This window comes from Flavobacterium sp. R1_16, assembly GCF_057652095.1.
In genome coordinates this window covers 346,029-576,714 of record NZ_JBYFCG010000001.1, presented here as the reverse complement: position 1 = coordinate 576,714, position 230,686 = coordinate 346,029, and the positions used below count along the sequence as shown (strand labels likewise).

199 protein-coding genes and 4 tRNA genes (2 of these 203 only partly in view) are annotated in these 230,686 nt (G+C 33.6%); 91 read left to right on the top strand and 112 right to left on the bottom strand.

What is annotated here, in order from left to right; translation table 11 throughout:
• From AC23L6_RS02535 to AC23L6_RS02480, 12 genes are all read left to right on the top strand, one after another.
• Positions 1 to 368: the 3' portion of a DUF4136 domain-containing protein gene (locus AC23L6_RS02535; RefSeq protein ID WP_487560728.1), read on the top strand. 175 nt of this gene lie to the left of the window's left edge; 368 of the gene's 543 nt are visible here — the last part of the coding sequence; the start codon falls outside the window, past its left edge; the stop codon is at positions 366 to 368.
• Positions 369 to 758: 390 nt separating this feature from the next.
• Positions 759 to 2,438: a dihydroxy-acid dehydratase gene (ilvD, locus tag AC23L6_RS02530; RefSeq protein WP_487560727.1), complete on the top strand. Its 1,680-nt coding sequence runs from the start codon at positions 759 to 761 to the stop codon at positions 2,436 to 2,438.
• Between the two features lie 10 nt (positions 2,439 to 2,448).
• The gene (gene ilvB / locus AC23L6_RS02525; protein ID WP_487560889.1) at positions 2,449 to 4,197 is read left to right on the top strand and encodes a biosynthetic-type acetolactate synthase large subunit; all 1,749 of its coding nucleotides are present in this window, start codon (positions 2,449 to 2,451) and stop codon (positions 4,195 to 4,197) included.
• 10 nt (positions 4,198 to 4,207) lie between these two features.
• Entirely contained in the window at positions 4,208 to 4,795 is a 588-nt protein-coding gene (gene ilvN / locus AC23L6_RS02520) for an acetolactate synthase small subunit (protein ID WP_487560725.1), read from the top strand.
• 45 nt (positions 4,796 to 4,840) lie between these two features.
• Positions 4,841 to 6,319 carry a ketol-acid reductoisomerase gene (gene ilvC, locus AC23L6_RS02515; protein ID WP_487560724.1) on the top strand — a complete coding sequence of 493 codons (1,479 nt, stop codon included), beginning with the start codon at positions 4,841 to 4,843 and terminating at the stop codon, positions 6,317 to 6,319.
• Between the two features lie 276 nt (positions 6,320 to 6,595).
• The gene (locus tag AC23L6_RS02510) at positions 6,596 to 7,675 is read left to right on the top strand and encodes a type I restriction enzyme HsdR N-terminal domain-containing protein (RefSeq protein ID WP_487560723.1); all 1,080 of its coding nucleotides are present in this window, start codon (positions 6,596 to 6,598) and stop codon (positions 7,673 to 7,675) included.
• An 11-nt stretch (positions 7,676 to 7,686) separates the two neighbouring features.
• Complete coding sequence (locus AC23L6_RS02505; protein WP_487560888.1) at positions 7,687 to 9,129, top strand: N-6 DNA methylase; 1,443 nt, start codon at positions 7,687 to 7,689, stop codon at positions 9,127 to 9,129.
• A 315-nt stretch (positions 9,130 to 9,444) separates the two neighbouring features.
• Positions 9,445 to 9,723 carry a helix-turn-helix domain-containing protein gene (locus AC23L6_RS02500; protein ID WP_487560722.1) on the top strand — a complete coding sequence of 93 codons (279 nt, stop codon included), beginning with the start codon at positions 9,445 to 9,447 and terminating at the stop codon, positions 9,721 to 9,723.
• Positions 9,720 to 12,986, top strand: a complete 3,267-nt coding sequence (locus tag AC23L6_RS02495) for a helicase-related protein (RefSeq protein ID WP_487560721.1) — start codon at positions 9,720 to 9,722, stop codon at positions 12,984 to 12,986. Before AC23L6_RS02500 ends, AC23L6_RS02495 begins: the two co-directional genes overlap by 4 nt.
• Entirely contained in the window at positions 12,983 to 14,320 is a 1,338-nt protein-coding gene (locus AC23L6_RS02490) for an ATP-binding protein (RefSeq protein WP_487560720.1), read from the top strand. Before AC23L6_RS02495 ends, AC23L6_RS02490 begins: the two co-directional genes overlap by 4 nt.
• A gap of 64 nt (positions 14,321 to 14,384) precedes the next feature.
• Entirely contained in the window at positions 14,385 to 18,023 is a 3,639-nt protein-coding gene (locus AC23L6_RS02485; protein WP_487560719.1) for an Eco57I restriction-modification methylase domain-containing protein, read from the top strand.
• Between the two features lie 2 nt (positions 18,024 to 18,025).
• Positions 18,026 to 19,984, top strand: a complete 1,959-nt coding sequence (locus AC23L6_RS02480; protein ID WP_487560718.1) for an AAA family ATPase — start codon at positions 18,026 to 18,028, stop codon at positions 19,982 to 19,984.
• A 277-nt stretch (positions 19,985 to 20,261) separates the two neighbouring features.
• Here AC23L6_RS02480 and AC23L6_RS02475 read toward each other — a convergent pair whose 3' ends face one another.
• Positions 20,262 to 21,020: an enoyl-CoA hydratase/isomerase family protein gene (locus AC23L6_RS02475; protein WP_487560717.1), complete on the bottom strand. Its 759-nt coding sequence runs from the start codon at positions 21,018 to 21,020 to the stop codon at positions 20,262 to 20,264.
• Between the two features lie 115 nt (positions 21,021 to 21,135).
• On the opposite strand from AC23L6_RS02475, the gene AC23L6_RS02470 reads away from it, so the two are divergent.
• Positions 21,136 to 21,444, top strand: a complete 309-nt coding sequence (locus AC23L6_RS02470) for a rhodanese-like domain-containing protein (RefSeq protein ID WP_487560716.1) — start codon at positions 21,136 to 21,138, stop codon at positions 21,442 to 21,444.
• A gap of 33 nt (positions 21,445 to 21,477) precedes the next feature.
• Here AC23L6_RS02470 and AC23L6_RS02465 read toward each other — a convergent pair whose 3' ends face one another.
• The 13 genes from AC23L6_RS02465 to AC23L6_RS02405 form a co-directional block, all read right to left on the bottom strand.
• Positions 21,478 to 22,410 (bottom strand): OmpA family protein, encoded by a 933-nt coding sequence (locus tag AC23L6_RS02465; protein WP_487560715.1) that lies wholly within the window; start codon positions 22,408 to 22,410, stop codon positions 21,478 to 21,480.
• A 2-nt stretch (positions 22,411 to 22,412) separates the two neighbouring features.
• On the bottom strand, positions 22,413 to 24,086 hold the full coding sequence (locus tag AC23L6_RS02460) for a T9SS type A sorting domain-containing protein (protein WP_487560714.1): 1,674 nt from the start codon (positions 24,084 to 24,086) through the stop codon (positions 22,413 to 22,415).
• A 73-nt stretch (positions 24,087 to 24,159) separates the two neighbouring features.
• Positions 24,160 to 24,807 carry a response regulator gene (locus AC23L6_RS02455; RefSeq protein WP_487560713.1) on the bottom strand — a complete coding sequence of 216 codons (648 nt, stop codon included), beginning with the start codon at positions 24,805 to 24,807 and terminating at the stop codon, positions 24,160 to 24,162.
• 2 nt (positions 24,808 to 24,809) lie between these two features.
• On the bottom strand, positions 24,810 to 26,654 hold the full coding sequence (locus AC23L6_RS02450; protein ID WP_487560712.1) for a tetratricopeptide repeat-containing sensor histidine kinase: 1,845 nt from the start codon (positions 26,652 to 26,654) through the stop codon (positions 24,810 to 24,812).
• 63 nt (positions 26,655 to 26,717) lie between these two features.
• Positions 26,718 to 26,969, bottom strand: coding sequence for a hypothetical protein (locus tag AC23L6_RS02445; protein ID WP_487560711.1), 252 nt, complete (start codon positions 26,967 to 26,969; stop codon positions 26,718 to 26,720).
• Between the two features lie 98 nt (positions 26,970 to 27,067).
• Entirely contained in the window at positions 27,068 to 27,688 is a 621-nt protein-coding gene (locus AC23L6_RS02440) for a DUF4230 domain-containing protein (RefSeq protein WP_487560710.1), read from the bottom strand.
• A 73-nt stretch (positions 27,689 to 27,761) separates the two neighbouring features.
• Positions 27,762 to 28,412 (bottom strand): response regulator, encoded by a 651-nt coding sequence (locus AC23L6_RS02435; RefSeq protein WP_487560887.1) that lies wholly within the window; start codon positions 28,410 to 28,412, stop codon positions 27,762 to 27,764.
• Positions 28,409 to 30,349 carry a tetratricopeptide repeat-containing sensor histidine kinase gene (locus AC23L6_RS02430; RefSeq protein WP_487560709.1) on the bottom strand — a complete coding sequence of 647 codons (1,941 nt, stop codon included), beginning with the start codon at positions 30,347 to 30,349 and terminating at the stop codon, positions 28,409 to 28,411. Before AC23L6_RS02430 ends, AC23L6_RS02435 begins: the two co-directional genes overlap by 4 nt.
• Positions 30,350 to 30,390: 41 nt before the next feature.
• Positions 30,391 to 30,666, bottom strand: a complete 276-nt coding sequence (locus AC23L6_RS02425) for a hypothetical protein (RefSeq protein WP_487560708.1) — start codon at positions 30,664 to 30,666, stop codon at positions 30,391 to 30,393.
• A gap of 257 nt (positions 30,667 to 30,923) precedes the next feature.
• Positions 30,924 to 32,342, bottom strand: coding sequence for a hypothetical protein (locus AC23L6_RS02420; protein ID WP_487560707.1), 1,419 nt, complete (start codon positions 32,340 to 32,342; stop codon positions 30,924 to 30,926).
• A gap of 67 nt (positions 32,343 to 32,409) precedes the next feature.
• On the bottom strand, positions 32,410 to 34,230 hold the full coding sequence (locus tag AC23L6_RS02415; RefSeq protein WP_487560706.1) for an outer membrane protein assembly factor BamB family protein: 1,821 nt from the start codon (positions 34,228 to 34,230) through the stop codon (positions 32,410 to 32,412).
• Between the two features lie 34 nt (positions 34,231 to 34,264).
• Positions 34,265 to 34,639, bottom strand: coding sequence for a hypothetical protein (locus AC23L6_RS02410; RefSeq protein ID WP_487560705.1), 375 nt, complete (start codon positions 34,637 to 34,639; stop codon positions 34,265 to 34,267).
• 80 nt (positions 34,640 to 34,719) lie between these two features.
• Positions 34,720 to 35,661, bottom strand: coding sequence for a GSCFA domain-containing protein (locus AC23L6_RS02405; protein ID WP_487560704.1), 942 nt, complete (start codon positions 35,659 to 35,661; stop codon positions 34,720 to 34,722).
• Between the two features lie 135 nt (positions 35,662 to 35,796).
• Between AC23L6_RS02405 and AC23L6_RS02400 the strand changes: the two genes are divergently transcribed.
• Positions 35,797 to 37,542 carry an ABC transporter ATP-binding protein gene (locus AC23L6_RS02400; RefSeq protein WP_487560703.1) on the top strand — a complete coding sequence of 582 codons (1,746 nt, stop codon included), beginning with the start codon at positions 35,797 to 35,799 and terminating at the stop codon, positions 37,540 to 37,542.
• A gap of 6 nt (positions 37,543 to 37,548) precedes the next feature.
• Here the strand turns inward: AC23L6_RS02400 and alaS are convergent, their stop codons facing one another.
• Positions 37,549 to 40,224, bottom strand: a complete 2,676-nt coding sequence (gene alaS, locus AC23L6_RS02395) for an alanine--tRNA ligase (protein WP_487560702.1) — start codon at positions 40,222 to 40,224, stop codon at positions 37,549 to 37,551.
• Between the two features lie 174 nt (positions 40,225 to 40,398).
• On the opposite strand from alaS, the gene AC23L6_RS02390 reads away from it, so the two are divergent.
• The 9 genes from AC23L6_RS02390 to chrA all read left to right on the top strand — a co-directional run bounded on the left by AC23L6_RS02390 (position 40,399) and on the right by chrA (position 49,295).
• The gene (locus AC23L6_RS02390; protein ID WP_487560701.1) at positions 40,399 to 41,376 is read left to right on the top strand and encodes a peptidoglycan DD-metalloendopeptidase family protein; all 978 of its coding nucleotides are present in this window, start codon (positions 40,399 to 40,401) and stop codon (positions 41,374 to 41,376) included.
• Entirely contained in the window at positions 41,376 to 41,708 is a 333-nt protein-coding gene (locus AC23L6_RS02385) for a MerR family transcriptional regulator (RefSeq protein WP_487560700.1), read from the top strand. The genes AC23L6_RS02390 and AC23L6_RS02385 overlap by 1 nt, the downstream gene beginning before the upstream one ends.
• A gap of 44 nt (positions 41,709 to 41,752) precedes the next feature.
• Entirely contained in the window at positions 41,753 to 42,346 is a 594-nt protein-coding gene (locus tag AC23L6_RS02380; protein WP_487560699.1) for a LemA family protein, read from the top strand.
• Between the two features lie 85 nt (positions 42,347 to 42,431).
• Positions 42,432 to 42,869, top strand: a complete 438-nt coding sequence (locus AC23L6_RS02375; protein WP_487560698.1) for a TPM domain-containing protein — start codon at positions 42,432 to 42,434, stop codon at positions 42,867 to 42,869.
• Complete coding sequence (locus AC23L6_RS02370) at positions 42,869 to 43,672, top strand: TPM domain-containing protein (protein ID WP_487560697.1); 804 nt, start codon at positions 42,869 to 42,871, stop codon at positions 43,670 to 43,672. The genes AC23L6_RS02375 and AC23L6_RS02370 overlap by 1 nt, the downstream gene beginning before the upstream one ends.
• A gap of 95 nt (positions 43,673 to 43,767) precedes the next feature.
• Entirely contained in the window at positions 43,768 to 44,181 is a 414-nt protein-coding gene (locus AC23L6_RS02365; RefSeq protein WP_487560696.1) for an RrF2 family transcriptional regulator, read from the top strand.
• 253 nt (positions 44,182 to 44,434) lie between these two features.
• A complete protein-coding gene (locus AC23L6_RS02360) occupies positions 44,435 to 47,026 on the top strand; it encodes a TonB-dependent receptor (protein WP_487560695.1) in 2,592 nt (863 codons plus the stop codon).
• A gap of 204 nt (positions 47,027 to 47,230) precedes the next feature.
• Positions 47,231 to 47,974 carry a DUF2490 domain-containing protein gene (locus AC23L6_RS02355; protein WP_487560694.1) on the top strand — a complete coding sequence of 248 codons (744 nt, stop codon included), beginning with the start codon at positions 47,231 to 47,233 and terminating at the stop codon, positions 47,972 to 47,974.
• Positions 47,967 to 49,295, top strand: coding sequence for a chromate efflux transporter (gene chrA / locus AC23L6_RS02350; RefSeq protein WP_487560693.1), 1,329 nt, complete (start codon positions 47,967 to 47,969; stop codon positions 49,293 to 49,295). The genes AC23L6_RS02355 and chrA overlap by 8 nt, the downstream gene beginning before the upstream one ends.
• Before the next feature lie 90 nt (positions 49,296 to 49,385).
• Here chrA and AC23L6_RS02345 read toward each other — a convergent pair whose 3' ends face one another.
• Positions 49,386 to 50,552: a 2-isopropylmalate synthase gene (locus tag AC23L6_RS02345; RefSeq protein WP_487560692.1), complete on the bottom strand. Its 1,167-nt coding sequence runs from the start codon at positions 50,550 to 50,552 to the stop codon at positions 49,386 to 49,388.
• A gap of 154 nt (positions 50,553 to 50,706) precedes the next feature.
• Between AC23L6_RS02345 and AC23L6_RS02340 the strand changes: the two genes are divergently transcribed.
• Positions 50,707 to 52,251: a hypothetical protein gene (locus AC23L6_RS02340; RefSeq protein WP_487560691.1), complete on the top strand. Its 1,545-nt coding sequence runs from the start codon at positions 50,707 to 50,709 to the stop codon at positions 52,249 to 52,251.
• A 5-nt stretch (positions 52,252 to 52,256) separates the two neighbouring features.
• Here AC23L6_RS02340 and AC23L6_RS02335 read toward each other — a convergent pair whose 3' ends face one another.
• Positions 52,257 to 55,040: an outer membrane beta-barrel protein gene (locus tag AC23L6_RS02335; RefSeq protein ID WP_487560690.1), complete on the bottom strand. Its 2,784-nt coding sequence runs from the start codon at positions 55,038 to 55,040 to the stop codon at positions 52,257 to 52,259.
• 95 nt (positions 55,041 to 55,135) lie between these two features.
• Entirely contained in the window at positions 55,136 to 56,446 is a 1,311-nt protein-coding gene (der, locus tag AC23L6_RS02330; RefSeq protein ID WP_487560688.1) for a ribosome biogenesis GTPase Der, read from the bottom strand.
• 133 nt (positions 56,447 to 56,579) lie between these two features.
• Here der and AC23L6_RS02325 point away from each other — a divergent pair, with 133 nt between their 5' ends.
• Positions 56,580 to 57,074, top strand: a complete 495-nt coding sequence (locus AC23L6_RS02325) for a hypothetical protein (protein WP_487560687.1) — start codon at positions 56,580 to 56,582, stop codon at positions 57,072 to 57,074.
• Between the two features lie 11 nt (positions 57,075 to 57,085).
• On the opposite strand, the gene era is transcribed toward AC23L6_RS02325, so the two are convergent.
• The 4 genes from era to AC23L6_RS02305 form a co-directional block, all read right to left on the bottom strand.
• Positions 57,086 to 57,967: a GTPase Era gene (gene era, locus AC23L6_RS02320; protein WP_487560686.1), complete on the bottom strand. Its 882-nt coding sequence runs from the start codon at positions 57,965 to 57,967 to the stop codon at positions 57,086 to 57,088.
• A gap of 59 nt (positions 57,968 to 58,026) precedes the next feature.
• Positions 58,027 to 58,099: transfer RNA gene (locus AC23L6_RS02315), tRNA-Met, on the bottom strand.
• A gap of 166 nt (positions 58,100 to 58,265) precedes the next feature.
• On the bottom strand, positions 58,266 to 59,126 hold the full coding sequence (locus AC23L6_RS02310) for a leucine-rich repeat domain-containing protein (RefSeq protein ID WP_487560685.1): 861 nt from the start codon (positions 59,124 to 59,126) through the stop codon (positions 58,266 to 58,268).
• A gap of 433 nt (positions 59,127 to 59,559) precedes the next feature.
• Positions 59,560 to 60,414, bottom strand: a complete 855-nt coding sequence (locus AC23L6_RS02305) for a leucine-rich repeat domain-containing protein (protein WP_487560683.1) — start codon at positions 60,412 to 60,414, stop codon at positions 59,560 to 59,562.
• A 241-nt stretch (positions 60,415 to 60,655) separates the two neighbouring features.
• On the opposite strand from AC23L6_RS02305, the gene AC23L6_RS02300 reads away from it, so the two are divergent.
• Both AC23L6_RS02300 and AC23L6_RS02295 read left to right on the top strand, forming a co-directional pair.
• Positions 60,656 to 61,135 (top strand): DUF1761 domain-containing protein, encoded by a 480-nt coding sequence (locus tag AC23L6_RS02300; protein ID WP_487560682.1) that lies wholly within the window; start codon positions 60,656 to 60,658, stop codon positions 61,133 to 61,135.
• A 125-nt stretch (positions 61,136 to 61,260) separates the two neighbouring features.
• Positions 61,261 to 62,409, top strand: coding sequence for an 8-amino-7-oxononanoate synthase (locus tag AC23L6_RS02295; protein ID WP_487560681.1), 1,149 nt, complete (start codon positions 61,261 to 61,263; stop codon positions 62,407 to 62,409).
• Between the two features lie 5 nt (positions 62,410 to 62,414).
• Here the strand turns inward: AC23L6_RS02295 and AC23L6_RS02290 are convergent, their stop codons facing one another.
• Positions 62,415 to 63,272, bottom strand: a complete 858-nt coding sequence (locus tag AC23L6_RS02290; protein WP_487560680.1) for a diacylglycerol/lipid kinase family protein — start codon at positions 63,270 to 63,272, stop codon at positions 62,415 to 62,417.
• Between the two features lie 83 nt (positions 63,273 to 63,355).
• Between AC23L6_RS02290 and AC23L6_RS02285 the strand changes: the two genes are divergently transcribed.
• Complete coding sequence (locus tag AC23L6_RS02285) at positions 63,356 to 64,321, top strand: App1 family protein phosphatidate phosphatase (RefSeq protein ID WP_487560679.1); 966 nt, start codon at positions 63,356 to 63,358, stop codon at positions 64,319 to 64,321.
• Between the two features lie 253 nt (positions 64,322 to 64,574).
• On the opposite strand, the gene AC23L6_RS02280 is transcribed toward AC23L6_RS02285, so the two are convergent.
• Positions 64,575 to 64,955: a DUF4345 domain-containing protein gene (locus tag AC23L6_RS02280; RefSeq protein WP_487560678.1), complete on the bottom strand. Its 381-nt coding sequence runs from the start codon at positions 64,953 to 64,955 to the stop codon at positions 64,575 to 64,577.
• A 28-nt stretch (positions 64,956 to 64,983) separates the two neighbouring features.
• Positions 64,984 to 66,891 carry an ABC-F family ATP-binding cassette domain-containing protein gene (locus AC23L6_RS02275; protein WP_487560677.1) on the bottom strand — a complete coding sequence of 636 codons (1,908 nt, stop codon included), beginning with the start codon at positions 66,889 to 66,891 and terminating at the stop codon, positions 64,984 to 64,986.
• Positions 66,892 to 66,956: 65 nt separating this feature from the next.
• Here AC23L6_RS02275 and AC23L6_RS02270 point away from each other — a divergent pair, with 65 nt between their 5' ends.
• Positions 66,957 to 67,337, top strand: coding sequence for a DUF983 domain-containing protein (locus tag AC23L6_RS02270; protein WP_487560675.1), 381 nt, complete (start codon positions 66,957 to 66,959; stop codon positions 67,335 to 67,337).
• Between the two features lie 3 nt (positions 67,338 to 67,340).
• Here AC23L6_RS02270 and AC23L6_RS02265 read toward each other — a convergent pair whose 3' ends face one another.
• From AC23L6_RS02265 to topA, 7 genes are all read right to left on the bottom strand, one after another.
• On the bottom strand, positions 67,341 to 68,384 hold the full coding sequence (locus AC23L6_RS02265) for an NAD(P)/FAD-dependent oxidoreductase (protein ID WP_487560674.1): 1,044 nt from the start codon (positions 68,382 to 68,384) through the stop codon (positions 67,341 to 67,343).
• 62 nt (positions 68,385 to 68,446) lie between these two features.
• Positions 68,447 to 69,361 carry a type IX secretion system ring subunit PorN/GldN gene (gene porN / locus AC23L6_RS02260; protein ID WP_487560673.1) on the bottom strand — a complete coding sequence of 305 codons (915 nt, stop codon included), beginning with the start codon at positions 69,359 to 69,361 and terminating at the stop codon, positions 68,447 to 68,449.
• Between the two features lie 50 nt (positions 69,362 to 69,411).
• A complete protein-coding gene (gene porM / locus AC23L6_RS02255) occupies positions 69,412 to 70,959 on the bottom strand; it encodes a type IX secretion system motor protein PorM/GldM (protein ID WP_487560672.1) in 1,548 nt (515 codons plus the stop codon).
• A gap of 45 nt (positions 70,960 to 71,004) precedes the next feature.
• A complete protein-coding gene (gene porL, locus AC23L6_RS02250) occupies positions 71,005 to 71,643 on the bottom strand; it encodes a type IX secretion system motor protein PorL/GldL (protein ID WP_487560671.1) in 639 nt (212 codons plus the stop codon).
• Between the two features lie 51 nt (positions 71,644 to 71,694).
• The gene (gene porK / locus AC23L6_RS02245) at positions 71,695 to 73,116 is read right to left on the bottom strand and encodes a T9SS ring complex lipoprotein PorK/GldK (RefSeq protein ID WP_487560886.1); all 1,422 of its coding nucleotides are present in this window, start codon (positions 73,114 to 73,116) and stop codon (positions 71,695 to 71,697) included.
• 260 nt (positions 73,117 to 73,376) lie between these two features.
• Positions 73,377 to 74,528 carry a formimidoylglutamase gene (locus AC23L6_RS02240; protein ID WP_487560670.1) on the bottom strand — a complete coding sequence of 384 codons (1,152 nt, stop codon included), beginning with the start codon at positions 74,526 to 74,528 and terminating at the stop codon, positions 73,377 to 73,379.
• 3 nt (positions 74,529 to 74,531) lie between these two features.
• Entirely contained in the window at positions 74,532 to 77,036 is a 2,505-nt protein-coding gene (gene topA, locus AC23L6_RS02235; RefSeq protein ID WP_487560885.1) for a type I DNA topoisomerase, read from the bottom strand.
• Between the two features lie 230 nt (positions 77,037 to 77,266).
• On the opposite strand from topA, the gene miaB reads away from it, so the two are divergent.
• The 8 genes from miaB (at position 77,267) to groL (ending at position 84,926) form a co-directional block, all read left to right on the top strand.
• Positions 77,267 to 78,715: a tRNA (N6-isopentenyl adenosine(37)-C2)-methylthiotransferase MiaB gene (gene miaB, locus AC23L6_RS02230; RefSeq protein ID WP_487560669.1), complete on the top strand. Its 1,449-nt coding sequence runs from the start codon at positions 77,267 to 77,269 to the stop codon at positions 78,713 to 78,715.
• 28 nt (positions 78,716 to 78,743) lie between these two features.
• Positions 78,744 to 80,000 (top strand): sigma-54 interaction domain-containing protein, encoded by a 1,257-nt coding sequence (locus AC23L6_RS02225; protein ID WP_487560668.1) that lies wholly within the window; start codon positions 78,744 to 78,746, stop codon positions 79,998 to 80,000.
• Between the two features lie 42 nt (positions 80,001 to 80,042).
• Complete coding sequence (locus tag AC23L6_RS02220; RefSeq protein ID WP_487560667.1) at positions 80,043 to 80,948, top strand: hypothetical protein; 906 nt, start codon at positions 80,043 to 80,045, stop codon at positions 80,946 to 80,948.
• Between the two features lie 27 nt (positions 80,949 to 80,975).
• Complete coding sequence (locus AC23L6_RS02215) at positions 80,976 to 81,479, top strand: LptE family protein (RefSeq protein ID WP_487560666.1); 504 nt, start codon at positions 80,976 to 80,978, stop codon at positions 81,477 to 81,479.
• A gap of 44 nt (positions 81,480 to 81,523) precedes the next feature.
• Positions 81,524 to 82,462 (top strand): tetratricopeptide repeat protein, encoded by a 939-nt coding sequence (locus AC23L6_RS02210; protein WP_487560665.1) that lies wholly within the window; start codon positions 81,524 to 81,526, stop codon positions 82,460 to 82,462.
• A gap of 2 nt (positions 82,463 to 82,464) precedes the next feature.
• Positions 82,465 to 82,800, top strand: coding sequence for a preprotein translocase subunit SecG (gene secG / locus AC23L6_RS02205; RefSeq protein ID WP_487560664.1), 336 nt, complete (start codon positions 82,465 to 82,467; stop codon positions 82,798 to 82,800).
• Positions 82,801 to 82,939: 139 nt separating this feature from the next.
• Positions 82,940 to 83,215, top strand: a complete 276-nt coding sequence (locus tag AC23L6_RS02200; protein ID WP_487560663.1) for a co-chaperone GroES — start codon at positions 82,940 to 82,942, stop codon at positions 83,213 to 83,215.
• Between the two features lie 79 nt (positions 83,216 to 83,294).
• On the top strand, positions 83,295 to 84,926 hold the full coding sequence (gene groL, locus AC23L6_RS02195) for a chaperonin GroEL (RefSeq protein WP_487560662.1): 1,632 nt from the start codon (positions 83,295 to 83,297) through the stop codon (positions 84,924 to 84,926).
• Positions 84,927 to 84,987: 61 nt separating this feature from the next.
• Here groL and AC23L6_RS02190 read toward each other — a convergent pair whose 3' ends face one another.
• From AC23L6_RS02190 to xrtF, 8 genes are all read right to left on the bottom strand, one after another.
• Positions 84,988 to 85,668 (bottom strand): DedA family protein, encoded by a 681-nt coding sequence (locus AC23L6_RS02190; protein WP_487560661.1) that lies wholly within the window; start codon positions 85,666 to 85,668, stop codon positions 84,988 to 84,990.
• Positions 85,669 to 85,777: 109 nt separating this feature from the next.
• A complete protein-coding gene (locus AC23L6_RS02185) occupies positions 85,778 to 86,119 on the bottom strand; it encodes a heavy-metal-associated domain-containing protein (RefSeq protein WP_487560660.1) in 342 nt (113 codons plus the stop codon).
• Between the two features lie 39 nt (positions 86,120 to 86,158).
• Positions 86,159 to 88,168 carry a TonB-dependent receptor plug domain-containing protein gene (locus tag AC23L6_RS02180; RefSeq protein WP_487560884.1) on the bottom strand — a complete coding sequence of 670 codons (2,010 nt, stop codon included), beginning with the start codon at positions 88,166 to 88,168 and terminating at the stop codon, positions 86,159 to 86,161.
• Between the two features lie 47 nt (positions 88,169 to 88,215).
• Positions 88,216 to 88,617, bottom strand: a complete 402-nt coding sequence (locus AC23L6_RS02175; RefSeq protein WP_487560659.1) for an HYC_CC_PP family protein — start codon at positions 88,615 to 88,617, stop codon at positions 88,216 to 88,218.
• A 53-nt stretch (positions 88,618 to 88,670) separates the two neighbouring features.
• Positions 88,671 to 90,026 carry an MBL fold metallo-hydrolase gene (locus AC23L6_RS02170; RefSeq protein ID WP_487560658.1) on the bottom strand — a complete coding sequence of 452 codons (1,356 nt, stop codon included), beginning with the start codon at positions 90,024 to 90,026 and terminating at the stop codon, positions 88,671 to 88,673.
• Positions 90,027 to 90,060: 34 nt separating this feature from the next.
• Positions 90,061 to 90,891 carry an ATP cone domain-containing protein gene (locus AC23L6_RS02165; RefSeq protein ID WP_487560657.1) on the bottom strand — a complete coding sequence of 277 codons (831 nt, stop codon included), beginning with the start codon at positions 90,889 to 90,891 and terminating at the stop codon, positions 90,061 to 90,063.
• A 60-nt stretch (positions 90,892 to 90,951) separates the two neighbouring features.
• Complete coding sequence (locus AC23L6_RS02160) at positions 90,952 to 91,395, bottom strand: exosortase F system-associated membrane protein (protein WP_487560656.1); 444 nt, start codon at positions 91,393 to 91,395, stop codon at positions 90,952 to 90,954.
• Positions 91,370 to 91,930: an exosortase family protein XrtF gene (gene xrtF, locus AC23L6_RS02155; protein ID WP_487560655.1), complete on the bottom strand. Its 561-nt coding sequence runs from the start codon at positions 91,928 to 91,930 to the stop codon at positions 91,370 to 91,372. Before xrtF ends, AC23L6_RS02160 begins: the two co-directional genes overlap by 26 nt.
• A 74-nt stretch (positions 91,931 to 92,004) precedes the next feature.
• Between xrtF and AC23L6_RS02150 the strand changes: the two genes are divergently transcribed.
• The 6 genes from AC23L6_RS02150 (at position 92,005) to rpe (ending at position 97,897) form a co-directional block, all read left to right on the top strand.
• Positions 92,005 to 92,460: a GAF domain-containing protein gene (locus AC23L6_RS02150; protein WP_487560654.1), complete on the top strand. Its 456-nt coding sequence runs from the start codon at positions 92,005 to 92,007 to the stop codon at positions 92,458 to 92,460.
• Positions 92,461 to 92,602: 142 nt separating this feature from the next.
• Complete coding sequence (rpsO, locus tag AC23L6_RS02145) at positions 92,603 to 92,872, top strand: 30S ribosomal protein S15 (protein WP_487560653.1); 270 nt, start codon at positions 92,603 to 92,605, stop codon at positions 92,870 to 92,872.
• Between the two features lie 148 nt (positions 92,873 to 93,020).
• Complete coding sequence (locus AC23L6_RS02140) at positions 93,021 to 95,234, top strand: polyribonucleotide nucleotidyltransferase (protein ID WP_487560652.1); 2,214 nt, start codon at positions 93,021 to 93,023, stop codon at positions 95,232 to 95,234.
• Positions 95,235 to 95,381: 147 nt separating this feature from the next.
• A complete protein-coding gene (locus tag AC23L6_RS02135) occupies positions 95,382 to 96,068 on the top strand; it encodes a hypothetical protein (RefSeq protein WP_487560651.1) in 687 nt (228 codons plus the stop codon).
• A gap of 141 nt (positions 96,069 to 96,209) precedes the next feature.
• A complete protein-coding gene (locus tag AC23L6_RS02130; RefSeq protein WP_007804760.1) occupies positions 96,210 to 97,073 on the top strand; it encodes a sigma-70 family RNA polymerase sigma factor in 864 nt (287 codons plus the stop codon).
• 158 nt (positions 97,074 to 97,231) lie between these two features.
• A complete protein-coding gene (gene rpe, locus AC23L6_RS02125) occupies positions 97,232 to 97,897 on the top strand; it encodes a ribulose-phosphate 3-epimerase (RefSeq protein WP_487560650.1) in 666 nt (221 codons plus the stop codon).
• Here the strand turns inward: rpe and AC23L6_RS02120 are convergent.
• From AC23L6_RS02120 to mraZ, 17 genes are all read right to left on the bottom strand, one after another.
• Positions 97,894 to 98,316: a CBS domain-containing protein gene (locus AC23L6_RS02120; RefSeq protein WP_487560649.1), complete on the bottom strand. Its 423-nt coding sequence runs from the start codon at positions 98,314 to 98,316 to the stop codon at positions 97,894 to 97,896. The genes rpe and AC23L6_RS02120 overlap by 4 nt on opposite strands.
• Positions 98,317 to 98,764: 448 nt before the next feature.
• Positions 98,765 to 99,604: a zinc-dependent peptidase gene (locus AC23L6_RS02115; protein ID WP_487560648.1), complete on the bottom strand. Its 840-nt coding sequence runs from the start codon at positions 99,602 to 99,604 to the stop codon at positions 98,765 to 98,767.
• Positions 99,605 to 99,695: 91 nt separating this feature from the next.
• Positions 99,696 to 99,769 (bottom strand) — tRNA-Arg (locus AC23L6_RS02110).
• Positions 99,770 to 99,854: 85 nt separating this feature from the next.
• Entirely contained in the window at positions 99,855 to 100,304 is a 450-nt protein-coding gene (locus AC23L6_RS02105; protein WP_487560647.1) for a GatB/YqeY domain-containing protein, read from the bottom strand.
• Between the two features lie 141 nt (positions 100,305 to 100,445).
• A complete protein-coding gene (gene ftsZ / locus AC23L6_RS02100; RefSeq protein WP_487560646.1) occupies positions 100,446 to 102,377 on the bottom strand; it encodes a cell division protein FtsZ in 1,932 nt (643 codons plus the stop codon).
• A gap of 47 nt (positions 102,378 to 102,424) precedes the next feature.
• Positions 102,425 to 103,846: a cell division protein FtsA gene (gene ftsA, locus AC23L6_RS02095; protein ID WP_487560645.1), complete on the bottom strand. Its 1,422-nt coding sequence runs from the start codon at positions 103,844 to 103,846 to the stop codon at positions 102,425 to 102,427.
• Between the two features lie 62 nt (positions 103,847 to 103,908).
• Complete coding sequence (locus tag AC23L6_RS02090; protein ID WP_487560644.1) at positions 103,909 to 104,634, bottom strand: cell division protein FtsQ/DivIB; 726 nt, start codon at positions 104,632 to 104,634, stop codon at positions 103,909 to 103,911.
• Positions 104,621 to 105,970: a UDP-N-acetylmuramate--L-alanine ligase gene (murC, locus tag AC23L6_RS02085; RefSeq protein WP_487560643.1), complete on the bottom strand. Its 1,350-nt coding sequence runs from the start codon at positions 105,968 to 105,970 to the stop codon at positions 104,621 to 104,623. Before murC ends, AC23L6_RS02090 begins: the two co-directional genes overlap by 14 nt.
• 10 nt (positions 105,971 to 105,980) lie before the next feature.
• On the bottom strand, positions 105,981 to 107,096 hold the full coding sequence (murG, locus tag AC23L6_RS02080; RefSeq protein WP_487560642.1) for an undecaprenyldiphospho-muramoylpentapeptide beta-N-acetylglucosaminyltransferase: 1,116 nt from the start codon (positions 107,094 to 107,096) through the stop codon (positions 105,981 to 105,983).
• Positions 107,097 to 107,104: 8 nt separating this feature from the next.
• On the bottom strand, positions 107,105 to 108,397 hold the full coding sequence (locus tag AC23L6_RS02075; RefSeq protein ID WP_487560641.1) for an FtsW/RodA/SpoVE family cell cycle protein: 1,293 nt from the start codon (positions 108,395 to 108,397) through the stop codon (positions 107,105 to 107,107).
• A gap of 6 nt (positions 108,398 to 108,403) precedes the next feature.
• Positions 108,404 to 109,738, bottom strand: coding sequence for a UDP-N-acetylmuramoyl-L-alanine--D-glutamate ligase (murD, locus tag AC23L6_RS02070; protein WP_487560640.1), 1,335 nt, complete (start codon positions 109,736 to 109,738; stop codon positions 108,404 to 108,406).
• Positions 109,739 to 110,965, bottom strand: a complete 1,227-nt coding sequence (gene mraY, locus AC23L6_RS02065) for a phospho-N-acetylmuramoyl-pentapeptide-transferase (RefSeq protein WP_487560639.1) — start codon at positions 110,963 to 110,965, stop codon at positions 109,739 to 109,741.
• 45 nt (positions 110,966 to 111,010) lie between these two features.
• Positions 111,011 to 112,474, bottom strand: coding sequence for a UDP-N-acetylmuramoyl-L-alanyl-D-glutamate--2,6-diaminopimelate ligase (locus tag AC23L6_RS02060; RefSeq protein WP_487560638.1), 1,464 nt, complete (start codon positions 112,472 to 112,474; stop codon positions 111,011 to 111,013).
• On the bottom strand, positions 112,471 to 114,474 hold the full coding sequence (locus AC23L6_RS02055) for a penicillin-binding protein (protein WP_487560637.1): 2,004 nt from the start codon (positions 114,472 to 114,474) through the stop codon (positions 112,471 to 112,473). The genes AC23L6_RS02060 and AC23L6_RS02055 overlap by 4 nt, the downstream gene beginning before the upstream one ends.
• Positions 114,465 to 114,827: an FtsL-like putative cell division protein gene (locus AC23L6_RS02050; RefSeq protein WP_487560635.1), complete on the bottom strand. Its 363-nt coding sequence runs from the start codon at positions 114,825 to 114,827 to the stop codon at positions 114,465 to 114,467. Before AC23L6_RS02050 ends, AC23L6_RS02055 begins: the two co-directional genes overlap by 10 nt.
• Before the next feature lie 2 nt (positions 114,828 to 114,829).
• Positions 114,830 to 115,738 carry a 16S rRNA (cytosine(1402)-N(4))-methyltransferase RsmH gene (gene rsmH, locus AC23L6_RS02045; protein WP_487560634.1) on the bottom strand — a complete coding sequence of 303 codons (909 nt, stop codon included), beginning with the start codon at positions 115,736 to 115,738 and terminating at the stop codon, positions 114,830 to 114,832.
• Positions 115,713 to 116,186, bottom strand: coding sequence for a division/cell wall cluster transcriptional repressor MraZ (gene mraZ / locus AC23L6_RS02040; RefSeq protein WP_487560633.1), 474 nt, complete (start codon positions 116,184 to 116,186; stop codon positions 115,713 to 115,715). Before mraZ ends, rsmH begins: the two co-directional genes overlap by 26 nt.
• A 346-nt stretch (positions 116,187 to 116,532) precedes the next feature.
• On the opposite strand from mraZ, the gene AC23L6_RS02035 reads away from it, so the two are divergent.
• A complete protein-coding gene (locus tag AC23L6_RS02035; protein WP_487560632.1) occupies positions 116,533 to 117,297 on the top strand; it encodes an alpha/beta fold hydrolase in 765 nt (254 codons plus the stop codon).
• 92 nt (positions 117,298 to 117,389) lie between these two features.
• A complete protein-coding gene (yihA, locus tag AC23L6_RS02030) occupies positions 117,390 to 118,010 on the top strand; it encodes a ribosome biogenesis GTP-binding protein YihA/YsxC (RefSeq protein ID WP_487560631.1) in 621 nt (206 codons plus the stop codon).
• 9 nt (positions 118,011 to 118,019) lie between these two features.
• Here the strand turns inward: yihA and gldC are convergent, their stop codons facing one another.
• Positions 118,020 to 118,355: a gliding motility protein GldC gene (gldC, locus tag AC23L6_RS02025; protein ID WP_487560630.1), complete on the bottom strand. Its 336-nt coding sequence runs from the start codon at positions 118,353 to 118,355 to the stop codon at positions 118,020 to 118,022.
• Positions 118,355 to 119,314 (bottom strand): gliding motility lipoprotein GldB, encoded by a 960-nt coding sequence (gene gldB / locus AC23L6_RS02020; RefSeq protein ID WP_487560629.1) that lies wholly within the window; start codon positions 119,312 to 119,314, stop codon positions 118,355 to 118,357. Before gldB ends, gldC begins: the two co-directional genes overlap by 1 nt.
• Positions 119,315 to 119,489: 175 nt before the next feature.
• Here gldB and nadE point away from each other — a divergent pair, with 175 nt between their 5' ends.
• Both nadE and AC23L6_RS02010 read left to right on the top strand, forming a co-directional pair.
• Positions 119,490 to 120,290 (top strand): NAD(+) synthase, encoded by an 801-nt coding sequence (gene nadE / locus AC23L6_RS02015; protein WP_487560628.1) that lies wholly within the window; start codon positions 119,490 to 119,492, stop codon positions 120,288 to 120,290.
• Positions 120,291 to 120,407: 117 nt separating this feature from the next.
• Positions 120,408 to 121,037 (top strand): LuxR C-terminal-related transcriptional regulator, encoded by a 630-nt coding sequence (locus AC23L6_RS02010; RefSeq protein ID WP_487560627.1) that lies wholly within the window; start codon positions 120,408 to 120,410, stop codon positions 121,035 to 121,037.
• Here the strand turns inward: AC23L6_RS02010 and dnaG are convergent.
• From dnaG to AC23L6_RS01985, 5 genes are all read right to left on the bottom strand, one after another.
• Positions 121,034 to 123,010 carry a DNA primase gene (gene dnaG / locus AC23L6_RS02005; RefSeq protein ID WP_487560626.1) on the bottom strand — a complete coding sequence of 659 codons (1,977 nt, stop codon included), beginning with the start codon at positions 123,008 to 123,010 and terminating at the stop codon, positions 121,034 to 121,036. The genes AC23L6_RS02010 and dnaG overlap by 4 nt on opposite strands.
• A gap of 108 nt (positions 123,011 to 123,118) precedes the next feature.
• Entirely contained in the window at positions 123,119 to 124,174 is a 1,056-nt protein-coding gene (locus AC23L6_RS02000; protein ID WP_487560625.1) for a porin family protein, read from the bottom strand.
• A gap of 29 nt (positions 124,175 to 124,203) precedes the next feature.
• On the bottom strand, positions 124,204 to 124,932 hold the full coding sequence (locus AC23L6_RS01995) for a hypothetical protein (protein WP_487560624.1): 729 nt from the start codon (positions 124,930 to 124,932) through the stop codon (positions 124,204 to 124,206).
• Positions 124,919 to 125,479, bottom strand: coding sequence for an RNA polymerase sigma factor (locus AC23L6_RS01990; protein WP_487560623.1), 561 nt, complete (start codon positions 125,477 to 125,479; stop codon positions 124,919 to 124,921). The genes AC23L6_RS01995 and AC23L6_RS01990 overlap by 14 nt, the downstream gene beginning before the upstream one ends.
• A 139-nt stretch (positions 125,480 to 125,618) precedes the next feature.
• Complete coding sequence (locus AC23L6_RS01985; protein WP_487560622.1) at positions 125,619 to 126,596, bottom strand: polyprenyl synthetase family protein; 978 nt, start codon at positions 126,594 to 126,596, stop codon at positions 125,619 to 125,621.
• A gap of 221 nt (positions 126,597 to 126,817) precedes the next feature.
• Here AC23L6_RS01985 and AC23L6_RS01980 point away from each other — a divergent pair, with 221 nt between their 5' ends.
• Positions 126,818 to 127,687, top strand: a complete 870-nt coding sequence (locus tag AC23L6_RS01980) for a hypothetical protein (protein WP_487560620.1) — start codon at positions 126,818 to 126,820, stop codon at positions 127,685 to 127,687.
• A gap of 55 nt (positions 127,688 to 127,742) precedes the next feature.
• On the opposite strand, the gene rlmN is transcribed toward AC23L6_RS01980, so the two are convergent.
• Positions 127,743 to 128,786, bottom strand: a complete 1,044-nt coding sequence (rlmN, locus tag AC23L6_RS01975; protein WP_487560619.1) for a dual-specificity RNA methyltransferase RlmN — start codon at positions 128,784 to 128,786, stop codon at positions 127,743 to 127,745.
• Between the two features lie 108 nt (positions 128,787 to 128,894).
• Between rlmN and AC23L6_RS01970 the strand changes: the two genes are divergently transcribed.
• The gene (locus AC23L6_RS01970) at positions 128,895 to 129,536 is read left to right on the top strand and encodes an O-methyltransferase (protein WP_487560618.1); all 642 of its coding nucleotides are present in this window, start codon (positions 128,895 to 128,897) and stop codon (positions 129,534 to 129,536) included.
• Here the strand turns inward: AC23L6_RS01970 and AC23L6_RS01965 are convergent.
• The 5 genes from AC23L6_RS01965 to AC23L6_RS01945 are packed head-to-tail and all read right to left on the bottom strand — an operon-like array spanning position 129,533 to position 132,752.
• The gene (locus tag AC23L6_RS01965) at positions 129,533 to 130,087 is read right to left on the bottom strand and encodes a phosphatase PAP2 family protein (protein ID WP_487560617.1); all 555 of its coding nucleotides are present in this window, start codon (positions 130,085 to 130,087) and stop codon (positions 129,533 to 129,535) included. The genes AC23L6_RS01970 and AC23L6_RS01965 overlap by 4 nt on opposite strands.
• A complete protein-coding gene (locus tag AC23L6_RS01960) occupies positions 130,088 to 130,399 on the bottom strand; it encodes a Sec-independent protein translocase subunit TatA/TatB (RefSeq protein ID WP_487560616.1) in 312 nt (103 codons plus the stop codon).
• Between the two features lie 48 nt (positions 130,400 to 130,447).
• Complete coding sequence (locus AC23L6_RS01955; RefSeq protein ID WP_487560615.1) at positions 130,448 to 131,212, bottom strand: hypothetical protein; 765 nt, start codon at positions 131,210 to 131,212, stop codon at positions 130,448 to 130,450.
• Positions 131,213 to 131,263: 51 nt separating this feature from the next.
• Positions 131,264 to 132,007: a BamP family beta-barrel-assembly machinery protein gene (bamP, locus tag AC23L6_RS01950; protein WP_487560614.1), complete on the bottom strand. Its 744-nt coding sequence runs from the start codon at positions 132,005 to 132,007 to the stop codon at positions 131,264 to 131,266.
• Complete coding sequence (locus tag AC23L6_RS01945) at positions 131,991 to 132,752, bottom strand: peptidase associated/transthyretin-like domain-containing protein (RefSeq protein WP_487560613.1); 762 nt, start codon at positions 132,750 to 132,752, stop codon at positions 131,991 to 131,993. The genes bamP and AC23L6_RS01945 overlap by 17 nt, the downstream gene beginning before the upstream one ends.
• A 146-nt stretch (positions 132,753 to 132,898) precedes the next feature.
• Here AC23L6_RS01945 and pepE point away from each other — a divergent pair, with 146 nt between their 5' ends.
• Positions 132,899 to 133,612: a dipeptidase PepE gene (pepE, locus tag AC23L6_RS01940; RefSeq protein ID WP_487560612.1), complete on the top strand. Its 714-nt coding sequence runs from the start codon at positions 132,899 to 132,901 to the stop codon at positions 133,610 to 133,612.
• 49 nt (positions 133,613 to 133,661) lie between these two features.
• On the opposite strand, the gene AC23L6_RS01935 is transcribed toward pepE, so the two are convergent.
• Both AC23L6_RS01935 and AC23L6_RS01930 read right to left on the bottom strand, forming a co-directional pair.
• A complete protein-coding gene (locus AC23L6_RS01935) occupies positions 133,662 to 133,958 on the bottom strand; it encodes an isoamylase early set domain-containing protein (RefSeq protein WP_487560611.1) in 297 nt (98 codons plus the stop codon).
• 317 nt (positions 133,959 to 134,275) lie between these two features.
• Complete coding sequence (locus AC23L6_RS01930) at positions 134,276 to 134,665, bottom strand: DUF423 domain-containing protein (RefSeq protein ID WP_487560610.1); 390 nt, start codon at positions 134,663 to 134,665, stop codon at positions 134,276 to 134,278.
• Positions 134,666 to 134,801: 136 nt separating this feature from the next.
• Here AC23L6_RS01930 and AC23L6_RS01925 point away from each other — a divergent pair, with 136 nt between their 5' ends.
• The 3 genes from AC23L6_RS01925 (at position 134,802) to AC23L6_RS01915 (ending at position 137,379) form a co-directional block, all read left to right on the top strand.
• On the top strand, positions 134,802 to 135,569 hold the full coding sequence (locus tag AC23L6_RS01925; protein ID WP_487560609.1) for a DUF3108 domain-containing protein: 768 nt from the start codon (positions 134,802 to 134,804) through the stop codon (positions 135,567 to 135,569).
• A 4-nt stretch (positions 135,570 to 135,573) separates the two neighbouring features.
• Positions 135,574 to 135,888, top strand: coding sequence for a hypothetical protein (locus AC23L6_RS01920; protein ID WP_487560608.1), 315 nt, complete (start codon positions 135,574 to 135,576; stop codon positions 135,886 to 135,888).
• Between the two features lie 120 nt (positions 135,889 to 136,008).
• A complete protein-coding gene (locus tag AC23L6_RS01915; protein ID WP_487560607.1) occupies positions 136,009 to 137,379 on the top strand; it encodes a saccharopine dehydrogenase family protein in 1,371 nt (456 codons plus the stop codon).
• Between the two features lie 67 nt (positions 137,380 to 137,446).
• Here AC23L6_RS01915 and AC23L6_RS01910 read toward each other — a convergent pair whose 3' ends face one another.
• Both AC23L6_RS01910 and AC23L6_RS01905 read right to left on the bottom strand, forming a co-directional pair.
• Positions 137,447 to 138,118, bottom strand: a complete 672-nt coding sequence (locus AC23L6_RS01910) for a zinc metallopeptidase (protein WP_487560606.1) — start codon at positions 138,116 to 138,118, stop codon at positions 137,447 to 137,449.
• Positions 138,119 to 138,296: 178 nt separating this feature from the next.
• Positions 138,297 to 141,287, bottom strand: coding sequence for a leucine--tRNA ligase (locus AC23L6_RS01905; RefSeq protein ID WP_487560605.1), 2,991 nt, complete (start codon positions 141,285 to 141,287; stop codon positions 138,297 to 138,299).
• A gap of 152 nt (positions 141,288 to 141,439) precedes the next feature.
• On the opposite strand from AC23L6_RS01905, the gene AC23L6_RS01900 reads away from it, so the two are divergent.
• The 5 genes from AC23L6_RS01900 to AC23L6_RS01880 are packed head-to-tail and all read left to right on the top strand — an operon-like array spanning position 141,440 to position 144,684.
• Positions 141,440 to 142,315, top strand: coding sequence for a cell division protein FtsX (locus AC23L6_RS01900; RefSeq protein WP_487560604.1), 876 nt, complete (start codon positions 141,440 to 141,442; stop codon positions 142,313 to 142,315).
• Positions 142,316 to 142,340: 25 nt separating this feature from the next.
• Positions 142,341 to 142,580 carry a DUF3098 domain-containing protein gene (locus AC23L6_RS01895; protein WP_487560603.1) on the top strand — a complete coding sequence of 80 codons (240 nt, stop codon included), beginning with the start codon at positions 142,341 to 142,343 and terminating at the stop codon, positions 142,578 to 142,580.
• Between the two features lie 40 nt (positions 142,581 to 142,620).
• Positions 142,621 to 143,406: an undecaprenyl-diphosphate phosphatase gene (locus AC23L6_RS01890; RefSeq protein WP_487560602.1), complete on the top strand. Its 786-nt coding sequence runs from the start codon at positions 142,621 to 142,623 to the stop codon at positions 143,404 to 143,406.
• Positions 143,406 to 144,095 (top strand): tRNA pseudouridine(55) synthase TruB, encoded by a 690-nt coding sequence (gene truB, locus AC23L6_RS01885; RefSeq protein ID WP_487560601.1) that lies wholly within the window; start codon positions 143,406 to 143,408, stop codon positions 144,093 to 144,095. The genes AC23L6_RS01890 and truB overlap by 1 nt, the downstream gene beginning before the upstream one ends.
• Positions 144,096 to 144,105: 10 nt before the next feature.
• Entirely contained in the window at positions 144,106 to 144,684 is a 579-nt protein-coding gene (locus AC23L6_RS01880; RefSeq protein ID WP_487560600.1) for a hypothetical protein, read from the top strand.
• A 67-nt stretch (positions 144,685 to 144,751) separates the two neighbouring features.
• Here AC23L6_RS01880 and AC23L6_RS01875 read toward each other — a convergent pair whose 3' ends face one another.
• A complete protein-coding gene (locus tag AC23L6_RS01875; RefSeq protein WP_487560599.1) occupies positions 144,752 to 145,375 on the bottom strand; it encodes a thioredoxin family protein in 624 nt (207 codons plus the stop codon).
• Positions 145,376 to 145,600: 225 nt separating this feature from the next.
• On the opposite strand from AC23L6_RS01875, the gene pyrH reads away from it, so the two are divergent.
• Both pyrH and frr read left to right on the top strand, forming a co-directional pair.
• Positions 145,601 to 146,308: a UMP kinase gene (gene pyrH / locus AC23L6_RS01870; RefSeq protein WP_487560598.1), complete on the top strand. Its 708-nt coding sequence runs from the start codon at positions 145,601 to 145,603 to the stop codon at positions 146,306 to 146,308.
• A 57-nt stretch (positions 146,309 to 146,365) separates the two neighbouring features.
• Complete coding sequence (frr, locus tag AC23L6_RS01865) at positions 146,366 to 146,929, top strand: ribosome recycling factor (protein ID WP_487560597.1); 564 nt, start codon at positions 146,366 to 146,368, stop codon at positions 146,927 to 146,929.
• A 69-nt stretch (positions 146,930 to 146,998) separates the two neighbouring features.
• On the opposite strand, the gene AC23L6_RS01860 is transcribed toward frr, so the two are convergent.
• Together AC23L6_RS01860 and AC23L6_RS01855 are read right to left on the bottom strand one after the other, a co-directional pair.
• A complete protein-coding gene (locus AC23L6_RS01860) occupies positions 146,999 to 147,328 on the bottom strand; it encodes a DMT family transporter (protein ID WP_487560596.1) in 330 nt (109 codons plus the stop codon).
• Between the two features lie 2 nt (positions 147,329 to 147,330).
• Complete coding sequence (locus tag AC23L6_RS01855; RefSeq protein WP_487560595.1) at positions 147,331 to 149,601, bottom strand: cation:proton antiporter; 2,271 nt, start codon at positions 149,599 to 149,601, stop codon at positions 147,331 to 147,333.
• A gap of 198 nt (positions 149,602 to 149,799) precedes the next feature.
• On the opposite strand from AC23L6_RS01855, the gene AC23L6_RS01850 reads away from it, so the two are divergent.
• The 4 genes from AC23L6_RS01850 to AC23L6_RS01835 all read left to right on the top strand — a co-directional run bounded on the left by AC23L6_RS01850 (position 149,800) and on the right by AC23L6_RS01835 (position 156,082).
• A complete protein-coding gene (locus AC23L6_RS01850; protein ID WP_487560594.1) occupies positions 149,800 to 152,220 on the top strand; it encodes an efflux RND transporter permease subunit in 2,421 nt (806 codons plus the stop codon).
• Positions 152,221 to 152,279: 59 nt separating this feature from the next.
• Positions 152,280 to 153,713, top strand: coding sequence for an asparagine--tRNA ligase (gene asnS / locus AC23L6_RS01845; RefSeq protein ID WP_487560593.1), 1,434 nt, complete (start codon positions 152,280 to 152,282; stop codon positions 153,711 to 153,713).
• A 69-nt stretch (positions 153,714 to 153,782) separates the two neighbouring features.
• Positions 153,783 to 155,246: an RNA polymerase factor sigma-54 gene (gene rpoN, locus AC23L6_RS01840; protein ID WP_487560592.1), complete on the top strand. Its 1,464-nt coding sequence runs from the start codon at positions 153,783 to 153,785 to the stop codon at positions 155,244 to 155,246.
• 230 nt (positions 155,247 to 155,476) lie between these two features.
• A complete protein-coding gene (locus tag AC23L6_RS01835; RefSeq protein ID WP_487560591.1) occupies positions 155,477 to 156,082 on the top strand; it encodes a hypothetical protein in 606 nt (201 codons plus the stop codon).
• Here AC23L6_RS01835 and AC23L6_RS01830 read toward each other — a convergent pair.
• Positions 156,077 to 156,784 carry a porin family protein gene (locus tag AC23L6_RS01830; RefSeq protein WP_487560590.1) on the bottom strand — a complete coding sequence of 236 codons (708 nt, stop codon included), beginning with the start codon at positions 156,782 to 156,784 and terminating at the stop codon, positions 156,077 to 156,079. The genes AC23L6_RS01835 and AC23L6_RS01830 overlap by 6 nt on opposite strands.
• 221 nt (positions 156,785 to 157,005) lie before the next feature.
• On the opposite strand from AC23L6_RS01830, the gene AC23L6_RS01825 reads away from it, so the two are divergent.
• The 3 genes from AC23L6_RS01825 to porT all read left to right on the top strand — a co-directional run bounded on the left by AC23L6_RS01825 (position 157,006) and on the right by porT (position 159,509).
• Positions 157,006 to 157,488, top strand: a complete 483-nt coding sequence (locus AC23L6_RS01825; protein ID WP_487560589.1) for a dihydrofolate reductase — start codon at positions 157,006 to 157,008, stop codon at positions 157,486 to 157,488.
• Between the two features lie 561 nt (positions 157,489 to 158,049).
• Positions 158,050 to 158,781 carry a bifunctional demethylmenaquinone methyltransferase/2-methoxy-6-polyprenyl-1,4-benzoquinol methylase UbiE gene (gene ubiE, locus AC23L6_RS01820; RefSeq protein ID WP_487560588.1) on the top strand — a complete coding sequence of 244 codons (732 nt, stop codon included), beginning with the start codon at positions 158,050 to 158,052 and terminating at the stop codon, positions 158,779 to 158,781.
• Between the two features lie 23 nt (positions 158,782 to 158,804).
• A complete protein-coding gene (gene porT / locus AC23L6_RS01815; protein WP_487560587.1) occupies positions 158,805 to 159,509 on the top strand; it encodes a type IX secretion/gliding motility protein PorT/SprT in 705 nt (234 codons plus the stop codon).
• Between the two features lies 1 nt (position 159,510).
• Here porT and AC23L6_RS01810 read toward each other — a convergent pair whose 3' ends face one another.
• Positions 159,511 to 160,242 carry a TrmH family RNA methyltransferase gene (locus AC23L6_RS01810; RefSeq protein ID WP_487560586.1) on the bottom strand — a complete coding sequence of 244 codons (732 nt, stop codon included), beginning with the start codon at positions 160,240 to 160,242 and terminating at the stop codon, positions 159,511 to 159,513.
• Between the two features lie 38 nt (positions 160,243 to 160,280).
• Here AC23L6_RS01810 and tamL point away from each other — a divergent pair, with 38 nt between their 5' ends.
• From tamL to accD, 3 genes are all read left to right on the top strand, one after another.
• Positions 160,281 to 162,845, top strand: a complete 2,565-nt coding sequence (tamL, locus tag AC23L6_RS01805) for a translocation and assembly module lipoprotein TamL (protein WP_487560585.1) — start codon at positions 160,281 to 160,283, stop codon at positions 162,843 to 162,845.
• Positions 162,846 to 162,902: 57 nt separating this feature from the next.
• Entirely contained in the window at positions 162,903 to 163,970 is a 1,068-nt protein-coding gene (gene fbaA, locus AC23L6_RS01800) for a class II fructose-bisphosphate aldolase (protein WP_487560584.1), read from the top strand.
• 78 nt (positions 163,971 to 164,048) lie between these two features.
• Complete coding sequence (accD, locus tag AC23L6_RS01795; protein ID WP_487560583.1) at positions 164,049 to 164,903, top strand: acetyl-CoA carboxylase, carboxyltransferase subunit beta; 855 nt, start codon at positions 164,049 to 164,051, stop codon at positions 164,901 to 164,903.
• A gap of 50 nt (positions 164,904 to 164,953) precedes the next feature.
• On the opposite strand, the gene AC23L6_RS01790 is transcribed toward accD, so the two are convergent.
• Complete coding sequence (locus AC23L6_RS01790) at positions 164,954 to 166,204, bottom strand: ABC transporter permease (RefSeq protein ID WP_487560883.1); 1,251 nt, start codon at positions 166,202 to 166,204, stop codon at positions 164,954 to 164,956.
• Between the two features lie 186 nt (positions 166,205 to 166,390).
• Between AC23L6_RS01790 and purH the strand changes: the two genes are divergently transcribed.
• Genes purH through rodA form a run of 6 tightly spaced genes read left to right on the top strand, consistent with a single transcriptional unit; the run spans position 166,391 to position 173,502 of the window.
• Positions 166,391 to 167,917 (top strand): bifunctional phosphoribosylaminoimidazolecarboxamide formyltransferase/IMP cyclohydrolase, encoded by a 1,527-nt coding sequence (gene purH, locus AC23L6_RS01785; RefSeq protein WP_487560582.1) that lies wholly within the window; start codon positions 166,391 to 166,393, stop codon positions 167,915 to 167,917.
• A 55-nt stretch (positions 167,918 to 167,972) separates the two neighbouring features.
• Entirely contained in the window at positions 167,973 to 169,001 is a 1,029-nt protein-coding gene (locus AC23L6_RS01780; protein ID WP_487560581.1) for a rod shape-determining protein, read from the top strand.
• A 12-nt stretch (positions 169,002 to 169,013) separates the two neighbouring features.
• Positions 169,014 to 169,835: a rod shape-determining protein MreC gene (gene mreC / locus AC23L6_RS01775; protein ID WP_487560580.1), complete on the top strand. Its 822-nt coding sequence runs from the start codon at positions 169,014 to 169,016 to the stop codon at positions 169,833 to 169,835.
• Positions 169,828 to 170,334 (top strand): rod shape-determining protein MreD, encoded by a 507-nt coding sequence (locus tag AC23L6_RS01770; protein ID WP_487560579.1) that lies wholly within the window; start codon positions 169,828 to 169,830, stop codon positions 170,332 to 170,334. Before mreC ends, AC23L6_RS01770 begins: the two co-directional genes overlap by 8 nt.
• Positions 170,331 to 172,241: a penicillin-binding protein 2 gene (mrdA, locus tag AC23L6_RS01765; RefSeq protein ID WP_487560578.1), complete on the top strand. Its 1,911-nt coding sequence runs from the start codon at positions 170,331 to 170,333 to the stop codon at positions 172,239 to 172,241. The genes AC23L6_RS01770 and mrdA overlap by 4 nt, the downstream gene beginning before the upstream one ends.
• A gap of 4 nt (positions 172,242 to 172,245) precedes the next feature.
• Positions 172,246 to 173,502, top strand: a complete 1,257-nt coding sequence (gene rodA, locus AC23L6_RS01760) for a rod shape-determining protein RodA (protein ID WP_487560577.1) — start codon at positions 172,246 to 172,248, stop codon at positions 173,500 to 173,502.
• A 68-nt stretch (positions 173,503 to 173,570) separates the two neighbouring features.
• Here rodA and AC23L6_RS01755 read toward each other — a convergent pair whose 3' ends face one another.
• The gene (locus AC23L6_RS01755) at positions 173,571 to 175,823 is read right to left on the bottom strand and encodes a carboxy terminal-processing peptidase (protein ID WP_487560576.1); all 2,253 of its coding nucleotides are present in this window, start codon (positions 175,821 to 175,823) and stop codon (positions 173,571 to 173,573) included.
• Positions 175,824 to 176,000: 177 nt separating this feature from the next.
• On the opposite strand from AC23L6_RS01755, the gene surE reads away from it, so the two are divergent.
• The 5 genes from surE (at position 176,001) to AC23L6_RS01730 (ending at position 180,937) form a co-directional block, all read left to right on the top strand.
• Positions 176,001 to 176,780 (top strand): 5'/3'-nucleotidase SurE, encoded by a 780-nt coding sequence (gene surE, locus AC23L6_RS01750; RefSeq protein WP_487560575.1) that lies wholly within the window; start codon positions 176,001 to 176,003, stop codon positions 176,778 to 176,780.
• Positions 176,767 to 177,039, top strand: coding sequence for a hypothetical protein (locus AC23L6_RS01745; RefSeq protein WP_487560574.1), 273 nt, complete (start codon positions 176,767 to 176,769; stop codon positions 177,037 to 177,039). Before surE ends, AC23L6_RS01745 begins: the two co-directional genes overlap by 14 nt.
• A gap of 22 nt (positions 177,040 to 177,061) precedes the next feature.
• Positions 177,062 to 178,174 carry a lipid-A-disaccharide synthase gene (gene lpxB / locus AC23L6_RS01740; protein WP_487560573.1) on the top strand — a complete coding sequence of 371 codons (1,113 nt, stop codon included), beginning with the start codon at positions 177,062 to 177,064 and terminating at the stop codon, positions 178,172 to 178,174.
• Positions 178,175 to 178,218: 44 nt separating this feature from the next.
• Positions 178,219 to 178,836: a C40 family peptidase gene (locus AC23L6_RS01735; RefSeq protein WP_487560572.1), complete on the top strand. Its 618-nt coding sequence runs from the start codon at positions 178,219 to 178,221 to the stop codon at positions 178,834 to 178,836.
• A gap of 79 nt (positions 178,837 to 178,915) precedes the next feature.
• A complete protein-coding gene (locus AC23L6_RS01730; RefSeq protein WP_487560571.1) occupies positions 178,916 to 180,937 on the top strand; it encodes a ComEC/Rec2 family competence protein in 2,022 nt (673 codons plus the stop codon).
• A 3-nt stretch (positions 180,938 to 180,940) separates the two neighbouring features.
• Here AC23L6_RS01730 and AC23L6_RS01725 read toward each other — a convergent pair whose 3' ends face one another.
• The 5 genes from AC23L6_RS01725 to AC23L6_RS01705 form a co-directional block, all read right to left on the bottom strand.
• Positions 180,941 to 181,405, bottom strand: a complete 465-nt coding sequence (locus AC23L6_RS01725) for a thioredoxin family protein (protein ID WP_487560570.1) — start codon at positions 181,403 to 181,405, stop codon at positions 180,941 to 180,943.
• A 46-nt stretch (positions 181,406 to 181,451) separates the two neighbouring features.
• On the bottom strand, positions 181,452 to 183,257 hold the full coding sequence (locus tag AC23L6_RS01720; protein ID WP_487560569.1) for a peptide MFS transporter: 1,806 nt from the start codon (positions 183,255 to 183,257) through the stop codon (positions 181,452 to 181,454).
• 7 nt (positions 183,258 to 183,264) lie between these two features.
• A complete protein-coding gene (locus AC23L6_RS01715) occupies positions 183,265 to 184,770 on the bottom strand; it encodes a peptide MFS transporter (protein ID WP_487560568.1) in 1,506 nt (501 codons plus the stop codon).
• A 3-nt stretch (positions 184,771 to 184,773) separates the two neighbouring features.
• A complete protein-coding gene (locus AC23L6_RS01710; RefSeq protein ID WP_487560567.1) occupies positions 184,774 to 186,969 on the bottom strand; it encodes a S9 family peptidase in 2,196 nt (731 codons plus the stop codon).
• Positions 186,970 to 187,092: 123 nt separating this feature from the next.
• Complete coding sequence (locus AC23L6_RS01705; protein WP_487560566.1) at positions 187,093 to 188,598, bottom strand: YfcC family protein; 1,506 nt, start codon at positions 188,596 to 188,598, stop codon at positions 187,093 to 187,095.
• A 330-nt stretch (positions 188,599 to 188,928) separates the two neighbouring features.
• Here AC23L6_RS01705 and AC23L6_RS01700 point away from each other — a divergent pair, with 330 nt between their 5' ends.
• On the top strand, positions 188,929 to 190,245 hold the full coding sequence (locus AC23L6_RS01700) for a hydroxymethylglutaryl-CoA reductase, degradative (RefSeq protein ID WP_487560565.1): 1,317 nt from the start codon (positions 188,929 to 188,931) through the stop codon (positions 190,243 to 190,245).
• Positions 190,246 to 190,248: 3 nt separating this feature from the next.
• Positions 190,249 to 191,160: a GYDIA family GHMP kinase gene (locus AC23L6_RS01695; RefSeq protein ID WP_487560564.1), complete on the top strand. Its 912-nt coding sequence runs from the start codon at positions 190,249 to 190,251 to the stop codon at positions 191,158 to 191,160.
• A gap of 43 nt (positions 191,161 to 191,203) precedes the next feature.
• Here AC23L6_RS01695 and AC23L6_RS01690 read toward each other — a convergent pair whose 3' ends face one another.
• The 6 genes from AC23L6_RS01690 to AC23L6_RS01665 form a co-directional block, all read right to left on the bottom strand.
• Entirely contained in the window at positions 191,204 to 193,300 is a 2,097-nt protein-coding gene (locus AC23L6_RS01690; RefSeq protein ID WP_487560563.1) for a peptidylprolyl isomerase, read from the bottom strand.
• 108 nt (positions 193,301 to 193,408) lie between these two features.
• Entirely contained in the window at positions 193,409 to 194,668 is a 1,260-nt protein-coding gene (locus AC23L6_RS01685; protein ID WP_487560562.1) for a hemolysin family protein, read from the bottom strand.
• A 3-nt stretch (positions 194,669 to 194,671) separates the two neighbouring features.
• Entirely contained in the window at positions 194,672 to 194,866 is a 195-nt protein-coding gene (locus AC23L6_RS01680) for a hypothetical protein (RefSeq protein WP_487560561.1), read from the bottom strand.
• 18 nt (positions 194,867 to 194,884) lie between these two features.
• Complete coding sequence (gene lptC, locus AC23L6_RS01675; RefSeq protein ID WP_487560560.1) at positions 194,885 to 195,439, bottom strand: LPS export ABC transporter periplasmic protein LptC; 555 nt, start codon at positions 195,437 to 195,439, stop codon at positions 194,885 to 194,887.
• A gap of 44 nt (positions 195,440 to 195,483) precedes the next feature.
• On the bottom strand, positions 195,484 to 196,737 hold the full coding sequence (bamG, locus tag AC23L6_RS01670) for a BamG family beta-barrel-assembly machinery protein (protein WP_487560559.1): 1,254 nt from the start codon (positions 196,735 to 196,737) through the stop codon (positions 195,484 to 195,486).
• A complete protein-coding gene (locus AC23L6_RS01665; protein ID WP_487560882.1) occupies positions 196,730 to 197,491 on the bottom strand; it encodes a type III pantothenate kinase in 762 nt (253 codons plus the stop codon). Before AC23L6_RS01665 ends, bamG begins: the two co-directional genes overlap by 8 nt.
• A gap of 100 nt (positions 197,492 to 197,591) precedes the next feature.
• Between AC23L6_RS01665 and AC23L6_RS01660 the strand changes: the two genes are divergently transcribed.
• The 3 genes from AC23L6_RS01660 to AC23L6_RS01650 all read left to right on the top strand — a co-directional run bounded on the left by AC23L6_RS01660 (position 197,592) and on the right by AC23L6_RS01650 (position 198,649).
• Positions 197,592 to 197,664, top strand: a tRNA-Phe gene (locus AC23L6_RS01660).
• Positions 197,665 to 198,119: 455 nt separating this feature from the next.
• Positions 198,120 to 198,371 carry a hypothetical protein gene (locus AC23L6_RS01655; RefSeq protein ID WP_487560558.1) on the top strand — a complete coding sequence of 84 codons (252 nt, stop codon included), beginning with the start codon at positions 198,120 to 198,122 and terminating at the stop codon, positions 198,369 to 198,371.
• Positions 198,371 to 198,649, top strand: a complete 279-nt coding sequence (locus AC23L6_RS01650; RefSeq protein WP_487560881.1) for a type II toxin-antitoxin system RelE/ParE family toxin — start codon at positions 198,371 to 198,373, stop codon at positions 198,647 to 198,649. Before AC23L6_RS01655 ends, AC23L6_RS01650 begins: the two co-directional genes overlap by 1 nt.
• 103 nt (positions 198,650 to 198,752) lie before the next feature.
• Here AC23L6_RS01650 and AC23L6_RS01645 read toward each other — a convergent pair whose 3' ends face one another.
• From AC23L6_RS01645 to AC23L6_RS01625, 5 genes are read right to left on the bottom strand one after another with little or no spacing between them, the layout of a single operon-like run.
• Positions 198,753 to 199,679 (bottom strand): carbohydrate kinase family protein, encoded by a 927-nt coding sequence (locus tag AC23L6_RS01645; protein WP_487560557.1) that lies wholly within the window; start codon positions 199,677 to 199,679, stop codon positions 198,753 to 198,755.
• A 2-nt stretch (positions 199,680 to 199,681) separates the two neighbouring features.
• On the bottom strand, positions 199,682 to 200,857 hold the full coding sequence (locus AC23L6_RS01640; protein ID WP_487560556.1) for a glycoside hydrolase 100 family protein: 1,176 nt from the start codon (positions 200,855 to 200,857) through the stop codon (positions 199,682 to 199,684).
• Complete coding sequence (locus tag AC23L6_RS01635; RefSeq protein WP_487560555.1) at positions 200,857 to 202,236, bottom strand: MFS transporter; 1,380 nt, start codon at positions 202,234 to 202,236, stop codon at positions 200,857 to 200,859. Before AC23L6_RS01635 ends, AC23L6_RS01640 begins: the two co-directional genes overlap by 1 nt.
• Before the next feature lie 2 nt (positions 202,237 to 202,238).
• A complete protein-coding gene (locus AC23L6_RS01630) occupies positions 202,239 to 202,634 on the bottom strand; it encodes a glutaredoxin family protein (protein ID WP_487570223.1) in 396 nt (131 codons plus the stop codon).
• 51 nt (positions 202,635 to 202,685) lie between these two features.
• On the bottom strand, positions 202,686 to 205,313 hold the full coding sequence (locus AC23L6_RS01625) for a TonB-dependent receptor domain-containing protein (protein ID WP_487560553.1): 2,628 nt from the start codon (positions 205,311 to 205,313) through the stop codon (positions 202,686 to 202,688).
• Between the two features lie 152 nt (positions 205,314 to 205,465).
• Here AC23L6_RS01625 and AC23L6_RS01620 point away from each other — a divergent pair, with 152 nt between their 5' ends.
• Complete coding sequence (locus AC23L6_RS01620; RefSeq protein ID WP_487560552.1) at positions 205,466 to 206,491, top strand: LacI family DNA-binding transcriptional regulator; 1,026 nt, start codon at positions 205,466 to 205,468, stop codon at positions 206,489 to 206,491.
• On the opposite strand, the gene queG is transcribed toward AC23L6_RS01620, so the two are convergent.
• The 10 genes from queG to AC23L6_RS01570 all read right to left on the bottom strand — a co-directional run bounded on the left by queG (position 206,475) and on the right by AC23L6_RS01570 (position 220,015).
• Entirely contained in the window at positions 206,475 to 207,398 is a 924-nt protein-coding gene (gene queG / locus AC23L6_RS01615; RefSeq protein WP_487560880.1) for a tRNA epoxyqueuosine(34) reductase QueG, read from the bottom strand. The genes AC23L6_RS01620 and queG overlap by 17 nt on opposite strands.
• Positions 207,399 to 207,489: 91 nt before the next feature.
• Positions 207,490 to 208,512, bottom strand: a complete 1,023-nt coding sequence (gene ruvB / locus AC23L6_RS01610; protein ID WP_487560551.1) for a Holliday junction branch migration DNA helicase RuvB — start codon at positions 208,510 to 208,512, stop codon at positions 207,490 to 207,492.
• An 81-nt stretch (positions 208,513 to 208,593) separates the two neighbouring features.
• The gene (locus tag AC23L6_RS01605) at positions 208,594 to 210,402 is read right to left on the bottom strand and encodes a cytochrome c oxidase subunit I (RefSeq protein WP_487560550.1); all 1,809 of its coding nucleotides are present in this window, start codon (positions 210,400 to 210,402) and stop codon (positions 208,594 to 208,596) included.
• A gap of 25 nt (positions 210,403 to 210,427) precedes the next feature.
• On the bottom strand, positions 210,428 to 211,588 hold the full coding sequence (locus AC23L6_RS01600; RefSeq protein ID WP_487560549.1) for a cytochrome c oxidase subunit II: 1,161 nt from the start codon (positions 211,586 to 211,588) through the stop codon (positions 210,428 to 210,430).
• 18 nt (positions 211,589 to 211,606) lie between these two features.
• A complete protein-coding gene (locus AC23L6_RS01595) occupies positions 211,607 to 213,055 on the bottom strand; it encodes a quinol:cytochrome C oxidoreductase (protein ID WP_487560548.1) in 1,449 nt (482 codons plus the stop codon).
• A 27-nt stretch (positions 213,056 to 213,082) separates the two neighbouring features.
• Complete coding sequence (locus AC23L6_RS01590) at positions 213,083 to 213,634, bottom strand: c-type cytochrome (RefSeq protein ID WP_487560547.1); 552 nt, start codon at positions 213,632 to 213,634, stop codon at positions 213,083 to 213,085.
• A gap of 9 nt (positions 213,635 to 213,643) precedes the next feature.
• Entirely contained in the window at positions 213,644 to 214,168 is a 525-nt protein-coding gene (locus AC23L6_RS01585; RefSeq protein WP_487560546.1) for a DUF3341 domain-containing protein, read from the bottom strand.
• Between the two features lie 4 nt (positions 214,169 to 214,172).
• A complete protein-coding gene (gene nrfD / locus AC23L6_RS01580; protein WP_487560545.1) occupies positions 214,173 to 215,564 on the bottom strand; it encodes an NrfD/PsrC family molybdoenzyme membrane anchor subunit in 1,392 nt (463 codons plus the stop codon).
• Between the two features lie 28 nt (positions 215,565 to 215,592).
• Complete coding sequence (locus AC23L6_RS01575; RefSeq protein WP_487560544.1) at positions 215,593 to 218,655, bottom strand: TAT-variant-translocated molybdopterin oxidoreductase; 3,063 nt, start codon at positions 218,653 to 218,655, stop codon at positions 215,593 to 215,595.
• 31 nt (positions 218,656 to 218,686) lie between these two features.
• Entirely contained in the window at positions 218,687 to 220,015 is a 1,329-nt protein-coding gene (locus AC23L6_RS01570) for a c-type cytochrome (protein WP_487560543.1), read from the bottom strand.
• Positions 220,016 to 220,226: 211 nt separating this feature from the next.
• Here AC23L6_RS01570 and AC23L6_RS01565 point away from each other — a divergent pair, with 211 nt between their 5' ends.
• Positions 220,227 to 220,616 (top strand): SPOR domain-containing protein, encoded by a 390-nt coding sequence (locus AC23L6_RS01565; RefSeq protein ID WP_487560542.1) that lies wholly within the window; start codon positions 220,227 to 220,229, stop codon positions 220,614 to 220,616.
• Between the two features lie 61 nt (positions 220,617 to 220,677).
• On the opposite strand, the gene infB is transcribed toward AC23L6_RS01565, so the two are convergent.
• From infB to rimP, 3 genes are read right to left on the bottom strand one after another with little or no spacing between them, the layout of a single operon-like run.
• Positions 220,678 to 223,467, bottom strand: coding sequence for a translation initiation factor IF-2 (gene infB, locus AC23L6_RS01560; protein WP_487560541.1), 2,790 nt, complete (start codon positions 223,465 to 223,467; stop codon positions 220,678 to 220,680).
• A 51-nt stretch (positions 223,468 to 223,518) separates the two neighbouring features.
• Entirely contained in the window at positions 223,519 to 224,763 is a 1,245-nt protein-coding gene (gene nusA, locus AC23L6_RS01555) for a transcription termination factor NusA (RefSeq protein WP_487560540.1), read from the bottom strand.
• A 9-nt stretch (positions 224,764 to 224,772) separates the two neighbouring features.
• The gene (rimP, locus tag AC23L6_RS01550; protein WP_487560539.1) at positions 224,773 to 225,240 is read right to left on the bottom strand and encodes a ribosome assembly cofactor RimP; all 468 of its coding nucleotides are present in this window, start codon (positions 225,238 to 225,240) and stop codon (positions 224,773 to 224,775) included.
• A gap of 177 nt (positions 225,241 to 225,417) precedes the next feature.
• On the opposite strand from rimP, the gene AC23L6_RS01545 reads away from it, so the two are divergent.
• Positions 225,418 to 226,245, top strand: a complete 828-nt coding sequence (locus tag AC23L6_RS01545; RefSeq protein WP_487560538.1) for a universal stress protein — start codon at positions 225,418 to 225,420, stop codon at positions 226,243 to 226,245.
• A 55-nt stretch (positions 226,246 to 226,300) separates the two neighbouring features.
• Here the strand turns inward: AC23L6_RS01545 and AC23L6_RS01540 are convergent.
• Positions 226,301 to 226,371, bottom strand: a tRNA-Gln gene (locus tag AC23L6_RS01540).
• A gap of 208 nt (positions 226,372 to 226,579) precedes the next feature.
• On the opposite strand from AC23L6_RS01540, the gene AC23L6_RS01535 reads away from it, so the two are divergent.
• Together AC23L6_RS01535 and AC23L6_RS01530 are read left to right on the top strand one after the other, a co-directional pair.
• Positions 226,580 to 229,861 (top strand): glycosyltransferase family 117 protein, encoded by a 3,282-nt coding sequence (locus AC23L6_RS01535; RefSeq protein WP_487560537.1) that lies wholly within the window; start codon positions 226,580 to 226,582, stop codon positions 229,859 to 229,861.
• A gap of 97 nt (positions 229,862 to 229,958) precedes the next feature.
• On the top strand, positions 229,959 to 230,603 hold the full coding sequence (locus AC23L6_RS01530) for a polysaccharide deacetylase family protein (RefSeq protein ID WP_487560536.1): 645 nt from the start codon (positions 229,959 to 229,961) through the stop codon (positions 230,601 to 230,603).
• Here the strand turns inward: AC23L6_RS01530 and AC23L6_RS01525 are convergent.
• Positions 230,600 to 230,686 carry the 3' end of a thioredoxin family protein gene (locus tag AC23L6_RS01525; protein WP_487560535.1) on the bottom strand. The gene runs 210 nt beyond the window's last position, so only the last 87 of its 297 coding nucleotides appear in the window; its start codon lies off the right edge, out of view; its stop codon occupies positions 230,600 to 230,602. The genes AC23L6_RS01530 and AC23L6_RS01525 overlap by 4 nt on opposite strands.

Sequence of the window (230,686 nt, the reverse complement as noted above, 5' to 3'; positions counted from 1 at the left end):
TTTTGCGTTCTATTGATGAAATAATGGCCAGCAAAGGCTTTACCAAAAGCGACAATCCGGATATATTGATTAATTTTTTCACCAAAGAAAGAGAACAAGTTGACATCAACCAATTCAATGCTGGTTGGGGTTACGGATGGGGATGGGGATGGAATCCTTGGATGTGGGGAGGAAACACCTCTGTGTACCGCTATGCTGAAGGCACTTTGACAATTGATTTTATTGATAATAATAAAAAAGAATTAATATGGCAAGGAATTGGTGAAGGCACATTAACCAAAAATACGAATAAGAAAGACGAAAACATCAAGGAATTTGTTTCCAAAATCTTAACCTTATATCCTCCAATACATTCTGAAAAAAAATAATTTTTCAAATCCTCCAACTATAATTTATAATCCCGATTCATTACAATCGGGATTTTTATTTTTCCGTAAATCAAACTCTTTTTAGCAAAATAAAAAATCGTAAAATAGTTTAGTGTCGTAAAATTACTTGAGTTAAAATACTGATATACTTTAACTTACAAATATTAATAATCTCTTTAACACTGTAAAGCATCAAAAAAAATAAAAAATATGCCTTATAACAATAGTATTTTCGCATTATTAATAAATGTATACAGTAACAAAGGATTTAACACTGTATCTATTAACAAAAAAATAATACAACTCTGGGGCATTAAAAAATTTAAATCATTGCTATTCAGAAAAATTCACTAGTAAAACGAAAACAATTAAGACAACTTAAATACTATCATGGAATTAAATAAATACAGTAAAACTGTAACTCAAGATCCAACTCAGCCAGCATCTCAAGCCATGTTATATGGAATTGGTTTAGATGAAACCAAATTAGCTCAACCCTTTATAGGAATTGCTTCTATGGGATATGATGGAAACACCTGTAACATGCACTTGAACCATTTGGCTTCCTATGTCAAAGTCGAAGTCAATGCATCAGATATGGTGGGTCTGATTTTTAATACTATTGGTATAAGCGACGGAATTACGAATGGTACTGATGGAATGCGTTATTCATTAGTAAGTAGAGAAATTATTGCTGACAGTATAGAAAGTGTGGTTGCAGGTCATTATTATGATGGAGTAATTGCGATTCCTGGCTGTGACAAAAATATGCCCGGAGCGATTATTGCTATGGGTAGGTTGAATCGCCCTTCGATTATGATTTATGGTGGAACAATTGCCCCAGGTAAATACCACGGAAAAGACCTTAACATCGTTTCTGCTTTTGAAGCTTTGGGTGAAAAAATTGCAGGAAAAATCTCTGAAGAAGAATACAAAGGCATTATTAAAAACTCTTGTCCAGGAGCGGGTGCTTGTGGCGGAATGTATACTGCCAATACTATGGCAATTGCGATTGAAGCACTTGGAATGAGTCTTCCTTACTCAAGTTCTAATCCTGCTGTGAGTCATGAAAAAATTGAAGAATGCAAGCAAGCAGCCAGCTACATAAAAATACTACTTGAAAAAGATATTTGCCCGAAAGACATCATGACTTTTGACGCTTTCGAAAATGCACTTACCACCTTAATTGCTTTGGGTGGAAGTACAAACGCTGTACTACACATGATTGCTATAGCAAAAAGTGTTGGCGTAAAAATTACTATAGATGATTTTCAACGAATTAGTGACAAAACTCCATTAATTGCTGACTTTAAGCCAGGAGGAAATTATTTAATGCAAAACCTACACGAAAAAGGTGGAGTGCCAATGGTTCTAAAATATCTTTTAAGTAAAGGAATGCTTCATGGAAACTGCATTACTGTTACTGGAAAAACACTTGCCGAAAATTTAAAAGACATCAAAGACATTGATTTTGAAGACCAAAACATTATTCGACCATTAGAAAAACCTCTAAAAGAAACTGGGCACCTTCAAATACTATACGGAAACCTCGCTGAAAATGGTTCTGTAGCTAAAATTACCGGAAAAGAAGGTGAAAAATTTGTTGGTCCAGCCAAAGTATTTGACGGTGAAAAAGAGTTAATTCAAGGTATTGAAGACAAAAAAATTAAAGCTGGAGATGTCGTCGTTATTCGTTATGTTGGTCCAAAAGGCGGACCTGGAATGCCCGAAATGCTTAAGCCAACCTCAGCAATTATTGGAGCTGGACTTGGAAAAAGTGTAGCCTTAATTACAGATGGACGATTTAGTGGTGGGACACATGGTTTTGTGGTAGGTCACATTACTCCCGAAGCCTATGATGGCGGAACTATAGCATTAGTAAAAGATGGAGACACCATAGAATTAGATGCTGTAAATAACAAAATACATTTGGCCATTAGCAATGAAGAATTAGAAGAAAGAAGAAAGAAATTTGTAACTCCTCAGCTAAAAGTCACCAATGGTGTACTTTATAAGTATGCAAAATTAGTAAAAAATGCCTCTGAAGGCTGCGTTACAGACGAATCATAATAGCAAGAACATGGATACATTAGAACGCTCACAAAAAGAAAACACAGATAAAAAAGCCGTAAGTACATCGGGTAGTCTAGCCGTTATTGATGCTTTATTGTCTGAAAAAGTGGATACCATTTTTGGTTACCCTGGAGGTGCCATAATGCCAATATATGATGCCCTTTTCGATTTTAGTAATAAACTAAGTCATATCCTCGTACGACACGAGCAAGGAGCCATACATGCTGCCCAAGGATATGCTAGAGTTAGCGGAAAAACTGGAGTCGTTTTTGCAACGAGCGGACCAGGTGCTACCAATTTAGTCACTGGTTTAGCCGATGCTCTAATTGATTCTACTCCACTAGTTTGTATTACTGGACAGGTTTTTGCACACTTATTAGGTACTGATGCTTTTCAAGAAACAGATATCATCAACATCACAACTCCAATTACCAAATGGAATTATCAAATAACTGATGCTAAAGAAATTCCAGAAATATTGGCCAAAGCCTTTTTCATTGCTAAAAGCGGTCGTCCTGGTCCTGTTTTAATAGACATTACTAAAAATGCTCAAATGCAACTGTTCGAATACATTGGCTACAGACCATGTATCCACATTAGAAGCTATCGACCAAAACCAATTATTCGTCAAGATTATATTGAAAAAGCAGCCGCTCTTATCAACCAAGCCAAAAAACCTTTTATCATATTTGGTCAAGGGGTTTTACTCGGGAATGCTGAAAAAGAATTTTTAGCTTTTATTGAAAAATCAGGAATCCCAACCGCTTGGACTATCATGGGAATGAGTGCAATACCAACCGATCATCCTCTTGCAGTAGGGATGCTAGGAATGCACGGAAATTATGGTCCAAATTATCTAACAAACGAATGTGACGTATTGATTGCCGTAGGAATGCGTTTTGACGATAGAGTTACGGGACGTTTAGATAAATATGCCAAACAAGCTAAAGTTATTCACTTAGATATTGACCCTGCAGAAATTGACAAAAACGTTCAAACCACTGTTCCTGTTTGGGGAGATTGCAAAGAAACCTTGCCGTTACTAACCAACTTAATTGAGAAAAAAACGCATCCTGAATGGTTTGCTGAATTTGATAAAAAAAGAGAAAAAGAAAACAACACTCTAGTTTATAAAGAACTAAACCCTACTGAAGGAGGCTTAACCATGGCTGAAGTTATTAATGTACTTAATGACTTAACAGGAGGGGATGCTGTTATTGTAACCGATGTGGGACAACACCAAATGGTGGCTTGTCGATATACCAAACAAAACATCAAAAGAAGTAATGTAACCAGTGGTGGTCTGGGCACCATGGGATTTGCCCTTCCAGCAGCCATTGGAGCAAAATTTGGAGCCCCTGAAAGACAAATCATTGCTATTATGGGTGATGGTGGGGCACAAATGAATATTCAAGAATTAGGAACCATCATGCAATACAAGCCTAATGTTAAGATTTTAATTCTTAACAACCAATTTTTAGGAATGGTACGTCAATGGCAAGAACTTTTCCATGAAAAAAGATACTCCTATACCGACATTACAAGTCCCGATTTTGTGCAACTAGCCAAAGCATATAACATTGATGGAAAACATGTTTCCGAAAGAGAAAAACTAAGAGAAAGCCTCAAAGAAATGCTAGATCATCCTAGTTCTTTCCTTTTAGAAGTGGCTGTAGTTCATGAAGATAATGTGTTTCCAATGGTTCCACAAGGAAAAGGAGTGGCAGAAATTGTATTAACAAAAGAGGAAATCTAAAATAATCCCAATGAAACAGGAATATACACTAACCGTTTATACCGAAAATCAAGTAGGCTTACTCAATAAAATAGCCATCATGTTTTCGAGGAGAAAGATTAATTTAGAAAGTTTAAACACCTCTCCAAGCGAAATAGACAACATTCACCGATTTACCATCGTAGTAGTCGAGACTGAAGAAGTAGTCAAAAATTTGGTTCGCCAAATGGAAAAATTGGTAGATGTATTTAAAGTATTTTATAATACAAATGAAGAAATTGTTTGGCAACAGGTTGCTCTATACAAAGTTCCTACTTCTGTTATTATGAAAGAAGTTAAAGTAGAACGTTTACTTCGCAAATATGGAGCTAGAACAGTGGTAATTCGGGAAGATTACACCGTTTTTGAAACTACTGGTCAGGACGAAGAAGTGAACAACTTATTGAGAGAATTAGATAAATACGGACTAATTGAATTTGTGAGAAGCTCTCGAATAGCAATTATAAAATCCAGTGAAGGAGTTCATAAAAAGGTTTTGGATATGGAGAAAAATGATCCTACCAAAAAACCAATCAATAACGAATTTTTGAATCATAAGAGTATGATTTTCGAAATGTAAACAACAAAACTAAAAACAAAATTTAAAAATTAAATCAATTTAAAAATGGCAAATTATTTCAATTCACTTCCACACCGTCTAAAAGTTCAGGAATTAGGAAAATGTGATTTTATGCAAAGCAGTGAATTTGCAGATGGAGTTACTAAACTTATTGGCAAAAAAATTGTAATTATTGGATGTGGAGCTCAAGGATTGGCTCAAGGTCAAAACATGCGCGATAGTGGTCTTCACGTAGCTTATGCTTTACGTCAAGAAGCTATAGACAACAAAAGAGCATCCTATCAAAATGCAGTTGAAAACGGTTTTGAAGTAGGAACTTTTGAAGAAATAATCCCAACAGCTGATTTGGTATCTAATTTGGCTCCAGACAAACAACATACTTCTGTTATCAATAAAATTGTTCCCTTAATGAAACAAGGAGCTTGTTTATCTTATTCTCACGGTTTCAATATTGTAGAAGAAGGCATGCAAATCCGTAAAGATTTAACCGTTGTTATGATTGCGCCAAAATCTCCAGCCTCTGAAGTGCGTCACGAATATTTACGTGGTTTTGGTGTTCCAACACTTATTGCCGTTCACTCAGACAACGACCCTAATGGCGACGGATTAGATATTGCAAAAGCCTATTGCGTAGGAACTGGTGGACACAGAGCCGGCGTTTTACTTTCTTCTTTTGTAGCTGAAGTAAAATCGGATTTAATGGGAGAGCAAACCATTCTTTGTGGTTTGTTGCAAACAGGTTCTATTTTGAGTTTCAACAAAATGGTTGAAAAAGGAATTGACAGAGGTTATGCTTCTAAATTAGTACAATACGGCTGGGAAGTAATTACCGAAGCTTTAAAAATTGGTGGTATTACCAACATGATGGATCGTCTTTCTAATCCTGCAAAAATTGAAGCTTTTAAAATATCAGAAGAATTAAAAGACATCATGCGTCCCTTATTTGTAAAACACATGGATGATATTTTATCTGGTGAATTCTCTAGAGTAATGATGGAAGATTGGGCTAACGGAGACAAAAACCTATTGAGCTGGAGAGCTGCTACTGGCGAAACCGATTTTGAAAAAACACCTGCTGGAAACTTCGACATTTCTGAACAAGAGTATTTTGACAATGCTACCTTGATGGTTGCATTTGTAAAATCTGGAGTAGAATTGGCCTACGAAACCATGACTTGCTCAGGTATTAAAAACGAATCTGCTTACTACGAATCGTTACACGAAACACCACTTATTGCTAATACTATTGCTCGTAAGAAATTGTTCGAAATGAATCGAGTAATCTCTGACACGGCAGAATACGGTTGTTATTTGTTTGACCATGCTTGTAAACCCCTTTTGACTGATTTCATGAAAAAAGTAGATACCAACATCATTGGTAAAAACTTCAACGCTACCGCAAACGGACAAGTGGACAATTTTGAATTGGTAAAAGTAAATGCAGCCATTCGCAACCACTCTATCGAAATTTGTGGTGCTGAACTTCGTGCAGCTATGACCGCCATGAAAAAAATTGTAGAATAACAATCTCTTTGTAGAATAGAAAAGCAGCTGAAAGGCTGCTTTTTTTTATGAAGTAATTTTTATGAAAAATAGTAAACGTAGCTTTGGCGAAATAAAAGCCCTTTCGATGATTTGTAGTAAAAAATTAATACATTTGGTTTTAACATAATGCGAAACAAACCTTCGCCAAGCTACCCAAAAATGGGTGTATATGCGAAGGTTTATTTCGTATATTAACAAGTTGGTGGCAATGCTATCGGACGTTTTGGGTAAAATACAACATTTAGACTTAAACGAATGAAAGGCATTAGCTACCGTAAATCGGAGAAGCAAATGCAAAAACAAACAGAGTTAATTGAATTAGGAGTTAAGAAAGGTTACATTTCTTTCACGGCAGACAACAAGAAAATAACGTATATTCAACAAGATAAAAATTACAGATTTACTGACCCAGAAGAAATTGTAAGAGCTGAATATTACGTTGAGCTTATCGAAAAATACCAATATCAGCCCAAACGAATTGATTTTGAAATAGTAGTTCCAAGAAGAACTCCGAGCGACCTTGCGGACATCGTAATTTATGAAGATGACGAAAAACTCAACCCATACATTGTAATCGAATGTAAACGTGACGGAATTTCTGATGCTGAATTTGAACAAGCAATTGAACAAGCGTTTGGCAACTCCAATTCAATTCGTGCACCATTCAACGGAACTGTTGCAGGAAATACAAGACGTTTCTTTGACGTTAAAGGCTTCGCTCCAAACGAGAGAGAAAAAAATATCATTGCCGACATTCCTGTAAATTATGGAAAAGTACAAGAGTTTCGTTTCAAAAAAGGGGACGTAAATTGGGATTTAAAACCCGTCCAAAAAGAGGAACTTATCAGACTTCTTGAAAAATGTCATAATACACTTTGGGACGGTGGAAAAATGCAACCGACAGAAGCGTTTGACGAATTGAGTAAAATCATTTTCGTAAAAGTTCGGGACGAACAAACCGCAAGAAAAAATGGAGATGCCTATGATTTTCAAATCAAAACTCACGAAACAGCCGAAAGCGTCCACAAACGTATAATTTCAATTTATGACGAAGCAAAAAAGTATGACCCTGATGTTTTTAGCGAAAACATTTTAAGCGTTCCTACCAAACTTTTTACTGTTGTCAATCACTTACAAGGTGTAAACCTTTCAAAAACCGACCTTGATACAAAAGGAGTTGCTTTTGAACGTTTTATGGAAGATTTTTTTAAAGGCAAACAAGGTCAATATTTTACTCCAAGAGAAATAGTAAACTTCATTGTCAATAGTTGCGATTTCAACAACAAAACAAAAGTTTTAGACCCTTCTTGCGGTAGCGGTGGTTTTCTTTTGTAGCTTTAGGCCATATCAGACAACAAGCAAGTGAATATTACGATGAAAATTCGCCTGAACATTACAGATATTGGCACGACTTCGCGGCAAATAATCTTTTTGGAATTGAAGTAAATGAACGAATTGCCAGAGTTGCGAAAATGAATATGATAATTCACGATGACGGACATACTAACGTGATTTGTTCGGACGCTTTGGAACTTCATTCAAAAATCCAATCCATAAACCAAAGGTTTAAAGAAAATGATTTTGATTTAATTATTACAAATCCACCATTTGGAGCAACTGTAAAAAAAGAAGAAAAGAACTATCTGGGAACTTTTGAATTAGGAAAAGACAATACCGACAAAATCCGAAAAACTCAAAAAACAGAAATCCTATTTTTGGAAAGATGTTGGCAATATTTAAAATACGGAACTGGAAAAATAGCTATTATCATTCCTGATGGAATGCTAACAAATACAACATTAAAATATGTTCGTGATTTTATGACTTCAAAATTTCAAATTGAAGCAATTATTTCACTACCACAAGTTACGTTTGCACATTATGGAGCAGGTTTAAAATCATCCATACTCATAATGCGTAAACTCGATAAAACCGAAAAATCGAAAGACTACGATATTTTTTGTGCAATTGCTAACGAAGTTGGCTATGATGCAAATGGAAGAAAAAGTAATACCGATTTAAACAACATTTTAGCGAAATACAATGAATTCTTAAAAGGAAAACATTTTTACGAAAAAGAAGTTTATGTAAAAAAATTAAGTCAACTAAACAATAACAGACTTGACAGTTATTATTATTCTCCAATGTTTGAAACAATCATTGCAGAAATCGGAAAATCAAAATACAAATTGAAACGATTAGAAGAAGTTTGTGTTGAAGACGGAATATTTATTGGCAAAACACCCTCAAAAGATAACTATTCCGAAAGTTCAAACGACCCGAAAATCGTAAAAGCAGCCTCATTGAAAACAGGCAAAGTAAATTTGGAGCTCGTAGATTTTGTAAAACCCGAATACGCACCAACTCGACTTATAGAAAATGGAGACATTCTAATTTTAGGCGCTGCACACCAAGCACAATATTTAGGAAAGAATCCTTGCATTGTTGAAATACCCGAAGAATTGAAAAATGAAGAAATTGGCTTTGTTGGGGAACTTGTAAATGTGAGAGTTGATAAGAGTAAAATTAATCCATACTTTTTACTTCAGTTATTTAATACTAAAAATTACTATTTACTCATCAACCGTGAAAAACGAGGACAAACATCTCATTTATATCCAAAGGATATGAAAAATATTTTAGTTCCAGTTCCAACAGACATAAAAGAACTGAACGAAAGTGCGGAACGATACAAAAAAAACTACTCGAAATATGAAGAGTATGTACAAAAAGCAAACAAAATTTTAGAGGACGCTTATCAAGAATTTGAAGAGAAATATTTAAACTAAAAAAAAGCACTGCCACCAACACGGGTTTGGCTCAATAGCGGTAGAATTGGTAAAATTATATTTACTACTTTTAACAAAAATTGTAACGGGCAGACAGTTCCGGTTTTCATAAATCCGCTACTGCGCCAAGCCCCAACCGTTATCGGTCAGTGTAAAAAGACAGCCAACGCACATTCAAGCACATTTGGTTTTGCCCGACACACAAAGCCGCCCCATCGCAAAACCAAAAGAGCTTGAATTTTCCCCAACGCACGGACGACAGAAATAAAAAATAAATCGTAATTTTGACGAATCTGTCAAAACAATATAGACAAAATGAATTTATTTGGAGAGTATTTAAGAAATAGACGTGAACAGCTAGGACTTCCATTGAGAAAAGTTGCAGCTGAACTCGACATTGACACTTCTATTCTAAGCAAAATTGAACGCAATGAAAGAGTGGCGACAAAGGAAATGTTGCCGACACTTGCTAAGACTTTAGAAGTTCAAGAAAAAGAAATACAAATTGAGTTTATCCAGTCGACTATTTTATCTGAACTTGGAGATTTGGAGTTTTTGACTGATGGGCTTAAAAATGTATTGAAGAAAATATGAGCACGAAATTTTTCACCAACGAAGAACAGAATACTCTTCTAAAAAAAATAGAAGGTATTTTCAAACATAAAAACATCCATTTCTTAGATGCTTTGGTTGGTTACTTCCGTGCATCAGGATATTTTCAAATTCGTGAATTTGTTGAGATTGCTCAAGAAATAAGAATTCTTGTAGGTATCAACATTGACTCTTTGGTTTATCAAGCCAATCAGCAAGGAGTTTTATTTGACGGTGATGCAGAAAAGGCACAAGAAGAATTTTTTCAGGAAGTAAAAAAGAATATCCAAGAAGCTGAATACGACAAGACCGTTGAAAATGGTATGATACAATTGATTAAGGACATTACCACTGGAAAAGTAAAAATCAAGATTCATCCGAAACAAAACATTCACGCAAAAATTTATATTTTCAGAGAGCAAGAAAAACACGACCACGGCTACGGTTCTGTAATTACTGGTTCAAGTAACTTAACTGATGCAGGACTTTCTAAAAACTTTGAATTCAATGTTGAATTAAGAGATAATTCAGACATTGATTTTGCAACCAAAACATTCGAAAAACTATGGGATGAAGCCGTTCCTGTTGATATTGACAGTATTGAAAAACTCCAAAAAGAAACTTACTTAAACGACAATTACACACCTTATGAAGTTTATCTGAAATTTCTGATTGAGTATTTTGGAAAAAGTATTGAGTTTGATCCAAACTCTATTTCTGATTTGCCAAAAGGTTTCAAAAGACTTTCATATCAAGTGGATGCCGTAAATGATGGTTTCACAAAATTAATGAAACACAATGGTTTTTTCTTGGCTGATGTTGTCGGACTTGGAAAAACAATTGTGTCAACCCTAATCGCTAAAAAATATTTTTACACCAATGGTTTTCCAGAACACCGTTCAAGAACACTAATTATTGTACCACCAGCATTAAAAGAAAACTGGGCTGAAACAATTGAAAAATTCAACTTAGACAATGTAAAAATCATCACAAACGGAAGTTTGCATAAAATCAATGATGCAACGATTTATGATTTAATAATTGTGGATGAAGCACACAAATTCCGTTCTGATACAGCAGGAATGTATAATGACTTGCAAAAGATTTGTAAAACACCAACAAGAAGAGTTATGCCTGACGGCAAAACCGTTCCTAAGCGTGTTATACTCGTTTCTGCCACTCCATTGAACAACAGACCCGAGGATATTGCTAACCAAGTTTATCTTTTTCAGGACAGCAAAGAATCAACGCTTGAAACAGGAAACTTACAGCACTTTTTTAGAAAAGAGATAATTGACCCCTATAAGAAATTAAAGGACGAACCAGATATTGCCAAAGTTCAAGCGGGTGTAAAAAAGATTTATGAAAAAGTGAGAACCAAAGTTATTGAACCGCTTATTGTTCGAAGAACAAGAACGGATTTAATGGCTCACGAACTTTATTCCAATGACCTTGAAAAACAAGACATCAAATTTCCAAAAGTAAAACAGCCTAAGAAAATACTTTATGTGCTTGAACCACACTTGGAAGATTTGTATGATAAAACCATTCACGTTCTTAGCCACGAAACGCAAGGGTTGAAATACAATCGTTATCGAGCTATTGGCTTTTTAAAGCCGCATAAAAAGAACAAGTATAAACAAGCGGATATGATTTCGGCTCAATTAGCCAAGATTATGAAAACGCTTTTAGTAAAAAGAATTGATAGTAGTTTTTTCGCTTTTAAACAGTCGCTTTTCCGTTTTACAAAAGCCACCGAAGCAATGGTTACTATGTTTGAAAATGGTCGCATCTTCATTGCTCCAAATTTGCCTGTTTCGGATATGATAAACGAAGGCAAAGAAGAAGAATTAATGGACTTGGTTTTAGAAAAATCTATTGAAGACCCAACCATTGATATTTGTGAACCTGATGATTTTGAATATGATTTCTTACCCGGTCTACAGCACGACTTAAGACTGCTTAAAGAATTATCGGCAGAATGGGAAAAAATTAATGAAGATCCAAAACTTGAAGTGTTTATTGAATATTTGAAAAACACTCTATTGAGCAAGTCAATAAATCCACAATCTAAGTTGGTTGTGTTTTCTGAAAGCAAAGAAACTACAGTCTATTTAGAAAGAGAACTTCCAAAACATATTTCAGCAAGTATTATATCTGTCGACAGTAAATCCAGAAAAGACCGAATGCCAGCGGTTCGCAAAAACTTTGATGCCAATTTGCCTAAAGTCGAGCAAGAAAATAATTACAGCATTATTCTAACAACAGAAGTATTAGCTGAGGGTATCAACTTGCACCGTTCCAACGTGATTGTGAATTATGACACGCCTTGGAACTCTACCCGATTGATGCAACGAATTGGTCGTGTTAACAGAATTGGTTCAACGGCTGATGAAGTTCACGTTTTCAACTTCTATCCTACAGCTAAAGTGAATAATGATATTGAGTTGGAGAAGAAAGCCATTATGAAACTGCAATCTTTTCACGCCGCATTGGGTGAGGACAGTCAAATATATTCGCCTGATGAGGAAACAGAAACTTTCGGACTTTTCGACAAAGAAATGGAGGAAGAAAAGGACGAAAAATTGGCTTACTTGATGATGATTAGAGATATCAAGGAAAAAACACCAGGTGTTTTCAAGCAAATAAAAAATATGCCTTTCCGTGCCAGAGTAGGACGAAAAAACAAAGACCTGAATCAAAGTACCATCTGTTACATCAAAGACAGTAAACGTGATGCTTTCATTTTAGTAAAAGATAATGAAGAAACGGAAGAGCTTACCTTTTTGGAAACTGTAAAGATTTTTGAAGCAGAAGTTTTAGAAAAGGCTATTGCGTTGCACTCAAAACATCACGAACAAGTTCAAGCAGGGATATTGTTGTTCTCTGATTTGCTCGAAAAAGAAAAAGCTAAGGATAAAAAAATTGATACGACCCAAGGTCCGAATGAGAAAAAAGCAAATGCTTATTTGGATGCAATGCTTAATCTTCCTTTGGTGAATGAAGAGGAAAGAGCCTTAATAATAAAGGCTAAAGAAGCTTTACGTCAAGGTCGTTTTCAAAATCTGCAAAGAGACATCAACAAGTTTCAACGCACTTTGAAAAAATTCCCTTTGAAGCCTGCAATCATTTTAGAAAAGGTAATCGAAATCCTAAAAGACTACCCTTTAATGAATGAGGAAGCGGAACAGGAATTCGAGAAGAAAATTGTAAGGGTTAAAACCTTGAATCCTGAAATTATTATCACTGAAAGTTTTAGTCAATGAGTCAACATACCAAAGAACATCAAAATATAGAATGGAAAGAGTCTTGGCACAATGACTACTTCAAATGGATTTGTGGTTTTGCCAATGCTCAAGGTGGAACCCTGTTTATCGGAATTGATGACAAGGGTAACACCAAACATTTGGATAATGCCCAAAAACTCTTGGAAGACTTGCCCAATCAAGTAAGGGATCTTTTAGGCTTGATGGTAGATGTAAACTTGCATACAGCAAATGGTGCTGATTATTTGGAGATTGTAGTAGAACCCTACCCTTTTCCAATCAGCTTACGTGGCAAGTATTATTATCGGTCTGGAAGTACTTTACAGGAATTAAAAGGTGCTGCCTTAGCAAAATTTCTATTGCAACGACAAGGCAAAAAATGGGATGGAGTACCTGTTCCTAATATTACCACAGACGACTTAAAAAATGACACTTTTGATTTCTTTCGAAAGAAAGCTACCAAAAGTAAACGACTAGAACCTGAGGATATAGACGGAACCAATCAAGAACTTTTGGAAAGTTTACAATTGTATCTGGAAGAAGAAAAAATGCTCAAAAGAGCCGCTATTCTACTTTTTCATCCCAAACCCGAAAAATATGTAACAGGTGCTTATATCAAAATTGGCTTTTTTGAAAACGAAGCAGATTTGATGTATCAAGATGAAACTCACGGAAATTTGTTTGAGCAAATTGAGAAAACAATGGATTTGCTCTTTACCAAATACATCAAAGCTTTGATAAGCTATGAGGGAATTTCTAGAGTTGAAACCTACGAATATCCTAAAGAAGCCATCCGAGAGGCTTTATTGAATTCAGTGGCTCACAAAGATTACTCAGGTGGTGCACCTATTCAAATTAAAGTATTTAAAGACCGAATAATGATTTGGAATGATGGGCAATTGCCTGATAATTGGACAGTGCATAATCTCTTAAAGAAACACGCTTCAAAACCTTATAACCCTGATATAGCCAACACGCTTTTCAGAAGTGGCTATATTGAATCTTGGGGAAGAGGTATTGAAAAAATGATGAACTATTGCAAAGAAGCAGGTATTCCAGAACCAAACTATTCTTTTGAAGGCTCTGATTTTTTAGTTGAGTTTAGAAAGGATATTTATCACAAAGAGTATCTAACCGAATTGGGTTTAAATGAAAGGCAAATCAAAGCGGTACTTTTTGTAAAAGAAAAAGGGAAAATTACAAATAGTGATTATCAGGAATTGAATGATATTGGTAAAACAACTGCCACAGAGGAATTATCGCAGTTAGTTGAATTTGAAATTTTTAAAGCACCAACTATGAAAGGTAGAGGAGCAAAATATGAATTACAATAATTGGCCAGTAATTGGCCGAATTGGCCGGTAATTAGCTTTTAAATAGAAGAAATGTGATTAGACAATGAAAGAAAAAGACTTAAAACATAGATTACAGCAAACTTTCGACTTCTCCATTTGGAAGGAGATTTTGCCTTTGTTTTTCAAAAAGATTGACTATTTCAGTCATCCTGAAAATGTGTTTCTAAATGATGAAAAAGTCATTGACGGTAAACAAATCGGTACGGTAAAACTGGATGACGGAAAGCAATTGGCTATTTTCACGGTAGAAGTTGCCGACAGCATTAGCATTGTTCGCAACCGTCAAGGTTTGCGGGAAATTGCAGCCAAACACATCGACCAAAACATCATTCACGGGGCTTTGGCATTTTTCTACAATAAAAACCAAGCAGATTACCGTTTTTCATTCATAGCCAAAGAAGCTAGTATTGATTTAGAAACAGGTGAACTCATCAAAGGCGAAACCAAACCTAAACGTTACACTTACTTATTGGGTGGCAATGAAGCCTGCACTACACCTGCAAAGCGAATGTTGGTATTGGCAGACAAAAAAGAAAAGGGCGAAGTAAACATCAAGGAACTGAAAGAAGTGTTTTCGGTGGAAACTCTGAACAAAGACTTCTTTAAAACCTACAAAGCACACTACGAGAAATTTGCCAAACATTTGGCGGATGAAAACAATCCGTTTAGAGCCAAACTGATTGATACCGAAAAAGAAACCAAGGACAAAGAAGAAAAACCCATTCGTGATTTTGTCAAAAAACTTTTAGGTAGAATCGTTTTCCTCCAATTTTTGGAAAAGAAAGGTTGGATGGGTTGTGATGCCAACACCCTTGAATGGACTGGAGGACACCCACGTTTTATGTATCAGTTGTTTGAAGATTTCAGTAAGCCTGAAAAATTCCACAGCCAATGCCTGACTAAGTTGTTTTTTGAATCCCTGAATACCAAAAGACCCAATGACATTTTTGAGGTAAAAGGACTCAATGGCAAACTGAACGGTTCTCGTGTACCTTACCTAAACGGAGGTCTTTTTGAACCCGAAAAAAACAAAGCCACTTTAGACATTGACTTCCCAGCCGATTTTTTCAAGGAACTGTTAGAATTCTTTGACCAATTCAATTTCACGATTGACGAAAACAGCCCAGACGACCACGAAGTAGGAATTGACCCAGAAATGCTTGGGCATATTTTTGAAAACTTACTAGAAGACAACCGAGACAAGGGAGCATTTTATACTCCCAAAGAAATTGTGCAGTATATGTGCAAGGAAAGTTTGATTCAGTATTTGCTCAATACATTTCAAGAGCAAAAAGACATTGAACAGTTTATTCGCTTTCATACCGTTTCACCTTTATTGGCTGAAAAAGAAAATGCCATTTTACTCAATAAAAAACTGGACGATATTAAAGTCTGTGACCCTGCCATTGGTTCAGGTGCTTTCCCGATTGGAATGTTGCAAGAGATTTTTGAAGCTAAACGCTTTATTTATCCATACCTAAAAACCAATAAAGACTTTAAGCCAGCCGAAGTAAAAAAGAACATCATACAAAATTCCATTTATGGCGTGGACTTAGAAAAAGGTGCTGTTGACATTGCCCAACTTCGTTTTTGGCTTTCGTTAGTGGTTGATGAATTGAACCCACACCCTTTGCCCAACTTGGATTATAAGATTATGCAGGGCAATAGTTTGTTGGAGCATTTTGAAGGCATTGAATTAGGCAAAGTTGCGTTGTTTGAAGAACCAAAGGTTCGGATAATTGAACCTACACTTTTTGAAGAACCCAAAGCAGATTATGGTTTTTCAAAAGAGAACAGAAATAACATAAAAGAATTGATTGCTGATTATTTTAAAGTAGAAGAAAAAGAACAAAAAACTTCTATTCACAAGCAAATAGATTCAATAGTGATGGATCATATTGATAAGTCCTTAGAGTTTTTTGAGAATAAACTGTTGATCGAAATTGCTACTTATGAAAAGCAATTAGAAAGCAAAACATCAAACTTAAGTCATGCCCAAAAAGACCAGTACTTTCAGAAAAGCAAAGAAGTAAAAGAAATAGAAAAACGTCAAGCTCAACTACAAAGCAAAACAGCTGCACGCAAACGTTTATTAGAATTTGAAAACACAGACGAACGACCTTATTTCCTTTGGCATTTGTATTTTATGGATGTATTTGACAAAGGCGGTTTTGATGTAATGATTGGTAATCCACCTTATATACAATTGCAAAAAATGGGCAAAGAAACCGACATTTTACAAGATGCAGGTTTTGAAACCTTTGCACGAACAGGCGATATTTATTGTTTGTTTTATGAAAAGGGAATTGATTTGCTCAAAAAGAATGAAGGTATCCTTTCTTATATTACTTCAAACACTTGGATGCGAACCAAATTTGGCGAAAGTCTGAGAGACTATTTTACAACAAAATGCAACCCTGAAATTTTATTAAATTTTGAAGACACGCAAATTTTCCCTTCTGCGACTGTAGAAGTAAATATCCTGATTGCAAAGCGTGAAAGCTGGAACAAAAAATTGGAAGCCGTTGCTGTAAAAGGTGACTACAAGGTTGGTACTTCTATCAACGACTACTTAACTAAAAATGGAATTTTTCTCAATGATTTGTCGAAAGAAAGTTGGGTAATTCTTTCAAAATCTGATTATGAAATAAAGAACAAAATTGCGGAAACAGGAACACAACTAAAGGACTGGAAGATTGAATTTAATAGAGGTTTCCTTACAGGACTTAATGACGCATTTTTTATTTCAGAAGAGCAGAAAGACACATTTATTAAAAGAGATTCAAAAAATGCTGATATAATTAAGCCTCTTTTAAGAGGTCGTGAGATAAAAAAATACGGATATTCTTTTAATGAAAATTATGTATTATTTCCGCACAACGGTACTAAAGATAAAGCACGAATTCAAGTAGAAAAAGATTATCCAGTAATATATGAACATCTACTAAAATTTAGAGATAAAGACTCTGAATTAGTCAAGCCAAACAATAAAGGTGAAATACAAACTTTAATTGAACGGTCTGACCAAGGCGACCATTGGACAAATTTGAGGAATTGTGCTTACATTGACGCTTTTGAGAGTGAAAAACTTGTTTGGCTTTCTATTTCAGACAAACCTGCTTTTGCATTTGACAACAAAGGTATGCACGTAACCGCACCTGCTTATATAATGATAAGCCATTGCAATAAATATTTGATGACGGTTTTAAATTCCAAAACAATGGAATGGTATTTAGATAAAGTTTCATCTTCAACAGGAGTTGGAACCAATCAGTGGTCAAAAATATTTGTGGAACAATTGCCAATTCCTGAATTGGAAGAAACAGCTAGAAAACCTTATGAAAACATCGCTGAATATCTCATTTACCTGAACGATCCGAAACAAGAATCAGTTTTAGAAAAAGTGAGTAACGAAGCTGTTAGCCAAGTTTTTGAAGACTTGGTAAATATGATGGTGTACGAACTGTACTTTGAAGAAGAAATGAAAGCCAAGGAAATAGATGTGTTGCAATTTGTAACCGAAAGGGCATTTCCAGACCTTAACAAAGCAGAAGACCCAAAAGCCACCATACAAAAAGTGTATTATGAGTTGCAACAAAAGGACAATCCCATTCGCAACCGTATTTTGGTAGCCAGCAGCCGTAGTGAAACCATTGCAAGAATTAACGCAGCAACAAGTTAGCAATGAAAAGAATAAAAGAATTACATATCAATAATTTCAAGTTCTTTCCAGCAACAGAACCTATTAAAATAGATGGAAAGAATATTTTGCTTTATGGTGAAAACGGTTCTGGAAAGTCCTCTTTTTATTGGGCATTATACACCTTATTGGAAAGTTCGCAAAAGTCTGATGCAACCCAAATTCAAAAATATTTCAACAAACTAAACCCACAAAGTTTAGTCAACATTCACGCCACAACAGATGCGGCTGGTGTAGACAATAGCTTCATAAAAATCGTGATGAATGACGATTCAGATTTTGAAGTAAGTCATCAAAATACAGCAATAAACACAAGCGACCAAGCAAAAGAAAGTTTACTTGCTAGTGATTTTTTGAATTACAGACTTTTACAGCGTTCACATTCCGTAAAACACAGTGAAGAAGTTGATTTATTTTCAATGTTCGAAGATGCTGTTTTAGGCTATGTACAATTTACTGATACCAATTGGCATAATGAACTGGGTGTTGGCATTCAATTACGCAATGCAGGTTCTATTTATAAAATTGTAGAACGTGGCCCAGATAAAACATATCCAAAGAAAAATGGCGAATTAGGATTTCCGCAAAAGGCTGCACATAATGCGGCATATACCGAATTCAATAATTTAGTTGAACGCTTTGAACGAGATTTAGGGACTTTAATTCAAAACATCAATCAAAGAGTTAATCCAATTATTCAAGATAAACTGAAATTCAAAATAACTTTTCATCTTGAATTAGTAAAGGTTTCAGCACACAAATTATCTGAAGCCAACTATTCCAAACCAAATTTTGCAATTCGTTTAAGAATAGACGATTTTAATGGTACAGGTCCAGTTTTAAAACCTCAATCATTTTTAAATGAAGCCAGACTTTCAGGAGTTGCTTTAGCAATTAGATTAGCCATAATGGAAAGGCGTATTCAAGATGCACCAGTAAAAATCCTTGTGCTTGATGATTTGATGATAAGTTTGGATATGTCCAATAGAGACAAAATTGTAAAATTAATTTTAGATGAATATGCGTGGTTCTATGATATAACAGAACCAGTTGAAGCTAACAGAGACAAAGGGCATCAAACTTTTATTCTTACTCACGACCGTTCATTATTTACATTCATAAAAAACGATATTTCAAATCTTCCAGCAAACAAAAAAGATACTTGGAAACTCATTGAAATGTATGCAGATGATATTGATGATACTGACCCAAATAGTTTTGAAAAGCCCAAAGTGTTTTATGAGCAAAATGATTTAGCAATAGCAGTAAAGCATTACAAACAACACGATTATCCAGCAGCAGCGAACTATATCAGAAAATATTCGGAAGAAATATTTTGCAAATGGCTACCAGAATATTGTTGGAAAGACAAAGAAAGCAGTGAGAAAAGCAACAATAAAATGCCTTTTCAAAACATTTTGGAGAATTCCATAAATGTTTTTTGGCCAAGATTTGGTGCAGTTCCGCCTTTGTATTTAGAATTAAAGAAATATTTGCGAATTCTTCTTAATCCATTAAGTCACGCTGATGTTGGAGTTGAAAGATACAAAGGAGAAATAAAGAGGGTAATTCAAGTTGTTGAAGCCATTGAGAAGCTACATAAAGAAAATTCAATTGAAGTAATTGTTGCAGGTGGTGAAGAAATTCAAATCAGACAGACAAATGCAGCAGGGGATTTATTCAAAGGAATTTACGAACTATCTGATTCTTTGTACAAACTGACAGACCAAACTGGAGCAATCCAATATTCAACATTTACTGGCAGAATTATAGGTTGGGAAAAAGTTGATGCATTAGCAGTTGTTACAAATGGGACTTTCAATAATAAACCTAAAAAGACAATGCAAGAGAACCATACTGATTTTATGACTCTAAACACTTTGACAGGTTCAGCAAACTGGTTGGACGACTTGTATAAAATGGACGGAACAAAATTAATCTAAGAAAATGCCATCGCTTCACAGACACACACATTGCCAAGCCGCACAAGCCAACGCTACAACCCAAGCTTGGCAAAGAGTGTGTCTGTCCAACCGCACCGTAAAACCGACAGACAACCAAGCGGACAAAGAAGAACACCGAACCGATAACAGCGGTTTTGCAAAAAAGCGGGTTCAGTGGTTAATTGAGCATTCTACCTCGCATCAACTTTTGTGGTATGTTGACAGTTTTGTGCTCCGAAATCCGCTTCTTCGCAAAGCCGCAAACCGTTATATATCCTTATTCTTTACTAAACTTTTTCAAGGTTTCTTTTGTAAAATCAGATAGGACTAGTCTTCCGCTTATGTCTGCTCGCTCTGCCAGAAGTACATCCCAGTTTTCAGTTCCTGACCAAAATACTTTCTTGGCCTCTCGCATGGCTTCTGGATTGTAACTGCATAAACTTGTTGCTAAGGTGTGTACAGCAACATCTAATGCCTCACTATTTTCATACACATCTCCATACAATCCTTTCTCTCTTGCCCAAGAAGCCTCAAAAAAACGATTGGCATCAAGAGTAAGTTGTGATACTGCCGAAATGCCCATCTTGCGTTCTACAACTGGGCTCACTACAAAAGGGCCTATGCCAATGGTAAACTCACTTAATTTTATCGCTGCCTGTTGTGTTGCCAAACAATAATCGGTTGCAGCAGCAATGCCTACTCCTCCTCCTACTGTTTTGCCTTGCACTCTGCCAATAATAAATTTTGGACATTTGCGCATGGCGTTAATCACATTAGCAAAACCAGAGAAAAATACTTTACCATCATTGACATTATTAATCTGAACCAACTCTTTAAAACTGGCTCCGGCACAAAAGGTTCTATCTCCACCACTTTTCAAAACGATTACTTTTATGGTATCATTGTTTCCAGCTTGAATAATGGTTTGAGTCAATTGATGTAACACATCTGATGGCAACGAATTATGTTCAGGATGAAAAAATTCGATAGTAGCAATTTCGTTATGTATTTCCTGTTTTACGTAGGCTTCTTTCATCTTTACTCTTTTGTGATGCTGTATCAAATATAGAATTTATTTTTGGCTAAGGTAACTTTTGTTACAAATTTATTACTGTGAGCAGGCTACATTTGCCCCATAAATACATAAAATTATGGGATTATTAGATTTTTTAAAAATAGGTAGTAAAGCAGACAGTATTCAAGAATTTGTTGCAAAAGGAGCTCTAATTATAGATGTAAGAACGCCATCTGAATTTGCTGGAGGACATATAAAAAACTCCAAAAACATTCCTTTAATTGATCTTGAAGACAAAATAGGAGAAATTAAAAAAGCGAACAAACCAGTAATTGTTTGTTGCCTCTCAGGAATGCGTAGTGCTCAGGCTGCGTCCATCTTAAAACAAAATGACATCAACGTTATTAACGGTGGTGGTTGGAAAAGTTTGGAAAGTAAACTTTAAAGAAAAAGGGCTTCAAATTGAAGCCCTTTTTCTTTATTTAACAAATACAAATTCGACACGTCTATTTTTTTGTCGTCCTTCGAAAGTATCATTTGAATCTACTGGTATTTTTTCTCCTTGCCCAACGGAGGTCAGTCTGTTTTCATCGATTCCCTTCTGGATTAAATAATTCATAACTGACTTTGCTCTAGCTTCTGAAAGTTTTTGATTAGCATTATCACTACCAATGTTATCAGTGTGTCCAGAAATATCAATTTTTTTATCTTTTTTTAGGTTCAAATATTTCACCAATTCGTCTAACTCGGCAAAAGACGATTCCAAAATTGTAGCGCTATTTGTATCAAACAATACATTTCTTAATACCACTGGTTTATCCTCGACAATTTTTAATTTGATTTCCTGACATTCATAAAACTTAATTCTGTCTAAACCAAAATCGTTTCCATCCCAATCAGGATTTTGACTAACAATTCTAATAGCTATTTTTTCTTCATCTTTTGAATCCCAAAGCACAAAAAACTGTTCCCACTTGTTTAATTTATTAGGACAAACGAAGGGTCTGTCAAGTAGTTTCCCATTTATCGAAAATTGCAAAACCGCTGGTGGTCCAGTTTTTACGTTTAATGTATTGACCCAACAAGAGAAAAAATAGGTGGTATTCTTTTTGACTGAAATATTTTGCATCCAAACCGTTAGGTTTCTTCCATTTGCTCCATCAACTGCCATAAAATTTCCATCTCCTTTTCCTTTAAAATAGATGGGTGAAAAATTATAGGCATCATCTGTAATTCTGTAATGACTAGCTCCAGCTAATTCTTCTTCAGAATAATCAGATTCAAATGGCGTATTACTTTCCTCAAAATCACCATTTTTAACTAAATTTTGTTCGCTGGTTATCAATCCTTCTGGACATTGAGAAAATACTGCCGATGTGGTCAATATCATCAAATAAAACGCTTTCTTCATATTTATTGAATTATTATTTTTTTAGTACTAACTTGATTTCCTTTTTGAATTTGTAGCATATAAACTCCTTTTTCAAGATTGGTGTTTTGATTCACCTCATCAATCGAAAACGCTTTGATGGATTGACCTAGAAGATTATAAATTATAGCTTTACATCCGATATAACTACTCGGCACTTGAATAGTAAAATTACCTTTTGAGGGATTTGGATAAACTTTTACTTGAGAACTATCTGTAAAGGTTGAATTGCTTAAAGGCGTGTTAGAATAAAAATACAACTCGCCTCCAGTAACTGGATGAACATAAATCATAAACACACCAAAAGAGGTAGCAAAAAGGTTGTAATTATTTCCGTTTCCTCCTGCCCATCCACCACCTGAAAGGGGTGTCAAAGCCATGGTTCCAGAACTTGTCCCATCTGATTTCCAAACTTGCAATGCGCCACTTGATGATCCATTGGAACCTAGAAAATAGACTTCATTGTTATATACCTGCAAAACTTTTCTGTCGGTATAAATATTACTGTTGACACCATTAGATGTTCCCGTCCAAATATCTTTACTATTTATAATTTGATTCGCAGCATCTAATTTGAATAACTCAGAACCAATAGTTTCACTAATTCCTCTGAAAAACAAAGTATTATTTACATTGACTATCTGACAAGTATTCACGTTATTCAATTGCAAATCAGAATTAGAAGCTATTTGTACTGTACCGTCACTAGTTCCGTTTGAACTCCATATTGAAGGTCCTGTAATACACGTAAAATACAATAAATTATCCTTAATACTAAATTCATCTACTCTAGCAATTGATTTAAACAAAACGGTACCCGCAGTAGTTCCATCAGTTTCATAAATACCATAGGAGTTGGCTGTTTTTCCTATTGCATAGAAATACATTTTATTATTGTAATCAATAAATTGTTTGTTGTATGCCGTATCGGTTGACCCATTATATCCTGGGTTAATATCTTTCAACATAAAAGTTCCAGCTGGTGTACCATCGCTCACCCAAGGTTCCTTTCCATTGACAGTGAAACCACCTGTTCCATAATTGGCAAAGAAATACATTTTACCATCTTTCATATTTGAACCTAAATGGTTTGGTGCGATTTCAATAGCTGAACTATTTACTCCTTGAAAAATATCCATAACTAAATTTGTCCCCGAAGTAGTTCCATCAGTAACCCACAATTCTTTCCCAGTGGTTCCGTCGTTAGCTAAAAAAAAAGCCTTGTTAGCGTCAGCACTTAAAAATTCGACTGAAAATGTATCAAAATTATAAGGGTCTGTTGAGGGATGGATATTTTTAAGTAAGGTTGAAGTAGTTGTTTCTATATCAAACACATAGGGTTCTATTCCGTTTACACCATCATTGGCAAAAAAATAAATTTTGGTTCCTCCTACAATAGTATTCCCTCTAATGTCAATATCGTTTGGAGTTAGTTTAGTAGTGCCCGAAGCAGTTCCGTCTGACACAAACAATCCAACTTTTCCAACCAATTCCTCCATAAACAAATAATATAATTTACCGTTTACTTCTCGAAAAGAACAATTTATGGATAAACCTCCATTTGAAGGATTAACATCCTTAACCAGTTGAAAAGATTGTGCATTTAAATCGATGAAATTTAAAAAAAGTACTAAAAATATTGGTGTAATTTTTCTCATAATTGATAGATTTTATTTCAACAAAGTTGGTTTAAAATCTATCACTACGAAATACGCCGTTCTACGTATTTGGTTAGAGTAGTTTATTCTGTTTAGCTTTTTGCAACATCTCAATTCGGTTGTGAGCTTGCAATTTTCGGTAAATATTTTCGATATGCTTTTTTACAGTAGAAGTCGACAAAAATAAATTATCAGCAATAGCTGCATTCTTTAATCCTTTACTCAAATGTTCTAAAACCTCAATTTCTCTTGTTGAAAGTTCAACCAATTCTGAATCAGATGAAGATTTAAATGAAATAGGATTTTTTAATAATTTTAGAGTTTTCATTGCAATAGAAGGTGACATGGCTGCGCCTCCTGCTATCGTTTCATTGATGGCTTCGTATATTTTTTCTGCTTTTGTTTCTTTTAATAAATAGCCATCTGCTCCAGCTTTTATAGCATTAAAAACATTGTCGTCGTTATCAAAAACGGTAATCATTACAATTTTTATCTGAGGATATTTGGATTTAATTATTTCTGTTGCTTTAATTCCATTCATAATTGGCATTTCAATATCCATTAGAATGACATCTACTACATGGTTTTTCTCTAAAATCGCAATTACTTCTTCTCCATTTTGAGCCGTATCTTTGATGGTAACATCTGAAAATTTGGAAAGTTTTTCTTCTAAGGCTTTTTTTAGAAAGAAATTATCTTCAACTAAAATTATTTTTATCATGGTTATAACTGAATTTGAATGACATAACTCGTTCCGTTTTCTTTACTTGATTCGACATTCAAAATTCCATTCATCTCTTGAATTCTGTTGTGAATATTGTTTAAACCAAATGATTTTTTCTTTTTAGATTCGTAATCGAAACCTACTCCATTATCCAGAATTTTAATTTGCAATGTATTGTCAACCTGAGAAATGGCAACAAATACGTCTTTTGCATCTGCATGTTTGATAGCGTTATTTACGATTTCTTGAAGAATTCGATACAGGTTAATAGCTTGTTTTGATGATAACTCAACGTCAGATGCTATTTCAAAATCAAAATGAAAGCGAATGGCATCAACAGATTCTCTAGCATCTTTTATGAAATTGAGCATTCTTGATTGCAATTCAGACAAACTCAATTGCTTGGAATTTAAAACCCAAATGGTATCGCGCAACTCAGAAATGGACTTATAGGCAAAATTGGATAAGGTGTCAATCTTTCTATCAATTACCTCATCAAACTGAACGGAAGAGCCTTTCAAATTATCTAAAATGGAAATAATAAATGTAAGCTGAGAACCCACATTATCATGTAATTCTCTCGAAATATCCAATCTCTGCTCCTGAATTTTATAATTTGATTGTTCTTCTAATAATTTATTTTCCAATTTTAGTTGTTCTTTTTGGAGTTTTGTTTTGACTCTAAAATTTCTAAATAAAATGAGCCCTATTATTACGACACTTGAAATAAGTAGTAACCAAATATTTTTTTGCTTTACCTCGGCTTGCTGTTGTAAGATTTGTTTTTCTTTCTTTTCAGTTTGATACTTGGTTTCTAATTCGGTTACTGTTTTATTTTTCTCGACCGTATATATTGAATCTCTGAATTGTATGTAATTTTCCTGCTCTTTTATAGTAGCTTCTAGATTGTTATACTTTTTGTTAAACAATGCCTTTTGGAAATAATAATCTCTAAGTTTTTCTGCAGTTTCAGATTTTTTAGCGTATTTTAATGCTAATTCAAAAAACTTTTTTGCTTCCTCATACTGATTCAATTCGGTCGCAATTGTCCCTAAATTTGTAAAACAAGTTGCATAATCATAATCGGTATAAAGCAAGTTGTTTTGTCTTACTTTGTAGTCAAGAATTTTTACAGAACGTAAAATCCACTTTTTAGCCTCTTCAAATTTTTTCTGCTTTAGCAGTGTATTACCTATGTTGTTAAAGGTACTATGTAATAATATTGTGTCTTTCCCTTTTATATATTTTAAGTTTTGTTTGTGATAAAACAAAGCCCATTCGGGTTTATTCCAGTCGTCATAATTGATTGCTGTTGCATTAAATGAAGATCGGATATCCTTGGCTCTTGCGTCTTTTTTATTTAAAAAATACTGTATGGCTTTTTTACCATAATAAATGCCCTTTTGGTACTCTTCAAAATCATGATAATCGTAGGATAAACCGATACAAACTGTTCCTATCCAATGATCCAAATGATGCATTTCGGCAATTTTGAGTCCAGCGATTCTGTTACTTATAGCCTTATCATATTGTCCTTTGTCATTGTAAACCCTTCCTAGATTGTTGTATAAGGAAACTATTGATTCATAATCTTTAGAATCTTTAAACTTGTTTAAGGCTTCTTTCCCGTAATAAATAGCGCTATCTTGAATACCCAAATCGGTGTATCGCATGTTTTTATAAAAACAATATTCAGCTTCATCAGTTGAATTTTTAATTCCTGATTTGGCTTGCTTAAAATAATAATCAGAGGAATCTTTTGATGTTAGTGCTTTCTCCAAAATATCTTTATTGCTTTGAGCCCAAATAAAACTTAGCGGAAAAACTATTACTAACAAAATCATTTTTTTTACCATACAAGTACAATTAGCAAATGCTATTTAATTCTATACACTTCAATTATTCATCTATTTAAGATGTTTTTTTATGATTAAATTATGCAAATACATAAATTGCTTTTCTATCTGATTCACTTTTTTTAGATGCGATTTTGTATCGGTTTCTTTGCGCTTCAAGACTGTATTTTTTAACCTAAAATCATCTATTTTCTGCTGTATTATTTTTGACTTCTTTTTGTACTCGTCCTGAATTCCGATGTATCTACATTGCAAAAAGACATATAGAACAATTAAAATAAAAAATCCTAAACTGTTTTCCATTTTTAACTAATTTTTAGACAAAAATGAAAAACATTGTCGCTTGAAACAATAAGTGGAAAAGCCTATTTTAAGTAAATTTATTTTTATTTATATATCAATCAACCTCTAATTTTTAATTCCAAATCTTTATCGGATTTTACCTGTATTCCATCATATTGCAGAGTCCATCCCATAGTGCTAGTTAGAATCAAAATTTTTGACAACTCACTTACAAGCCGATTTTTGGCATTGGTTTTCAGAGATGATTTTTCTATTTTCTTAGCTAGATTAGCTCTGACTGATTTGTTTATTTTATTGTAATCGTCTCCTGTAAATGGATTTAGTTTACTTTGATTGACATCATAAAACTGAATGTCAGGACTGATTTTAATTTCTTCTTTTGGTATAGTCAAAATCGTTATGGTCTTGTTTTTCTCATCAATATCGTATTTCATTTGGCGTAAATCATAGGCTACAGTAACATCGGCATTGACAATAATTAGGGCCTTTTTCTCGAAAGAAATCATGTCCATGAAATATTTATCTTGGTCTTTGTAGGTCAAGACCTGAGAAAAATGACCCTCGGTAACGATTAACTTTCCGACGTTTACAATTTGCTGTTGAATCAAATTGGTATTATAATCAATAGTTGAAGTATCGTCTTTTTTAAATTCACAAAACTTGAATAATAAAAAAATGGCGAGTAGGATTCCAGTTATCAGTAAAATTCTTTTCTGCATTTCTTTTTTTTTATAAATGTAGAAACTTTTTTTAAACCATTAAGAAATTAAGATACATTAAGTTTGCTGCAACTTAAATCAATTTGTTGTTTTTTGCTTTTTGAATGGCTTCCAATTTGTTGTGTACTTGTAGTTTGGTGTAAATATTCTCAACGTGTTTCCGAACTGTTCCTGCAGAAAGAAACAGATTATCTGCAATTTGATTGTACTTTAATCCTTTACTCAATTGCTCTAAGACTTCTATTTCACGTGGAGTTAAACTGTATTCTTCCTCATCAGGAAGGTTATCAAAAATGATAGGTTCTCTGAACAGTTTGAGTGTTTTCAAAGCTATGGATGGCGTCATGGTCGCGCCACCATTCATAGTATCTAAAATCCCTTGATGCAGTTCTTTCGGATTGACTTCTTTAAGTAAATAACCATCAGCTCCCGCCTTTATCGATTTGAAGATATTTTCATCATTATCAAAAACGGTGAGCATGATAATCTTAATTTGTGGATACTTGTTTTTGATGATTTCTGTTGCCTCAATTCCGTTCATTTTAGGCATTTCTATATCCATTAAAATCAAATCGATATTGTGATTTTTTTCTAATTTTTCTAAAACATCCAAACCATTTATTGCTGTTATTTTTATTGAAAAATCATCAAAAAAAGAAAGTTTTTCTTGAGCAGCTTTTAGCAAAAATGAATTGTCGTCTACAATGGCAATTTTAATCATCAGTCAAGCTCTTTGTTTAATAGTAATTCAATACTTGTTCCTTTTTCTGGAGTAGAAACTAAACTAAAAATGCCTCCAATATCTTCAATTCGCTTTTGCATGTTGAGCAAACCATTTCCTTTTTCGACCGTACTTTCATCAAAACCTTTTCCGTCGTCTTGAACATAAATAACAATTTTATCATCTATAGTTTTTACCTCGATAGTAATTTGGGATGCATCGGCATATTTTATAGCATTATTCACCGCTTCTTGAATAGTCCTATAGATATTCATCCCAGAAATGGAGGATAGTTTTTCCTGATGAACGCTATCTTCAATGGTAAATTTAAAATCGATATTCTCTTTGGCTATTTTGGCTTTTTCAATGAAATCTAAGATTCTAACACGCAAGTCTTCAAAATGAATTTCGTTGTTGTTCATTGCCCAAATTGTATCGCGCAATTCCAGTATTGTTGACCGTGCAAAAGTGCTAATTCCTTGAAGTTTAGCATCCAATTTTGCATTGGTAATATCAAAAGCATATTTGATATTTTCTACTGAGGAGATAATAAAGGTAAGTTGCGCTCCAATATTATCATGCAAATCTCTTGAAATGCTCAAGCGTTGTTCTTGCAATTCGTTCTGTTTTTCTATTTGTGCAATGGCAGATTTCAGTTGAAACTCTTGCTCTTGTTGCCTGTTTTTAAGTCGCTGTTGACGGTAAATCAAAAATGCAATTATAACAATTAGCGCCAGTAAAGACGATATTCCAATCAACAAAACATTCTTTTGCTTGGCTTCGGCTTCTTTTTGACGTAAAAGTTGTTCCTTTTTTTCAGTTTGGTATTTGGTTTCCAATTCATTGGTTTGCTTTCTGATTGTTTTTTCTACAATCGCATCTTGCAGTTTCATGGAAGCCTCTATGTAATAACTTGCGCTATCAGGCTTATTCAAATAGGAATGGGTTTGAGCCAAATAAATATACGTTTGCCATAACTCAGATGTAAACACATTATTTGTTTTGTACCGATTTTTCAATTTGTATAAAATAGTCTGAGCTTCAAGAAACTTTTTTTCTGAAATGTTTTTTGAAACCTGATTTAAAGCTAAAGAAGATTCATCAGTGTTGACGTTCAGCTTTTCAATTATTTTTCCTGATTTTTCTATGAGTTTACTGGCTTCTAATCCCTTTTTCTGCTGAATTTTGATGTTTGAAATGTTATTAAAAGCAGCTGAAAGAGCTATTTCATTTCCTGTTTTTTTTGAAAAACCGATACTTTTATTGTAGTATTTAAGCGCATTGAGAGTGTCTTTTAATTTTAAATAGATATTTCCCAATGTTAAATAGGACGTTGACAAGCCTATATCTTGATGATTTTCTTCTTGGTAGGTAATGGCTTTTCTGGTGTAGCTCATCGATTTTGAATAATTTTTCAAATCCATAAACAATGAGCCAATATTGGCATTGGTTATCGCTGCTGCTCCAAGATTGTTTGTTTTTTCAAAATAATCCACAGATTCTAAATAGGATTTCAGCGCCAATGTTTTTTTATTTTCTTTATTATAAATATTGGCTAGATTGGCGGCTATTTTTGCCATGCCAATTTTATCATTTCTGATTTTCCTGATTTTGTAGGCGGTTAAATAGTTAGTTTTTGAAGATGCATAATCCGTTTTTCTAAAGTATACAGCTCCCAAATCACTATACACTTGGGCTAACAAAACCGAATCTTTTAGCTTCATGGATTCAGCAATTGCCTTATTTCCGTAGTTTATAGCTGAATCCGTAGCAATATTTGAATAATACCAGGTTAAATCAGAGTATATACTTGCTGTTCTTTTTGCATCTGGATTTGTGCTCAATTCTTTTTTGAGATTGTCAATAATTTCGTTTGCGTTTTGAGCATTAGCATAGAATGTGACTGCTAGAAAAATTAAAAAGAAGAAATATTTTTTCATAAAAAACTTTTACAGCATAAATATAACAAAATAATTTCAACTTATTTTTTGGAGTACAATTCTTCAAAAATTTCGTAATTCAAATTAAAAATAGAATTATTCAAGGTTTCGTTTGATGCTTTGAGTTTTAATCTTAAATCCTCTGAGAGTTTTATTTTTTGATTTTGATTTTCAAGATTGGATTTCATTTCCAAAATAATCTCTTCCAAAAGCATTATCCTCTTCTGGAAGTCTGAATTGCTAATCTTAAAATTGACAATCAAACCGAAAATTACAAAACAAAGTGCTATTACTATTAGTGTTAAAATATAATTCATAATGATGCCTAATTAATTTACAATCTATTTTTTGGTTTTTCTAATAATTGCTAGACTCGAATCCTTTATCCTAGAAAAAATATCTTATCCCCTCTTAGTTTGAGAACAACTATTATTAAAAAATTAATAGCAAGATTTACAATATCATTTCCATAGTGATTTACTATCACAGACATAAATCAAAGAAATGGTTTTTATAAACACAAAAAAATACGACAAATGTCGTATTTTAATAATAATGAAAATGGTAACTTAACTTATTGCTGCATCAATTCTGACTTGGAAAGCTTTATAGAATAAAGGCTTAAACGACCTTCAATAGATTTGGTATAATACAGTAATTCATTTTTTTCATCATAACAAGGAGAGGCCTCAAAATTGATTCCGTTTATTTTAGGCCCAAGATTTACAGGTTCTGACCATTTTTTCCAAGTATCATCTAGTCTATGGGTGACATAAATATCAAAATCACCATAACCACTAAATCCATTTGAGCTAAACAACAAGGTTTTCGTATCTGATAATAATTGTGGAGTTGCCTCATCTGCCGCTGAATTGATTATTTTACCCATATTTTGAAGCAAACCATAGGTTCCGTCTTCTTTAACATTAGTATAATACAAATCACTTCCTCCTTGAGTAAAATCGGTTTCAATTCCTAATATCACTATCTTTTTATCATCAGTAATTGTAGCGTCTGCGGTATCATCATAATTATTATAAGCCGCTATTTTTATTTGCCTTGGATTAGTATATCCCGCTTCTGTTTTTTCTAAAAATGTAAATCCCGTATTTCCAGTTCCTCTCTGATATTCTGAGCCTCCACGAAGAATAAAATCATTACCAAAATATTCTATATAATTGTATGTTTCATTTTCGTTCAAAACATTTTGAATAGTAGGTTCTCCCCATTTACTATTTGCTCCTTTAGTAGACAAATAAATTTGTTCCTTACCCTGACTCATGTTCGTAAAATAGAGTTCATTCCCATTTTTAGAAATTATTGGTGTCGAAATTTCAATATCTCCAAAGGAAATTAACTCACTAGTATTCAAATTTTCATAAGCTGATGTAGTGTTTATTTTGGCTTGAATTGGAATTTCCGAATCAGAAATCCCAATGGCATCTACTTGCTTTTGACCTGGCAATAGGGCAAAGTTAAATTCGACTCTAACCGCCACAACATTGGAAACCGAATTTTCCAATATAGCATTTTCAATTCCAGGGTTAAGAACATCAGGTGCTTCTTGTATTTTTCTTCTTTTTCTTTTAAAATAATAGTTATGATCGGCTGGAATTGTAGCTTTATAGGTTGGTGTTTTCGAGTCTCGTTTTCGAGTCCAAACCGTTTCATACTTTCCTGATCCATTATCAACCATAATTTGTGATACACATCCCGCATTTAGGTTCTCAAAAATAGCAACTTGTTTAACTGTTTGAGGGTTTTCAAAACCTACCTCAACATAATCTCTGCCTTTTAGGGCGTCTTTAGGACACCATGCATTAGGACTACTCCCGCCTTGGGGAAATACATCGGGTCTACCCAAAATTCGTTTAATTCCGTTTTGTTTACCTCCTAAATCTGATGAAAATTTTATGAGTTTAGATGCCCATTGCACTTGTTGTGCCTGCACCATTTGAAACGAAACTAGTGCGATAAATAAAATTTTTCTCATACTTGATATTTTTAAAAAAATGGGCTGCAACTTAAAGTTACAGCCCAAAAACAAAGCAGAAATACCTCTAATTATTCACTTTGATTTTCTCTACTTTTCTACCTTTAAAAGCAAAAATAAACTCACCATCATCTGTAATATCTATTCCTGAACCATATTGCGGACTACCACCTTTCCCTTTAGACTGAACAGAACCTTTAGTATCTCCATTTGTCATGTTGATTCCGTAGATAACATTTTTGCTGTTTCTTTGATCTCTCAAGAAATAATTTCCACCTATTTCATAGAAGAAATCTACTCCTTTAATTTTATCTGAAGCATAGGCTCTTGAACCATCTTTTTTGTTGTATGAAGCTAGTCCTTTTTCAGAAAGCACTACTACTTTATCTCCAAAATCGATTACATCAGTAGCCTTTCCTACTTTGGCATCATTATGCTTCACATCGAATAATTGATTTCCTGAAGCGATATCGTAACCATAAAATTCGTCTCCATCTCCTACAAAAGCCGTTTTGTCCTGGTCTATGATAATATCAGTAATTCTTTTGTCAAATTTTTCAGAACGCCAAGCCGTTTTTCCTGTTTTATCATCAATAGCTAACACTCCATTTTTCTGTGCTTTGTAATCCCAATAGATGTAAGGCACCATTTCTTTGTATGATCCTCCCATCGGATTAGATCTGGTTTCCCATCTGTATTCTTGAACCTGAACTTTACCCCCAATCTGCAAGAGTACTCTATCTCCAGTTTTGTATAGATTTGGCATACTGAATGCACCTGTAATTTTCTCTGAAGCCCATAGTAATTTTCCGGATTCTAAATCATGTTTTTCTACATATTTAGTTCTATCTCTAGTTCCAAACATCACTAAATATACTGCATTGTCTACAAAAACAGGATCGGCAATTGTTCTATAATATTTTTTGTTTGCAGAATTACTAAATAATCCTGTTTTACCGTCCATGTCGTTTTCATAAATGGCTTCCCAAAGTTTTTGTCCATTGTTGATGTTGTAAACTTGTAATCCATTCAAGTACATGTAAATCTTGTCATCTTTAATCCACAAATCTACGATAGCCCTTCTGGTTACTAATTCTTTTTCGATTACACCGGTAAAAGTAGCATCCCACAACACATCACCATTAACGGCATTGATTTTTACCAATTGATTTTTAAATCCAGCAAATAATGCCCCCAAGGCTGTTGGCTTGAAGTTAATCATTACAATTTCGTTTCTTTTTGAATCATAGATGTATTTACCAACACCACCTTTAAAACGATTGGTTTCCCAAATTTTCTCACCTGTATCGGCTTTCACTAGAATAACCGATGCTTTTTGAGAAATTAAAAACGCATCCAATTCTGAGATGTATTTTACCGTTTCTAATTCACCCTGGTCTGCTCCATCTTCCTTTTTAGTTCCTTTTGGAATTAAATTTTGATATTGCTCTGAATTCCACAATTCTTTACCCGATTTGATATCAATAACCGCTACTCTATCGGTTCCTAATTTTCTCTCGTCGAAAAGAAATAAATACCCACCATTTTCTTTCCAAATTACATATTGGTATTCGCATTTGTTGGTATTATTAGTCGTTATTTTTTTGTAATCACCAGACCATATTATTTTACCGCTTTGATCTAAAACCGAAGCCGAATTGTCATCTGTACCCAAAATATAGGAACCATCACTATTGCTTACTGCCAAAAAAGAAGCTTTATTATCAAACTCCGATTCCCAAACCGTAGAGAAGCTTCCTGATTTTTTACCAGCGCTAGAACCGCCTATTTTTGCTTTTGCTTTATCTAATAATTTGCCAAACTGAGCGTTGGCAGAGAATGTGCCCATCATACAGATAGACAATACTAAAATGGATAATTTTTTCATTGTTAAATAATTTTTAGAGGTTGTTTGTTATGCATTAAAATGTAATTGTATAGCGAATTTTATAGCGCTGTTGCTTTTGAAGTTTGAATTGAAACTTATGATCTAGAATATAGTCCGACATGAAATTAATGAAATCTATATTTTTGATATCGCTTTCTACTTTGAAAAATGAGGACACCTTTCCATTTTGAACCACTCCAATATCAACAACCATAGTTCCAGCGACTTCCTTGAATTTTTTATTTTTCTTCTTTAAAAAATCTTCCGATTTGAATACTTCATCTATTTCTTTGGTGACAGTCTCAGTTACAGCATCTTCATCAGTGAGCACTGGTTTTTGTGAAAAAGCTGGATTTGAGACTAGAAAGAAAAAAAGACCAAAAAATAATAGGTAACAATTTGACTTCATAATTTAATTTGTTAAGTGTTAGTTATCTATGCAAATTTAACAAATTTAACAAATGTTCATATACGACAAAATACGTATTTTTAGAATTGTATATGCGGAATCTCATCATGAAGCTGAGTCATCTTTTCCTGAAGTTCTTTTAAAAACTTTTGATGACTAACCGATTCAACATGAAAAGGTTTATGCGATAATCCTTTTTGAATACTATCTACTTTTTTCATTGTTATACTCGCCGATTCAGAAATCCAAGTTTCTAAAAATCGTTCCCAAACGTAATCAATAGCTATTTGACTTGGGTGTAACAGGTCTTCTGCATAAAAGCGATAGTCACGAAGTTCATCCATGATGATTTCATAAGATGGAAAATAATGGTAAGTTTCAGGAGATAAATCATGAATTGCTGCAATCAAATGTGCTTTACTGCGCTGATTTTCCACAAAACCGTCTTTAATATGACGCACTGGCGAAACTGTTAAGAGTAATGTTGCATTTGGATTTACTTGTCGGATAACATCAATCGTATTTTGAATAGATTGCTTGATTGTGGTTACCGAAAGAATTTCTTTATCAAACTGTGATTGCTTAACTTTGTGGCAATTAGCAACTAGCGCTTGAGAATATTTATCACGATACACCCATGATGTTCCATAAGTAATACTAATATGTGTAGCCTCTTTTATTTGCTTAGCTGTCAATTGAAGTATCTTGTTCAAATTATCCAAAACCTCCTCCTTGCTTGAATTACTGCAATCCGAGTGAACTTCAAAACAATTCCAGCGTTCGTTGTGAAAAAAAACATCTTCTTCAGTATATTGATTTTGATTAATGGCTCTCGAAACCAGCTTTTCAATAGAAATTGGATTAAAAATAATCCCAAAAGGATTCGTACAAGTATTAAATTTAAAATAATCGAATTTTTTACCCATATTCTCAGCAAAACAGGAACCAAACGCAATTATTTTGGAAGCATAATCTATAGGGAAATCCGATTTTGAAATGGATATTTTGGTAGTAAAATTCATTGTTGCACAGTTAATGATTCAAAAATAAACTATTTTGTTCAATACACATCTTCATAATCCTAAACTACTACTTTTTGATACCAATACCTATACATAATTATTAGTATTTTTGTATCATTAAATTAATAAAACCTCGTGAAACTACTCTTTTCGTATCTAAAGAAACACAAAATCCTACTTTTTATAGCCCTTGTATTAGCTGCCATAAATATTTGTTTTAGTCTATCCGACTCTGTTATTACAGGTAAGCTAATGCAAGACTGTGGTGTTGGCATTGCAAAATATAAAGGAAATGAAATTGGTTTTATAAAATCGGTGGCGTTCTGGCTTAGCTTGTCTCTTGGTGCATCAATGATTTCTAGAATTACCAAAAATTTTCAAGATTATTTTACCAATATAGTGATTCAGCGAACTGGAGCTGAAATGTATACAGACGGAATAAAAAAATCGCTCGATTTACCCTATGAAGAATTTGAAGACCAACGCAGTGGCGAAACTTTAAGCAAACTCACAAAAGTGAGAATCGACTCCGAAAAACTAATTACACTTTCTATTTCATTAATTTTCCAAACCATTGTAGGCTTCATTTTTGTAATTGTTTACATCTCAAGAATTGATTATAAAATTTCCTTTATTTTTCTTGTCACTGCTCCTATAATTGCTTTCATAAGTTCCTATCTGGGGAAAAAAATCAAAGCCGTTTCTAGAAAAATTGTTCAACAAACCAATTCGCTGGCGGGTGCTACTACTGAAAGTTTGAGAAATATTGAATTGGTAAAAAGTTTAGGACTAACCTATCAAGAGGAAAAACGACTGAATTTAAACACTTTAAAAATTTTACAACTCGAATTAGAAAAAATTCGGTTTATTAGAAGTTTGAGTTTTATACAAGGAACAACCGTCCATTTTATGAGAACTTGTGTTGTATTTACTTTGTATTACTTCTTATTTGGAGGAAAAATTCTAGTGGGTGATTTATTGACAATGGTATTTTTCACCTTCTTTATATTCAACCCGTTACAAGAATTAGGTTCGTTCATTATTGCTTTGAATGAGACCAAAGTTTCAATGGAAAATTTTAAAAATTTACTCAACTCACCTAAAGAATTTCGACCAAAAGATGCCATTGCCTTAGGCGCTATCAAAGCATTGCATTTTTCTAATGTAAGTTTTAAACACAAAACTGCCAAGTTCTATGCTGTCGAAAATATCAATTTTGATATCAAACAAGGCGAAACGGTTGCTTTTGTTGGGCCTTCAGGAGCAGGAAAAACAACCTTAGTAAAATTATTAGTGGGATTGTATCCACCAGAAAAAGGAAATATAAAATACAACGAGATTGATTCAACGAAAATTAATTTATTGGATTTGAGAAAACAACTCGGATTTGTAACACAAGATGCTCAATTGTTCTCCGGTACTATCAAAGAAAATTTATTATTTGTGAAACCATCAGCTACCGATGAAGAGCTGCTTGAAGTATTGCACAAAGCGAGTTGTGAAAAACTTTTAGCTCGCGCCGAAAATGGATTGAATACTACTATAGGCGAAGGTGGAATTAAAGTTTCTGGAGGCGAAAAGCAGCGCCTATCTATTGCTCGTGCTATATTGAGAAATCCAAATTTGTTGATTTTTGATGAAGCAACATCTGCCTTAGATTCGATTACCGAAGATGAAATTAATACCACAATTAGAAACATATCTGACCAAAACAGAATTACAGTTCTAATTGCGCATCGATTGTCTACCGTGATGCATGCCGATAAAATTTTTGTTTTAGAACAAGGAAAAATAGTCGAGCAAGGCAAACACGATGATTTATTGTTAGAAAAAGGTTTGTATTATGCGATGTGGAGACAGCAGATTGGTGAAAGGAAATAATTACTTTTACTTCACAAATTCAACCGCTTTCGCTAAAGCTTCTTTGATACCATTCACATTCTTCCCTTTTCCTGAGGCAAAAAACGCTTGTCCTCCACCATTCCCTTCAATGTATTTCCCTAATTCACGAATTACATTTCCTGCATTTAAAGATTTTTCTGCTACCAATTCTTTTGAAATATAGCAGTGAATGTTTGGCATATTGTCTTCAACTGACGCTAAAAACACGAAGGAATTAGATTTTGCCGTTCCCAAAGCTTGCGCTAAATCTTTGGTGGCACTCATGGACAAATCAACTTGTTTTACTAGGAAATTCACCCCATTTATATCTTGAAATTCAGCCACTAAATTGTTTTTCAATCCGTCTACTTTTTCTTTTACTAACTGCTCAATTTGTTTTTTCAATTTGGCATTATCGTCTTGCAAAGTAGTAACCGATTTCAAAATATCTTGTGGATTTTTGAGAGTCTCCTTAATTTCAGTTAAAGTACTTTCTTGATTTTTATAAAACTCTTTCACGGCATCACCTGTAATAGCTTCAATACGACGAATTCCAGCAGCAACAGCACCTTCCGAAATGATTTTGAAATGCCAGATTTCTGCTGTGTTTTTCACGTGAATTCCTCCACAAAGTTCTTTGCTTTCTCCAAATTCAATCATACGAACGGTATCTCCGTATTTTTCTCCAAATAACGCCATTGCACCTTTATTCAAAGCCTCTTGAATTGGAATATTTCTGTATTCTTGTAATTGCAATTGGGCTTCAATTTGCTCATTTACACTTGCTTCTACCTGGCGCAATTCTTGATCGGAAACTTTAGAAAAATGCGAGAAGTCAAAACGTAAATAATTTGGGCTTACCAGCGACCCTTTTTGTTCTACATGTGTTCCTAAAATAGTTCTCAAAGCCAAATGCATCAAATGCGTAGCCGAGTGATTTTTGGAAGTTGACGTTCTTAAATCGGTATTTACTTTTGCTACAAATCCAGCTTCTACGTTTTCTGGAAGTTGTTTGGCGAAATGTAAGATTAAGTTGTTTTCTTTTTTAGTGTCGATAATTTCTATGGTTTCATTTGCCGAAACTAATGTTCCTTTATCACCCACTTGTCCACCACCTTCAGGATAGAACGGCGTGTTATCTAAAACAATTTGGTACAAAATACCATCTTTTTTAGAATCTACTTTACGAATTCTAGTGATTTTAACGTTGTTTTCGGTTTGGTCATAACCAACGAAAGTTTCTACGTTTCCATCAATTAAAACTTTCCAGTCGTCAGTAGTTACTTCTGAAGCTGCACGAGAACGCGCTTTTTGTTTTTGTAATTCGGTTTCGAATTCAGTTTCATTAAATGAATAACCTTTTTCTTTTAAAATCAAAGCCGTTAAGTCTTTCGGGAAACCAAACGTATCGTACAATTCAAAAACTTTTTCTCCCGAAACTTCTTTTCCAGATGTTTCAGCAACTACTTTATCTAATAATTGTAATCCTTGTTCCAAAGTTCTTAAGAAAGACGCTTCTTCTTCGCGAATTACATTGGTAACCAATTGTTGTTGCGATTTAATCTCAGGGAAAAATTCTCCCATTTGATTCGCTAAAACTTCCACTAATTTGTTGATGAAAGGTTCTTTCGTTCCTAAAAACGTAAATCCGTAACGAATCGCACGACGTAAAATTCTACGAATTACATAACCAGCACCTGTATTCGAAGGCAATTGTCCGTCAGCAATAGCAAAAGCTACCGCACGAACGTGATCTACAATTACACGAATTGCAATGTTGGTTTTGTTTTGTTCTTGAGATTGCTTCGCCAATTCGCTTTCGCTCGGGTCTTCACTATCGTTCAGAATGACATTATTCGGAGTATATTTTAATCCTGTAATTTGCTCTACTTTTTCAATTAGTGGTGTAAAAACATCGGTATCATAATTAGATGTCACGTTTTGCATTGCCATACACAAACGCTCAAATCCCATTCCAGTATCTACGTGTTGTGCAGGTAATTTTTCTAAACTCCCATCGGCTTTACGGTTGAATTCCATAAATACGTTGTTCCAAATTTCCACTACTTGCGGATGATCAGCGTTTACTAAATCGCGACCTGAAACGGCATTTCTCTCAGCATCGGTTCTTAAATCGATATGAATTTCAGAACATGGACCACACGGCCCTTGGTCGCCCATTTCCCAAAAGTTGTCTTTTTTATTTCCTAAAATAATTCGGTCTTCGGATACATATTGTTTCCAAATATCGAAAGCTTCTTGGTCAAAAGGTACATTCTCGGCAGGATTCCCTTCAAAAACAGAAACGTACAAACGGTCTTTATCTAACTTCAACACTTCAGTTAAAAATTCCCATGCCCAAGCTAAGGCTTCTTTCTTAAAATAATCACCAAACGACCAGTTTCCTAGCATTTCAAACATAGTATGATGATAAGTGTCAAAACCTACATCTTCTAAATCATTGTGTTTTCCTGAGACACGAAGACATTTTTGCGTATCGGCTATTCGCGGACTTTTTGGTGTTCCATTTCCTAAAAAGTATTCTTTGAATTGGGCCATTCCTGAGTTATTAAACATCAAGGTTGGATCGTCTTTTAGAACTATGGGTGCAGATGGAACAATTAAATGTCCTTTGGATTCAAAGAAATTGAGGTATGCTTTACGAATGTCTTGTGATTTCATTTCTAGAAGTATAGCGAATTTTATTTATTATTTGAACAGCTAAACAATTGATGATTCAACAATTAACCCTATCAACTTTAATATATTGTTAAAAAAAGAGTAGAACAAATGAAACATTTATTAAATTTGTTCGACAAACTATTTACAGTGAGCAAAAATAGGGTATTTTAAAATATGGGGAAAGTAAAATATTATTTCGATTCCGAAAATTTGGCTTACCGGAAGATTAAGACAAAAATATCAACGAAATTTGGAGTTGTTGCCTTGTTTTTACTTGCTTCTGCTTTGTTTGGATTTTTGAGTTTTGTAGTGTTATTAAACACTCCCTACTTTGAAACTCCAAAAGACCGTTTGCAAGCTCGAGAAATTGAAAATTTCAAACTTCGCTATGCTATTTTGAACAAAAAAATGGATCAAATAGACGAGGTATTGGGAAGTATTGAAGAACGTGACAACAATATATATCGTGTATATTTCAATACCTCACCCATTCCTGAAGAACAAAGAAAAGCTGGTTTTGGCGGTATTAATCGTTACAAAGAATTAGAGGGATACAACAACTCAGAATTAGTTATCAATACTTCTAAACGAGTGGATGTGATTTCTAAAGCTCTGGCAATTCAATCCAAATCCTTGGATGAAATTTTAAAATTGGCGAAAGAGAAAAATAATTTACTGGCCGCTATTCCTGCAATACAGCCCGTTAGAAATGAAAATTTAAAACAAGTTGCCTCTGGATTTGGTTACAGGAGCGACCCTTTTACTAAGGTGAGAAAATTTCACGAAGGAATGGATTTTTCTGCCAAAACAGGAACTCCTATATTCGCTACAGGTGATGGCGTAGTACAACGAGCGGATAACTCAGCATCTGGTTATGGCAATCACATTGTGATTCGGCATGGTTTTGGCTATGAAACCTTGTACGGTCACTTAAGCAAATACAAATGTAGAGTGGGACAAAGAGTAAAAAGAGGAGATATTATTGGATATGTGGGTAGTACAGGTCGAAGTGAAGCCCCTCATTTGCACTATGAAGTACACAAAAATAATGAAGTGGTCAATCCGCTGAATTTTTACTACGGAAATATTTCAGCAACAGAATATGTTGCCATATCAAAATTAGCAAACCAAGAAAACCAATCCTTAGACTAATGCACATAGAATTATCACCAGACAAAAGATACTACAGTATCGGCGAAGTAGCTAAAGCATTTGATGTTAATGCCTCATTAATTCGATTTTGGGACAAAGAATTTGATATTCTAAAACCGAAAAAAAATGCCAAAGGCAACCGAATGTTCACTCCTGAAGATGTAAAGAACTTGAAGTTAATTTATCATTTGGTCAAAGAACGTGGTTTTACTCTTGAAGGTGCAAAAACGCATTTAAAAGAAGGTCAAAAGAAAACTTTGGACAAATTTGAAATCATTAGCAAACTAGAAGCTATTAAAACGCAGCTAACAAATATTAAAAATCATCTATAAAAGTAATAAACAAAACTCAATACTAAACTTTAAATTAAATACAAATGGATTTTAAAAAATTTTTACCTTGGATTATCGCAGCAGTTGTACTCATTGGAATTTATAGCTGGGTGAAAGGAATCAATAATACTGCAGTAACACTAGGACAAACCGTAGAGCAATCTTGGGGAGATGTTCAAACCTCTTATCAAAGGAGAAATGACCTAATCGGAAATTTGGTCAATACTGTAAAAGGTGCTGCCGATTTTGAAAAAAGCACTCTAACCGCTGTAATTGAAGCTAGAGCAAAAGCGACACAAACTACGGTTGACCCAACAAATATTACTCCAGAACAATTAGCCGCATTCAACAAAGCACAAAGTGGAGTAAGTAGTTCTCTATCAAGGTTATTAGTTACTGTTGAACAATATCCTGATTTGAAAGCCAATCAAAATTTCTTGAAATTACAAGACGAATTAGCAAGCACTGAAAATCAAATTCTTACCGCTAGAACCCGTTTTAACGAAGCCGTAAAACCGTATAACACACATATCAAAACATTCCCAAATTCTTTATTTGCAGGTGTTTTTGGATTCAAAGAAAAAGCCTACTTCAATGCTGTTGAAGGTGCTGAGAAACCTGTTGAAGTAAAATTCTAAAAGACAAAATTACACGGATTCCACAGATTATCACAGGTTAAAATTTGTGATAATTTGTGTAATTAGTGGCGAAAAAAACATAACAATGTCAAAAGTTGAAGATTTTTTAACCAAAGAAGAAGAACAAGAAATTGTTGAAGCTATTCGTATGGCTGAAAAAGAAACTTCTGGCGAGATTAGAGTACACATAGAAAAAACAACTTCCATTGACGCATTTGTCCGCGCTTTGGAAGTTTTTCATTTATTAGAAATGGACAAAACAGCACTCAAAAATGGTGTTTTAATTTATGTTGCTGTAAAAGACAGAACCTTTGTAATCTGTGGCGACCAAGGTATTAATGAACTAGTTCCAAATAATTTTTGGGACGCTACCAAAGAAGTTATGGCAAGCCGTTTTAAAAATGGAAATTTTAAAGAAGGACTCATCGAAGGCATTACAAAAGCTGGAAACCAACTAAAAAAATATTTTCCTTATCAAGAAGGCGATACAAACGAATTATCTAACGAAATATCTAAAGGATAATGACTGTGAAAAAATTTAATTCTGCGCTATTTTTGAAGGTATTGGTTTGTTTTTTATTCGCACATGTTGGGTTTGCTCAGTATACTATTCCAGAAAAACCCGATTTTCAAACCTCAGTATACGACTATGCTAGTATTTTAAGTACAACTGAAAAAAGTCAATTAGAAGAAAAACTGATTAAATATTCTGATTCCACAACCACTCAAATTGTGGTAATTACCATACCTTCCTTAAAAGGTGAAGATGTAAGTCAATTGGCAACAAAATGGGGACAAACTTGGGGAGTTGGTGGAACTGCAAAAGATGACAATGGTGTTATTATCCTCTTAGCAAAAGATGAAAGGAAAATCGCAATAAATCCAGGCTATGGGCTTGAGGACAGATTGACAGCTGGAACTGGAGGCGAAATCATTAGAAATATCATTATACCAGAATTTAAAGCCGGGAGTTACTATAATGGCTTAGACAAAGGAACCGATGCTATCATAGATGTTTTTAAAGGCAAATACAAGGGGGAACGAAAACAAAATAAAAGTAAAGACTTTCCGGTATTACCCTTCATTATTATTGTGATCATACTTTTAGTTTTAATTTCAAGAAATAAAAAAGGAGGCGGGGGCAATTCAGGAAGTTTTGGCGGAGGACCAAGCTTAATGGATGTCATTATTTTAAGCAGTTTAGGAAGAAACAGCGGTGGTGGTGGTTTTGGTGGAGGATTCGGTGGCTCATCAGGTGGTGGCGGTTTTGGAGGTGGCTTCGGTGGTGGTGGATTTAGCGGTGGTGGAAGTAGCGGCAGTTGGTAACTTTCATCTTTCAAAAAATAGTATTATCTTAAATTTATATCGAACAAATAAAAATTTCACTAGATTTACTACATTATTTAAAGTAATCATTTCAAATGCTTTCACATAAAACCAAATATGCCCTAAAGGCGCTACTTTATTTAGCTCAACAAGAGGAAAATACTATCTCTAGAACTATAGAAATTGCAGAAGGAGCTAGCATTCCTAAAAAATTTTTAGAACAAATTTTATTGGATTTAAAGCGAGGTCATTTTGTGGGCAGTAAACAAGGAAAATTTGGTGGTTATTATCTTTTAAAATCAAAGGAGAGTATAACTTTAGCAGAAATTCATCGCTTTTTTGATGGAGCCATAGCTTTACTTCCATGTGCATCTATCAATTTTTATGAACCTTGTACAGATTGTAAAGAAGAGTCGGAATGCTTACTACGTCACGGTTTAATTGCTATTCGAAATGAAACTTTGAAAGCAATGGAGGGCATTACTATTGCCTCATTAGAAAAAAAATAATTTTTTTATTTAAATTCTACTTGTTTTATAGAATTAAAGAATTTATATTTGCCCTCGAATTTAAGTCACAATTAACAATTTAAAATTGAAAACGTATGACAACAAATGAAACTATGTTGAAATTAAATGAGAAGCAAAACACTAAATCAAATTCGAACACAATGAAGCAAAACAAACTATTTTGTATGATGTGCATGTGCAGTTAAAAAAATTTATTTTAAACTCTACTATTCACATATAATATATATAAATAATGAAATCAATATTTAAAACACTATCTTTTTTACTAGTATTCAATTACTCATTTGCTCAAACAAACATTGAGGGAATAGTAAAAACCTCAAATGATGCACCTATAGAAGGAGCAAATGTTATCCTTAAAGGAACAAAATACAGTACAACAACTGATGTTAATGGTAAATTTACTATAGACACGCATGATAAATTGCCTTTTTCCATTATCATCGCTCAAGATGGATACAAGACAGCTCAATTGGATTACACGGAATTACCCAAAAGTGAGCTACAAATCGTATTAGTAATTGCAAATCAACTCAATGATGTGGTTATTACCTCAAGAAGAAGAATTGAAAAAGCTCAAAACGTTCCAATTGCTGTATCAGTAATTGGCGGAAGACAAGCCGAAATAGCTGGAGCATTTAATGTGAATCGTTTGAAAGAATTAACCCCTTCGGTACAATTGTATTCTTCAAATCCGAGAAATACAACACTGAACATTCGTGGTCTAGGTTCTACTTTTGGACTTACAAACGATGGTATTGACCCAGGAGTTGGTTTCTATGTTGATGGTGTTTATTATGCTAGACCAGCTGCAACTACACTTGATTTTGTTGATGTTGATCAAATAGAAGTATTGCGTGGTCCACAGGGAACCTTATTTGGAAAAAACACAACTGCAGGAGCATTCAATATTACAACTCGCAAGCCAAGTTTTACGCCAGGAGCCACGCTTGAGTTGAGTTACGGAAATTACGGTTTCATTCAGGCAAAAAGTTCTGTAACTGGAGCCTTAACTAAAAAAATTGCTGGTAGATTATCATTCTCTGGAACACAACGAGACGGACTTCTTGAAAATGTTACTACTGGAAATTCTGTAAACGATTTAAACAACCAAGGAGTAAGAGGCCAATTATTGTATAAACCCACCGACGCCATTGGAATTACTTTAGCAGCTGACTTTACAAAACAGAGACCAGATGGTTATGCACAAGTTGTAGCCGGTGTAGCCCCTACCCTTCGTGATGGATATCGTCAATTCAACAATATCATCTCAGACTTAGGATATAAACTACCAAGTACCAATCCATTCGACCGTAAAATTGACACTGACACTCCATGGAGATCCAACCAAGATTTAGGAGGTGTATCTCTTAACGTTGAAGCCAAAATTGGAAAAGGAACTCTTACTTCAACCTCGGCATATCGTTTTTGGGACTGGGAACCTTCTAACGACAGAGATTTTACTGGACTTGAAGTACTTAAATTATCTCAAGCCACCTCAAAACACAGTCAGTGGTCACAAGAAATTAGATATGCTGGAGAATTTTCTTCTAAATTGAGCGGAGTATTTGGTGTATTCGCTATTGGACAAAAACTGCAAGCAGACCCTATACAAGTTGAAGAAGCGGGTAAAGATCAATGGCGTTTTTCTCAGGATGCTGCACCAGGAACTGCAAATGCTGCGTTATGGGCTACTCCAGGACTCTTGGATGGATATGGTATAAAAACCAAGAATACATTAGACTCATTTAGTGGAGCTGTATTTGGGCAATTGGATTGGAAAGTTACCGATTATCTTCACGTTCTTCCTGGTTTAAGATATAATTATGATAAAAAGGATTTGGATTACAGTAGACAAACCTTTGGTGGAGGCGATTTATCAGGATATGACGAAGCGACTAGAACAAAATTAATTGCATTGCGAAACAAAGTCTACTCCAATCAAGCATTTAAAGTGGATAATGAAGATACTAACTTTTCAGGAAATGTAACTGTTGCCTACAAACCATCTGATCGATTGAATGCCTATGCAACCTATGCCAGCAGTTACAAGCCTGTTGGAGTTAATGTTGGAGGAATACCTACAGACGCTAACGGTCCAATTACAGATCTTGCCAAAATAAAAGCAGAAGAAGTGAGTCATTATGAAGTGGGAGTAAAAACCAACCCTTTCAACAATACGATTCTTAATTTTTCCGTTTTTAATACTGATATAAAAAATTATCAAACCTTAGTTCAAAGTGAAGATGTAACTTTAAATCGTGGTTACCTAGCCAATGCAGAAAAAGTTCGTGTTCGTGGTGTTGAACTCGATGGTAGAATTACAGTTTCTAAAAATTTATCGTTCAACACAGCACTTTCCTATACTGATGGTCAATATGTAAGTTTCAAAAACGCACCACTACCCCTTGAAGAAACTGGATTAAAAGTAGATGGAAAACAAGTCTATTCTAAAGATATCTCTGGTGCTCAATTACCAGGAATCTCAAAATGGGCTGGAACATTAGGAGGAGATTTATCTAAAGACGCTAGATTCTTTGGAAATAAAGGAAAATTATTCTTTGCCATAGATTCTTATTCTCGTTCTTCATTTTCATCAAATGCAACACCTTCTAAATATTTAGTGGTAAAAGGATATAGCATCTTTAATAGCCGAATTGGCTTTAGAGCCTCAGAAGGATTGACCGTTTTTGTTTGGGGTCGAAATTTACTTGACAAAAACTATTTTGAACAATTACTACCAGCTGGCGGTAATGCTGGACAATATGCTGGTGTTTTGGGTGACCAAAGAACCTATGGAATAACGTTTAAATATGTTCTATAGTATTAACTAAAAAATAATAAGAAAAACAGAACCTTAGAAAGAAATGGTTCTGTTTTTCTAATAAAACCAATACCCTTAATTGAAATTTTCTTGAAGCATTACTGAATTTAAAAGTATTAAAAATAGTAATCGTAGTTTTGAAGTATCAATTAAATAATAAACTCGTTTTTTGTAGCATTTGTATAAATTTGCACAAAAAAATTAATGAAAATTTTCAAAATAGTTGTTGTTTTTATTTCAGTATGTAGTTCCAATGCTCAAACAAAAAAAAATATTGATAACCAAAACATTCTTTGGACAAGATATTACAATCAACTTATTTTAAATAATGCGTGGTCTATTCACACCGAATTTGATAACCGAGTATTTCTAAAACCTTTTCAGCAAAACCTATATGTTTTTAGAATTCAAGGGCGATATAAAATTAACGAAAAATTAGAAACAGGAATTGGCTATGCTTATTTTTCAGTCTCAACACAAGTTCCAGAGCTTACTTTTGATTTTCAAATACCCGAAAACAGAGGGCAACAAGATGTAACTTGGAAAGAAAAAATAAAAGGCATCACCATAAATCAACGATTTCAAGTGGAGGAACGATTTATTCATAATTCGAATAATCGAAGTTTACTTGATGGAACTACTTTTTTTTGGAGATTTAGATACCGCTTAATGGGAGATTATAACTTTTGGGAAAAAGAGGACAGAAAATTAAAGTTAATTGTTTATGACGAAATTATGTTCAATGCCGGAAAAAATATAGTGTATAATACCTTTGACCAAAACAGAATTTACTTTGGAGTACAATATGGTAATGAAAATCTAGCTGTTGAACTAGGTTATTTAAAAAGTTTTCAGCAACGCCCTAATGGAACTGATTATTTTAACAGAGATATTATTAGATTAAGTATTTTTCATAAAATAAATTGCATCAAAAAAAACAGTGACTAATAGCAAGACAATACAAAAGCCAACAATCAAAGAGACCATTTTGTTTTGGACAAAATTGGGCTTTATAAGCTTTGGTGGACCTGCCGGACAGGTTGCTATAATGCATGAATTTCTTGTTGATCAAAAAAAATGGATTAGTGACAGTAAATTTTTACATGCTCTAAATTATTGTATGATATTACCTGGTCCTGAAGCACAACAACTAGCAACATACATTGGTTGGATGTTACATGGCACTTGGGGAGGACTTGCTGCTGGAATTTTATTTGTATTACCCTCAATGTTTATTTTGTTGGGATTGAGTACAATTTACGTTACATTTGGGAGCCTTCCGTGGATTTATGCTCTGTTTGCTGGTTTAAAACCTGCAGTAATCGCTATAGTACTTGTTGCCCTTATTAAAATTAGTAAAAAATCTCTCTTAAGCTCCTTTCATTATTTTGTTGCTATTGCTGCTTTCGTTTTTATATTCTTTTTGAATATCCCTTTTCCTATTATTATAATTGGAGCAATTGTACTTGCAATACTATCCAGACGCACCTTTCCTTCTCTTTTTATAGAAAAAAACAACACGTCTACTCATGACATGATAGATGAAAGTGAATATTACATCAATAGTCATTCAATTACCACAAATAGTACATTCAACCCTTTAGGGCTTTGTAAACAAATTAGCCTAGGTATTATATTATGGTTCACCCCTATGACAATTTTATACTTAATTGTAAGCGATTTTGAATTTTGGTCAAAATTGTCGGTGTTTTTTACGAAAAGTGCGTTTGTAACTTTTGGTGGTGCTTATGCTGTCTTGCCTTATGTTGCCCAAGTAAGTGTTGAACAATTTCATTGGTTAACAAATTTGCAAATGATTGACGGTCTCGCTCTTGGAGAAACAACACCCGGCCCATTGATTATGGTTTTAGCATTTGTGGGGTTTATGGCTGGCTACAATCATTTTGAAAACTCCGTTTTTATGGGCACACTCGGTTTACTTCTAACTACTTTTTACACTTTCTTACCATGCTTTCTTTTCATATTCATCGGTGCTCCTATTATCGAAAGAACTCACAAAAACAACAATCTGAAACAAATACTTTCAATTGTCACTGCAGCTGTAGTAGGTGTAATTCTAAATCTAACGGTTTATCTCGGAAAAGTAGTTCTATTCCCAAAAGATTTTGCATTAAATAGTCTTGACCTTAGCTCATTGGTGTGGACAATAATTTCGTTTGTTGTTCTGCATAGGTTCAAAATTGATATTATCCTCTGGATTGGTATTAGCGCAATTTTTGGAGTACTACGAAACTACTTTTTACAATAAAGGAATTTATCAAAAAAAAGAGATTGTTTACACAATCTCTTCCTTACTAATAAAATAATTATCAAAACTGAATGTATCAGGTTTTTGATTCTAAATTAACATTCCTATGTTGCTTGTTTTTATGATTTCATGAACGTCATTATCTAAAACTTCTTTCTTTCTATCTGCATACTTTAAGAATTCAAGATATACTATATCCAATTGAAGTTTTGTTAGATCATACCCTATTTTCTTTGCTCTATACGCTAAAGCTGCTCTACCACTTCTTGCTGTAAGAATAATGGCAGACTCGGTAACACCAACATCGTGTGGATCCATAATCTCATAGGTTTCACGATTTTTAATCACTCCATCCTGATGAATCCCCGAGCTGTGAGCAAAAGCATTTGATCCTACAACAGCCTTATTGGGCTGAACTATCATACCCATACTATCTGATACCAATCGACTAGTATCGTATAATAATTTGGAGTCAATATTGGTATATAATCCTAAAGTAGGATGTTGTTTTAAAATCATAACAACTTCTTCTAAAGCAGTATTTCCTGCTCGCTCCCCTATTCCATTTATGGTACATTCTATCTGTCTTGCACCGTTAATAACACCTGCGATAGAGTTGGCTGTAGCCAATCCTAAATCGTTATGACAATGACAAGAAAGAATCGCTTTCTCTATTCCAATAACATTTTCTTTTAAATATTTAATTTTCGCACCATATTCTTCTGGTAAACAGTAGCCTGTGGTGTCTGGGATATTCAAAACTGTCGCTCCTGCTTTAATGGCTTCAGAACATACTTTTGCTAAAAATTCATTATCTGTTCTACCCGCATCTTCAGCATAAAACTCTACATCATCTACAAAAGTTTTTGCATAAGAAATGGCTTCTGCTGCACGCTGAATAATCTCATCTTGTGTAGCATTAAATTTATATTTAATATGAGAATCCGAAGTTCCTATGCCGGTATGAATCCTGGGCTTTTTTGCATATTGTAAGGCTTTTGCAGCAACTTCAATATCCTCTTTTACGGCACGTGTCAAGGCACAAACTGTAGCGTTTTGAACCGTTTTTGAAATAGCTTCAACAGAAATAAAGTCTCCTGGACTTGATATTGGAAATCCTGCTTCTATAATATCAACACCTAATTCATCCAGACGACGAGCAATAACTAATTTTTGCTCCGTATTTAATTTACATCCAGGAACTTGTTCTCCGTCACGTAAAGTAGTGTCAAATATTTGTACTTTTTGATTATCCATATCAATAATTAAACTTAATTTTAAATTCTGATTACAAATTTATATTTTAAGGCTTCGAAAGAATACTTTTAAATGCTTAAATTTACAGTATTAAACAAAAAAAACAACATATTAAAAAGCTGATATACAACACCTTAAATATACATTTTTTACGATGGCAAACCCTTCAAAAGATAATCTATTTGTTCTCATTAGTTCGCTTTCAAAATCAGAAAAAAGACAGTTCAAACTTTACGTAAATCGATTAGGTGACAACACAGATGCTAAATTCTTGCAACTTTTTAACCTTTTGGATAAAATGAATGAATATGATGAGGAAGAAATCTTAAAAAGCAACATAGTTACTAAATTGCAATTATCCAATCTAAAAGCGCATTTATACAAACAAATTTTGATTAGTTTACGAATGAATCCTGTAAATCAGAACATTCGTATTCAAATTAGGGAACAGTTGGATTTTGCAACTATTTTATACCACAAAGGTTTGTACAAGCAGAGTTTAAAAATTTTGGATAAAACCAAAATGACCGCGCTAGAACACGATGAAAAAAACATTGCCTTTGAAATTGTTGAACTCGAAAAAGTCATTGAATCGCAATACATCACTAGAAGTATTGTTGGGCGCGCCGATGAGTTGACCGTTCAAGCCAAAGAATTGAGCCAACAAAACGTAATTGCAAGTAAACTTTCGAACTTATCACTTCAACTTTACAGCATTATGCTAAAAAGTGGTTATGCCAAGAGCAAAGAGGAAATGCAAGAAATAATGACCTATTTTAACAACCAACTTCCCGAATATCATTTTGAAGAGCTTGGATTTAGAGAAAAATTATGGTTGTATAAAGCCCATTTATGGTATAGCTTTTTGGTGCAGGATTTCTTGGCTTGCTACAAATACTCCAGCAAATGGGTAAACTTGTTCAATGACAACCAACAAATGATTTTCATAAATCCAGTTTGGTACATCAAGGGCAATTCGTACTTGTTAGAATGTTTGTATCTCATCAAGCACAAATCCTACATGAAGGAAGTCTTGGAACAATTAGAAAAGACGATAGCTTTGGATGCCTTCCCTAAGAATGACAACCTAACAACCTTATATTTTTTATGTTATTACAACAGTAAATTCAGTTTGCATTTTCTGGAAGGTGATTTTGAAGGCGGATTGTATTTGGTTGATGAAGTGTTGAAAAATCTAAAGAAAAATGAAGACCGAATTGACGAACATCATGTCATGGTTTTTTATTATAAAATCGCTAGTCTGTACTTTGGAGCTGGAAATAATAAAAAGTGCATCGAATACTTAAAGAAAATTATCGATAATAAAAATCTCTCCATGCGGGAGGATTTAATGTGTTTTGCCCGTGTATTAAGCCTCGTGGCGCACTATGAAGCAGGCATGGATTATCGTCTGGAAGTACAATTGAGAAGTACTTATAAATTTTTAATCAAAATGAATGACCTGCATGAAGTACAACGCGAAATGATTAAATTTTTGAGAAATCTAGGTACTATTTTCCCGCATGAACTAAAATCAGAATTTAAAAAACTACACGATAGGCTGATTGTTTTTGAAAATCATCCTTATGAAAAAAGAGCTTTTTTGTATCTGGACATCATTTCATGGCTTGAAAGTAAAATAGAAAACAAACCCGTTGCTGAAATTATTCAAGAGAAAGCTAAAAAGTTGATTCGCTAATTTTTTTAATATCCAAATCTATCCCCTGATGGCTTCTCTTTACCTGCAAATTTTTCAATTTTGTAGGTTAACGAAAACATCATATATCGCTTTAAAACTGTGTTTTCTTCATCGCGAATAGTGGTTGGAGTTATAGTTCGAGTGGCACTTTGGTTCTGATTTAAAACATCGTACACTTTTATCTTAGCCGACATTTTTTTATGGAAGAAATTGTAGGCTAAACTGGTGTTCCACAAATAAAAATCTTTTTTAAATCCGTCAGAAATATTAGAATTATAGGTATACCCAAAATCATTTCCAAAAACCCAATTCTTAGGCCAATAACTGGTTGTTTGAATATTAAAATTATGCAAAACGTTGGAAGCAGAATCAACACTATAATTGGAATACTTTAAGTCATTGTATGTTAGAGTATATGTGGGATTAATCGTCAAAACTTCACCATATTCATATACAAAATTTATTCTTGGGCTGAGTCGTAATGCATTTGCACGGTATAAATCGCCATTCGTAAATCCTTTTGAGGTAGTATATCCTCCATTTAATCCAACTCCTAATTTAAAAGTTTGTGCCTCTTTTTTATACGATTTATCCCAGCGTGCTCCAAACCAAGATTCAAGTGTTCCTGAAACATTTTCATAAGTTGTAGTTCGCTTTCCATTAGAATCAAAAACTGTCGAAGCTACCACCTGATTGTCATATACATTTCCTCCTGAATACAAAACATAGCCAGAACGTGTCGCATAATCATAATCCCTAAAATTGATAAACATTCTGTGACTTTTATTCAAATCTAGATCGGGATTTCCTATAAAAGTATTCAATGGATTTGCCAAATTTTCTACTGGTAACAACTGACTGGCCTTAGGAAAAGTCACAGAATATTCATAGCTCGTCCAAATTGATTTTGACTTTCCTAATTTGATATTAGCATACGTCTCTATGTACGGAAAAATATAATTTTTATCTAAAACAGTTGTGTTACCTAAATAAAGAGATCGATTGTCATATTGTGCAATATTAGTTCCTCCCGTAAAACTCATATTAAAACTCTTCTTTTCTATGGAAAAACCCACTTTTGGGGCAATCAGTTTTTCGTGCGAATAAATAGAATTAGATAAATTTTCATTAGTCACAGAATATGTTTGGTTTGTATTATCAAAATCATAGGCCTGACGAACCTCTGAATTTTTATCCGAACGGGCATATACGTTCAAAGAAATCCGCAAAGAGTCTGTTATAGGTTCTAAAAAAGTAAGTTCTGAAGAGTAGAAATCTTTTAAATTTCTGTTATTTAGGCTTTGATTTCTTACATCAATAGGTCTAGAATCCTGATAAAAAATAGAAGTGGATTTGTTCAATGAAGTGGCTATTTCATTAGAATTTTCGTTATCAAATGAAACATTAATAGAACGTCCTTTTTTCTTGAAATTTTTATTGAAATTAATGGAATTCGTGAAATTAAATTTATCATTGTCATTAAAATTCTCTTGCTCACTTTCATTCAACTTCTGACCCTCAAAATCTTTTGAAGTTTCGGTAGAATTGACTGCATATTTATTTTTGGCTTTCATAAATCTTGGAGCTACAAAAATGGTAGCTGTCGAATCTATCTTGTATTCAAACGTGAAATTCAAATTATGTCCAAATCGGTCTTCATTTGTTTTAGAATCTGAGCTAGTTATAAAACCACCTTTGGGTAAAAAATTAGTTTGTCTTGTACTGTTAGTGTTTTTGGAATTGGAATTGGAAAAAAGATAACTCGCATTGGATTCAAAATCCTTAAACCATTCATCACCATAATTTAATCCCAACATATTAGAGCGTGTAATTCCCTTTCCTCCACCAAAACGCATATTCCCAAAACCATACGATCCATCGCCTCCATCAAAATAATAGCCTGCATTTCGTCCGCCTCCCATGTTATCAAATACTTCATCCATTGAAAATCCTGTGGAATTGATATTGTTAGAGGAAGCGAGGACACTTATTTTCCTTTTATTTTTAAAATAATTAATTAGAGTACTACTTTCATATCGGTCATCTGTACCATAACCTCCCATAAACTTCCCAAAAAAACCTTTGTTTTTATCCTCATCGATAGTGAGATTAATGCTAGCATTATTAGAACTTGCATTTTGTTTGGTTAATTCTTCTTTTTTGGTTTTAGTATCCGAAACTTGAACTTTGTTAATAATATCTGAGGGTAAACTTTGTAAAGCAATTTTGCCGTCCTTATCAAAAAAAGGTTTCCCATTGACTAAAACCTGATTGACCTCTTTTCCATTAACTGTAATTTTTCCATCTGTCGATACCTCAACCCCCGGCAATTGTTTGAGCAAGGTTTCTACATTGGAATCAGGCCGAACTTTAAACGAAGACGCATTAAACTCTAAGGTATCTTTTTTAATACGAATAGGCGGTGCCTCACTTTTAATAACTACTTCGCCAAGAGTATTTGTATTTTCAATTAATCGTATAATTCCAAAGTCTTTATTCGCTGTTATGGATTGTTCTTCCTGCTTAAAAGTTTGATACCCTACATAAGATATTTTAAAAAAAACAGGCTTTGTAATTTTCTTGGTGTTAATTGTAAAGAAACCATTTTTGTCTGTAATGGAGTAATCAATTACCGTAGAATCTTTTACTGAGGTAAGATATACGGTTGCCGCTTCTAGTGGTACTTGAGTATTTTTATCGAGAATTTTTCCTTTTATAACAACGTTATTTTGTGCAAACGAAAATAAACTGAAAATGAAGAAGACGGACAGATAATAGAATTTTTGCATAAAAAAAATTTCGTTGTTACTATTTTAAATAATAACAACGAAATAAGTGATTTAGTATTAAAATAAAAAAAATCTTACTAAAAATTTAACAATTTTTATTTCTCACGGATATAAATATCTATAGGTACTCCCGAAAAATCCCAGTTTTCACGAATTTTATTTTCTAAAAAGCGTTTGTAAGGCTCTTTTACATATTGAGGCAAATTAGCAAAAAACACAAACTGTGGTGTCAATGTAGGCAATTGCATACAATACTTTATCTTAACATATTTACCTTTCAAGGCAGGTGGAGGATAACCCTCAATGACTTTTAACATATAATCATTGAACTTAGACGTTGGAATTCTTTGTTTTCTGCTTTCATAAACTTGAACCGTTGCTTCCAATGCCTTTAGTAAACGTTGTTTGGTCAATGCCGAGACAAAAAGAATGGGCACATCCGTAAACGGCATTAATTCTTTTCTAATTTTTTCTTCATAGTCACGAGTAGACATGGTATCTTTTTCGACCAAATCCCATTTGTTGACCAAGATAACCACCCCTTTTCTGTTTTTTTCTGCCAACCAAAATATACTTTGGTCTTGACCTTCAAATCCTCGAGTAGCATCAATAATTAAAATACAAACATCCGCATGTTCAATAGCACGCACCGAACGCATTACTGAATAAAACTCTAAATCTTCTTTCACCTTTGCTTTACGACGAATTCCTGCGGTGTCCACCAAGTTAAATTCAAATCCAAAACGATCAAATTTGGTATCAATAGCGTCGCGGGTAGTTCCTGCAATATCGGTAACCATAAAACGTTCTTTACCAATCAAGGCGTTTATAAAACTTGATTTCCCAGCATTAGGACGACCCACAACTGCAAAACGTGGCAATTCTATTTCTTCTTTAGTAGGTTCAGGTTTTACTGGAAAAGCTTCAATTAAAGCATCTAACAAATCCCCTGTCCCACTCCCAGAAATACTAGCAAAAGTATAATAATCTCCTAACCCTAAATTATAAAACTCGACAGCATCCTTTTCTCGCATCGCATTGTCTACTTTATTTACAGCCAAAAGAACGGGCTTAGTTACTTTTCTTAAAAGTTTTGCCACTGTTTCATCCATGGGTGTAATCCCTTCTTCAACATCTACCACAAAAATGATAACATCTGCTTCATCTATTGCTAATTCTACTTGTTTACGAATTTCACCCTCAAAAACGTCATCAGAACCACGTACATAACCTCCAGTATCTATAACTGAAAACTCTTTCCCATTCCACTCACTTTTTCCATAATTCCTATCGCGAGTAACACCAGAAACAGAATCTACAATAGCTTCTCTTCTTTGAATTAAACGATTAAAAAGTGTAGATTTCCCTACGTTGGGTCTCCCTACTATGGCAACAATATTATTCATAATGCAATTTTGAACTATTTATTTCCGAACGACTAACTTTATAGCTTCGGGCTGCAAAGGTACTATTTAATAGGTTACTAATCCTATTTTTACTACATTAGCTAAAGATTAATTTCAAAAAAAGATAGTATATATGGATGTAAATAACGAAATTCGACTTCGATTACGTTTTTATAAAGACGTAGATGATAGCATTGAAAATGTTCAGCAAAAATTTGAAACCTATTCTAAAAAGGATATTGCTGATTTTGCAATTAATGTTCATGAAAATCACATTTGGTTCTATGTTATAGGAACAAAAAAACGATTTTGGTCTCCTCATTTACATCTTCAACTAGAGCCAAAAACCGAAAAAACAACCCACATTCGGGGTTTATTTGGACCCGACCAAACGCTATGGACATTCTTCATGTTTCTGCATTTTATCATAGCAGGAGTTTTTACCATTTTTGCCATGTTTGCTTACTCTAATTACAGTCTCAAACAATCCTACACAATGGATGTAGTAGTACTGCTTTTAATGGTAATCGTCTGGTTTTTACTCTATTTTATTGCAAGACAAATTCGAAAAAAAGGCAACGGACAAATGAACGAAATGGAGCAGTTATTTTTGAAAATTATAGAATAATTTGTTTTCAATTACTGATTGTAGCCAAAACGCTTCAGCATATTGGCATTACTTCTCCAGTTTTTATTGACTTTAACATACAGCTCAATATGAATTTGTTTTCCAAAAAACTTTTCTAAATCAGCACGAGATTCAATCCCCACTTTTTTCAAAGCGGCTCCTTTATGCCCTATGATGATTCCTTTTTGCGTATCACGTTCTACCATAATCAGAGAACGAATCCGAATGATATCGTCGTCTTCAAGAAATTCTTCAGTTACAATTTCTACAGCATAAGGAATTTCTTTACTATAATTTAAAAGTATTTTTTCACGAATCGTTTCATTTACAAAAAAACGTTCGGGTTTGTCCGTCAATTGGTCTTTTGGATAATAGGCTGGCGATTCTGGTAATAACGAAAGAATTCTAACAAAAACTTCAGGCACATTAAAATTCTTTAAGGCCGAAATGGGAAATATTTCTGCATTAGGAACTTTTGCAGTCCAAAATGCTACTTGTTCCTCCAACTGTTCTTGATTAGAATTATCAATTTTGTTCAATAACAATAAAACAGGAATTTTAGCGTGAATAATACTTTTAAAAAAAGTTTCGTCTTTCAACTCTTGTTCCCCAATTTCAACCATGTAAATCAGAATATCAGCGTCTTCAAAAGCCGATTTTACAAAATTCATCATCGATTCCTGCATCTCATAAGCAGGTTTTATTATCCCTGGTGTATCAGACAGAATTAATTGAAAATCATCACCGTTTACAATACCAAGTATTCTATGACGAGTGGTTTGTGCTTTTGAGGTAATGATTGATAGTCGTTCGCCTACAAATGCATTCATCAAAGTTGATTTCCCAACGTTTGGATTTCCAATAATATTTACAAAACCTGCTTTGTGTGTCATACAAATCTCTTTTTATAATCAATTAAAAAAGCCACTCATTGCTGAATGGCTTTTCTTAGTAGCGGGAACAGGACTCGAACCTGTGACCTTCGGGTTATGAGCCCGACGAGCTGCCTACTGCTCTATCCCGCGCTGTTTCGAGTGCAAATATACAACGAATATTGATATTCGCAAGTTAAATTTATAATAAATTTATTTTTTACATACCACTCCAGATAATTATGCCTAAAACAAAAAAACCATCAACGCTCACATGTTGATGGTTTTAAACCAATTTATTAAATATTCACCAAAAAATTTAATCCTGATCTTCATTAGCTAATGCAGAATTTTTATCCGCTTTAACTGGTAATGCTACTGCAAGTCCTTCATTATTTATCATCGTCATATTTAGAGTATCCAATTGAGCTAAATTTTTAGAAACCAACCCGCTGAACATGTTATATGAAATGTTCATTTCTTTTAGGTGATTTAGTTTCTCAAGGTCAAAAGGTACTTGTCCATCCATATTATTATCAAACAAACTTAATGTTTCAAGTTGTGTAAGGTTTGCAATTTCTTTTTCCAACTTCCCTTTTAGTTTATTACTATTTAAAAGTAAGGTTTTTAGGGATTTCAATCCATAAACTGACGCTGGGATTTGACCTGTTAATTCATTATTATACAATGATAACGTTCTCAGATTTGTTAACTTACCCAATTCTAATGGTAAGCTTCCTGATAGCTGATTCATAAACAACTCTATTTCTTCTAGTGAACTTATGTTCCCTATGGAAGAAGGTATGTTTCCTGTTAATTTATTAAATGATAAATTAAAAACCACCAACTGTTTCATGTTCCCTATCTTAGATGGAATGCTCCCTGAAATAGTATTTTTGAATAATTTTAATTCTTTCAAATAAACAAGGTTTACAATTTCTGAAGGCAATTGCCCAGATAAATTATTATTGGATAAATCCAAACCAACAACTTTGTCATTTTGCAATTTAACTCCATACCAAGACGAAACTGGCTTATTAAAGTCCCATTGCTTTTTCCATTGATTTCCGTTAGTGGCAATATATAATTTAACTAAAGCATCTTTTTCTGAGAAAGAAATAGTTGCCCACATTGACATCGAAACAAATAACATTAAAACTAAGGTAGCTGTATTTTTCATAACATTTGTTTATTTATTATGGTGTAAACTTACAAATAAAAACCGATTATATGCAAATAAAATCGATGAAATACACTTTTTTAAATATTATGATTCTTTTTTCTTACAAATATTAAATTGAACAACTAACAGTAATTATCTAATTAAAAGAAAATAAATTAAGATAATACATCTTTTAAACGCGAAAATTGATAAAAAAGAGTTGATTGAAATTTAAAAATGATTGTAGATAAAAAGTTAGATTAGATAAACGTATTTTCCCTACTCCATCTTTGATGTACTAATTCAGATTTATTTTTAATTGTTGCTAATAATAATGTATTTCTAGATTTTGTCTACAGCTACAATTTTTAGGACAGAATAAAGCAAAAAAAACCACCAACTTTCGTTGATGGTTTTTTAACCAATTTATTTATAAATATTCACCAAAATATTAATCTTCATTTGCTAAAGCAGAGTTCTTGACCATTTGAACTGGCAATGCAACAGCTAAACCTTTATCGTTTATCATAGTCATATTCAAAGTATCTAATTGAGCTAGATTTCTTGAAACTAATCCACTAAACATGTTGTAAGAAATATTCATTTCTTTAAGGTTATTTAATTTTTCTAAATCAAAAGGTACTTGACCTTCCATATTATTCTCAAACAAACTTAAAGTTTCAAGAGAAGTCAAATTAGCAACTTCAGGACTTAATTTTCCAGACAATTGATTACTATTCAATAGCATTACATTTAATGATTTCAAACCGTAGTATGAAGCTGGTATTTGTCCTTCAATTTCATTGTTAAATAAGGATAAAATTCTCAATTGTTTTAAATTACCAATTTCAGACGGTAATTGACCTGAGATTCTATTCATATACAATTCAATAGATTGTAATGAACTAGCGTTACCAATTGAAGCTGGAATGCTTCCTGTTAATTTATTGAATGCTATGTTTAAAACTTTCAATTGTTTTAAATTCCCTATCGAAGCTGGAATAGATCCAGTAAGAGAATTTTTGAAAAAATTTATTTGCTGTAGATTCGACAAATTAACAATTTCTGCAGGTAATTCACCTACTAAGTTATTGTTTGACAAATCTATACCAATTACTTTGTCGCCAACTATTTTAACTCCATACCATGAAGAGATTGGAGCTTTCAAATCCCATTTGTGAGTCCATTGACTTCCATTTGTGCTAGCATACAATTTTAGCAATGCTTCCTTTTCTGTAATGGTAACATTAGCTAACATAGAAACTGAAGCAACTAGAAACAAAAATAAAGTGGATACTTTTTTCATGATAAATGGTTTTTTGTGTTAATTGATGTTGTAAAAGTAGATTTACAAACGACAATATGCAAATAAAATCGATGAAATACATAAATAATTTATTTTTTTACACTTATTTCTTACAATTTTAAATTTTAAACTACAGAAAATATTAAATAAAAAATTCTCTGTTCTCTATTAAAATGCAAAAAAACAATTCATTTATATCAAAAAAAGGTAAATTTGATACACTAACCAACACTTTAAAAATATGGAAATTAATTTATTAGCGCTTTTAGCGGCAGCATTTTCAACTCTTGTCATAGGATTTGTTTGGTACAATCCTAAAGTTTTCGGAACAATCTGGATGAATGAATCTGGAATAACAGAAGAAAAAATGAGAGGAGGTAACATGGTTATCACTTTACTAGCATCCTTTATCTATGCCTTTTTTATTGCCTTTGTATTACGTTTTCTTGTTATTCATCAAACTGGAGCATTAGGAATGGTTGGTGGCGATGCGAGTATTGCAAAACCATCATATGATGCATTCATAGCTGATTATGGCAATGCTTTTCGAACATTCAAGCATGGTGCTTTACACGGATTTATGACGGGGCTCTTTTTAATTCTTCCCGTTCTTGGTATTACTGCTTTATATGAAAGAAGAAGTTTTAAATATACTCTTGTAACCGGAGGTTATTGGGTGGTTTGCGGAATGGTCATGGGTGGCATTATATGTGCTTGGTAAATAAAATAGTAGAATAAAAACACAAATCTTGTTTGGAATAAAATTCAAGCGAGATTTTTTTATTAAATCTATTGTTACATCTTTAACTTTATTGGTTAAATTTGACCAACTATCAAAACTATAGTGTGAATACACTTCCTTCATTCAAAATTTTTACCTCGACTGCCGAACTCCCAAACAATTGGAATGAGATTGCTGTTGAGAATATTTTCTTAACCAAAGAGTATTTAATGGTTCTTGAAAAAGCTGCACCCAAAAATATGTCTTGCTATTTCATAGGACTATTTTTAAATGAAAAACTTGTGGGAATTGCTCTATCACAATTTTTAGATTTAAACAAACTAGAATCTTTTGGAGAGCGTGATAAGTGTGTCAAAACTGCTGTCAGGAATTTTGTTTTCAAAAACTTTTGTTCGCATGTCTTATTTATTGGAAACAACATGTTAACTGGTAAAAATGGATATGCGTTTTCCAACATAATTGATGAGGCTCAAATACTACGAACATTACACATGGCGGCGGCATCAATTAGAAAAGAACTTAAATTAATCGGCAAAAATATTCACATCACAACTTTTAAAGATTTTTATAGTAATGATGTTAGAGAATTTGCAACTCCTGAATTCAAGAAACTGTATCAGTTTTCTACTCAACCCAATATGATTTTCGAAATCAATTCCAATTGGGAAACGGAAAACGATTATGTTGATAGCTTAACGAAAAAATACCGAGATCAATTTAAACGTGCTAGAAAAAAATCTGATGGTATTGAAAAAAGAAAAATGCATCTTGAAGACATCATCAAATATGAGAATGTAATCTATGATTTGTATTTTCATGTCGCTAAAAATGCTCCTTTCAACACCTTTTTTCTTCCTAAAAATCATTTTCGCGTTTTTAAAGAATGTCTCAAAGAACAGTTTTTGTTTTACGGCTATTTTCTTAATGAGCAATTGATTGGTTTTAATACCCTTATCAAAAATGGGAAAATAATGGAAACCTATTTTCTAGGCTATGATGATACTATTCAAAGAGAAAAAATGCTCTATCTCAACATGCTCTATGACATGGTGGCTTATTCTATAAATAAAAATTTTAAAAAAATTATTTTTGGAAGAACAGCCTTAGAAATAAAAAGTTCTGTTGGCGCTAAACCTATCGAAACATTCGGATATATTGAACATTCAAAGGCTATCATCAATAGTAAAATGGAAACTATTTTCTGCTATTTAGAACCCAAAACAGACTGGAAAGAAAGAAATCCGTTCAAATAACTATTCTAATTTTTAGGAACTGCGACTTTTATCATCTTGGGTAAAATCTCTATATCAAGTTGCGATTTTAAGCCGTAATACTCCCCGTCCATTTGAAAGTTAACTGGAACATTGGTCACAACCGTTGCTTTATCAGTAGATATAATTTCAACATCGTCCGAATGAATAGGTATATTGCCAGTAATGATTTTTAATAAAACTATTAAATCTAAGTTTTTTAAAATAATCAACTCAAACTTACCATCATCCATTGTCCCATTGGGATTGATAGTGACGCCCGAACCATATTTCTTTGAATTTGCAATTACAATCATTCTGGCATCACAAATCAAAGTCTTTTTACTAGTTGTTATTGTAGCAGTAAACGGTTCTTGCAAATCGATTAAGGTGGTCAAAGCTTGTAATGCATATCCTAATTTACCTCGAATGTAACTACTCTCGTAGTTTTTAATAAGTTCGGCGTTTAATCCTAAATCACTCAAATGGATACTTTTTTCATTATTAATTGATACAATATCAATATCTAAATAAGTTTCCCCAAAGGCAATCTCAAGGTTCTCCTCGAATACAGACGGCAAATTAAGATCTGTAGCCAATCCGTTTGCGGAACCCGCTGGTAAAATGCCTAAAATCACATCTTCATTTTCTACAGCCTCAGTGACCATTTTAATGGTTCCATCACCGCCAGCAACGATAATTCTTTCAGGTTTATAAACAGAATAAAGTTCTCTTAAATTGCTAATATCATTTACTCCAGTAGTATTGTAAATATGTAATTTTAAATTTTTAGTTGAGGCAAAATTTCTGGCTTCACTGATAAATTCGGATTTATCAAGAGCTCCAGAAACGGGGTTAACTACCATGATGCAATTCTTTTTCAAACTTTAATTTCGTTTATTGACTAAAAATAGTTAATTTTCAAATTCTATCAAAATTATAATTTGAAATGAAACCTATTCTGAAATTATATCGTGGCTACGCGAATGAACAAGAATTAATTGTAATGGGGCACGTTTTTAAACCTACTACAGCTAAGGAGTATGATTTTCAGAAAAAAAATGTAAGGAATGCAACTTCGATAATCAATATGTTTCGGATAAAAACACAAGCTAATGCTGATGTGTATTTAAAATACAACAATCGTACAATACATACTAAAACACTCAATGACGGTTATTTCAAATTTTGTGTGCCACTGCATCAAATCGAAAATTATGGGTGGATTGAATACCAAGTAAGCATTAACTATAATGATAATGAAATTGTTGCGAAAGAACGTTATATAAGACCTCACAAAGGAGAACTAGGAATCATATCTGATATTGACGACACTTTTTTGGTAACGCATTCGAGAAATATTTTAAAAAAACTGTACATTTTATTGTTCAGAAATGTTACCAAAAGAAAAGTATTTGAAGATGTTGTATCGCACTATCAAGCCTTGAATAAAGCGGGAAGGACTAGTCCAAAAGAACAGAATGCTTTTTTCTATGTGTCTAGTAGCGAATGGAACTTGTATCGCTTTATCATTAAATTTACTGAAATACATCAATTGCCAAACGCAGTTTTATTACTAAAAGACATTAAAACAAGTCTGGTGGACTTTTTAGTTACAGGAAGAAGCAATCATAATCACAAATTTGAAAAAATAAAACACATTTTAGAATTCTATCCTGATTTACAATATGTTCTTTTGGGCGATGATTCTCAGCAAGACCCAATTTTATATGAAGCGATTTGTAAAATTTTTCCAATTACTGTAAAGGCTATTTATATTCGACAAACAGGAAAACACAAAAAAGAAAAAACACTGAAGGCTCTCAAAAACATTGAGAGTTTGGATGTTGCCGTGTGTTATTTTAAAAATAGTAGTGAGGCAATTGAACACTCTAAATCTATAGGTGTTATTTAAAAATAGAAACCTTAGATAATGGCAGTTTCACCGTAACAAGAAAAATTGAAAATTTAGAAATACTAAACAATGGAAATGGTGTACTAAACGCAAGACAATTACTTGCTTAAAATGCAAAAACTAAAGCTTCAGAAAACAATAATGTTTATGTGAACTCAGTCCTTAATCTCTATAAAAATAGCTAGAAACGATACTGTTATCAATTTAGGAAAAGCAAAATTTGATGAAATGAAATAACCTTGAAGACTTCTTTTTAAGAACTCTTTTTTAGTTTAGTCAATTGATAGCATCCATAAATCGCCAAAACCAATTCTCCAAGAGTTCCAACACAAAAAATTGGCGATGGAATTCCATCAAATAGGAAACCAATCATTCTTCCAAATGACAGACCAAACATAAAAACAATATTAGAAATAGTAGCTGCTCCCCAATATTTTGGGTTTAAAATTCCTAAAACCCAAAGTCCGCCCGAAGCTAAATACAAACCCATAATAGCTTTGAAAATAGTAGCCATATCTAGCGAACTAACTTCGACAGTAAATAATTGCTGTGAAATAAAATTTGGTGAAAATCCATAAACAAAAGCAATTGGAACAACAATTAGAACTGAAAGGAGTAAATGTAAATTCTTCATTTGATTTCCCAGTTGCATTTTATTTATTCTAAAGGTTATCTATTTCTCCCTGAACAATTTCCCAATCTTCTAAAAGTTTATCGAGTTCAGCTTTTTTCTTATTATAAGCCATAAAAAAAGAGGCATCCTCTATGTGCTTATCATAATTAGAGGCAAGCATTTTATCATCATTTTGAATGTCAATTTCGAGTTGTTTAATCTGACTTTCTATTTTACTTAAACGATTTTGAAGTGCCTTCCCTTTTTTCTGATCTTCATAGGAAACTTTTGGTGTTATGGTTGGTATATCTTTCTTAATGACGTCTTTTTTCTCAACTTCTCGCATGTTTTCGAGATTGCGCTGTTCTAAGAAATAGTTAATGTCACCTAGATATTCTTTTATTTTTTGGTCTTTAAATTCATAAACAATATTTGACATTCCTTGAAGGAAATCTCTATCGTGAGACACCAGAAGCAAGGTTCCTTCAAATTTTTGTAGTGCTGCCTTTAGTACATTTTTCGATTTTATATCCAAGTGATTTGTGGGTTCGTCCATTAATAAAACATTAATAGGCTGCAAAAGCAATTTGCAAAGTGCCAATCGATTTCTCTCGCCACCAGAAAGCACTTTCACCTTTTTCTCAACATCATCCCCTCGAAAAAGAAACGAACCAAGCATATCTCTCACTTTAGAACGATTGGTATCAGTTGCTGCATCTTCCATCGTTCTGAGTAAAGTAATTTCTCCATCAAGATATTCCGCCTGATTTTGTGCAAAATAACCTACTTGAACATTATGTCCGAGTTTGATATTTCCTTGAAACTCAAATTCATTCATAATAGCCTTGATAAGAGTAGATTTACCTTGCCCATTTTGACCCACAAAGGCAATCTTACTTCCGCGTTCGACCAATAAATTAATATCTTTTAATATGGTTTTTTCGTCATATTTCTTGGTAACACTTTCAGCTTCAATGACTACTTTTCCGGGAACTTTAGATACTGGAAACGAAATGTTCATCACTGAATTATCGTCTTCATCTACCTCAATACGCTCTACTTTGTCTAATTTTTTAATAAGTGACTGTGCCATGGATGCCTTAGAGGCTTTAGCACGGAATTTTTCGATTAACTTTTCTGTTTCCTCAATTTTCTTCGCTTGATTTTTCTGAGTCGCTAATTGCTTCTCTCGAATTTCATGTCTCAACTCCAAATATTGAGAATAAGGCTTGTTAAAATCATAAGCCTTGCCTAAAGAAATCTCGATAGTTCTATTGGTCACATTATCTAAAAACATTTTATCATGAGAAACAATCACTACTACCCCAGGATAATTCCGCAAGAAACTCTCCAACCAAATAATACTCTCAATATCCAAGTGATTGGTAGGCTCATCCAAAAGCAAAATATCATTCGCTTGCAACAACAATTTTGCTAATTCAATTCGCATTCTCCAACCTCCAGAAAAAGTTTCGGTTTGATTATTAAAAACCTCTCTTTTAAAACCAAGACCCAAAAGAATTTTTTCAGTATCTCCCAGATAATTGTAACCGCCATGCAATTCAAATCGATGAGTATAATCAGATAAATCTTCTATGATTTGGGAATATTCTTCACTTTCATAATCGGTACGAGTCACTAACTGATGATTAATTTCTTCTAACTTTTCCTCGATTATTTTGATTTCAGTAAATGCTTGATATGCTTCTTCAAGTACTGTTCTTCCTTGCTCAAAATCGATGTCTTGTCGAAGAAAGCCAATTTTCACCTCTTTTTCTGTAGCAATACTTCCAGAATCTGGCTTAATATCACCCGCTAAAATTTTCAGCATAGTTGATTTGCCAGCCCCATTCTTTCCAACTAGACCTACTCGATCTCCAGCGCCCATTCTAAAAGTTACCTCTTCAAATAAATAAGTCCCACCAAAGGAAACCGAAAGATTATGTATATTTAACATGATTATGTGACTGTTGTTACATTCTAAAAAGTAGAATAGTGTACCTTTGTGAAAAATTTTTGCAAATGTTAAAAAAAGGATCCAAATTATATAGTATTTTAACAGGAACTTGTCCTAAATGTCAAAATGAAAGCATGTATGTTAACAAAAACCCCTTGCATTTAGGTTCTGTGCTCAAGATGCACGAAAATTGTAGCCACTGTAATTTAAAATATCAGATTGAACCATCCTTTTTTTATGGAGCCATGTATGTGAGCTATGCGCTTAATGTAGCAATGGGTATTGCCATATTTATCATTACTTTTCTGTTCATAAATCAAAGCGTAATGACATCTTTTATAGCGATAATAGCATCTATTATTATCTTACAACCTTTTATTTTGAGGTGGTCTAGAAACATTTACATTAATATGTTTGTTTCATATGACTCTGACTATAAAAAATAGGCTCTATTTTTTATCAAATCTCTTGATATCAATTGAAGAATCTAAAGGAATATCATATTCTATAAATTCAAATAATGCTTTAGCCATTGCAGGCCCAAGAAGAACACCTCGTGTCCCTAATCCATTTAAAATATGAATTCTTGGGTGAATAGGATGTGTACCAATTAATGGTTTTCTATCCTTAACAGTTGGTCGAACACCCGCTAAATGTGAAATTATTTCAAAATCACAGCTGATAATTTCTTTTAATCTATCAACTAACTCCTTTTTTCCCTCCTCAGTAGGAATACTCGTTTTATCTTTCCAGTTGTAGGTAGCGCCTACTTTAAACAAATCGTTCCCAAGTGGCAAAATAAACACGCTTGTATTGATAATTACATCTAATTCTAATTCAGAGGCTTTAATGATTAACAGCTCCCCTTTCGTTCCGTCAAGAGGTAAATAATTAAAATAAGGATTGGCATGTAAACCAAAACCTTCAGCAAAAGTAATTTGCTTTGCCCCTATATTCCTGTACTGAACAAAGTCAGTATGAAGTTTTAAAATATCATAATCAAATGACTCATCAAAAAATAAATCATTTTCAATTAGATACGTTCTATATTTATCTAGTAAAAGAGGAACATCTACATATCCCGTCTGTAATACTTCACCATAATCATAGGGTGAATCAATACATTGATATTTTTTTGAGATTAACTTGGTAGAGAGAAATGGTGATAAACCATCTTTATCTGATGCAATAAACCAATTATTCTGCTCTTCAATAGAAAAAAATTTACGTAAAATAGGGATTTTAAAATCAAACTTTGTCTGCAATTTAGATTCAATATGTTCATAAAATTGATTGAGTAGATTCAGTTGATTTTGTGCATCGTTTAATTTACTAAATCTTTTTAAAATTACAGGATTGTAAAGTCCTCCAGCAATTTTTGAAGAATTTTGTAAATTTGAGTCAATTACGAGAATAGATTTTTGATTTCGCAAAGCCTGCTCTGCAAAAGAAATTCCAGCCAATCCCGAACCAACAATTAAATAATCTATCATATACATCAAAATAAAAAACTCTTATCAAAATGATAAGAGTTTAAATTGTAAATGGAATTTAATTAATAATTCCACATATCTTGTTCAAAATCACGAATCTTATCTTTAACTCTTTCTGATTCGAGCAATTGCATTTGTGAATTATCTCTCATGTACTCAGCAATTTCCCTGTCTCCATACACGTTTTCTTCTTTGTATATAACACCATTGAATCTACGTGAATTCAATAAATGATCAAACGAAATTGGCATGGCAGAGTTTCTATCATTAAATGCTTTTGCATCATGTAGTATGTCTCTGACTGCTGGGAAATAAACCCAAAATAACTCAATGTAATCAGGATTATCAGCTCCAATTTCTTTAGCCTCAGGCGAAACAGGACATATTCCTAAAAGACGGTATTTAAGTTCACTTTGACGTTTGTCAAAATACCAAAAACCTTTAATCTTATAGTCAGATATATCAATTGAAGATAATTCTTTTTTATTAATATACTGAGGATCTAATACTTTTCTGCCGGATTTATAATCCTCTGGATAGGTATTAATTTCTTCTTTTCCTGCATCAGTTGTATCGATATAGGTAAAAGAAGTTGTCATATCTTTAAATGTTTTTTTGGTATTAAAATAACTGTCGGTATAAACCTCAGTAATTTTACCTTCTTTTATCCCTTTCAATATTACATCAAACAAAGATCTTCTATCTTTACCAATATTGGCTGTATCTATAGGATAGTACAAAGGAAAGTTGATTCTTTCATCCAAATCAATGATTTCCCAAGTCGTTTTGCCCATTAAAACATCTCGGTCGTGAACATAACCATAAGCTAATGGTTTATCATTATCCGAAATTAACTGAGCAGCAGTCTTTTTCCCAATTTCAGAAGGAACTTTTGCGTTAAGCAAATTCGACTGTGCGAAAGATGATAAATTCCCGAAGGCGAAAACAACCAAGATTAAAAAATTTTTATACTTCATTTTATGTAATTATAAGTTACTTAAGTAGAAACGTAATCTAACTTAAATTATTATTGTATTTCGTAGATTACAGGAGCTGTTCTTGATAATAATATGTCAGAACCCTCTAACTTAGTCTTGATATCAGAAATGGTTACTTGATCACCTCTGGTTGCTTTTTGAAGTGCTGCTTTACATTGAGCATTTACTCTATCACCTTGAACTACCACTGTTGGTTGTCCAGCAACTTTTAAACTAAAACCTGTAACTCTTAATTTTACTTCAAAGTCAAAATCAAGCATCTTTGCTGAAACTTGAGAAACCTCTAAACGGGACTTAGCACCTTTAACCACACCTATTTCACCACCAATAGCTCCAGTTGGTGCAGGTATACTCTTTATTCTAAAAACCTTCTTATCAGAAACTTTAGAATTATCAGGCAAAGTACCTGTAACATTAATAACTACTTCAGTACCTGATCCTGGATTCATTTTATAAGCACCTGGCTTACCAGCAGAACTAAGACCTGGAGCAGAAGCTGAAACTTTATCCGAAGACACCCCAGCAAAGGAAATTGTCATAGGATTTGTTACACCTCTATAAACCACATTCATTTTATCAGCAGAGATAGTTGCAGAATTTGGACGAGGTACAACAACATAGTTCCCTTTAATAGGTAAACTAACTACTTTTCCATTTTCGTCAAAATTAAATGAACCGTTTATTTCGTGTTCTCCCACAGCACCAGCACCAAATGAGAAGTTTGCTTGACCTGCTTCTGCTTTAACAGATGTTCCATTAACAACAACTGATTTAGCAACCAAATTAGGATCGAACTTACCTAATATAATTTTACCTTTAACAGCCTCTCCTTGAAAAAAGGCAGTTTTTTCAGGTACAACTATTGGTTGATATGCAGTTAGCGATGCAGCTGCAACAAGATCAGACTGAAACATTCCAGCTATAATATCACTCTCAGTGGTTTTTATATCAGCTTGAAGTTGTGAAAATTTAGTTACTGTAGCAATTAGAGGAAATCCTTTATAGTTATATTCTAACCAACCTAAAGTTGTTCCTGCATTTTTAGATTTTACTGGTTCTGTTGAAAATCTTTTTTCAATTTTTTTCATTTCAACATCAGCAATCGAACTACCACCTATTTTTCTTATTTGAACAACGTAGTTTGCAATTTTATCTAAAAACTCTTGTCCTTTTGGTGATGGTTTATCTCCAACAAATAATTTTTCGTCAACCTTATCTCCTTTATCCATTGCTTCAAAAGGAAGATTACCATCAGCATCTCTTACTAATTCTTTAGTAAACTCTGTTTTTAAATTTTCAATGTATGTAGAAAATTCTTTTGAAACTGCTCTAATTTTTTCAACTTTTGCTTTTTTATCACCAAACTGTAAAGGTTGATCTTGTGCTTTTTGAGCCAATTGTTGGAAAGAAGCATCGTTTCTTAAATCACTAATACTGTTTGATTCAATAATTTTATTATTCAAAATTCCAAATGCTGATAATACTTCTTTGGACATATTTAATGCTAACATCGCGATGAAAACCAAGTACATCAGGTTAATCATCTTCTGCCTAGGGGTTAATTTTCCTCCTGCCATTTTTTCTAGTTAATTTTTTGTTTATATTAAAAATGTAGTGAGATACTAATTCCCTTTGTTACTCATTGCAGAAAGCATTCCACCATAAACATTGTTCAAAGAAGACAAGTTTGATGTTAAAGACTGCATTTGATCTTTTAGTTTTAAATTATTTTCTGCGACCTCGTTATTGATTTGAGCATTTCGAGAAGCGCTTTCTAATTGTATTTTATACAAACTATTTAGAGATTCCATTTGAGCAGCAGCCAATGTCAATTCTTCACTATATTTTTTTGTAGAAGCAATTGAGTCAACAGTTGGAGCTATTCCTTTAGCAGCAGATTCAAAGTTTTTGATACTATTTCCTAAGCTAGCCATCAACTCTCCATCAATTTTAGCTTCTTTCAACATAGCATCTAATTTTTGAGAAAGAAGACCCTGAGCTTCAGTAGCATCCTCCTTTTTTGCTGATTTTGGTTTAGCTTCACCACCAGCTAGTTCTGGATATACTAAAGACCAATCCAATTCTTTATCAACAGGATCAAAAGCTGATAAACCAAAAATTAATGCTTCTGTTCCAAGACCGATGATTAGCATCGCACTAGCTCCTGGCCAGTGCATTAATTTAAATAATGCTCCAATAATTACTACTGCCGCTCCCATACCGTAAGCGAAATTCATCGTTTTTTTGCTTAATAATGCCATAATAATAGAAAATTTTAGTTAGTTAAGTTTATTTATTTTTTTGAGTTTAATTTATCTTCTTGCAGGTTTTCCGGTAACAACGGTACCCATATAATCTTGAACGGTTCTGAAACCAATATAACTTCTAGCAGTGTCAGCATATTCAAAATCTCTAGTACCCACTTGCAAGAAATATGCAACATCTTTCCATGAACCTCCTCTTACAACTTTACGCATGTTTTTAGAATCTCCAACACTTGGATTCATACTAGAAACAAATTCGTAAGCAGTTGGATCGTAAGAAGAATCTGTCCACTCAGCTACGTTTCCAGACATATTGTAAAGATTGTATCCATTCGGCTCGTATGATTTTGCTTCAACAGTATAAAGAGCTTGGTCAGCCGCGTAATCACCTCTGTTAGGTTTAAAATTAGCCAAGAAACAGCCTCTATCATTTTTAGCATAAGGACCACCCCATGGATAAGAAGCAGACTCTAAACCTCCTCTTGCAGAATACTCCCATTCAGCTTCGGTAGGCAACCTGAAAGAATTGATAAGATTCCCTTTCTTTTTCTTCTTAATATATGAATTCTTGTATAATGTTCTCCAAGCACAAAACGCTTTGGCTTGATGCCAATTCACACCAACAACTGGATATTGCGAATACGCTTGATGCCACAAATAGTCATTGTGCATAGGCTCGTTGTATGAATACGAAAAGTCTTTAATCCAAACTGTTGTATCAGGATACACTTTGATTTGCTCGGTCTTAATGAAATCTTTTCTTTTCCCAGCTTTTGCTTTCGCCGCAGCCTGAATATCCATCCAAGAATAACGGAACTTTAATTTATTTACATCTACTGTTCTCAAACCATTGAAGGATTCAGCAACAGGGATATACATCGTATCCATTACTTCAGTATAATATTCATCTGGATATTTAGAAGTATCTGTAATCAATTTTACATTGTGATTCAATTTTCTTCCAGCATAAGGATCATCATCAGTTCCTACACTATAATAATTCTCATACATGTACTTGTCATAAGCAGTCATTTTAGCCGGATCAGCATCGTTAAAAGCAAAATCAGCTATACTACCAGCATTTTTTCCTTTGCCGCCTTTACCTTTACCTCCTGATGCACCAGCAGTTCCTCCACCACCAACTTCATCAGCTAAAATAGCCAAACGAACACGCATGGTAGAATCTTTTACCCATTCTACAAATTGAAGATATTCGCTATTTGTAATTTCAGTTTCATCCATGTAAAAGGATCTCACAGTAACAGTTTTAGTAGGCGCATCTTGAACATTGGCTAAATCATCATCAGATTTTCCCATTATAAATGCACCACCAGGGACTAAAGTCATCCCATAGGGCTTCTCAGGGTTCCATTTCTTCCCTTTTACTCCAACCAACTCTCCTTTGTCTCCTGAGCTACCACAACTTGCTAACAAAGCTGAAATGACGGTAAAAGCAATTAATTTCTTCATATAAACTTGGGTTATGTGTGTATTCATATTTAAAGGGCGTAAACTTATTTATTATTTTTTAAAAAAGCAACTATTTGCAAAAAAAATATTTAAAGCCCAAAAGTAAATTTATTAATTAAGATAAAAAAATATTTTATCGATTAAATGCATTTTTTTTCGATTAAATGCGTTATTCTTATTTTTATTGTAAGATTTGTACCGTAATTGTAATTTTTAATTTTCCAAATAAATAAATATCTAAAATGTACCGTAATTGTGCGTTAAATAATGTTTTTTCGCTGAACTTTCCACCACCTTTCAGGCAACTCTTGATTACAGGCTAACAAATATTCTTCATAAGAACATGGTAATAACGTATTTCTTTTCAATTTATTATTTTGACTTGAAATAAAAGGTATCTCTATCCACCATCTGTCAGTTTTGTTACTCTTATAGAAAACAAGTTCTTCAGATTCAAAAGGAATAATGTATTTTAAATAATTTTCTTTACTACCAAAAGGATACTCATTTGAACGGTAATGAACGCCTTCAATAAAATACCAAATAATTTGAGCTATCAGAATTGATTCTTGTTTGGAATTGTTGTGATTGAAAATTCCAAACGAGGAAACTTTGTCACTAATACCTGAATAGCGAGACAAAGAACATATTTCTTTTCCATTAAATCCATTAGGAGTAAATGTAATAAAATTACCTGAATCAGAGGACTTTACAGATGTTAAATCTACAACAACAATATCTGCGTCTCTAAAAACGGGCTCTGAAACGGCTATATTACTAGAAACATCTCCTAATCTACAGGCATCAAAAAACAATTTTTCTATTAAATCAATTTCTTCTTGAGAATTCAAATACGTTTGAAATCCAACATTGCTATAATTGAAAAGATTATTAGGCTCATCCAAAATTATATTGGTTAAATAAGATGTAGCGAAAATTTCTTCACTTTCTTTACCAAAATCGAACTTACTATCAATTGCTACCAGATTTACCATTTGCTCCAATCCATCGTAAGCTCTATAAAGAGGATAAGTTAAATCTTGTGAACCACCTATTATAATAGGTATAATCGTATTCTTTATTAATTCTTCGCAAACTTTTTGTAATGCAAAATAAGTGTCTTCTTTTGAATTGCCTGGATATAAATCTCCCAAATCAGCAATAGAGACATCCCAATTACCTGGAAATAATCCATATAATTCCTTTCTTATATGGGTTAACTCAACATCATTAATTGCTGTTTTGTCACCTCTATTCTCTAAAACTCCAATAATTGCAAGCCTGATTTTTTTTAAATCAGGAAATTCTTTTTCAGTATGAAAAACTATTTTACTACCCAAATGTTGAGAAGAAAGTCCTTTTACAAATGCTGTTACTTCATCATTTAATGGTGAAAGAAAATCAACTCCCATACTTTACTTCTTTTTTGTTGCAGTTTTCTTAGTGGTTGTAGTCTTTTTAGTAGCCGGTTTTTTTGCTGGAGTTTTCTTTGCAATCATTTCTTGAACTTGAGCTAAGGTTAACTTTTCAGCATCTATATCTTTACCTAATTCGATTTTAATTTTCCCTTTTGTTATTATCGACCTTCCCCAACGAGCTTTTTCTATTACTATACCTTCAGACTCCCAATTGTGGATTACTTTATCTATATTTTTTTGAAGTTTATCTTCTATTAATTCTTCAATATCATTTTGAGATAAATTATCGAAATTGTACTTTTTTGATACATTTATGAACATTCCGTTCCATTTAATAAATGGTCCGAATCGTCCAGTTCCTTTTTGAACGCCTTCGCCTTTGTAAACTGCAATTGGAGCATCAGCTTGTGTTTTTTCATCAATCAAAACCTTAGCTCTTTCTAAATCTACATCCAATGGTTCTTCTCCTTTTGGAAGTGAAACAAACACTTTTCCAAAACGAATGAATGGTCCGAAACGTCCTAAACTTACTTCAACTTCTTCTCCTTTATAAGTTCCTAATGCTTTTGGAAGTAAAAATAAATTCAATGCTTCTTCCAAAGTGATAGTTCCGATATTTTGTTCTGGACGTAAGCTTGCAAATTTCTTATCTTCATCATCGCTATCTCCAATTTGAGCCATAGCACCAAATTTGCCCAAACGAACCAAAACCGTTTTGCCTGATTCTGGATGCTTTCCTAAAATTCTTTCACCACTTTCTCTGTCAGCATTAGCTTCAACATCTTTTACATTGGGATGGAATTTATCATAAAACTCCTGCATCATTTTAGTCCAATTGATGTTTCCTTCTGCGATTTCGTCAAAATCTTGTTCCACTTTGGCAGTGAAATTGTAATCTAAAATGGCGTCAAAATTCTTGACCAAAAAATCGGTTACAATATTCCCAATATCCGTTGGAACTAATTTTCCTTTATCGGAACCTGTATTTTCTTTTAGAATTACATCCGATACTTTTCCTGATTGCAATGTCAACTGTGTATATTTTCGTTCTTGACCTTCAAGCGTTCCTTTTTCTACATAACTTCTGTTGATGATGGTAGAAATTGTTGGCGCATAGGTTGACGGACGACCAATACCAAGTTCTTCCAATTTTTTAACCAAAGACGCTTCTGTATAACGACTTGGCGGACGAGAATATCTTTCTGTAGCAGTAATGTAATTGTTAATCAATTTTTCATTGACTTTCATTGCTGGCAACATTCCTTCTTGTTCTTCTTCATCCTCATCATTTCCTTCAAGATACACTTTCAAGAAACCTTCAAACTTAATCACTTCTCCAGAAGCTGTAAAAACTTCAGAATGATTGTTTGCCTCAATTTTCACATTAGTTCGTTCTAATTCGGCATCACTCATTTGAGATGCCAATGTTCTTTTCCAAATTAAATCATACAAACGCGCTTGATCTCTATCGATATTTACTGTATGACGCGACATATCCGTTGGACGAATGGCTTCGTGAGCTTCTTGTGCGCCTTTGCTTTTATTGGCAAACGTTCTTGGTTTTGAAAATGCTGCACCGTAAGATTTAATGATTTCTGCTTGAGCAGCATCCATTGCTTCTTTGGAAAGATTCACACTATCAGTTCTCATATAAGTAATCAATCCGGCTTCGTACAAACGTTGTGCTAATTGCATGGTGATTCCAACTGGAAGATATAATTTACGAGCTGCTTCTTGTTGCAACGTTGAAGTTGTAAAAGGTGCTGTTGGAGATTTTTTTGTAGGTTTGGTTTCTAAATCACCTACTTTATAATTAGAACCAATGTTTTTATTTAAAAAATCTTCTGCTTCTTTTTTAGTATTAAAATTCTTTGGAAGTTTGGCTTTAAAAGCTCTTCCTGCTTCGTTTAAAAATTCTGCCACTACAGAATAACTCGCAACGGGTTTGAAATTTTGAATCTCACGTTCGCGTTCTACAATTAATCTTACAGAAACCGATTGCACTCGACCTGCAGATAAACCTCCTTTTATTTTACGCCATAAAACAGGAGATAATTCATATCCTACTAATCTGTCTAAAACCCTACGAGCTTGTTGTGCGTTTACTAAATTATAATCAATTTCTCTAGGATTTTCAATGGCTTTTAGAATAGCATTTTTTGTAATCTCATGAAATACAATTCTTTTAGTCTTGTTTTTATCTAATTTTAATTCTTCTGATAAATGCCAAGAAATAGCTTCTCCTTCTCGGTCCTCATCACTGGCTAACCAAACCATATCGGCATTTTTGGCTAAACCTTTGAGCTTTGTAACCAATGCTTTTTTATCGGCTGAAACTTCATACTTAGGTTTAAAACCATTTTCTACATCTACTCCTATTTCTTTTGATGGTAAATCGGCAATGTGTCCATAACTCGACTCGACTTGAAACTCATTTCCTAGAAATTTTTCGATTGTTTTTGCCTTTGCAGGAGATTCGACTATAACTAAATTCTTTGCCATCATTGTTTGCTTTCTGTCGCAAAAGTATCTATTTTTTTTAAATATAGTGCTTTTGATAAAAAATTTGAAAATTTATACTCTCCAACAATCTATTCAAAAAAGAGATACTATCTGTAGGTTTTTAAAATTCGACAACGATTGAAACAACCTAAAACATTGTTAAAACTTAGTATGACATCTTGTCATATTTGTTAAATTTGAATTACCTTTGTACTTTGAAAAATTAATGAATGGAAAAGATAATTGAAGAAAGTAAACAAGGCGAAAGACTTGTATTAGAAAACAAACCAGAAAACACCAAAAAATTATTCATAGAAAGCTACGGCTGTGCAATGAATTTCTCCGATAGTGAAATTGTAGCTTCAATTCTATCAGAGAATGGATACAATACAACCCAAATTCTAGAGGAAGCCGATTTGGTTTTAGTCAACACTTGTTCCATACGTGACAAAGCAGAGCAAACGATAAGAAAACGACTTGAAAAGTACAATGCAGTAAAACGACGCACTAATTCTAAAATGAAAGTAGGTGTATTAGGTTGTATGGCAGAACGATTAAAAAGTCAATTTCTTGAAGAAGAAAAAATTGTCGACCTAGTTGTCGGTCCTGATGCTTACAAAGATTTACCCAACCTACTACACGAAGTTGAAGAAGGTCGAGAGGCTATAAATGTTATTTTGTCAAAAGAAGAAACCTATGGCGATATTGCTCCTGTTCGATTAATGAGTAACGGAATCACCGCTCTAGTTTCCATCACTCGAGGTTGTGACAACATGTGTACCTTTTGTGTAGTTCCATTTACTAGAGGTCGCGAACGCAGCCGTGAGCCGCAAAGTATTATTAATGAAATTCAAGATTTATCGAATAAAGGATTCAAAGAAATAACGCTGTTGGGACAAAATGTTGATAGTTATCTGTGGTATGGTGGCGGCTTGAAAAAAGATTTTGTAAATGCCTCCGAAATACAAAAAGCAACTGCTGTAAACTTTGATCAATTATTAGAAATGGTTGCTATTGCATTTCCTAAAATGCGTATTCGGTTTTCAACTTCCAATCCCCAAGATATGCACGAGAGCGTACTTCATGTAATTGCAAAATATCCAAATATATGCAAACACATACATCTGCCTGTTCAATCTGGAAGCAATAGAATTCTAGCAGCAATGAATCGTTTGCATACCCGCGAAGAGTATTTGAATTTAATAGATAAAATCAATACCATAATTCCGGGTTGCTCCATCACTCAAGATATGATTGCAGGATTTCCAACTGAAACTGAAGAAGACCATAAAGACACTTTGGACTTAATGGAATCTGTAAAATACAGTTTTGGTTACATGTACGCCTATTCAGAAAGACCCGGAACCTTAGCTGGAAGAAAAATGGAAGATGATGTTCCCGAAGAAACAAAATTAAGACGACTACAAGAAATTGTCGATTTACAAAGAAAACATAGCGCTTATCGAACTCAAGAATATTTGGGGCAAACATTAGAAGTGCTGATTGAAAAAGAGTCTAAAAAATCTGATAAAGATTGGTCAGGTCGCAATTCCCAAAACATTACGGTAGTTTTCCCGAAAGAGAACTATCAAATTGGTGATTTTGTTAATGTTGAAATTTTAAATTGTACAAGTGGAACCCTCATTGGCAAAGCTATTGGACTAAGTGAAATGAATTAAAAAAGTTACAGTTCAAACAAAAAAAGTTATGGAAACAGTTCAAGCTATAAAACAACGATTTGAGATTATTGGTAATGACCCAAAGTTAAATCGAGCTATTGAAAAAGCAATTCAAGTTGCACCTACTGATATTTCTGTATTAGTTGCTGGTGAAAGTGGAGTTGGAAAAGAAAGTATTCCTAAAATTATACATTCTCTATCCCATCGAAAACACGGGAAGTATATTGCCGTAAACTGTGGAGCAATTCCAGAGGGGACAATTGACAGTGAACTTTTTGGTCACGAAAAAGGTTCGTTTACAGGAGCGACCAGTACAAGAGAAGGATATTTTGAGGTAGCTAACGGCGGAACCATATTTCTAGACGAAGTAGGTGAATTACCCTTAACCACTCAAGTGCGCTTATTGCGTGTTCTTGAAAATGGAGAGTTTATAAAAGTAGGTTCTTCTCAGGTGCAAAAAACCAATGTGCGTATCGTCGCTGCAACCAATGTAAATTTATTTGATGCAATTGAAAAAGGGAAATTCAGAGAAGATTTATATTATCGTTTGAGCACTGTTGATATTGTCTTACCTCCATTGCGCGACAGAAAAGATGATATACATTTACTATTTAGGAAATTTGCCGCCGATTTCGCTCATAAATACAAGATGCCTCCTCTTCGATTAGATGATAATGCCGTTCAAGTGTTACAAAAATACCGTTGGAGCGGAAACATCCGTCAACTTCGAAACGTAGCAGAGCAAATTTCAGTTTTAGAAACCAATCGCGATATTTCAGCTTTGACTTTACAATCCTATTTGCCTTCTGAAGGAAGCAATCTCCCTTCGGTTATTAAAGACCGAAAAGCCGAAAGTGATTTTAGCACCGAGAGAGACATACTATATAAAGTGCTTTTTGACATGAAAAGTGATTTGAACGATTTGAAAAAATTAACTTTAGAATTAATGAAAAACGGCACTTCTAAAGTTCAAGAAATCAACCCCAATCTCATTCAAAAAATATACGGTTCGAAAGAAAATGAAAGCGAAATAGTATTTGAAGAAGAACCAAGAACTCCTGTTTTCAATACTCAAAATACGAATACTAATTTTGAAGAAAACGATGATAATTATCTCTTTGCCGAAACCGTTGAGGAAGAAGAAGTCTTGCGTCTAGAGCAAAAAGAAATAGAAATGATTAAAAAATCGTTAGAAAAAAACAAAGGAAAACGCAAAGCTGCTGCCGATGAACTTGGCATTTCTGAAAGAACCTTGTATCGAAAAATTAAACAGTTTGATTTGTAATAACTTATCATTACATTTATACTTCTTTTAATTCAAAAGTTTATGAAGAAATTATTTTGTTTGGTGGTATTGACTTTTATTTCTTTTTCTTGCAGTAATTCTGATGAGGATGAAGCTGCAGTGAATGCAATAGACCCAACAAAATTAGTGAAAGTGATTTTATATCCTGAAACTTCTCGAGAGAAACATTGGAATTTTAATGAAAATGGCTTGTTGAAAGAAATTACAAAACCTGATGGCTCAAAAGAATTGAGCTATGTTTATGACAGCAATAACAACTTAATTACAATAAATACATGGAAAAATAATTCAATAACTGCATCTAGTCATTTTACTTATGACACAAACAATTATCTAACTTCTAACAACACCTCAACTTTTACTTATAATTTAACAACAAACAGTTATATAAACCATAATTCTTTAATTGGTCCAGATGACAATGTCTATTACTACGACTATACTTATTATTTGAATGAAGAAAGACTTCTTCTTTCAGTTGAAACTAATTTTTATCCAAATAACGAAGACATTTCATATGACTATTTCATCCGAACAACAAGGCAAAAATTTGAAAATGGCAATGTTGTTAGTGTTACTCCAAATGACTCAGATTTAATGAATGAATATATCTACGAATATGACAACACTATCAATCCTTTAAAGAATGCTCTACTCCCAATTTCTAAAATTAATTTTATTCCTTTTGACTTCGAAGATAGCATAATGCCTTTGTATCCCCAAGTCTCCCCTTTTTTATTTTCCAAAAACAATGTCTTGACATCAGTAGGTCATTCAGTTTATGAATCTGATGAAGGGATTATTAATACTCCTGCAAATTATATTTATATTTACAATAGTAATAACTTACCAATATCTGTGCAATATGAATATCAAAGTTCTCCAATGCTAAAATATTATTACCAAGGAGATTTTATTCCTAATTAAAAGATACTTTTGCATTTTACTTAAAACATGAAATACTTAAAATATATTCTTATTGCCTTTATCACTTTCAGCATGAACAGTTGTTCCGTTTACAATTTTACTGGAACAGGAAAAATTGATGCCAAAACCTATCAAGTAAATTACTTTCAAAACAATGCGCCACTTATAGAGCCAGGAATTGAACGAACATTTACTCAAAAATTACAAAATTTAATTCAGAACCAAACGAATTTGAATTTGGTAAATTCTAATGGTGATTTAGTCTATGAAGGTGAAATTGTTGATTATCGAATTACACCTACAACAGCAACAGCAGACATTACAGCAGCTCAAAACAGATTGACCATAACGATTAATGTTCGTTTTACCAATAAGAATAAAGAAACAGACAATTTCGAAAAGAAATTCTCTTTCTTTTACAACTACAGTGGTACTGACCAATTAGTAGGTTCTAAACTTACCGAAGCACTTGAGGAAATCTTCGAAAGAATCACCCAAGATATTTTTAATGAATCACTTGCAAAATGGTAAATTTTAGAGTTAATTTGTTTCTCTAATAATCACAAAACTAAATTTTGAACGTAACCGAATATACTTCCTTAATCAATAACCCGAATGCTATCAATGACATTCAGAGTATATCTTTGGAAAAGATCGTTCAGGAATTTCCTTATTTTCAAAGTGCAAGAGCGTTATATTTAAAAGGGCTGTACAATCAAAATAGTTTTAAATATAACTATGCGCTAAAAATTACTGCGGCTCACACCACCGATAGAAGTGTCCTATTTGATTTTATAACTTCAGAAACATTTACTACGATTCAAAAAGGGTTGTATGACAAAAAAGTAGCAGAATTACTCGACATTACAGTAAAAGAAAGCGAAATATTTGTTGATGGAGAGCCTCGTTTGGAACCAAGGGTAAACACAATCGAAGAATCAATCCTTACCACTATTAAAAATGCTTCGCCTTCTACTCAAGAAACCGAAGATATTGAAGAGGTAATTGCTATTGAAGATGACGAAGTTGAAGTTGTTGAAACTATTGAACCAATAAAACAGGAAAAGAGCGAAGAAATTATTTCAGAAAAATTAGAATTAGGAAAACCTCTAGAGTTTCTAAAATCAGAAAAACATTCCTTTCACGAGTGGTTACAATTATCCAAATTCCAACCAATTATTAGGGATGAAAAAAAAGCAGACCAAGAAAACCCTTCTGAAGTAGATTTCGAGAAGCAAAAAAAAAATAGATTAATTGATACTTTTATTCAAACCAATCCCAAAATTCCGCCAATTAAACAAGATGCAACTCCAGTAAGCATTGTTTTAGAGCCTAGTAATGCTGACAATTCCTATCTAATGACAGAAACTTTAGCCAGAGTTTATTTGGAGCAAAAAAAATATCAAAAAGCAATTCAAGCATATGAAATATTAATTTTGAAATATCCAGAAAAAAGTAGTTTCTTTGCAGACCGAATTTTAGATATCAAAAATTTACAACAAAATAATAACTAGTAATGAGCACATTTTCAATTTTTTTAGTTTTAATAACAATAGTTTGTTTCCTATTGATCATAGTAGTAATGGTCCAAAATCCTAAAGGAGGCGGATTATCTTCATCATTAGGTGGATCACAAATGATGGGAGGCGTTCAAAAAACGACTGACTTTTTAGATAAAAGTACATGGACATTGGCAATTATTTTAATTGCTTTAATATTGTTATCAAGTTTAAGTTTCACAGGAAACTTGAGCGATACTAATTCTAAGATTATTGATCAAACGGAAGCACCTACTTCAAAACCTGCAAGTGAAACTCCTGCTCCTGCAGCTCCTGCTCCAGTAAAAAAGTAAGTTCTTTATACCAATACAAAAAATGCCAGCTTGACAATGCTGGCATTTTTTTTAAGCAAAATTGTCAGTTTTTGCTTGTTGGCACAATTTCTGAAATCAAGAATGCATCATTAATTAACATATAAAATAGTATAATATTATGGCTTTAAACATTAAACCACTTTCAGATCGCGTTCTAATTGAACCTGTTGCTGCTGAAACTCAAACTGCTTCTGGAATTTTTATTCCTGATACCGCAAAAGAAAAACCTCAAAAAGGAACCGTAGTTGCAGTTGGAAATGGCAAGAAAGACCATACCATGACTGTAAAAATTGGAGACACTGTTCTTTACGGAAAATATGCTGGAACAGAATTAAAATTAGACGGAAAAGATTATCTAATCATGCGTGAGGATGATATTTTAGCAATCATCTAATTCGATTAAAATAAACCCAAAGTAGTAAGATTTAAAAAATTAAACTTGAAACTTTACAACAATTTAAACTAAAAATAAAATGGCAAAAGATATAAAATTTGATATTGAAGCACGTGACGGATTAAAAAGAGGTGTTGATGCATTAGCTAATGCAGTAAAAGTAACCCTTGGCCCAAAAGGGCGTAATGTGATTATAGGAAAATCATTCGGTGGTCCAAATGTTACCAAAGACGGAGTTACCGTTGCTAAAGAAATCGAATTGAAAGAACCATTGGAAAACATGGGAGCTCAAATGGTAAAAGAAGTAGCTTCAAAAACCAATGACTTGGCTGGTGATGGTACAACGACTGCTACGGTTTTGGCTCAAGCCATTGTTAAAGAAGGCTTGAAAAACGTTGCTGCTGGAGCTAATCCTATGGATTTAAAAAGAGGAATTGACAAAGCAGTAGAAGCTATTGTTGGCGATTTAGCGAAACAAGCTAAAGTAGTAGGAAGTGATTCTGAAAAAATCAAACAAATTGCGTCTATCTCAGCTAATAATGACGAAGTGGTTGGTGATTTGATTGCTAAAGCTTTCGCTAAAGTTGGAAAAGAAGGAGTAATCACTGTTGAAGAAGCCAAAGGTACTGACACTTATGTGGATGTAGTAGAAGGAATGCAATTTGACAGAGGATATCTTTCTCCATACTTTGTAACCAACCCAGAAAAAATGGAAGCTGAACTAGAGAATCCATACATTCTATTATACGACAAGAAAGTATCTTCTTTAAAAGAATTATTACCTGTATTAGAACCTGTAGCACAATCAGGGAAACCTTTGTTGATTATTGCAGAAGATGTTGATGGTGAAGCCTTATCAACTTTAGTAGTAAACAAACTACGTGGAGCTTTAAAAATCGCTGCTGTAAAAGCGCCAGGTTTTGGTGACAGAAGAAAAGCGATGCTTGAAGACATTGCTATTTTAACAGGTGGTACTGTAATTTCTGAAGAAAGAGGATTCACTCTTGAAAACACAACTATCGAAATGTTGGGTACTGCTAAAAGAGTAAGTATTGATAAAGACAATACCACGATTGTAAATGGCGCTGGTGATGCTGAAATGATTAAGAATCGTGTGAATCAAATAAAAGGTCAAATGGAAGCTACCACTTCTGATTATGACAAAGAAAAACTACAAGAACGTTTGGCAAAATTAGCTGGTGGTGTTGCTGTCCTTTATGTAGGTGCTGCTTCTGAAGTAGAAATGAAAGAGAAAAAAGACCGTGTGGATGATGCTTTACATGCTACTCGCGCTGCTGTTGAAGAAGGAATTGTTGCTGGTGGAGGTGTTGCCTTATTGAGAGCTAAAAATGCTCTTGCTGCTTTAAAAGCGGACAATGCTGACGAAGCAACTGGAATTCAAATTATTTCAAGAGCAGTAGAATCTCCTTTGAGAACTATTGTTGAAAATGCAGGTTTAGAAGGTTCTGTTGTTGTTGCAAAAGTTGCCGATGGAAAGGGTGATTTTGGTTACAACGCTAAAACAGATGAATATGTTGACATGTTAAAAGCAGGTATCATTGATCCGAAAAAAGTAACTCGTGTAGCACTAGAAAATGCAGCTTCTGTAGCCGGAATGATTTTGACTACCGAATGTGCTTTAGTAGATATTAAAGAAGAAAATGCTGGTGGCGGAATGCCAATGGGTGGCGGAATGCCAGGAATGATGTAATTCCATTTTCTAACAAATAAAAAAAATCCGTCTCGAATATTTTCTTGACGGATTTTTTATTTTACGTATCTGCTGGTCTTTTCTTTAATAATTTCATAAAGACTGGAAAGGTTGATATCAGAATAATCCCAATTACAATCCATTCTATATGATGTTTTAAATCAATTCCGAACTTATTCAAAAACATTCCATATAAATAGTGCCCTGAAAAAATCAAAATAAAAGACCACAAAAACGAGCTTAAAATATTGAAAAACATAAACTTCTTTTTGTCCATAGATACTATACCCGCAACAATAGGTGCAAACGTTCTGAAAATAGGTAAAAATCGAGCAAAGATGATTGCTTTTCCTCCGTATTTTTCAAAGAAGTCTTTGGATTGAAGCAAATATTTTTTCTTAAACCAAAAACTATCTTCTTTTTTAAATAGATAATAACCACTCTTTGCGCCAAACCAATATCCTACCATATTCCCCAGAACTCCAGAAATTGCAATTAACAATGAGAGTAAGGTTACATTAATGAAATCGGCCTCTATGTATACAAAATTCTGAATCAAATCACGACTGTAAATTCCGGCTAAGAAAAGCAAACTATCTCCTGGAAGGAAAAAACCCGCAAAAAGACCGGTCTCAGCAAAAACAATAAACAAAACAATATATAAACCTAATTGGATTCCGCCAACTTTAAGGGTAATATAAAATTCTGGGTTAAGAAGTTGTGTCCAATCAAAATTGCTCATAGATACTATTTGTATAGGTTGTATAAAGTTCGTGAAAGTAAGAATAATTTAGCTTAACCACAATTTATTGCCTTACTTTAAATTTTTATTAACGGTTTAAAACCGATTTTTATTTCCTTTCATATTGACAACATCCAGGTAACTTATCGTAAGAATTCTGTGATGCTTTTTCATTTTCTGAATCATGTCCTACTTTTGCAACTGCTTTTTTTACCAATTCAACAGACGTTTTTTCTTCATCTAATATCAAATCCAATTGATGCGTTTCGATACTCCAAATTGCTGATTTTACACCAGCGACAGAATAGGCAGCTTTTTGAATTCGCTTTTGGCATTGCTCACAGTTGCCATTTACTTCAATGCTGTATTTTGCATTTTTATTTTTCTTGTCTTGAGCTTGTGTTGAAAATGCTACAAATAGTAACATTATTCCTAAAATTGTATTTTTCATAGTATTAAATTGATTTTTATGGTTTAACTTTTCTTGTAATTATTTTATTTTAAATCGCAATCCAGCATAGTACATTTGACCAAAAATAGGCGCATATACTATAGAAGTATCAAAGTTGGGTCCAAAAGGATTGCTACTTCCCAAAATCGCCTTGTTCTGTTTATAGTTTCCTATATTTTCTCCACCTAAATACATCTCAAAAGTACTTGAAAAAATTCTCGTAATTTGAGCATTCATTACACCAAAAGATGGCGAAAATTCAGGCAACTTATCTTCTAACGTATTCGTTCTAGTGGTTGGTAATTGTTGTTTGCCTAACCAATTAAAAGTATAATCAAACTTCCATTGCTGTCCTTTTTTAGTTAGGTTTGTTTCATATTCTAGATTACCAAAAAAACGATGTTTTGCCTGCAAAGGTCTTTGAAAATTTCCAGAAAGATAATCAGTAGAAATATCAAAGTACTTATAAGCCGTTCTCAAATTCAAATGTTTAATAAGTTCTATATTAAAATCGATTTGTAAACTATTAGCAAATGATTTCCCTTTTAAATCATAAAACAAAATCTGTTGCGGTGAATTCATAATATCGACCACAGCTTGATTCTGAAAATCGGTTCTGTAAAAATCAACAGTGGCATCAGCACTTTTACCTAGTAAAATGAAATTTTGAGTAAAACTCAAACCATAATTCCATGCAATTTCAGGATGCAATCCGTATACTTTACCATTGGTATCTAATACAGAAAAGACTCTTGAACTGGCAAATAAATTTTGGTTCTCTGCAAAAATATTCGCCACTCTTTTTCCTCTTCCTGCCGAAATTCTAAAAGCAGCCTTGTCCCAAGGTTTGTATTTTACATGTAATCTTGGCGTGAAAAAAGCCCCCAGCCTATTGTGATAATCGAATCTTCCTCCTAAAATATAACTGAACGTATCTAAATCATCGTAGGTGTACTCAAAGTATGTCCCAACAGAATTATCAATTCGACCCACATCATTTCCATTAACAAACTCAGCGTATTTATCATACGTAAAATTCAATCCTGATGTAAACTTATGCATCGTATTACCTATAATTGAATTAAAAATCAAATTAGAATAAAAACTCTGCTGTTTTATATCGTATTGATTCAACCCAAAATAAGATTGTTGGTTGTGATTGCTTAACGCATTTTGAAAACCAATACTCTGAAAAGGCATGTCCTTGAAAACATACCCTATTTTTGACGTAAAATCAATTCTTTCTGTGGCGATTTCTGAACCCCAATACTTCGTTGTCAATTTGTCTTTATCGGGATTAAAATTGATTTCACCAGACTGTTTATCATCTTTCATGTACCGAAGATTTAAGAAACTAACCCAACCCGATTCTGGATTTGCATACTGCCAACGGTTAGTTAGATTGATTTGTTTTCCTAATGGATTATCTAAAAACCCATCGTCGTTCATGTCATTTTTGGCAATCCTCGTATTAGCGTGAACAAACATACTTGTTGACCAATAATCGGAGATTTTTTTATTAAAATGAGTATTCAACTCAAATCGAGAATCGGTTGCTCCGTATGCATTCAAAAAAAATGAAATATCTTTCAAAGGCTTAATTAACTCTGTATTTATCTGTCCAGAAATACTTTCATATCCGTTGACAACACTTCCTGCTCCTTTGGTAATTTGAATGCTTTCGACCCATGTTCCTGGTGTAAATGACAATCCATACGCTTGAGATGCGCCTCGAACAGAAGGAATATTTTCTTCCGAGATCAAGATGTAAGGACTCGTTAAACCCAACATCTTTATTTGCTTCGTTCCTGTTAATGCATCCGAGAAATTAACATCGATTGTGGGATTGGTTTCAAAACTTTCAGCCAAATTACAACAAGCTGCTTTAAGCAATTCTTTACTTGTAACTATAGAGGTATTCGATATTTTTGAAGCCGATTTTACTATTCCTCTTTTTTTGCTTTCTATCTTAACTTCTTCTAATTTTTCTTGAGAAAAGGCTAAAACAGAAAACAGTAACGTTATAAAAAACATCACGTTTTTCATTATATAGTATTTTAATATTCGTAAATAGATGAACTAATCGAATACTAAAATCAGGAATAAAAGGTATATTGATTGTACAAGAGATACAGTGGCGGTGCATTCGCATCACAATAGTATGAAATTGAATCCGCTTTCTTGAAACCTAAAGTTTCCTTAGAAATCAATGGTCTCCATTCTTCAGAAGTAACAAGAAAAACGGGATTGAACGAAAGGAAGTCAACCAGAATTTGATCAACTTTATTTTCAGATTTAATTATTGTATCGTGACAACACTTTGATTGTTTTTCTGCTACTCCACAACATCCAGAATTTGAAACAGCTGAATCAGGGATACTTTTTAATGTTATTGAGGCTACTTTGTCGTTGCAATAATGAATAGTAAAAGCCAATCCAAGATTGGAAACCAATAGGAAAAAGGCTAAAAATAAACTTATTTGCTTTCTTATCAACATACTGCAAAGTTAGTGCATTAAGCATATCTAAATATCAAATTCTTGTTAAATAATTATATTTCAAATTCTTGATTCATCATAGGAATCATGCAATCAAAACCATATCTCTCTTCAATTTTTACCTTCAATTCACTCAAAGCTTCACCTTCACCGTGAACTAAAAACACTTTTTGAGGTTTTCTTTCTAATACTGAAAGCCAATTCAATAAATCCTTTTGATCTCCATGGGCAGAAAGACTTTCTATCTCTAAAATAGTGGCAAGAACTTCGTAGTACTTACCATGAATTTTGATTTCCTTAGCTCCCTCAAGTAATTTCCTTCCACGTGTTCCCTCAGCCTGATAACCAATAATAATTACAGTTGTTTCAGGTAGACCAATATACCGTTCCAAATAACTAAGAACTCTTCCGCCAGTAATCATACCGCTTGCAGCGATAATCACTTTTGGTTGGTTATCGAAAATGGTTTCGATAGTTTCTTGATAATCTGAAACCATGGTAAACATTTTACTCATTCCAACATACTCTTCCTCAGATAATTTATGCCATTTTCTATTATTGGCAAAAACATCTAAAACACTAATTCCCATAGGAGTATCAATAACATAGGGAACATTAGGAATTTTGTTTTCTTCTTTCAATTGCCAAAGCAAATACATTATTGTTTGTGCACGTTCTACAGCAAAACTTGGAATGATGACTGTTCCTCCTTTTTGAACGGTGTTATTGATGTAAGCTTCTAATTCGACTTTAGCATCCGTGTCAGGATGAATTCGATTTCCGTAGGTACTTTCTAGAAAAATGTAATCTGCTTTTTTTGGTTTTGTTGGTGGGTACATCAGTATATCATTATCACGTCCAATATCTCCCGAAAAAACCAAAATTTTATTTTCTACATTCAATTGGATGGAACAAGCTCCTAAAATGTGAGCCGCATTAGTGTAAACCGCTGAAATTTCAGCATCTATCGGAATTTCTTCATTTGTTTTAACTATTCTAAAATGTGGGAATACTTGTTCTGTCTGTTCTACTGTATATAAAGGTTGAGCTATAACATGCTTAGAATAATGTTCTTTATTGGCTTTGTAAGCTTCCTCTTCTTGAATTTTAGCACTGTCTAAAAGGATCAATTTTGTGATAGCTGCCGTTGGACTGGTGCAATAAATTTTTCCTTTAAATCCTTGATTAACGAATCTTGGCAACCAACCACAATGATCAAGATGACCGTGAGTGAGCAACACACAATCGACAGTCGATGGCAGAACAGGTAATGGTTCCCAATTGAGCTCCCGTAGCGGTTTTATTCCCTGAAATTGCCCGCAATCTATTAAAATTCGAACTCCATTGCTTTCAATCAAAGTCTTTGAACCCGTTACTGTTGCTGCTCCACCAATAAATTTGATTTTCATGTTGAATGTATTTTAATTTAAAACTAAATCGTTCTTAAATATACTTACACAATTCTAAGGCTTCTCGCATTACATTTTTTATTCTATTGGGGCTAATTCCAATTCTCTCCAAGCATTCAGAATTATTGATGATTTCTCTAACCAATAGCACATCTAAAATCAATAACTTGTCCTTTTCGGCAAGTGATAATGTGGTTAAGCAAGTTACAGGATAAAGATAATTGTTGTCGTTCTTGGTTTTTAGATTGTTATCCTTTGGATAATCCCAACTCAATAAATCCAATCCTGAGCATTTTGCAAAAGTGGTAGCATCAGCTGTAAATCTATTATTTGTTACTATCCAACACTTGTTTATATTTTGATTAGACTCAAAAAGTGTATGCTTTTTCTCTTTCAAGTCATTGAAACGTGACAAAATATACATAGGCACTTTTACATCTGAGGCAGCATCCCTACCAGCATGAAACTTGCACTCTACCATTGCAAGAACATTATTTTTTTTGATTAAAACGTCTATTTCATGTGAGACACATTTGCCTGGCAAAATTAAATTGGTTTTGGTTTCATAATGTTCCGCTAAAAAAATTCTGGCAATATATTTTTCAAAGAAAAAACCCGCTGGTCCCAACAAGCGAATAGCTTCTCTTAAATTATATCGCGCAGCATGGGAGTTTGAGGCTTTTTTCAATAAACCAAAAGCCATTTTATAGATATGCTTTGTAGAAATTCCATCGTATACCTCTTTTCGAATAGCTTTCAAAATAGAATCAACAACATCCTTGCTAGCGCCAGATTTTAATAAGGATTTTTTGAGTTTGTCTGGATTATACTCTACAATATCTCCCGAGTGCTTAATTATTTTCATGACGCCACATTTTTATACCTTATAGAATTAAAACGCTATTAAAGGTACGAAAAATGTGAGTTAGTTAATCCTTTTTTGATAGAAAAAAGCAGGAATAAAAAGCAATAAAAATAAAGGTTGGATAAGGAATCTTCTGATATAAAATAGCACGAAATTATTTTCCTTATCGAAAAAATGAACTGCTAAAAAGAAGATACTTATCAGCACTAGGTAAAATACAAAATACAAAAGTGCAGTAAATTTTGTGAATTTAATATCCAAAAAAAGAACATGAATAATCCCTAAAGAAAATATCGTATTCAAAAAATATCTAGACGTCAAACCAAAAAACAATTTAAAATCATCAATTTCAGGAAAGGGTAAGCTTAAATAATCCCCTTTGAAGTATATCAAGAAAGGGTCGTAAAATAAATACTCTTCATAGGCACGTACAGCCGATAAAAGCAATAGTAATATAAGTACAAGAATAATCTTTACTTTATTTTTTAGAATTTCTCTTACCATCTAATGCAAATGTATTAACCCAAATAACCCATAATCCAAAAACTAAACCATAAATAAACAAAGGAAAAACTACTCCATGCAAAAAATGCTCTTGCTCTGGATAATGCAATAATGCTATACTCAACAAAGCAATTCTAAAAACATTCAAAACATGTATGATGATACTACCAATTAGAATGAAAAGTAGTGTATGTAACCATTTACCAGAAAAAGCAACCACAAAGGCAATAAAAAGAATTACTACACTGAGAGCATTACATCCTTCAACTACTCTAGCTACATAAACGTTATCTAAAAATAGTTTCACTGATGCTTCTTTGTCATGTAGTTCATAACTAGAATCATATTTAAAAAACAAAAGCGTTTCATTTACTTGTCTAGCTACTAATCGAGTAAAATCGTCCACTTGATACATAATCAAACTATCAAACTGATTCAAATACAACTGATAAAAAACCGTCAGTACAAAATAGACTAAAAAAAACTTAATTAGAAAAATTAAAAATGGTCGGTATAGTTTGATGTATGTTTTCAATTCATTTTTTAACAAATTTATACAATTATAAGTTGTAAGCAAATACTACTTTTGTTCAATAAAAAGAGTAAACTATGCAATTCGAGACATTACAACCAAAAATTCAAGAAATTCTAAATCAGAAATCCATCACAAGAGACGAAAAATTACTTGAGATTTGTACTTTTTTAAAAAATAGTATTGATTATTATGATTGGGTAGGTTTTTATTTTCGAAACGGAGAAAAAGAAGAATTAATTTTAGGCCCTTATGCTGGAGCTTCAACAGACCATACTGTTATTCCTTTCGGTAAAGGAATTTGTGGACAAGTAGCCGTTTCTAATCAAAACTTTGTAGTTCCTGACGTCAAGGCTCAAGATAATTATATAGCGTGTAGCCTATCTGTACAATCTGAAATTGTAATCCCTTTATTCGTTAACGGAAAAAATATTGGTCAAATTGATATTGATTCTAGTGTTCTAAATCCTTTTACAGAAGATGACGAACGATTTTTAGAGTTTGTAAATCAAGAAATTGCAAAATTATATTAGAAAAAGAAGCCTGCCATTTAACAAATTATCAATTAATTGTTTAAATACAATTTTCTCTTGTAATTCTAAAAATAAGTATTACTTTTGCACCGTCTTACAATAGATGTAAGCATACATAAAAATCATTTAAAATAATATTGGCATGTACTTAACTAAAGAAGTTAAAGCGGAAATATTCGCTAAACACGGAGGAAAAGCAGAAAATACAGGTTCTGCAGAAGGTCAGATTGCATTATTCTCTCATAGAATTTCACACTTGACTGAACACTTGAAAAAAAATCGTCACGATTACAATACAGAGCGTTCGTTAGTTTTATTAGTAGGTAAAAGAAGAGCTTTGCTTGATTACTTGAAGAAAAAAGACATCAACAGATACCGTGAAATTATCAAAGAATTGAATATCAGAAAATAATCAATTAAAAAGAGGTGCTCACGCGCCTCTTTTTGTTTTACATATATTGCAGAAAAAAGTTTGGTTTTTCATTGGGTTTTAGACAACAACTACTACAAACAACACTACAACACAACTAAAACCCATTGTTTAATCAATTAAGAATTTTATGATTCCAAAAGTAACTCAAGAGAGTATTAATTTAGGAGATGGAAGAATCATCACCATTGAAACAGGTAAATTAGCTAAACAAGCAGACGGATCGGTTGTTGTACGTTTAGGAGATTGTATGTTGTTAGCAACAGCAGTATCAGCAAGAACGTCAAACCCAGGTGTTGACTTTTTACCTTTAACGGTAGATTACCGTGAAAAATTTGCTGCTGCAGGAAGATTTCCTGGTGGATTTTTCAAAAGAGAAGCACGTCCAAGCGATAGTGAAGTACTAACCATGCGTTTGGTTGACCGTGTTTTGCGTCCACTTTTCCCAGACGATTATCACGCTGAAACACAAGTAATGATTCAGTTGATGTCGCACGATGATAATGTAATGCCAGACGCATTAGCTGGTTTAGCAGCTTCTGCAGCATTAGCAGTTTCAGACATTCCTTTTTACAATCTAATTTCTGAAGTGCGTGTTGCACGTATCAACGGAAAATTAGTTATCAATCCAAGCAGAGCAGAATTAGAACAATCGGACATCGACATGATGATTGGTGCTTCATTAGATTCTGTAGCCATGGTTGAAGGAGAAATGAAAGAAATTTCAGAAGCAGAAATGGTAGAAGCTATCAAATTTGCTCATGAAGCTATCAAAACTCAAATCATAGCACAACAACGTTTACGTGAAGCTGTAGGTTCGCCTGCATATAGAGCGTATGAAGGTGAAGTAGAAGACGAAGCCGTTTATAAAAAAGTAAAAGCAGCTGCTTATGACAAATGTTATGCAATTGCACAAGAAGCTTCAGGAAAAAGTGAAAGAGGAGAAAAATTTGCTGCCGTAAAAGAAGAGTGTAAAGCTTTATTTACCGAAGAGGAATATGCAGAAAATGCTGACTTAGCGGGTTTGGTTGGTAAATATTTCTATAAAACAAATAAAGAAGCTGTTCGTAATGTTATCCTTGAAAAAGGAATTCGTCTTGACGGAAGAAAAACTACAGAAATCAGACCAATCTGGTGCGAAACTGATTATTTACCATCTGTTCACGGTTCGTCATTATTTACTCGTGGAGAAACTCAAGCGTTAGCAACAGTAACTCTTGGAACTTCTAGAGAAGCGAATCAAATTGATTCCCCATCTGAACAAGGAGAAGAAAAATTCTATTTACATTATAATTTTCCACCATTTTCAACAGGAGAAGCCAAACCTTTGAGAGGAACTTCAAGAAGAGAAGTTGGTCACGGAAACTTAGCACAACGTGCTTTAAAAAACATGATTCCTGCCGATTGTCCTTATACGATTCGTGTAGTTTCAGAAGTTTTAGAATCAAATGGTTCTTCTTCTATGGCAACTGTTTGTGCTGGAACAATGGCTTTGATGGATGCTGGAGTTCAAATGACAAAACCAGTTTCAGGAATTGCAATGGGATTAATCACTGATGGTGAAAAATTTGCAGTTCTATCAGATATCCTAGGTGATGAAGATCATTTAGGAGATATGGATTTTAAAGTTACTGGAACTAAAGACGGAATTACGGCTTGTCAAATGGATATCAAAATTGAAGGATTAAGATACGACATTATGGAACAAGCTTTAGGTCAAGCTCGTGAAGGTAGAATGCACATTTTAGGAAAAATCACTGAAACTATTGCAGCTCCTAGAGCAGAAGTAAAAGCACACGCTCCAAAAATCATTACTAGAACAATTCCTGGAGCCTATATTGGAGCCTTGATTGGTCCTGGTGGAAAAGTAATTCAAGAATTGCAAAAAGCTACAGGAACAACAATTGTAATTAATGAAGTTGACGAACAAGGTGTAGTAGAAATTCTTGGAACCAATCCAGACGGAATCGCAGCGGTATTGGCAAAAATTGATTCTATCATTTTCAAACCAGTTGTTGGCGAAGCTTACGAAGTAAAAGTAATTAAAATGTTAGATTTTGGTGCTGTTGTAGAATACACAGAGGCACCTGGAAACGAAGTTTTATTACACGTATCTGAATTAGCATGGGAAAGAACTGAAAATGTTTCTGACGTTGTGAATATGGGGGATGTATTCCAAGTGAAATACTTGGGCGTTGACCCAAAAACTAGAAAAGAAAAAGTGTCTCGAAAAGCACTTTTACCCAGACCTCCAAGAGATGAGAACGCTCCTGCAAGAGAAGATCGTGGACCTCGTCCTGAAAGAAGAGACGATAGAGGTCCTAGAAGAGATGACAGAAAATAATATATTTTTGTTCTATAAAAAAACCCGATTCAAAGTAATGAATCGGGTTTTTTTATAGTAGTGAAAAATAATTCATTTAAATACACTTTGATTCTTATAGATTTTATTGTAAATTTATTCTCATTATTAACTGTAAACCAATTTGTTATGAAAAAATTTATCACTTTAATTTGTATGGGACTATTTTTTATTTCATGTTCAAAAGATGATAACTCCTCATCAAGTCCTATTCTTTCCAATACGCCCATGGCTAAAGCTGCATATGATTCAAGTAATTATGGCATATACAAAGGAGTATTTGTTGGATCAACCGGAAATGTTTTAATTAACATTAATAACGATGGTACTATTTCTGCAACTGTAGTTATTGACGGTGTTACTTACAATTTTACAACTATAGAAAGTGTGTCAGAAAATCAATACATAACTGGACTAACTTTTACAAGTGGGACAATGTCATTTGATTTTAATGTTTCAGCAGACGGAAGTAATCCTTATGTATCTAGCATTATAATTAGTGGTCATCCTAATTCTACAATCGCTGTAGTTAAAGAGGATTCCGAACATCTAGTAAAATGTTATCAGGGAACCTATTCAGGAGATGCTACCGGAACTCTAAATCTCTGCGTTATAGAAAACGAAATTAATGGATTAGCAAAACCTAACGACGATATTTATTCTATTAGACTTGAGGGTGAGGTCATCAATAATCAAGTAAATGGTCATTTTGAAGGAGGCACCTTCTCGGGTACTGTAAATGGCAATAATATAAGTGGCACATGGCAAAATATTGAATCAGAAAACGGCACTTGGACAGGCACCAGAACCTTATAAAAAATAAAATTAACCCATATATTTAAAGCCTATTTAAAGAAATTTTAAATAGGCTTTAATTTTTATACATTTCTTTGTAACTTTTTTACAACTCCATACGTATAACCACCTGAACACTTTAAAGAAAAGGAGAAAAACTACATGAGACAACTCAAAATAACCAAGCAGGTAACCAATCGTGAAACTGCTTCTTTAGACAAATACCTACAAGAAATTGGAAAAGTTGACCTTATCACTGCTGACGAAGAAGTAGAATTAGCGCAGCGTATAAAAGCTGGAGACCAACGCGCTTTGGAAAAATTGACCAAAGCCAATTTACGTTTCGTAGTTTCTGTTGCTAAACAATATCAAAACCAAGGTCTAACCCTTCCCGATTTAATTAACGAAGGAAATTTAGGCTTGATAAAAGCAGCGCAACGTTTTGATGAAACTCGTGGTTTCAAATTTATCTCTTATGCCGTTTGGTGGATTCGTCAATCGATTTTGCAAGCTTTGGCAGAGCAATCTCGTATCGTCCGTTTACCATTAAACAAAATTGGTTCTATCAATAAAATCAACAAAATGTACGCCTTATTAGAGCAATCTAACGAGCGTCCACCAAGTGCTGAGGAAATTGCAAAAGAACTTGACATGACGGTTAATGACGTAAAAGAATCCATGAAAAATTCTGGTCGTCATTTATCCATGGATGCACCACTTGTTGAAGGAGAAGATTCTAACCTTTATGACGTTTTACGTTCAGGTGAATCTCCAAATCCAGATAGAGAATTAATTCACGAATCATTACGTACAGAAATTGAGCGTTCATTAGAAACATTAACACCAAGAGAAGCTGATGTAGTACGCTTATATTTTGGATTAGGCGATCAACATCCAATGACATTGGAAGAAATTGGAGAAACTTTCGATTTAACACGTGAACGTGTGCGCCAAATCAAAGAAAAAGCAATACGTAGATTAAAACATACTTCTAGAAGTAAAATATTAAAAACATATTTAGGATAATCCTATACACCGCAACAACAGTCTGATTAACTGTTCGTTTTTTGATTGATGATTGAAACTCCGGCTGATTACCGGAGTTTTGTTTTTTTATATTTATATTTGTCGAAACAACTCTAATAACCAATCGCTTTTGCGATTCAAAATCAAAAAGACTCATCATGAGCAAGAATACTATAATAGCTCCATCAGTTTTAGCAGCAGACTTTGCTAATTTACAACGTGATATTGAAATGATTAACCATAGTGAAGCCGACTGGTTTCATATTGATATTATGGATGGTGTTTTTGTTCCTAATATTTCTTTTGGAATGCCTGTTCTTGAAGCAATAACAAGACACGCAAAAAAAACAATTGATGTTCATTTAATGATTGTTGACCCTGACCGATACGTTAAAACGTTTGCACAATTGGGTTCAAATATACTCACGGTTCATTATGAAGCCTGTACACACCTTCACAGAACACTTCAAGCGATAAAAACCGAAGGAATGAAAGCTGGTGTAGCTTTGAATCCTCATACCAATATAGATTTATTAGAAGATGTAATCAACGATATTGACTTGGTATGCATTATGAGTGTTAATCCTGGTTTTGGTGGGCAATCGTTTATAGAAAATACGTACTCAAAGATTGAAAGATTGAAAGATTTAATAATTAAAAAAAATGCCTCCACACTTATAGAAATTGATGGAGGTGTAACCAATAAAAACGCCCAACAATTAGTATCATCTGGAGCTGATGTTTTAGTAGCTGGTAGTTTTGTTTTTAAGGCTGAAAATCCAACAAAAACTATTTCCGATTTAAAGAAAATAGCTACACTCTAATGGTACTGTTCTAATAAATATTTTATTAAATCCGTTGTTGTTATAATACCTACCAATAAATCTCCGGTGCAAACGGGTAATGCATGGAATTCTTTTTGAGATAAAATCTCTGCTGCTTCTTTAATAGTAGTTTCTGGTGAAATTGTAATTAATTTCTTCGCCATTACCTGCTCTACAGTAAACATGTTATACACCGTTGTGTCCACCACTTCTGCGTCGTCATCTACTGCATCTACAAAGGATATTCTCAACAAATCGGTATAACTTAGCATACCAATAATTTTATTCCCATTCATAACTGGAATATGCCTTATTTTATTTTTTTTAAAAAGCTCTTCAGCTTTGGTTAAATCATCAGTGATTCTTAGTTTGATGACGTTTTTGGTCATTATTGCTGACACGGGAACTCTATTTTTCATAACTTCGCTTTTTAGAATATCCCAAATGTATTGCGTTAAAAAAACATAAAACATGACGTATGTCAGTCCTGATTATGAAGTATTTTTGTATCTACTTTAGACTGATTGAAAAAAACCAAGAAGAAAAAATAATGCTAAAAATTAAAAGAATGTGTTTTACTAAAAGTTAGCTATTTCTTTTAAAATATACCCAATTGCATAAATCACCATTAAGAAGCAAAAGAAGAGGAATACATACTCCATGGCATTTAAATTGTAGGTTGGTTTGATGAACTCAAATGTACGGTTATTTATCTAATATCCAATTTATTTTATCAACAATTTATATGTTAATTAACTTGTTTTCAGATAGTCATGACTTTAAATTGATTTAACATTCTTTATCCCTTAAAATCAACATACTTTTTCTATCACATTTTGCACTTGAAGTTTGTTATAAGAAACTTGATTAGTTATACATTCCAATTCTTTCACAATTCAACATCTTTGCAACATTATAAAACAACTCTGGAAATTCTATTTCAAATTGTTTAGGAGTTTCGAAATAATGTTCAATGATAACCGAAATAAATTCAAATTGATTGGTGTACGCATAAATTCTAAAATACTTTGAATCTATTAAACGTTGTTTATTTGGCGGATGATTTACTTCTTCCATTATGATTTCATAATACTTTTTAAACAATAAAGAACTACCATCGTTATTCCTCAAGCTGTGATGATGAATGACATGACCAAATTCATGTATGCCAAGATTCAAATTATCATTATCAGTCTGATATCCTTCTTCAAAATGTTTCCACGAAAAAGCAACTGCTTTCATCATAGGATTGAACTCTCCTTTATGATATTGTTCACTATGATTTGAATAATATTCTTCTGGATAAATAATAATTTTATCAAAAACATCTACTAGATATTTTCGCATCCCAAAAGTGAGCATTATATAAGTCGCACTAATTAAAGTTTGTGCTTCTTTATTCATCTGAAAATCGCCTCTTGGAATAAATTGATAGGTTGTATTGAAAGATGCTAGTCTGTGATGAAAATATTGTTTTTGCTTATCGCTTAATTGGTTATAAAAAATAAACTTTTGACGAAGTATAAATTGTTCCCCTTCAGAAATCTTTTTTGGAAACAAATAAAGATGAACATAAATAGGACGATTAAAAACAGCTATCCAAATATCATCTAGTAAACTTACTAGAAACATGAAAAAATAAAGCAGAAAAGAACCTATTAGAATTAGGAAGAATAAAACACCAAATAAAATTGCAATATCTTCCATTATACTAAATGATTAAAAAGATGTAATTTGATTATAAAAATACCTGCTAAAAGACCTAAATAAATGTCTTATTGTAGCAGGTATTTTCTTGTGACCGCGGAGGGGTTCGAACCCCCAACCCTCAGAGCCGAAATCTGATATTCTATCCAGTTGAACTACGCAGCCATTATTTGAAAAGAAAATAGAACAAAGAGAAAAGACTAACATTTCGTTGTTTAGAAAATTAAGTCTATACTCTATTCTCTAAAATCTAAACCAGCAATTTCTTCACTATTGCAGAAATGGTTTTCCCTTCAGCAGTACCGCCTAGTTGTGCTGAGGCTAAACCCATCACTTTACCCATAGATGCAATTCCAGAAGCACCTGTTTCAGCAATAATCTTAGCAACTACCGCTTCTACCTCTGCTTCACTTAATTGTGCTGGTAAGAATTTTTCGATAACTGCAACTTGTGCTAATTCTGGCTCAGCCAAATCCATACGGTTTTGTTCCGTAAAAATTTTAGCGCTATCTTTTCTTGTTTTTACCAATTTCTGAAGCAATTTAATCTCTTCTGCGGCGGTAATTTCATCTTTTGAACCTGATGCTGTTTGAGCTAACAATAGTTCCGATTTAATAGCTCTTAATGCCTCCAGCGCAACAGTATCTTTAGCTCTCATGGCAATTTTGATTTCGTCCGTGATTTGGGCAGATAAACTCATATCTCTATTTTTTAAAAAATTTATTTGAAATTTATTTTTTGAATTGAATCTGAATTCTGTTCAAAAAAGTGTTGCGAAGATAAAAAAATAACCCGAAAACTTCTTAGAAATTTTCGGGTTATAGGGATTTATTATAGTTAGTTAGTCTACATTGTCATGAAGAAACGAATTATTAGAACGCAATTGTGTATCATTATTGCTATCTGTTCCTAATGAAGTTCGAGAAGTAGTATTAGTAGCTTGATTATTAGTAATATCAATACCATAACGTTTGTATGCTGGTTCTTTTTCTAACTCGTCTAAACGAGATGGATTGTTGTGAAATTTATAATTAAAATCTTTCAACTTTCTTCTTCTCTCGTCTGCTCTTAATCGTAAGGTTTCTTCGATAGTCATTTCCACTGGTGAAACTTCTTCAAAAGCAGATGAAAAATTAGAAACTTGCTCAACTTTTTTCATGGTTATATTCAACTCCTCTGCTACTGGCTCTCCTTCTTTTTTATCTATTGGTTTTGAATTTAGCAAATCGTTTTCGACTTCCATGTAATCCTCCAAAGAATATTTGATAACCCCTTTTTCACTCAACTCTGTCATAGGAACCATTTGAACAGGATCGTTAACAGTAATGTTTTTGGTTTCATTAGTTAACTCAAAAAGTATTTTATTTTCATCAACTGTTTCTGTTTTGGTTATTGGCAAATCGAATGTAAAAGTGGTTTGTTCTATTTCTTCTTTAACAACAACATGATCTACAACTTTAATTTCTCTTACATCTTTAGTCTCAGAATTTGAAATTACAAAATCAATTGGTTTTTCAGGAGTTACAATCTCGAAAGTAACGTCAAGATTTTTAATAAATTCAGAGATAATCACTAATTCATTTTCGTTGATTATAGGCTCTTGAACCGTTGACACTTCATCTTCTATGAGTTCAAAAACGATTTTTTCATCAGCTTTTGTTTCTGTAATTTCTGTATTCAGCTTGAAAGACTCGACCGCTTTATTCGTTAAATCTCGCTCTAATTTTTGTTCACTATCAAGAGAATGAATTATCTTTTTTGGTTCCGTGTTTACAATTTCATTTTGTTGTTCGATGTTAAATCCAGTAGCAATAATTGTAACTGCAATAGATTCTCCTAAAGTTTCGTCTTCTCCAACTCCCATGATAATATTAGCATTATAACCAGCTTCAGCTTGAATATGATCACTGATTTCACCAATTTCATCTATAGTAATTTCATTTGAACCAGAAACGATAAGCAACAATACGTTTTTAGCTCCTGTAATTTTATTGTCATCCAAAAGTGGAGAGTCTAATGCGGCAATTATAGCTTCCTTAGCACGGTTTGCACCAATAGCCGTAGCAGAACCCATGATAGCGGTTCCACTATTAGACAATACTGTTTTAGCATCTTTTAAGTCAATATTTTGTGTGTAGTGATGTGTAATAACTTCAGCTATTCCGCGTGATGCAGTAGCTAAAACTTCATCTGCTTTAGAAAATCCTGCTTTAAAACCTAGATTTCCATATACTTCTCTCAATTTGTTATTATTAATAACGATGAGAGAATCTACTTGTTTTCTTAATTTATCAACACCTTGCAATGCTTGTTCGTATCTTACTTTACCTTCAAATTGAAATGGTTTCGTCACGATACCAACGGTAAGAATACCTCTTTCTTTTGCCAATTGAGCAATTACTGGTGCAGCTCCTGTTCCTGTTCCGCCACCCATTCCAGCAGTGATAAATACCATCTTAGTATTGGTATCTAACATCTTTTCTATATCGGAGATGCTTTCAATTGCAGACTGTTGCCCTATTTCAGGATTGGCTCCAGCACCCAAACCTTCAGTTAGGGTTACACCTAATTGAATCTTGTTTGGAACAGCGCTATTCTGCAATGCCTGAGAATCAGTGTTACAAACAATAAAATCAACACCTTTTATTCCTTGTTTGAACATGTGATTAATGGCGTTACTTCCGCCACCACCTACTCCAATCACTTTAATCACATTAGATTGGTTTTTTGGTAAATCAAATGAAATGCTTCCAAAATCTGAGTTGCTTGTCATACTATTGGTTTTTGATATTCTTATTTTATTTTTGTCAAGGTTTACCCTTATTCTGCGTTATCTAAAAATTCTTTAATCTTGTCTACGTATTTATCAAAAAAGGAACGTCTAATTTTATTTTCTGTTGACTCTGATTTGATAACTACTTCCTCTACTTCTTCTTTAACTTCTGGTATTTTTTCTTCTACTTTTTCAAATGTTGGAGGTTCGGTTACATTTGGAATATTGAATGGTTCAAATACACGATCTTGTTTGAAGGTTACTTTTTCTGGAACCGTTGTTGTCTCTAATTTTACAGCACTTTGTGTTTTGTTTTCAATACTGTTCATCACTAGTCCAACTGCTGTAGCATAAAGCGGACTTGAAAATTCTTCATCAGAATTTCCTGCCAAATGCTCGTTAGGATATCCAATTCTAGTATCCATACCCGTGATGTATTCTACCAATTGCTTGATATGCTTCAAATTAGCTCCTCCTCCAGTCAAGACAATCCCTGCAATTAATTTTTTGCGAGGGTCTTCATGTCCGTACGATTTTATTTCAGAAAATACTTGTTCAACAATTTCTACCACTCTAGCATGGATGATTTTAGAGAGGTTTTTTAATGAAATTTCTTTAGGCTCTCTTCCTCTTAGTCCAGGAATAGAAACGATTTCATTGTCTTTATTTTCTCCTGGCCAAGCGGAACCAAATTTTACTTTTAATAATTCTGCTTGTTTTTCGATAATAGAACAACCTTCTTTGATATCATCAGTAATGACGTTTCCTCCAAAAGGAATTACCGCTGTATGACGGATGATACCATCTTTGAAAATAGCTAAATCGGTTGTCCCTCCACCTATATCTATTAAAGCTACACCTGCTTCTTTTTCTTCTTGACTCAAAACTGCATCTGCTGAAGCAAGAGGCTCTAAAGTCAAACCTGACAATTCAATCCCTGAACTTTGTATGCATCTACCAACGTTTCTAATCGATGCTGCTTGACCCACAACAACATGAAAGCTACTTTCTAGGCGACCACCGTACATTCCGATTGGTTCTTTTATATCAGATTGACCGTCTATCTTGAATTCTTGAGGTAAAACATGTATAATTTCTTCACCAGGAAGCATGGCTAATTTATGTACTTGATTGATTAGCAAATCAATATCCTTACCACCAATAACTTCTTCCGAATTTTCTCTACTGATATAATCGCTATGTTGAATACTACGAATGTGTTGCCCAGCTATTCCTACAACAACATCTTTTATTTTATAGCCTGAGTTGTTTTCTGCATCATAAATTGCTTGCTGAATAGATTGAATAGTTTGTGTAATATTATTTACAACTCCACGAGCCACACCCAAACTTTTGGATTTTCCAACTCCTAAAATTTCTAACTTGCCGTACTCATTTTTCTTACCAATCATGGCAACAATCTTGGTAGTCCCAATGTCTAAACCTACTGCAATATTCTCTTTTTCCATGCTATCTTCTTAATTTGTTTGACACAAAATCAACACTTTTTGTTTTTTTTGATTTCAAATAGTTATCCTTTCGAACAAACTACTTGTTGTATAAACCTTAAATTAATTTTTTTATATTTCTGTAATGAACTGTCCGAAACGGCTTTTTGAAAAAATGCTTTATAATTACTGAATTTGCGTTCTACATTCACAATTTTTCCAAATTCAATCTCATAATCAAAATTTCTATTCGTCATTTTTAGACTTCCATCTGGCAAAATTTGTATCCCAATGATATTCTTTTTTAAAAAATCATCTTTGCAAACAAACTGTAACAATCTATTTAAATTGTCCTTATTTTCCTTATTGATTTCACCAGAAATAATTGGAACTCTTGCTGTAAATTCATCTGATAACGGCATTATATTTCCTTGATAGTCAATATAAAAAGAATCGTTATCATTAAAAACTCTAGCTATAGGCGTTTTTTGCTTTACAACAGCTTTTAGAACCCCATCAATAGTCACAAAAACCTCAGATTTTTCAATCATTGGATTACTATTTATGGACTTCTCCAACTTGTTCAAATCTAATTTATCTTTTTGAATGCTTGAGGCATCTCTTTTATTTTCTATTAACAATTTATTAACCATTCCATGTTTAATAAATGTGACACTATCATTCAAAAAAATCACTTCCGATTTGGCTAATTTTCGCTCTTCATTTCTCTTAGAAGTAAACGAAAACAGGAAAATAACTAACGCAAACATTAGCAGTAATCTGATATTTGCCCAACTAAAGAGTTTCATTTAAAGCTGCTTTAATAGATTTAACTAATTCTCCAATATCTCCAGCGCCAATGGTTACAATTATTCTAACATCTGTTTCCAAAATTTTTGGTATTAGCGCTGTTTTTGACACTAATTGCTTGTTGGTATTGGTTATTTTTTCCAATAGCCATTGCGAATTTATGCCTTGCATTGGCAACTCTCGAGCTGGATAAATATCCAACAATAAGATTTCATCAAATGCTGATAAACTCTTCGCAAAATCATCTGCAAAATCTTTGGTTCTACTGAACAAATGTGGTTGAAAAATTGCCAAAACTTTTTGATTAGGATACAATTCTCTGACCGCTTGATGCACTGCATTAATTTCGGTTGGATGATGTGCATAATCATCAATATAAACTAGTTTGTCTGACTTAATTTGATACGAAAATCTTCTTTGTATTCCTTTAAATGAAGCTAAGGCTTTAGCGATGGACTCGGTTGGGGTGCCAAAAGTTTTAGCCATCGCTAAAGCCATTAAAGCATTCATTAAATTGTGTCTTCCGGGTAATCCGAAATGGATATTTTTGATTGTCTCTGATGGTGTTTCTACATCAAAAACATAATTACTGTTCTCTATTCTAATATTATATGCTTTGAAAGTTGCTTCTTCATTAACCGCAATGGTCAATCCCTCCAAATCAAGACCTTTTGGAACAAATAGTTTCGTTTTATCAGCTACTTTATCTGCAAATTCCTTAAATGTATTTTGTATTGCTGTTGCGTCTCCATAGATATCCAAATGATCCGCATCCATTGATGTAACACAGGCAATATCGGGATGGAGGTGCAAAAAGGAACGATCAAACTCATCAGCCTCAACCACAGTAACTGTTTTTCCACTTCCTATTAAATTCGAATGATAATTCTCAACTATTCCGCCTAGAAAAGCGGTAACATCGGCACCACTTTCGTATAAAATATGTCCTAAAATACTCGAAGTTGTGGTTTTTCCGTGTGTTCCAGCTACTGCAAAACAAAAAGTATCTTTGGTTATTATTCCGAGCACTTCTGCTCGTTTTTTTACCACATAATCTCTTTCTATGAAATAATTCCATTCCGAATGCGACACTGGAACTGCTGGTGTTACAATAACAAGAGTATTCTCTACATAATAGTCTTTTGGAATTAAACCAATACTGTCTTCAAAATGAATGTTCATTCCTCCAGCAATCAATTCATCGGTAAGTGTAGTTGGTGTTTTGTCATAGCCAGAAACGTTTTTACCAATATTTTGGAAATAACGCGCCAAAGCACTCATTCCGATGCCACCAATTCCGATGAAATAGACGTTATGTATTTGGTTTAGATTCATTTTAAATATATTATCTTATCAACTTAATTATTTCCTCAACAATATCTTTTGTTGCATTTGGCTTGGCCAATTTCTTTATATTTTGACTCAATTCTTTTTGTAAACTTTCGTTAGAAATCAACTCTGAAAATGTGGTTTCAAACTTGGTATCCAATTCGCTTTCTTTTAAGAGGATTGCTCCTTTTTTATCTACAATAGCTTTTGCGTTTTTGGTTTGATGATCTTCTGCCACGTTTGGAGATGGAATGAAAATAACTGGCTTTCCTACCAAACACAACTCTGAAACTGACGACGCTCCAGCACGAGAAATCACAAAATCGGCTACGGCATAAATCAAATCCATTCTATCTATAAACGAAACTACTTGAACAGCCTCCACAACCCCTCCAGAGGCGGGGCTTTTACTATTATATTTTTGATATTCATCGAAATACAATTTACCACATTGCCAAAAAACTTGCACACCACTTTCTAAAAGAAAATCTAATTCTTTTGCAATCAATTGGTTTAGTCTTCTCGCACCAAGACTTCCTCCAAGAATTAAAAGTGTTTTTTTATTTGGGTCTAAATTGAAATGCTTAATCCCAGCTTCTCTTTTGCTATCGCTGTCTAATACATCCTGACGCACAGGATTTCCTGTAAAAACAATCTTCTCTTTTGGAAAAAATCGCTCTAAATTGTCATAAGCAACACAAATGGCATTGGCTTTTTTACTCAACAATTTATTGGTAATGCCCGGAAAAGAATTTTGTTCTTGAATCACCGTTGGAATGTTAAAGCTGTTAGCCACTTGCAATAATGGTCCGCTTGCAAAGCCTCCTGTTCCAATAACCACATCTGGCTTGAATTTCTTTATGATTTGTCTAGATTTCCACAAACTACTCATTAGCTTGAATGGAAACATTGCATTCTGAAACGTTACCTTTCTTTGCAAACCCGCAATCCACAGTCCTTCAATTTTATACCCCGCCTGAGGCACTTTTTGCATTTCCATTTTGTCACTAGCTCCAACAAAAAGAATTTCTGCATCGGGGAAACGAGATTTCAATTCATTTGCAATAGCAATTGCAGGATAGATATGTCCTCCTGTTCCACCACCGCTTAATATGAATTTTAATTTTCTCATTTTAAATCTTATTTTTTATTGATTACCGCATCCATCGGGTTTGTAGTCTTATCTTCAATAGAAAATTGCTGTTCTTCAAAAGCCTCTTCTCTAGCAATTTGTTCATCAATCATTCTTTGAAGTATTTCGTCTCTCTTCTCTTTTTCAGCTTTTTCTTGAGCGATCTCCTCTTCTTTTTTGGTCACACTAATTATAATTCCCAATGCAATACAAGTCATCCAGATTGAGCTTCCTCCACTACTAATTAGAGGTAGCGTTTGACCTGTTACTGGTAGTAATTCAACTGCTACTCCCATATTTATCAACGCTTGAAATATCATTGGAAAACCTAATCCCACCACTACCAATTTACCGAAAACCGTGTTAGCTTTGTGTGCTGCGACTATAAATCGAAAAAAGAGAAGTAGATATAATCCTAAAACGGTTAAGCCTCCAATCAATCCGTATTCTTCAACAATAATGGCATAAATAAAATCAGATGAGGATTGAGGTAAGAAATTTTTTTGAACACTTTTTCCAGGGCCTAATCCTTGTAATCCTCCTGAGGCTATAGCAATTTTTGCTTTTTCTATTTGATAATCATCTTCATCAGGTTTATCACTAACATAATTTTCTACTCTTGAAATCCATGTATCAACACGGTTTGGAAAAGCATCCGGAAAAGCCTTAGCTAAGAGTATGAAAAATGTTAAACCAATGACTCCAACACCTACTACAATGCCAATATATTTTAGGGGATATTTGCCCACAAAAGCGAGCATCAAAACCATAGAAAAAATAAGTGCGGAAGTGGAAAAATTAGCTGGTAAAATAAACATCAATGTTATAAATACAGGCAACCATAGCTCCCATAGTGAAGATTTGAAAGTAATAGCTGTATCTCGTTTCTTTGATAAATATCTCGCTACAAAAATCAATAAAACAATGGTCGCTAATGTTGATGTTTGGAAAGTTATACCTATGAAGGGCACTTGAATCCATCTACTAGCATTTGCTCCTGCTATCACAGTTCCTTTGATTAGAGTGTAACCTAACAAAACCCAAACAATAGGTAAGGCAATAATCGAAATTCCTTTGAAGTAATGATACGGAACTTTATGTATCCAATAAATAATTAGAAACCCTATACAGATATGTGCCAAATGTTTAACTAGATAACCTAAAGTATTTCCCGTTCCATGACCAATATAGGCCAAATTACTACTTGCACTAAAAACAGGCATAAACGAAAACAAAGCCAATAAGGCCACGAATGACCAAATCACCTTATCTCCTTTTAAACTGTTTATTAGTTGTTTCATGATTATTTATAAATTTTGAACGGCATGTTTAAATTGTCTTCCTCTGTCTTCGTAATTTTCGAATAAATCGAAACTGGCACAAGCTGGTGATAATAGTACCGTGTCGCCTTTTTCGGATAGACGTTGCGCCATCTTCACAGCATCATTCATAGAATCGACTTCAATCATCACATCAACGATGTTACCAAAAGCATCGATTATTTTTTTATTATCAACACCCAAACAAATTATTGCTTTTACTTTTTCATTGACCAACGACATCAACTCAGTATAATCATTTCCTTTATCAACACCTCCAACTATCCATACAGTTGGGGTATTCATACTGTCTAGAGCGAAGAATGTTGCGTTTACATTTGTAGCCTTAGAGTCGTTAATGTACTGGACATTTTGAATTTTTAACACTTTCTCTAATCGATGTTCTACACCCTGAAAATTGGATAGACTTTCTCTGATTGTCTCTTTTCTGATGTGCATCAATTTGGCTACAGATGTCGCTGCCATCGCATTCTTAAGGTTATGCTTACCTTCTAGTGCGATGTACTCTGTTTCCATGATAAATTCTTCTTCGTTGATGTTTACTTCCATTTTGTTATCTTTTAAAAATGCTCCTTTTTCGAAAGTTTTAGTTAATGAAAAAGGAATTAATTGGGCTTTAGTTTTGTTATTTTTTAACCATTCAGCAATTGCTTCATCATCGGCATCATAGATGAAATAATCGCTTTCGGTTTGATTCATTGTAATTCTGAATTTTGATGCTATATAATTCTCATATTTGTAATCGTATCGATCTAAATGGTCTGGACTTATATTCGTTATAACGGCAATATGAGGTTTGTAATCAAAAATTCCGTCTAGTTGAAAACTACTTAATTCCAACACGTAATAATCGTACTTGTCGTCAGCTACTTGCCAAGCAAAACTCTTACCGATATTTCCTCCTAATCCTACATTTAGTCCTGCCGATTTTAATAAATGATAGGTCAACATTGTTGTTGTTGTCTTACCATTACTACCAGTAATTCCTATTGTCTTTGCGTTTGTAAATGAGGCAGCAAATTCAATTTCAGAAACTATTCGAATGTTATTTTCTTTTATCTTCTTTACTATTCCTGATTTATCGGGAATTCCGGGACTTTTCATGACAATATCTGCATTCAAAATCTTATTTTCCGTATGGGTCTCTTCCTCCCATTTGATTCCATTAATTGTAAGAACTTCTTTATAATTATCTTTTATTTTTCCGTAATCAGATACAAATACATCGTATCCTTTCCTTTTCCCAAGTATCGCTGTTCCTACTCCACTTTCTCCACCACCTAGAATAACAAGTCTTTGCATCTATCTTAATTTTAGTGTAACTATAGACAGGATGGCTAGTAGGATTCCTACAATCCAAAAACGAGTTACAATTTTACTTTCATGATACCCTTTCACTTGATAGTGGTGGTGTAAAGGAGACATGAGAAAAATTCTTCTTCCCTCTCCAAATCGTTTTTTGGTGAACTTGAAATAACTAACTTGCAACACCACCGATAGATTTTCGACAAGAAAGATTCCACACAACAACGGAATAAGCAATTCCTTTCTAACTGAAATAGCTAAAACCGCTATAATTCCTCCAATAGTCAAACTACCCGTATCGCCCATAAAAACTGATGCTGGATAGGAATTATACCAAAGAAATCCTATTAATGCTCCTGCAAATGCAGCGATAAAAACGGTCATTTCTCCAGAGTTTGGGATGTACATTATATTGAGATAACTGGAGAAAATTATATTACCTGAGACAAACGTAAAAATCCCTAATGCAACTACAGATATGGCTGAAGTTCCTGCGGCCAAACCATCGATACCATCCGTTAAGTTAGCACCATTAGAAACTGCTGTAATAATGAATATCACAATTGGAATAAAAACAATCCAAGCCCAGTTTTGATATCCTTCACCTGTCCATGCCAATAACTCGGCATAATCCAACTCGTTATTTTTAAAAAACGGAATGGTTGTAGCGGTTGATTTTTCTTCCTTTGCTACTGGAGAAATTACATTCTCTGTTTGATTTATAGCAATCGTTTTTAATTTTTCTTTACGTAGAGTGACTCCAGGATGTAGGTATAGGACTGAACCAACTATTAACCCCAAGCCAACCTGTCCAATTACTTTAAAAATCCCCTTTAAACCTTCTTTATCTTTTTTGAAAATTTTAATGTAATCATCGATGAAACCAATAGTTCCCATCCAAAGTGTTGTAACTATGAGAAGGATTATATAGATATTATTCAATTTGGTCAACAATAACACTGGAATCAAAGTGGCAATAATAATGATTAACCCACCCATTGTTGGCGTTCCTGCCTTTTGAGTCTGACCTTCAAGGCCTAGCTCACGTACCGTTTCTCCTACTTGTTGTTTCCTAAGAAAATTAATAATCTTCTTTCCGTAAATGGTAGAAATCATTAACGATAAAATTACAGCCAAGGCCGAACGAAACGTAATGTACTGAAAGACCCCTGTTCCCGGAACATTGAGTGTTTTATATAGATATTCAAATAAATAATACAGCATATATTTTTGGTTTATTTAGTTGGTTTCTTGTTGGTTACTCTTTTGTTATTTCTGCATTTGCTCTAACATTTCTTTTACCACTTCCATATCATCAAAATGATGGCGAACACCTTGAATTTCTTGGTAAGTCTCATGACCTTTACCAGCTATCAATATGATATCATTGGGTTGCGCCAATTGGCAAGCTGTTTTAATGGCTTGTTTTCGGTCTGTAATAGAAACTGTTTTTTTATAATTTTGAGGCTCAACCCCTTTTTCCATTTCGTCAATAATAGCTTCTGGACTCTCTGTTCTAGGATTATCCGAAGTAATTACTACTTTATCACTCAATGTTGAAGCTATATTCGCCATTATAGGTCTTTTTGCTCTGTCTCTATCGCCACCACAACCTACAACGGTAATCAATTGTTCATTTTTGGTTCTAATATCATTTATAGTTTTGAGCACGTTCTCTAAAGCATCAGGTGTATGTGCATAGTCCACTATAGCAGTGATATTCTGGTTAGAAACAATGAACTGAAATCGTCCAGAAACACTTTCTAATTCTGATAACAATCGTAGCACTTCAAAATGGTCAAGCCCTAATTCTATTGCTGTTCCGTAAATAGCTAGTAAATTGTAAGCATTAAATGTGCCTATTAAACGTACCCAAACCTCGTTGTCATTAATTTTAAGCAACAAACCAGTCAATTGATTTTCTAGAATTTGGGCTCTATAATTAGCATAGGTTTTCAAAGCATAGGTTAGCTTTCTTGCATCTGTATTTTGCAACATCAGTAATCCGTTCTTATCATCAATGTTAGATAATGCGAAAGCTGATTTTGTTAAATGATCAAAAAATGATTTTTTTACATCTCTATACTCTGCAAAAGTGGCATGATAATCTAAATGATCGTGTGATAAATTAGTGAAAACGCCTCCGGCAAAATGCAAGCCTTCGGTTCTTTTTTGATGTACACCATGAGAACTGACTTCCATGAAACAATATTCAACCCCTTCATCTATCATTTCTCTCAAATAATGATTGATTGTTATTGAATCTGGTGTTGTATGAGTTGCTTTGTATTCTTTTTCATCTACTAAAATTTTCACAGTAGAGAGAAGTCCTACCTTAAATCCTGCTTTTTTGAATAATTGATACAGCAAAGAAGCAACAGTTGTTTTTCCATTAGTCCCTGTTATGCCAATTAATTTGAGATTTTGCGAAGGATTTTCGTAGTAATTTGCTGCCATGAAAGCCAAGGCAGTATTAGCATCTTTTACTTTTATATACGTTACTCCACTTGCTATATTTTCTGGGAATACCTCACAGACAATGGCTACAGCACCCTGATGGATTGCTTTGTCTATAAAATCGTGACCATCAGATACGGTGCCTCTTATGGCTATAAAAGCATCTTTAGCACCAATCTTTCTTGAATCAAAATCAATTTTACGAATGGTCATATCCGTAGAACCCATCACGGCTTCGATAGCAACTTTATATAATATGTCTTTAAGAATAATCACGATAATTCAAGTATAATTACTGCTTTTTTGTCTAAGCTCTGTCCAGGCTGAATGGATTGCGTTTTTACTTTTCCGACACCTGTTATTTTTACTTTTAACCCTAAATTTCCAAGTAAAGCAACAGCATCCATACCTGGCATCCCTTTAACATTAGGAATCGTATTTTGTTTTTGCTGTGCTTTAGCATAATACTTACTATAGTTTTGCTCCTGCTGAGGATTCTTCTTATTCAAATTCTTTATTTCATTTGTTGAAGGAGCATCAGTAAAAATCTTTTGGGCAATTCTTTTGAAAACTGGACCAGCGACATCAGCTCCGTAATAATTATTATTAGAAGTATTAGGTTCGTGAACCACAACTATACAAGAATACTTGGGTTCATCTGCTGGAAAATACCCCACAAATGACGAGATATAATGCTTCTCGGTGCCATCTTTTCTATTATAGTTAGCTTGGGCAGTACCTGTTTTCCCTGCCATTGGAAAATCTTTAGTGTATAATTTTGATGCTGTTCCTTTTTTGACAACATTCTTCAAAACAGCTTGTACCTTCAATAATGTTTCTTTAGAACATACTTTAGGATTAATTACCTCTTTATCAAATTTTTTAATGGTTTTATTCCTCTCTTTAATCTCTGAAACAAATTGCGGTTTTACCATTTCGCCGTTGTTGGCAATCGAATTGTAAAATGTTAGGGTTTGCAATGGTGTTATGGATACCCCGTAACCAAAAGCCATCCAAGGAAGTGAAATGTTCGACCAATTTTTATCGCTTGGTTGCGGAATGTATGGCTTCCCTTCGCCTTTAATAGGAAGACCTAAAGGTTTATTTAATCCAAAATTGTTCAAATGGTTAACAAACTGAGAAGGATTGTTTTTATAATTGTTATACACTGCTTGAACCATCACAGTATTAGATGAAACCTCAAATCCTCTTGCTAATGAAATTTTACCATAACCACCGTCATGAGAATCACGAACCTTTTTTCCAGAGTAAATAATTGTTCCACCATGACTGTCATATACAGTACTAGTATCTGCTTTTTTATCTTCTAAAAGGGCTACCAAATCGGCTAATTTATATGTTGAGCCAGGCTCATGCGATTCTGCAATAGCATAATTCGTTGTTTCATAATAAGAGCCATCGGCATCTTTCCCTAAATTAGAAATAGCTTTCACCTTACCAGTTTTGGTCTCCATAACTACAACACAACCGTGATTGGCATCATACAACTCCAATTGTTTTAGTAAGGCATGATGCGCAATATCTTGAATGTAGACATCTATGGTAGAGATAACATCATAACCGTCCTGAGGCTCCACTTCGTTTAGATCACGAATGGGTTTCCATTGTCCTTTTGCAATTTTTTGCTTTAAGATTTTCCCATCTTTACCGTTCAAATACTTTCTGTAGGCCCATTCAATTCCTTTTCCGTCAGGTAAACCCTCAGGTGTTGTCCTTTCATAGCCAATAGTTCTTTCGGCAATTTTACCAATGGGATGTTCGCGCACGGTTTTCTGTTCGGTAATAATTCCTCCTTTATTCGCACCCAGATTAAATAATGGAAAACTTTTAATCTTCATGTATTGCGTAAAACTCAAATCTCTGGCCAAGAGAAAATATCTATTCCCAGAAGTACGAGCTTGTCTCAACCCTTGTTCAAAATTATCTGATGGCTTTCCGAGTAACATTGATAAAGAATCCGAAAGCGCTCTGACATTTTTATTAAAATCTTTTGATTTTGGAGCCACAGCATCAAATCGGATGGTATAGTTTGGAATTGATGTTGCAAGCAAACTACCATCAGCAGAATAAATATTCCCTTTATTGGCTGGAATTACAAAATTTTTCACCGTACGTTCTTTGGCTAATTTTCTGTAAAAATCCCCTTCCACCCATTGAATATTTGTCAACTTTATGGTAATTGCTACAGCCATCAAAAACATGACAACAGCCACTAGATAAATCCTGTATGATATCTGTTTGTCTTCTACTGCCATAGTGCTTTAACTTTACTGAAGAAATTTTTTTCTTCTATCTTTTTTACTTTAATCTTTGTTGGAGGAACCGCAGACGGAAAAATTTGTTTGGCTTCCATTTTTTCTGAAACCGTAGATTCCATTTTCAATTTCATTAATTCAGAACGTCTGTCTACAAACTCAGAACGCAACTCTTTTACTTCATTGTTTAACGCTACAATCCTGAATACTTTTTGTTCGTATCGTTGCGTATTTGCAATCATGATAATCGCCAGTGTTATTAAAAAGAGTATAAACCGCCAGTTTTTTGCCGCATTAGCATCCTCGTTGATAAGAAATCTTGCTTTTAATATGCTGTAAACTCCATTTTTCATTTCTAAATCTTTTCGGCAATTCTTAACTTCGCACTGCGAGCTCTATTATTCATTTTGATTTCATCGGCATCTGGAACAATCAACTTCCCAACTGTTTTAAATGGAACCGAAAAATTTCCAAAAAAATCTCTTTCTGGCTCTCCTTCAAACATTCCGTTTTTTATAAATCTCTTTACCAATCTGTCCTCAAGAGAATGGTACGAAATGACACTTAGTCGCCCGCTTGTTTTTAAAATTTCTAAAGATTGCTCCAAAAATTCCTTTAAAACGTCCATTTCTTGGTTTACTTGTATTCGAATCGCTTGATAGATTTGTGCTAGAATTTTATTTTTAAATTGTTCAGGCAAAAATTTCGACAAAACAATCTTTAGCTCCTCAGTGGTTTTAATCGCTTTTTTTTCTCTGGCTTCGATAATTGTCCTTGCTAATGCTGGAGCAATTTTTAATTCCCCATAATCCAAAAAAACTCTTCTCAAATTAGCATCATCATATTCATTAATCACTTTGTAAGCATCTAATTCGTTTTTTTGACTCATTCTCATATCCAACTCTGCATCAAATCGAGTAGAAAATCCTCTTTCTGCAACATCAAACTGATGAGAAGAAACCCCTAAATCAGCCAAAATACCATCAACGCTTTTAACTCCGTAAAATCGCAAAAATCGTTTTATGTATCTGAAATTTTCGTTAATCAAAATAAATCTGCCATCAACAATCTCATTTGCCAGAGCGTCTTCATCTTGATCGAAAGCAAACAATTTTCCAGTTGGCCCCAAACGACTTAAAATTTCCCTAGAGTGTCCGCCTCCACCAAATGTAACATCCACATATACTCCATCAGGTTTAATATTCAAGCCATCAACAGAAGCGTGAAGCAAGACTGGATTATGATATTCCATCACCATCATCATTTACATTTCCCATTACGTCTTCTGCTAAATCAGCAAAATCTATCACCGAATCATCAATCGCTTTTTCATATAAGTCTTTATCCCAAATCTCAACAATATTAACCGCAGAAGACAATACCACATCTTTTGAAATAGTCGAAAATAAAACCAAGTCTTTAGGAATAAGTAATCGTCCTAAATTGTCAATTTCAACCACTTTTACACCAGCAGTAAAACGACGAATAAAATCATTATTCTTCTTTACAAATCGATTGAGCTTATTGATTTTTTGCATCATTAAATTCCATTCTTTCATTGGATATAACTCCAAACATGGCTGAAAAACAGAACGCTTCAAAACAAAGCCGTCTTGAAGTGATTGAGTCAATTGCTTTTTTAAAGGAGCAGGCAATAACAGCCTTCCTTTAGCATCGACTTTACATTCATATGTTCCAACAATAGAATCCAAGAATCTTAATATTAAAATGATTGAAGCAAAAATATAAAAATAATTACCACATTTTACCACAAAATCCCACTTTGTTAATAAGTTTTACCACTTTAAACTAAAATCCTTCAAATAATTAGGTTTTTCGTCACAACAATCTATTTAACAAATTGTTAAGAAAGGTTTAGAATTTGAAAAAACACTGAAAAAATGATGAATTTCAATCATTGAAACTTCATGAAGAATAAAGTCTATTAAGCAATTTCTATACGTTGAAAACCATGCTGACAGATTTAATATTTTTAGCACTATTTTCTGTTAATGTATAAAACCATATATTTGCCAGAATTTGAAATGCTTTGCACGAATGAATAAAGACTTAAAAAAAGAAGGAAGATATACCTATTTTGAAGCTGGAGAAGGCACGCCAATAATCATTTTGCATGGACTAATGGGAGGATTAAGTAATTTTGACGGTGTTGCCACTTTTTTTCCAAAAAACGGATACAAGGTTGTAATTCCTGAACTACCTATTTACACACAAAATATCCTCAAAACAAACGTAAAAGCTTTTGCAAAATATGTCAAAGATTTTATTACTTTCAAAGGTTTTGACAGAGTAATTCTTCTTGGAAATTCACTTGGAGGTCACATAGGTTTGTATCACGCTAAAATGTATCCTGAAAAAATGCTAGGGCTTGTAATAACAGGAAGCTCAGGCTTGTATGAAAGTGCTATGGGCGACAGTTATCCTAGAAGAGGTGACTATGAATACATTCAGAAAAAAGCAGAAGACGTTTTTTATGACCCAAAAATCGCCACAAAAGAAATTATTGACGAAGTGTACACCATGGCCAATGATAGAATCAAGCTCATAAAAACATTGACCATTGCTAAAAGCGCTATAAGACACAATATGGCTAAAGACCTACCAAAAATGCATATTCCTACCTGTATCATTTGGGGTAAAAATGACAAAGTAACTCCACCAGAAGTTGCTGAAGAATTCCATAAATTGCTACCACACTCTTCATTATATTGGATAGATAAATGTGGTCATGCCGCCATGATGGAACATCCCGATGAATTCAATGAACTAATGTATGCTTGGTTGAAAAAAAACGAATTATAAGCTCTTTAAATATAATTAAACCACTATTTTCGATTACATCACTGAGAAAATAGTGGTTCTTTTTTTGACTATATTTGCTCTAATCTATTTTTATGAAAATCACTACTGCCGAATTTATAATTAGCAACTCCGATGTGAGCAAATGTCCGCTGGAACGGCTACCAGAGTATGCTTTTATTGGTCGATCTAATGTTGGAAAATCATCATTAATTAATATGATTACCAATCATAAAAACTTAGCAAAAACATCGGGAAAACCTGGAAAAACTCAACTGATAAATCATTTCAAGATTAACAACAATTGGTTCTTGGTGGATTTACCAGGATATGGCTATGCCAAAGTTTCTAAAAAAACTAAATCGGTATTTCAGCAATTTATCACTGATTATTTTGAAAAAAGAGAACAACTCGTTTGTGCTTTTGTATTGATTGACATTCGCCATGAGGCGCAAAATATTGATTTGGAATTCATGGAATATATGGGCGAAAGTGAAATTCCCTTTTGTATTATTTTTACCAAAGCCGACAAAATCAGCAAAGTAAAAATTGATTCTCATATCGCAGCCTACAAAAAGCAAATGATAAAAAACAACTGGGCAGAAATGCCTCCTTATTTTGTAACCTCATCTACTGAAGGAATTGGAAAAGAGGAGCTACTGAATTATATTGACGAAGTAAATCAGGAAGTTTTTAAGAATGAAAGTGGATTTTAATTCAATTTTTTATTTATTCAACTCCAATTTCTCTGCAAAATAATCACAAAAATCCTTCATCGTATCCGACATTTTTTCATCGCCTGTAGCGCGTCTAAAAGTATCCGACATAGCTACTAGAGTTTGATGAAAAAACAACTTCATTTCATCTACTGGCATTTCTTTAGTCCATAAATCAATACGCAAAGTTTCCTGCGCTTTGGCATCCCAAATGGAGAGCATCATCGCTTTGGCTTCTTCAGCATCAACGCCACCATCTTGAGCCGTCCATGATAATTTTTCAGGTACTCTATTTTCGTCTAATTCAACTAGAAATTTTATTTCTGATGTGATCGTTTTTGCCATTATTTTTTGGGTTTGTATTTTGATTTTTCAAATAGTTCTTTTGCATCCATTTTTAATAGTTGGTCTAATGACACTTCATTATTTTCCATAAAGGAGCGAACAATTTGCCATCCAATCCAGGAACCTACTCTGCCTGGTGATTCGTTGTCGATTTCAAGATAAAACTTAGAGAAAGGTGCTGGATTTATAAATCGAGAAAGTAACTTTTGGTCGGTATCGTACAAGAGTTTCTTTTCTATAAAATAACGCCAAATGTAGCCTTCGTTTTCTTGACACCAAGTAATTTGTTCTGGTTTATATCCCATTTTATCCGCATCAGAATATTCGGGTAATAATAAATCCTTTATATACAATTCTTTACCCGCGTAAACCATTTGTGATAAAAACTCATGGTTTGATGGTAGATTAATTTTACCTCTTGAAAAACTAGTCACAATATCAGGTAGTATTTGACTTTGCTCGAAGTTTTGTTTCAAATATTCTGGAAATTCGTAAAATCGATGATCTTTTCCAAGATATAATTCTAGTGAAATAACCAGCATATCATTGGCATAAATCACTTTATTTTGATAATCCATTTCTGAAATTATGGTAAAAACCTTAGGTATCTTGGTTTTGGGAAAATAATATTTGATATGCTTAAATAGTAATTCAATCTGATTGGTTTCAGTTTCAAAATTAGAATATTTCTTTTCTACTTCAGCATAAAGCTCTCGCCATTGTGGATGTTGCATTTTTTCAATCCAAACGGCATCGTCATTACCTACCGGGAAGAAAATAGGATATTGTTGCTTTAATTTAGGCAAATCGTTAGGAGTAGATTCAAAAAATGCTTTATCAAATCGGTTTACAACAATTTTTACAGGAATTTCATCAACTGCTCTTTCTATTTTACTTTTTTTATCACAGGAAACCAGAATAAAAGTAAAAAGCAATGGTAAAAAAAAGTATTTTCTCATGTTGTTTGCGTAAATTTTACTGGACAAAGGCGTAAATTCATTTTAATGTAAATTTTAACCCTGTATTTTATGGGTATAGTAAAAATAAAAAGATTAAAATAGTTCACTAAGAATACCTCTAAATAATTATTATTTTTGCAAATATACATTGCGGTTTATTAAATTTTTACAAAAGATGTCTAAAAAAAGTACAATTCAAGTTGAAAAAGTTAATCTTCATATTGTAAACTGGTTAAAACAGTATGCAGAAAACGCAAAAGTGAATGGTTTTGTTGTGGGCATTTCAGGAGGAATTGACTCAGCGGTAACTTCTTCACTATGTGCACAAACAGGTCTAAAAGTGTTGTGTGTTGAAATGCCTATACATCAAGCTCAAAGTCATGTGAGTAGAGCTCGCGAACATATAGAGCAACTGAAAACTCGTTTCCCAAATGTAAGCAGTGTAGAAATTGACCTAACTCCTGTTTTTGAAACGTTTAAAAAAGCAGTTCCCGAGCACGAAGATGTAGCCAAAGTCAATTTATCACTTGCCAATTCTCGAGCCCGTTTACGAATGACGAGCTTATACTATTTGGCTGGTATTAATGGATTATTGGTCGCTGGAACAGGAAATAAAGTAGAAGATTTTGGCGTTGGATTCTATACCAAATATGGTGACGGAGGAGTTGATTTGAGTCCAATAGCAGATTTAATGAAATCGGATGTTTATGCACTAGGAGCTTACTTAAAAGTACCTGATTCCATTTTAAATGCAACCCCTACAGATGGTTTATTTGGCGATGATCGATCGGATGAAGATCAACTTGGTGCGAGTTATGATGAATTAGAATGGGCAATGCTTGAAGATGAAGCAGGAAAAACAGCAGATGATTTTTCAGGGCGAGAAAAGGAAGCTTTTGAAATTTATAAAAGGCTTAACAAATGTAACCAACACAAAATGAACCCAATACCAATTTGTATAGTTAATCGGAATTAAACGTTTTTTATCTAAAAAAATTTGATTTAAACATTTTTTTTATTAAATTTATAATCCCATTCTGATAAAAATTTTATTAAATTTTGGGGTTTTAGTAATTTTTTTAAATACAAAATCATGATTAAAGTTTGTTTAGCCGATAATTATCCCGTTGTACATTTTGGCGTAAAGTCTTATTTTAGAGATCATGCGAGCATTAGTATTGTTGCGAATGTTGGTAATTTTTCTATGGTGAAAGATGTTCTTTATACAAAGGAAATAGATGTTTTACTCATTGATTTAGATTTAGATGGACTTTCAAGTCTTTATGAATTAAAAGCCATCATTAAAAATTATACTAAGACTAAAATTATCGTTTTTAGTAGTTACTCTGAACAAATATATGCTCCAAATGCAATAAAAGCGGGTGTTGCTGGTTATGTTCACAAAACTTCAAAATTGGAAACTCTGGGTATTGCAATAACTAAGGTACATCAAGGACAAATCATTTTAAATGATGCCATTAAGAAAAACTTAGCTTTAATTGCAAAACAAAACAAAAGCGAGAGATTATACAGAAAATTATCTAATAGAGAGATTGAGGTTTTGCGCTACTTGAGTAGCGGCAAAAAAAACAATGAAATCTCGGCTATTCTAGGCTTGAACGAGAAAACGATAAGTACGTATAAATTGCGCTTACTGACTAAATTAAATGTTACTAATTTAGTAGACCTAGTAAACAAAGCAAAAACATTAGAAATCGTTTAATTATAACGAGACATTACTCTACCCAACTTTTTAGAAAAAGAATTGATTAGTTTATAGTAATCCATTGCCATAGACAATGACTCTGTATTATCAGCGTCTTGTTCTGAAGAGATTGAACCTTTCAGTTCTTCGATTATACCATCCACTAAAAACCAACGCATCGTTAAAATTGTTTCTGAAACATATTGAGCAATGGTTTGGTCTTTCTGCTTTACAATAATTTGTTGCCCTTCCCAATTGTGTAGAGCTTGTTGCTCTTCTAACATCAAAATATCTGTAACTTCTTTTGAAAATTCCGGTTCTAAATGCATCAAATACTGATCCATTTGAAACTCTTCGTTTTGATGGTAATAATTAATTAGGTGATTGTATATTCCTCTAAACAATGGATTGGCTAACTCTACCTCATCCTCTTGCAAACTCAAATAAATACGCTGATACACTTTGTATTCCCTTTTTTCGACAACATTTTCAACCAACCCTTCTTCATTAGACTTCAATAATATGTCTTCAAATTCTTCTACTCTGTTTCCATAAAGTAACAGAATTTCTATAATTTTTCTTTCTAATTCATAGAGCACATCCACTTTTTCTGGAGAAACGACGACGTCATTTTTTACTACTTCAAAAGCTTTTTGTTCTTGTTTCAGCTTTTTGCCTGCTTCAGACAAATCTTTCTGAACCAATTGAGCGAGTGTATTCAGTAATACCTGCTCAGAAATATCCATAATTCTGGAACATTCCTGAACGTAAATTTCTCGCTTGATTCGATCAGGAATTTTAGAAATACTCAACACCATATCGCGAATTAAATCGGCCTTTTTTATCGGGTCATTTTTGGCTTCATTCATCAAAAGCGATGCTTTGAACTGAATGAAATCCTTTGCATTGTTTTCTAAATACAAAACCAAATCTTCATAAGGTGTTTTCTTAGCAAAACTATCTGGATCTTCACCTTCTGGAAAAGTACATACTTTTACGTTCATACCCTCCTCTAAAATCAAATCGATTCCTCGAATAGATGCACGAAGTCCTGCAGCATCACCATCATAAAGCACCGTTATGTTTTTAGTCAATCGGTTAATTAATCTGATTTGGTCAGGAGTCAAAGCCGTCCCAGAAGAGGCAACTACATTCTCGATTCCTGCTTGGTTGAACTGTATTACATCGGTATACCCTTCAACCAAATAGCAATTATCTTGTTTGGCAATAGCTTGTTTGGCTTGAAAAATTCCATACAAAACTTTGCTCTTGTAATAGATTTCACTTTCAGGAGAATTGAGGTATTTTGCAGCTTTTTTATCATTAGTAAGTATTCGCCCTCCAAAACCAAGAATTCGCCCCGACATACTTTGAATTGGAAACATCACTCTGCCTCTAAAACGGTCTATTAGTTTTTCCTCTTTGGCAATAGTCAAACCAGTTGCTTCTAAAAACTCTAACTTATATCCTTTGCCAAGAGCTTCTTTAGAAAAGGCATCCCATACTTCTGGTGAATATCCCAAAGAGAATTTTTTTACAGTTTCGTTGGTAAAACCTCTTTCTTTGAAATAGGAATAGCCAATCGCTTTTCCTTCTTCAGAATTTAGCAATGTATCATGAAAGTAATTCTTGGCAAACTCAGAAACAAGATACATACTTTCCTTAACATCTGTATTTGCTTTTTCCTCGGCTGTTTGCTCGGTTTCCTCAATTTCTATATTGTATTTCTTAGCCAAATAGCGAATGGCCTCTGGATAGGTAAAATGTTCATGCTCCATCAAAAAAGCAACAGCATTACCTCCTTTTCCAGAACTAAAATCTTTCCAGATTTGTTTTACTGGAGAAACCATAAATGAAGGAGAGCGCTCGTCAGAAAAAGGACTCAACCCTTTATAATTACTTCCTGCGCGCTTCAATTGTACAAAATCACCAATCACCTCCTCTACACGAGCAGTCTCAAAAACGGTATCTATGGTAGCTTTTGAAATCAATTTTTGAAAATTCTTAAAGGCTCAAAGTTACAAAGTTTTTGGATAGCAAAAACCCTCCTAGAGTTTAAACTCCAGAAGGGTTTTTAAAAAAACTAACCTAAACAAATTTTAATTCCAATCCCAACGAATCCCAAGGGAAATATTATTCTGATCTACAACATTATCTTTAAACAACGGATTGATATCGTATTTTAAATATATACTGGCATCTTTGTATCCAATGTATGTACTCACTCCATAGATAAAATCGTTTACGTTAAAACTTCCTTTGGTTCTTTCTTTTACGTCATTGCCATCAACTTCATAATCTAAAATTTGTTTCGATTTTAAATTTGCTCCGAAATAACCTCCCAATCCTATGCGTACACTTTGATGTGTTTTAAAAATTGTTTTATCATTTTTAACTTGTTTTCCAGAAAAATCAAATTCTAAATGCATCGGAACCACTAAGTAAACATTTCGAAAACGAGAATCATCTAATTTTATCGGGCTCGTTACCAATTGTGTTTCTTTTCCTGATTCCTGAAAGTATCGATCGTCTGTTGGACGTAAATTATTATACATTAAAGACAATCCGTATCGACCGTGTAAAAGATTATTATTCTTGAAAAGTCGTGTACTTGATGCAAATCCAAATTCATAGAAATGTGAACCCCAATATCTAAAGTCAGAATTGGCTACAGCATTATCAGTAACTACATTATTCACACCCAATGCAAAGACAATTTGTGAAGTAGTTCTCGATTCTGGTTTTGGTGCCTTATTTTTTTTATTATCAAAACGAATTGTAAAAGTTCTTGATGAATCTTTTTCTTGAATTTTTCCCTCGACCTTTTGTTTTACCAATTCTTTCAACTCGTCTTGAGCTAATCCTACTCTAGATTCAATATTCTGTGAGCGAACTTCTGCAAACTTTAATTTTTTCTCATCAGCTTGAGCTTGGGTAATTGTTCCTGCCTCTAGTTCTTTGTTAACAGACTCTATTTCTGCTTTTAGAGCCGCTTTCTCCTCCTTGGTAATATTTTCTATTTTGTCGGCTATAATTTTGGCTCTAGTTTCAAAGGTTTGCGATGCCATTCCGTCATTTTGGCTCGGGTCTTGTGCAATAATCTTGCTTGCAATAAGGCATAGGAAAAGCGTTAAGTAAATGGTAAAATTTCTCATGATAAGTGATTTTAAATGATTAATGATTGTTATTCTTTGTTTCTGTTAACCAAGGCTACCTTGATTTCTTGGTAATTCTTATTGATTTTTGTGAAGACTTTTTCTCTAAATGTGTACTCAACTTCTCCGTCGACCTGAGAAAGTAAGTTTCTAGCATCTACTTTAATCCCCACTTTTTTATTAGCAGATTGTTTTACTGTATTATCCAAATTTACCAATAAATTATCATCTGATTTTAAGATGGATTCTTTGTTTACCAAACTTTTATTCGATTCTAAAACTTTTGGCATGTCCCTTTGAGCTACTTCTGTTTCATTCTTGAATTCAATAACTTTTTCTTTGTTGATTTGATTTGAATTTGTATTCGTTTTTTGATTGATGATTGATTTTTTTGTTCCAACTTGTGACTTGTTGTTCAACGGCTGTTCATTTGAAGAAGCTAGAGCTTCATTACTTTCAATATTAGGAATTGGATTGGTTCCTTCGAATTTTTTTACAGTATCCTTTTTAGTTTCTGAATTCACAATTGCTTCTTGGTTATGTACTGCTTCGCCTCCTTGATTGAATAAAAACATACCAACTGTTGCGAAAACCAAAATACTTGCAGCAATATACAACCACCCAAAAGAACGCTTTGTTTTTTTTTCTTCTGCTACAGAAAGCATGGCATCTAGTCTATCCCACGCTCTATCAGAAGGTTGTAATTCTCTCGAATTCAACATCTGTTTAAATTGTTCTTCTATTTTATTCGGTTCCATTTTGATAATTTTTTAATTTGATTATATTGTCCTGCAACATTTTTCGAGCATGAGACAATTGTGATTTGGAAGTGCCTTCGCTAATTCCTAACATTTCAGCTATTTCTTGATGTTTATAACCTTCTATGGCGTATAAATTGAAAACCATTTTGTAGCCATCGGGTAAACTATCTATCAAAAATTGAATGTCGTCGATATTAAAATTACTCTCTATTCCATTAAATCCAGTCTCAACAAAATTTTCATCTTCCAAAAAACTCACTTTTTTTTGTGCTCTGATATACGAAATGCATTCATTGACCATAATTCGTCTAATCCAACCTTCAAAACTGCCTTTGTGCTCAAAATTTTTCAAGTTGGTAAATACTTTCATAAAAGCTGTAATCATCAAATCTTCTGCATGATGGATGTCTTTACTATATTGACGACATACACTTAACATTTTGGGAGCAAACTTTGTATAAATCAACTGCTGTGCATGACGATTGTTTTCGACTGCTAACTTTATGATTTCTTGTTCCTCTTGATGTAAGTTAATTACTTTCAAAATCTTTTATAAAGTGTTTCTATAAGCATAGACGAGAACTATGGTAAAAAGGTTGCATGCTGAATTAAAAAAATTAAAAATTAAATGATTTAAAGATTACAACATCAATATAATCAATGCTTTATAAGTTAAATTATTTTTATTTTTTTCTTTCAATTACATAATTCACCATCAAAGTTAAGGCCTCTTTGAATTGAGAATCAGGATAACTATTTAAAAGTTGAAGTGCTTCTTGCTGAAATTCGACCATTTTCTGTTCGGCGTAATGCAATCCATTATTATTTTTTACAAAAGCAATAACTTCAGCGACTCTCTTTTTGTCCTTATTGTGGTTTTTTATGGAGTTTATAAGCCATGATTTTTCTTTAGAAGTGCAATGATTCAGGACATAAATTAAAGGTAAAGTCATTTTTTGCTCTTTAATATCGATTCCAGTTGGCTTTCCAATGGCATCGTCCGTATAATCAAATAAATCATCTTTGATTTGAAATGCCATTCCAATTAACTCCCCAAATTTTCGCATATTTTCCACTTCTTGCTCATCGTCAATGACCGATTTTGCTCCAAGTGCACAGCAAGCGGCTATTAATGTTGCTGTCTTTTTTCGGATAATGTCATAATACACCTCTTCGACAATGTCCAGTCGTCTGGCTTTTTCTATTTGCAATAATTCACCTTCACTCATTTCGCGAACAGCTACTGAAATTATTCGCAACAAGTCAAAATCGCCATTATCAATTGAAAGCAGAAGTCCTTTTGACAGCAAATAATCGCCTACTAAAACTGCTATCTTATTTTTCCAAAGCGCATTAATTGAAAAAAAACCACGTCGTTGATTACTATCATCAACCACGTCATCATGAACCAAAGTTGCTGTATGAATAAGCTCAATAACTGATGCTCCTCGATAGGTTCGGTCATTTACATTCCCTTTAGCCACCATTTTTGCGGTTAAAAAAACAAACATTGGTCGCATCTGCTTGCCTTTTCTATTTACAATATAATAGGTAATTCGGTTAAGTAACGCTACTTTTGAAGTCATCGACTCGTAGAACTTTTTTTCAAAAAGCTCCATCTCAGTCTGTATGGGTTGTTTTATTTGAGAAGTGATATTCATTACTTTTCCAAAGATACTTATTAATACATTATACTTGCAAAAGTTAAATTACTTGATTTTTTATTTAGTACAAATTAAACCTTTTTTATATTTGAATGTCCTAATAGAAACTTAAAAATTATAATTATGAAATCGCAATTATCAAGCAGTTTGTGTAAACAAACACCAACTAATTAAAAGCGATACCATATATGACCGATAACAAATTAAATTTTACATATATGAAAACAAAAATTTTAATATGGAGTATGATTTCTTGTTTCTTAATCGTTGGTTGTAATAAAGAAGAGGAAGTAAATTCAGATATAACAACAGCAGAAATTGCAGCTAACGCAAAATTAGATATTGCTAACAATGATGTTTCTGATATTGTAGAAGATTTAGAAGCACAAACCTATTCTAACTCTGTATCGGGAAGAAAATCAGAAAGTTCAAGTTCTTCACTTTCAACCTGTGCCACAATTACTCGAAATCCAGCTTTTGGAACTGCAATAACTCCTGGAACAGTAGTCACAAAAACGATTGATTTTGGTACTGTGGGATGTACGTTAAATAGTGGAAATGTTGTAAAGGGAAAAATCACAGCTTCGTTTACCTTTCAGCCAGAAGCGACATCGCATACGATTAACTATTCTTTTGATAATTTTTATCATAACGGGATTAAGATCGATGGAGATAGATCATTTACACGAGTGCTATCGACAGGTTCTAATCCTCATCCAATAGTAACAATGAATATGGATTTGACAGCCACTTTTCCAAATGGTGATGTTTATACTAGAGTTGGACAAAGAGTAAGAGAAATTATTGAAGGATATTCAACTGCAAGTTGGACTGATAATGTATATCAAGTTACAGGAAGCTGGACTACAACGGGACCAAATGGAACAAGTCAAACTAGTACTATAACTTCTCCATTGATTATAAAAATGAGTTGTGCTGAACCCAAAAAACCACTTATTGTTCAGGGAATAATTACAATTACACGAAAAAATACCACTGCTAGTCTGGATTATGGAAATGGTGATTGCGATAATCTAGCTGTATTTACTAAAAATGGGATTTCATTTAACATAGTAATTGGAAACTAAATCATCTTGACTTAATTATACATCTAAAAAACGCTTTCAAATTGAGAGCGTTTTTTTATGCTTCTTTATTAGCGAGTTGCCCACAAGCTGCATCGATATCTTTACCCCTACTTCTTCGAACTTTAACAACAATGCCATTGGCTTCTAGTGCTTTGATATATGCATTGATGGATTGTTCCGAAGCTTGTTGAAATTCACCATCATCTATTGGATTGTATTCTATTAAATTAACCTTGCAAGGCACATATTTACAGAATTTTACCAATGCTTCTATAGATTCTTTAGTATCATTGATATTTTTCCAGACGACATATTCGTAAGTAATTTTACTTTTCGTTTTATGATACCAATATTCCAACGATTCTCGTAATTCCGCTAAAGGAAAATTAGTACTAAAAGGCATAATTTTCGAACGAATTTCATCAATTGCTGAGTGCAATGAAACAGCTAGTTTGAATTTTACTTCGTCATCTGCTAGTTTCTTTATCATTTTAGGAATCCCCGAAGTTGATACCGTAATTCGTTTTGGAGACATACCTAGTCCTTCATTAGAAGTAATCATTTCAATGGCTTTGATGACGTTATTATAATTCATCAAAGGTTCACCCATTCCCATAAAAACTATATTTGATAAGGGATGACCATAATACAAGCGGCTTTCCTTATCAATCGCAATAACTTGGTCGTAAATTTCAGCTGGCTCTAGATTTCGCATTCGCTTTAATCGAGCAGTTGCACAAAAATTGCAATCTAAACTGCATCCCACTTGACTAGAAACACAGGCTGTTGTTCGAGTGTTTGTAGGAATCAAAACGCTCTCAACCACTAAACCGTCATGCAAACGAACAGCATTTTTTACAGTCCCATCTTCGCTACGTTGCATCGTATCTACTTTAATATGGTTGATGACAAAGTTTTTTTCGAGCATCGTTCTCGTTTCTTTAGAAATATTGGTCATATCATCAAAATGATGTGCTCCTTTGCTCCAAAGCCATTCATACACTTGATTGCCACGAAAAGCTTTGTCGTTATTGGCGACAAAAAAATCTCTTAGCTGGTCTTTTGATAATGCCCGTATGTCTTTTTTTTCGATTTGCATGTTGCAAATTTAATGACTATTTATTGATTTATTTCATCAATTCGTACAAATGCTCGTGAGATGATTTGATAAATTGGTACCTTTGAACCAAATTGAAAAGAGTAAAAAATGCACTTCATTTCTCAAGAATTAGAAGATTATATCGAACAGCACTCTCAGGACGAACCTGCACTGCTGGCAGCACTAAATAAAGAAACCTATCAAAAAATTTTGTTGCCCAGAATGTTGAGCGGTCATTTTCAAGGACGGGTGTTGAGCATGTTGTCTAAATTAATTTGTCCAAAAAACATTCTTGAAATTGGGACTTATACCGGTTATTCGGCTTTGTGTTTATGTGAAGGAATGCAAGAAAATGGCATACTCCATACAATCGACATCAAAGAGGAATTGGTTGATTTTCAGCGAAAATATTTTGACAAATCACCTTGGGGAAATCAAATTGTGCAGCATTTGGGTGAAGCAGTCACTATTATTCCAAATTTGGACATTCAATTTGATTTGGTTTTTATCGATGCTGATAAAGAAAACTATCTCAACTATTTTGAAATGATTATCCCTAAAATGAATAAAGGAGGAATCATTTTATCGGATAATGTGTTGTGGAGCGGCAAGGTTGTTGAGCCTTTGCAACCCAATGATATCAGCACAAAAATATTAGTAGAATACAATGAATTATTAAAAAATGATTCTCGTGTAGAAACCGTTTTGTTACCTATCCGAGATGGATTGACCGTTTCGAGAGTACTTTAATTTTTGATGATGTATTTTTGATATATCTTATAAAAGACAGATCCAAAAGTAGCTCCAAAAGCATATCCAGTCAAGATATCCGTTGGAAAATGAAGTCCAAGATAAATCCTGCTGTATGCAAAAATCAAAGGGAATAAAAACAACAAAAAGCCATATTTATAGTACTTATTTAAAATTAAATACGCAAAAACAGTTGTTGCCATAGAATTTGTTGCATGCCCCGAGAAGAAACTTTTAGTGGCGCTAGATTTTACTATGCGAATAACATCTTTAATTTCTGGGTCATTACATGGTCGTAATCTTTGGAAGGTGTCTTTAAAGAAATTGGCCGTTTGATCACATATTAGAATCAAAACAGCCGTGAAAAGAATGTAATACAAGAAGTTTTTCCAACCTAATTTCTTTTGTAAAAGATAAAAAATTAGTAAAAAAAATGGAGTCCAATAGATTTGCTTGGTAATGATGAGCCACAATCCATCAAAAGTTTCAGAGCCAAAACTATTTAGAAAAACAAAGAGTTTTTTGTCTAAATCTACTATTTTCTCTAACATTTAGAATTGTCTTTTGATTGGTCCGGTAACTTCTTCTATGTCTTCTTTAATCTTTTCAATTGTGGAAGAACCATTTCCTATAAAGTTTTCTTTAGCTTTTGTGATTTCTGAGGAAATCTCAGAATAAGACGAATCTTCAACAACACCATCCACGCCTTTTTGAATTTCACTTTTAATGTCATTAGTGGCATTTTTCAACTGCGCCATTAATTTACCTAATGTTCTGGCAATTTCTGGAATTTTATCCGATCCAAAAAGCATCAAAACTACAAGTAGAATAAAAATTATTTCTCCTCCTCCTATACCAAACATAGTTGTTGTATTTTATGTTGCAGCAAAAGTACAAAACTTCGGCTATACTTATTTCTGTTCCTGATGAATTATTTCATTATAATCCGATGCTAATTTCTGTACTAAAAATAAAGTCAGGGTTTTGTTTTTCGCCTTTAAAGCAGTAACAAAATCAAGGTCTTCTATTAAATAATATTGAAATCCTTTTATATATTCTTTTGGAATTTTTAAAACTTCGGTATAATACTCTTCCTTGTAATACTCTTCCAATTTCAGTAATAATTTTTCATTTTTTTCTATGACAACTTCTTTTTTAAGTTTCTTGGTTCTTCCGTTTATGGCATTAAGAATTGGGTCTACAGCCAATGCTCCTCCTAAAATCCACAATAAATCAATTGGTTTAAAATCTCCTGCTGTTTTTAATTTTCTTTCTGCTGGAGAATATTTTTTTGCTTCTTTTGGTAAAATCCCCAGCGAAACTGGATTAATAGCGCTGTTTTCATTTACAATTACTTCTTTTAGAGTATTGTTTTTGAGAACCATTTTTATGACAATCTCTTCCGATTGTAACTCTTTTTCGAGTAGTGTTTTACGAATTGTTTCCAAGTTCATGGCTGATAGAACCAAGAGGTCTCCGAGTTTAACCAACATACTGAACACTCCTTTGTTATCTGAAATTGTTGTTTTTTCACTTCTCAGATTTAGAATATTTACGTTTTCTATTGGTATGGAATCTAGAACAACCCTGAATACAACTCGTTTCTCTCCATCTGATTGGGCAGAAATACATTGGGTGATAAAAAACAGAATGAAAAACAAAACTTTATTATTCATTTTTCAAACTGTTTTATTTCAGTACTTCGCGAACGAAATACTATAAAGACATTAGTTACCAAAATTGGTAATCTTTTTAAATTCAATATTCTTATTGATTAAAAAATCCATCATCTCGAATTCCGATTTGGATTTTAATACTTTTTGGGTATCATCGTCATTTTCACAAAAAACAAGGAAAAGTTTTATCTCATCGTCTCTCAATTTCAAAGTATTGTTAAAAAATGAATACGGAATTTTTCTCATTGCAACTTCAGTAAAATCGGTTCTGATTATCTCTTTTGCGTCTTTTGAAGTATCTTTTTTAATGATTTTTAAAATATCTTTATACATTCTAACAAAATCCATTGGGTTTGCAATTGCACCTGTTTGCTTCATTGTTATGTTCTGAGGCGACGATTTTTCATCATCAAAATACTTTTGGTCTACAATTTCTTGAGAACCTTGAATGGCTTTGATATTTTCGTTTTTAGACACTATAACTTCTGACAATTGATATGCAAAGGCTTCGAGTTTGACTTTTAAAGAATTTTTAATGTCTGAATATACTATCTTTTTGGATTTGAATTGCAAACCCGAAAACACTAGAGTATCATTATTCTTTACATCAATTTTGAAGTAGCCCTGCGAACTTGTGACAGTTCCAGTTTTTGAATTAACGTTAAAAACAACTACATTTTCAACATTGACAGAGTCATTTACCACCTGACCCCGAACCGTTTTTCTTGTACCAATTTGTGCGAAACAAATTTGACTTAGAAAAAATAAAACGAGTATACTAATTTTGCTTTTCATCACTACTTATTTTATTGTATTTCAAAGCTAATTCACCTATCAAAAAAGTAATCATTGATTTGTTTTTTGATCTTAAAGCACTAACAAAGCTAGTGTTTTCTACGATATAAAATTGAAATCCTTTGATATATTCTCGAGGAATTTTTAAATTTGTGAGGAAGTATTCTTCATCAAAAAGATCTGTAATTTGCTGCATCAAAATTTCTTTTCTTTCTACTTCTAATTCTTTTCTTAACATTGCTGCTCTTCCTGAAAACATGTTCAATAAGGGATCTATAGAAAGCGAAGTATTTAAACCAATACGTGCATCATAGCCAGTCGCAGCCTTTAACCTTCGTTCAGCAGGCGTATAACTTCTTTGTCCCTTTGGAATAATTCCTAGAGCAACAGCATTGATGTTTTTATATTGAAAAACCATTACTTCTTTTAGCTGGTTCATCATTGGTTTCATCTTAACAATGAGTAATTCTTTAGAGAAATCATTTGAGGTTAATTCTATTTTCAACCCTTTGAATTGTGTAGAAGAAAACATCAAAGTATCACAAACGGCTGCCTGTATAAAAAAATACCCGTTTTCATCGGTTACTGTAGCTTTTTCTGTTTTTAAATTAACAATATAAATTCCTGCCGTATTATTTGCTGGAGCAACTACCTTTCCTTTGAGTGTTTCGATGACTTGTTTCTGCCCTAAAACACCATTGGGGATAAAGATAAAAAGTATAAAAACAAGTAAAACTCTAAACATAGTTGCCCTATTTGCTTTGTAAAAGTATTTTAATACACTCCAAATAAATTGCTAACAGGCTACTAATATTATGTTAATTTAGTAATGAGCACCTTCGTTACATTCAATATTTCTATATTTATACTCTAACTATTTTGGAAGACAAAATGAAAAATCTTATTCTAGCAAGCACATCAACACTACATGGAAGCCGTTATCTTGAGTATTTATTGCCTGAAATAGTCGTTCATTTTAAAGCTTGTAGAACGGTTTTATTTATACCTTATGCAAGACCAGGAGGCATTTCGCATGAAGAGTACACTCAATTTGTTCGTTTAGCCTTTGCAAAAATTAATATTGAAATAAAAGGAATTCATGAATTTAAAAATCCTAAAGAAGCACTTGAAAAAGCAGAAGGGATTTTTACTGGCGGTGGTAATACTTTTTTATTAGTAACTCAATTGTATGAAAACAAAATAATGAGTGTCTTGGAAAATACTTTAAAAAAAGGAACTCCTTATTTAGGCACAAGTGCAGGAAGCAATATATGTGGGCTTACTATGGAAACTACAAATGATATGCCTATTGTATATCCGCCAAGTTTTAAAACTTTGGGATTGGTGCCTTTTAATTTAAATCCACACTATTTGGATTCCGATTTACAGTCCAAACACATGGGAGAAACTCGAGAAACGCGCATTTTAGAATTCCATCATCTCAATTCGCAACCCGTTTTAGGATTGCGCGAAGGGAGTTGGCTTGAAGTAAAAGAAGACCAAATATTTCTTAAAGGACCATTTTCTGCTCGCCTTTTTAGAAAAAAACAATCTCCAACAGAAATTGAAACCGACAGTGAGTTGAGTTTTATACACCTATCCTAAACAAAAAAATCGCTCAATGAGCGATTCCTTGTACTGTAAAATGTATTGATTACAATTCTAATACTCCGTTTTCAGCGTTAGCAAATTCATTCCAAATGTAATAATCAGCTTCTGGATCGTTAATGTAAACACCATCAACAATGTATTTGAATTCATACATTCCGTCTTTATTTAATTCAAAAACGCCTTTAAAAGTTCCGTTTTTCAATTTACTCAATTCACCTTCACTTTGATTCCAATTGTTGAAATCTCCAACTACTGATGCAGAAGTTGCATCTTTAGCGTCAATTGTAAAAGTTACTTTGCAAACTGGTTTCGATTTTATAAATTGTTTCTTAATAGACATAACTGTTTCATTTTTAGAATTATGGGACAAAGAAAACAAATTCATTTGAACAAACCATAACTCAAGTTAAGATTTAGGATTATGACAAAAAGTATCAGAAAAAATAGTTGTATTCTTAATTTTTAATCTCTAATTTTTGTATATGCATAACATGCAAACGTTTTTCTATTGCATATTCTTTATTTTGTTTTTTGAATATTTTTAAAAGAATTCTTATAATTCTTTCATTTAACGCATCAATTTCTTCAAAATAGCTGCTAATTTTCAAAAAAACAGAATCTCAATGCCTAAAAAACCTGTTTTTTAATTCCTGTAATTCAAGGTTTTACTCTCTTGTACGCCTCTACAAAAAGCCACAACCATGAACAAATAAGCAATAAGCCACCTATTGGAGTAACAAATCCGATAACTCTAAAATCAAAACTAGTCAAATCATTTGTTGCTAAAAGATAGATAGAACCCGAGAAAAAAACAATTCCCACAACTACAAGATATGAAATTCTTTTTTTTACTGTATCTGATAGTATTGACGTCGTTGCGATGAATAACAAAAATAAGGCGTGATACATTTGGTATTTTACCCCAGTTTCAAAAGTATTTAACTGTTCAAGATTCAAAACTTTTTTTAAAGCATGTGCCCCAAAAGCCCCTAAAATTATCGCGATCATACCAATTACAGATGCTACTGAGAGTACTTTTCTTTCCATTTCTTTTTACCGTTTTAATAAAGAGTAAAAATATTGGTTATTCTACTAAACTAAAAGATTTTTATGAATTATTAACTGTCAATCGCACTTATAAAAAAATAGTATATTTGCATTTCATAAAAAATATGAAGAAACAATGAAAAAGTTACTTTTAATTCTAACCGTTTTACTTGCGGCAAACTCTGTTTTAAGTCAGGAAAACAAGGCTGTTAAATCTGGAGAAAAATTCATTTATGCTGCATCCTATAATATGAGTGGCTTAATGACACAACTGGCTCAGGTAACCATGGAAACTGAAACGGTTAAAACCTCAAAAAACACCTTACTCCATTTGAGTTGCCAAGCAACAACCTATAGTAAATGGGATTCTTTCTTCAAAATTAGAGATTTATATGAATCGTATGTAAACCCTATTACCTTGCGTCCAAGTTTGTACAAAAGAGATATTTTTGAGGGTAAATACACAAAAAAAGAAAAGTATATTTTTAAAAGTGATGGAAAAACTATTGAGAGTACTGTAAATAAAAAGAACATGCCTGAAACAAAAAAAACATTTCAGGTGGGTGGTGCAACACAAGATGTTGTTTCTATTTTGTATAAATTGAGAACTATCGACTTTAGCACCTTCAAACCCGGTCAGATAAAAGCATTTACCGTAGTTTTTGACCAAAAAGAAATGGCCGTTGGAGCAAAATATATGGGTAAAGAAACTATCTCTGCAGGTAATTTGGGCAAAAAGGTATGTTATAAAATTTCTATTGGTGCCAAAACACAAGCGCTAAGAGGAACCGATAAAAACATTATTTGGCTAACTGCTGATGAGTCAAAAGTACCTGCTTTAATCAAATTTAGTATTCCAGTAGGAACTGGACAACTTACATTAACTAACGCTTCAGGATTATAAAATTATGAGAAAACTATTTATTGTTTTGGCTTTTATATTTGCATTTCTAGGAATTGCATTTACCGTATTACCTTTAGGAACTTTAGCATTACTGCCTTTAGGATTGGCTTTAGTTTTTGGGTGTATTGCTTTTTTAAAATCAGGTGCTGACCAAAAAAATGTGCCAAAATGGATTCTTATTGTAGCCGGAATAACATTAGTGATTGTAATAGGAAAGGAAACACTTATTGCTGATGAAGTGGCTAAAGACGAACAATTTGAACAGAAAAAGATTGATTCTAAGAAAGAAGATTTGCAAGATTTAGAAGACTTAGAGTAATCATTTCCAAAATCTATTGTAAAGCCCACATTTTTAAACTGTGGGCTTTTTTGTTTTTTCTGCTCTCGTATTTTTAGGTATATACTATTTCCTATCTTTGTATCACTATTTACAACAACCATGAGAAACATTTTAATTATTGGCGCTGGACGTTCGGCTTCCTCTTTAATACAATATCTATTAAAAAAATCAGAACAAGAAAATCTGCATCTTACCATTGGAGATTTGTCTTTAGAATTGGCTCAAAAGAAAACCAATAACCATAAAAATGCTACCGCAATTGCTTTAGATATTTTTGATGAAAATCAAAGAAAAACTCAAATTCAAAAAGCAGATATTGTTATTTCGATGTTGCCAGCCCATATGCATATTGAAGTCGCTAAAGATTGTATTATCTATAAAAAACACATGGTTACAGCATCTTATATTAGCGATGCCATGCAAGAGTTAGATGCTACTGCCAAAGAAAACAATCTCATTTTCATGAATGAAATAGGTCTAGACCCAGGAATAGACCACATGAGTGCCATGAAAGTCATTGATGAAATTCGAGAAAAAGGCGGAAAAGTAATCTTATTTGAATCCTTCTGTGGCGGACTAGTCGCACCAGAATCTGATACAAATTTGTGGAATTATAAATTTACTTGGGCTCCTAGAAATGTAGTTTTGGCAGGACAAGGTGGAGCTGCAAAATTCATTCAAGAAGGCACCTACAAATACATTCCGTATCATAAATTATTCCGTAGAACCGAATTTATGGAAGTGGAAGGCTACGGCCGATTTGAAGGCTATGCCAATAGAGATTCATTAAAATATAGAAATGTGTATGGTTTAGATGATGCCTTAACCCTATACCGAGGAACTATTCGACGAGTAGGATTTTCAAGAGCTTGGAATATGTTTGTGCAATTAGGCATGACCGATGATACCTATGTAATTGACAATTCAGAAACCATTAGTTACAGAGAATTTACCAATTTATTCTTGCCTTATCACCCAACCGATTCTGTTGAAATTAAATTGCGCTTGAGCCTTGGCATCGAACAAGATGATATCATGTGGGACAAATTATTAGAATTGGATATGCTCAACCCAAAGAAAATTGTGGGTTTAAAAAATGCTACTCCTGCTCAAATTCTAGAAAAAATCCTAAGCGACAGTTGGACTTTACAACCAAATGACAAAGACATGATTGTCATGTATCACAAATTTGGCTATGAAATAAATGGCACCAAAAAACAAATCGATTCCAAAATGGTTTGCATTGGCGACGACCAAACCTATACTGCCATGGCAAAAACCGTAGGATTACCTGTGGCAATGGCAACTTTACAAATCTTAAACGGCAATATTACCACTCCTGGCGTTCAACTTCCTATCCATAGAGAAGTCTATTTACCCATCCTAAAAGAGTTGGAAGAATACGGAGTAATTTTCCACGAAAAAGAAATGCCTTATTTGGGTTACAATCCCGATAAAATCAGAGGATAATAGACTTGTACCAAAATAAAAATCCGTTTCGCGAGAAACGGATTTTGTTTACTATTCAATAAAGAGTTTATCTTCTATTGTTGTAAATCGAAATGTAATACAACAAGGTCGCTATCGAACCAATAGCTGCAACCACATAGGTTCTTGCTGCCCATTTTAAGGCATCTTTTGCTCCAGCTTGCTCCTCACGAGTAAGCATGTTTTTGTTTTCTAACCAAGCTAAAGCACGATTACTAGCATCATACTCTACCGGCAAGGTGATTATAGAAAACAATGTTGTAGCAGCAAAAATGACGATTCCAACTAATAGTAATTGCGGAAAAGTGCGCACCATCAAAATTCCTGCAATCAAAATCCATTGCATATAAGTTGAGGCTACATTTACAATTGGTACCAATTGCGAACGCATAGTCAACCAACTGTAAGCCGTAGCATGTTGCACCGCATGACCACACTCATGAGCAGCAACAGCAGCTGCAGCGGCATTTCTTTGATTGTAAACTCCTTCGCTTAAATTAACAGTTTTGTCAGCGGGATTATAATGATCGGTTAGCTGACCTTCAACTGAAATAACTTTTACATCATAAATTCCGTTATCGGCTAGCATTTTCTCGGCAATTTCACGTCCTGACATTCCGTTTTGTAATTGCAATTTAGAATACAACTCAAATTTACTCTTCAATCGGCTGCTTACTAACCAACTGAATAACATGATTAAACCTGCTAATAGTAAATACATAATTTTTGTTTTTTTTATAATTAAGATAGAATGCTACCATCAAATTATGCACCATTTTTACAAAATGTCAATTTGGCATTTTTAAAATAGGTTCTCGATACCGTCACTTCGAGTGCGAAGCGTACCGAGAAGTTTGTTCCATCATATTTCAAAAAAAACTCGAACTGACGAATTCTAATTATCCAACCAAGTTAATTACTTTCCCAGGAACGATAATTACTTTTTTAGGTGTATTCCCAGCTAATTGTTTGATGGTTCTTTCGTCTTTCATTACGATTTCTTCAATTTGAGCTGGAGTTAAATCCAAAGGCAATTCGATAGTGAAACGCATTTTTCCGTTGAAAGAAACTGGATATTCCTTGCTGCTTTCTACCAAATGCTTCTCATCTAAAAGAGGGAAATCAACCGTAGCAATTGAACCCGAATGTCCCAATTGGCTCCATAATTCCTCAGCAATGTGCGGCGCATAAGGCGAAATCAAAATGGCTAAGGGTTCTAGTATGGCTCGTGAATGACAGTTTTGAGCAGACAATTCATTCACACAAATCATAAACTGTGACACTGAAGTGTTGAAAGAAAATCCTTCAATATCTTCTGCTACTTTTTTAATGGTTTTGTGTAAAGTTTTCAGGTTGTCTTTTGTTGGCTCATTGTCATTTACGATTAACCCATTTTCATCAAAATACAAACGCCATAATTTTTTCAAGAAACCAAAAACACCTGAAATCCCTGCCGTATTCCATGGTTTGGCTTGTTCTAATGGTCCTAAAAACATTTCGTACAAACGCAAAGTATCGGCACCGTATTCAGCACAAATATCATCAGGAGTCACTACATTGTATTTCGATTTCGACATTTTTTCGACTTCGCGACCGACTATATATTTTCCGTTTTCTTCGGTAATAAAAATAGCATCCGCATAGTCTTCTCTCCAAGCTTTGAATTTTTCAATATCTAATTCATCTGAAGAATTTACCATTGAAACATCAGCATGAATAGGTGAAAATCCAATTGTTAATTCTTCTCCCCATTCTTTAACTCCATGTTTGTTATGAATTTCTTTTAATATTTTCTTTACTACTAAAATTTCATTTCGCTTAACAAAATTGGAAGATATAAAAACAGAAGGAATCCCCATAGTACCCAAAACTCTATAAACAAACGCACTTGTCCCCAAAATCATTCCCTGATTAATCAGTTTTTTGAAAGGCTCTTCGGTGGGTGCATAACCTTTATCTTTTAAAAATTTGTTCCAAAAACGAGAATACAATAAATGACCTGTGGCGTGTTCGCTTCCGCCAATGTATAAATCTACACTTTCCCAGTAGTTTAAGGCTTCTTGACTGGCAAATTCATTTTCATTGTGCGCATCCATATACCTCATCCAGTACCAAGAACTTCCCGCCCAACCCGGCATGGTGTTCAATTCTAAAGGAAATATGGATTTATTATCAATCAAATCTGTATTGACCACTTTATTATTTACAGTGTCCCAAGCCCAAACAGTGGCATTCCCTAATGGAGGCAAACCGTCTTCGGTGGGTAAATATTTCTCTACTTCTGGCAAGATGATTGGCAAATGTTGCGCCTCAATCATCTGTGGTAAGCCATTCACATAATAGACTGGGAAAGGTTCTCCCCAATAGCGTTGACGAGAGAAAACCGCATCACGCAAACGGTAATTGATTTTTCCTTTTCCTTGCCCTATTTTCTCTAATTCTGCAATGACTTTCTTGGTGGCTTCTTTGTAATTCAATCCGTTTAAGAAATCGGAATTGGCAAGAACTACATTGTCTTTAGAACTGAATGCTTCTTTGGAAATATCGGCATTGGCAAAAATATTTTTGATTTCAGGCATACCTCCCGAAGTTTCGGGATTGCCTTTGAAGAAATTAGCAAAGGCATAATCTCGTTCATCACCACAAGGTACCGCCATAACAGCACCTGTTCCATAACCTGCCAAAACATAATCGCCAATCCAAACTGGAATCGCTTCTTTAGTAAACGGATGCTCAGCATACGCTCCTGTGAATACACCCGAAATGGTTTTTACATCTGCCATACGCTCACGTTCCGAACGCTTTGCGGTTTTTTCGATATAGGCTTCAACAGCTGCTTTTTGTTCTGGGGTGGTGATTTGTGCAACCAATTCGTGTTCTGGTGCCAGAGTCATGAATGTTACTCCAAAAATAGTGTCGGGTCTAGTAGTAAATACTTCTATGTAATGTTGTTGACTTCCAACTTCTGACTTCTGACTTCTAACTTTAAACGAAACCATCGCTCCTACTGATTTTCCAATCCAGTTTCTTTGACTTTCTTTGATGCTTTCGCTCCAATCAATCGTATCTAAACCTTGCAACAAACGCTCCGCATAAGCAGAAATTCGCATACTCCATTGAGTCATTTTCTTGCGAACTACTGGAAAACCTCCACGTTCTGAAACGCCATTTACAATTTCGTCATTAGCCAAAACTGTTCCTAAGCCCGGACACCAATTCACTTCGGTCTCTGCCAAATAAGTTAATCGGTAGTGCAGTAGTATTTTTTGTTGTTGTTCTGATGAAAAAGCGTTCCATTCGCTTGACGAAAAAATTGCAATGTTATCATCGCAAACAGCGTTAACATTTGCATTTCCTTCTTTCTCAAAAATGGAAATCAGCGTTGCAATATCCTCAGCTTTGTCTGAATGTTTATTGTACCAAGAATTGAATAATTGGATGAAAATCCACTGGGTGTGTTTGTAATAATCTGGATTTGAAGTGCGTACTTCACGACTCCAATCGAATGAAAATCCTATTTTATCTAACTGCTTTCTGTAGCCTGCAATTTGCTTTCCCTCTTTGTCTACTCCTCCATCAATATTTACCGATGTAGTATCTTCTGGTCGCTGACCCGTTTGAATGGCATATTGTTCTGCTGGCAACCCAAAACTATCATAACCCATTGGATGCAAGACATTGAATCCGCGATGTCTTTTGTATCTCGCATACACATCTGAAGCGATATATCCCAACGGATGCCCTACATGCAATCCCGCTCCTGAGGGATAAGGAAACATATCTAAAACATAATATTTTGGCTTTTCAGAATGGTTAGATGCAGCAAAAGTTTGGTTTTCTGCCCAGAATTTTTGCCACTTAGCTTCGATTTCGTTGGGATTGTATTTCATTCCTCGTTTATATTGTTTTATTTTAAACCCTGAAAGGGTTACTAAAATTGAACGGCAAATTTACGTTTATTGTACTAAAGTCAAAACTTTAAACGTTATAAACTGTAATTAAAGAAATTCTTTATTATTTTTACCCCATAATTTAATTACATATGAGTTCCTCTTTTGAAAAATTTCAAAAACGCAGACTGATTTCTTCTTATTTTTCGGTAGTATTGAGTGTATTTCTAGTACTATTCTTGTTGGGAATTTTAGGTTTATTTGTAATCAATTCTAAAAAATTATCCGATGATTTTAAGGAAGAAATTGCTATGACTGTCTTCTTCAAAAATGAAGCTACTGATAGTGTTATCAATGCTTTTCGTGATGAACTAAAAATTGCAAAATTTGTAAAATCGAGTGTTTATGTAACCAAGGAACAGGCTGCAAAACAACATACAGATATTATTGGTGAAGATTTTATGACATTTTTAGGAGCAAATCCGCTACAAAATTCTTTTGACATCCACTTGAAAGCAGATTATATTGATACAGAAAATATTCGAAAAATTGAAAGTCGTTTCAGAGCTAATGAGATGGTATCTGATATTGTCTATGACAAGCAATTGGTGAATTTGGTAAATGACAACATCAAGAAAGTGAGCATGTGGATTCTAATTATTAGTGGAATTCTAGCTTTTATCGCAGTGATTTTGATTAATAGCTCTATGCGATTGTCCATTTATTCCAATAGATTCATTATCAAAACGATGCAAATGGTTGGTGCCACAAAATCATTTATCCGAAAACCATTCATAATGAGAAGCATCAAGCTAGGATTAATTGGTTCTGTTTTAGCCGTTTTAGCTTTAATTGGTTTATTGGTCTATTTGGATACTAACTTTCCGAATTTAGGAATACTTAACGACCCATTGACGATAGGAGCTGTTTTAGTTGGCGTACTATTAGTTGGTATTTTAATCACGTGGATAAGCACTTTTTTTGCCACACAACGTTATTTGAATTTAAGAACAGACGACCTTTATTAATTTACGATTTTAGACTTTTACACAAATGGAAGATAAACAACAACCACAAGAATTCCTTTTTGACAAAATAAACTACAAAATACTTTTAATTGGTATTGCAGTCATTGCATTAGGTTTTATACTGATGTCTGGAGGTGGAAGCGATGATCCAAAAGTTTTCAATGAAGATATTTTTAATTTCAGAAGAATTCGCTTGGCACCTACAGTGGTGTTGATAGGCTTTGGAATTACCATTTACTCAATATTAAAAAACCCAAAGAAATAGAGTATTCATTCTACATCATTTAAAAATCTAAAGAAATATCATGGATACACTACAAGCTGTCATCCTTGCCATTATAGAAGGAATAACAGAATTTTTGCCCGTTTCATCAACAGGACATATGATTCTTGCCAGTACTTATTTTGGTATTGAACACGATGAATTTACCAAACTTTTCACTATAGTTATCCAGTTAGGAGCCATACTTTCAGTTTTGGTTTTATATTTTAAACGATTTTTTCAAACTTTCGATTTTTATTTAAAAATACTTGTGGGATTTATTCCAGCAGTGATTCTAGGATTATTATTTGCAAAAAAAATTGATAGTTTACTTGAAAATCCAGTTACTGTTGCCATTTCTCTATTAGTTGGAGGAATACTGTTATTAAAGGTAGATGATTGGTTTGGAAATTCTACCAATACAGAAATCACTTATCTAAAAGCATTTAAAATTGGTTTGTTTCAGTGTCTTGCCATGGTTCCTGGTGTTTCTAGAAGTGGTGCAAGCATTGTAGGAGGAATGTCTCAAAAATTATCTCGTTCAGCAGCAGCAGAATTCTCTTTCTTTCTGGCTGTTCCCACCATGCTTGGAGCAACGGTAAAAAAATGCTATGACTATTATAAAGACGGTTTCGTATTAACTCACGATCAGATAAATTTCCTAGTAATAGGAAACATTGTTGCTTTTATTGTGGCATTAATTGCCATAAAATCATTCATTGGATTTTTGAGCAAACATGGATTTAAAGTTTTTGGTTATTACCGCATCATTGTTGGTGTTGCTTTGTTAATAATTCACTTTTTTATTCATCCTTTGAGCGTTATTTGATGAATGCTGAAGACTACTTGAACGGACAGATTTTACTTGTTGACAAACCCTTGCATTGGAGTTCGTTTCAAACCGTAAATAAATTAAAATATTTGCTTATCAATAAAGTTGGACTGCCAAAAAAGTTTAAAATTGGTCATGCAGGCACCCTAGACCCACTAGCTTCGGGATTATTGCTTATTTGCACAGGGAAATTCACCAAACGAATCACCGAACTTCAAGGTCAAGTCAAAGAATATATGGGTACTTTTCATATTGGAGCCACTACTCCATCCTATGATTTAGAAACTGAAGTTAATGCAACTTTTGATATTTCACATATTGATGAGGCTTTAATTCATGAAACAACAAAACAATTTTTAGGCGAAATTGATCAAAAACCGCCCATTTTTTCAGCCATAAAAAAAGAGGGTATTCGTCTTTATGAGCACGCACGTGCTGGAGAAACTGTCGAAATTGCCTCGAGAAAAACGACTATCCACGAATTTGAAATTACAAGAATTTCGCTACCTGAAATTGATTTTAGAGTGGTTTGCAGTAAAGGAACTTACATTCGTTCCTTAGCGTATGATTTTGGAAAAGCAATGAATTCTGGTTCACACCTTACCGCTTTACGAAGAACAAAAATTGGTGATTATAGTGTTGAAAATGCTGTTGAAATTACTCAATTTGAAGAAAATTTAAATTAATCATAATTGTATGAAAATTAATTTAAAAAGAAATTTCATAGTAATTCTATTCATACTTCTTAAAGTAAATTCTTTTTCTCAAACCACATATACAACAAACGAAGGCATGAAAACTAAAACAAAATCTACTTTCACCCAATTCGATTTTTCTATTCCTCTAAAAGGCAATTCTGAGCAAGGTCAAGAGGATTTGAATGGCAAAAGAAACAATTCTTGGTTTTTACCTGATGGTTTAAGTTCAAGTTTTGGCTACGGCATTCATTACAATAAGTGGGTTTCTATAGCAATTCATTCAGGAATTGATTGGAAAATATCGCAAAGTTTGGTTGTAGCTCCGATTTTTGCTAATCTTAAATTAAGCCCAAAATTAGGCATGGCGACTACTAGGGTTATAGCACAAGTTGGATTTGGAAAATCATTTGCATTAGGAAGAGGAAACTTGGAAGGAATCTATAAAAAATTTAGTCTTGGTGTACAAACCGATGAGGATTTACTACTATACATTCAAATTGCAGAATATGGATTTCCACTTCATAATCAAAAAAATATCGGAAGCCTAAGTTTAGGAATCTCTTTACTAACCTTCTAAAAATTAAAGCTATTACTTACGTTTTTCAGAATGTTTTTTAATAACAATGGTTAAATCATTTCAGAAATCAATGTATTTGAAAAATCAATTTCTCAGATTCAATCATAACAGTCATAATCTCATTTTGAGTAGACAACCCTTTATCGTGCAAATACCATAATTGCAATTCCGTCTTAGCAGTTTCATCAATAGAGCCGTGTTGATTTTTATAATTCTGAATTAAATTAACAGCTCCACTAGGTCTTGGCCCCCAATGATTTATGACACTACCTGTTTCTTTATCGATGATAATTAACTTTGGAATCGATTTTGTTTTATTGGTCAAAAACAAGTTCATTAATTCTTCATTTTCATCACGAAGAACAATTTTTAAATCTATTTTATCGGATTCTAATGCCATTTTATTGATAATTGGCAGTATCTGACCTGCATCTCCACACCATCCTTCGGCAATAACCAACCAAATATATTCTCTTTTCAATGATTTCAGCTTTGAGAGTATTTCATCAGCAATTTTGATGGTTTTATCCAATCGATTCATTCGAGTCTCATTCAAAATACTGTAATGAGTCAGATCCTCTGATTGTTCCTTTCCAGTTGATTTTCCTTCATCTAATAAATCTGAAATTAGTTTTCTATATTCTAGATAAGTATAACTTTTAAATAGAGCTTTCGCTATTGAATTTTTCATTTTAGGGTCTTTAATTATGAGTAAATTTACCGCATCAAAAACGATATGACAGTAACATTTATCACACAAGACCAAATAATTCAACTCAGGATTTGGGAATAAATATATTTTTTAACAACACTATTTCAAAAAATCAGAATATAACTATATTTGCACAACTCAACCAAACAAAATTAAGTCCTTGGGTTTGCGAAATCGTGACTCAAAATTTTAGATAAAACCGTAATGAAATACAAAAGAATATTACTAAAACTAAGTGGAGAAGCATTGATGGGCAACCGACAATATGGGATTGACCCTGTGAGATTGGCAGAATATGCTGATGAAATTAAACAAATTCACGACAAAGGAGTAGAAATTGCAATTGTAATTGGTGGAGGAAATATTTTTAGAGGCGTTTCAGGAGCAAGCAATGGCATGGATCGGGTTCAAGGTGATTACATGGGAATGCTTGCTACAATCATAAACGGAATGGCTCTTCAGGGAGCACTTGAAGATAAGGGTATGCTCACTCGCCTACAAACAGCCTTAAAAATTGAAGCTATTGCCGAACCTTACATAAAAAGAAGAGCGGTTCGCCACCTTGAAAAAGGCAGAATTGTAATTTTTGGTGCAGGTACTGGTAATCCGTATTTCACCACCGATACAGCTGCGGTTTTACGTGGTGTTGAAATTCAAGCTGATGTAATACTAAAAGGAACAAGAGTAGACGGAATATATTCTTCTGATCCAGAAAAGGATAGTTCAGCAGTAAAATTTGACTACATTTCTTTTGAGGACGTAATTAAAAAAGGATTGAATGTAATGGATACAACTGCTTTTACTCTAAGCCAAGAAAATAAATTACCTATTGTTGTTTTTGATATGAACAAAGAAGGAAATTTATTGAAAATATGCAATGGAGAAAATATTGGAACAGTAGTAAACGTTTAAAGAAATACATAGATTACAATACCATTTCTGAAAACTAAAATCTGAAAACTAAAAATCATGACCGAAGAAATTGAATTTATATTAGACAGTACCAAGGAATCTATGAATGGCACCATCGCCCATTTAGAAAAAGAATTGTTGAACATTCGAGCGGGAAAAGCATCGCCTGCTATGTTAGGTAGTGTGTTTGTAGATTATTACGGTTCACAAACCCCTCTCAATCAAATTGCAAATCTGAATGTTCCCGATGCCAGAACCATCACTATTCAACCGTATGAAAAGAAGATGTTGCAAACCATTGAAAAAGCTATTATGGTTGCCAATCTGGGATTTAATCCTATGAATAACGGCGACGTAATTATAATTAGCGTACCGCCCTTGACTGAGGAACGTCGTCGTGATTTATCAAAACAAGCTAAGGCAGAAGCTGAAGATGCAAAAATTGGGATTAGAAATGCAAGAAAAGATGCTAATACCGATATTAAAAAACTAGAAAAAGAGGGAACTTCTGAGGATATTTGTAAAAGTGCTGAAGAAGAAGTTCAAAATTTAACTAACAGTTATATCAAAAAAATCGATGAAATTCTGGCTTCGAAAGAAGCTGAAATTATGAAGGTTTAAATTTTAGTAAACTATAATACATCCGTCTAATTTTATTTTAATTGAATAAAGTTAGACGGATTTTTTTTGTCAATTAGCAGAGACAAATTTTAATCCAACGATAGAGGCGATTAATGTAGTTATAAAAAACAATCTCCAAAATGTTGCTGGTTCTTTAAAAACAAAAATTCCAACAAAAACAGTTCCTACTGCGCCAATTCCTGTCCAAACAGCATATGCCGTTCCTATGGGTATTGTAAGTGATGCCTTGTACAACAATACCATACTGATGCACAGGCAAAGCAAAAAACCAATAAACCAAACTATTGCCTCAGTGCCTGAATTTTCTTTAGCTTTGCCTAAACAAGTGGCAAACCCCACTTCAAAAAGACCTCCCAAAATTAATAAAAGCCAATTCACAACTAAGGTTTTATAATTAAAACCGAAGGCACATTTGTCAACCAAGTGCTTTGAGAGTCTACAAGAGTTTTCCAACTTTCTAAACTTACAATCATCAAATCAAGCTTTGTTAGAAATTCCTTTCTCATAGTTTTTTCAGTCATCAAAATGATATTTTCTGGATATTTCTCATTCAAGGAACTGATGGTACTTTCTACAACAAAATTGGTTCCATATGTAGTATTGACATCCAATATAGAAACCGTTGAATTATTGTTGTACACCAATTTTTGTGCATATTCCATTAGAAATACATCCTCCGCATTAAATACAGGAATAAAAACTTGATTGACATCTTTAAAATTCTTGTCAATTAAAATTCCTAAAGGTATTTTGCTTTTAGAGATAATTTGTCGAGTTCGTTCATCAAAAGGAGAATTTTCAAACAACCCTTCTTTACCCGTAAACTTATCAATAAGTCTATCTGGATTAATAATTCTAGTTGTAAATCCTAATACTTTACCGAGTAGAGTTCCTTCAAAAATGGACTTTCCAAGACCTACCAACAAAATACTATACTCACCATGATTGGCAATATCAGCAATATCTGTTTCAATATCTACAGTCGCCTTAAAAATGGTGGTTATTTCTTGCTTCAATAATTTAGATTCTTCCACTATTGGATTAAATCTTCTTCTCTCTTGATCCTCTAAATCATAGGAATGCATTTCTTCACTCATAGATAGATGCATGGCTGTAACGCTCGATGAATCCTTTTGTTTTTTTACCAAACAATTGGCTAATCTTAATAATGATTTCGCTTTTTCGTTATTTCCGAATGAAATTAGAATCTTATACTTACTTTCATTTTTAATAGAATCTGAAATAAATACGTCTTTTGTTTTAAATATAAAATTAATCAAATCAAGTGCTGGCCCTGTCATTACGGTCGTTACCAATGCCATAATTACCATCATGGTAAAAATTTCGGAAGTTAATACTCCCAAATCATACCCAATATTCAAAACAACCAATTCCATTAACCCTCTAGTGTTCATTAACGCACCTATAGTCAAACTATCTCGCCAATTTTGACCAACGAATTTTGCGGCAATAGCACTCCCTAAAAATTTTCCTAATACCGCTACAAGTATTATAAAACCTGTAACTTTCCATAAATAAGGATCATTGATTAATCCTATTTGAGTTCGTAAACCAGTAAAAACAAAAAATAAAGGAAGCAACAATATCACAGAAACATCTTCTACTTTGTCAATAAAAATAGCTCTGAATTTACTAATATCTGGCATAATAACTCCTGTCATAAATGCACCAAAAAGAGCGTGAATTCCGATTACCTCAGTCACATAAGACGAAAGAATCAGGGTCAAAAAGAATATAGCTACGACAGGTTTATTCAGTTTGTTTTTGGTTTTATATAAATCTCCAATTCGTTTAAGAAATGGCTTAACCACAAAAATCATTGTCATTACGTAAGCAAATGCCAATCCGATAATATATAATGAACTCACGAAAGATCCGGCTTTGACTACTGCAATTACTGCAGCCAGTAAGCACCATGCGGTTATATCATCGGCGGCAGCACATGTAATAACAATGGTTCCTAATCTCGTTTTGTGAATCCCGCGTTCTTGAACTATTCTTGCTAAAACAGGAAAAGCCGTTATGCTCATAGCAATACCCATGAACAAACTGAATGATAAAAACTCAACTCCTGTTGGTGCAAATCTGTAATAAATAAAATATGCTAATCCAATTCCCAAAGAAAAAGGAAAAACTATACTTGCATGGCTAATTACAATGGCGTCATTGGCTTTGTTTTTAAGTACTTTTAAATCAAGTTCCATCCCAATAACAAACATAAAAAGGATAAGCCCTATTTGACTCAAAAACTGTAAATTACCAAGAGATTCAACTGGGAAAATTGCCAATGAGAACTCAGGAAAATACATGCCAAGCAAGGATGGACCAAGTACAATTCCGGCAATAATTTCGCCAATTACAGACGGTTGACCAATTTTTCTAAACATCCATCCAAAAAATCTTGCAACAAGAATAATGGTGACAATTTGAGCTAATAATATGGCCAAAGGATGTTGAAGATTGTGAATTAGCGAATCTAAAAATTCTGTCCATTGTGTTTTTTGGGTGGAGACAGAAACGATTTCTCTGCCATTTTCTAATGACTTACCTCTAGATATAATCCAGTAAATTAAAACTGAAAAGCCTCCAGTCACTGCAATATAAAAGATAGAATTTTTAAATCTTCTCATAGTTTACGGATTCAACTTGAATATGTTTTAGTACATACAAATATGCGGAAGTAAATTTATAAATTTTACACTATAAATTATTGATAATATAAATTTAATCTGGTTAAAAGAACGATACACTTTTAGCACAATTCTGTTCTATTTATAGTATTAAATATCTACCCTTTTATGTACCTTTGCAAGCCTTTTTAAGTTATTATGAAAAAAATGTTAGGTATTGGCTTTTGGGAACTTGTTGCCAGAATCATATTGAGAAATAGAATCCTTATTTTAAGTTCGATTGTTTTAATTACAATTCTACTAGGCACACAATGGAAATACATACAATTTACTCAAACCGAAGCCAATCTTATTCCCGCTGATGACAAAGTAAATGTTGATTATCGAAAATTTCTCAGCCACTTTGGCGAGGAAGGAAATCTTATTGTAATTGCTACCAAAGATAAAAAATTATTTACCCCTAAAGTATATAAAGCTTGGCATGAGTTAATACAAACCATTAAATCACACAAAGAAGTTAGTCTTGTTGTCTCAGTAGACAATTTGCAACAACTGACCAAAAATGATTCTTTACAAACTTTTGAACTAAAACCATTCGTAGACGAATCTAAAACACAAGACCCGCAGTATTTACAACAAATTAAATCCGAACTGTTTTCAAAATTACCTTTCTATGAAGGATTGTTATTCAACAAAAAAACAGGAGCCATTCGTTCGGCGATTTATTTGGATAAAAAAATTGTAAATACCAAACAAAGAAAAAACTTTGTTTTGAAGGATTTAATTCCAATCCTCGAAAAATTTAAAACCGAAACAGGTGTTGAACTCCACACTTCGGGCATGCCCTATATCAGAACGTTAAATGCCAAAACGATTACCGATGAGATTGGTTTATTCATTGGAGCAGCCTTACTTGTAACTTCGCTCATTTTCTTTTATTTTTTCAGGTCTTTTAGAGCTACAATGATTTCATTAATTATCGTAATTATTGGAGTTATGTGGTCGTTTGGAATTATGGGACTTTTGGGTTACGAAATCACTGTACTGACAGCGTTAGTTCCAACACTTGTTATTGTGATAGGAATACCCAATTGTATTTTCTTTATTAACAAATACCATCAAGAATATTACAAACACTCGAATAAAGCCAAATCGCTTCAGCGTGTTATCACAAAAACCGGAACTGCCACTTTAATGACTAACATTACTACGGCTGTTGGATTTGCAACTTTCATTGCTACAAATAATATTCTTTTGAGAGAATTTGGCGTGGTTACTACAATCAATATTTTGGCAATTTATCTCTTGTGTCTCCTATTGATTCCTATTTTTTTCAGTTACATTCCACCTCCTATTCCAAGGCATCTCAATCACCTAGAACGTGAATCCTTAACTTCTTTTTTACGATGGATTGTCAACACAGTAAAATTCAATCGTCTTGGTGTGTACATCACTTCTATTTGTTTGTTGATTTTAGGAATTATAGGCATTTATAAAATTCGTATTTCAGGAAGTATTATTGAAGACATGCCCAAAAAGACAGCCTTCTTTGACGATATACGCTTTTTTGAAAAGGAATTTGACGGCGTAATGCCATTGGAAATAATGATTGACACCAAAAGAAAAAATGGCGCCATGAAATTATCCAATCTCAGAAGAATGGAAGATTTAGAACAAACAATAACTGATGTTCCCGAACTTTCAAAGCCTCTATCGATTGTCAATATAGCTAAAAGTTTTAATCAGGCATACTACAACGGGAATCCTGATTTTTATACTTTGCCTTCCAAACAAGAAGAAATTTTCTTGCTGCCATACATTAAAAATTCATTGAAAAAAACAAAGGATAATCAATTGAAAAGCTACATCACTTCAGATGGAAGAGTAGCGAGAATGACGACCTTTATCAAAGATGAAAATGGTGAAAAAATGGAAGCTATCGAAGCTCATTTACGCAATAAGGTGGACATTCTATTCCCGTCTCCAAAATATGAAGTTATTATCACTGGTAAAGCATCTGTTTTCCAAAAAGGAACCAAATACTTACTTGACAACCTATTGTCATCATTGCTTTTTGCCTTTTTAATTACTGGCGGATTGGTTGCCATCATGTTTAGATCTTTTAAAATGGTTTTGGTTTCGATTATCCCTAATCTGTTGCCACTATTGATGACTGCTGGATTGATGGGCTTTTTGGGTATTCCATTAAAACCGTCTACTATTTTAGTTTTTGGTATCGCTTTCGGAATGTCCGTTGACGACACTTTGCGATTTTTGGCTCAATATCGACTAGAACTTTCTCGTAATGATTGGAAAATAAAAAAATCCGTTTTTGCTACATTTGACGATGCAGGAATTAGTATGTTTTATACCTCAATTGTATTGTTCTTTGGGTTCTCAGTATTTATGCTATCCAGTTTTGGAGGCACAATTGCTCTGGGAGGATTGGTTGCATTAACCTTATTCTTTGGAATGCTGTCTAACCTAGTATTATTACCATCATTAGTGTTGTCACTAAACAGAACATTGGCTAACGAGCAAGAATTTTTTGAACCTACAATTGACATCCTAGAACATACTGATGAAGAGATTGACGAACTAGAAAAGAAAAATAATTAATTTATATTTGTATCTATTTTGGATGTTTACGTCCTAAATTTTAAAATCCTTGTTCAAAAATGAAACATACAAAAGTTAAAGACTTACTGAATAGCTCTAGAGCAAACTTTGAAGTAAATGCAAAAGGTTGGGTTAGAACTTTTAGAAATAATCAGTTCATTGCGTTGAATGACGGTTCAACCATCAACAATATTCAATGTGTTGTAGATTTTGAAAACACATCAGAAGCTATTCTCAAAAGAATTACAACTGGAGCTGCGGTTTCTGTAACTGGTGAATTAGTAGAAAGTAAAGGTGCAGGGCAGAAGTACGAAATTCAAGTTTCTAAATTAGAAATCTTAGGTGATTCTGATGCCGAAAAATTCCCAATGCAACCCAAAAAACATTCTTTGGAATTCTTACGAGAAAATGCTCATTTGAGAGTGCGAACTAATGCTTTTGGCGCTATTATGAGAGTACGTTCAGTATTGGCGCATGCTGTTCATACTTTTTTTCAAGAAAAAGGATTTGTATATGTAAACACACCTATAATTACTGGTGCTGATGCCGAGGGCGCTGGAGAAATGTTTCAAGTTACTTCATTGCCTTTAGACAATTTACCAAGAACAGAAGAAGGAAATATCGATTACAAAAAAGATTTTTTTGGAAAACATACCAACTTGACCGTTTCAGGGCAATTAGAAGGTGAAACATTTGCTATGGCTTTAGGTCAGATTTATACATTCGGCCCGACATTTCGTGCAGAGAATTCTAATACTTCCAGACACTTAGCAGAGTTTTGGATGATTGAGCCAGAAGTGGCATTCAACGATTTGAATGATAATATGGATTTAGCCGAAGACTTTATTCAATTTGTAATTAAGTACACCAAAGAGAAATGTTATGACGATTTGAAATTTTTAGAAGGTCGTTTGCTAGACGAAGAAAAATCGAAACCACAAGCAGAGCGAAGTGAAATGTCGTTATTAGAAAAACTAGATTTTGTATTAGAGAACAATTTCAAACGCGTTTCTTATACCGAAGCTATAGATATTCTTAGAGATTCAACACCCAACAAGAAGAAGAAATTTCAATTTATAATCAATGAATGGGGTGCTGATTTACAAAGTGAACACGAACGCTATTTGGTAGAAAAACATTTCAAATGCCCCGTGATTTTGTTTGATTATCCCGCAAATATTAAAGCTTTTTATATGCGTTTGAACGAAGATGGAAAAACCGTTCGTGCCATGGATATCCTATTCCCAGGAATTGGAGAAATTGTTGGCGGCTCGCAGAGAGAAGAACGCTACGATGTTTTAGTTGAAAAAATGAAAGCTCTAGGAATTAGCGAAGAAGAATTATGGTGGTATATAGACACCCGAAGATTCGGTTCGGCTATTCACTCTGGATTTGGATTAGGTTTTGAAAGGCTAGTGCTTTTTGTAACAGGAATGACTAATATTCGAGACGTAATTCCGTTTCCAAGAACACCAATGAATGCTGAATTTTAAAATGTTTATAGTTCATGGTTTGTAGTTTAGAGTTAACTACAAACCCTAAACAACAAACCACAAACAATTATGCTAAAGCAATTCTTAAATCTCAAATTATCTCAAAAATTATCTCCACAACAAATTCAGTTGATGAAGTTAATTCAATTGCCTACACAAGCCTTTGAGCAAAGATTAAAAGAAGAAATGAATGAAAATCCAGCTCTAGAAGCCGGAAAAGAAGAGGAAGAATTATATGAAAAAGACGATTTTGACACTAATGACGAGTACGATGATTATGACGATAACGACGAAATAGGTTCAGAAGAAATCAACATTGACGAATATCTAAACGACGATACTCCAGATTATAAAACCCAAGCTAATAACTATAGTGATGACGATGAAGAAAGAGAATCTCCTTTAACGGCGCCTGTTAGTTTTCATCAAGACTTAATTAACCAATTGAATACATTCATCCTCAACGAGGACGAACGCGAAATAGCTGAATTCCTTGTTGGAAGTATTGATGACATGGGGTACATTAGAAGAAGTATTCCAGATATTGTTGATGATTTAGCTTTCACCCAAGGCATATACACCGATGAAAAAACAGTAGAGAAAATGCTTCATGTCATTCATGAATTAGAACCCTCTGGAGTTGGCGCCCGTGATTTACAAGAATGTCTTTTGTTGCAATTAAAACATAAAACACCCACTGAATATATTGCCTTAGCCACAGACATTATCGAAAATCAATTTGATGCTTTTACTAAAAAACATTACGACAAATTGCTTCAAAAATATAATGTTTCAAATGAGCAACTTAAAAAAGCAATCCATGAAATAGAAAAATTGAATCCAAAACCAGGAGGTTCGTTTACAGGAAATAATAAAATTACTGAGAATATTGTTCCTGATTTTGTCATTCGAATCGTTGATGGTGAATTGGAACTGACATTAAACGGAAGAAATGCTCCTTCCTTACACGTCTCTAAAGACTATCAAGAGATGATGCAAACTTATAAGGATTCCAGAGACAAATCGGCAGCTCAGAAGGATGCTGTTCAGTTTATCAAACAAAAATTAGATTCTGCTAAATGGTTTATAGATGCCATACGGCAACGTCAGGAAACCCTTTTGGTTACCATGAATGCTATTATGCATTTTCAAAGAGATTTTTTCCTTGAAGGCGATGAAACTAAGATGAAACCGATGATTTTAAAAGATATTGCAGACAGAGTTGGTCTGGATATTTCTACCGTTTCTAGAGTTGCAAATAGTAAGTATGTAGAAACGCCTTATGGAACAAAACTCATCAAAGAATTTTTCTCTGAAGCCATGAAGAATGACCAAGGAGAAGATGTTTCTACCCTTGAAATTAAAAAAATTCTCAAAAACACCATCGAAGAAGAGGACAAACACAAACCACTTCCTGACGATCAATTGGCTGAAATACTCAAAGAAAAAGGCTATCCTATAGCGAGAAGAACTATAGCAAAATATCGAGAACAATTGGATATTCCTGTAGCGCGATTGAGAAAAAAGATGTAGTTTTCATTACATAAGTACTTTATTCTGAGAACTAATACCAATTATGAATATAAAATAGCTTATTTTTTTTAACCATTAAGAAAGTTAAGTTTGCTTTGCCCGTTCCTCTCGAAAGTATTTGCGCTAAAGTCATAAGACTTAATTTTCTTAAATCTCTTAATTGTTTAAAATTTTTAATATTTACTTTTACTTAGACTTATTGATAACCATAAATGGCATAATAATTAATTTTGAAAAAAATACTTCCATTATTTTCCTATCTCTTTCACCCTATATTTATTCCTGTTTTTGGAACACTATTTTATCTGTTTTTTACAGCTAACTATTTTGAAACTTACCATAAGTATTTATTACTGCTACAGGTAATCATCATCTTTATTTTTATTCCAATTTCGTTCTACTATCTTTTAAAAACCCTTGGAAGAGTAGATAACATTATGCTTTCTGATAGTACACAGCGAAAAATCCCATTGCTTTTTCAAGCGTTTTTAATCATTATTGTAATTCAAAAAAGCATCACCGTTGACAGAATTCCTGAATTGTTTTTTTTTCTCTATGGCGGATTAATTAGTACAGTTCTAGCACTCCTCCTTTTATTTGTAAAAAGAAAAGCTAGTATTCACATGCTCGGGATAAGCTCTTTAACATCTTTTGTGATTGGATTAAGTATCCACACTCAGGCTAACTTTATTTACTGTATTGCCTTTTTAGTCTTGATGAATGGAATCGTTGCTTCCTCTCGCCTAGAAATGAAAGCACATACTACTCTCGAACTGATTATTGGTTTCCTAATTGGTGGTATTCCTCAAGTTGCATTGTGGTTCTTTTGGCTATAAAATGTAGAACATTAACCCTAGATTTAGGGTATTCAAGCCTACATTATTGTTACCTATTTTAGCATCGGTCTTGAAAAAAGGAGTAAGTCCATAATAGGCGTAAAAATTCCACGTATTGTATCCGCAAGCTAGGTAAGTACCCATCTGTAAGGTATTCAAATCTTTATTATTAGCTATCCTAAAATTAGATTCGGCATCAATATACGTATACCTATCCCAAATGAGATAGTTAAACTTAAATCCTGAGTAAACTCTCCAAAATTTATGACTTTCAGGTGTAGATGTTCTCCATCTGAATTCTATTGGAAGATCAACATAAAATTGATCCAACTTATTCTTGTTGTAGTCCTTTCCTGAGGGTATTACGCTGTACTCAATGACCTGATTGATCTTTGATAAATACAAATTTTGAGAAGACTTATTGTATGAAAATCCGAAACCAGTGGCAACAGCAACCGTTCTATTTTTATTTATTGGCATATCTCTTAAAAAACCTATCACAAAACCAGAAGAAAACTTATTTTGAGAAACACCCGGAGCTTTATTAAACAAACTATTATAGGTTAATCCAAAATAAAATTGATCCTCTCTGTATAGTGAATCAACAGCAATCATGGGCGCGGGAAGAATTACAAGATCTTTTTCTTGTGAAAAGAGAATTGAAAACGTAAGGAAAAGAAAAAAAGAAAAGGAAAATTTCATATGTAGATACTATTTGTTTTTAAATAGTCATATGGTATCGCCCTATTTTCATCGGTGCTTGTTTGCAACAAACTTATTGTTAGTGGCGATTTCATACTTCGATTTTGTGCTTTAAAATTACAAAAAAACACCAATAAAAATAACTCTATTTTTTAGAGATTAAAATGTAATTTTGTTACGAATCCCCTATAAGGTCAAATCAACTTAAAAGAAAATTCGTAATGATTATTCTAATTGCAGCTGCAGCACAAAATAATGCTTTAGGGAAAAACAATCAACTCGTTTGGCATTTACCTAATGATTTTAAAAGATTCAAGGCGCTTACAACTGGGCATCATATCATCATGGGAAGAAAAACGTTCGAAAGTTTTCCTAAACCCTTACCAAACAGGACGCACATCGTTATTAGCCGCCAAGATGATTATTCTCCAGAAGGTTGTATTGTTGTGGATAGTATGGAAAAAGCCCTCGAAATAGTACCAAAAGACAAAAATGTTTTCATCATTGGCGGAGGAGAAATTTACAGAATCGGTATTCATCATGCAGATAAAATTGAACTTACACGCATTGCCGAAACTTTTGAGGCAGATACTTTTTTCCCTGAAATAGATCCAGATCAATGGGAATTAGAACAAGAAGAATTTCATTCAAAAGATGAAAATCATCAATACGATTTCTGTTATCAAACTTTTGTTAGAAAATAAAAAAACATCCCTTATCGGGATGTTTTTAATTAATGCTTCAAGAAAAATAGCCGAGTCTTAAAGCAAAATTTGATAGGCTAGTATAAAAATAACCAACGCCAAAATTATACCCGTAGATAAAATAATAACGTTGGCAAACTTGTGAGAATAACTCTCAAAAAAGCCTTTAATACCAAATACCACAAAGGTACTAAAGGCGGAAAAAACTAAAATTTCCAAAAATAAATTTAAACCAAAGAACGTCTTGTGTATTTCAATAGTACTATCTGTAAGAGGGGTTGTGATGTTGATAATGCTTACAAGAACAAATGAAAGGATAAAGGCGAGCAATATCCATTTGAATTCGGCTATTAAAATTCTTGATAACATAATGCAAATGTTATTTATTGAAATACGATGTAAAATTGAATAATATAATTCTCCTAAACAATCACTACATCTAGTGATTTTTATATCACTAAAATTAGTGAGAATAAAAAAATTTAGCAGGCTAAATCTTTTAACTCATAATTTTAAACGTCCACTATTATGCAGATTATAGTATATTTGCAAAAAATTGAAATGTCAAAAAACGTAACACCTTATAAAGAATCCTCTTTGAGTAAGAAAGAACAAGTTACTCAAATGTTTGATACTATTTCTGGCAACTATGATGGATTGAATCGGATTATCTCTTTTGGTATTGATGTTAAATGGAGAAAAAAAGTACTCCAAATGGTTAAAAATTCAAATCCAAAAACAATTTTAGATATAGCCACAGGAACTGGAGATTTAGCCATCTTAATGGCCGAAACCAATGCTGAAAAAATTATTGGATTAGATATATCGGTAGGAATGCTTGAAATAGGCAAACAAAAAATAGCTGCTAGAAAACTTTCTCAAAAAATAGAAATGATTGTGGGTGATTCTGAAAAAATGCCCTTTGAAGACAACACTTTTGACGCAATAACTGTAGCATTTGGCATTAGAAATTTTGAAAATCTAGAGAAAGGACTCGCTGAAATTCTCAGAGTTTTAAAACCAAATGGAACTTTTGTAATTTTAGAGACCTCAAATCCCACAAAATCACCTTACAAACAAGGATATGTTTTCTACACCAAATATATTCTTCCAGTAATAGGAAAACTATTCTCAAAAGATAGTGTCGCTTATGGCTATTTGTCAGAATCAGCATCGGTTTTTCCATTTGGGGAAGCATTAAACAATATTTTGAAGAAAATTGGGTTTATTAACGTTGTAGATATGCCTCAAACTTTTGGTGTGGCAACTATTTATTCAGCATCAAAAAAATAGTTTCGAAATTATTTCGCATCCATATGAAAAAAATATTTTCATCGATTTTATTCCTTTTTGTCTTCACTCTGTATGCCCAATTCCCCAAGAGCACATTCAGCAAAGACCCAATTCTTAACAACGAAAATTTTGATAAACAACGAGTATATTGGGGCTATTTCCTAGGATTTAATTCCTACGATTACAAATTTGAATACAAAAAAGTAGCTCCAGATATTTTAGCGGATAGAACAATAGGTTTTAATGTTGGATTAGTTGGAGATTTGAGACTACAAGAGTACATCAATTTGAGATTTGAACCTGGATTGTATTATACTCAAAGAAATCTCACTTTCCCCGAGCAAACCAAACCTATTGATGCTCTTAGAGAAGTTAGTGCGACTTACATCCATTTTCCATTGTTGTTAAAATTTTCTTCGTTACGAACAGGAAATGTAAGACCTTACTTGGTTGGTGGTTTTTCGACAACCCTAAATTTATCAAGTAATTCTAAATCATTGGATGATAATTACCAGCAACGTTTTAGAGTAAAGAATTGGACAAAAAATTATGAATTAGGTTTTGGTGTTGATTTGTATTTAGAATATTTCAAATTTTCACCATCAATACGTGGCGTCTTTGGGATTGGCGATGAATTAATTCGAGACAATGACCCAAATAGTCCTTGGACAGGGAATATTCAATCTATGAAAACTCGGGCTGTTTTAATAAACTTTACGTTCCACTAATTCAAAACTCCACTCTTCTAAATTCACTTAAGATAATTGCAGCAGCTGTTGCAACATTCAAACTTTCGGTTTGCATCCTATCGCCAAATCGAGGAATTGACAACCGATTCAAGCACTTGGCTTCAATTTCCTTAGAAATACCATTGGCTTCGTTGCCTAAAATTACAATTCCCTCTTTAGGAAGTTTTTCTTTATAAATAGTAGCACCATCCATAAAAGTGCCGAAAACAGGAAGCTTGGTCGTTTTTATAAACTCATTCAAGTCTACATAATTTACATTAACCCTAGCTATTGAACCCATAGTGGCTTGAACTACTTTTGGATTATAGACATCAACCGTTGTGGAAGAGCAAACTAAATTTTCTACTCCAAACCAATCACACAAACGAATTATAGTTCCTAAGTTTCCAGGATCTCGAATAGCATCAAGTGCTACAATTAATCCTTTTTGAAGAATATTTTTTGATTTAGGAATTTTAAAAAGTGCCAAACAAGTATTGGGTGTTGTCAAGGCGCTTATTTTTTTTAAATCGCTATCGCTTATAATTGTTTTTCTCGAAACTGAAATTTCATCAAAATCATTTTGTGTAGTGAACAAATGTTCTAATTCAAAATTGGATTGCAATAGTTCCTGAATTACTTTTACACCTTCGGCAAAAAATAATTTTTCGATAGAACGGTACTTTTTTTGTTGCAAACTAGTTATTAATTTTATTTGGTTTTTACTAACCATAGAAATAATGTACTTTTGAATTAAATATTTCACAACCTTTGAGAAACAGCATTACAAAAATATCATTATTTATTCTAATTGGAATACTTGTGTACTCATGTGCATTAGAAAAAAAAGTTCCTAACGGAAAAAAACTTTTAACCAAGAATGAAATTGTAGTTAATGGTAAAAATGAAGCATCAGAGATTGTCACCAGCCAATTGTATCAAAAACCCAATACAAACATTTTAGGCTATCATCTTAGACTTAATTTATATAATCTAGCTAACACGAAGCATGATTCTATTTACAAAGCAAAATTTACCAAACATCCTGAAAAATACAAACAAAAATCCAAATGGCTTTCTGCAAAACAAGTGAACAGACTTGGAGAATCTTTTTGGTATACTGGAATTCACGATTTCTTAGAAAAATCAGGTGAGCCACCAAGTATTATTGACAAAAAAAGTACCGAAAAATCATCGCTACGATTAAAATCCTATTATTTTAATAATGGTTATTTTAACACCGAAAGCTGTTTTAAAATTGATTCTGTAAGTGCCAAAAAAGCAAAAATCAAATATACTGTAACTACAGGAAATGCATTTTTTATAGATTCATTAAAAACTACTATTCTATCACCTGCTTTGGACTCCTTGTATCAGACGAGGAAATCGAATACAGAAATTAAAATTGGAAATCAATACAAAACAGAAAATTTCAATGCAGAAATTAGCCGAATCACTTCCCATTTTAGAAACAACGGCGCTTACCTTTTTCAGCAAAACTATATTAGTTTTGATATAGATACCATAAATAAAAAGAACAAAGTGGGTGTCCATATGAAAATTAGTGATTATGAATATCGCGAAGGTGATACTTCAAAAACAAAACCTTTTAAGTTATACAAAATTAGTGATGTAAATATTCATACTGATTACACTCCCAACCAAATCAAACAAGAAAAAAAAGATTCTATAAAAGTAACTTACAACAACTTTAATCTATTCAGTCAAGGAAAACTAAAATACAAACCGAAAGCCATTACAAATGCGGTTTTTATAACCAAAGAAGGTCTGTTTTCTGATTATAAAACAACACTAACCTCGAGGTATTTAACTAACTTAAGAGTCTTTAATTACCCTACTATTCAATACGATTTAGACCCAAAAGATAGTACACAAAACTCTCTGATAGCAAATATTTATTTAACACAAAGAAAAAAATACAGCCTAGTTTCCTCATTAGATTTGACACACTCAAACATTCAGGAATTTGGAATTTTAGGTACAAGCACTCTCTCTATAAGAAATGTTTTCAATGGAGCCGAAACTTTTGATATTGCCGCCAGAGGAAATATTGGTTCGTCAAAAAATTTAGCAAATCCCAGTGATAATTTTTTTAATGTTCTTGAATATGGTTTAGACTTAAAACTACATTTCCCAAGAATATTTATGTTTTTCAACACGGAGAGAATTATCCCTAAAAGTATGATTCCCTCGACAGTTCTAAGTTCAGGGTATGCAAAACAAACCAATATTGGATTGGATAAGGAAAATTTCACAACCATCTTTTCTTACAATTGGACACCAAAAAGAAACACCTCAACCAAATTTGATTTGCTCAATGTTCAGTACATCAAAAATCTAAACACTAGTAATTACTTCAACGTTTACAATTCATCTTATAACGCCTTAAATGAACTGGCAAAATCTTATCCTGATGCCAACACAGCTTATTTTGATGGTAATAAAAATCTAATCATAGAAAGCGGAACAGATGGTTTTATTAATGATGTTTTAAATCCAAACTCTTCCTTAAGTGTAAGTGCAGAGGACAAAAAAGAAATTAATAACATCAACGAAAGAAAGATACGACTAACTGAAAACAATTTAATATTTGCAAGTAATTTTTCTTTTTCAAAAACAACTAAAAACGATATTAAAGATGAAACCTACTATGGATTTAAATCAAAAGTTGAATCTGCTGGTAACTTTTTATCACTCATAACCAAAACCTCAAAACAAATCAACAGTCAAAACCAAAGCGAAGAAATTTTTGGCGTTGCCTACTCACAATATGTCAAAGCCGAATTAGAGTACATCAAACACTGGGATTTGAAAAGAAATAAAGTTTTAGCCTTCAGGAGTTTTGTTGGTGTAGCCATCCCTTACGGAAACTCTACGAGCGTTCCTTTTTCCAGAAGTTATTTTGCTGGAGGTTCCAATGACAATAGAGCTTGGCAACCCTACTCTCTCGGACCAGGAAGAGTTTCAGCATTTAACGACTATAATGAAGCCAACTTAAAAATTGCTGCAAGCGCAGAATTTCGTTTCAATTTCTTTGGACAATTTAATGGCGCCCTATTCATCGATGCAGGAAATATCTGGAACGTATTAGACAATGTAACAGATGAAAAGGCAGTATTCACAGGACTTTCTTCTCTAAAAGATTCGGCTATTGGCTCTGGTATGGGTTTCAGGTATGATTTTGATTTTTTTGTGGTTCGAATTGATTTTGGTTTTAAAACCTACGTCCCTTCCAATGATTCAGGCAAAAAATGGTTTAAAGATTATAATTTTAATGGTGCAGTACTAAATATTGGAATAAATTATCCTTTCTAAATTTATAAATTATTATTTTTGTGCACTAAAATTTTTTAATTCTAAAAAACAAACACAATGGCTCATAACATTAAACCTGGCGTTGCAACTGGCGACCAAGTTCAAGAAATTTTCAACTATGCAAAAGAAAAAGGATTTGCTCTTCCTGCAGTAAACGTAATTGGATCAAGCACTATTAATGGTGTTCTTGAAACCGCTGCAAAACTTAAAGCTCCCGTTATTATTCAATTTTCTAATGGTGGTGCTCAGTTCAATGCTGGAAAAGGGTTGTCTAATGCTAATGAAAAATCTGCGATTGCTGGTGCGATTGCTGGTGCAAAACATGTTCACACTCTTGCAGAAGCTTATGGAGCAACTGTTATTTTACATACAGACCATTGTGCAAAAAAACTTTTACCTTGGATAGATGGTTTATTAGATGCTAGCGAAAAACACTTTGCTGAAACAGGAAAACCTCTATTCAGTTCTCACATGATTGACTTATCAGAAGAGCCTATTGAAGAAAATATTGAAATTTGTAAAGAATATTTGTCTCGAATGAGTAAAATGGGGATGACATTAGAAATCGAACTTGGAATTACTGGTGGAGAAGAAGATGGAGTTGACAATTCTGATGTAGATAGTTCAAAACTATACACTCAACCTTCTGAAGTTTCTTACGCTTATGAAGAATTATCAAAAGTGAGTCCTCGATTTACAATCGCTGCTTCTTTTGGGAACGTTCACGGGGTTTACAAACCAGGAAATGTAAAATTAACACCAAAAATTTTGAAAAATTCTCAAGATTATGTTCAAAATAAATTCAATACAGGACACAATCCAGTTGATTTCGTTTTCCATGGTGGTTCAGGTTCAACGGTAGAAGAAATTAGAGAAGCAATAGGATATGGAGTTATCAAAATGAATATCGATACTGATTTACAATTTGCATTTACTGAAGGAATTCGTGACTACATGGTTAAAAATATTGACTATTTGAGAACACAAATTGGAAGTCCTGATGGTCCTGATTCTCCTAACAAAAAACACTATGATCCAAGAAAATGGATTCGTGAAGGAGAAGTAACTTTTATTAAAAGATTAGAAGAAGCGTTTGCTGATTTGAATAACGTTAATACATTATAAAAACTGTATAGTGTAAATTGTATAGTGTAAAAACAGATTACATTATACAATTTACATCTTTACATTATACAATTAACTATGGCTTGGTTTAAACGAACAGAAAAAGGAATTACTACCGCTACCGAGGACAAAAAGGATGTTCCTAAAGGACTTTGGTACAAATCGCCTACAGGAAAAATAATTGATGCCGACGAATTAGCCCGAAATCTTTGGGTTAGTCCTGAGGATGACTTTCATGTGCGAATTGGCAGTAAAGAATATTTCGAAATCTTATTCGACAATAATGAATTCAAAGAGTTAGATGCAAAAATGACTTCTAAGGATACTTTGAATTTTGTTGATACTAAGAAGTATTCTGACCGACTGAAGGAAGCGATGGAAAAAACCAAACTTAAAGATGCCGTTAGAACTGCTGTAGGAAAATCTAAAGGAAAAGACTTAGTAGTTTGTTGTATGGATTTTGCCTTTATTGGAGGTTCTATGGGAGCCGTTGTTGGAGAAAAAATTGCTCGTGGAATTGATTATTCTATCAAAAATAGAGTTCCTTTCCTAATGATTTCAAAATCTGGAGGAGCTAGAATGATGGAAGCAGCTTACTCATTAATGCAATTAGCAAAAACAGCTGCAAAATTAGCACAACTAGCCGACGCAAAAATTCCTTATATTTCTTTATGTACTGACCCAACAACTGGAGGAACAACAGCCTCCTATGCTATGTTAGGTGATGTAAACATTTCTGAACCAGGAGCTCTAATTGGTTTTGCGGGTCCTCGCGTTGTTAAAGACACCACTGGAAAAGATTTACCAGAAGGTTTTCAAACTGCAGAATTCGTTTTAGATCATGGTTTCCTTGACTTTATAACTCCAAGAAAGGAATTAAAAGACAAAATCAATTTGTTTATTGACTTAATCGAAAATAACGAAATTAGATAAATTAAAATCCTGAGAAATCAGGATTTTTTGTTTTTTATTAGAACAAACAATTACATCCCTGTCCTGATAGCTTCCACTGGATCTAATCTTGAAGCTGAAATTGCGGGTACTATTCCAGAAATTAATCCAATTACCGCTGCCAAAGTAGTTCCTAGAATCATATTTCCTAAGCTTAGAAAAAAGTCAAAATCCAGAGCTTTGGTTAATACTATGGAAATAATCCAAACTAAAAACAATCCAATAATTCCACCAATTACTGAAAGGATAACTGCTTCAAATAAAAACTGCAATAAAATAAACTTGTTTTTAGCTCCTAACGATTTTTGAATACCTATGAGATTTGTTCGCTCTTTTACTGAAACAAACATAATATTTGCAATTCCAAAACCACCCACTAATAATGAAAATCCTGCAATTATCCATCCAACAACATTCATTTGACTAATGATTCCGTCTAAAAAGTCTGTAAAACCCGAAAGCACATTGATAAAAAAATTGTCAATGTCACCTGTCTTTACTCCGCGGTAATTTCTAAGTTTTTGGGTCAACTCGGCTTTAAAAGCATCAATATCAACATCTTTTTTTGGTTTCAAAATAATAACGGGTGTCATAAAATCTACATTGTCTCCGTAGGTTCTTCTTAAAAAATTAGACGGTATAAATACAGACGTATCATTACTATCTCCGAAAAATCCAGAACCTTGCTTTTTCAACACTCCAATAACCGTGAAATTTTGTCCATATAATCGAACTTTTTGACCTATAGGTTGGTAATTTTGAAATAAATTTTGTGCAACGTCATAACCTAAAACAATTACTGAAGCTCCCGAAATAGATTCAGCTTCATTATAAAATCTTCCTTCTTGAAAATCTAATTTTTGAATATCATCAAATTCTGAAGAAACTGGAACTATATTTAAATCACTAACGGTTTGTGATTCAAATTTTATATTTTCTCTTTTTGTAAATAATTGATAACACAAATTTTCGGCACCATTCATGGAACTTTTTAAATATTGGTATTCTTCATAGGTTACATTTGGAAACTGTTCCCTCTTCCATTGAGGAATTTCTGTTGGTCCAAAAGAGAATTTCAATAAATAAATGGTGTTTTTATCTAAACTACTCAAGTCTTTCTTAATCTTTCTATCCAAGGAATCTACGGCAGCTAGAACAGCAATAATTGAGAAAATTCCAATTGTAACACCCAATAAAGAAAGTAAAGTTCTTAACTTGTTTGTTCGCAAAGCATTCATTGCAAAGCCAAAACTCTCCTTGAGCAATCGGAAATAAACGACCATAATTAAATGAAGATTAATTGAAGTAAATTTCATTATTTTTTATCCAAAAACCTAACAAAATTCAACTTGTTGATTAGTATTCTTCTTCAAAATATTGTTACAGAAATAGATTGAATTTTATATTTAAAAATTTACTTTTGCACTTTCAAACTTTCCTGTCGGGAGATAGGCACAACACAACTACAAATGAGCACAACAAAAACCATCCAATCCGCCCTAATTTCGGTCTTTTCCAAAGACGGATTAGAGCCAATTGTTCGCAAACTACACGAACAAAATGTAACCCTTTACTCTACTGGAGGCACAGAAGATTTTATTAAAAATCTTGGTATTCCTGTGGTTGCTGTAGAAGATATTACCTCGTATCCTTCTATTCTTGGTGGAAGAGTAAAAACATTACATCCTAAAATTTTTGGAGGAATCCTAAATCGTCAGGATAATGAAACTGATGTACAGCAAATGGAAGAATTCCAAATTCCACAAATTGATTTAGTCATCGTCGATTTATATCCTTTTGAAAAAACAGTACAATCTGGAGCCTCTGAAAGTGAAATAATAGAAAAAATTGACATAGGAGGTATTTCCTTAATTCGAGCAGCAGCAAAAAACTTTAAAGATACCGTTATTGTTGCTTCAGTTGATGAATACCAATTACTATTAGATTTGATTTCTACTCAAAATGGTGCAACAACTCTAGAAAACAGAAAATTATTGGCCACAAAAGCCTTTCATGTTTCTTCTCATTATGATACCGCTATTTTTAATTATTTCAATACTGACGACACAATTCTAAAAACCAGTATTGCGAATGGTCAAACTTTAAGATATGGTGAAAATCCTCATCAGAAAGGATTTTTCTTTGGTGATTTTGAAGCTATGTTCCAAAAAGTGCATGGTAAAGAATTATCCTATAATAACTTATTAGACGTTGATGCTGCTGTAAATTTGATTTTAGAATTCAAAAATGAAGATCCTACTTTTGCTATTCTAAAACACAACAATGCGTGCGGATTAGCAACTAGAAATTCTATAAAAGAAGCTTATTTAACTGCTTTAGCCTGCGATCCTACATCGGCTTTTGGTGGCGTTTTAATCGCTAACACAAAAATAGATGTGGCCACAGCAAAGGAAATTAACACATTGTTTTGCGAAGTAGTAATCGCTCCGAGTTATGATGAAGAAGCAATTAGCATTTTATCAGAAAAGAAAAACAGAATTATTTTGATTCAAAATGAAGTGGAGCTACCACATAAACAAGTGAGAACTTGCTTAAATGGTATTTTAGTTCAAGAGAGAAATGACAAAACCGATACTAAACAAGACTTAAAAACCGTTACAATAACGTCACCAACTGAAGAGGAAATTGAAGACTTGTTATTTGCATCCAAAATTTGTAAAAACACCAAATCGAACACGATTGTTTTTGCAAAAAACAAAACATTAATTAGCTCTGGAACCGGACAAACCTCAAGAGTAGATGCCTTGTTACAGGCAATAGAAAAAGCAACTACTTTTGGCTTTGACCTAAACGGAGCAGTGATGGCAAGTGATGCTTTCTTTCCTTTCCCAGATTGTGTAGAAATAGCGAAACGGGCTGGAATAACAGCAGTTATTCAACCCGGAGGCTCTATAAAAGATGAATTAAGCATTAATTATTGTAATGAAAATAAAGTTGCAATGGTATTTACAGGAACACGTCATTTTAAACATTAATTTGTTTAACTTTGTCCGTTAAAAATTTATAACTATTTAAACCCTTAAAAATCGTATGGGATTTTTTGATTTCATGACCGAGGATATTGCAATAGACCTTGGTACCGCAAACACTTTAATTATTCACAACGATAAAGTTGTCATTGATAGTCCATCAATAGTTGCTCGTGATAGAATATCGGGTAAAATAATTGCCGTTGGTAAAGAGGCAAATATGATGCAAGGTAAAACACATGAAAACATAAAAACCATAAGACCATTAAAAGATGGGGTTATTGCTGATTTTGACGCATCTGAAAAGATGATTAGCATGTTCATCAAAAGCATTCCTGCTCTTAAAAAACGAATGTTTACCCCTGCTCTTAGAATGATTGTATGTATTCCTTCTGGAATTACTGAGGTGGAAATGCGAGCTGTAAAAGAATCTTGTGAGCGTGTAAATGGAAAAGAAGTCTATTTGATTCACGAACCTATGGCTGCTGCTATTGGTATAGGAATAGATATTATGCAACCTAAAGGAAACATGATAGTGGATATCGGAGGAGGTACAACCGAAATTGCTGTTATTGCCTTAGGTGGAATTGTTTGTGACAAATCAGTAAAAATTGCCGGTGACGTTTTTACCAATGATATTGTATACTATATGCGTACTCAGCACAATTTATTTGTTGGTGAAAGTACTGCTGAAAAAATAAAAATTACAATTGGTGCAGCTTTAGAAGAGTTAGAAACACCACCAGACGACATGTCGGTTCAAGGTCGTGATTTATTGACTGGTAAACCAAAACAAGTTGATGTTTCCTATAGAGAAATTGCTAAGGCTTTAGACAAATCTATTCAGCGAATTGAAGATGCTGTTATGGAAACTTTATCTCAAACACCACCTGAATTAGCGGCTGATATTTACAACACTGGAATCTATTTAGCTGGTGGAGGTTCTATGTTAAGAGGACTTGATAAGAGAATTTCACAAAAAACAGACTTGCCAGTTTATATTGCAGAAGATCCATTAAGAGCAGTAGTTCGAGGAACAGGAATGGCGCTTAAAAATATCCCAAAATTTAGAAGTGTTTTAATAAAATAATAGGACTAATTAATGCAGCAAATATTTAATTTTATATTTAAAAACAGCCATAGATTGCTGTTTTTGCTGCTTTTGGGTGTATCATTAGTGCTAACTATTCAGAGTCATTCTTATCATAGAAGCAAAATAATAACATCAGCAAACTTCTTTACTGGTGGTATCTACGAAAGAATTAATTCTGTTAGTGAGTACTTGAATTTAAAAGTTCAAAACGAAGAATTGGCTAAAGAAAATGCTCGTCTTAAAAGTATTATCTTCAATACAAAAGACACCACTTCTATTGCAAAAATTGACACTATCAAAGGAGTTAACAAGGCCGATATTATCGTTTCCAAGGTGATTCACAATTCCTATAATGTTTATGAAAATTACATTACCATCAACAGTGGTGAAGCTGCGGGAGTTAAACCCGATATGGGCGTTGTTAATAGCTCTGGAATTATTGGAATTGTAGATAAAACTTCAAAAAATTATGCTACCATAATTAGCATTTTGAATGTAAAATCTCAGATAAATGCTAAAATCAAAAAATCAAATCATTTTGGTTCATTAGTTTGGAATGGTAAGAGTACTGGATTTGTTCAATTAATAGACGTTCCTAGATTAGCATCTGTTCGTAAAGGTGACACAATTGTCACTGGTGGGCAATCTGTAATATTCCCAGAAAATATTGGAATTGGTACTATTGACAAAATATACACTGACAATAAGACTAATTATTATACATTAAACGTAAAACTTTTTAATGATATGACAAACTTGGGTCATGTCTATATTATTAAAAGTAAAGACCGTGAAGAAATACAAAATTTAGAAAAAAGAGAAGATGAATAGTGCTATATTGGTAAATAGTGTCCGATTTATTTTGCTACTGGCAGCACAAATTCTCATTTTTAACAATATGAATTTCTTGGGTTATATTAACCCGTATCCTTACATATTATTTATCATCTTGTATCCTGTAAATGGTAACAAATACGGAATCTTACTTGCAAGTTTTATGTTGGGAATTATCATGGATATGTTTTGTAATTCGGGAGGCGTTCATGCTGCCTCATGTATTGCATTAGCCTATTACAGGCCTTATATTTTTAAATTCTCATTCGGTTTAAGTTACGAATACCAAACCGTAAAATTGAATGATGTATTGACTCCAGAACGGTTTTCATTCATTTTAATTGCGGTTGTAATTCACCATTTTACCTTGTTTATACTGGAAGTTTTTAGATTAAATTTCTTATGGGAAATCCTACTTAAAACTTTCCTCAGTACAATTTTCACAATTATTCTTTGTGTCATTATTATATACCTTATCAAGCCTAACAGACGATGAGAAAAGTATTATTGCCTACCATTATTATCATAGCAACTATTTTGCTAATCTTAAGGCTTTTTTACTTGCAAATTATTGATGATTCTTTCAAATTAAAATCTGAAAACAACGCAATAAAAATTCAATATGATTATCCTGAAAGAGGCTATATATATGACAGAAATGGGGTTCTTTTAGTGGCAAACCAACCGTCTTATGACATTATGTTTATCCCTAAAGAGCTAAAAAACATTGACACTTTAGAGTTTTGTCATTTATTGAATATTACAAAAGAAGACTATATCCGAATTGTAGAAAAAGGAAAAGTATACAGTCCAAGACTGCCATCTGTTTTTTTACCTCAATTAAACAAACTAGAATTTGCTGCCTTTCAAGAAAAAATTAGAAAGTTTCAAGGTTTCTATATTCAAAAAAGATCATTGAGAGATTACCAAGTAAAATTTGGGGCAAACATTTTTGGTTTTATCACTCAAGCAAGCGAAAAAACTATTGAAAAAAATCCCTATTACAAAAGTGGAGATTTATTGGGTAAACAAGGTGTTGAAGAAAGTTATGAAAAAATACTTAGAGGAGTTAAAGGGGTTAAATACATCCTTAAGGATAAATTTAATAGAGAAATTGGCTCCTACAAAGAAGGAAAATTTGATACCATTGCAGTTCAAGGAGAAGATATTAATTTAACTATTGATGCAGAACTTCAGAAATATGGCGAAGAATTAATGGTCAATAAACGAGGAGGAATTGTAGCCATAGAACCAAAAACGGGAGAAATATTGGCCCTAGTAACAGCTCCCTCCTATGATCCAGCAATTCTTGTTGGAAGACAGCGTTCTAAAAATTACACCATGCTGTATCATGATTCTATTGCTAAACCATTGTTTGACAGAGGATTATTAGCAGAATATCCTCCTGGTTCTCCTTTCAAGATACTCACTGGATTAATTGGCCTACAAGAAGGGGTAATTAATGAACAAACTACCTACATGTGCCATCACGGTTTTAGTTATGCCCCTGGTCGTTTTATGAAATGCCATGGCTCTGGACCTCATCAATTGCACAATGGAATTTATAATTCATGTAATACTTATTTTGCTAATGTTTATCTACGTATAATAGGCAAATATGTAAGTACACCATATGCTGTTGATGCCTGGAGCAATCATGTAAAAAGTTTTGGATTAGGACAATTCATGGGATACGATTTACCAACAGGAAAAAGAGGAAAAGTCCCTACTTCAAAAACATATAAAAGAATGTATCCTGGCTGGGGTTATAGTGGTAAAACAATTATATCTAATGCTATTGGACAAGGAGAAGTTTTAATGACACCTATTCAACTTGCCAATATGATGGCAACCGTCGCTAATCAAGGATATTATTATACTCCTCACATCATTAAAAAAATCAAAGGAGAACAAATTGATAAAAAATTCAAGACTAAACATTATGCTACAATAGACAAAAAGTATTTTGCACCTATGATAAGCGGTTTATTTGATGTGTATAATTTTGGAACAGCAAGTGCTCTTCGGGTTGAAGGAATTGATATATGTGGTAAAACAGGAACTGCTGAAAATTATGCAAAAATTGGTGGGAAAAGAACTAAACTTGAGGATCACTCTATATTTGTTGCATTTGCGCCAAAGGATAATCCAAAAATTGCCATAGCGATTCTCGTTGAAAATGGTGGATTTGGAGCTACTATTGCAGGACCTATTGCCAGTTTAATGATTGAAAAATATTTAAGACATAAAATAACACGAACAGATTTAGAAAAAAGAACATTAGAAAGAAGTTTACAAGATCGATATGCAAAATATAGTGGTAAAAAAGTAATCGATAGTTTAATACTAAAAAAACCCAAAGAAATAGACACCACTCAAGTGAGTCAAAAGAAACCTAATTAGTAAAATGAAGAATCAAAGTGTAACCAATAATTTAGATTGGGTAAGTGTTATCATCTATATCATTTTAGTGGTTATGGGTTGGTTAAATATTTACTCCTCTTCACTATCATTATCGGATGACAATTCCATTTTTGACATGACTCAATTTTATGGAAAGCAGTTTATGTATATCATACTAAGTATACCTTTAATATTTGTAGTTCTCTCTGCCGATGGAAAGTTTTATGAAAAATTCTCGATAATAATTTTTGGAATCGCTCTACTCTCACTTGCAGGATTATTTGTTTTTGGTAAAACTGTCAAAGGACAAGCAAACTGGTATTCGTTTGGTTCTTTTGGAATTCAACCTGCCGAATTTGCAAAAGCGGCTACAGCACTAGCACTGGCAAAATATCTCAGCGACGTTCAAGTCAATTTAAAAGATGTCTATCGACAAATTCAAGCTTTAGCCATTATCTTTTTACCCATTATTCTTATTGCTCCCCATGACCCTGGTAGTGCATTAATTTACACCATGTTCATTTTAGTTTTATATAGAGAAGGTTTACCCCCTTGGTATCTTTGGACGGGATTTATCGCCGTACTATTGTTTGTACTTTCATTAATTTTTAAACCTTATGTAGTTATTTTGATTGCTTTGGTTGTCATCACTTTAGTTTATTTTAAGAGTAGATTAGTTGATAGAAATATTGTAGCAAGTGCTATCATACTGGTTTTAATTTCAGGATTTGTATTTTCTGTTGATTATGTTTTTGATAATGTTTTCAAGCAACATCATCGCGATCGTTTCAATATTTTACTTGGCAAGGAAGTTGACATGAAAGGAATTGGATATAATACCAATCAATCTGAAATTGCAATTGGTTCTGGGGGCTGGTTTGGCAAGGGGTTTCTTGAAGGTACTCAAACAAAAGGAGGTTTTGTACCTGAACAACATACGGATTACATTTTTACAACTGTTGGTGAAGAATGGGGATTTCTAGGGTCACTGGTTGTTATAGGCTTATTTGTAAGCTTAATTTTCAGAATCATATACCTTGCAGAGAGGCAAAAAACAAAATTTAGTAGAGTTTATGGATACTGTGTTGCAAGTATATTGTTTATGCACTTCTTTGTAAATATAGCCATGGTTGCTGGTATATTCCCAACTATTGGAGTTCCGCTTCCGTTCTTTTCTTATGGTGGTTCTGGTTTATGGGGATTTACTATTTTATTGTTTATATTTTTAAAGATGGATGCCAATAAAGTAAACGAATGGTAACTCACAAAATGATAAAAACAAGAAAGACCACTTTTTAGTGGTCTTTCTTGTTTTTATATATCCTTTAATTAGTGTTTCACTAATTTATCTTTTTTTACAGCTGACACATTTTTCTTAACAATCCCTTTAGGCTGTAAATCATCTAAAATATTTATGGCTTCCTCTACATAAATATCTTTTGACAAACTCTCGTGCCATCTTTCTCTCTTTTCTTTGAGAGTAATATCGGTTTTCATTGCCTCAATCTCATTTGGCAAAGACGAAAATTGTAATTGATTTTTATAATCCGAAATCACTTTATATTTCTTGGCTTTTTGTTCAACTGCTGCTTGATCGGCCTTGAATTTGTCAATATTTAAACTATAAATATTCTCTTTATTTCTCTCGTCAATCCATTTTGCATTTTCTTCAATTAGCTTGAATTTTTCGTTCATTGCAATTCTTTTCTTGCTATTGTCTATAGCCTTGTCAAAATTGTTTTGTTTGTCCCAAAATTTATATTCAGCTGGATCGATTTTATCCCAAGGCATGGCATTGTCTATATCTCTCTCTCCCATTTTCAAATAAGCGTATCGGTCAGGCATTGCAACATCACTACTCACTCCCTCTAGTTGAGTAGAACCTCCATTAATTCTATAAAATTTTTGTGTGGTAGTTTTCAATGCGCCTAAATCCCCAACAGCACTATTTCTAACAAATTGATTCAGGTCAATCACATTTTGAACAGTTCCTTTTCCATAGGTTTGTTTGCTGCCAATAATAATACCTCTTCTGTAATCCTGAATGGCTGCGGCTAGAATTTCTGAAGCTGATGCTGAGAAACTATTCACCATTATAACTAATGGACCATCCCATTGTACCCTACTGTCTTTATCATACAAAACCTCTTTCTTTCTTCCAGCCGATTTTATCTGAACTATAGGCCCCTGTTCTATAAATAATCCTGCTATATCAACCACCGTTTTAAGAGAACCTCCTCCATCATCTCTTACATCAACAATGATTCCACTTACACCCTCTTTTTTAAGTCTTTCCACTTCAATCGCCATATCTTTTCCTGCATCTCGACTGTCGTTATTTTCAAAATCGATATAGAATTTTGGAAGGTAAATAATTCCATATTTCAGTCCGTTTTTATTTACTATACTTGATTTGGCATAGGTCTCCTCGATTTCTACTATATCTCTAATGATAGAAATAACTTTTATGGTTCCATCTACTTTTTTCACTGTTAGACGTACTTCTGTACCCTTTGGACCTTTTATTTTTTTCACAACATCATCAAGATGCATTCCTATAACATCAACAGGTTCTTTGTCTGCTTGAGCAACTTTCATAATAATATCACCCGCTTCTAACTCTTTTCCTCTCCATGCTGGACCACCAGATATTAATTCTGAAATCTCAGTGTAATCATTCTTTTTTTGAAGTCTAGCTCCAATTCCTTCTAACTTCCCACTCATACTCACGTCAAATCGTTCCTTTTCATCTGGTGGAAAATAATTGGTATGCGGATCAAAACGAGATGCAATGGCGTTAATGTATACTGAAAACCAATCGTTTCTATCTAAATCCTCAACAAAACTATAATATTCGTTTAGCGATTTCAGAGAACTTTCTCTGGTTTCCTTTTCTAACTGCTCAAATGTTTTAGGCTTATCAGAATCTTTATTTTCAGTGAATTGTTGGTTCAATCCTATGTCTGTTTTAGACTTTGTAATATCATCTGATTTTTCTTTGTTGCTGACAACTCCATTCTTTTTGTCTTCTTGAAGTTTCAATCTATCGGTCAAAGATGAAAGTGTAGACAATTTAATTTGCTTTCTCCATTTTTCTCTCAATTCTTCAGTAGTTTGAGCAAAAGGTAATTTTTCATAATCAGTATTGAATTCTTCCTGAATGGAGTAATCAAAGGGCTTATCGAGAATCTCTTTGTAGAAATTTTTACTTTCAGAAATTCTTTTCACCAATCTACTATATGTTAAATCAAAAAAAGACAAATCTTTATTCTTAATTTGATCGTCTATCTGTGTTTCATACTGTTGAAACTCATTGATATCTGATTGCAAGAAGAATCGTTTTGAAGGGTCTAAAGCTTCGATATAATCCTTGTAAACTCCTTTAGAAAATTTATCATCTATTGCTGCTGGTTCATAATGCCCTCTTTCGATAACAAAAGTTAAAAGTTCTAAAAGCAATTTATCTTTCTCTGGATCTCCTTCATTAACTTTAGGAATAAAACTCCAAAGTCCCACAGATATGGCAACAACAACCAAGAGTAACTTATAATTTCTTTTCATATATTGGATAACAGTATTCATTAATTTTTGAACTAAATTACACAAAAAACCATGCCAAGTAATTTACAGCCCGCTAATTTTTTGTTAAAGATGCTAATTTAATAACTTCCACGCAAAAAAGCTTATTTTTGTACGGATTATTTGAATGACAAAAAATAATCATTCCCATGGTACTAGTGTTTTTACAAAGTAATAACTATGAATAAACCCTTGATTTTAGTTACCAATGATGACGGCATTTCTGCTCCTGGTATTCGAACATTAATTGCAATTATGTCTGAAATTGGTGATGTTGTTGTAGTGGCTCCAGACAAACCTCAAAGTGCTATGGGACATGCCATTACTATAAACAGCACTCTATATTTGAATAAAATATCAGCTGACAACAGCCCAATTGTAGAATACAACTGTTCAGGAACTCCAGTAGATTGTGTAAAATTAGCCGTAAACGAAATTCTTCACAGAAAACCTGATTTGTGTGTGTCTGGCATCAATCATGGATCTAACTCTTCTATTAATGTGATTTATTCTGGCACAATGAGTGCAGCAGTAGAAGCGGGTATAGAAGGAATTCCAGCTATTGGTTTTTCTCTGTTAGATTATGATTGGAACGCCGATTTCACTCCCATAAAGTCGTATATAAAAAAAATAGCTCTTGAAGTACTTAAAAACAAACTGCCTGATGGTGTAATCCTAAATGTAAATTTGCCTAAACTAAAGGAAAATGAGATAAAAGGCATAAAAATTTGTCGTCAAGCTAAAGCCTTATGGATGGAGAAATTTGACAAAAGAAAAACACCCCAAGGCAAGGATTATTATTGGTTGACGGGTGAATTTGTTAATCAAGACAAAGGAGAAGACACCGATGAATGGGCTCTTGAAAATGGATATGTTTCAATAGTTCCTATTCAATTTGACATGACAGCACATCATAGCATTCAACAACTCAACACTTGGAATTTAAATGAAGAAAACTGATTTACTCGCGGGCCTTTTTATGGGAATAATTGCTTCAGTGATTGGCAGTTATATTTTTATTGAAGTGTTTACAGAATATAATTTTATCGAAGGAATAAAAATTTTAAGATTTCAGGGGAAATTAGGAAAAATTATCTCTCTTGGTTCAATTTTGAATATTATTATTTTCTTTCTTTTATTAAAATTTAACAAAGAACTAATGGCCAGAGGTGTAATTCTTGGAACCATACTTTTAACAATTATCACTTTGTTAATTTGAAACAACCTATTAAAGTATTGAAATGAAATATTACATCATTGCAGGAGAAGCCTCGGGGGACTTACACGGCTCCAATTTAATGAAAGCATTGTATGAAGAAGACACCAATGCTTCTATCCGATTTTGGGGTGGAGATTTAATGCAAAAAACTGGAGGAACGCTAGTAAAGCACTATAAAGAGCTGGCTTTTATGGGTTTTATCGAAGTGATTTTTAACTTAAAAACCATCTTGAATAACATTAAATTTTGCAAAAAAGATATTCTAAGTTTTAATCCCGATGTACTCATTTTTATAGATTATCCTGGCTTTAATATGCGAATTGCAAAATGGGCAAAAGCTAAGGGCATAAAAACTCATTATTATATTTCACCTCAAATTTGGGCTTGGAAAGAAAATCGTATTAAGGCTATCAAAAGAGATTTCGATAAATTATATGTAATTCTTCCTTTTGAAAAAGATTTCTACGAAAAAAAACATAATTTCCGCGTTGAATTTGTTGGACATCCCTTGATTGATGCTATTCACAATAAAAAACAAATAGATGCTACCACTTTCAAAAAAGAAAATAATCTAGAAGACAAGCCCATTATTGCCATTCTTCCGGGTAGCAGAAAACAAGAAATTATAAAAATGTTATCCGTAATGCTTGCTGTGGTCGATGATTTTGCCGATTATCAATTTGTAATTGCAGGAGCACCAAGCCAAGATTATACTTTATATGAACCATTTTTAAAATCAAAAAATGTTCATTTCATTGCAAATAAAACATATGATTTATTAAGCCACTCAACAGCTGCTTTAGTTACCTCTGGAACAGCAACCTTAGAAACTGCCTTGTTTAAAGTTCCTGAAGTAGTTTGTTACAAGGGAAGTTGGGCTTCGTATCAAATCGCAAAACGAATTATTACCCTAAAATACATTTCACTCGTGAACCTTATCATGGATGAAGAAGTTGTAACTGAATTAATTCAAGATAAATGCAATTCAAAAAACATTCGTATTGAATTAAAAAAAATACTAGAACCCAACAATAGAAATGAGCTCTTAAAAAAATATGATATCTTAGAATCTAAACTAGGAGGAATTGGAGCTAGTAAAAAAACTGCACAACTTATTGTACGAAATCTAAAATAACATCGTTTATAGTAATTCCTTAAATTTGCAAAAAATATTTTTCCTTGAAAAAAATTATTCCTCTTCTTTTACTTGTTTTTCTGGGCTCATGTAAGCCCACATCGACTATTATAACATCAAAAAAAGAGGCTCAAGAAAAAGGAATCTACAGTTTGCCTCAACCCAAAAAAGGGGTTGTAAGAAATACCGAACAAAAATCTGTTCCAAAAAAAATCACTAAAAAAAGTCATCTAAACGAAAATAATGATGACGATTATTTCACATCGGATGAGAACACTAGCTATTTAGTAAAACAATTAATTAATACCGCTTCAGACAATCTTGGCGCAAATTATAAAGCTGGTGGAACAACACCTGCTGGGTTTGATTGCTCGGGCTTAATGTATGCCACTTTCAAAAAATTTGATATTATTTTACCGCGTTCCTCTGTGGATATGGCTAAAATTGGAAGGGTACTAAATCCTAATGAAATTCAAAAAGGAGATTTGATTTTCTTTAAAACCAATGGTAGAAATATCATCAATCATGTGGGTATGGTAATTGAAGTAACTCCAGATGAAATTAAGTTTATACATTCTTCAACTCAAAAAGGGGTAATTGTTTCTTCCACCAAAGAACCTTATTACGAAAAAACTTTTATCCAGGCCAATAGAATTTTATAATAACAAGTACTTCCTTGTTAATTTTTTAGTATTTTAGTTTTATTAAAGATGCATCGACACTTATAAAACTATTCGCCTAATGAAAATAATTCAATACCCTTTGACAAAGATTATTCTTGTTTTTGTTTTTGGAATTTTGTTTTCCTTTTATACAAGCCCTAAACCCGAGATACTTTTCAGCCTAGTTTTAATCTCATTTGTAGCTTTTCTCATTGCCTTTCTACTTTCAAAAAAAGATTTTACTCAAAAAATCTACTTTGCAATCAGTCTTTATATTTTATCTTTTTTTATAGGAGCAACTACGCAAACAATACATAACGATTATTTTCAAAAAAATAATTATATCCATCAAATACACGATTTTGAAAAAGAGCATGTCATTGAGCTCGTTTTAAGAGAGAAATTAAAAAACTCCAGTTTTAGTAATAGATATGTGGGTATAGTCAAAAAAATTGACAACCAAAAAAGTTCGGGGAAAATAATTGTCAATTTTTACATCAGTAAATTAACTGAAAAATTAGAAATTGGATCCCATCTTCGAATTAAAGGAAACATCATAAAGCACAAACCCATCAATAACCCGGACCAGTTTGATTATGGAAAATACTTACTTAACAAATCCATAATGGCTCAAATGTATGTTGGCATCGAAGAAGTAGAAGTAGCTAACACAATTAACAAAGACATCTGGTATTATTCAGATAAAATTAGAAGCAGAATACTCCAAAATTTAAAAAAATCTGGTTTTAGAAACGAAGAACTAAATGTTGTAGCGGCTCTCATACTTGGACAACAGCAGGATATTTCCCCAGAAATTTTAACCGATTATCAATATGCAGGAGCCATTCATATTCTGTCTGTTTCTGGATTACATGTAGGATTCATCCTGCTCTTCATCACTTTTTTATTACAACCCATTCCGAAAAACAAAACAGGCTCATATACAAGGCTGATTGTTACTCTACTTTCCTTGTGGGGTTTCGCAATTCTTGCGGGAATGTCACCATCTGTAGTTCGCTCAGTAACGATGTTTTCATTTGTCGCCATAGGCATTTGTTTGAAAAGAAAGACCAATATTTATTATACCCTTTTAATATCCTTATTTTTTATTCTACTGCATCAACCTTCTTTTTTATTTGATGTTGGGTTTCAGTTGAGCTACATCGCTCTGTTTTTTATTCTTTGGCTACAGCCTTTATTGTCAGAAATTTGGACTCCAAAAAATAAGATTCAAACCTATTTCTGGGATATTTTAACCGTTTCCTTTGCTGCACAAATTGGAGCAATGCCTCTAAGTATATATTATTTTCATCAATTCCCAGGACTGTTTTTTGTGACAAATTTGATTATCCTACCTGCCTTGGGAATAATAATGGCTTTAGGCGTTTTTGTAATGCTCTTGGCTTCTTTGAACTATGTCAATTTTTACCTTTCAAAAATAGTTGAATATAGTATTACACTTTTAAACACAACTATTAGTTGGGTAGCTTCATTTGAAAACTTTATTATTAAAGACATTCCTTTTAATTGGCACATGCTAATTAGTTTATACTTAATAATCATTTGCGTCATACTTTGGATAAAAAAACCGAGCTATCCTAAATTAATTCTAAGTCTTGTATCGTTACTGCTTTTTCAAACCAGCTGTTTTGTTTCGATATGGAACACCCAAAAAGAAAGAGAATTTATCGTTTTTAATATTAAAAAATCGACCTTAATTGGAGAAAGAATAGGAAGAAATGTGACTCTCTATGGTGATAGCATTCCAAAAAATAACGTCTTAAAACCCTATTTAGTTGCCAATTTTAGCAAACTTAAAGATAAAAAGAAGCTCAAAAACACTGCCTTCTTCAAGGATAAGAAAATACTAATAATTGATAGTTCAGGTGTGTATCCCTATACCACCAATCCTAATATTGTGTTAATCACGCAATCGCCCAAAATAAGCTTAGAAAGACTGCTTCAAAAGATGCATCCAGAACTCATAATTGCAGATGCGTCAAATTATAAAAGTTATGTAAAAGTTTGGAAAACAACTTGTATAAAAGAAAAAATCCCTTTTCATGCTACTGCTGAAAAGGGATTCTATAGGTTGAAATAAAGATTATTGTTTTACTGACAAAATTTGATTAGCACCTTCAATCCACTTAGATGGACCTCCTGCAACATAACCCGTACTTCCTAATTTGTCTAAATTAATTTTTCCTTCTTTTGTAGTAGGTCTTGTAAACCATATTGTTGGAAACCCTTGTACGGCAAACAGTTGTTGCAACTGATTATTTTGTTGCTGAGTTTCTGGCAATTGAGGGGATCTTCTTGGAAAATCAACCTCAACCAAAACAACTTTATCTTTCGCCCAACTAGCAAATTCTGGGGTTTTTAATACTTCTTTTTGCAAACGAATACACCAACCACACCAATCACTTCCTGTGAAAAAAAGTAATATTGGCTTTTTGGTTTTCATCGAAATCTCAGCCGCTTTATCAAAATTGGTCTCCCACGTAAGTTCTTGAGCTTCAACTGCTATTGAACCGATAAAGAATGCTATAATTAAAACTATTTTTTTCATAGGGTATGTTACTTTACTATTTTATTTTCAAAAATCATGCCTAAAATCATCGAACACCATGCATCAATTTCTTAATAATTGGAGCCATCACAACAGAAAACAAAGCTACTGAAATTGAAATTATGGTGAGCATCCAAAAGAAATAACTCAATCCATGCTCATTTGCAATTTTATCAATATTTTCTCCAAACATTCCTGCTCCTTTCATTCCAATTGCAACTGCAAGATACCAAACTCCAAACATAAATGCAATCATTCTTGCTGGAACGAGCTTACTTACATATGACAATCCTACTGGTGAAATGCACAATTCAGCCATAGTGTGAAACAAATATACTAAAATCAACCAAATCATACTCACCGAAGCCGTTTTGGCTCCAGGAGCTATACCACTTGCTCCAAAGGCTACACAAGCCATTCCTAATGCTAAAAGTCCCATTCCAATTCCGTATTTATTATTAGCAGATGGATTGTACTTACTTTCCCACCATTTAGAAAATAAAGGTGCTAGTGAAATAATAAACAAGGAATTTAATGTAGAAAACCATGTTGCTGGCACTTCTGTCAGGGGTTTTGTAACCTTATCAATTTTTAAGAATTCTAAAGTGCTATCTGATAGCGATAAATATCCTGCAGTGTAATAATCCTTGGCTAACATCCAAATGGCTATAGCCCAAACTATAACAAAACTAGCGCTCAAAATAACATTTGCAACAGCATAATTCTTAAAAGTTTGTTTGAATAACAAATACAAAACCCAAGTAATGATGGCCAAAGGCAATATAGTTATTAGTGAATTTATCACTAAAAATATCACACTCCAATTACCTACTAAAACTCTATTTGTATAATCATTAGCAAAGATGGTTAAGCTATTGGGCGATTGCTCAAAAATAGCCCAAAAGGCAACGGATAGAAAGGCAAAAAAGGTTACCGCCGTTAACTTCTCTTTGGTAATTTTTGAATATTGGGTAAATCTGTAAAGTAATAATCCAATAAATAAAACTAAGGCCGTAAGTATGGCTACGGCATTTCCATTATCACCCAAAAAAGCAAAAATATTTACTTTACCTCCTGATATTTTTGTGGCAGGATCATTCAAAATCCAGAGTAATCCCAAAATACATGTTAGCGCTATAACTCCTAATTGGACTGGTGTAAAAGGATTTCTTTTATCTGTATCAGACGCCGTAGTCTTAGCAACACTTTCTTTATTTGGCTTCAAACCAATATTCCCAAAAATGTTTTGAGACAACCAAAACTGCAAGGTTCCAAAAAACATAAAAATTCCAGCAAGACCAAAACCATAACTCCATCCCACTTTTTCACCAAGGTAACCACAGAGTAAAATTCCGAAGAACGCACCAGCATTAACACCCATATAAAACAAGGTATAGGCACCGTCTTTTTTCTCTGGACGATCTTTGTACATTTCAGAAATGATTGAAGTCATATTAGGCTTAAAAAAACCATTCCCAAAAACCAATAATACCAATCCTAAATAGATTGAAAAATGAGTTTCAATAGCCATGGAGGCATGCCCCAACGTCATCAAAGTTGCACCTAGAACTATTGCCCATCTAAACCCAATTATTTTGTCTGCAAAATAGCCTCCAAGCATCGTCGATAAATATACTAATCCCACATAGGAACCAAATAAAGCGGACGCATTTTCTCTAGTCCATTCCCAACCTCCATCAACTGCAGATGTTGTCAAGAATAGTATCAGTAAAGAACGCATACCGTAGAAGGAAAATCGCTCCCACATTTCGGTAAAAAACAATACAAATAATCCAGCTGGATGCCCTAAAACTGGATTTTTAAAAAATTGATCGGTTGAGTTTTGATTCATGTTTCTTTTATTTTACTTCCTGCATTAATTTCCTGATTAATGGAGATATAACTATTAATATTGCTCCTGCGATTAAAGCATAAATTGCCAATTGATAATATCCGTCTGTATAGCCTTGTAATTTTGTGAGTAATGAGGCATTTTCATCTGGTGAGGACATTCCTGCACCCAATAATCCTGCTACATATTGCCCATAAGCACTGGCTAAAAACCACATTCCCATCATCATCCCTGAAAGTCTTTTTGGAGATAATTTTGTCATTATTGATAATCCTATGGGAGACAAACATAACTCTCCAAAAGTAATGATAAAATAAGCAATCGTAAATATATTCAGTGAGGTTATACCTTGAACATCAGCAAAAAATCGGGTGTAGTAGAAGGTGTAGAATGATAAAGCTAAAAATAAAAACCCGATTCCGAATTTCAAAACCGTATTGGGCTCTATCTTCTTTTTGGCCATTGCCAGCCATACTAATCCTAAAATTGGGCTGAAAACAATCACAAATAATGAGTTAGAAGTATTGTTGACAATGTTGGGGTTAATTTCAAAAAACAATAGATTATGACTCAAATTATTTTTAGCAAAAAGTGCTAAAGAACCTCCACTTTGTTCGAAAAAAGCCCAGAAAATAACCGAAAATAAAATAAAAATAAATGCAGCTATTAATTTCTTTTGAGATTTACTGTCTTTCTCAACAACAGTTTCATATAAGAAATACAAAATTGCCAGGGGACCAATGGTATACATGAAATAATCTGTATAATCCGTATTTTTAATCATGATAAAAATAAAAGGAATACTGATTAGAGAACCCAAATAAACGGCAACTTCCTTTATAGTCCTTTTTGATGCACTCAAATCAAGTAATGGTGAATCACCTATTGGACCTAATGATTTTTTTATTGCAACAAACGTTATCAATCCAATCATCATTACTACAGCCGCAGATAAAAAGGCATAGCTCCAACCATAATCTGGACTTGTTCCAAAATAAACGCAGACAGCTCCTCCGAGTAAGGCACCTAAATTGATTCCTGAATAAAACAATCCGAAACCAGCATCTCTCCTACTATCTCCTTCTTTATATAATTCTCCAACCATTGAAGAAATATTAGGTTTAAAGAATCCCGTTCCAATAATTGATAAAGTGATTCCTAAATAAAAATATACTTGTGGTGAAAATGCTATAATTAAATTCCCAATAATCATTACAGTGGCACCAAAAACAAGTGATTTTTTAAACCCTAAAATCTTATCAGCAAAAATACCTCCTATAAATGTAAAGGCATACACAAAAGCCTGAATAGCTCCATATTTCAAATTGGCTTCTTTATCAGATAATGACAATCCTAAAATCTGATCGGCCATAAAAATGGTCAAAACCCCACGCATACCATAGAAACAAAATCGTTCCCACATCTCCACCAAAAACAAATACCATAATTGCTTTGGATATTTCCCTTCAAAATTCTGAATTTCTTCTAATGTTGGCGCAGCTGTTTTAGTCATCTTCTATAAATTTTCTTTAATAAAATTAGTCATCTTGGTGTACAATTGAATTCGGGTTTTACCTCCATATATTCCATGATTCTTGTCTGGATAAATTTGGGAATCAAACTGCTTATTGGCTTGAATTAGTGCTTCCATCATTTGCATCGAATTTTGCAAATGAACATTATCATCGGCAGAACCATGTATCAAAAGAAACTTACCTTTCAGTTTATCCACATAATTTATCGGAGAATTTTCATCATATCCACTAGGGTTCTCTTGAGGTGTTTGCAAATACCTCTCGGTATAAATACTATCATAGAAACGCCAATTCGTAACTGGAGAAACGGCAATAGCCATTTTAAATACATCTGCTCCTTTTAACAAACAGTTGGCCGACATAAAACCGCCGTAACTCCAACCCCAAATTCCAATTCTAGATTTATCTACATAGGGATAATTTCCGATAACTTTTGCGGCATCAATTTGGTCTTCTACTTCATATTTCCCTAGTTGTCCTTGAGTACATTTTTTAAAATCTGCACCCTTAAAACCAGTTCCTCTTCCATCAACACAAGCTATAATATAGCCCTGTTGAGTTAGCATGAAATACCAATAATCGTCCAAACCATTCCAAACATTCCCTGCTTCCTGAGTTCCTGGACCGGAATATTGAAATAGTAGAACAGGATATTTTTTTGTAGCGTCAAAATCTTTTGGTTTTATTATCCAAGCATTTAACTCGTTGCCTTTTTCTGTTTTTAAAACAAAGAACTCCTTTGCAGGTAAGTTATACGCCTTTAGTTTATCACTCAAGGCTCCATTGGTTTCTATGACTTGTAATTGCTTTCCAGTTTTTGAATCATGAAGTGTATTGGTTGTTGGCTGAGTTGCGCTTGAAAAAGTATTGATGTAAAATTGAAAATTAGGACTAAAAGTTGCTTCATTGGTACCCTCTCGTGAAGAAAGACGTACTTTACCTTTCCCATCCAAATTGATTCTATAAATGTCTCTGTTAATAGAACCGTTTTCAACTGATTGATAAAAAATAGTGCTTGTTTTTTCGTCAAGCCCATAATATCCTGTTACTTCCCAATTACCCTTTGTAATTTGTCGTTTTAATTTTCCAGTTTTATCATACAAATAAATATGGTTAAAACCGTCTTTTTCACTGGTCCAAATAAAACTATTGTCTTTTAAAAAAGTTAGATTATCAGTAATGTCGACATACGCTTTGTCTTTTTCATTTAAGATTACTTTTGCAGTTGCAATATTTCCGTCTATAAATAGTAAATCCAAATTATCTTGGTGGCGATTTAGTATTTGAGCACTCAATATGTTGGAATCATTTGTCCATTTTATTCTTGCAATGTAGAAGTCGGAATAATTACTAAGATTTACTGGCTTTGTTTTGGCAGTAGCCACGTCATAGATATGTAAAGAAACTTCAGAATTTTTTTCTCCAGCCTTTGGATATTTAAAAGTTTCTACGGCAGGATACAACTCTTTTCCAAAAACGGTCATTGAAAATTCAGGAACTTGACTTTCGTCAAATCGGATGTAGGCAATTTTTTTACTATCCAAACTCCAATCAAAGGCTCTTATAAAAGGATTTCCTGAAGCTCTTGGGTCGTTAAATTCTTCCTCATAAACCCAGTCCGTAATCCCATTAATGATTTTATTTTTTTCACCATCAGTGGTAATTTGGGTAGACTGTTTAGTAGCTAAATCATAGATGTAAATATTATTTTCTTTAGCATAGGCAATCTTTGTACCGTCAGGAGAAAATGTAGGTTCTTGAATTTGAAAATCAAATAGTTTCGTCAATTCTTTATTAACAATAGAATATAAATAATAATCTGCAGTGAAAGAATAACGGTAAATTGAATTTGAATTATTAGCGATTAAAATCATTTTTTCATCCGCGCTGAAAGAATAGCTATCAATTCCGTCTGCCAATTCTTTGTAATCTTTAGTATCAATAAGAGTGGCTACTTTTTTTAGAGTTGCAAAATCATACAAATCAATTTGCATGCTTCTGGTTGCTCTATCAAAATTTAAAACAGTGTATTGATTGGTGTTTTTTAGAGATTGCAATTCGTACATTTCTTTTGTTCGAAAAGCCCCTGAGTAAATTTCTTCAATGGTTATCTTTTTTTGCGAAAAAACAGCTAAGGATACTACTAAAAAGAAAATAGTAATTTTGTTTGAACTCATGAATTAATTGTAAAAATTAAAGGAGTCAATTTTAGTGAAAAAATTAGACATAATTACTTTTTTTTGTGTTAAATGAATTATTTCCACTAAAAAAATGTTTTTGTTTTAAAATAACAAACACTATCAACTATAAATCCCAACTATTAAGAATAATGAACACAACACAATCAATAATATTAATACAGGGGTGATGAATTTAATCCAAGTTTTTATACTTACGTTAACCAAGGCTAATGTTGGCAAAATAAGGCCCGTTGGTGCTACAAAACCCATAATTGCCATTCCATAAATGTATGAGTTAACAATTTCTCTACCAGGTATGTTGACTATTATCGCTAATGCACCAATAATAGGCATAGTAAGCACAGCCATTCCGGAGCTAGACTGTATAAAAAGAGAAAAGAAAAGATAAAAACACATCAGCAAAATAACAAACAAAGCTGGATGTACACCTTGAACCATGTTGGCACAGTAAAATAATATAGAATCACTAATATGACCTTCGTTCAAAACTATAGTAACACCTCTTGCCACTCCTATGATAAAAGCGACTGACAACAAACTTTCGCACCCTTTTATAAATTCAGAAATAAATACTTGCTCTTTCATTTTTACAATCACAGCAGTCAAAATAGATGCTGCTAAAAACAATGCAGACATTTCAAGTGTCCACCAACCACGAAAAACCACTCCAATAATCATGGTGATAAAAGTTATAAAATAGACACTCAATAACAGTATAGTTTTGGAATCCAACTTTTGGATAGTAGCAATTTGACTGATATCAGTATCAAAAACTGGTTTTACATGTCCATCAATTTGATACACAAGAGATTTTTTAGGATCTTTTTTAATTTTAGCGGCATATCTCAAAACATACCAAATATAGATTACATTAGAAATAACATAAATCAAAAGTCTTTCAAACAAACCATCCATCCAATTGATTCCAGCTGCATTCGAGGCAATAATTACCGAAAATGGATTTGAAAAATTGCTGATGTTTCCAAGACTTAAACCTCCAAATATTATAGCTATCGGCACCAATAAATCATAGCCTGCTGCCAGGAAAATAGGAACCAATAAAGGATAAAACACCAATGCCTCTTCAGCCATACCATAAGAAGCCGCCAAGAATGAAAATAACAAGGTGAGAATGACAATAAGCATTGGCTCTCTGCCACGCATGGTGTGAGAAAGTGCACTAATTCCTTTTATCATGGCGCCAGTTTCATTAAAAACATACATAAAACCACCAATAATCAATACAAAAAGAGCAATATCGATACTTTCAATGATCCCTTTTATTGGAGCTTGTAACACGCTCATCAATCCCTGAGGATTACTTTCTAACTTTTGATACGTATCAGGTACAGATACTGGCTTGCGAATTTCCCCTGATTCAAACTTCTGAATTAGAATTACTATTTTTAAACTATCGAGCGTTTTTTGTGTAAATGGTAATTTTATTTCTGAAGTGTTTGTTATCAAAACAAATCTTTTCCCGCCCTCTTCAACAGACAATCTATTGTATTGACCAGAAGGCAATAACCATGTACTGATAGCAGCTAGTAAAATCACAAGCATCAAAATGGTTATTGGTCTAGGAAGCGATTTCTTCTTTGTCATATTTCTGTTTTTAAAATATCTTAACCCGTTTGGTTGAAATTAGTTTTTGATACTAATTTTCGTCAGTTCGAGTGCTTTTCTTCAGAAAAGTGTATCGAGAACAAGTAAAATTAGAATTAAAAACGGTTCTCGATACATTTTTTGTTCCGTTTTACTGCACAAAAAACACTCGAACTGACGTTTTTAATAATTGCTCCCAACGGGTTATCTTAAACCTTTTATCTACCTATCACCTATTATGGGCAAAAAATATAAATCCCATTCAGTATCAAATATAACTATTAAATCTAAACCGTATCTTTGCAGTCAAATTATTTTAACCTAATGCGCATGAACAATACTGTTAGTGGATTTTCTAAATTGTCCAAGGATGAAAAAATAGATTGGATTGCCAAAGAATATTTTTCTAAACCTGTAGAAGCTATTTCCTTACTTAAAAAATATTGGAATTCAGATGCTGCGGTTCAACAACTACACGACGAATTTATAGAAAACACCATAACCAACTTTTATTTGCCACTTGGTGTAGCTCCTAATTTTCTCATAAACGGAAAAAACTATAGCATCCCAATGGTTATTGAAGAAAGTTCGGTGGTTGCAGCAGCTGCAAAATCGGCAAAATATTGGTCTACAAGAGGCGGTTTTAAAACTACAGTTTTGAGTACTGAAAAAATTGGTCAAGTACATTTCATCTATAAAGGCGATACTCAAAAACTAGAAAATTTCTTTGCATCAATTAAAACTAATTTCTTTACTGAAACCGAGAGCATCACTAAAAACATGCAAAAAAGAGGCGGTGGAATTCTAGATATTGAATTGCGAGATAAAACCCATTTAATTGAAAATTATTTTCAATTGCATGCCACTTTTGATACTAAAGATTCCATGGGAGCAAATTTTATCAATTCTTGTTTAGAGCAATTTGCCACAACATTGAAAAAAGAAGCTCGTTCCTTTGAATCCTTTTCAGAAGAAGAAAAAAATATTGAAGTGGTGATGAGCATTTTATCCAATTATGTTCCCAACTGCATTGTTCGAGCTGAAGTATCGTGTGCCGTTTCCGAATTGGCGGATAAGAAAATCGAAAATCCTCATGATTTTGCAGAGAAATTTGTGAGAGCCGTTCAAATTGCATCTGTTGAACCGTTTAGAGCAGTAACGCACAACAAAGGTATCATGAACGGAATTGACGCTGTAGTACTGGCTACTGGCAACGATTTCCGTGCGGTAGAAGCTGGGATTCATGCTTATGCTTCTAGAAATGGGGCGTATTCAAGTCTATCGTATGCTGAAATTGAAAATGATATTTTTAGCTTTTGGATAGAAATTCCACTAGCATTAGGAACTGTTGGCGGATTGACTTCTTTACATCCATTGGTGGCATTTTCTCTTGAAATGCTAGGAAAACCAAATGCCGAAGAATTAATGCAAATTGTAGCTGTAGCTGGACTAGCACAAAATTTTGCTGCCTTGCGCTCCCTGACCACTACTGGTATTCAGGAAGGACACATGAAAATGCACATTAATAATATCTTGAATCAATTGCACACAACTGAAGAAGAGCGTAAATTGATAAAAATCCATTTTGAAAACAATGTGATTTCCCATGCGGCAGTGGTTGATTTTATTGAAAATTTAAGAAAATAACACTTGAAACAAACCTTTTACAGCAACGGAAAATTGTTAATCACTGGCGAATATGTAGTGCTAGACGGAGCGTTGGCTCTAGCATTGCCTACAAAATTTGGTCAGGATTTAGTTGTTGAACAAGGTACAAACAAAGAAATAGTTTGGAAAAGTTTTGATAGCGATGGAAGTCTTTGGTTTGAAGCTACTATTTCGTTTTCTGATATAATCCATAATTCAAATTTTGAAAATCAATCGGAGCGAAATACCTTGATTGGTATTTTGCATGAAGGCTTTCGTCTCAATCCATCGTTTATCGAAAATGCAGGGGGGTATACTATTACAACTCACTTGAGCTTTCCGAAATTTTGGGGATTAGGTACTTCTTCTACCTTGATTAACAATATAGCGCAGTGGATTGGCATTGATGCTTTTGTATTGCTAAAAAACAGTTTTGGAGGCAGTGGCTATGATATTGCTTGTGCGCAAAATAATACGCCAATACTATATCAATTGGTTGAGGGAAAACCAGTTGTAGAACAGGTGTTTTTTAACCCTAATTTCACAGAACAAATTTATTTTGTCTACTTGAATAAAAAACAAAACAGCAAGAATGCCATTGCTGCTTATTACAAAAAAGAAAAGAATAAGGCAGCAACCCTTTCAAAAATCAATGCGATTACAACTACTATCCTACACTCAAAAAATAGTGAGACCTTCTCTTCCGAAATTGAAAACCACGAAACGATACTAAGTGAAATTTTAGAAACAAAACCCATTAAGGATATTTTTTTTTCAGATTTCTCTGGAACTGTAAAAAGTCTTGGTGCTTGGGGTGGTGATTTTATTTTAGTGGTTTCAAAAGACAATCCGACGGACTATTTTAAAGAAAAAGGTTTTGCGACCGTTATTCCTTATGGAGAAATGATTCTATAAAAAAACCGACTAAATTAGTCGGTTTTTTTATTTGTTTAGAATCCTAATAATTAAATTGTACTCTATTATCTTCAATATCTGCTTCAGCTTTCAATGCTGGTATCACACGTCCTGAATAACCAGAAACTTGTGACTTTACTTTTGCGATATAATCGGTATGATTTTTTAACGCTGGAGCCTTAGTCACTACTTTTGTTTGTACTACATATACTCCTGAATTACCTTCAATTGGCGCAGAGATTTTATTTACTGGAGTTGCAAAAGCGGTTCCCACTACTTTTTTCTCTTGACCTACATTTGGTAAATTCGCATTTTCTAAAGTAATATCCAATGCCTGTTGTACAGAAGATTTGCTCGATTGTGCAATTGCTGCTAATGAAGCACCTTTCATTTTTGCTTTCAGAATCTCCGCTTTTTTCTTGTTTTTAAGAATTGGCTCTATTCCTGGTCTAGCATCTTCAACAGGTGTTAATCCTTCTTCGTTTACTTTTTTAAGCTTAGCAATTACATTTCCAACATTGGCTATTTCGAAACGTTTTACATCACCTACTTTAGTACCGCTTTCAAATGCCCAACGTACAATTTGTCTTTGATTACCAACGTTACCAAAATTTTCATCCATAGCTTTTGCTTTCACAGGTGGATTAACGGTCAATTTAGCTTCTTTGGCTACTTTTTCAAAATCTTTTTCATTGGCATCCATCTCAAATTTTACTGCTTTTTGATAGGCTTTATCAGTAGTTGCATCTGATGGCTCAATCTTTTGGGCTATGGTTGCTAAACGAACCGCATCTTGCTTGTCAGTAATATTGATAATGTGGAAACCAAAATCAGTTTCTACCAAACCTATTTTTCCAACTGGATTATTAAATACAAAATCATTAAACGGTTTTACCATTTGTCCTTGAGAGAAATAACCCAAATCTCCACCTTGTTGTGCTGAAGAATCATCTGAATTTGTTAATGCTAACATTAAGAAACTTGATGGATTAGCTTGCACTTGAGCCAATAATGCTTCGGCTTTTGCTTTAGCTTGTTCTTTAGTTCTTTTCTCTTTTTTATTTGGAACTTGAGTTCCTTCATAGCTAATCAATATGTGACTCGCTTTTGCATTTGCCCCAGCTTTTCTTCCTAACGATTTGCTTAAACAGTAATAAGGCCCTCTCATATATGGCCCATAGATTTGTCCTTGTGGCAAGTTGAATAATTGTTCCGCATGTTCAGCAGGCAAATCTTTCTTTGCAACAAATGTTGAATCATAAGGGATATCTGAATTTTCGTTTACAAATTCAGCATCATTTGTAGTTTCTCTAAATCCAGGTAAAGTATCATTTTTAGCAGTAGCCTGATTGTAAACTACTCTTCCTGACAACAACGAATTCACTGTCGTTTTAACTTCATTTTCGTCTTCAGGCGAAGCTTTATCTTCGATTAAAACGTATTCAATTTCACGCATTTCATCAGCTTTGTATTTCTTTTCATTTTTCTTCATGAATTCAATAATCTCAGCATCAGATACTTTTACCTCGCTATCTTTTACAGATGAATACAAAGCTCCAACATAATCAAATGTTACTTTGTTAGCTTCCATTTCATATTTTAACTTCCCTTCTGTTTCAGTAGTATAAACCCCTGCTTTAACTAAGGTGTTGTATATTTGGTATTTTGCGTTAAGATCAGCATCTTTTTCTCTGTCTTTCAAGTACTGGGCTTGTTCAGGATTTGATTTGAAATATTCTTTGAACTTTGCTAAATCAAAAACACCTTTGGTTTGAAACATTGGATTTTGTCCAATATTTTGGTCGTTTTTAAACACTTCCAATATATGTTTTTCACTAGCTAGCAATCCCAATTTATCGAATTCAGCAGAAAGTAAAGCAATAGAAACTTCTTGATCCCAAACTCTATTTACAGCCTGAGTAGAAGTCATTCCTTGTTGACCACTTTTTTCTAGATTACTAACTTTTATTCTAAAATCTTCAAATGGTATGTCTTTACCATTAACACTTCCCACATCTTTTGGTGAAGATTTAAATCCTCCATTATTGAATAAATCGCCAATGATGAATGCTAATAAACAAGAACCAATAACTAGTATTAGAAGTAAAGAGCGCTGTCTAATTTTTTGTAAAACTGCCATTTTAAATATCGTTAATTTTTAATTCAGTTTGCGAAAATACAATTATCTATTTAATAACCATAGATGTAAACTTATAATTTGCAAGATTTTTTATTTTTTTTTCAAATTTTATTCTATCAAAGACATTTTTACTAATTCTATCTTCTTATTTGTGGCTTCTTCAATAGTAAAATTGAACTTTTCAATGCTAATTTGTTCTCCTTTTTGAGGGATTTCTTTGGTAAAATCGACAATAAAACCTCCAAGAGTTCCATAGGAATCACTCTCGGGAATGTTGAGTTTATAGGTTTGATTCAAATATTCAACATCCAATCGAGTAGAAAACAAATAAATGCCTTGCTCTAGCTCCTGTTCTATCAACTCTTCTTCTTCGTCATGCTCGTCTTCAATTTCTCCAAAAAGTTCTTCCACAATATCTTCAACGGTTATAATCCCAGAAGTTCCACCATACTCGTCCAGAACAACGGCTACACTTTTTCTCTTTTTGGTTAGTAAATCCAGTGCGTCTTTGATAAAAATAGTTTCAGGAACAAATTCAACTGGGATTAAAACCGACTTAATACTTCTTGGCTTTTTAAACAACTCAAACGAATGTACATAGCCAATAATATCGTCTAAAGAATTTTGACTTACCAAGATTTTGGAATAGCCTGTTTCTATAAACATTTGTTTTAGCTCTGCTACAGAATCATAGATGTCCACAGCAGCGAGTTCTGTTCTGGGCGTCATAATATCTCGGGCTTTTACCCCTGAAAATTGCAAAGCATTTTGAAAAATTTGAATTTCAGAGTCCACATTTTCATGGTCTTCTACGGTACTCATTTGCTCAGAGATATAGTTTCCCAAATCCACTTTCGTAAAAAACAATTGCACTTGGTCGCCTTCAGTTTTAAAAAACTTTTTCAAAATAAAATCCGATATCCACAAAATGAATGTGGAAATGAAATAAAACAATCTATAAAAAAAATAGGCTGGAATAGCAAAGAATTTAATGACTCCGTTGGCATAAATTTGAAAAAAGACTTTCGGCAAAAACTCGGCGGTAATCAAAACAATACATGTAGAAATCAGTGTTTGCAAGAACAAACTGAACAAATCTGAAAAATGGTAGGGTAACGTTATAATCCAGTCCATCAGCAAATCTCCCATGAAAAAACCATATACCACCAATGCAATATTATTCCCAATTAGCATGGCCGCTATGAATTTGGAAGGTTTTTCAGTAAGTTTAGTAAGGGTTTTTGAGAGAAGATTGTCTTGTTTTTTTTCTATTTCAAGATAAATTTTATTGGAAGAGATAAAGGCAATCTCCATTCCTGAGAAAAAAGCGCAAAATAGCAGGCATAGTAGTATGATACTAATTTCCATGTTTTACATTTTGTTGTTTTTTTCTTTTTCAAATTTTTTAGCAAAACTCCTTCTGAAAAAAAACATAAAAATAGCAACGGCAGCAATACCAAAACTCAACCAAGGAGTTTCTTCTGTATTTATTTTAGTAAAACCATCATAAATAAAAAAAAGTCCAAAAACCAAGTAGATGTATTGTGTATATTTTAGATAATTCATTTTCTTTCTATTAAATAATTATTCCGATTGATCTATTTCGCCTTTTATTTTCTGAGAATTTACAATTTTAAAATCCTTGCTAAAATCGATTCCTTCTCCGTAAGAAACACCCTTTGGGTCAGTAAATTTAAACTTTTTTTCGGTAAAAAACCACTCGTTTTTTTGATCAAAATACAATTGTTCTGTTTCCAAAAATTGTCCTGTTTCATTCGAGATGGTAACATGACCTTGCAAATCGATTAGGTCTGTTCCTTTAAAAGAAATAGCATAGTCTGATTTTACGAATGTTTTTCTGTCTTTAGCATCATACAAGGTAACATCTATACCTTTTGGAAACTCCGTGAACGGAAACTCAACATTGGAATAATCGAGCATTTTAGGACTAACAAGAATGGATTTTATTCTACCCGAATCGGTATATTTCAAATTAAAATTTTCCGCCTCACCACTAGGAACAAACTCTGAATAATTGATTTTTTGTACCTCTTTGAAATTACTCTCACACCCAAAAAAAGCATTTAGAACGACCACTAGAAACAAAAAAGAAACTAATTTATAATTCTTGGTCTTCATATTACATTCGTTTAAGTACTCCTTGCTGTTTTTTTTTCGAACGATTAATCGTATTTTCTTGGTGTAAACCATTTATCATTCAAAGATAAACTCAATATAATATTCATATAATTCTCCTGAATCAAATTGGCTCTTGTGGTTCCACGTTTACCAATTTCAAACCCTACATTAAGATTAGAAAAAGTCCCACCAACTGGCAAGCCTAATCCTCCTGTGATGGCATAGTCTCTTATGGATATTGTATTAATTACTAAACCTGTATTCTCATACCTGAAACCTCCTCTATAGGTTACCTTCTTGAAATAATTATCAAAAGAATTGTAGTTGGGTATGTAATAACCTCCTAGAGTATATTTGGTTCCATTCTCATAACTTACGTTAGCAACATCACTTATTCTGTTACTAAAAGTGTTGCTCCCCTTGAAAGTAACTTCTGTTCCAATAATCCATTTTTTGGTTTCTCCCACTCCCGCACCAACAGAAAACGTGCTAGGCATTTTTATAACAGTCTTAGAATTAATTACATCCAGATAATCCTGAGGTATCGGAGTTAAATCACCAATGTATCTCACTGTGAAAATAGTTCTTTCATTGGAAGAATTCAAGTTACTTTCAGGAGAATAGGTAATACCGCTGTAGAAATCCAATTTTTTGGTAATCTTTCTATTATACATCGCTCCAATTTTAACATCTAAACCAGACAAACTCGATATATTGGTTTCTTGCGAACCATTTTGTGATACACCAATATATTTTATGCTCTCTGTTTCAATTCTTCCAAAATTATAGGCCATCTCGGCACCAATACTGAATTTTGAAAACTTGTATCCAAAACCTAAAAAAGCTTTATTCAAACCACCTGTTCCTCCATAGCGATTGAGAGAGTCTATAATAACCCCATCATCGTATTGATTTTTTATTTTATATCCCACACTTGAATACGGAATTAAACCAAAAGCGATACCAACTTTTTTCACAGGAAATGCAACTGCTAAATAGTCTAATGTCACTCTTCGTGCATTTTCACTTTCAGTATTCGACTTGAATTGTGTTGCATTATAACTACCTCCTAAACTAAAAGTCGTCAACTTCAAACCTGAATACGAGGCTGGGTTTTTTAGATTGACATGGATACTATCTGGAACAATAGATAGCCCTCCCATGGCATTCATATCGTGAGTTCCTTTAAATCGAACATCACCTATTCCAAAAAAAGAATAGGGTGATGAAGAACCCTGCTGAGCAAATGATACAAAGGAAAAGAGGAAAAACAGAACTACTAAAAACTTTCTAATCATTTTTGATTTTGTATTGATAGGTTTGATTTAAACTTTCGAGAAGAAAATTTGAATTGGCAAATATGGTATTTTTTAATCGTTTAGCCAAAAAATCTGTATCGCCACCCGTTAAAATTATGATAAAGTTTGGAAAAACTGCTTGATACTCATTGATAAATCCGTCAATTTCATTTACAACCCCATTCACAACTCCAGAATGAATAGATTCTTGAGTGGTTGTACCTATCAAATAGGGTGCTGTATCTTGATTGTCGCCTTGCTTCATGCTTTCTATGTTTAGCAACGGTAGTTTAGCAGTATACTGATGCAATGCCTCATAGCGCAACCGAATCCCTGGGGAAATAGCTCCGCCGTAATACACATCGTTTGCGTCAACAAAATCATAGGTGATACAGGTTCCCGCATCAATAACCAATCTGTTTTGATTAGGGAATTGCAACACCGCGCCAGTGGCAAGCACCATTCGGTCAATACCCAAGGTTTGGGGTGTGGCATAGTGGTTTTGAAAAGGAAATGAGGTAGTATGCGCAACAAAATGTATTTTTACACGCTTATCCCACATCAAAAAATCTTCACGACCTATTTCCCCAACAGAAGCCACAATCAAATCAGTAATTTTTGGATGTGTTTTTAAAATACTTTGCACCTTTTTTTGCAAGGCTTCTTTAGAAAAAAACAAGACCTCTAAAAGGGTATTCTCCTCAAATACAGCCGCTTTAATTCGGGTATTGCCAATATCAATTGCTAAAAGCATTCTTTTCATTTTAGAATGCGAAGTTACGAATTGATTTTTTTTAATATTTGTTTTGGATAAATTAAAAATCATTCTATATTTGCAACCGCTTAAAGCGAGAGGTACCTTAGCTCAGATGGTAGAGCAACGGACTGAAAATCCGTGTGTCCCTGGTTCGATCCCTGGAGGTACCACTTAAAAACCTGAATAGAAACTATTCGGGTTTTTTTATGCTTTAACCTAAAAGTATTTACTCAAACTAAGACAAAACGTTTAACCTCATCAAACTAACACCTTGTTTAGTTTGTGATGATTTTTTTAAAAACTATTATTCTATCACAATGTTGTGATGACTTTTCAAAAAAAATTATTTTATCACTAAGTTGTGATGATTTTTATAAAAATGAAAAAAGTATCACAAGAAAATTGTAGTGGTTCCATATTTTCAAGGCATACAAAGCTGCTAAATCAAAAAAATTTGCGGTATTTTTGGTGCTATTTACTACTTTAGACCGCTGTGAAATTTACATCAAGCTACGAAAGTTAAATAGTATTTCAATTGGCAATTAAAAAAAAGTGTGCATTTTTTTGTATTTTTGTTTAGATTTATTTCAAAAAAAATCTAGCAATACTGTAAATTAAAAAAGCCATGGCTACTATAACTGCTTCACAAATTAATTTAAAAATAAATGCACTTCCCACAAATCTTTTGTATGAAGTGGATAAGTACATCGATTTTTTAACTTTTAAATCCGCCAATTCTGACTGGGCGGAAGAACTGTCTGAACAACAAATTTCATTAATCGAAAAAGGAAAAAAAGATATCGAAGAAAACAGAGTGATTCCACACCATGAAGCTAAAGAACAAATTAAAAATTACATCAAAAATAAATCACTTTGATGGAAGTTATTTGGACACAAACGGCTTTGGAATCATTTTTTAGAGTAATAGATTATTTATTTGATTATTGGACAAGCAAAGAAATAGAAATTTTCGAAATTGAAGTTGAGCAACTTATTGAAAGAATTGCCTCATTTAACCAAATTTGCCCAGAATCTAAATTGTTTGGTTATAGAAAATGTAGTATCAATGAGCGTAATTCGATGGTATATCATATCGTAAACAATAAGTTGTTATTGGTTACTTTTTTAGATAACAGAAGCCAACATTCTTATTAATCTTCACTTAATAAATACCAAAAGCAACTCCTTTCGAGTTGCTTTTGTTTGATTTATCCTATCGAAAAGACTTTTCCCTTATTTTAATCTGACTATATAAACTTTACAACAACTCTGAAATAATATTCATATTATCAGGTAATCGCCCTACGTTTTGCAGTTTGATACTTGCGAGTTTCTGAGCAATGGTCAAACATTCTTCAAGATTTTTGTTCAGCAGTTTCGCAAATAAAAAGCCCGTCCAAAAGGCATCTCCTGCGCCCGTAGTATCTTTAATCTCTTTTAAAGGAATGGCTTCTTGAAAATAAATTCCATGGATAGTATCGGATAATTTTACTCCGTCTTTCCCTTTGGTCAAACAGATGGTAGAAACGCCCAGCTTATGGAAATAATCAAAAATAAATTCTTCAGATTTGCTTTCTCCAAAAAATCGGAAACAGTCGTCTTCGCTCACTTTCACCAAAGGATTAGTAGACAAATAATCTTTTAAAACTTGGTGCGCTTCGTAGCGATTGGGCCAAATTTTCTCCGAATAATTAATATCAATACTCAATTGCAAGCCCAACGATTTGGCTTTGTGCGCACGATTGAGGATGGTGCTCCTAGCAGGCTCTTTGCTCAGAGCAAAACAAGTGGTGTGGAATATTTTGGATTTTGACAATAACTCATCTGGAATTTGGTCTTCAAGAATTTGGCAATCGGCTTCCCGATAGGCAATAAACTCAGGCGTGCTCTTTGACCTAGAAATAAAAATTACCGATGTAGGTGTATTCAAGGACTTCCTGATGTGTGACGTAATCACTTTGTTGTGATTCAATTTGTTGATGATATAATCGCCTAAACCATCACTTCCGCTGGTGGCAACAAGCGCGACATTTAGCCCAAGGCGAGAGGCATTCACGGCAACATTTGTGGGCGAACCTCCCAGAAATCGGTGGTAATCTTTTGTATGTGCTAGCGTATTGACTTCGTGACCTATAAAATCTATAAGCACCTCACCCACGCAAATGATGTCTGTTGAAGTATCCACTTTTAAGTAAGAAATTTGAAATTAGTATATAAATATTGATGTAAAAAAACCCTTGCTGCAGCACTCCAAGCACAAAATGGTACTCCATTAGGCTCCGCTGTTTGGGTATTAAAATTCTCGTAAAAACTATAATTCTCAATAGCATTTGCGTGATTGATGGCCTTTAAAACAGTTTCTGCCTCTTCCCTTTTGTTTTTTGAAAGCAAAGCCAATCCAAAGAAACCATTCACCATCGCCCAACTTCCTCCGTTGTGGAACTCATAAGGGTAATTTCTAAACTCGTATTTACAATTGTTTTTTAGCAAGTGCCAGTCTATATCTTTCTCTTCTATAGGTGGCCAAAAAGCGGGAAGTAATTGCAAATTCGTCTGTTTTTGTAAGTTTTCAGCATAAGAAATCATCGCTTTTTGAAAATTTTCATCCCCAATATTTAAAAGCAATGCCAAGGAATTAGCGAAAGCATCAAATTGAACTTTATATCCTGCCGGAGAAAAAGAACAAGGCATAAAACTGTCAAAATTCAATTCGTTGTAAGCGCGTTCGTGGTATTTTTCTCCAACAACATTCGGAGTAAAATTGATTTCTAACTGCTGTATAATCTTATCGATTTTATCTTGAATGTCTTTCCTTTTAGCAAAATAATTGTAGCTTTTTAAAGCCCAAACTCGCAACAATTGATCGTATAAAACATAACCGTCAGTAATGTACTCATCTGCCCAATTACCAGAAAGCGGCACATACATAAGGTGTTTGTTGTTAAACTCCCAAGCCTCCATGAGTTGCAAACATTTTTGAATGTTACTCTCATATTGTGCTACAAAGTCGGAGTCTTTTTTATAAAAACCATATTGACAAATCCCAATAATAAACCAAGTCACAGCATCTACTCTACCGGCTAAGCCACCATAACTGACCTCTTTTTCTGAACTAGAGGTCATCACATTAGATGGAATAGTTCCATTGGTATGTTGGTGTTGAGCGAGAGTCTCGAGGGTGTTTCTGAATGTCGTAATCAAATCATCATCGCCCGAAGCCAAAGCTGCCAAACCACAAATCACCCCATCACGAGCCCAAACTCTTTTGTAATTGGAAATATTTTGTGCGCTTGCCAAAAATCCTTCTGTAGAAGAACAATTTCGCAACAATTCAATTGCTTTTGTATAACCAATAGTATTCATTAATCAACAATTTGGTTTTTATTTTTAACTTTAATAAAAAGGGTGAAAATGGCTCCCAGTATCAAAAACAAACCTGCTAATCGAATCACATTTATTGGATTTTTTCCCAACAAATCATAGACAAAAAACCGCATGGTTAGTATTTGAATCGCCATAGGAATGACTATGAACATATTGAAAATACCCATGTAAACGCCTCTTTTTTCTTTGGGGATAGAACCTGCTAACAACTGATACGGCATAGCCATCATAGAAGCCCACGAAATACCAAGTCCAAAAGAATACAAATAAATTGTGCTTATAGCAACCGATGTTCCAAAAGGATTGTAGACATGAAAAAGTACATCGGTATTGTTTAAATAAGGCACTGATAATAATCCCAAACCGCCTAGAAGCAAAGCTATGAAATGAACGCCTTTTGATCCGATTTTTAAAGCAAGCGGAACTAAAGCAAACGCCACTAAAAAACAAATAATATTATAAGTTCCATTTAAATTTCCCGTCAAAAGTTGCGCCTCAGAAAATCCTTTCGAGGCTTGATCGGTGGTATGAAAAATAGAAATAGACAAGGTAGAAGTGATGTATTGCCAGTAACAAAACATAGCATACCAAGTGAAAAACTTTACGGGTATCAATTGACGCATGGTCAAAGGCATGGTTAAAAAGGCTTCTTTGATATCTAAAAAGGTTCGAGTCAAAATATTATTTTTTCCTTTTTCTTGTTGCATAAGAAGCAATTCTTCCTGAGTTGGAGGATATTCTCTAGTGGTGAGAACCGAGAGCAAGACTGACCCAATTGCTGCAAGAGCTCCAATAAAAAATGCCCAATAGGTATAGACTGGAATCCCATTGCTGAATTTATCTGTAAAAGCAAAAAAGCCCAAGGCTACTAAAATAGCTGGGGTGAAATTAGCCAAAGTAATTCCTAAACCAGTGAAAAAGCTTTGCATCAAAAATCCAAAAGAATGTTGTTCCTTTTGCAACTTATCGGCAACAAAAGCACGATAGGGCTCCATAGCGATATTATTGGCAGCGTCAAGAATCCAGAGCAAACTGGCTGCCATCCATATGGAAGTGGAAAAAGGCATAACGACCAAAGCAACACTAGAGAGAAGCGCACCAATTAGAAAAAAGGGTTTTCTGCGTCCGAATTTTGGCGACCATGTTCCATCACTTATTGCTCCGATAATAGGTTGTAATATCAATCCTGTTATTGGACCAGCAAGCCAAAGCATGGGTAAACTCGCCTCGTCAGCGCCCAAATATTTATAAATGGCACTCATGTTACTTTGTTGCAAACCAAAGCTAAACTGAATTCCGAAAAAACCGAAATTCATATTCCATATTTGCCAAAAATTAAGTCTTGGTTTATTTGACATCTTTATCGTATTAATTGCTTTAAAAAATCATCAAAATTGCCGTTGTTCGAAAAAAGTTCTCCGTATTTATCGATAACTGGAATGCCTAAATTAGAAGTGCTGATGTTTGCTTTTCGCAATTTAGCCAACATTTCGTTAAGCGCTTCCTTATTGGTATCAATATCATAAAAAACAAATTCTATTTTATTCTCTATCAGAATATTTTTAGCTGCTATGCAATAATGACACTCTGTACTGCCATAAATAATAATTGTTTTGTTGGTTTCTTCAACCTTTTTTTCGGTGCTGTCAATTGCTTGTGCATTCAAATTAAATTGAAATAGCAAAACAAAAAGAATAAGTAAGTAGTGGCTGTTTTTCATGGTATAAAAATCTGATTTAGTAAAAACAATTCCCATACTCTAAAAGTACGGGAATTGGTAACTAAACTAAACAAAACATAAAACTTTTTAAAATCTATATGACAAAGCCATTGAAACTGATCGTCCTGGCATAGGTCTCGCTCTAACATAATTTGTGGCATTTGCAGTAATGCTACCTTCTTCTGTTTCAGTAATAGCGAGGGTATCTAAAAGATTGTTTCCTGAAAGATTTAATGACAATCCTTTTGTGATGGCTACTTCAACAAATCCATTTACGATAACAAAACCATTCATAACCAAATCATTTGAATCTTGAGCATACGCTTTAGTTTGACCTATAAAGCTCAATCCGATAGTATTTTTCTTTCCAGCAAACTTGTAAGACGGAATGAAATTATACATCATTTTTGGCTGTCTTCTTGGTTCATTTCCATTGTTATCACCAGAGGTAATCTCTGCCTTGGTATAGGTTAATCCTCCACGAAGATTAAAATCATCATTTACATCGTATGATGTTTCTAACTCTAAACCTAAAGATTTGTAATTGTTTTTGATGATACTGTTTGAAGTAGCTTCATAACCGCCTTGTTCATCGGTTTTTGAATGAAAAGCTGTTGCATAAACATATCCTTTTGAGAATTTTTGTTTGTATCCAATTTCTGCTTGTGTCAAAAAGTCTAAGGCATTGATTTTATTTCCATCTAAATAATCTAAATCTGAAAACAAAATACGGTCTGCTTTTGCAGAAGCACCTCTACTGTATCTTCCAAAAAGAGATTGCTTTTCAGACAATAAATAATTAGCCCCAACAGAATACGAAACATAATCATAATCATAATCTACAGCTGTCTCATTTGCTGTATTTACCGCTGATACACTTTTTTCTGGAGCCGAAATTGCTCCATCATTATTGATATCAAATTGCGTTTGAGCACTTCCAGCGAAAGAACCTGTTACTTTACCCATATCAAAACGAATTCCACCTTCAAAAGATAATTTGTCTGAAGCATCTAAGTTAATATTTGCATAAGGTGCAGAAACATTGTATTGTGTGTCATAATTTCTAGTACAACAGTTGCCCCAAGCTGGAACGCCATAGGCATATAAACCATTAGCAGATAATAATTCTCCAGCTGCATTTGTAACATTGATTAGACGTGGGTTATTGTCTGAAACCTCTTGTAAATAGGAATTCCATAACCATGACATAGAGATATTTTGTATGGATTTAAAATAACCCGCAGTGATTCCTACGTTGTTAAATTTTTTGCTAATTCTTAAATCGTTCATGAAATTATTCATGTTGTTCAATTGAGTATCAAACATGTGTATTCTTGCTACCAATCCATTTGCAGTATTGAATGGTGTTCCATCTTTGGCATACGTCAGTTTTGAACCTTCTCCGAAAGAAGTTGCAATGGCGGATTCTGAACCTACTTCTGCAGGAAATGGAGCTATAAATCCACCACTATTTCCTGAATAACGAATATTATCTGTTACTTTCCAACCCCCATCTAAATCAAAATTAGCATTTGCTCCTATTGATTTCGACACAGGATGCATTCCATTAGCAACACTCTCTCTTCTTAGTTGCCCATCAGGTCCTAAACCTACATTATGATTCAAATAAATAGATTGTAAAGCACCCGTTGTAGCATCAAATCCGTTCACATTTCCCCATGTTGGATTCGAATTTGTTCCTGTAACTTTTACAGGCATTGGCATATAGGCTGCCGCTCTGTCGTTTAAGAATTTTGCATAAACCGTAACCGAACCATTTTCAAATTCTTTAGTAACATTGAATTTTACTTGTCCACCATTATTCGCTGTAAAGCCTGTTTCTCTAACACCTTCTCCAGCTCTGTAGAAACCTCCTGCATGAAAATATAATCCATCACCTATTTTTGCTCCATAATCTAAATCGGTTCTGAAATTATTGTAATCCAATCCAAAACTAGTCATCACAGTTCCTCCTTCGGTTTTACCTGTTTTGCTGATAAAGTTGATAATCCCACCTGGTGAATTAGTTGCTAATGTTGATGCAGAACCTCCACGAATGGCTTCAATTCTCGCCACATTTCCATCAAATCTTGTAAAAATATCAGCCGTTGCAAAAGCGATATCTCCAAATAAAAGTACTGGTAGTCCGTCTTCTTGGATTTGTAAATATTTAGATCCACCCGAAGAAATTGGCACACCACGAACAGAAATATTCGAGTTCCCTTCACCACCCGAAGACTCAGACCGAATTCCTGGAATAGTTCTGAAAATTTCAGCTGTTGATCTTGGTGCAGATTGTTGTACTTGGTTAACATCTAGTGAAGTTATTGAAACACTAGACTTAATTTTTGCTCTTGGGTTAACAACCCCTGTTACCACTACATCGTCTAAAACATTTGCATCTTCTACCATCGAAATGTTTTGAATGGTAGCTCCATCAACAGTCACTTTTGTGCTAACTGTTTTGTATCCAATATAGGATGCAACAACAACTACATCTCCGTTTTGAAGATTAGACACTACGTATTTTCCATCAGCATCTGTAGCTGTTGCTTTTGTAGTGTTTTGAATGCTGACATTTACTCCTGGAATTGGATTTCCTTTTGCATCAGAAATAACCCCAGAAAGCGTGGCATTTTGTGAAAAAGACAAGTTGACAAGCAATAGTGCTAACATCAATCCTAACCTCTTCATAAATAAAGTACTTTTTTTCATGGTTTAAATTGTTTGATTAATAAATATTACGTTTATTTATTTCGAAATTAGTTGTTTACACTACGATAGAATACAATAATACCATCGAAAACGTTTTCGAAAATACCGAAAACGTTTTCGATTATGTAAATTAATTTTATGATATTTGTTATATGAGAGAAATTACGCTAAAAGAAATTGCTGAAACCTTAGGAATATCGATTACTACCGTGTCTAAGGCTCTAAAAAACTATCCTGACGTTAGTGAAAAAACGAGAAGATCAGTAATTGAATTAGCAGAAAAATTACATTATACACCGAATAGTTTTGCCGTCAATCTTCGTACAAAAGAATCCAAAACTATTGGCTTAATTATTCCTGAAGTGGTTCATCACTTCTTTTCGAATGTTATTAATGGTATCATTGCGCAAGCAGAAAAAAATGGCTATTTGGTTATTATTCTTCAATCGAATGAATCTTTAGAATTAGAAAAAAAACAGGTAGAATTGTTGATGAACAAGCGTGTTGACGGAATTTTAATGTCGCTTTCAAATGATTCTAACGACGAAAATCATATCAAAGAAATTCTTAATCGCAAAATTCCTTTTGTTCAATTTGATAAAATTTCAAAACTAATAGCCAGTTCGAAGGTAATCATCAATGACCAAAAAGCGGCTATGGATGCTGTGCAACATCTCATCAATAAAGGATGTAAAAAAATTGCCCACATTCGAGGTCCTATCAATCCTCAAAATGCTATTGACCGATTTCTTGGCTATAAAAAAGCTTTAGAAAAAAACGACATTCCTTTTGATTCAAAACTTGTGTACACCTGCACTCATGTAACTTTTGAAGAAGGTGTCGAATTTGCTCAACAAATTATTGAAGAGCATCCTGATGTAGATGGTATTTTTGTAATTACTGATTTGGTTGCCGTCGGAGTTTTGGCTCACTTTAATGAAAAAGGAATTCAAGTGCCCAATCAAATTGCTGTAATAGGCTTTAGTAATTGGTTTATGTCTCAAGTGATTACTCCAAAACTAAGCACTGTTGACCAACCAAGTTATGACATGGGGGTTGCGGCTTTCGATTTACTGCTAGAAGAAATGATTTGCCATAAAGACAATCTTATTTTCAAACCTAGAACTGTCGAATTAGGAACGAGCATTATTGAAAGAGAATCTACTTCAAGAACCTAATATTCCGCTTCAACCCCTCAAACTTTGTCCTTTTTACTGCCGAATTTTTAAATACTTTTTTAAACGTTTCTTCGGTAATTTCCTCCCAGTCTTTTTTGTTCATAGCCAACAACTCTGGATTGGGGTTAAAAAGCGGTTCACTGTGTGCTTTTGAAAATTTATTCCAAGGACAAACATCTTGACATACATCGCAGCCAAAAGCCCAATCATCGAATTTTCCTTTCATAGCTGCTGGAATATTGTCTTTGAGTTCGATAGTGAAATAGGAAATGCATTTGCTTCCATCAACAACATAAGGCGCAACTATAGCTTGTGTTGGACAAGCATCTAAGCAAGCGGTACAAGTGCCGCAATGGTCGGTTGTTGCGTGGTCGTATTCTAAATCTAAATCAATAATAAGTTCTGCTATAAAATAAAAAGAACCGATTTGTTGTGTCAATAAATTGCTGTTTTTACCTATCCAACCCAAACCGCTTTTGGCCGCCCATGCTTTGTCTAAAACGGGTGCTGAATCAACAAATGCTCTGCCAGAAACTTCTCCAATATTTTCTTGAATAGAATGGAGTAAATGATTCAATTTCTCTTTTATCACAAAATGGTAATCTTGACCGTAGGCATATTTGGAAATTTTGTAGGTTTCTTCAACCTGTGTTTGAGAAGGATAATAATTCAACAGTAGCGAAATAACACTTTTAGCATCGTCAACTAGTAACGTAGGATTGAGTCGTTTGTCAAAATGATGTTCCATGTAGGTCATTTGACCGTGATGGTTTTGGCTCAACCAATGTTCTAATCGTGGCGCTTCCTCTTCTAGAAAACCAGCCTTTGAAATACCACAAGACAAAAACCCGAGGCGTTTGGCTTCAGATTTGATGAATTGAGAATATTTTTCTTTGTTTTTAAACAATTCCAATTTAAATAAATTTAAACCATTAAGATATTGAAGAAATTAAGTTGGGTATTTCTTAATGAAACTAATTTCTTAATGGTTTATAAAATTAGAAAAATCCGCCCTGAACGTTCGTTTTAATTTTTCCTAAGTGTTTATATGCTTTCTCAGTCACTTCTCGACCTCTTGGAGTTCGCATGATGAATCCTTCTTGTATTAAAAAAGGCTCATACACTTCTTCAATGGTTTCACTACTTTCAGATACTGCTGTTGCCAAAGTAGATAAGCCAACAGGTCCTCCTTTAAATTTATCGATAATAGTGGTTAGAATTTTATTGTCCATTTCATCTAGACCATGCGCATCCACATGCAAAGCTTTCAGGGAATATCGTGCTATTTCTATATCAATTTTGCCATTGCCTTTTATTTGTGCAAAATCGCGAACACGACGCAACAAAGCATTCGCAATTCGAGGTGTTCCTCTACTTCTACCCGCAATTTCAATTGCTGCTTCCATTGTGATGGGCATTTTTATAATGGCAGCACTACGTTGCACGATTGTGGTTAATAATTCAGTGGTATAATAATGTAATCGGCTTTGAATTCCAAATCGAGCACGCATAGGCGCTGTCAATAAGCCCGAACGCGTTGTAGCACCAACTAAGGTAAATGGATTGAGATTAATTTGAACCGTTCTGGCATTCGGTCCCGATTCAATCATAATATCAATTTTAAAATCTTCCATTGCCGAATAGAGATATTCTTCTACAATAGGACTCAAGCGATGGATTTCATCAATAAAAAGCACATCACGCTCTTCTAAATTGGTTAATAGCCCAGCCAAATCACCAGGTTTGTCTAAAACAGGTCCTGAAGTGATTTTAATTCCTACTCCTAATTCGTTGGCAAGAATATTTGCCAGTGTAGTTTTGCCCAAACCCGGAGGTCCGTGAAATAAAGCATGGTCTAAAGCATCGTTCCTAAGGTTAGCTGCTTCAACGAAAACTTTTAAATTTTCAATTATTTGGTCTTGTCCTGAAAAATCATCGAAACGGAGTGGTCTCAATCTTTTTTCAAGATCTAATTCTTCAGAATTATAGTTTGTATTTGTTGGATCTAGATTCTCATTCATATTACAAATATAGCCAAATTGTTTTCTGAAAATAAAAATGCCTCTCGTTTGTGAGAGGCATTAAATATAATTTGTATAACATTAATGATGCAATTGTTCTTCTCCTTCTTTCATAGGAACATTCTGTGGAACAAAATCCTCATCATGTCCTGGTTTGCTATAATCATAAGGCCATCTGTAAACGTGAGGAATTTCTCCTTCCCAGTTACCATGAATATGTTTAATTGGCGCTGTCCATTCCAATGTGTTTGATCTCCATGGATTTTGAACAGTTCTTTTTCCGTAGAAAATACTACTAAAGAAGTTGTATAAAAATACCAATTGAAAAATTCCTCCAATGATTGCAAATGTTGTAATCAATACGTTAACATTTTGCAAATCATCAAATAATGGGAAGTTAGTATTGGTATAATATCTTCTAGGTAATCCAGCTAATCCAATAAAGTGCATTGGGAAAAATACTCCATAAGCACAAACAGCCGTAGCCCAAAAGTGAACATATCCTAAATTTTTATTCAACATTCTTCCGAACATCTTTGGAAACCAATGGTAAATTCCAGCAAACATTCCATAAAGAGCAGAAATACCCATTACCAAGTGAAAGTGTGCTACAACAAAGTACGTATCGTGAACATTAATATCTAGAGTACTATCTCCAAGAATAATTCCAGTTAAGCCACCAGTGATAAAAGTTGATACTAATCCTATTGAGAACAACATGGCCGGATTTAATTGCAAGTTTCCTTTCCATAAAGTCGTAATATAATTGAAGGCTTTTACAGCTGATGGAATTGCAATTAACAACGTTGTAAATGTAAATACAGAACCTAAGAATGGATTCATACCAGAAATAAACATGTGGTGACCCCATACAATAGTAGATAGGAAAGCAATGGCTAAAATTGACATAATCATCGCTCTGTAACCAAAAATAGGTTTACGTGAATTTGTTGCAATAACTTCAGAAGTGATACCTAAAGCTGGTAACAAAATAATGTATACCTCTGGGTGACCTAAAAACCAAAATAAGTGCTCAAATAATACTGGAGACCCACCTTGATAATGAAGTACTTCACCTGCTATATATATATCTGAAAGGAAAAATGAAGTTCCAAAACTTCTATCCATTATCAATAATAAAGCTGCTGACAAAAGAACAGGGAAAGAAATTACCCCAATGATAGCAGTTACAAAAAATGCCCAAATTGTTAGTGGTAGTCTTGTCATAGACATTCCTGTCGTTCTCAAATTAATAACAGTTACAATATAATTTAGTGAACCTAATAAGGAACCTGCAATGAAAACTGCCATCGACACTAACCATAATGTCATACCTGTACCTGACCCGCTTATCGCTTGTGGTAAAGAACTCAATGGAGGATATATTGTCCATCCTGCAGATGCTGGCCCAGATTCAACAAATAGTGAACAGACCATGATAACGCTCGAAAGGAAAAACAACCAGTAAGAAACCATGTTTAGGAAACCTGATGCCATATCTCGAGCACCAATTTGAAGTGGTATTAGTAAATTACTGAAGGTTCCACTCAAAGCTGCTGTTAACACAAAGAATACCATTATCGTACCGTGAATCGTCACTAAAGCCAGGTATCTGTCATTTGTTAATACTCCATTAGGAGCATAACTATCGCCAAGAAAAAAATGTGTTATTTTAAAAGATTCTTCTGGCCAAGCTAATTGTAATCTAAATAAAATTGAAAGGAGTACACCAATCACACCCATAATGATACCAGTAATTAAATACTGTTTAGCTATCATTTTATGATCTATCGAAAAGATATATTTAGTTATAAATGTATCTTTATGGTGGTGTTCATGACTGTGATCATGTGCATTATCGTGTTCGTGATCTATAACTGCTGCTGACATATTATGTTTACTTTAATTTTATTTTTTATTTTTTTACTACTTGAGCAATCATTTTAGTTTCTTTCACTTTTGCAGTATCTGCTGTATTTACATCTGTTGGTAAAGGTTCTGCAGGTGCATTAGCTGCTTTAATTTCTGCTGCGATGGTAGGTTTTTCTGCAAGCCATTTTTTGTACTCTTGAGGAGTATCAACAACTATTTTCATCTGCATATTGTAATGTGAAGCCCCACAAATTTTATTACATAGTAATAAATAATCAAATGTATAGGGATCCAAAGCTGTTCCTCCTTTGGCAACTAAATCAACACTTTTTTTATTTCTGATAGCATTAATATTAGCTACCTTTTCTTGCATGAAAGGCATATCTCGCATTTCACTTGTAGTATAAATTGGAGTAAATGCAAATTCCGTAACCATTCCAGGAACGCAGTTCATTTGTGCTCTAAAATGAGGCATATATGCAGAATGTAAAACATCTTGCGATCTCATCTTGAAATGTATTTTTTTACCCTTTGGTATGTGAAGCTCAGAGACTACTTTGTCATCTTGTGCGTTTTGATCGGATAAATCAACTCCAAGAACATTTACACCTTCAATATATCTTACATTGGCTTTTCCTAATACATTGTCTTCCCCAGCATATCTTGCTGTCCATTTAAATTGTTGAGCATACAACTCAATTTCTATTACATCTTCATCCTTGTCGATGAACATAATATTAGTCCAAGCATACAATCCATAAAGAATTAATCCCGCAAGAACAATAGCTGGTATACTACTCCAAATAACTTCTAACTTATTGTTATCTGCAAAATACAATGCTTTCTGGTCTTTTTTCCCTCTATATTTAAAGGCAAAATAATGAAGTAATACTTGTGTTATTGCTTGAACGGTAAAAATTAAAACCCAAGTAATATTCATTAAATTATCAACTAACGCACCATGCTCTGAGGCAGGAGTGTGTAGAACCAAACCACCCCATTTAATTAGTCCGTATATCGTAAAAATATAAATGAAAGCCAAGAACCCAAACATTAAATACCCTTGAGTATTATTATCAGTATCATTTGCAACTTGAGTAGTATCTGATTCTTTCCCAACTTGAGTCAAATCGAATATCTTTGTCAACTGCCACAACGCAATGGATAATAAAACTAAAACTATAACTATCAACAAACTTGTCATCTGTTTTTACTTTAAATATTAATAATGAAAATGTTTACTTTCTTCTATATAAGGATTTCTCTTAGGAAGTAAAGGTGCCTTGGTTAAAGCGGTAAATACAACAAAAATAAATAATCCAAAGAAGAAAAGTACTGAGCTAATTTCTGAAACTCCAATGAACCATTGGTCTCCAACTGAAGAAGGCATTATCATATTGAAAAAATCAATATAGTGTCCTGACAAAATTACAATTCCAGCCATAACTAATACCCAAGTAATTCTCTTGAAATCAGTATTAATTAATATTAAAATTGGAAAAACAAAGTTCATCACTATAGCCCCAAAGAATGGCAGATTGTATTTCTCAATTCTAGTTACAAAATAGGTAACCTCTTCTGGAATATTAGCATACCAAATTAACATAAATTGTGAAAACCACAAGTACGTCCAAAAAACACTGATACCAAACATGAATTTAGCTAAATCATGGATGTGACTTGAATTTACATTTTCTAAATACCCTTTTGATTTCAAGTATAATGTTACCATACATATTGTAGTAATCCCGCTAACAAAGAAACTAGCAAAAACATACCATCCAAATAATGTACTGAACCAATGAGGATCAATAGACATAATCCAATCCCAAGACATAATAGATTCTGTAACAATAAAGAATACCAAGAACATTGCTGAGATATTGAAATTCTTTTTGTAGAAACTATTATCAGTTGCCTCATCTTGAGCCAAACAATTTTTTCTAGAAAAATAACGGTACAAATTCCAACCTAAAAGAAAAACGAACGCTCTAATTATCCAAAAAGGAAAGTTCAAATAACCTGCTTTATTTTGAATAATTTTATCATGAGCTACAACCTCAGGGTCTAACCAAGGAAATAAATGATTAAAATGTAAACCACATAACACTAAAATCACAAAGAAAATAACAGAACCAACTGGCAAATAAGCGGTTATACCCTGCATAACTCTAAATAGAACTGGCGACCAACCTGCTTGAGCTACTTGTTGAATTGCATAAAAAGCTAAAGCTCCAAGCGATACTAACATAAAAAAGATACAAGCTACATACAAAGCGGCCCATGGTTTGTTTTGCAACTGATGCAAAACATGTTCCAAATGTTCTTTATGTTCTGCCGCAGCATCTTCTTTGCTAACTTCTTTTTCTTTAACCACTTTTTCTACTGAAACAACTTCAGCAACTTTGACAGAATCTGTTGTAGCTACTACTGAATCTGAAACAATAGTATCAACTTCTTTTACAATCTCATCATGTTTTACAGGAACAACCTCTTCTTCAGTTGCTTTGGCCACTTCTGAATGATGTTCCCCGTGTGATTCTGAAGCTAGAATTTTTTCAACTTCATCAATATTTTTTGGTGCATTATAAAAACCAACTCCAATCCCAATAACACCTATAATCATTAGGATGAAAGAAAACGTTTTTAATTTACTTGAAAATGTATACATATCTATTATGATCAGTTTGTTCTACAATTATAATTCGCTTTGTAATTTTAACACATAAGCTGAAACTAACCAACGCTCATGTGCGCTCAATTGATTAGCATAAGACCCCATAGAATTTAACCCATACGTTTGAACGTGAAAAATGCTCCCTGCTGTAATTGTTGGTCTATCCTTGTAACTTGGAACTCCTAAAAATTTACCTTGTGTCACTAATTTACCTTTACCATCACCAGCATTTCCATGACAAATAGCACAATATATCTCAAAAAGCTCTTTAGCCTTATCCATATCTTTTGTAGATAAAGAGTCTAGCGGAGATTTCAAACTAACTTTAGACGCTTCATATCCAGCAGTTGTGTTAGGATATTCATAAACTTCAAATCCTCTATTTATAGTTCCCGGAGCAGGAAGTTGTCCTTCTTTTCCGTTTTTAAATACAGGAGCCTCAGAGTAAGTATTATAGCTTACTGGTTCATACATATTGGGCATGTATTGATAATTAGGTTCCGAAGTATTATGACATGACGAAACTAAAACTGTAATACAAATCAAAAATGATATTTTATATGCGCTTTTCATATCTTTTTATTAGTTCTTTTCGATTACTTTAACTTCTACCGCACCTGTTTTATTGAAAAAAGAAACTAATTCCTCTTCATTATTATTGACAGCTACTTCCATTAAGAAATGATCATCAGTTGTTCTTACATCAGGATTTTCTGCTTGTTTGAATGGCCACAATCTGCTTCTCATGTAAAAGGTAATCACCATAAGGTGTGCTGCAAAAAATACAGTTTCTTCAAACATAATAGGCACAAAAGCCGGCATATTCTGTATATAACTAAAACTTGGTTTACCTCCAATGTCTTGTGGCCAGTCTTGTATCATTACAAAGTTCATCATCCATGTTCCGAAAGACAAACCACATAAGCCATAAATAAAAGAACATATTGCAATTCGCGTTGGTGCAATACCCATAGCTTTATCCAATCCGTGAACTGGAAAAGGAGTAAAAACTTCTTCAATATGATGATGTGCTGCTCTAGTCTTTTTTACAGCATCCATTAATACATCATCGTCATTGTAAATGGCATAAATAACTTTATTACTCATAATGTTAATGTTTATTAGCTTCTCTTTCTTTGATATAATTTTCTCCCGTTGCTTTCAAAATTGTTTTTACCTCAGCTTGAGCAATAACTGGGAACGTTCTGGCGTATAGTAAAAATAAAACAAAGAAAAATCCAATGGTACCTATAAAAATTCCAATATCTACAAATGTTGGTGAAAACATTGTCCAAGATGAAGGAAGGTAATCTCTGTGTAAAGAAGTTACAATAATTACAAAACGCTCAAACCACATTCCAATATTTACAACAATCGAGATAATGAATGAGAACATAATGCTTGTTCTTAATTTTTTAAACCACATAAATTGTGGAGAGAAAACATTACATGTCATCATTGACCAATACGCCCACCAATAAGGACCTGTTGCTCTATTTAAAAATGCATATTGTTCGTATTCAACTCCCGAATACCAAGCTATAAATAACTCAGTAATGTAAGCTACCCCTACAATAGAACCTGTAATCATGATGATGATATTCATCAATTCGATATGTTGAATGGTAATGTAAGCTTCCAGATTAGATACTTTTCTCATGATGATAAGCAGAGTATTTACCATTGCAAATCCAGAAAATACAGCACCAGCAACGAAGTATGGAGGAAATATTGTTGTATGCCATCCCGGTATAACCGAAGTAGCAAAGTCCATAGATACAATGGTGTGTACAGAAAGTACAAGTGGAGTTGCTAAACCTGCAAGAACTAATGATACTTCTTCAAAACGTTGCCAATCTTTTGCTCTACCACTCCATCCAAAACTTAAAATAGAATAAATTCTCTTTTGAAATGGATCAACTGCTCTATCTCGTATCATTGCAAAGTCAGGTAATAAACCTGTCCACCAAAACACTAAAGAAACTGAAAGATAAGTAGAAATTGCAAATACGTCCCAAAGTAATGGAGAGTTAAAGTTTACCCAAAGAGAACCAAACTGATTCGGAATTGGCAATACCCAATACGCTAACCAAGGACGTCCCATGTGTATAATTGGAAACAAACCTGCTTGGATTACCGAAAAAATTGTCATCGCCTCTGCAGAACGGTTAATAGCCATTCTCCATCTTTGACGAAATAATAGAAGTACTGCTGATATAAGTGTACCTGCGTGACCAATACCAACCCACCAAACGAAGTTAGTAATATCCCAAGCCCAACCTACTGTTTTATTTAATCCCCAAGTTCCAATACCTGTAGAAATGGTATAAATGATGCATCCTAAACCCCAAAGGAAAGCAGCTAACGAAATTGAAAACACAATCCACCACTGTTTATTGGCTTTACCTTCAACTGGAGCGGCAACATCGACTGTTACATCGTGATACGATTTATCACCTATAACTAAAGGTTTTCTAATACTTGAGTCGTATATATGAGACATAATCCTTTAAATTGATTTTTAATTTTTCTTATGTATTTCTAACTTTCACGTGATAAAAGACATTTGGTTTTGTCCCAACATGCTCTAACAAATGATACATTCTATCTTCTTCTGCTAATGTAGCTACTTTGCTCTCTTTGTCATTTACATCTCCAAACACCATAGCGCCAGAAGAGCAGGCTTTAGAACAAGCTGTTTGGAATTCACCATCAACTATAGCTCTTCCTTCATTTTTAGCTTTCAAAATAGTTGCTTGTGTCATTTGTATACACATTGAACATTTTTCCATGACTCCACGTGAACGAACATTTACATCTGGATTGATTACCATACGACCTAAGTCATCATTCATGTGATAATCAAATTCGCTATTTTTATTGTATAAGAACCAGTTGAAACGACGCACTTTGTAAGGACAGTTATTAGCACAGTAACGAGTACCTACACATCTGTTGTAAGCCATTTGATTTTGACCTTGTCTACCATGAGATGTAGCTGCTACTGGACAAACCGTCTCACACGGAGCATGATTACAATGTTGACACATCACCGGTTGGAAAGAAACTTGTGGATTATCAGCAGCTTCTTCCATTTGTCCAAATCCTCCTAGAGAACCTTTTTCACCAAACAATCCTTCAAATTCTTCTTTCTTAGCATTATCAGCTGCAAAAGTTTCTTCTGAAGAATAGTATCTATCAATACGCAACCAATGCATATCTCTACTTCTTCTTACCTCAGATTTACCAACAACTGGAACATTGTTCTCTGCATGACAAGCAATCACACAAGCGCCACAACCTGTACAAGCATTCAAATCGATAGAAAGATTAAAATGATGACCTGTAGAACGATCGAAAGAAGTCCATAAATCTACTGAAGTAGCATTTACTTCTTTGTGGTCTAAAGAAACCTTTGGAGCTTCATTCCACTCTTCTGCATCTTTAGTATTAAATATTTCTAAGGTAGTTTCTTTAATAATATCGCCTCTACCCATTAACGTTTTTTGACCTTGAACACAAGCAAATTCATGCATTCCAGAATCTTTAGTTAATTTAGCTATTTGAACATTATTAAAACCTTTATATACTGAATAGGCATTGATACCTACTTGCATTTCTTCTTTTAAAGCTGCCTTTTTTCCATACCCCAAAGCCAAACCTATTGTTCCTTTGGCTTGTCCTGGCTGAACAATCACAGGAACTTTTTCTAATTTAACACCGTCTACTGTAATTGTTGCATAACTTCCATCTAAACCTCCGTTTGCTACAATTTTATTTTTTAGACCTAGTTTCTCAGCGTCAACTCTTGAAACCGTTACATAATTGTCCCAAGAAACTCTAGTAATTGGGTCTGGAAACTCCTGCAACCAAGGATTGTTAGCTTGTTGACCATCTCCTAAACCTGTTTTAGTATATAACACTAATTCAAATCCATCAACTGCTTTAGATTGTGCTAAGGCATTGGCAGCAGCACTGTAATCAGCAGAAGCACCAGAGGCTGCTGGAATTGCACCAACAAAAACACCATCATGCAATACTTTATTCCAAGAAGAACCCGCAATAATACTCGCTGAAGTTGCCTTTATGTAGTCATAAAAAGTACCTGCTATCCCAGTCCAAGATAATAAAGCATCTTGAAATTGTTTTGTATTGAACAAAGGACGAATAGTAGGTTGAGTTAAGGAATAGGTTCCTTTCGTTATCGTAACATCACCCCAAGACTCTAAATAATGAGGAGCCGCTGCAGCGATAGTAGCAACAGAAGCCGTTTCATCTTCTTTTAATGAAAAAGCTACTGAAGTAGTTACTTTTTTCAAACCCTCAGCAAACTCTTTACTATTTGGTAATGTATATATTGGATTAACACCACTCATAATTAAAGTATGCACGCTTCCCGATTTCATGTCTTTAACTAATTGAGCTACTTTTTCATTAGAACCTTTTCTAATTTGTCTTGTACCACTAGTAGTAAAAGCCTCACTAGCTAATGCTTGGTTTATAGCTATAACTAACAACTGAGCATTTTTATCTTGAATTCCAGAAACTAAAACTCCTTTACTTCCTGCTGCTTTTAATTGCTGAGCTGCTTTTGTAACTTCTGCATCAAAAGACTTATCTAAATAAGTAGAAATTGCAGAGTTAGTAATTATGTTGTATATTTTAACTAAAGCTTGTTTTTGATTTGCCGTAGACATCGGAATTCTTTTATCAGCAGCAGCTCCAGATAAAGTCATGTTTGCTTCTAGCTGGAAATGACGAGACATCTTTCCGTTTTTTGGAATTCTTCCTTGAGCATATCCCTTGTCATAACTTCCTCCTTGCCAATCTCCTAAGAAATCAGCACCAACAGAAACAATTAATGAAGCTTTAGAAAAATCGTAGTCTACTAATGCTCTTTCACCATATACCGTTTCAAAAGCATCCAAAGCAGCTGATTCAGATACCGCATCATAAATTACATGTTTGGCATTTGGATTTTTAGCTATGAATTCTGCTATCAATCTATCCGTTGAAGGACTTGCTAAAGTGCTTGTTAACAAAACAACCTGTTTTCCTTTTGCTTTAGCATCAGCAATACTTGTCTTAACTTTTGCATCAACTTCTGCCCAAGTTGCATTTTTTCCAGATATCTTTGGTTCTTTCAATCTCATACTATCATACAAAGATAGTATTGAGGCATGAACTCTAGCATTTGCAGCAAAATTTGCTCCTGCTATTGTATTGTTGTCAATTTTAATTGGACGACCTTCTCTAGTTTTCACCAAAAGATTAGCAAAATCAAAACCATCAAAAACAGTTGTAGCATAATAATCTGCTACACCAGGAATAATTTGTTCTGGCTGTACTACGTAAGGTATCGATTTGTGTACTGGTCCTTCACATGCTGCTAATGAAGCTGCAGCTGTAGAAAACCCAACGTACTTTAAGAAATCTCTACGTGTTGTAGATGAAGATGACAAAGATTCTTTATCTCCCAAAAATTCATCAGTAGGAATTTCTTCAACAAATTCGTTATTTCTAAGCGCCTCAACAATAGAACTATTTTCGTTTAGTTCTTCAACACTTTTCCAGTATTTTTTGTTTGATGACATTGTATATAAAATTAGCTTCTTAATAATTTGATTAATAGTGACATTTACCGCATTCAAGACCTCCCATTTGAGCTGCAGTCAATTTGTCTACACCGTATTTTTTAGAAAGTTCATCGTGAATTTTGGCGTAGTATTCATTACCCTCCATTTTAACATCTGTCTTTCTATGACAATCGATACACCATCCCATCGTCAAAGGAGCAAACTGTTTCTGAACTTCGTATGTTTGAACAGGACCGTGACAAGTTTGACATTCCACCCCTGCAACAGTTACGTGTTGTGAATGGTTAAAATAAACAAAACTCTGTAGATTGTGAATACGAACCCATTTAACAGGTTGCGTTATTCCAGTATATTTTTGATTAGCTGCATCCCAACCAACCGCTTTATATAACTTTTGAATTTCTCCATCGTAGAAAGCTTTTGAATGTTCAGGAGTAGCTGTTGTATCAGAAACCTCAGAAATATTCTTGTGACAGTTCATACAGATATTCAACGAAGGTATTCCTGCATTTTTACTAACACGAGCTGCAGAGTGACAATATTTACAATTTATACCGTTGCTTCCTGCGTGAATTCTGTGAGAATAATGTATCGGTTGAATCGGTTCATAATCTTGATCAACACCAACTTGCATTAAATACCCATACACAAAATAACCACTTGCCAATAACAAGAATATTGATGTTACTAAAACTAAAAATTGATTTTTTGCAAATGCTTTCCAAATTGGAATAGTAGGTTCTTTCTTTACTACCTCAATACCATTTGCTGCAGCAACTTTTCTCAAAACATTGTTAACTAAAAACAACATTACGATAAGCATAAGCATTACAACAGCTAATGCTCCAAGAATAACATCATTTGACACTCCGCTTTCAGGAGCTACTGTCCCAGGAGTACCAGCCGTTCCAACAGCAGCAGGAGCTTCAGCTTTTGGTTCAGATGTATATGCAATAATATTATCTATATCAGCTTCAGACAACTGAGGAAAGGCCGTCATTGCAATCTTGTTGTTCTCTTCAAAAACTTTGACCGCTTTAGCATCCCCTGATTTAATTAATTCAGAACTATTGTGAATCCATTTGTACAACCACGCCTTGTCGTACTTGTTTGCAACGCCTCTAAGTGCTGGACCAGTGGCTTTAGCGTCTAACTTATGGCAAGCGGCGCAATTAGCATTAAAGAGTTCTTTACCTTTTGCGGCATCACCTCCAGTTGCTGCTGGTGCAGGAGTTGCTGCGGCATCGGTTGCTGGTGGTGGTGTTTGTGAAAATGAATTTAAAGTAAGTGCTAGTAATACTGCAAAACTGAAGATTAAATTCTTAGAAATCGAATTATGGTTACCCACTTTTTTCATATTTAGTATAATGATTATCGACTAAAATTTGGCATGATTATTAATACGTATAAAATCGATGCTTTTTTAAAAACTTGGACAAAAATACAATTTATGAACTATTCTCAAAACCTTAAAATAGTCTTAAATACCAATTTATATTAATTCTAAATAATAATTGTGTTTTTGTTTAAATCAATAAATACTACATTTGTATAAAAATCACTGTATTATGAAAATTTCAACACCAAGTAAACCTATATTCATTCTTACATTACTACTTTTTAGTGGAATAAATTTATTTGCTCAGGAGGAAAATTTAACAGTTTTTCAAGACTCAAAATTCGAACAATTGTTAAACGAAAAAAGAAAAATAAATCCTTCCATAACCGTAAATGATCGTTATAAAATACAGATTTACAGTGGTGATAGCGAAACTTCAAAAAAGACTTTGAGTGAGTTTAGAAAAGAAAATAAAGATTTTGATGGAACTATTGTTTTTAATACTCCTAGCTATAAAGTTTGGATAGGAAATTTCAAATCAAGAATTGAAGCGGAAAGAAATTTGAGTGAATTTAAAAAGAGATATCCAAATGCTCTTTTAATAAGACCAAATAAATAATTTTTGACCCTACTTCATAAAAAAAGGTCTCAATTAGTTGAGACCTTTTTTTTATAGAGTATTATTTCAATTTTTTCTTAACAGCAATCTCTTGGAATGCTTCAATCGTATCGCGTTCCTCAATATCATTATAGTTCTTTATTTGAATACCACAATCATATCCTTTAGAAACTTCTTTCACATCGTCTTTAAAACGTTTTAAAGCCAATAGTTCCCCGGTGAATACGACTACTCCCTCACGAATAATTCTAATCTTAGAATTTCTTGTAATTTTACCATCTACTACCATACAACCAGCAATAGATCCCACTTTAGATATTTTGAAGATTTCTCTAATTTCAGCTGTTCCAGTAATTTCTTCTTTCATTTCTGGAGAAAGCATTCCTTCCATCGCATCTTTCAAATCATCAATCGCGTCGTAGATGATAGAGTAATTTCTTATGTCAATTTCTTCTTTATCAGCTAATTGTCTTGCATTTCCTGCAGGACGAACATTAAATCCAATAATGATAGCATCTGATGCAGAAGCTAACATTACATCCGTTTCTGTAATAGCTCCAACTCCTTTGTGTATAATATTGATTTGAATCTCTTCTGTAGACAATTTGGAGAATGAATCCGACAACGCTTCTACAGAACCATCAACGTCACCTTTTAGGATAATGTTTAATTCTTTAAATTGTCCTAAAGCAATACGACGACCAATTTCTGCTAAAGTAATGTGGCGTTGGGTTCTAACTGATTGCTCTCGCATTAACTGAGTACGTTTGGCAGCTATAGCTTTTGCTTCTCTCTCGTCTTCAAAAACATTAAATTTATCACCAGCAGTAGCAGCACCATCTAAACCTAAAACAGATACTGGAGTTGATGGACCCGCTTCTTTTACAACATGTCCTCTTTCGTCATGCATGGCTTTTATTTTACCATGATGTTTACCAGCAAGCATGTAATCACCAACTCTTAGCGTTCCGTTTTGAACAAGAATGGTAGAAACATACCCTTTACCTTTGTCTAAAAATGCTTCAACAACAGTTCCAGAAGCGGGTTTGTTAGGATTTGCTTTTAAATCTAAAATCTCGGCTTCTAATAGGACTTTTTCTAATAATTCTTTTACGCCCGTACCTGCCTTAGCAGAAATATCATGCGATTGGATTTTTCCACCCCAATCTTCAACCAATAAATTCATCCCTGCTAATCTTTCTTTGATTTTCTCAACATTAGCATTTGGTTTATCAATTTTATTAATTGCAAAAATAATTGGAACACCAGCCGCCTGAGCATGACTAATTGCCTCTTTAGTTTGTGGCATTATATCATCGTCTGCAGCAATCACAATAATAGCTATATCTGTAACTTGAGCACCACGAGCACGCATAGCAGTAAAGGCTTCGTGACCAGGTGTATCTAAGAAAGCTATTTTCTGACCGTTATCTAAAGTAACCCCATACGCTCCAATGTGCTGCGTTATTCCTCCAGATTCTCCAGCAATAACATTTTCTTTACGAATATAGTCCAACAAAGAGGTTTTACCATGGTCAACGTGCCCCATTACGGTAACAATTGGCGCTCTATTTACCAAGTCTTCTTCTTTGTCTTCAACAACTTGTATTGCGTCCTCAAGTTCTGTTGTGGTAAACTCAACATCATAACCAAACTCGTCTGCTACAATAGTTAAAGTTTCTGCATCCAGTCGTTGATTCATGGTAACCATAATCCCAAGTGACATACAAGTTCCTATCACTTTTGTAATTGGTACATCCATCATTGTTGCAATTTCACCAACTGTAACAAATTCTGTTACTTTTAATGTCTTGCTACCTTCCTCAATCGCTCTTTGCTCATCATCTGATTTTTGACGATGCGTTTCTCTTTTATCACGACGGTATTTTGCAGCCTTAGATTTACCTCCTTTTCCTTGAAGTTTTTCAAGGGTTTCACGAATTTGATTTTTTACTTCTTCCTCGGTAGGCTCCACTTTAGCAACAATAGCGGGTCTATTTCCTTTTACAAATCCTGGTCTAGCACCTTTATTGACTCCTGCAGAACCACCTGTGTTTGGTGTAATTTTATTTGGGTTATTCCCTCCATGTTGAGATGTTCCTCCTCCAACTCTAACTTCTCCTGGCTTTGTTGGAATACGTTTCCTCTTATTTTTAGCAGCGTTAGAATTTGGATTTCCAGGAGGATTAGTACCTGGTTTATTAGGAGTTATCTTGGGTTCTTCCTTTTTCTTTTTTGGCTTATTAAACTGAGATAAATCTATAGTTTGACCTGTCAAGGTTGCTCCTGATAATTTTTGATATTGTGTTGTTATTGATTCTTCAGCCTGAATTTCTTTTGAGATTTCTTCCTTAACAACAGGCGCTTCAGATGTATTTCTATCTAAAACTTCTTCTTTTTTAGATTCTTTAGATATTGATTTTTCTACTTCAATTTTGGAAGAAGTTTCAGAGGCAAGAGGTTTTGCAACAGGACTAACTGGTTTTTGAGGATTCAAATCGATAGTTCCCACTTGTTTTGGCGCTGTAATTACTGCTTTTGCCTTGATTACTTCTAATCTTTGACGCTCCTCGTCTTGTTTGCGTTTTTCTTCAATCTCTCTCTCTCTTTCAATACGTAACGCCTCTTTTTCTTTTCGCTTTTCTTCGCCAACTTCTTTAGAAGCCTCTTTATTCCCTTTATCGCCTGCAAATTGATTTTGAAGGATACCAAATTCTGCTTCTGAAATTTTTGCGTTTGGATTGGATTCAATAGCAATCCCTTTATCTTTAAGATAATCCACAGCTCTTTCAAGCGAAATATTCAACTCCCTTAAAACCTTGTTAATTCTTATTACTCTCTCTTCAGACATAAAATCTTTTTAATATTATCTTTTTGTTGTTGTGTTGTTAGAAGACTTAGATTAAGCATTAAACTCTTCTTTCAAAATACGCATCACGTCTAGGATTGTTTCTTCTTCAAGATCAGTTCTTCTCACTAAATCATCTACATCTTGTTTCAAAATACTTCTTGCTGTATCTAAACCAATTTTTGCAAATTCATCAATTACCCATCCGTCAATTTCATCAGAAAACTCTGTTAATTCAACATCATCTTCTTCTTCAGCAACATTTCCTTCTCTGATAACATCCAACTCATAACCAGTCAATAAACCTGCTAACTTAATGTTGTGCCCACCTCGACCTATTGCTTTAGAAACCTCCTCTAACTTTAAGAAAACCTCAGCTCTTTTGGTCTCTTCATTAATTTTAATTGACGAAACTTTTGCTGGACTTAATGCTCTAGTTATGTATAACTGAATATTATTGGTAAAATTGATAACGTCTATGTTTTCGTTACCTAATTCACGAACAATTCCGTGAATACGAGAACCTTTCATTCCCACACAAGCTCCTACTGGATCAATTCTATCATCATAGGAATCTACAGCTACTTTTGCTTTTTCACCAGGGATTCGAACTACTTTTTTCACCATTATTAATCCATCAAAAACCTCTGGAATTTCTTGCTCAAACAATTTTTCTAAGAACTTTTCAGAAGTTCTAGACATAATAATTTGAGGTTTATTTCCTTTAAGCTCAACACTTTCAATAATTCCACGAACGTTATCTCCTTTTCTAAAAAAATCTGATGGTATTTGTTTTTCTTTTGGTAAAACAATTTCATTTCCTTCATCGTCTACCAAAATTACAACTCTTGGCCTAACATGATGTACTTCAGCAGTATAAATTTCGCCTATCAAATCTTTAAATTGTTTGTAAAGATTGGTATTGTCGTGCTCATGAATTTTAGAGATTAAATTTTGACGCAAAGCCAAAATTGCCCTTCTCCCTAAATCAATCAACTTTACTTCTTCAGAAACTTCTTCACCTATTTCAAAATCTGGTTCGATTTTTCTAGCCTCAGTTAAAGTTATCTCTTCATTTTCCAAATCCAAATCATCATCAGCAACGATAACTCTTCTTCTCCAAATTTCCATATCTCCTTTATCTGGATTGATAATGATATCAAAATTATCATCGGAACCGAATTTTTTCTTCAATGCATTTCTAAATACATCTTCTAAAATTGCCATAAGCGTTACACGGTCTATGAGTTTATCGTCTTTAAACTCTGAAAACGAATCGATTAATGCTAAATTTTCCATGCTAACTCTTTAATTAAATGTTACTGTAACAATTGCTTCTTTTATTTCTAAGTAGGGTATCTCCTGTTTTTTTTGAACCGTTTCTTTACCCTTTCCGTTTTTTTTAGGCTCTCTAGCTTCCCAAACTAAAGTAATAAACTCATCATTTGCATCTACCAACTGCGCCTCTATTGTCTCGCTGGCCAATTTCACTATTAGTGTTCTTCCAACGTTTTTTTTATACTGTCTAATCATTTTCAACGGAGAGCCTACCCCTACCGAGGCAACTTCTAGAGAAAAATCTTGTTCTTCGCGATCTAAGTTGTACTCTATTGCCCGACTAATATCGATACAGTCTTGTAAAATTACTCCATTATCTCCATCTAAAGTTACAATAATTTTAAAATTGTCAGTAATCGTCAGGTCAATCAAAAAAACTGATGGTTTTTCTGACAATGCTACGTTAACTAAATTAAATACTTTTTCCTTAAATGTCATATTTTATAAAAAGAGGCACGCAATGCGTGCCTCATTATTTAGTTTTTTTATTAAATAACAGTGCAAATATAGTGTTTTTTTTATAAATAAAAAAATCATTGTTAGATCTAAAAAAAATATTATCTTTATAATTATTTTAATCAACTAAATTTTAAACACTTTCTTACACTTTTAATTATGAAAAGAATTCTTGTTCCTACTGACTTTTCCGACCATGCTGAATATGCTTTGCGAGTTGCCGCTCAAATTGCAAGAGAAAACAACAGTGAAATTGTTTTGTTACACATGTTAGAACTACCTCATCAAGCCAGCGATGCTGTTGGAAGTGGACACGATATTCCAGAAATCATGTTTTTTAAAAATAAAGTAATCAGCAACCTTGAAGAATTGATGGATGTAGATTATCTAGAAGGAATAACAGTATCTGAAATCATTCAATTTGAAAAAGCTTTTGAAGGTATATTAGCAGTGAGCAAAACCAATAATATTGATTTTATTGTAATGGGTTCTCATGGATCTGGAGGATTTCAGGAGATGTTTATAGGTTCTAATACCGAAAAAGTGGTTCGTTTTTCTGATGTTCCTGTCTTAGTTATTAAAAACAATATGGATAATTTCAAGGCTGATAATTTTGTTTTTGCGTCTGATTTTTCTCAAGAAATCAAGAAACCTTTTAAACAACTTCTAGAAATTGCAGGTTTGTTTAACTCTAAACTAAACCTAGTTATGATTAATACCCCTAGCAGCTTTAAACCAACGCATGTTGCAGAAAAAATCATGAATGATTTTATTAAAGAATTTAATTACCCCAATTATTCTTTACATATATATAATGATGTGAACGTAGAGAAAGGGATTTTAAATTTTGCCAACAGCGTTCAGGCCGATTTAATAGGAATGTGTACACATGGAAGGAGAACAGGATTTGCACACTTCTTCAACGGAAGCGTTAGTGAAGATTTAGTTAATCATGCGATTAGACCCGTTATTACTTTCAAAATATAGTTTTCAAACTATTAAAAACAAAAAAACTCCTCAAATAATTGAGGAGTTTTTTTTGTTGGTCTACTAGGACTCGAACCTAGAAAGACGGCACCAAAAACCGTAGTGTTACCATTACACCATAGACCATTTCCATTGCTGTTAAGCGAGTGCAAATTTAATACAAATTTTATTTTAAGCAACTATTTATTCATTTTTATTGAAAAAACTTTTTTACTCACATCCTTCTCAATGCAGGTTGAGTAGAATCTATTTTGGTTTTAGAATTTTTTGTTAATCCATATCGCTTTCGGTAAAAAAATAGTTTCTTTGTAATCTAAAAATATCTTTTACTCGTATGATTACATTTAACTTCAACAAATGGAATACTATCCTAGGTTGGTTTGCTTTTTCAATTGCGTTAGTAACTTATTCACTTACAGTAGAGCCCACGATGAGTTTCTGGGATTGTGGCGAATATATTGCAACCGCAGCAAAATTAGAAGTTGGTCACCCCCCGGGGGCTCCTTTATTCCAAATGATAGGAGCTTTTTTTGCAATATTTGCTACTGATGCTACTAAAATTGCCTTGATGGTAAATATGATGTCCGTTTTTTCTAGTGCGTTTACCATTTTATTTATGTTTTGGTCTTCGACCATGATTCTAAAAAAATTAATTTCTTCTTTTTCTGAAATTAATACAAGTAATGAAATAGTTATACTAGGAGGCTCATTTGTGGGTGCTATGGCATTTACATTCTCTGACAGCTTTTGGTTTAACGCTGTCGAAGCCGAAGTTTATGCGATGGCTACTTTGTTCATATCCCTTTTATTTTGGCTCGGATTACGATGGGAACAGGACATGCATACTCCAAGAGGAAACAAATGGCTTCTCATTATTAGTCTTCTAATCGGACTTTCTTTTGGTGTGCACTTTATGGCATTATTAACGATTCCTTCTATTGGTTTTTTATATTATTTCAAACATTACAAGACGATTACAATAAAAAATTTCATAATTGCAAACATTGTTGTTGTCTCTATTCTATTATTTATCTTTAAATTATTACTTCCTCTAACAATGGCTTTTTTCGGTAAAACCGAAATCTATATGGTTAATAATTTAGGATTGCCTTTTGATTCAGGAACCATTTTTGTTTTTCTGCTTTTTGTAGCTTTCTTTTATTTTGGTTTAAAATACACCAAAGAAAAAAGATATATTTTCTATAACACTATTATTCTTTGTATTCTATTTATTCTTATTGGATTTTCCACTTGGATGATGTTACCCATTAGAGCTAACGCCAATACCGTAATTAATGAAAACAAACCATCGGATGCAGCAGAAGTTTTAGCCTATTATAACAGAGAGCAATATGGTGTTAACCCTCTGTTTTATGGGCCACAATACACCGATTCCTTTGTGGGCTTGGATGAAGATAATCCTTATTTAGACAAAGCTCCCAATTATGAAAGAGATTACAAAACGGGAAAATATATCATTACCAATAACTATAAAAATGCAGAGCAAAATAGCGATGACAATCAAAAAGCGATTCTTCCGAGATTGTGGAGCACGGAACACATAGAAAATTACATGAATTTTACAAATGTTCCTGAATTCAAAATCAAACCTGAATATTTAGAAGAGAAAGAATTAGTTGATATTATTTCTGAATTTAGAAAAGCATATGCCGCAAAAGATATCGACAACGAAGGCTATATATCGTTTTTGAAAAGCTATGGTGAATACTTAATCATTGAAAAACCAACTACATGGGACAATCTAAGTTTTATGTTTGAGTACCAGTTTGGGTATATGTATTGGAGGTATTTGATGTGGAATTTCACAGGAAGACAAAATGATATTCAAGGAAAATATGACAATCTTGACGGAAATTGGCTCAGCGGAATACAGTTTATCGATGAAATCCATTTGGGCTCTCAGGAAAATCTACCCACTGACGTATTAAACAACAAAGGGAGAAACATGTATTTCTTTCTACCGTTTTTGTTGGGAGTTATTGGATTAATCTATCATGCCAATAAAGACCTTAAAAGTTTTTATGTTCTTTTAGCATTATTTTTATTTACTGGCTTGGCTTTAAAAATATATTTGAACGAAAGACCTTTTGAACCAAGAGAAAGAGACTATGCCTTAGTTGGTTCCTTTTATGTGTTTTCCATTTGGATTGGATTTGGAGTATATGCCATTTATGACTATCTAAAAAGTTATTTAAAACCTACTATCGCAGGGTCTGCAATCATTGGTATAAGTATGTTAGCGGCTCCTGTACTTATGGCAGCTCAAAACTGGGATGATCACGATAGATCAGAAAGATACACTGCAATAGCTATGGCAAAAAACTATTTAAATTCTTGCGAACCAAATGCCATTTTATTTACTATTGGAGACAACGACACCTTCCCTTTATGGTATGCTCAAGAAATTGAAAAGGTTAGAACCGATGTAAAAATTGTAAACACCAGTCTTTTCATGACCGATTGGTATATTGACCAGATGAAAATGAAAACGTATGATTCTGATGGTTTACCTATTTCTTTTACGCATGAGCAATATGTAGGAGACAAACTAGACTATGCTATTCATAACCCAAAAACAGAAAACCGCTGGGATATTAACGATTTGTTGAAGTTTATTGGTAGCGATGACCCTCAAACAATTGTCGAAATGCAAAATGGACAAAAAATACATTTTTATCCAACCGACAAAATCCGTATCCCTGTTGACAAAAACGAGATTATCAAAAACAAAGTTGTAAGTCCAAAAAATTATGACTCCATTGTTCCTTATATCGACATTCAAATAAAAGGTTCTGCTTTATACAAAAACAGACTAATGATGTTAGATGTACTTGCAAATAACAAATGGAAAAGACCTATCTATTTTACCGGAGGAAGTTTTGGCGATGATGATTATTTATGGATGAAAGATTATCTTCAGCTTGAAGGATTAGTATACAAATTAGTTCCTGTTAGAACTCCCATCCCTAAAGACGGAAGTCCACTAGACATGGGTCAAATTGACTCTGATAAAATGTACAATATTGTTATGAAATGGGATTGGGGCAATGGCGAATCACACACTATTTATCACGATCCAGAAACTAGAAAAAATAGTATTTCTTATCGTTCTAATCTGTCTCGATTAATGCAAAAATTAATTGATGAAGGGAAAATTGATAAAGCAAAAAAAGTGATTCATTTAGCGATGACTAAAATGCCATTAGATTATTACGGCTATTATTCTTTGGTTGATCCTTTTGCTGGTGGCTATTACCAAGTTGGAGAAACTGCTAAAGCACGTCAACTACTGGAACAATTGATGACAAAATACAAAGAAAACTTAAAGTATTACAATACATTAAAACCAACAGAGCAAAGTTATATTGTAATTGATATTGTAACCGACATTGAACGATACAGAGGTTTACTTGAAGTAATGAAAGATAATGGCGATTTGGATTTCTACAATAAAAACGCTCTAATTTTCAACAATTACAACAAAATGTTTGAACGATTTGGAAGGGATAATGAAGGAATCGACGACAACAACAATGTATCAGGTGAAAAAGACAGTATTCAAAAATCAGATTCAACCAATAACACATCAAAATAGATTATCCCTTTTTTAAAGTAATCCCCAACACAATAAAAGTAGTGTTATTGAAAAATAGCACTACTTTTTTTATTTTTGATTTGAAATCACAAGTGACATGAAATTCTATTGGATAAAAACGAATCAATTGATAAAAATAATTTTTAAGAATTATGTTTGGGATATTCCTAATAACGAAAATAAAATATATCTTACCTTCGACGATGGACCAACGCCTGAGGTAACAGAATGGACGTTATCTCAATTAAAAAAATATAATGCTAAGGCTACTTTTTTTTGTATTGGCAACAACATTGAGAAACATCCAGACATTTTTAATAAAATAATAGAAGACGGGCATTCTATAGGGAATCACACTTTTCATCATTTAAATGGTTGGAAAACAAAAACAGAAGAGTATTTAGACAATGTCAATTTGTGTAACAATCAAATTCAGAAAACTACAAATCACCCAATTAATTCAACTATTTTTAGACCTCCTTATGGCAAAATAAAATCAAATCAGGCTAAAAAAATCAAACAACTAGGCTATAAAATAATACAATGGGATGTTTTAAGTGCAGACTTTGACAATACTATATCAGTTGAAGATTGTTTAGAAAACGTACTTTCAAATATCAAAAAAGGAAGTATCGTTGTTTTTCACGATAGCTTAAAAGCCCGTAAAAACCTCGAATATGTACTTCCAAAAACACTTGATTTTCTTGTACGAGAAGGATATAATTTTGGAACAATAACTTAAATCTGGTCTTGAACTAGGGCTATAATTGTATTGGCGTCCAACTCTCCTGATTGTCTCCAAATCATTTGCCCTTCTTTATAAAT

What these genes read in the sequence shown, in the direction of transcription:
- ilvD (WP_487560727.1), top strand. Translation starts at nt 759, where the DNA reads ATGGAATTAAATAAATACAGTAAAACTGTAACTCAAGATCCAACTCAG.
- ilvB (WP_487560889.1), top strand. Translation starts at nt 2,449, where the DNA reads ATGGATACATTAGAACGCTCACAAAAAGAAAACACAGATAAAAAAGCC.
- ilvN (WP_487560725.1), top strand. Translation starts at nt 4,208, where the DNA reads ATGAAACAGGAATATACACTAACCGTTTATACCGAAAATCAAGTAGGC.
- ilvC (WP_487560724.1), top strand. Translation starts at nt 4,841, where the DNA reads ATGGCAAATTATTTCAATTCACTTCCACACCGTCTAAAAGTTCAGGAA.
- AC23L6_RS02510 (WP_487560723.1), top strand. Translation starts at nt 6,596, where the DNA reads ATGAAAGGCATTAGCTACCGTAAATCGGAGAAGCAAATGCAAAAACAA.
- AC23L6_RS02500 (WP_487560722.1), top strand. Translation starts at nt 9,445, where the DNA reads ATGAATTTATTTGGAGAGTATTTAAGAAATAGACGTGAACAGCTAGGA.
- AC23L6_RS02495 (WP_487560721.1), top strand. Translation starts at nt 9,720, where the DNA reads ATGAGCACGAAATTTTTCACCAACGAAGAACAGAATACTCTTCTAAAA.
- AC23L6_RS02490 (WP_487560720.1), top strand. Translation starts at nt 12,983, where the DNA reads ATGAGTCAACATACCAAAGAACATCAAAATATAGAATGGAAAGAGTCT.
- AC23L6_RS02485 (WP_487560719.1), top strand. Translation starts at nt 14,385, where the DNA reads ATGAAAGAAAAAGACTTAAAACATAGATTACAGCAAACTTTCGACTTC.
- AC23L6_RS02480 (WP_487560718.1), top strand. Translation starts at nt 18,026, where the DNA reads ATGAAAAGAATAAAAGAATTACATATCAATAATTTCAAGTTCTTTCCA.
- AC23L6_RS02475 (WP_487560717.1), bottom strand. Translation starts at nt 21,020, where the DNA reads ATGAAAGAAGCCTACGTAAAACAGGAAATACATAACGAAATTGCTACT.
- AC23L6_RS02470 (WP_487560716.1), top strand. Translation starts at nt 21,136, where the DNA reads ATGGGATTATTAGATTTTTTAAAAATAGGTAGTAAAGCAGACAGTATT.
- AC23L6_RS02465 (WP_487560715.1), bottom strand. Translation starts at nt 22,410, where the DNA reads ATGAAGAAAGCGTTTTATTTGATGATATTGACCACATCGGCAGTATTT.
- AC23L6_RS02460 (WP_487560714.1), bottom strand. Translation starts at nt 24,086, where the DNA reads ATGAGAAAAATTACACCAATATTTTTAGTACTTTTTTTAAATTTCATC.
- AC23L6_RS02455 (WP_487560713.1), bottom strand. Translation starts at nt 24,807, where the DNA reads ATGATAAAAATAATTTTAGTTGAAGATAATTTCTTTCTAAAAAAAGCC.
- AC23L6_RS02450 (WP_487560712.1), bottom strand. Translation starts at nt 26,654, where the DNA reads ATGATTTTGTTAGTAATAGTTTTTCCGCTAAGTTTTATTTGGGCTCAA.
- AC23L6_RS02445 (WP_487560711.1), bottom strand. Translation starts at nt 26,969, where the DNA reads ATGGAAAACAGTTTAGGATTTTTTATTTTAATTGTTCTATATGTCTTT.
- AC23L6_RS02440 (WP_487560710.1), bottom strand. Translation starts at nt 27,688, where the DNA reads ATGCAGAAAAGAATTTTACTGATAACTGGAATCCTACTCGCCATTTTT.
- AC23L6_RS02430 (WP_487560709.1), bottom strand. Translation starts at nt 30,349, where the DNA reads ATGAAAAAATATTTCTTCTTTTTAATTTTTCTAGCAGTCACATTCTAT.
- AC23L6_RS02425 (WP_487560708.1), bottom strand. Translation starts at nt 30,666, where the DNA reads ATGAATTATATTTTAACACTAATAGTAATAGCACTTTGTTTTGTAATT.
- AC23L6_RS02420 (WP_487560707.1), bottom strand. Translation starts at nt 32,342, where the DNA reads ATGAGAAAAATTTTATTTATCGCACTAGTTTCGTTTCAAATGGTGCAG.
- AC23L6_RS02415 (WP_487560706.1), bottom strand. Translation starts at nt 34,230, where the DNA reads ATGAAAAAATTATCCATTTTAGTATTGTCTATCTGTATGATGGGCACA.
- AC23L6_RS02410 (WP_487560705.1), bottom strand. Translation starts at nt 34,639, where the DNA reads ATGAAGTCAAATTGTTACCTATTATTTTTTGGTCTTTTTTTCTTTCTA.
- AC23L6_RS02405 (WP_487560704.1), bottom strand. Translation starts at nt 35,661, where the DNA reads ATGAATTTTACTACCAAAATATCCATTTCAAAATCGGATTTCCCTATA.
- alaS (WP_487560702.1), bottom strand. Translation starts at nt 40,224, where the DNA reads ATGAAATCACAAGACATTCGTAAAGCATACCTCAATTTCTTTGAATCC.
- AC23L6_RS02390 (WP_487560701.1), top strand. Translation starts at nt 40,399, where the DNA reads ATGGGGAAAGTAAAATATTATTTCGATTCCGAAAATTTGGCTTACCGG.
- AC23L6_RS02385 (WP_487560700.1), top strand. Translation starts at nt 41,376, where the DNA reads ATGCACATAGAATTATCACCAGACAAAAGATACTACAGTATCGGCGAA.
- AC23L6_RS02380 (WP_487560699.1), top strand. Translation starts at nt 41,753, where the DNA reads ATGGATTTTAAAAAATTTTTACCTTGGATTATCGCAGCAGTTGTACTC.
- AC23L6_RS02375 (WP_487560698.1), top strand. Translation starts at nt 42,432, where the DNA reads ATGTCAAAAGTTGAAGATTTTTTAACCAAAGAAGAAGAACAAGAAATT.
- AC23L6_RS02370 (WP_487560697.1), top strand. Translation starts at nt 42,869, where the DNA reads ATGACTGTGAAAAAATTTAATTCTGCGCTATTTTTGAAGGTATTGGTT.
- AC23L6_RS02365 (WP_487560696.1), top strand. Translation starts at nt 43,768, where the DNA reads ATGCTTTCACATAAAACCAAATATGCCCTAAAGGCGCTACTTTATTTA.
- AC23L6_RS02360 (WP_487560695.1), top strand. Translation starts at nt 44,435, where the DNA reads ATGAAATCAATATTTAAAACACTATCTTTTTTACTAGTATTCAATTAC.
- AC23L6_RS02355 (WP_487560694.1), top strand. Translation starts at nt 47,231, where the DNA reads ATGAAAATTTTCAAAATAGTTGTTGTTTTTATTTCAGTATGTAGTTCC.
- AC23L6_RS02345 (WP_487560692.1), bottom strand. Translation starts at nt 50,552, where the DNA reads ATGGATAATCAAAAAGTACAAATATTTGACACTACTTTACGTGACGGA.
- AC23L6_RS02340 (WP_487560691.1), top strand. Translation starts at nt 50,707, where the DNA reads ATGGCAAACCCTTCAAAAGATAATCTATTTGTTCTCATTAGTTCGCTT.
- AC23L6_RS02335 (WP_487560690.1), bottom strand. Translation starts at nt 55,040, where the DNA reads ATGCAAAAATTCTATTATCTGTCCGTCTTCTTCATTTTCAGTTTATTT.
- der (WP_487560688.1), bottom strand. Translation starts at nt 56,446, where the DNA reads ATGAATAATATTGTTGCCATAGTAGGGAGACCCAACGTAGGGAAATCT.
- AC23L6_RS02325 (WP_487560687.1), top strand. Translation starts at nt 56,580, where the DNA reads ATGGATGTAAATAACGAAATTCGACTTCGATTACGTTTTTATAAAGAC.
- era (WP_487560686.1), bottom strand. Translation starts at nt 57,967, where the DNA reads ATGACACACAAAGCAGGTTTTGTAAATATTATTGGAAATCCAAACGTT.
- AC23L6_RS02310 (WP_487560685.1), bottom strand. Translation starts at nt 59,126, where the DNA reads ATGAAAAATACAGCTACCTTAGTTTTAATGTTATTTGTTTCGATGTCA.
- AC23L6_RS02305 (WP_487560683.1), bottom strand. Translation starts at nt 60,414, where the DNA reads ATGAAAAAAGTATCCACTTTATTTTTGTTTCTAGTTGCTTCAGTTTCT.
- AC23L6_RS02300 (WP_487560682.1), top strand. Translation starts at nt 60,656, where the DNA reads ATGGAAATTAATTTATTAGCGCTTTTAGCGGCAGCATTTTCAACTCTT.
- AC23L6_RS02290 (WP_487560680.1), bottom strand. Translation starts at nt 63,272, where the DNA reads ATGGTAGTTAACCCCGTTTCTGGAGCTCTTGATAAATCCGAATTTATC.
- AC23L6_RS02285 (WP_487560679.1), top strand. Translation starts at nt 63,356, where the DNA reads ATGAAACCTATTCTGAAATTATATCGTGGCTACGCGAATGAACAAGAA.
- AC23L6_RS02280 (WP_487560678.1), bottom strand. Translation starts at nt 64,955, where the DNA reads ATGAAGAATTTACATTTACTCCTTTCAGTTCTAATTGTTGTTCCAATT.
- AC23L6_RS02275 (WP_487560677.1), bottom strand. Translation starts at nt 66,891, where the DNA reads ATGTTAAATATACATAATCTTTCGGTTTCCTTTGGTGGGACTTATTTA.
- AC23L6_RS02270 (WP_487560675.1), top strand. Translation starts at nt 66,957, where the DNA reads ATGTTAAAAAAAGGATCCAAATTATATAGTATTTTAACAGGAACTTGT.
- AC23L6_RS02265 (WP_487560674.1), bottom strand. Translation starts at nt 68,384, where the DNA reads ATGATAGATTATTTAATTGTTGGTTCGGGATTGGCTGGAATTTCTTTT.
- porN (WP_487560673.1), bottom strand. Translation starts at nt 69,361, where the DNA reads ATGAAGTATAAAAATTTTTTAATCTTGGTTGTTTTCGCCTTCGGGAAT.
- porM (WP_487560672.1), bottom strand. Translation starts at nt 70,959, where the DNA reads ATGGCAGGAGGAAAATTAACCCCTAGGCAGAAGATGATTAACCTGATG.
- porL (WP_487560671.1), bottom strand. Translation starts at nt 71,643, where the DNA reads ATGGCATTATTAAGCAAAAAAACGATGAATTTCGCTTACGGTATGGGA.
- porK (WP_487560886.1), bottom strand. Translation starts at nt 73,116, where the DNA reads ATGAAGAAATTAATTGCTTTTACCGTCATTTCAGCTTTGTTAGCAAGT.
- AC23L6_RS02240 (WP_487560670.1), bottom strand. Translation starts at nt 74,528, where the DNA reads ATGGGAGTTGATTTTCTTTCACCATTAAATGATGAAGTAACAGCATTT.
- topA (WP_487560885.1), bottom strand. Translation starts at nt 77,036, where the DNA reads ATGGCAAAGAATTTAGTTATAGTCGAATCTCCTGCAAAGGCAAAAACA.
- miaB (WP_487560669.1), top strand. Translation starts at nt 77,267, where the DNA reads ATGGAAAAGATAATTGAAGAAAGTAAACAAGGCGAAAGACTTGTATTA.
- AC23L6_RS02225 (WP_487560668.1), top strand. Translation starts at nt 78,744, where the DNA reads ATGGAAACAGTTCAAGCTATAAAACAACGATTTGAGATTATTGGTAAT.
- AC23L6_RS02220 (WP_487560667.1), top strand. Translation starts at nt 80,043, where the DNA reads ATGAAGAAATTATTTTGTTTGGTGGTATTGACTTTTATTTCTTTTTCT.
- AC23L6_RS02215 (WP_487560666.1), top strand. Translation starts at nt 80,976, where the DNA reads ATGAAATACTTAAAATATATTCTTATTGCCTTTATCACTTTCAGCATG.
- secG (WP_487560664.1), top strand. Translation starts at nt 82,465, where the DNA reads ATGAGCACATTTTCAATTTTTTTAGTTTTAATAACAATAGTTTGTTTC.
- AC23L6_RS02200 (WP_487560663.1), top strand. Translation starts at nt 82,940, where the DNA reads ATGGCTTTAAACATTAAACCACTTTCAGATCGCGTTCTAATTGAACCT.
- groL (WP_487560662.1), top strand. Translation starts at nt 83,295, where the DNA reads ATGGCAAAAGATATAAAATTTGATATTGAAGCACGTGACGGATTAAAA.
- AC23L6_RS02190 (WP_487560661.1), bottom strand. Translation starts at nt 85,668, where the DNA reads ATGAGCAATTTTGATTGGACACAACTTCTTAACCCAGAATTTTATATT.
- AC23L6_RS02185 (WP_487560660.1), bottom strand. Translation starts at nt 86,119, where the DNA reads ATGAAAAATACAATTTTAGGAATAATGTTACTATTTGTAGCATTTTCA.
- AC23L6_RS02175 (WP_487560659.1), bottom strand. Translation starts at nt 88,617, where the DNA reads ATGTTGATAAGAAAGCAAATAAGTTTATTTTTAGCCTTTTTCCTATTG.
- AC23L6_RS02170 (WP_487560658.1), bottom strand. Translation starts at nt 90,026, where the DNA reads ATGAAAATCAAATTTATTGGTGGAGCAGCAACAGTAACGGGTTCAAAG.
- AC23L6_RS02165 (WP_487560657.1), bottom strand. Translation starts at nt 90,891, where the DNA reads ATGAAAATAATTAAGCACTCGGGAGATATTGTAGAGTATAATCCAGAC.
- AC23L6_RS02160 (WP_487560656.1), bottom strand. Translation starts at nt 91,395, where the DNA reads ATGGTAAGAGAAATTCTAAAAAATAAAGTAAAGATTATTCTTGTACTT.
- AC23L6_RS02150 (WP_487560654.1), top strand. Translation starts at nt 92,005, where the DNA reads ATGCAATTCGAGACATTACAACCAAAAATTCAAGAAATTCTAAATCAG.
- rpsO (WP_487560653.1), top strand. Translation starts at nt 92,603, where the DNA reads ATGTACTTAACTAAAGAAGTTAAAGCGGAAATATTCGCTAAACACGGA.
- AC23L6_RS02140 (WP_487560652.1), top strand. Translation starts at nt 93,021, where the DNA reads ATGATTCCAAAAGTAACTCAAGAGAGTATTAATTTAGGAGATGGAAGA.
- AC23L6_RS02135 (WP_487560651.1), top strand. Translation starts at nt 95,382, where the DNA reads ATGAAAAAATTTATCACTTTAATTTGTATGGGACTATTTTTTATTTCA.
- AC23L6_RS02130 (WP_007804760.1), top strand. Translation starts at nt 96,210, where the DNA reads ATGAGACAACTCAAAATAACCAAGCAGGTAACCAATCGTGAAACTGCT.
- rpe (WP_487560650.1), top strand. Translation starts at nt 97,232, where the DNA reads ATGAGCAAGAATACTATAATAGCTCCATCAGTTTTAGCAGCAGACTTT.
- AC23L6_RS02120 (WP_487560649.1), bottom strand. Translation starts at nt 98,316, where the DNA reads ATGAAAAATAGAGTTCCCGTGTCAGCAATAATGACCAAAAACGTCATC.
- AC23L6_RS02115 (WP_487560648.1), bottom strand. Translation starts at nt 99,604, where the DNA reads ATGGAAGATATTGCAATTTTATTTGGTGTTTTATTCTTCCTAATTCTA.
- AC23L6_RS02105 (WP_487560647.1), bottom strand. Translation starts at nt 100,304, where the DNA reads ATGAGTTTATCTGCCCAAATCACGGACGAAATCAAAATTGCCATGAGA.
- ftsZ (WP_487560646.1), bottom strand. Translation starts at nt 102,377, where the DNA reads ATGACAAGCAACTCAGATTTTGGAAGCATTTCATTTGATTTACCAAAA.
- ftsA (WP_487560645.1), bottom strand. Translation starts at nt 103,846, where the DNA reads ATGGAAAAAGAGAATATTGCAGTAGGTTTAGACATTGGGACTACCAAG.
- AC23L6_RS02090 (WP_487560644.1), bottom strand. Translation starts at nt 104,634, where the DNA reads ATGAAACTCTTTAGTTGGGCAAATATCAGATTACTGCTAATGTTTGCG.
- murC (WP_487560643.1), bottom strand. Translation starts at nt 105,970, where the DNA reads ATGAATCTAAACCAAATACATAACGTCTATTTCATCGGAATTGGTGGC.
- murG (WP_487560642.1), bottom strand. Translation starts at nt 107,096, where the DNA reads ATGAGAAAATTAAAATTCATATTAAGCGGTGGTGGAACAGGAGGACAT.
- AC23L6_RS02075 (WP_487560641.1), bottom strand. Translation starts at nt 108,397, where the DNA reads ATGAAACAACTAATAAACAGTTTAAAAGGAGATAAGGTGATTTGGTCA.
- murD (WP_487560640.1), bottom strand. Translation starts at nt 109,738, where the DNA reads ATGCAAAGACTTGTTATTCTAGGTGGTGGAGAAAGTGGAGTAGGAACA.
- mraY (WP_487560639.1), bottom strand. Translation starts at nt 110,965, where the DNA reads ATGCTGTATTATTTATTTGAATATCTATATAAAACACTCAATGTTCCG.
- AC23L6_RS02055 (WP_487560637.1), bottom strand. Translation starts at nt 114,474, where the DNA reads ATGGCAGTAGAAGACAAACAGATATCATACAGGATTTATCTAGTGGCT.
- AC23L6_RS02050 (WP_487560635.1), bottom strand. Translation starts at nt 114,827, where the DNA reads ATGAAAAATGGAGTTTACAGCATATTAAAAGCAAGATTTCTTATCAAC.
- rsmH (WP_487560634.1), bottom strand. Translation starts at nt 115,738, where the DNA reads ATGATGATGGTGATGGAATATCATAATCCAGTCTTGCTTCACGCTTCT.
- AC23L6_RS02035 (WP_487560632.1), top strand. Translation starts at nt 116,533, where the DNA reads ATGAATAAAGACTTAAAAAAAGAAGGAAGATATACCTATTTTGAAGCT.
- yihA (WP_487560631.1), top strand. Translation starts at nt 117,390, where the DNA reads ATGAAAATCACTACTGCCGAATTTATAATTAGCAACTCCGATGTGAGC.
- gldC (WP_487560630.1), bottom strand. Translation starts at nt 118,355, where the DNA reads ATGGCAAAAACGATCACATCAGAAATAAAATTTCTAGTTGAATTAGAC.
- gldB (WP_487560629.1), bottom strand. Translation starts at nt 119,314, where the DNA reads ATGAGAAAATACTTTTTTTTACCATTGCTTTTTACTTTTATTCTGGTT.
- nadE (WP_487560628.1), top strand. Translation starts at nt 119,490, where the DNA reads ATGTCTAAAAAAAGTACAATTCAAGTTGAAAAAGTTAATCTTCATATT.
- AC23L6_RS02010 (WP_487560627.1), top strand. Translation starts at nt 120,408, where the DNA reads ATGATTAAAGTTTGTTTAGCCGATAATTATCCCGTTGTACATTTTGGC.
- AC23L6_RS02000 (WP_487560625.1), bottom strand. Translation starts at nt 124,174, where the DNA reads ATGAGAAATTTTACCATTTACTTAACGCTTTTCCTATGCCTTATTGCA.
- AC23L6_RS01995 (WP_487560624.1), bottom strand. Translation starts at nt 124,932, where the DNA reads ATGGAACCGAATAAAATAGAAGAACAATTTAAACAGATGTTGAATTCG.
- AC23L6_RS01985 (WP_487560622.1), bottom strand. Translation starts at nt 126,596, where the DNA reads ATGAATATCACTTCTCAAATAAAACAACCCATACAGACTGAGATGGAG.
- AC23L6_RS01980 (WP_487560620.1), top strand. Translation starts at nt 126,818, where the DNA reads ATGAAAACAAAAATTTTAATATGGAGTATGATTTCTTGTTTCTTAATC.
- rlmN (WP_487560619.1), bottom strand. Translation starts at nt 128,786, where the DNA reads ATGCAAATCGAAAAAAAAGACATACGGGCATTATCAAAAGACCAGCTA.
- AC23L6_RS01970 (WP_487560618.1), top strand. Translation starts at nt 128,895, where the DNA reads ATGCACTTCATTTCTCAAGAATTAGAAGATTATATCGAACAGCACTCT.
- AC23L6_RS01965 (WP_487560617.1), bottom strand. Translation starts at nt 130,087, where the DNA reads ATGTTAGAGAAAATAGTAGATTTAGACAAAAAACTCTTTGTTTTTCTA.
- AC23L6_RS01960 (WP_487560616.1), bottom strand. Translation starts at nt 130,399, where the DNA reads ATGTTTGGTATAGGAGGAGGAGAAATAATTTTTATTCTACTTGTAGTT.
- AC23L6_RS01955 (WP_487560615.1), bottom strand. Translation starts at nt 131,212, where the DNA reads ATGAATAATAAAGTTTTGTTTTTCATTCTGTTTTTTATCACCCAATGT.
- bamP (WP_487560614.1), bottom strand. Translation starts at nt 132,007, where the DNA reads ATGAAAAGCAAAATTAGTATACTCGTTTTATTTTTTCTAAGTCAAATT.
- AC23L6_RS01945 (WP_487560613.1), bottom strand. Translation starts at nt 132,752, where the DNA reads ATGTTTAGAGTTTTACTTGTTTTTATACTTTTTATCTTTATCCCCAAT.
- pepE (WP_487560612.1), top strand. Translation starts at nt 132,899, where the DNA reads ATGAAAAATCTTATTCTAGCAAGCACATCAACACTACATGGAAGCCGT.
- AC23L6_RS01935 (WP_487560611.1), bottom strand. Translation starts at nt 133,958, where the DNA reads ATGTCTATTAAGAAACAATTTATAAAATCGAAACCAGTTTGCAAAGTA.
- AC23L6_RS01930 (WP_487560610.1), bottom strand. Translation starts at nt 134,665, where the DNA reads ATGGAAAGAAAAGTACTCTCAGTAGCATCTGTAATTGGTATGATCGCG.
- AC23L6_RS01925 (WP_487560609.1), top strand. Translation starts at nt 134,802, where the DNA reads ATGAAAAAGTTACTTTTAATTCTAACCGTTTTACTTGCGGCAAACTCT.
- AC23L6_RS01920 (WP_487560608.1), top strand. Translation starts at nt 135,574, where the DNA reads ATGAGAAAACTATTTATTGTTTTGGCTTTTATATTTGCATTTCTAGGA.
- AC23L6_RS01915 (WP_487560607.1), top strand. Translation starts at nt 136,009, where the DNA reads ATGAGAAACATTTTAATTATTGGCGCTGGACGTTCGGCTTCCTCTTTA.
- AC23L6_RS01910 (WP_487560606.1), bottom strand. Translation starts at nt 138,118, where the DNA reads ATGTATTTACTATTAGCAGGTTTAATCATGTTATTCAGTTGGTTAGTA.
- AC23L6_RS01905 (WP_487560605.1), bottom strand. Translation starts at nt 141,287, where the DNA reads ATGAAATACAATCCCAACGAAATCGAAGCTAAGTGGCAAAAATTCTGG.
- AC23L6_RS01900 (WP_487560604.1), top strand. Translation starts at nt 141,440, where the DNA reads ATGAGTTCCTCTTTTGAAAAATTTCAAAAACGCAGACTGATTTCTTCT.
- AC23L6_RS01895 (WP_487560603.1), top strand. Translation starts at nt 142,341, where the DNA reads ATGGAAGATAAACAACAACCACAAGAATTCCTTTTTGACAAAATAAAC.
- AC23L6_RS01890 (WP_487560602.1), top strand. Translation starts at nt 142,621, where the DNA reads ATGGATACACTACAAGCTGTCATCCTTGCCATTATAGAAGGAATAACA.
- truB (WP_487560601.1), top strand. Translation starts at nt 143,406, where the DNA reads ATGAATGCTGAAGACTACTTGAACGGACAGATTTTACTTGTTGACAAA.
- AC23L6_RS01880 (WP_487560600.1), top strand. Translation starts at nt 144,106, where the DNA reads ATGAAAATTAATTTAAAAAGAAATTTCATAGTAATTCTATTCATACTT.
- AC23L6_RS01875 (WP_487560599.1), bottom strand. Translation starts at nt 145,375, where the DNA reads ATGAAAAATTCAATAGCGAAAGCTCTATTTAAAAGTTATACTTATCTA.
- pyrH (WP_487560598.1), top strand. Translation starts at nt 145,601, where the DNA reads ATGAAATACAAAAGAATATTACTAAAACTAAGTGGAGAAGCATTGATG.
- frr (WP_487560597.1), top strand. Translation starts at nt 146,366, where the DNA reads ATGACCGAAGAAATTGAATTTATATTAGACAGTACCAAGGAATCTATG.
- AC23L6_RS01855 (WP_487560595.1), bottom strand. Translation starts at nt 149,601, where the DNA reads ATGAGAAGATTTAAAAATTCTATCTTTTATATTGCAGTGACTGGAGGC.
- AC23L6_RS01850 (WP_487560594.1), top strand. Translation starts at nt 149,800, where the DNA reads ATGAAAAAAATGTTAGGTATTGGCTTTTGGGAACTTGTTGCCAGAATC.
- asnS (WP_487560593.1), top strand. Translation starts at nt 152,280, where the DNA reads ATGAAACATACAAAAGTTAAAGACTTACTGAATAGCTCTAGAGCAAAC.
- rpoN (WP_487560592.1), top strand. Translation starts at nt 153,783, where the DNA reads ATGCTAAAGCAATTCTTAAATCTCAAATTATCTCAAAAATTATCTCCA.
- AC23L6_RS01830 (WP_487560590.1), bottom strand. Translation starts at nt 156,784, where the DNA reads ATGAAATTTTCCTTTTCTTTTTTTCTTTTCCTTACGTTTTCAATTCTC.
- AC23L6_RS01825 (WP_487560589.1), top strand. Translation starts at nt 157,006, where the DNA reads ATGATTATTCTAATTGCAGCTGCAGCACAAAATAATGCTTTAGGGAAA.
- ubiE (WP_487560588.1), top strand. Translation starts at nt 158,050, where the DNA reads ATGTCAAAAAACGTAACACCTTATAAAGAATCCTCTTTGAGTAAGAAA.
- porT (WP_487560587.1), top strand. Translation starts at nt 158,805, where the DNA reads ATGAAAAAAATATTTTCATCGATTTTATTCCTTTTTGTCTTCACTCTG.
- AC23L6_RS01810 (WP_487560586.1), bottom strand. Translation starts at nt 160,242, where the DNA reads ATGGTTAGTAAAAACCAAATAAAATTAATAACTAGTTTGCAACAAAAA.
- fbaA (WP_487560584.1), top strand. Translation starts at nt 162,903, where the DNA reads ATGGCTCATAACATTAAACCTGGCGTTGCAACTGGCGACCAAGTTCAA.
- accD (WP_487560583.1), top strand. Translation starts at nt 164,049, where the DNA reads ATGGCTTGGTTTAAACGAACAGAAAAAGGAATTACTACCGCTACCGAG.
- AC23L6_RS01790 (WP_487560883.1), bottom strand. Translation starts at nt 166,204, where the DNA reads ATGGTCGTTTATTTCCGATTGCTCAAGGAGAGTTTTGGCTTTGCAATG.
- purH (WP_487560582.1), top strand. Translation starts at nt 166,391, where the DNA reads ATGAGCACAACAAAAACCATCCAATCCGCCCTAATTTCGGTCTTTTCC.
- AC23L6_RS01780 (WP_487560581.1), top strand. Translation starts at nt 167,973, where the DNA reads ATGGGATTTTTTGATTTCATGACCGAGGATATTGCAATAGACCTTGGT.
- mreC (WP_487560580.1), top strand. Translation starts at nt 169,014, where the DNA reads ATGCAGCAAATATTTAATTTTATATTTAAAAACAGCCATAGATTGCTG.
- AC23L6_RS01770 (WP_487560579.1), top strand. Translation starts at nt 169,828, where the DNA reads ATGAATAGTGCTATATTGGTAAATAGTGTCCGATTTATTTTGCTACTG.
- mrdA (WP_487560578.1), top strand. Translation starts at nt 170,331, where the DNA reads ATGAGAAAAGTATTATTGCCTACCATTATTATCATAGCAACTATTTTG.
- rodA (WP_487560577.1), top strand. Translation starts at nt 172,246, where the DNA reads ATGAAGAATCAAAGTGTAACCAATAATTTAGATTGGGTAAGTGTTATC.
- AC23L6_RS01755 (WP_487560576.1), bottom strand. Translation starts at nt 175,823, where the DNA reads ATGAATACTGTTATCCAATATATGAAAAGAAATTATAAGTTACTCTTG.
- surE (WP_487560575.1), top strand. Translation starts at nt 176,001, where the DNA reads ATGAATAAACCCTTGATTTTAGTTACCAATGATGACGGCATTTCTGCT.
- AC23L6_RS01745 (WP_487560574.1), top strand. Translation starts at nt 176,767, where the DNA reads ATGAAGAAAACTGATTTACTCGCGGGCCTTTTTATGGGAATAATTGCT.
- lpxB (WP_487560573.1), top strand. Translation starts at nt 177,062, where the DNA reads ATGAAATATTACATCATTGCAGGAGAAGCCTCGGGGGACTTACACGGC.
- AC23L6_RS01730 (WP_487560571.1), top strand. Translation starts at nt 178,916, where the DNA reads ATGAAAATAATTCAATACCCTTTGACAAAGATTATTCTTGTTTTTGTT.
- AC23L6_RS01725 (WP_487560570.1), bottom strand. Translation starts at nt 181,405, where the DNA reads ATGAAAAAAATAGTTTTAATTATAGCATTCTTTATCGGTTCAATAGCA.
- AC23L6_RS01720 (WP_487560569.1), bottom strand. Translation starts at nt 183,257, where the DNA reads ATGAATCAAAACTCAACCGATCAATTTTTTAAAAATCCAGTTTTAGGG.
- AC23L6_RS01715 (WP_487560568.1), bottom strand. Translation starts at nt 184,770, where the DNA reads ATGACTAAAACAGCTGCGCCAACATTAGAAGAAATTCAGAATTTTGAA.
- AC23L6_RS01710 (WP_487560567.1), bottom strand. Translation starts at nt 186,969, where the DNA reads ATGAGTTCAAACAAAATTACTATTTTCTTTTTAGTAGTATCCTTAGCT.
- AC23L6_RS01705 (WP_487560566.1), bottom strand. Translation starts at nt 188,598, where the DNA reads ATGACAAAGAAGAAATCGCTTCCTAGACCAATAACCATTTTGATGCTT.
- AC23L6_RS01700 (WP_487560565.1), top strand. Translation starts at nt 188,929, where the DNA reads ATGAACAATACTGTTAGTGGATTTTCTAAATTGTCCAAGGATGAAAAA.
- AC23L6_RS01690 (WP_487560563.1), bottom strand. Translation starts at nt 193,300, where the DNA reads ATGGCAGTTTTACAAAAAATTAGACAGCGCTCTTTACTTCTAATACTA.
- AC23L6_RS01685 (WP_487560562.1), bottom strand. Translation starts at nt 194,668, where the DNA reads ATGGAAATTAGTATCATACTACTATGCCTGCTATTTTGCGCTTTTTTC.
- AC23L6_RS01680 (WP_487560561.1), bottom strand. Translation starts at nt 194,866, where the DNA reads ATGAATTATCTAAAATATACACAATACATCTACTTGGTTTTTGGACTT.
- lptC (WP_487560560.1), bottom strand. Translation starts at nt 195,439, where the DNA reads ATGAAGACCAAGAATTATAAATTAGTTTCTTTTTTGTTTCTAGTGGTC.
- bamG (WP_487560559.1), bottom strand. Translation starts at nt 196,737, where the DNA reads ATGATTAGAAAGTTTTTAGTAGTTCTGTTTTTCCTCTTTTCCTTTGTA.
- AC23L6_RS01665 (WP_487560882.1), bottom strand. Translation starts at nt 197,491, where the DNA reads ATGCTTTTAGCAATTGATATTGGCAATACCCGAATTAAAGCGGCTGTA.
- AC23L6_RS01655 (WP_487560558.1), top strand. Translation starts at nt 198,120, where the DNA reads ATGGCTACTATAACTGCTTCACAAATTAATTTAAAAATAAATGCACTT.
- AC23L6_RS01650 (WP_487560881.1), top strand. Translation starts at nt 198,371, where the DNA reads ATGGAAGTTATTTGGACACAAACGGCTTTGGAATCATTTTTTAGAGTA.
- AC23L6_RS01640 (WP_487560556.1), bottom strand. Translation starts at nt 200,857, where the DNA reads ATGAATACTATTGGTTATACAAAAGCAATTGAATTGTTGCGAAATTGT.
- AC23L6_RS01635 (WP_487560555.1), bottom strand. Translation starts at nt 202,236, where the DNA reads ATGTCAAATAAACCAAGACTTAATTTTTGGCAAATATGGAATATGAAT.
- AC23L6_RS01630 (WP_487570223.1), bottom strand. Translation starts at nt 202,634, where the DNA reads ATGGGAATTGTTTTTACTAAATCAGATTTTTATACCATGAAAAACAGC.
- AC23L6_RS01625 (WP_487560553.1), bottom strand. Translation starts at nt 205,313, where the DNA reads ATGAAAAAAAGTACTTTATTTATGAAGAGGTTAGGATTGATGTTAGCA.
- AC23L6_RS01620 (WP_487560552.1), top strand. Translation starts at nt 205,466, where the DNA reads ATGAGAGAAATTACGCTAAAAGAAATTGCTGAAACCTTAGGAATATCG.
- ruvB (WP_487560551.1), bottom strand. Translation starts at nt 208,512, where the DNA reads ATGAATGAGAATCTAGATCCAACAAATACAAACTATAATTCTGAAGAA.
- AC23L6_RS01605 (WP_487560550.1), bottom strand. Translation starts at nt 210,402, where the DNA reads ATGTCAGCAGCAGTTATAGATCACGAACACGATAATGCACATGATCAC.
- AC23L6_RS01600 (WP_487560549.1), bottom strand. Translation starts at nt 211,588, where the DNA reads ATGACAAGTTTGTTGATAGTTATAGTTTTAGTTTTATTATCCATTGCG.
- AC23L6_RS01595 (WP_487560548.1), bottom strand. Translation starts at nt 213,055, where the DNA reads ATGTATACATTTTCAAGTAAATTAAAAACGTTTTCTTTCATCCTAATG.
- AC23L6_RS01590 (WP_487560547.1), bottom strand. Translation starts at nt 213,634, where the DNA reads ATGAAAAGCGCATATAAAATATCATTTTTGATTTGTATTACAGTTTTA.
- AC23L6_RS01585 (WP_487560546.1), bottom strand. Translation starts at nt 214,168, where the DNA reads ATGAGTAATAAAGTTATTTATGCCATTTACAATGACGATGATGTATTA.
- nrfD (WP_487560545.1), bottom strand. Translation starts at nt 215,564, where the DNA reads ATGTCTCATATATACGACTCAAGTATTAGAAAACCTTTAGTTATAGGT.
- AC23L6_RS01575 (WP_487560544.1), bottom strand. Translation starts at nt 218,655, where the DNA reads ATGTCATCAAACAAAAAATACTGGAAAAGTGTTGAAGAACTAAACGAA.
- AC23L6_RS01570 (WP_487560543.1), bottom strand. Translation starts at nt 220,015, where the DNA reads ATGAAAAAAGTGGGTAACCATAATTCGATTTCTAAGAATTTAATCTTC.
- AC23L6_RS01565 (WP_487560542.1), top strand. Translation starts at nt 220,227, where the DNA reads ATGAAAATTTCAACACCAAGTAAACCTATATTCATTCTTACATTACTA.
- infB (WP_487560541.1), bottom strand. Translation starts at nt 223,467, where the DNA reads ATGTCTGAAGAGAGAGTAATAAGAATTAACAAGGTTTTAAGGGAGTTG.
- nusA (WP_487560540.1), bottom strand. Translation starts at nt 224,763, where the DNA reads ATGGAAAATTTAGCATTAATCGATTCGTTTTCAGAGTTTAAAGACGAT.
- rimP (WP_487560539.1), bottom strand. Translation starts at nt 225,240, where the DNA reads ATGACATTTAAGGAAAAAGTATTTAATTTAGTTAACGTAGCATTGTCA.
- AC23L6_RS01545 (WP_487560538.1), top strand. Translation starts at nt 225,418, where the DNA reads ATGAAAAGAATTCTTGTTCCTACTGACTTTTCCGACCATGCTGAATAT.
- AC23L6_RS01535 (WP_487560537.1), top strand. Translation starts at nt 226,580, where the DNA reads ATGATTACATTTAACTTCAACAAATGGAATACTATCCTAGGTTGGTTT.
- AC23L6_RS01530 (WP_487560536.1), top strand. Translation starts at nt 229,959, where the DNA reads ATGAAATTCTATTGGATAAAAACGAATCAATTGATAAAAATAATTTTT.